Source organism: Streptomyces sp. NPDC088157 (genome assembly GCF_044741545.1).
Classification (GTDB): domain Bacteria; phylum Actinomycetota; class Actinomycetes; order Streptomycetales; family Streptomycetaceae; genus Streptomyces.
On record NZ_JBIUSU010000011.1, the window covers coordinates 1 to 227979 of the forward strand.

The 227979-nt window shown below is 72.7% G+C and carries 197 protein-coding genes and 4 pseudogenes; 96 read left to right on the forward strand and 105 right to left on the reverse strand.

What is annotated here, in order from left to right; translation table 11 throughout:
• Positions 1-298, reverse strand: a pseudogene (locus tag ACIPFH_RS35975) (esterase); the annotation flags it as partial.
• A gap of 39 nt (positions 299-337) precedes the next feature.
• Here ACIPFH_RS35975 and ACIPFH_RS35980 point away from each other — a divergent pair.
• A complete protein-coding gene (locus ACIPFH_RS35980; RefSeq protein ID WP_401833364.1) occupies positions 338-802 on the forward strand; it encodes a MarR family winged helix-turn-helix transcriptional regulator in 465 nt (154 codons plus the stop codon).
• 227 nt (positions 803-1029) lie between these two features.
• On the forward strand, positions 1030-2106 hold the full coding sequence (locus ACIPFH_RS35985) for a helix-turn-helix domain-containing protein (RefSeq protein ID WP_401833367.1): 1077 nt from the start codon (positions 1030-1032) through the stop codon (positions 2104-2106).
• Between the two features lie 68 nt (positions 2107-2174).
• Here the strand turns inward: ACIPFH_RS35985 and ACIPFH_RS35990 are convergent, their stop codons facing one another.
• Genes ACIPFH_RS35990 through ACIPFH_RS36005 form a run of 4 tightly spaced genes read right to left on the reverse strand, consistent with a single transcriptional unit; the run spans position 2175 to position 5179 of the window.
• On the reverse strand, positions 2175-2924 hold the full coding sequence (locus tag ACIPFH_RS35990) for a D-Ala-D-Ala carboxypeptidase family metallohydrolase (RefSeq protein ID WP_401833368.1): 750 nt from the start codon (positions 2922-2924) through the stop codon (positions 2175-2177).
• Positions 2925-2973: 49 nt separating this feature from the next.
• Positions 2974-3393 carry a hypothetical protein gene (locus ACIPFH_RS35995; protein WP_401833371.1) on the reverse strand — a complete coding sequence of 140 codons (420 nt, stop codon included), beginning with the start codon at positions 3391-3393 and terminating at the stop codon, positions 2974-2976.
• Between the two features lie 26 nt (positions 3394-3419).
• Positions 3420-3806, reverse strand: coding sequence for a hypothetical protein (locus tag ACIPFH_RS36000; protein WP_401833373.1), 387 nt, complete (start codon positions 3804-3806; stop codon positions 3420-3422).
• Positions 3807-3832: 26 nt separating this feature from the next.
• Positions 3833-5179, reverse strand: coding sequence for a GH25 family lysozyme (locus tag ACIPFH_RS36005; protein ID WP_401833376.1), 1347 nt, complete (start codon positions 5177-5179; stop codon positions 3833-3835).
• A gap of 517 nt (positions 5180-5696) precedes the next feature.
• Here ACIPFH_RS36005 and ACIPFH_RS36010 point away from each other — a divergent pair.
• Complete coding sequence (locus ACIPFH_RS36010; RefSeq protein ID WP_401833379.1) at positions 5697-7853, forward strand: SpoIIE family protein phosphatase; 2157 nt, start codon at positions 5697-5699, stop codon at positions 7851-7853.
• 336 nt (positions 7854-8189) lie between these two features.
• Here ACIPFH_RS36010 and ACIPFH_RS36015 read toward each other — a convergent pair whose 3' ends face one another.
• The 6 genes from ACIPFH_RS36015 to ACIPFH_RS36040 form a co-directional block, all read right to left on the reverse strand.
• On the reverse strand, positions 8190-9374 hold the full coding sequence (locus tag ACIPFH_RS36015; protein WP_401833380.1) for a type III polyketide synthase: 1185 nt from the start codon (positions 9372-9374) through the stop codon (positions 8190-8192).
• Between the two features lie 437 nt (positions 9375-9811).
• On the reverse strand, positions 9812-10786 hold the full coding sequence (locus ACIPFH_RS36020; protein WP_401833383.1) for an NAD(P)H-binding protein: 975 nt from the start codon (positions 10784-10786) through the stop codon (positions 9812-9814).
• 301 nt (positions 10787-11087) lie between these two features.
• The gene (locus ACIPFH_RS36025; protein WP_401833385.1) at positions 11088-11789 is read right to left on the reverse strand and encodes an SDR family oxidoreductase; all 702 of its coding nucleotides are present in this window, start codon (positions 11787-11789) and stop codon (positions 11088-11090) included.
• Positions 11790-11822: 33 nt separating this feature from the next.
• Positions 11823-12452, reverse strand: a complete 630-nt coding sequence (locus ACIPFH_RS36030) for a CocE/NonD family hydrolase (RefSeq protein ID WP_401833387.1) — start codon at positions 12450-12452, stop codon at positions 11823-11825.
• Between the two features lie 478 nt (positions 12453-12930).
• Positions 12931-13500: a TetR/AcrR family transcriptional regulator gene (locus tag ACIPFH_RS36035; RefSeq protein WP_401833390.1), complete on the reverse strand. Its 570-nt coding sequence runs from the start codon at positions 13498-13500 to the stop codon at positions 12931-12933.
• A gap of 153 nt (positions 13501-13653) precedes the next feature.
• Entirely contained in the window at positions 13654-14760 is a 1107-nt protein-coding gene (locus ACIPFH_RS36040; RefSeq protein WP_401833393.1) for a DUF3533 domain-containing protein, read from the reverse strand.
• Between the two features lie 568 nt (positions 14761-15328).
• Here ACIPFH_RS36040 and ACIPFH_RS36045 point away from each other — a divergent pair.
• Positions 15329-16162 carry a PIG-L family deacetylase gene (locus ACIPFH_RS36045; protein ID WP_401833395.1) on the forward strand — a complete coding sequence of 278 codons (834 nt, stop codon included), beginning with the start codon at positions 15329-15331 and terminating at the stop codon, positions 16160-16162.
• Between the two features lie 451 nt (positions 16163-16613).
• Here the strand turns inward: ACIPFH_RS36045 and ACIPFH_RS36050 are convergent.
• Together ACIPFH_RS36050 and ACIPFH_RS36055 are read right to left on the reverse strand one after the other, a co-directional pair.
• A pseudogene (locus ACIPFH_RS36050) lies at positions 16614-16796 on the reverse strand (short-chain dehydrogenase/reductase); the annotation flags it as partial.
• A gap of 405 nt (positions 16797-17201) precedes the next feature.
• Positions 17202-17918, reverse strand: coding sequence for a hypothetical protein (locus tag ACIPFH_RS36055; RefSeq protein WP_401833396.1), 717 nt, complete (start codon positions 17916-17918; stop codon positions 17202-17204).
• Between the two features lie 500 nt (positions 17919-18418).
• On the opposite strand from ACIPFH_RS36055, the gene ACIPFH_RS36060 reads away from it, so the two are divergent.
• The gene (locus ACIPFH_RS36060) at positions 18419-19819 is read left to right on the forward strand and encodes an MFS transporter (RefSeq protein ID WP_401833397.1); all 1401 of its coding nucleotides are present in this window, start codon (positions 18419-18421) and stop codon (positions 19817-19819) included.
• Positions 19820-20031: 212 nt separating this feature from the next.
• On the opposite strand, the gene ACIPFH_RS36065 is transcribed toward ACIPFH_RS36060, so the two are convergent.
• From ACIPFH_RS36065 to lnt, 4 genes are all read right to left on the reverse strand, one after another.
• Positions 20032-21960 (reverse strand): helix-turn-helix domain-containing protein, encoded by a 1929-nt coding sequence (locus ACIPFH_RS36065; protein WP_401833398.1) that lies wholly within the window; start codon positions 21958-21960, stop codon positions 20032-20034.
• A gap of 76 nt (positions 21961-22036) precedes the next feature.
• A complete protein-coding gene (locus ACIPFH_RS36070; RefSeq protein ID WP_401833401.1) occupies positions 22037-22840 on the reverse strand; it encodes a 3-hydroxybutyrate dehydrogenase in 804 nt (267 codons plus the stop codon).
• A gap of 54 nt (positions 22841-22894) precedes the next feature.
• Positions 22895-23374 carry an NUDIX hydrolase gene (locus ACIPFH_RS36075; RefSeq protein WP_401833404.1) on the reverse strand — a complete coding sequence of 160 codons (480 nt, stop codon included), beginning with the start codon at positions 23372-23374 and terminating at the stop codon, positions 22895-22897.
• A gap of 26 nt (positions 23375-23400) precedes the next feature.
• Positions 23401-25011 (reverse strand): apolipoprotein N-acyltransferase, encoded by a 1611-nt coding sequence (lnt, locus tag ACIPFH_RS36080; protein ID WP_401833406.1) that lies wholly within the window; start codon positions 25009-25011, stop codon positions 23401-23403.
• Positions 25012-25229: 218 nt separating this feature from the next.
• On the opposite strand from lnt, the gene ACIPFH_RS36085 reads away from it, so the two are divergent.
• The gene (locus ACIPFH_RS36085) at positions 25230-26306 is read left to right on the forward strand and encodes an O-antigen ligase family protein (RefSeq protein ID WP_401833409.1); all 1077 of its coding nucleotides are present in this window, start codon (positions 25230-25232) and stop codon (positions 26304-26306) included.
• A gap of 25 nt (positions 26307-26331) precedes the next feature.
• Here the strand turns inward: ACIPFH_RS36085 and ACIPFH_RS36090 are convergent, their stop codons facing one another.
• Both ACIPFH_RS36090 and ACIPFH_RS36095 read right to left on the reverse strand, forming a co-directional pair.
• Positions 26332-26907, reverse strand: coding sequence for a hypothetical protein (locus ACIPFH_RS36090; protein WP_401833411.1), 576 nt, complete (start codon positions 26905-26907; stop codon positions 26332-26334).
• Positions 26908-27014: 107 nt separating this feature from the next.
• A complete protein-coding gene (locus ACIPFH_RS36095) occupies positions 27015-27800 on the reverse strand; it encodes a glutamate racemase (RefSeq protein WP_401833413.1) in 786 nt (261 codons plus the stop codon).
• Positions 27801-27869: 69 nt separating this feature from the next.
• Between ACIPFH_RS36095 and ACIPFH_RS36100 the strand changes: the two genes are divergently transcribed.
• Entirely contained in the window at positions 27870-29033 is a 1164-nt protein-coding gene (locus ACIPFH_RS36100) for a glycosyltransferase (RefSeq protein ID WP_401833602.1), read from the forward strand.
• A gap of 49 nt (positions 29034-29082) precedes the next feature.
• Here ACIPFH_RS36100 and ACIPFH_RS36105 read toward each other — a convergent pair whose 3' ends face one another.
• On the reverse strand, positions 29083-30399 hold the full coding sequence (locus ACIPFH_RS36105; RefSeq protein ID WP_401833415.1) for a TerD family protein: 1317 nt from the start codon (positions 30397-30399) through the stop codon (positions 29083-29085).
• 280 nt (positions 30400-30679) lie between these two features.
• Between ACIPFH_RS36105 and ACIPFH_RS36110 the strand changes: the two genes are divergently transcribed.
• From ACIPFH_RS36110 to ACIPFH_RS36125, 4 genes are all read left to right on the forward strand, one after another.
• Positions 30680-31105, forward strand: a complete 426-nt coding sequence (locus tag ACIPFH_RS36110; RefSeq protein ID WP_401833417.1) for a DUF6643 family protein — start codon at positions 30680-30682, stop codon at positions 31103-31105.
• Between the two features lie 39 nt (positions 31106-31144).
• Positions 31145-31969: an MOSC domain-containing protein gene (locus ACIPFH_RS36115; protein WP_401833420.1), complete on the forward strand. Its 825-nt coding sequence runs from the start codon at positions 31145-31147 to the stop codon at positions 31967-31969.
• Between the two features lie 183 nt (positions 31970-32152).
• A complete protein-coding gene (locus tag ACIPFH_RS36120) occupies positions 32153-32758 on the forward strand; it encodes a hypothetical protein (protein ID WP_401833423.1) in 606 nt (201 codons plus the stop codon).
• Between the two features lie 106 nt (positions 32759-32864).
• Positions 32865-35306, forward strand: coding sequence for a right-handed parallel beta-helix repeat-containing protein (locus tag ACIPFH_RS36125; protein ID WP_401833425.1), 2442 nt, complete (start codon positions 32865-32867; stop codon positions 35304-35306).
• Between the two features lie 6 nt (positions 35307-35312).
• Here ACIPFH_RS36125 and ACIPFH_RS36130 read toward each other — a convergent pair whose 3' ends face one another.
• Positions 35313-37613: a hypothetical protein gene (locus ACIPFH_RS36130; protein WP_401833426.1), complete on the reverse strand. Its 2301-nt coding sequence runs from the start codon at positions 37611-37613 to the stop codon at positions 35313-35315.
• 310 nt (positions 37614-37923) lie between these two features.
• On the opposite strand from ACIPFH_RS36130, the gene ACIPFH_RS36135 reads away from it, so the two are divergent.
• Positions 37924-38754 (forward strand): DeoR/GlpR family DNA-binding transcription regulator, encoded by an 831-nt coding sequence (locus tag ACIPFH_RS36135; protein WP_401833427.1) that lies wholly within the window; start codon positions 37924-37926, stop codon positions 38752-38754.
• A 54-nt stretch (positions 38755-38808) separates the two neighbouring features.
• Entirely contained in the window at positions 38809-39279 is a 471-nt protein-coding gene (locus ACIPFH_RS36140) for an SRPBCC family protein (RefSeq protein WP_401833429.1), read from the forward strand.
• Between the two features lie 39 nt (positions 39280-39318).
• Here ACIPFH_RS36140 and ACIPFH_RS36145 read toward each other — a convergent pair whose 3' ends face one another.
• Positions 39319-40437, reverse strand: a complete 1119-nt coding sequence (locus ACIPFH_RS36145; protein ID WP_401833604.1) for a PLP-dependent cysteine synthase family protein — start codon at positions 40435-40437, stop codon at positions 39319-39321.
• Positions 40438-40839: 402 nt separating this feature from the next.
• Here ACIPFH_RS36145 and ACIPFH_RS36150 point away from each other — a divergent pair, with 402 nt between their 5' ends.
• Together ACIPFH_RS36150 and ACIPFH_RS36155 are read left to right on the forward strand one after the other, a co-directional pair.
• Entirely contained in the window at positions 40840-41163 is a 324-nt protein-coding gene (locus ACIPFH_RS36150; RefSeq protein ID WP_356258797.1) for a hypothetical protein, read from the forward strand.
• 217 nt (positions 41164-41380) lie between these two features.
• Entirely contained in the window at positions 41381-41917 is a 537-nt protein-coding gene (locus ACIPFH_RS36155) for an ATP-binding protein (RefSeq protein ID WP_401833431.1), read from the forward strand.
• A gap of 84 nt (positions 41918-42001) precedes the next feature.
• Here ACIPFH_RS36155 and ACIPFH_RS36160 read toward each other — a convergent pair whose 3' ends face one another.
• From ACIPFH_RS36160 to ACIPFH_RS36170, 3 genes are read right to left on the reverse strand one after another with little or no spacing between them, the layout of a single operon-like run.
• Positions 42002-44563: an ABC transporter permease gene (locus ACIPFH_RS36160; RefSeq protein WP_401833433.1), complete on the reverse strand. Its 2562-nt coding sequence runs from the start codon at positions 44561-44563 to the stop codon at positions 42002-42004.
• Entirely contained in the window at positions 44560-45318 is a 759-nt protein-coding gene (locus tag ACIPFH_RS36165; protein ID WP_401833435.1) for an ABC transporter ATP-binding protein, read from the reverse strand. Before ACIPFH_RS36165 ends, ACIPFH_RS36160 begins: the two co-directional genes overlap by 4 nt.
• The gene (locus tag ACIPFH_RS36170; protein ID WP_401833438.1) at positions 45315-45608 is read right to left on the reverse strand and encodes an SHOCT domain-containing protein; all 294 of its coding nucleotides are present in this window, start codon (positions 45606-45608) and stop codon (positions 45315-45317) included. Before ACIPFH_RS36170 ends, ACIPFH_RS36165 begins: the two co-directional genes overlap by 4 nt.
• A 174-nt stretch (positions 45609-45782) precedes the next feature.
• On the opposite strand from ACIPFH_RS36170, the gene ACIPFH_RS36175 reads away from it, so the two are divergent.
• The 3 genes from ACIPFH_RS36175 to ACIPFH_RS36185 are packed head-to-tail and all read left to right on the forward strand — an operon-like array spanning position 45783 to position 47847.
• Positions 45783-46349 (forward strand): TetR/AcrR family transcriptional regulator, encoded by a 567-nt coding sequence (locus tag ACIPFH_RS36175; RefSeq protein WP_401833440.1) that lies wholly within the window; start codon positions 45783-45785, stop codon positions 46347-46349.
• An 8-nt stretch (positions 46350-46357) separates the two neighbouring features.
• Positions 46358-46942, forward strand: a complete 585-nt coding sequence (locus ACIPFH_RS36180; RefSeq protein WP_401833442.1) for a DUF4865 family protein — start codon at positions 46358-46360, stop codon at positions 46940-46942.
• Positions 46939-47847 (forward strand): phosphotriesterase, encoded by a 909-nt coding sequence (locus ACIPFH_RS36185; RefSeq protein WP_401833443.1) that lies wholly within the window; start codon positions 46939-46941, stop codon positions 47845-47847. The genes ACIPFH_RS36180 and ACIPFH_RS36185 overlap by 4 nt, the downstream gene beginning before the upstream one ends.
• A gap of 92 nt (positions 47848-47939) precedes the next feature.
• On the opposite strand, the gene ACIPFH_RS36190 is transcribed toward ACIPFH_RS36185, so the two are convergent.
• The 3 genes from ACIPFH_RS36190 to ACIPFH_RS36200 are packed head-to-tail and all read right to left on the reverse strand — an operon-like array spanning position 47940 to position 49446.
• Positions 47940-48362 (reverse strand): PPOX class F420-dependent oxidoreductase, encoded by a 423-nt coding sequence (locus ACIPFH_RS36190; protein WP_401833445.1) that lies wholly within the window; start codon positions 48360-48362, stop codon positions 47940-47942.
• Between the two features lie 16 nt (positions 48363-48378).
• Entirely contained in the window at positions 48379-49263 is an 885-nt protein-coding gene (locus tag ACIPFH_RS36195; RefSeq protein ID WP_401833447.1) for an NAD(P)-dependent oxidoreductase, read from the reverse strand.
• A gap of 9 nt (positions 49264-49272) precedes the next feature.
• Positions 49273-49446 carry a hypothetical protein gene (locus ACIPFH_RS36200; RefSeq protein WP_401833448.1) on the reverse strand — a complete coding sequence of 58 codons (174 nt, stop codon included), beginning with the start codon at positions 49444-49446 and terminating at the stop codon, positions 49273-49275.
• 158 nt (positions 49447-49604) lie between these two features.
• Between ACIPFH_RS36200 and ACIPFH_RS36205 the strand changes: the two genes are divergently transcribed.
• From ACIPFH_RS36205 to ACIPFH_RS36215, 3 genes are all read left to right on the forward strand, one after another.
• On the forward strand, positions 49605-50117 hold the full coding sequence (locus tag ACIPFH_RS36205) for a hypothetical protein (protein WP_401833450.1): 513 nt from the start codon (positions 49605-49607) through the stop codon (positions 50115-50117).
• A gap of 55 nt (positions 50118-50172) precedes the next feature.
• On the forward strand, positions 50173-50757 hold the full coding sequence (locus tag ACIPFH_RS36210) for a TetR/AcrR family transcriptional regulator (RefSeq protein WP_401833451.1): 585 nt from the start codon (positions 50173-50175) through the stop codon (positions 50755-50757).
• Positions 50758-50838: 81 nt separating this feature from the next.
• A complete protein-coding gene (locus ACIPFH_RS36215) occupies positions 50839-51606 on the forward strand; it encodes an SDR family NAD(P)-dependent oxidoreductase (protein ID WP_401833453.1) in 768 nt (255 codons plus the stop codon).
• Positions 51607-52122: 516 nt separating this feature from the next.
• On the opposite strand, the gene ACIPFH_RS36220 is transcribed toward ACIPFH_RS36215, so the two are convergent.
• Positions 52123-53367 (reverse strand): ROK family protein, encoded by a 1245-nt coding sequence (locus ACIPFH_RS36220; protein ID WP_401833454.1) that lies wholly within the window; start codon positions 53365-53367, stop codon positions 52123-52125.
• Between the two features lie 28 nt (positions 53368-53395).
• On the reverse strand, positions 53396-54058 hold the full coding sequence (locus tag ACIPFH_RS36225; protein WP_401833457.1) for an alpha-ketoglutarate-dependent dioxygenase AlkB family protein: 663 nt from the start codon (positions 54056-54058) through the stop codon (positions 53396-53398).
• Positions 54059-54136: 78 nt separating this feature from the next.
• Here ACIPFH_RS36225 and ACIPFH_RS36230 point away from each other — a divergent pair, with 78 nt between their 5' ends.
• The gene (locus ACIPFH_RS36230) at positions 54137-55276 is read left to right on the forward strand and encodes a methyltransferase (protein WP_401833605.1); all 1140 of its coding nucleotides are present in this window, start codon (positions 54137-54139) and stop codon (positions 55274-55276) included.
• A gap of 381 nt (positions 55277-55657) precedes the next feature.
• Here the strand turns inward: ACIPFH_RS36230 and ACIPFH_RS36235 are convergent, their stop codons facing one another.
• The 4 genes from ACIPFH_RS36235 to ACIPFH_RS36250 all read right to left on the reverse strand — a co-directional run bounded on the left by ACIPFH_RS36235 (position 55658) and on the right by ACIPFH_RS36250 (position 62072).
• Positions 55658-58084 (reverse strand): MFS transporter, encoded by a 2427-nt coding sequence (locus tag ACIPFH_RS36235; protein ID WP_401833458.1) that lies wholly within the window; start codon positions 58082-58084, stop codon positions 55658-55660.
• 305 nt (positions 58085-58389) lie between these two features.
• Entirely contained in the window at positions 58390-60354 is a 1965-nt protein-coding gene (gene htpG / locus ACIPFH_RS36240; RefSeq protein WP_401833459.1) for a molecular chaperone HtpG, read from the reverse strand.
• Between the two features lie 139 nt (positions 60355-60493).
• Positions 60494-60910: a hypothetical protein gene (locus tag ACIPFH_RS36245; protein ID WP_401833461.1), complete on the reverse strand. Its 417-nt coding sequence runs from the start codon at positions 60908-60910 to the stop codon at positions 60494-60496.
• 385 nt (positions 60911-61295) lie between these two features.
• A complete protein-coding gene (locus tag ACIPFH_RS36250; protein ID WP_401833463.1) occupies positions 61296-62072 on the reverse strand; it encodes a class I SAM-dependent methyltransferase in 777 nt (258 codons plus the stop codon).
• A 261-nt stretch (positions 62073-62333) separates the two neighbouring features.
• On the opposite strand from ACIPFH_RS36250, the gene ACIPFH_RS36255 reads away from it, so the two are divergent.
• The 4 genes from ACIPFH_RS36255 to ACIPFH_RS36270 all read left to right on the forward strand — a co-directional run bounded on the left by ACIPFH_RS36255 (position 62334) and on the right by ACIPFH_RS36270 (position 66635).
• Positions 62334-63821 (forward strand): sensor histidine kinase, encoded by a 1488-nt coding sequence (locus ACIPFH_RS36255; protein ID WP_401833466.1) that lies wholly within the window; start codon positions 62334-62336, stop codon positions 63819-63821.
• Positions 63818-64465: a response regulator gene (locus tag ACIPFH_RS36260; RefSeq protein ID WP_401833468.1), complete on the forward strand. Its 648-nt coding sequence runs from the start codon at positions 63818-63820 to the stop codon at positions 64463-64465. Before ACIPFH_RS36255 ends, ACIPFH_RS36260 begins: the two co-directional genes overlap by 4 nt.
• Positions 64466-64611: 146 nt before the next feature.
• On the forward strand, positions 64612-65823 hold the full coding sequence (locus ACIPFH_RS36265; protein ID WP_401833608.1) for an MFS transporter: 1212 nt from the start codon (positions 64612-64614) through the stop codon (positions 65821-65823).
• A gap of 65 nt (positions 65824-65888) precedes the next feature.
• Entirely contained in the window at positions 65889-66635 is a 747-nt protein-coding gene (locus ACIPFH_RS36270) for a maleylpyruvate isomerase family mycothiol-dependent enzyme (protein WP_401833471.1), read from the forward strand.
• Between the two features lie 12 nt (positions 66636-66647).
• Here ACIPFH_RS36270 and ACIPFH_RS36275 read toward each other — a convergent pair whose 3' ends face one another.
• Positions 66648-67055, reverse strand: coding sequence for a MarR family winged helix-turn-helix transcriptional regulator (locus ACIPFH_RS36275; protein ID WP_401833473.1), 408 nt, complete (start codon positions 67053-67055; stop codon positions 66648-66650).
• An 86-nt stretch (positions 67056-67141) separates the two neighbouring features.
• Here ACIPFH_RS36275 and ACIPFH_RS36280 point away from each other — a divergent pair, with 86 nt between their 5' ends.
• Together ACIPFH_RS36280 and ACIPFH_RS36285 are read left to right on the forward strand one after the other, a co-directional pair.
• The gene (locus ACIPFH_RS36280; protein WP_401833475.1) at positions 67142-68632 is read left to right on the forward strand and encodes an MFS transporter; all 1491 of its coding nucleotides are present in this window, start codon (positions 67142-67144) and stop codon (positions 68630-68632) included.
• Positions 68633-68732: 100 nt separating this feature from the next.
• Complete coding sequence (locus tag ACIPFH_RS36285; protein WP_401833477.1) at positions 68733-69017, forward strand: DUF6332 family protein; 285 nt, start codon at positions 68733-68735, stop codon at positions 69015-69017.
• Here the strand turns inward: ACIPFH_RS36285 and ACIPFH_RS36290 are convergent.
• From ACIPFH_RS36290 to ACIPFH_RS36300, 3 genes are all read right to left on the reverse strand, one after another.
• Positions 68978-69643 carry a response regulator gene (locus tag ACIPFH_RS36290; RefSeq protein ID WP_401833611.1) on the reverse strand — a complete coding sequence of 222 codons (666 nt, stop codon included), beginning with the start codon at positions 69641-69643 and terminating at the stop codon, positions 68978-68980. The genes ACIPFH_RS36285 and ACIPFH_RS36290 overlap by 40 nt on opposite strands.
• A 50-nt stretch (positions 69644-69693) precedes the next feature.
• Positions 69694-70947: a histidine kinase gene (locus ACIPFH_RS36295; RefSeq protein ID WP_401833479.1), complete on the reverse strand. Its 1254-nt coding sequence runs from the start codon at positions 70945-70947 to the stop codon at positions 69694-69696.
• A gap of 317 nt (positions 70948-71264) precedes the next feature.
• Positions 71265-71957, reverse strand: a complete 693-nt coding sequence (locus ACIPFH_RS36300; RefSeq protein WP_401833482.1) for a TetR/AcrR family transcriptional regulator — start codon at positions 71955-71957, stop codon at positions 71265-71267.
• 153 nt (positions 71958-72110) lie between these two features.
• Between ACIPFH_RS36300 and ACIPFH_RS36305 the strand changes: the two genes are divergently transcribed.
• Positions 72111-72566 carry a nitroreductase family deazaflavin-dependent oxidoreductase gene (locus tag ACIPFH_RS36305; protein WP_401833485.1) on the forward strand — a complete coding sequence of 152 codons (456 nt, stop codon included), beginning with the start codon at positions 72111-72113 and terminating at the stop codon, positions 72564-72566.
• 15 nt (positions 72567-72581) lie between these two features.
• Here ACIPFH_RS36305 and ACIPFH_RS36310 read toward each other — a convergent pair whose 3' ends face one another.
• Positions 72582-73865, reverse strand: coding sequence for a geranylgeranyl reductase family protein (locus ACIPFH_RS36310; protein ID WP_401833486.1), 1284 nt, complete (start codon positions 73863-73865; stop codon positions 72582-72584).
• A 193-nt stretch (positions 73866-74058) separates the two neighbouring features.
• Between ACIPFH_RS36310 and ACIPFH_RS36315 the strand changes: the two genes are divergently transcribed.
• Positions 74059-75414, forward strand: a complete 1356-nt coding sequence (locus tag ACIPFH_RS36315; protein ID WP_401833489.1) for a dipeptidase — start codon at positions 74059-74061, stop codon at positions 75412-75414.
• Positions 75415-76010: 596 nt separating this feature from the next.
• Here ACIPFH_RS36315 and ACIPFH_RS36320 read toward each other — a convergent pair.
• Positions 76011-77054 (reverse strand): NUDIX domain-containing protein, encoded by a 1044-nt coding sequence (locus ACIPFH_RS36320; RefSeq protein WP_401833491.1) that lies wholly within the window; start codon positions 77052-77054, stop codon positions 76011-76013.
• 149 nt (positions 77055-77203) lie between these two features.
• Positions 77204-77398, reverse strand: a complete 195-nt coding sequence (locus tag ACIPFH_RS36325) for a hypothetical protein (protein WP_401833494.1) — start codon at positions 77396-77398, stop codon at positions 77204-77206.
• A gap of 118 nt (positions 77399-77516) precedes the next feature.
• Here ACIPFH_RS36325 and ACIPFH_RS36330 point away from each other — a divergent pair, with 118 nt between their 5' ends.
• Positions 77517-78452: an ADP-ribosylglycohydrolase family protein gene (locus ACIPFH_RS36330; RefSeq protein ID WP_401833496.1), complete on the forward strand. Its 936-nt coding sequence runs from the start codon at positions 77517-77519 to the stop codon at positions 78450-78452.
• A gap of 107 nt (positions 78453-78559) precedes the next feature.
• Here ACIPFH_RS36330 and ACIPFH_RS36335 read toward each other — a convergent pair whose 3' ends face one another.
• On the reverse strand, positions 78560-79519 hold the full coding sequence (locus ACIPFH_RS36335; protein WP_401833498.1) for an ROK family protein: 960 nt from the start codon (positions 79517-79519) through the stop codon (positions 78560-78562).
• Between the two features lie 233 nt (positions 79520-79752).
• On the opposite strand from ACIPFH_RS36335, the gene ACIPFH_RS36340 reads away from it, so the two are divergent.
• The 3 genes from ACIPFH_RS36340 (at position 79753) to ACIPFH_RS36350 (ending at position 82011) form a co-directional block, all read left to right on the forward strand.
• A complete protein-coding gene (locus tag ACIPFH_RS36340; protein WP_401833501.1) occupies positions 79753-80790 on the forward strand; it encodes a LacI family DNA-binding transcriptional regulator in 1038 nt (345 codons plus the stop codon).
• A gap of 7 nt (positions 80791-80797) precedes the next feature.
• Positions 80798-81535: a hypothetical protein gene (locus ACIPFH_RS36345; RefSeq protein WP_401833504.1), complete on the forward strand. Its 738-nt coding sequence runs from the start codon at positions 80798-80800 to the stop codon at positions 81533-81535.
• A gap of 86 nt (positions 81536-81621) precedes the next feature.
• A complete protein-coding gene (locus tag ACIPFH_RS36350; RefSeq protein ID WP_401833507.1) occupies positions 81622-82011 on the forward strand; it encodes a VOC family protein in 390 nt (129 codons plus the stop codon).
• 192 nt (positions 82012-82203) lie between these two features.
• Here ACIPFH_RS36350 and ACIPFH_RS36355 read toward each other — a convergent pair whose 3' ends face one another.
• Entirely contained in the window at positions 82204-83508 is a 1305-nt protein-coding gene (locus ACIPFH_RS36355; protein WP_401833509.1) for a DUF6986 family protein, read from the reverse strand.
• 183 nt (positions 83509-83691) lie between these two features.
• Here ACIPFH_RS36355 and ACIPFH_RS36360 point away from each other — a divergent pair, with 183 nt between their 5' ends.
• The gene (locus tag ACIPFH_RS36360; protein ID WP_401833511.1) at positions 83692-84615 is read left to right on the forward strand and encodes an endonuclease/exonuclease/phosphatase family protein; all 924 of its coding nucleotides are present in this window, start codon (positions 83692-83694) and stop codon (positions 84613-84615) included.
• A 63-nt stretch (positions 84616-84678) separates the two neighbouring features.
• Here the strand turns inward: ACIPFH_RS36360 and ACIPFH_RS36365 are convergent, their stop codons facing one another.
• The 4 genes from ACIPFH_RS36365 to ACIPFH_RS36380 form a co-directional block, all read right to left on the reverse strand.
• Positions 84679-85641, reverse strand: a complete 963-nt coding sequence (locus ACIPFH_RS36365; protein ID WP_401833514.1) for an electron transfer flavoprotein subunit alpha/FixB family protein — start codon at positions 85639-85641, stop codon at positions 84679-84681.
• 50 nt (positions 85642-85691) lie between these two features.
• On the reverse strand, positions 85692-86480 hold the full coding sequence (locus tag ACIPFH_RS36370) for an electron transfer flavoprotein subunit beta/FixA family protein (RefSeq protein WP_401833517.1): 789 nt from the start codon (positions 86478-86480) through the stop codon (positions 85692-85694).
• A gap of 218 nt (positions 86481-86698) precedes the next feature.
• Entirely contained in the window at positions 86699-87208 is a 510-nt protein-coding gene (locus ACIPFH_RS36375) for a flavin reductase family protein (protein ID WP_401833519.1), read from the reverse strand.
• A 208-nt stretch (positions 87209-87416) separates the two neighbouring features.
• Positions 87417-87830, reverse strand: coding sequence for a TlpA family protein disulfide reductase (locus tag ACIPFH_RS36380; RefSeq protein ID WP_401833521.1), 414 nt, complete (start codon positions 87828-87830; stop codon positions 87417-87419).
• Positions 87831-87905: 75 nt separating this feature from the next.
• On the opposite strand from ACIPFH_RS36380, the gene ACIPFH_RS36385 reads away from it, so the two are divergent.
• Positions 87906-88322, forward strand: coding sequence for a DUF4395 domain-containing protein (locus ACIPFH_RS36385; protein WP_401833523.1), 417 nt, complete (start codon positions 87906-87908; stop codon positions 88320-88322).
• A gap of 188 nt (positions 88323-88510) precedes the next feature.
• A complete protein-coding gene (locus tag ACIPFH_RS36390) occupies positions 88511-89239 on the forward strand; it encodes a lysophospholipid acyltransferase family protein (protein ID WP_356249477.1) in 729 nt (242 codons plus the stop codon).
• A gap of 103 nt (positions 89240-89342) precedes the next feature.
• Here the strand turns inward: ACIPFH_RS36390 and ACIPFH_RS36395 are convergent, their stop codons facing one another.
• The 4 genes from ACIPFH_RS36395 to ACIPFH_RS36410 form a co-directional block, all read right to left on the reverse strand.
• Positions 89343-89936: a transglutaminase domain-containing protein gene (locus ACIPFH_RS36395; protein WP_401833526.1), complete on the reverse strand. Its 594-nt coding sequence runs from the start codon at positions 89934-89936 to the stop codon at positions 89343-89345.
• A gap of 96 nt (positions 89937-90032) precedes the next feature.
• Entirely contained in the window at positions 90033-91112 is a 1080-nt protein-coding gene (locus tag ACIPFH_RS36400; RefSeq protein ID WP_359121209.1) for a low specificity L-threonine aldolase, read from the reverse strand.
• Positions 91109-91855 (reverse strand): SDR family NAD(P)-dependent oxidoreductase, encoded by a 747-nt coding sequence (locus tag ACIPFH_RS36405; protein WP_356249507.1) that lies wholly within the window; start codon positions 91853-91855, stop codon positions 91109-91111. Before ACIPFH_RS36405 ends, ACIPFH_RS36400 begins: the two co-directional genes overlap by 4 nt.
• Positions 91856-91890: 35 nt before the next feature.
• Positions 91891-93288 (reverse strand): DUF6421 family protein, encoded by a 1398-nt coding sequence (locus ACIPFH_RS36410; RefSeq protein WP_401833530.1) that lies wholly within the window; start codon positions 93286-93288, stop codon positions 91891-91893.
• Positions 93289-93608: 320 nt separating this feature from the next.
• Between ACIPFH_RS36410 and ACIPFH_RS36415 the strand changes: the two genes are divergently transcribed.
• Complete coding sequence (locus ACIPFH_RS36415; RefSeq protein ID WP_356249469.1) at positions 93609-94292, forward strand: glycerophosphodiester phosphodiesterase family protein; 684 nt, start codon at positions 93609-93611, stop codon at positions 94290-94292.
• 79 nt (positions 94293-94371) lie between these two features.
• Here ACIPFH_RS36415 and ACIPFH_RS36420 read toward each other — a convergent pair whose 3' ends face one another.
• Positions 94372-94911, reverse strand: coding sequence for a GNAT family N-acetyltransferase (locus ACIPFH_RS36420; protein WP_401833533.1), 540 nt, complete (start codon positions 94909-94911; stop codon positions 94372-94374).
• 73 nt (positions 94912-94984) lie between these two features.
• Here ACIPFH_RS36420 and ACIPFH_RS36425 point away from each other — a divergent pair, with 73 nt between their 5' ends.
• On the forward strand, positions 94985-95377 hold the full coding sequence (locus ACIPFH_RS36425) for a VOC family protein (protein ID WP_401833535.1): 393 nt from the start codon (positions 94985-94987) through the stop codon (positions 95375-95377).
• A 129-nt stretch (positions 95378-95506) separates the two neighbouring features.
• Positions 95507-96271, forward strand: coding sequence for a VOC family protein (locus ACIPFH_RS36430; RefSeq protein ID WP_356249462.1), 765 nt, complete (start codon positions 95507-95509; stop codon positions 96269-96271).
• A gap of 4 nt (positions 96272-96275) precedes the next feature.
• Here ACIPFH_RS36430 and ACIPFH_RS36435 read toward each other — a convergent pair whose 3' ends face one another.
• Both ACIPFH_RS36435 and ACIPFH_RS36440 read right to left on the reverse strand, forming a co-directional pair.
• Positions 96276-96800 carry a MarR family winged helix-turn-helix transcriptional regulator gene (locus ACIPFH_RS36435; RefSeq protein ID WP_401833536.1) on the reverse strand — a complete coding sequence of 175 codons (525 nt, stop codon included), beginning with the start codon at positions 96798-96800 and terminating at the stop codon, positions 96276-96278.
• Between the two features lie 581 nt (positions 96801-97381).
• A complete protein-coding gene (locus ACIPFH_RS36440; RefSeq protein WP_401833538.1) occupies positions 97382-98977 on the reverse strand; it encodes an FUSC family protein in 1596 nt (531 codons plus the stop codon).
• A 358-nt stretch (positions 98978-99335) separates the two neighbouring features.
• On the opposite strand from ACIPFH_RS36440, the gene ACIPFH_RS36445 reads away from it, so the two are divergent.
• The 5 genes from ACIPFH_RS36445 (at position 99336) to ACIPFH_RS36465 (ending at position 103227) form a co-directional block, all read left to right on the forward strand.
• Complete coding sequence (locus tag ACIPFH_RS36445) at positions 99336-99878, forward strand: DUF5134 domain-containing protein (protein WP_401833539.1); 543 nt, start codon at positions 99336-99338, stop codon at positions 99876-99878.
• An 81-nt stretch (positions 99879-99959) separates the two neighbouring features.
• Positions 99960-100895 carry a M56 family metallopeptidase gene (locus ACIPFH_RS36450; RefSeq protein ID WP_401833542.1) on the forward strand — a complete coding sequence of 312 codons (936 nt, stop codon included), beginning with the start codon at positions 99960-99962 and terminating at the stop codon, positions 100893-100895.
• Between the two features lie 146 nt (positions 100896-101041).
• A complete protein-coding gene (locus ACIPFH_RS36455; RefSeq protein ID WP_401833544.1) occupies positions 101042-101713 on the forward strand; it encodes a phosphatase PAP2 family protein in 672 nt (223 codons plus the stop codon).
• Positions 101701-102240 (forward strand): hypothetical protein, encoded by a 540-nt coding sequence (locus ACIPFH_RS36460; protein WP_401833546.1) that lies wholly within the window; start codon positions 101701-101703, stop codon positions 102238-102240. Before ACIPFH_RS36455 ends, ACIPFH_RS36460 begins: the two co-directional genes overlap by 13 nt.
• 207 nt (positions 102241-102447) lie before the next feature.
• A complete protein-coding gene (locus tag ACIPFH_RS36465) occupies positions 102448-103227 on the forward strand; it encodes a TetR/AcrR family transcriptional regulator (protein WP_401833548.1) in 780 nt (259 codons plus the stop codon).
• On the opposite strand, the gene ACIPFH_RS36470 is transcribed toward ACIPFH_RS36465, so the two are convergent.
• Entirely contained in the window at positions 103215-104717 is a 1503-nt protein-coding gene (locus ACIPFH_RS36470) for an LVIVD repeat-containing protein (protein ID WP_401833550.1), read from the reverse strand. The genes ACIPFH_RS36465 and ACIPFH_RS36470 overlap by 13 nt on opposite strands.
• Before the next feature lie 189 nt (positions 104718-104906).
• Between ACIPFH_RS36470 and ACIPFH_RS36475 the strand changes: the two genes are divergently transcribed.
• The gene (locus ACIPFH_RS36475; RefSeq protein ID WP_401833553.1) at positions 104907-105545 is read left to right on the forward strand and encodes a DUF305 domain-containing protein; all 639 of its coding nucleotides are present in this window, start codon (positions 104907-104909) and stop codon (positions 105543-105545) included.
• 199 nt (positions 105546-105744) lie between these two features.
• Here the strand turns inward: ACIPFH_RS36475 and ACIPFH_RS36480 are convergent, their stop codons facing one another.
• Positions 105745-106338, reverse strand: coding sequence for a DUF6214 family protein (locus tag ACIPFH_RS36480; protein WP_401833613.1), 594 nt, complete (start codon positions 106336-106338; stop codon positions 105745-105747).
• Between the two features lie 200 nt (positions 106339-106538).
• Here ACIPFH_RS36480 and ACIPFH_RS36485 point away from each other — a divergent pair, with 200 nt between their 5' ends.
• Both ACIPFH_RS36485 and ACIPFH_RS36490 read left to right on the forward strand, forming a co-directional pair.
• Positions 106539-107912 carry an FAD-dependent oxidoreductase gene (locus tag ACIPFH_RS36485; protein WP_401833555.1) on the forward strand — a complete coding sequence of 458 codons (1374 nt, stop codon included), beginning with the start codon at positions 106539-106541 and terminating at the stop codon, positions 107910-107912.
• Between the two features lie 124 nt (positions 107913-108036).
• Positions 108037-109446, forward strand: a complete 1410-nt coding sequence (locus ACIPFH_RS36490; RefSeq protein WP_401833558.1) for a nucleobase:cation symporter-2 family protein — start codon at positions 108037-108039, stop codon at positions 109444-109446.
• Between the two features lie 43 nt (positions 109447-109489).
• Here ACIPFH_RS36490 and ACIPFH_RS36495 read toward each other — a convergent pair whose 3' ends face one another.
• Entirely contained in the window at positions 109490-110791 is a 1302-nt protein-coding gene (locus ACIPFH_RS36495) for a PHB depolymerase family esterase (protein ID WP_401833561.1), read from the reverse strand.
• A 666-nt stretch (positions 110792-111457) separates the two neighbouring features.
• Here ACIPFH_RS36495 and ACIPFH_RS36500 point away from each other — a divergent pair.
• Positions 111458-112279 carry a pectate lyase gene (locus ACIPFH_RS36500; protein ID WP_401833563.1) on the forward strand — a complete coding sequence of 274 codons (822 nt, stop codon included), beginning with the start codon at positions 111458-111460 and terminating at the stop codon, positions 112277-112279.
• 79 nt (positions 112280-112358) lie between these two features.
• Here ACIPFH_RS36500 and ACIPFH_RS36505 read toward each other — a convergent pair whose 3' ends face one another.
• Complete coding sequence (locus ACIPFH_RS36505; RefSeq protein ID WP_401833565.1) at positions 112359-113111, reverse strand: PaaX family transcriptional regulator C-terminal domain-containing protein; 753 nt, start codon at positions 113109-113111, stop codon at positions 112359-112361.
• 64 nt (positions 113112-113175) lie between these two features.
• On the opposite strand from ACIPFH_RS36505, the gene ACIPFH_RS36510 reads away from it, so the two are divergent.
• A complete protein-coding gene (locus tag ACIPFH_RS36510) occupies positions 113176-114906 on the forward strand; it encodes an acyl-CoA dehydrogenase family protein (protein ID WP_401833567.1) in 1731 nt (576 codons plus the stop codon).
• A 155-nt stretch (positions 114907-115061) separates the two neighbouring features.
• On the opposite strand, the gene ACIPFH_RS36515 is transcribed toward ACIPFH_RS36510, so the two are convergent.
• A complete protein-coding gene (locus ACIPFH_RS36515; RefSeq protein ID WP_401833569.1) occupies positions 115062-115640 on the reverse strand; it encodes a hypothetical protein in 579 nt (192 codons plus the stop codon).
• A gap of 222 nt (positions 115641-115862) precedes the next feature.
• Here ACIPFH_RS36515 and ACIPFH_RS36520 point away from each other — a divergent pair, with 222 nt between their 5' ends.
• The 4 genes from ACIPFH_RS36520 (at position 115863) to ACIPFH_RS36535 (ending at position 119975) form a co-directional block, all read left to right on the forward strand.
• Entirely contained in the window at positions 115863-117014 is a 1152-nt protein-coding gene (locus tag ACIPFH_RS36520; RefSeq protein ID WP_356249428.1) for an exo-alpha-sialidase, read from the forward strand.
• Positions 117015-117095: 81 nt separating this feature from the next.
• Complete coding sequence (locus ACIPFH_RS36525) at positions 117096-117773, forward strand: uracil-DNA glycosylase (protein ID WP_356249426.1); 678 nt, start codon at positions 117096-117098, stop codon at positions 117771-117773.
• A gap of 91 nt (positions 117774-117864) precedes the next feature.
• Positions 117865-118863 (forward strand): N-acetylglucosamine kinase, encoded by a 999-nt coding sequence (locus tag ACIPFH_RS36530; RefSeq protein WP_401833572.1) that lies wholly within the window; start codon positions 117865-117867, stop codon positions 118861-118863.
• Positions 118864-119051: 188 nt separating this feature from the next.
• A complete protein-coding gene (locus ACIPFH_RS36535; protein ID WP_356249422.1) occupies positions 119052-119975 on the forward strand; it encodes a hypothetical protein in 924 nt (307 codons plus the stop codon).
• 442 nt (positions 119976-120417) lie between these two features.
• On the opposite strand, the gene ACIPFH_RS36540 is transcribed toward ACIPFH_RS36535, so the two are convergent.
• Positions 120418-121458, reverse strand: coding sequence for a lactonase family protein (locus ACIPFH_RS36540; RefSeq protein WP_401833574.1), 1041 nt, complete (start codon positions 121456-121458; stop codon positions 120418-120420).
• Between the two features lie 152 nt (positions 121459-121610).
• Positions 121611-123125 carry an FUSC family protein gene (locus ACIPFH_RS36545; RefSeq protein WP_401833576.1) on the reverse strand — a complete coding sequence of 505 codons (1515 nt, stop codon included), beginning with the start codon at positions 123123-123125 and terminating at the stop codon, positions 121611-121613.
• Positions 123126-123428: 303 nt separating this feature from the next.
• Here ACIPFH_RS36545 and ACIPFH_RS36550 point away from each other — a divergent pair, with 303 nt between their 5' ends.
• Together ACIPFH_RS36550 and ACIPFH_RS36555 are read left to right on the forward strand one after the other, a co-directional pair.
• Positions 123429-123905, forward strand: coding sequence for an Lrp/AsnC family transcriptional regulator (locus ACIPFH_RS36550; protein ID WP_356249416.1), 477 nt, complete (start codon positions 123429-123431; stop codon positions 123903-123905).
• A gap of 139 nt (positions 123906-124044) precedes the next feature.
• Positions 124045-126831 carry a beta-L-arabinofuranosidase domain-containing protein gene (locus ACIPFH_RS36555; protein ID WP_401833578.1) on the forward strand — a complete coding sequence of 929 codons (2787 nt, stop codon included), beginning with the start codon at positions 124045-124047 and terminating at the stop codon, positions 126829-126831.
• A 15-nt stretch (positions 126832-126846) separates the two neighbouring features.
• Here the strand turns inward: ACIPFH_RS36555 and ACIPFH_RS36560 are convergent, their stop codons facing one another.
• Positions 126847-127650 carry a LysR family substrate-binding domain-containing protein gene (locus ACIPFH_RS36560; protein ID WP_401833580.1) on the reverse strand — a complete coding sequence of 268 codons (804 nt, stop codon included), beginning with the start codon at positions 127648-127650 and terminating at the stop codon, positions 126847-126849.
• 58 nt (positions 127651-127708) lie between these two features.
• Here ACIPFH_RS36560 and ACIPFH_RS36565 point away from each other — a divergent pair, with 58 nt between their 5' ends.
• The 9 genes and pseudogenes from ACIPFH_RS36565 to ACIPFH_RS36605 all read left to right on the forward strand — a co-directional run bounded on the left by ACIPFH_RS36565 (position 127709) and on the right by ACIPFH_RS36605 (position 142768).
• Positions 127709-128095, forward strand: coding sequence for a DUF5997 family protein (locus ACIPFH_RS36565; protein ID WP_401833582.1), 387 nt, complete (start codon positions 127709-127711; stop codon positions 128093-128095).
• 31 nt (positions 128096-128126) lie between these two features.
• Positions 128127-128485, forward strand: a pseudogene (locus ACIPFH_RS36570) (LysR family transcriptional regulator); the annotation flags it as partial.
• Between the two features lie 78 nt (positions 128486-128563).
• The gene (locus ACIPFH_RS36575) at positions 128564-128953 is read left to right on the forward strand and encodes a cold shock domain-containing protein (RefSeq protein WP_328483468.1); all 390 of its coding nucleotides are present in this window, start codon (positions 128564-128566) and stop codon (positions 128951-128953) included.
• Between the two features lie 178 nt (positions 128954-129131).
• Positions 129132-129986 carry a DUF4132 domain-containing protein gene (locus ACIPFH_RS36580; RefSeq protein WP_401833585.1) on the forward strand — a complete coding sequence of 285 codons (855 nt, stop codon included), beginning with the start codon at positions 129132-129134 and terminating at the stop codon, positions 129984-129986.
• Positions 129983-134983 carry a hypothetical protein gene (locus tag ACIPFH_RS36585; protein WP_401833588.1) on the forward strand — a complete coding sequence of 1667 codons (5001 nt, stop codon included), beginning with the start codon at positions 129983-129985 and terminating at the stop codon, positions 134981-134983. Before ACIPFH_RS36580 ends, ACIPFH_RS36585 begins: the two co-directional genes overlap by 4 nt.
• A 35-nt stretch (positions 134984-135018) precedes the next feature.
• Positions 135019-136200 (forward strand): AAA family ATPase, encoded by a 1182-nt coding sequence (locus ACIPFH_RS36590; protein ID WP_401833590.1) that lies wholly within the window; start codon positions 135019-135021, stop codon positions 136198-136200.
• A gap of 5 nt (positions 136201-136205) precedes the next feature.
• A complete protein-coding gene (locus ACIPFH_RS36595; RefSeq protein ID WP_401833593.1) occupies positions 136206-140267 on the forward strand; it encodes a DUF5682 family protein in 4062 nt (1353 codons plus the stop codon).
• On the forward strand, positions 140264-142126 hold the full coding sequence (locus ACIPFH_RS36600) for a hypothetical protein (RefSeq protein WP_401833595.1): 1863 nt from the start codon (positions 140264-140266) through the stop codon (positions 142124-142126). The genes ACIPFH_RS36595 and ACIPFH_RS36600 overlap by 4 nt, the downstream gene beginning before the upstream one ends.
• An 87-nt stretch (positions 142127-142213) precedes the next feature.
• Positions 142214-142768, forward strand: coding sequence for a DinB family protein (locus tag ACIPFH_RS36605; protein WP_401833597.1), 555 nt, complete (start codon positions 142214-142216; stop codon positions 142766-142768).
• 716 nt (positions 142769-143484) lie between these two features.
• Here the strand turns inward: ACIPFH_RS36605 and ACIPFH_RS36610 are convergent.
• From ACIPFH_RS36610 to ACIPFH_RS36650, 9 genes and pseudogenes are all read right to left on the reverse strand, one after another.
• A complete protein-coding gene (locus ACIPFH_RS36610; protein ID WP_401833597.1) occupies positions 143485-144039 on the reverse strand; it encodes a DinB family protein in 555 nt (184 codons plus the stop codon).
• 87 nt (positions 144040-144126) lie between these two features.
• Complete coding sequence (locus ACIPFH_RS36615; RefSeq protein WP_401833595.1) at positions 144127-145989, reverse strand: hypothetical protein; 1863 nt, start codon at positions 145987-145989, stop codon at positions 144127-144129.
• Positions 145986-150047 carry a DUF5682 family protein gene (locus ACIPFH_RS36620; RefSeq protein WP_401833593.1) on the reverse strand — a complete coding sequence of 1354 codons (4062 nt, stop codon included), beginning with the start codon at positions 150045-150047 and terminating at the stop codon, positions 145986-145988. The genes ACIPFH_RS36615 and ACIPFH_RS36620 overlap by 4 nt, the downstream gene beginning before the upstream one ends.
• A gap of 5 nt (positions 150048-150052) precedes the next feature.
• Positions 150053-151234, reverse strand: a complete 1182-nt coding sequence (locus tag ACIPFH_RS36625; protein WP_401833590.1) for an AAA family ATPase — start codon at positions 151232-151234, stop codon at positions 150053-150055.
• A 35-nt stretch (positions 151235-151269) separates the two neighbouring features.
• On the reverse strand, positions 151270-156270 hold the full coding sequence (locus tag ACIPFH_RS36630) for a hypothetical protein (protein ID WP_401833588.1): 5001 nt from the start codon (positions 156268-156270) through the stop codon (positions 151270-151272).
• Positions 156267-157121, reverse strand: coding sequence for a DUF4132 domain-containing protein (locus tag ACIPFH_RS36635; RefSeq protein ID WP_401833585.1), 855 nt, complete (start codon positions 157119-157121; stop codon positions 156267-156269). Before ACIPFH_RS36635 ends, ACIPFH_RS36630 begins: the two co-directional genes overlap by 4 nt.
• A 178-nt stretch (positions 157122-157299) precedes the next feature.
• Positions 157300-157689, reverse strand: coding sequence for a cold shock domain-containing protein (locus ACIPFH_RS36640; RefSeq protein WP_328483468.1), 390 nt, complete (start codon positions 157687-157689; stop codon positions 157300-157302).
• Between the two features lie 78 nt (positions 157690-157767).
• Positions 157768-158126 (reverse strand): annotated as a pseudogene (locus ACIPFH_RS36645) (LysR family transcriptional regulator); the annotation flags it as partial.
• A gap of 31 nt (positions 158127-158157) precedes the next feature.
• Positions 158158-158544, reverse strand: a complete 387-nt coding sequence (locus ACIPFH_RS36650) for a DUF5997 family protein (RefSeq protein ID WP_401833582.1) — start codon at positions 158542-158544, stop codon at positions 158158-158160.
• Between the two features lie 58 nt (positions 158545-158602).
• Between ACIPFH_RS36650 and ACIPFH_RS36655 the strand changes: the two genes are divergently transcribed.
• Positions 158603-159406: a LysR family substrate-binding domain-containing protein gene (locus ACIPFH_RS36655; RefSeq protein WP_401833580.1), complete on the forward strand. Its 804-nt coding sequence runs from the start codon at positions 158603-158605 to the stop codon at positions 159404-159406.
• Positions 159407-159421: 15 nt separating this feature from the next.
• Here the strand turns inward: ACIPFH_RS36655 and ACIPFH_RS36660 are convergent, their stop codons facing one another.
• Entirely contained in the window at positions 159422-162208 is a 2787-nt protein-coding gene (locus ACIPFH_RS36660; RefSeq protein WP_401833578.1) for a beta-L-arabinofuranosidase domain-containing protein, read from the reverse strand.
• Positions 162209-162347: 139 nt separating this feature from the next.
• Positions 162348-162824, reverse strand: a complete 477-nt coding sequence (locus ACIPFH_RS36665; RefSeq protein ID WP_356249416.1) for an Lrp/AsnC family transcriptional regulator — start codon at positions 162822-162824, stop codon at positions 162348-162350.
• A 303-nt stretch (positions 162825-163127) separates the two neighbouring features.
• On the opposite strand from ACIPFH_RS36665, the gene ACIPFH_RS36670 reads away from it, so the two are divergent.
• A complete protein-coding gene (locus tag ACIPFH_RS36670) occupies positions 163128-164642 on the forward strand; it encodes an FUSC family protein (RefSeq protein ID WP_401833576.1) in 1515 nt (504 codons plus the stop codon).
• Between the two features lie 152 nt (positions 164643-164794).
• Complete coding sequence (locus ACIPFH_RS36675) at positions 164795-165835, forward strand: lactonase family protein (RefSeq protein WP_401833574.1); 1041 nt, start codon at positions 164795-164797, stop codon at positions 165833-165835.
• A gap of 442 nt (positions 165836-166277) precedes the next feature.
• On the opposite strand, the gene ACIPFH_RS36680 is transcribed toward ACIPFH_RS36675, so the two are convergent.
• From ACIPFH_RS36680 to ACIPFH_RS36695, 4 genes are all read right to left on the reverse strand, one after another.
• Positions 166278-167201, reverse strand: a complete 924-nt coding sequence (locus ACIPFH_RS36680; protein ID WP_356249422.1) for a hypothetical protein — start codon at positions 167199-167201, stop codon at positions 166278-166280.
• A gap of 188 nt (positions 167202-167389) precedes the next feature.
• Positions 167390-168388, reverse strand: coding sequence for an N-acetylglucosamine kinase (locus tag ACIPFH_RS36685; RefSeq protein ID WP_401833572.1), 999 nt, complete (start codon positions 168386-168388; stop codon positions 167390-167392).
• 91 nt (positions 168389-168479) lie between these two features.
• Entirely contained in the window at positions 168480-169157 is a 678-nt protein-coding gene (locus ACIPFH_RS36690; protein WP_356249426.1) for a uracil-DNA glycosylase, read from the reverse strand.
• A gap of 81 nt (positions 169158-169238) precedes the next feature.
• Positions 169239-170390: an exo-alpha-sialidase gene (locus tag ACIPFH_RS36695; RefSeq protein ID WP_356249428.1), complete on the reverse strand. Its 1152-nt coding sequence runs from the start codon at positions 170388-170390 to the stop codon at positions 169239-169241.
• 222 nt (positions 170391-170612) lie between these two features.
• On the opposite strand from ACIPFH_RS36695, the gene ACIPFH_RS36700 reads away from it, so the two are divergent.
• A complete protein-coding gene (locus ACIPFH_RS36700; protein ID WP_401833569.1) occupies positions 170613-171191 on the forward strand; it encodes a hypothetical protein in 579 nt (192 codons plus the stop codon).
• A gap of 155 nt (positions 171192-171346) precedes the next feature.
• Here the strand turns inward: ACIPFH_RS36700 and ACIPFH_RS36705 are convergent, their stop codons facing one another.
• Positions 171347-173077: an acyl-CoA dehydrogenase family protein gene (locus ACIPFH_RS36705; protein WP_401833567.1), complete on the reverse strand. Its 1731-nt coding sequence runs from the start codon at positions 173075-173077 to the stop codon at positions 171347-171349.
• A 64-nt stretch (positions 173078-173141) separates the two neighbouring features.
• Here ACIPFH_RS36705 and ACIPFH_RS36710 point away from each other — a divergent pair, with 64 nt between their 5' ends.
• Complete coding sequence (locus tag ACIPFH_RS36710; protein WP_401833565.1) at positions 173142-173894, forward strand: PaaX family transcriptional regulator C-terminal domain-containing protein; 753 nt, start codon at positions 173142-173144, stop codon at positions 173892-173894.
• Between the two features lie 79 nt (positions 173895-173973).
• On the opposite strand, the gene ACIPFH_RS36715 is transcribed toward ACIPFH_RS36710, so the two are convergent.
• A complete protein-coding gene (locus ACIPFH_RS36715) occupies positions 173974-174795 on the reverse strand; it encodes a pectate lyase (RefSeq protein ID WP_401833563.1) in 822 nt (273 codons plus the stop codon).
• A 666-nt stretch (positions 174796-175461) separates the two neighbouring features.
• On the opposite strand from ACIPFH_RS36715, the gene ACIPFH_RS36720 reads away from it, so the two are divergent.
• The gene (locus ACIPFH_RS36720; protein ID WP_401833561.1) at positions 175462-176763 is read left to right on the forward strand and encodes a PHB depolymerase family esterase; all 1302 of its coding nucleotides are present in this window, start codon (positions 175462-175464) and stop codon (positions 176761-176763) included.
• Between the two features lie 43 nt (positions 176764-176806).
• On the opposite strand, the gene ACIPFH_RS36725 is transcribed toward ACIPFH_RS36720, so the two are convergent.
• Entirely contained in the window at positions 176807-178216 is a 1410-nt protein-coding gene (locus ACIPFH_RS36725; protein WP_401833558.1) for a nucleobase:cation symporter-2 family protein, read from the reverse strand.
• 124 nt (positions 178217-178340) lie between these two features.
• On the reverse strand, positions 178341-179714 hold the full coding sequence (locus ACIPFH_RS36730; RefSeq protein WP_401833555.1) for an FAD-dependent oxidoreductase: 1374 nt from the start codon (positions 179712-179714) through the stop codon (positions 178341-178343).
• A 200-nt stretch (positions 179715-179914) separates the two neighbouring features.
• Between ACIPFH_RS36730 and ACIPFH_RS36735 the strand changes: the two genes are divergently transcribed.
• Complete coding sequence (locus tag ACIPFH_RS36735; RefSeq protein WP_401833613.1) at positions 179915-180508, forward strand: DUF6214 family protein; 594 nt, start codon at positions 179915-179917, stop codon at positions 180506-180508.
• A 199-nt stretch (positions 180509-180707) separates the two neighbouring features.
• Here ACIPFH_RS36735 and ACIPFH_RS36740 read toward each other — a convergent pair whose 3' ends face one another.
• The gene (locus tag ACIPFH_RS36740; RefSeq protein ID WP_401833553.1) at positions 180708-181346 is read right to left on the reverse strand and encodes a DUF305 domain-containing protein; all 639 of its coding nucleotides are present in this window, start codon (positions 181344-181346) and stop codon (positions 180708-180710) included.
• A gap of 189 nt (positions 181347-181535) precedes the next feature.
• Between ACIPFH_RS36740 and ACIPFH_RS36745 the strand changes: the two genes are divergently transcribed.
• Positions 181536-183038, forward strand: a complete 1503-nt coding sequence (locus ACIPFH_RS36745) for an LVIVD repeat-containing protein (protein ID WP_401833550.1) — start codon at positions 181536-181538, stop codon at positions 183036-183038.
• Here the strand turns inward: ACIPFH_RS36745 and ACIPFH_RS36750 are convergent.
• The 5 genes from ACIPFH_RS36750 to ACIPFH_RS36770 form a co-directional block, all read right to left on the reverse strand.
• Positions 183026-183805, reverse strand: a complete 780-nt coding sequence (locus tag ACIPFH_RS36750) for a TetR/AcrR family transcriptional regulator (RefSeq protein WP_401833548.1) — start codon at positions 183803-183805, stop codon at positions 183026-183028. The two genes, ACIPFH_RS36745 and ACIPFH_RS36750, sit on opposite strands and share 13 nt — an antisense overlap.
• Positions 183806-184012: 207 nt before the next feature.
• Positions 184013-184552 (reverse strand): hypothetical protein, encoded by a 540-nt coding sequence (locus ACIPFH_RS36755; protein WP_401833546.1) that lies wholly within the window; start codon positions 184550-184552, stop codon positions 184013-184015.
• A complete protein-coding gene (locus ACIPFH_RS36760; RefSeq protein WP_401833544.1) occupies positions 184540-185211 on the reverse strand; it encodes a phosphatase PAP2 family protein in 672 nt (223 codons plus the stop codon). Before ACIPFH_RS36760 ends, ACIPFH_RS36755 begins: the two co-directional genes overlap by 13 nt.
• A 146-nt stretch (positions 185212-185357) precedes the next feature.
• Positions 185358-186293, reverse strand: coding sequence for a M56 family metallopeptidase (locus ACIPFH_RS36765; protein ID WP_401833542.1), 936 nt, complete (start codon positions 186291-186293; stop codon positions 185358-185360).
• 81 nt (positions 186294-186374) lie between these two features.
• Entirely contained in the window at positions 186375-186917 is a 543-nt protein-coding gene (locus tag ACIPFH_RS36770; protein WP_401833539.1) for a DUF5134 domain-containing protein, read from the reverse strand.
• A 358-nt stretch (positions 186918-187275) separates the two neighbouring features.
• Between ACIPFH_RS36770 and ACIPFH_RS36775 the strand changes: the two genes are divergently transcribed.
• Together ACIPFH_RS36775 and ACIPFH_RS36780 are read left to right on the forward strand one after the other, a co-directional pair.
• The gene (locus tag ACIPFH_RS36775; RefSeq protein WP_401833538.1) at positions 187276-188871 is read left to right on the forward strand and encodes an FUSC family protein; all 1596 of its coding nucleotides are present in this window, start codon (positions 187276-187278) and stop codon (positions 188869-188871) included.
• A 581-nt stretch (positions 188872-189452) separates the two neighbouring features.
• Positions 189453-189977 carry a MarR family winged helix-turn-helix transcriptional regulator gene (locus tag ACIPFH_RS36780; RefSeq protein WP_401833536.1) on the forward strand — a complete coding sequence of 175 codons (525 nt, stop codon included), beginning with the start codon at positions 189453-189455 and terminating at the stop codon, positions 189975-189977.
• A 4-nt stretch (positions 189978-189981) separates the two neighbouring features.
• On the opposite strand, the gene ACIPFH_RS36785 is transcribed toward ACIPFH_RS36780, so the two are convergent.
• Both ACIPFH_RS36785 and ACIPFH_RS36790 read right to left on the reverse strand, forming a co-directional pair.
• On the reverse strand, positions 189982-190746 hold the full coding sequence (locus ACIPFH_RS36785) for a VOC family protein (RefSeq protein WP_356249462.1): 765 nt from the start codon (positions 190744-190746) through the stop codon (positions 189982-189984).
• Positions 190747-190875: 129 nt separating this feature from the next.
• Positions 190876-191268 (reverse strand): VOC family protein, encoded by a 393-nt coding sequence (locus ACIPFH_RS36790; protein ID WP_401833535.1) that lies wholly within the window; start codon positions 191266-191268, stop codon positions 190876-190878.
• 73 nt (positions 191269-191341) lie between these two features.
• Between ACIPFH_RS36790 and ACIPFH_RS36795 the strand changes: the two genes are divergently transcribed.
• A complete protein-coding gene (locus ACIPFH_RS36795) occupies positions 191342-191881 on the forward strand; it encodes a GNAT family N-acetyltransferase (protein ID WP_401833533.1) in 540 nt (179 codons plus the stop codon).
• A gap of 79 nt (positions 191882-191960) precedes the next feature.
• On the opposite strand, the gene ACIPFH_RS36800 is transcribed toward ACIPFH_RS36795, so the two are convergent.
• Complete coding sequence (locus ACIPFH_RS36800; RefSeq protein ID WP_356249469.1) at positions 191961-192644, reverse strand: glycerophosphodiester phosphodiesterase family protein; 684 nt, start codon at positions 192642-192644, stop codon at positions 191961-191963.
• A gap of 320 nt (positions 192645-192964) precedes the next feature.
• On the opposite strand from ACIPFH_RS36800, the gene ACIPFH_RS36805 reads away from it, so the two are divergent.
• The 4 genes from ACIPFH_RS36805 to ACIPFH_RS36820 all read left to right on the forward strand — a co-directional run bounded on the left by ACIPFH_RS36805 (position 192965) and on the right by ACIPFH_RS36820 (position 196910).
• Positions 192965-194362, forward strand: a complete 1398-nt coding sequence (locus ACIPFH_RS36805; protein WP_401833530.1) for a DUF6421 family protein — start codon at positions 192965-192967, stop codon at positions 194360-194362.
• 35 nt (positions 194363-194397) lie between these two features.
• Entirely contained in the window at positions 194398-195144 is a 747-nt protein-coding gene (locus tag ACIPFH_RS36810) for an SDR family NAD(P)-dependent oxidoreductase (protein ID WP_356249507.1), read from the forward strand.
• Positions 195141-196220: a low specificity L-threonine aldolase gene (locus ACIPFH_RS36815; RefSeq protein ID WP_359121209.1), complete on the forward strand. Its 1080-nt coding sequence runs from the start codon at positions 195141-195143 to the stop codon at positions 196218-196220. The genes ACIPFH_RS36810 and ACIPFH_RS36815 overlap by 4 nt, the downstream gene beginning before the upstream one ends.
• A 96-nt stretch (positions 196221-196316) precedes the next feature.
• Positions 196317-196910, forward strand: coding sequence for a transglutaminase domain-containing protein (locus tag ACIPFH_RS36820; RefSeq protein WP_401833526.1), 594 nt, complete (start codon positions 196317-196319; stop codon positions 196908-196910).
• Positions 196911-197013: 103 nt separating this feature from the next.
• On the opposite strand, the gene ACIPFH_RS36825 is transcribed toward ACIPFH_RS36820, so the two are convergent.
• Positions 197014-197742, reverse strand: coding sequence for a lysophospholipid acyltransferase family protein (locus tag ACIPFH_RS36825; RefSeq protein ID WP_356249477.1), 729 nt, complete (start codon positions 197740-197742; stop codon positions 197014-197016).
• 188 nt (positions 197743-197930) lie between these two features.
• Entirely contained in the window at positions 197931-198347 is a 417-nt protein-coding gene (locus ACIPFH_RS36830) for a DUF4395 domain-containing protein (RefSeq protein ID WP_401833523.1), read from the reverse strand.
• 75 nt (positions 198348-198422) lie between these two features.
• Here ACIPFH_RS36830 and ACIPFH_RS36835 point away from each other — a divergent pair, with 75 nt between their 5' ends.
• From ACIPFH_RS36835 to ACIPFH_RS36850, 4 genes are all read left to right on the forward strand, one after another.
• Positions 198423-198836: a TlpA family protein disulfide reductase gene (locus ACIPFH_RS36835; RefSeq protein ID WP_401833521.1), complete on the forward strand. Its 414-nt coding sequence runs from the start codon at positions 198423-198425 to the stop codon at positions 198834-198836.
• 208 nt (positions 198837-199044) lie between these two features.
• Positions 199045-199554, forward strand: a complete 510-nt coding sequence (locus tag ACIPFH_RS36840; protein ID WP_401833519.1) for a flavin reductase family protein — start codon at positions 199045-199047, stop codon at positions 199552-199554.
• A 218-nt stretch (positions 199555-199772) separates the two neighbouring features.
• Positions 199773-200561: an electron transfer flavoprotein subunit beta/FixA family protein gene (locus ACIPFH_RS36845; RefSeq protein ID WP_401833517.1), complete on the forward strand. Its 789-nt coding sequence runs from the start codon at positions 199773-199775 to the stop codon at positions 200559-200561.
• 50 nt (positions 200562-200611) lie between these two features.
• Positions 200612-201574, forward strand: a complete 963-nt coding sequence (locus ACIPFH_RS36850) for an electron transfer flavoprotein subunit alpha/FixB family protein (protein WP_401833514.1) — start codon at positions 200612-200614, stop codon at positions 201572-201574.
• Between the two features lie 63 nt (positions 201575-201637).
• Here ACIPFH_RS36850 and ACIPFH_RS36855 read toward each other — a convergent pair whose 3' ends face one another.
• The gene (locus ACIPFH_RS36855; RefSeq protein WP_401833511.1) at positions 201638-202561 is read right to left on the reverse strand and encodes an endonuclease/exonuclease/phosphatase family protein; all 924 of its coding nucleotides are present in this window, start codon (positions 202559-202561) and stop codon (positions 201638-201640) included.
• 183 nt (positions 202562-202744) lie between these two features.
• Between ACIPFH_RS36855 and ACIPFH_RS36860 the strand changes: the two genes are divergently transcribed.
• Positions 202745-204049: a DUF6986 family protein gene (locus ACIPFH_RS36860; RefSeq protein WP_401833509.1), complete on the forward strand. Its 1305-nt coding sequence runs from the start codon at positions 202745-202747 to the stop codon at positions 204047-204049.
• Positions 204050-204241: 192 nt separating this feature from the next.
• Here the strand turns inward: ACIPFH_RS36860 and ACIPFH_RS36865 are convergent, their stop codons facing one another.
• The 3 genes from ACIPFH_RS36865 to ACIPFH_RS36875 all read right to left on the reverse strand — a co-directional run bounded on the left by ACIPFH_RS36865 (position 204242) and on the right by ACIPFH_RS36875 (position 206500).
• Positions 204242-204631, reverse strand: coding sequence for a VOC family protein (locus ACIPFH_RS36865; protein ID WP_401833507.1), 390 nt, complete (start codon positions 204629-204631; stop codon positions 204242-204244).
• Positions 204632-204717: 86 nt separating this feature from the next.
• Complete coding sequence (locus ACIPFH_RS36870; RefSeq protein WP_401833504.1) at positions 204718-205455, reverse strand: hypothetical protein; 738 nt, start codon at positions 205453-205455, stop codon at positions 204718-204720.
• Positions 205456-205462: 7 nt separating this feature from the next.
• Positions 205463-206500 (reverse strand): LacI family DNA-binding transcriptional regulator, encoded by a 1038-nt coding sequence (locus ACIPFH_RS36875; RefSeq protein ID WP_401833501.1) that lies wholly within the window; start codon positions 206498-206500, stop codon positions 205463-205465.
• A gap of 233 nt (positions 206501-206733) precedes the next feature.
• On the opposite strand from ACIPFH_RS36875, the gene ACIPFH_RS36880 reads away from it, so the two are divergent.
• Positions 206734-207693, forward strand: coding sequence for an ROK family protein (locus ACIPFH_RS36880; protein ID WP_401833498.1), 960 nt, complete (start codon positions 206734-206736; stop codon positions 207691-207693).
• Between the two features lie 107 nt (positions 207694-207800).
• Here ACIPFH_RS36880 and ACIPFH_RS36885 read toward each other — a convergent pair whose 3' ends face one another.
• Positions 207801-208736, reverse strand: coding sequence for an ADP-ribosylglycohydrolase family protein (locus ACIPFH_RS36885; RefSeq protein WP_401833496.1), 936 nt, complete (start codon positions 208734-208736; stop codon positions 207801-207803).
• A gap of 118 nt (positions 208737-208854) precedes the next feature.
• Here ACIPFH_RS36885 and ACIPFH_RS36890 point away from each other — a divergent pair, with 118 nt between their 5' ends.
• Together ACIPFH_RS36890 and ACIPFH_RS36895 are read left to right on the forward strand one after the other, a co-directional pair.
• The gene (locus tag ACIPFH_RS36890; protein ID WP_401833494.1) at positions 208855-209049 is read left to right on the forward strand and encodes a hypothetical protein; all 195 of its coding nucleotides are present in this window, start codon (positions 208855-208857) and stop codon (positions 209047-209049) included.
• Between the two features lie 149 nt (positions 209050-209198).
• Positions 209199-210242, forward strand: a complete 1044-nt coding sequence (locus ACIPFH_RS36895) for an NUDIX domain-containing protein (RefSeq protein WP_401833491.1) — start codon at positions 209199-209201, stop codon at positions 210240-210242.
• Positions 210243-210838: 596 nt separating this feature from the next.
• Here ACIPFH_RS36895 and ACIPFH_RS36900 read toward each other — a convergent pair.
• Positions 210839-212194 (reverse strand): dipeptidase, encoded by a 1356-nt coding sequence (locus tag ACIPFH_RS36900; RefSeq protein ID WP_401833489.1) that lies wholly within the window; start codon positions 212192-212194, stop codon positions 210839-210841.
• 193 nt (positions 212195-212387) lie between these two features.
• On the opposite strand from ACIPFH_RS36900, the gene ACIPFH_RS36905 reads away from it, so the two are divergent.
• Entirely contained in the window at positions 212388-213671 is a 1284-nt protein-coding gene (locus ACIPFH_RS36905; RefSeq protein WP_401833486.1) for a geranylgeranyl reductase family protein, read from the forward strand.
• A 15-nt stretch (positions 213672-213686) separates the two neighbouring features.
• On the opposite strand, the gene ACIPFH_RS36910 is transcribed toward ACIPFH_RS36905, so the two are convergent.
• Positions 213687-214142, reverse strand: a complete 456-nt coding sequence (locus tag ACIPFH_RS36910; RefSeq protein WP_401833485.1) for a nitroreductase family deazaflavin-dependent oxidoreductase — start codon at positions 214140-214142, stop codon at positions 213687-213689.
• A gap of 153 nt (positions 214143-214295) precedes the next feature.
• On the opposite strand from ACIPFH_RS36910, the gene ACIPFH_RS36915 reads away from it, so the two are divergent.
• The 3 genes from ACIPFH_RS36915 (at position 214296) to ACIPFH_RS36925 (ending at position 217275) form a co-directional block, all read left to right on the forward strand.
• Positions 214296-214988, forward strand: a complete 693-nt coding sequence (locus ACIPFH_RS36915) for a TetR/AcrR family transcriptional regulator (RefSeq protein ID WP_401833482.1) — start codon at positions 214296-214298, stop codon at positions 214986-214988.
• Positions 214989-215305: 317 nt separating this feature from the next.
• The gene (locus ACIPFH_RS36920; RefSeq protein WP_401833479.1) at positions 215306-216559 is read left to right on the forward strand and encodes a histidine kinase; all 1254 of its coding nucleotides are present in this window, start codon (positions 215306-215308) and stop codon (positions 216557-216559) included.
• Positions 216560-216609: 50 nt separating this feature from the next.
• Positions 216610-217275: a response regulator gene (locus ACIPFH_RS36925; protein WP_401833611.1), complete on the forward strand. Its 666-nt coding sequence runs from the start codon at positions 216610-216612 to the stop codon at positions 217273-217275.
• On the opposite strand, the gene ACIPFH_RS36930 is transcribed toward ACIPFH_RS36925, so the two are convergent.
• Together ACIPFH_RS36930 and ACIPFH_RS36935 are read right to left on the reverse strand one after the other, a co-directional pair.
• Positions 217236-217520 (reverse strand): DUF6332 family protein, encoded by a 285-nt coding sequence (locus tag ACIPFH_RS36930; RefSeq protein ID WP_401833477.1) that lies wholly within the window; start codon positions 217518-217520, stop codon positions 217236-217238. The two genes, ACIPFH_RS36925 and ACIPFH_RS36930, sit on opposite strands and share 40 nt — an antisense overlap.
• A 100-nt stretch (positions 217521-217620) precedes the next feature.
• Positions 217621-219111 (reverse strand): MFS transporter, encoded by a 1491-nt coding sequence (locus ACIPFH_RS36935; RefSeq protein WP_401833475.1) that lies wholly within the window; start codon positions 219109-219111, stop codon positions 217621-217623.
• 86 nt (positions 219112-219197) lie between these two features.
• On the opposite strand from ACIPFH_RS36935, the gene ACIPFH_RS36940 reads away from it, so the two are divergent.
• On the forward strand, positions 219198-219605 hold the full coding sequence (locus ACIPFH_RS36940) for a MarR family winged helix-turn-helix transcriptional regulator (protein ID WP_401833473.1): 408 nt from the start codon (positions 219198-219200) through the stop codon (positions 219603-219605).
• A 12-nt stretch (positions 219606-219617) separates the two neighbouring features.
• Here the strand turns inward: ACIPFH_RS36940 and ACIPFH_RS36945 are convergent, their stop codons facing one another.
• From ACIPFH_RS36945 to ACIPFH_RS36960, 4 genes are all read right to left on the reverse strand, one after another.
• Positions 219618-220364: a maleylpyruvate isomerase family mycothiol-dependent enzyme gene (locus ACIPFH_RS36945; protein WP_401833471.1), complete on the reverse strand. Its 747-nt coding sequence runs from the start codon at positions 220362-220364 to the stop codon at positions 219618-219620.
• A 65-nt stretch (positions 220365-220429) separates the two neighbouring features.
• On the reverse strand, positions 220430-221641 hold the full coding sequence (locus ACIPFH_RS36950) for an MFS transporter (protein ID WP_401833608.1): 1212 nt from the start codon (positions 221639-221641) through the stop codon (positions 220430-220432).
• 146 nt (positions 221642-221787) lie between these two features.
• The gene (locus ACIPFH_RS36955) at positions 221788-222435 is read right to left on the reverse strand and encodes a response regulator (RefSeq protein ID WP_401833468.1); all 648 of its coding nucleotides are present in this window, start codon (positions 222433-222435) and stop codon (positions 221788-221790) included.
• Positions 222432-223919, reverse strand: a complete 1488-nt coding sequence (locus ACIPFH_RS36960) for a sensor histidine kinase (protein WP_401833466.1) — start codon at positions 223917-223919, stop codon at positions 222432-222434. Before ACIPFH_RS36960 ends, ACIPFH_RS36955 begins: the two co-directional genes overlap by 4 nt.
• A gap of 261 nt (positions 223920-224180) precedes the next feature.
• Here ACIPFH_RS36960 and ACIPFH_RS36965 point away from each other — a divergent pair, with 261 nt between their 5' ends.
• The 3 genes from ACIPFH_RS36965 (at position 224181) to htpG (ACIPFH_RS36975) (ending at position 227863) form a co-directional block, all read left to right on the forward strand.
• Complete coding sequence (locus ACIPFH_RS36965; RefSeq protein ID WP_401833463.1) at positions 224181-224957, forward strand: class I SAM-dependent methyltransferase; 777 nt, start codon at positions 224181-224183, stop codon at positions 224955-224957.
• Positions 224958-225342: 385 nt separating this feature from the next.
• Positions 225343-225759: a hypothetical protein gene (locus ACIPFH_RS36970; RefSeq protein WP_401833461.1), complete on the forward strand. Its 417-nt coding sequence runs from the start codon at positions 225343-225345 to the stop codon at positions 225757-225759.
• Between the two features lie 193 nt (positions 225760-225952).
• Complete coding sequence (htpG, locus tag ACIPFH_RS36975; RefSeq protein WP_401833615.1) at positions 225953-227863, forward strand: molecular chaperone HtpG; 1911 nt, start codon at positions 225953-225955, stop codon at positions 227861-227863.
• The last annotated feature ends 116 nt before the right edge of the window (positions 227864-227979 follow it).

A 227979-nucleotide genomic window follows, 5' to 3' on the forward strand; every position in this document is an offset into this window, starting at 1 on the left:
TCTCACCCGACTGCACCTCGTCGACCGCCTTACGCCCCTCCGCCGGCGCCAGATCGAAAAGGTACGGCGGGTTCGCGGTCGCCTCGGCGAACGCCTGAGCGGCAGGCTCGAGCACGGGACGGGCGCCGGTGGTGCTGGTGACGGCGTTCATGGCGATCTCCTCGGATCGGGTGCCACGGGCTGGCTCGGGCGGCGGTCTTCGCCGTGGAGCGGCGGCACCCGAGAAGAGTAGCGCGCGATTAAGTCGTGCACAACTAAATATCGCGCTATACAATCGAGGAGACCTCACCGATACGATGTGACCGTCATGCACAGCTCAGAAGCCAGGAGTCGCACCGTGGCCGCAGCCGGAGCCGAACCGACGCGCGACGACGGTTCGCTACTACTGGACGACCAGCTCTGCTTCGCCCTCTACGCCGCCTCGCGCGCCGTCACCGCGCGCTACCGGCCACTGCTGGACGAACTCGGACTGACCTATCCGCAATACCTGGTCATGCTCACGCTGTGGGAGCGGGACTCGATCTCCGTACGGGACCTGGGCGCCAGCCTCCAGCTCGAGTCGAGCACCCTCTCGCCGCTCCTCAAGCGCCTCGAAGCGGGTGGCCTGCTCCGCCGCGAACGGCGCGCGGAGGACGAGCGTTCCGTGGCGATCCGCCTCACCGACTCCGGCGCCGAACTCCGCGAACGGGCCTCCACAGTGCCGCTCGCGATCGGTGACGCCATGGGCCTGACCCCCGAGCAGGACGCCATGGCCAAGCAACTGCTCCGCCTGCTCACCGCCAACGTCAGCCCGGACGCCTGACGTCCGGCACCCGCCCGGCCCTCCGGGCCGCCCGCCGGTCCCGGGGGTGCGGGTTGACACTCTGTCAAATACCGTATTTCAAAAGGGCGTTGACGAATATGTTCTGACAGCGAAAGGCGCACTCACTCCATTTCGCGGTGTAGCTTCTACCCGTCAGTAGGGGCTTGAGCAAGGGTGGAAGTGTGGTTGCCTCTCCGCAAACCGATAGATTCGCCGCCCGTCTCAGGATGCTGAAGGACCGCAGCGGCCGGGGCTACGACCGCCTCGGCAAGGAAGCGGGCGTCAGCAGTTCGAGCCTGCATCGGTACTGCTCCGGCCTCAGCGTCCCGACGGACTACCGGGTGGTGCACGCCTTCGCCAAGGTGTGCGGCGCCAGCGCGGAGGAGCTCCGCGAACTCCACCGGCTGTGGGCGCTGGCGGACACCGACCGGGACGTACCGGCTGTGAGCGCCAAGGAGAACCCGACACCGGAACCGGACGGACCAGCCGTACCCGCGCAGCCCGGCCCCGGGCCGGAGGAGCCTGTCCCGTCGGCGCGGACGAGCCACGGACCGGCCGAAGCCGCCCCTGCGGAGATCACCCCCGACAGGACCGAGGAGCCGCGCCGGTCCCGGGTGCCCGAGAAGCTGACCTCCCGTTTCGCGATACTGGCCGCCGTGGTCGCGGTGGTACTGGTGGCCGGCTTCGTATGGCTGCCCGCCGGACGCCCCGCCAGTGCCTCACCGGCGGCCGGTGCCCCGTCCTCGGCCGGGGACGGGCTGCTGTACTCCCCCGCGTGCCGGTCGGTGAGCATGGGACAGCACGACGAGTGCGTGCGCGAGGTCCAGCGCCTGCTGGTGCGGGCGAAGGGCAGGCTCGCCGTCGACGGGGACTTCGGGCCGGAGACCCTGCGCAGACTGACCGCGTTCCAGGTGCTGACGGGTATGCCGGCCAACAACGTGGTCGACGAGGCCACCAAGAACGCGCTCTACGCGCAGAAGGTCAGCATGGCGACGTGGTCGCCGGCCCGGGTGGCGAAGCGGATCCGTGAGGTGTTCACCGAGGATCCCGGCACGGCCGTGGCCATCGCCCGCTGTGCGTCGTTCCTCGACCCGCTGTGGGTGCTGCCCAACACCAACGGCAGCCGCAACTGGGGCCTGTTCCAGATCTCCGACGCCCGTCTGCGGGAGCTCGACGGCACCCCGCTGCGGGCGTTCGACCCGGAGTGGAACATCAACGCCGCCCACCGTCTGTGGGCCGCTCAGCATGACTTCCACGACTGGCCCTCCTGCGAGGCGGCGCTGAAGGACACGCCGAAGAGCTGAAGCGCGGAGCCCCGGGGACCGCCGCCGCGGTACCCGGGGCCACCCACTCCGGATCACCCGGGGCGGCGTCAGACCGTGCCGCTCTCCCACCACCAGTCACGGCCGAGGTCAGCCCTGCTGTCGACGTGCTGGTGGTCGACGGTATACCGCTCCAGCCCGGAGAAGCCGCAGGTCTCCGCCTTCTGGTAGACGGTCTTGGTGGCCACGCCGGGGACGTCGAGGTCGGCCGCGGTGCCGTACAGGTGCATGCTGTCGCTGGCCCCGCCGATGTCGGCGTTGTGCTCGATGCTGCGGAAGCCGGAGTTGACCGTGATCGGCTTGTCGCCGAGCTTCTTGCGCAGGGCCTCCAGCTTGTACATACAGCGGCGGGCGTTCTCCTTCACCTGGGCCGCGCTCAGCTTGCCGCCGTTGAAGGTGCCGCTCGACTGGTCCACGAACTCGCTCCAGTTGAAGTGAACCGTGGAGCCGTCCGACTGCTCCAGCGCGTTGAGCTTCGCCTGGGTGTTGGGTCCGACGCTGGCGTCGGCGGTGAGACCGTACGCCGCCTGGAACCGCTTCACGGCCGCGGCCGTGCCGGGGCCGAAGTCCCCGTCGACGCCGACCCGGGTGTGACTGGCGCTGTCGGCCGCCCAGCCCGCGACCCGGATCTGCAGCTCGGTCACATCGGCGCCGGTGTCGCCCTGCTCCAGGGTGCGCGACCACGAGTAGGCCTGCGCGACACCCGGGAACAGCAGCTGGCCGAACGCTGCGCCGACACCGGCGGCCAGCGTGCCTCGCAGCATGGTGCGGCGGTCGATGGGACGGAAGGAAGAGGTCATCGTCGTCCTTTCGGGACGGTGGTGCGGGAAGAGGTGCTGCGGGAGGTGGTCAGTAGGCGATCTGGAACGTGACGTTCTGCGCGTCGGTGTCATAGGCGTGCACGCGCAGGACGAAGTGGGTGCCGTCCTTGACGTCGGTGGCGACGGTCGCCCACTCGGTGCCGTGGGTGGAGTACGTGTCGTCGTGGTTGCACTTGGTGGTGTGGTCGACGAACACCACACAGGCGTCCAGGAACGCCCCCTCCGGCGTGTTCGCGCTGAGTCGAATGTTGATGTCACCGCACCGCGAGGACGTGGTGTAGGTGCCGTACTCCTTGGGTGCTGTCTGGTAGTGGTACGTCAGGGTCTTGGCGCCGCCGTAGCAGCTGACCGCGGCGGTCGAGGGCTGTGCGGAGGCGGGCGCGACGCCCACTCCCAGCAACGCGGCCGCGGTGAACACAACCGAGACGAACGCCCTGCTTCCGATCATGGTGGTCTCCGTTCGGGTGAGGGGGGTCAGAAGGCGATCTGGATGGTGGCGGAACTGCCCTCGAGATCCACTCCGTTGGGCACCGTGAACCTGGTGCCGTCCAGGACGTCGGTGGCGATGGTCGTCCAGCTCCGGCGGACTTCGGTCCACCGGTTGCAGACGCCGGTCCTCTCGAACTTCACGCAGGCGACGACGTAGTCCGCGTCGCCGCCGGTGACGCGCATGTTGATGTCGGTACAGCGGCTCGTGGTCCGGTACGGGCCGAAGTCGCGCACGTCCCCGTAGTGCACCGTGACTGCCCCGCCGTAACAGCTCGTGGCGGTGGCGGCGGCGGCCGAGGCCGGCGCCGGAACGGCGAAGCCCAGGGCGACGAGCAGGGCGACGAGCAACGCGCGTGCGAACCGGTCGATCATGGGGGTCCTCCTCGATACGGCCGGGATCACCGGTTGGCCAGCCGGTCCAGATCGGCCTGGGTGCCGTTGAACACGTCCCCGGTCGCCGGCGCCTGGATGCCCGGGAAGAGCGCGGCGTCGGTGTACTGCCACATCGCCCAGGTCGTCGAGCCGCTGGGCACCGGCGGCTGGGTGATCGACTGGCGGTAGTCCGCGAGTTGCAGCGGATACCGGGCGAAGGCGGTGGTCGAACCCAGGCAGTCGTCCAGGAAGGACTTCTGGGTGTAGATGACCGGTGTACGGCCGAACGCCGCCTCCACCCTGTCGAGCCAGACCCTGGCGTCGCCCACCGTGCCGTAGGTGGGACAGCGTCCGCTGCCGTCGTCCATGCGTTCCAGGTCGAATATGGGCGGCAGGTCGCCCGCGCGCTGCCCGGTGTAGCCGGTCGCCCGAACCGCGGCGATGAACCGGTCGGCCTGCGCGCCACCCGTGTCGGGCGACGTGCCCGTGTAGAAGTGGTAGGGCGCGACGGCCAGCCCCGCCGCCCTGGCCGCCCCGAGATCGGTGGCGAGGTATTCGTCGGTGACGTTCAGACCCCGGGTGGCCTTGACCGTCGCGAACTCGACCCCCGAGGCCCGTACGGCCTTCCAGTCGATCGGCGCGCCGCCGGGGTGCTGGTACTTGGCCGTGTCCAGGCCGTCGATCGGGTAGCCGGCGGGACGCGGTGGCGCGCAGTACGTGTCACGGCTGGACCAGTCCGTCAGTTTCGCCCAGGTGTTCGGGCCCACGGTGCCGTCGGCACTGAGGTTGGCGCAGTGCTGGAGCTCGATGACGCGGGCCTCGGTCCCACCCCCGAAGTCTCCGTCGATCGTCAGCGGCGGATGGTGGAACGGCTCCATGGCCAGGTTCAGCCGGCACTGGACCTCCTCGACCTCGACGCCCTTCGCTCCCCGCTTCAGCGTCGGACGGGTGTCGGTGTGGCCGCACACGGTCGTCTGCGTCGTGCGCGACGCGCCCTGGTTCGCACAGCTGTGCGGTTGCGCGGCCCAGGTGTTCAGCGCCGCCCAGGTCTGCGGGCCGAGCACACCGTCCACGCCCAGCCCGGCGCACCGCTGGAACTCCTCGACCCGCGTCTCCGTCGCCGACCCGAACGAGCCGTCCGCCGCGATCGGTGTGTACCGGCTGGGCTTCGTCGCCAGGTTGAGCTCGCACTGCGCCTCGATCGCCGAGTCCCCCGTCGATCCCCGCTGCAGTGTGGGTTGTGCGCTCGTGTGCCCGCAGACCGCGACCGCGGTGGCAGCGGACTCCGCCGCCTGCACGGCGGTGGGCCCGTATCCGGCAAGGACCGCTGCCACGGCGAGGGTCAGACCCCGCAGAAGCGTCCTTCGTCCCATGTGATGTTCCCCCCTCGAGAGTGACCGGGAGCCCCCGGCTCAGGTCATGCTGGCAGCGGCCGTCCGTAAGCGGATCGACTCGCCCCGGATCGGGATGCCGGGACAGTCCCACGCCTGTGACCTGCGGAAACGGATCACCGCTGGGATGCGTGTGGGATACGGACGGCGCACGGGGCGCTGGAGGCCGATGCGCCGGCACCTGCCCTGCGGACGGGGCCCGCCGCTCACCCGCCCCCGCGCGCGCCCCCACGGCGGACTCGGACCGGCCATCACGGTCGGCGCGCGGTGGAACCGCGGTGGCCGTCGAATCCTGGCGGGCGGTGCCCCGGCCGGGTGAGCGTGGCCCCACCGACCGCGGTACTCCCGCACTGTCGGCGTTCACCGCGCGATCCGCTGGTGTGTGCGAAGCGACCCCCGGTGTTATTCAATGAGGTGTGCGGTCAGGGATCTCGGGGCCCCGTCGCACGGGTCCGAGTAACGACCCCGGCGCTGCGCCGGGGATTGCCGAGAGAGCCGCATGGACTCCACGCCCTCGCCCTCATCGCCGTTCGAGCTGGTCAGCAGCGCCCTGGGGCGCTACATCCCGCGCGGCGGATCGGCAGCGGCCACCGGTCCCGATGACGCGCAGGATGACCGCGCCGCCCGCCCACGCGCACCGGACAACCCGGCAGCCGACCGTCACGACCAGATCCTCGGCGTCGTCAACCTGGACGGGGATCTGAGAATCACCCGCTGCAATCTCGACGCCGCCGTGTTCGCGGGCCTGGACCCCGTGGCCGGGAGCGCTTTCGCCGATCTCCTGCCTCCCGGGGACATACCGACGGTCACCCGGCGGTTGCGGCAGGTCCTGGAGATCGGTGAGGCGCACGTCGCCCGGATCCAGCGCCTGCGACGCGGCGACGGGTCGGAGCTGGTGGTCTCGATGAGCATCCTGCCCGCCGCGGCGCCTCAGGAGGGCCTGACCGTCTCCTTGATCGCCATGGCCAGACGGCTGCACCTGTACGCCGCCGAGACCGCGATCGGCACCTCGCTGGACATCGGCGAGACCGCGCAGTCGCTGGCGGAGTCCCTGCTGGCCTGGGGAGACGTGGCCGCCGTCGACCTCGACTTCGCCGTGTGGACGGGCGAGGGAGTCACCGAACAGGCGCAGGGGCGAATCCGGCTACGGCGGGCAGCCCTGGTCCCGGACCGCGTGTGGCCCGAGGGTTACGTGACTCCGGGCGGTGATCTGCCGAGCGACGCGAGTCGCCTGCTGGCGCAGGCGGTACGCCGGGACGACGCCCCGCAGGCCATCGTCATACCGGACCGGGAGGCGGTGGAGCGGCTGCTCGGCAGTCCGCGAGTGATCCGTGCCCTGGTGCCCGGTGACCGGTCGGCGGGGGTGGCGTGCATACCGCTGGTCCTGGACGGCGCGCCGCCGGTCGTGCTGGGCGTGGCGGAGGTCTGGCGGCGGGCGGACTCCTCCTTCCGCGACAGCGAGTTGTTCGACCTGCAGGAACTGGTGGCCAGGACCGCCCATCACGTCGACCTGGCTCGTCAGCACCAGCGCGAGCACACGCAGGTGCTGGCGTTGCAGCGCCGGCTGCTGCCCCGGAGCGGCGGCGACACCCTTGAGATCGCCAGCGTCTATCAGCCCGCCACCCCCGACAGCGCCGGTGTCGGCGGCGACTGGGTGAACAGTTTTCCGCTGCCGGACGGCCGTACCGCGCTGGTGGTCGGCGACGTCGTCGGGCACGGCCTGGGAGCCGCGGCAGCCATGGGCCAGCTGAGCATGGAGGCGCGCGCACTGCTGTCCGCGGGGCTGGCACCCGACGAGGTGCTGGAGCATTTGGACGAGACCGTGACGCTGCTGGACGACGCGGAGTCCGGGCTGGCGGCCGGCTACAGCGCCCTCGGCTCCACCTGCTGCATCGCCCTCTACGACCCCGTCAGCCATCAGGTGACGCTCTCCAGCGCCGGTCACCTTCCCCCGGTCCTGGTGCTTCCGGACGGGCACGCGGGCCCGCTCGCTGTCCGCCCTCACCCCGGCCTGGGCGCCGAGTTCGCGTTGCGTGAGCCGTTCGAGGTGCACACGTTCGGCGCGCCTCCCGGCTCCCTGCTCGCCCTCTACACCGACGGCCTGGTGGAGGACCGGGCCCTGTCGATCGACGAGGGCATCGGCAGGCTGGCGGAGGCCGTGTCCACGGTGCATCCCTGGGACGCCCTGCAACAGGCCGCGCGGCACGTCGTCTCCACGCTGGCGCCCGTGCGTCAGCGCGACGACGTGACCCTGCTGCTCGCGCGCATGATCGGCTACCGAAAGGGGGACACCGCGACCTGGCGGCTGCCCGCCCGCGACGACGCGCCCGCCCGTGCCCGCGCCCACGTCTCCGCGCTGCTGCGGCGGTGGCACACCACGGGCCACACCCGGGACGACGTGCCGCTGCTGGTCAGCGAGCTGGTGACGAACGCGGTGCGCTTCGCCACCGGGCCCATCACGATCCGACTGATCAGGGCCCGTCACGGTCTGCTGTGCGAGGTGGGCGACACCGGCAACGGCAGGCCACGTCTGAGCCCTGGCGGCCTCCTCGACGACGGCGGGCGCGGCCTGCACATCGTGCACAGGCTCACCACCCGGTGGGGGGTGCGGTGGACGGACACCGGCAAAGTGGTCTGGGCGGAGGTCGCGAGGTGACGCGGCTGCCGGCGGGGCGCGGCCGGGGTACACGACCGCTGCGCGGGTAGGTGCGTCGTGCGCGTCAGCCGACGCCGCCGACAGTGCGGACGGCGCCCTCAGCGGTAGGGGTGGCGTGGCCGGTGACGCGAGCGGCGCCCTTCGCGGTAGAGGTGGAGTGGCAGGTGACGCGAGCGGCGCCCTTCGCGGTAGAGGTGGAGTGGCAGGTGACGCGAGCGGCGCCCTTCGCGGTAGAGGTGGAGTGGCAGGTGACGCGAACGGCGCGTCTGCCGGTTCGGGGGGAGTGGCCGGTGACGCGAGCGGCCCGCCTGCCGGTTCGGGTGGCGCGGGCTCGCATTACAGCCATTCCCCTTCCAGGGCGGTGGCGGTGAGGCCCGGTGCCGCCGCGTACAGGACGGCGCGATCGCCCGGCTTCTGCCCGGCGTCGTGCGCCCGCCTCACGATGTCGAACACGGCGGCGCCTCCGCGGTTGCCGCTGGTGTAGCTGTCCCGGCTGTACTCCAGCAGCCCCGCCGGCCATGCGTCGGGCATCGTCTGCTCCATGTACTCCAGCACCCGGGTCCCGCCGGGGTGCGCGAGCAGCACGTCGGGGTGCCAGGAGTCCGGGTCGTCCTGGTAACGGACGCGCAGCCACTCCCACATCGCGGTGACCGTCTCCTGTACGGCGCGCGGCCCGCGCCGGTCCATCACGAAGTGGGCGCCGTCCGCGCGTGTCTCCAGGCGGTGCAGGTCCTGGGTGCCGGGCAGGGTGTGGTGCCAGGCGGCGTCCAGCCGCAGCACCGACTCGCGCCTCGGGCGGCCCGTGACCACCGCGGCGACCGCGGTGTCCGCGAACAGCAAGCGGACGATCAGGGACTCGATGGTGTCGTCCGCGGGCTGGTAGGTGGTGCTCAGCGCCTCCGCGATCACGACCAGGACCACCCGTTCGGGGTCCGCGGCCACGAGATCCGCCGCCAGGGCCAGGGAGCGGGTTCCCGCGATGCAGGCCCACTGCGTGGCCGGCAGCAGCATCACGTCGTCGCGCAGCGAAAGCCTGTTGGCCAGGGAGACGTCCAGACCCGGCAGCGCCGGGGTGGTGGAGTGACTGGTGATCAGACAGTCGACGTCCGCGGCGTCCAGCCCGGCGATCTGCAGGGCCCCGCGCGCCGCGCGCTCCCCGTAGGACTGCACGGCCTCCCAGGCCGGGGCGGTGCGCTCCTGGACGGTCTGCGGCGTGGGTATCGCCTCGAGGGCGGCGATCACGCGGTCCACGTCCTGCTGGGTGAACCCGTCGCGTGCCAGCGCCTTTTGGGCGGGCTCGATGCCGACAGCCCGCAGGCCGCCGCCGTCGCCGGGCGCGACGGCGGTCTCCAACGGCAGCATCCACCCACGGGACTCGATGCCCGTACTTGCCGCGATGCCGTCGATCCGCGGTGCCCACGCCGCGTGCGGGTGCCGGTCGCGCACCTCCGCCACGATCTGGCTGGTCTCCACGGCGTGCTCACCGTGTATCACGGCAGGAGGACAGAGGTAAGCGGCCATGATGGGCACCTTTCCAGGGGAACGAGGAGGAACGTCACGAGGGCTGCGTCATGGGCCACTTCGGAACTGCGCGCCCATGCCGATGGGCTCCGCTTCGGGAGCCGCTCGCCTCGTCGAGCATGGACGCCAAAGGGACATTTCCGCTGTGACTCAGACAACTTGGGCGGCTCTCAGGGGGCGTGATACGGCACACACCACTGAAAACGGGGCCCTCGGACCGGTCCGGTGCCTTCAGCGCCGCGGTCGCCCCCACCTACCTGGCTCGGTACCCGGCGAGGTCGCCACAACAGCGCCACCGGGCACACCGTTCCGCGTCCGGCACCCCGCCGATTCCCTCATGCCTGGGCAGGTGCTCCCAGAAGGTGCGTTCGGCCACCCGCACGCGTCGAAGGGCGGGATCCGACGAGCTGGAGCGATGGCCCGGATCGCTGAGCGGTTCAGGCAGCCGCGAGCCTCCGGATGCGCGGATGGTTCTCCAACGCCCACCGCACGGTCTTCGGCGGGCGTCCGAGCAGGGTTTCGAGCTGGTCGGTGACGCCGCGGTATCCGCCGCCGCCCATCAGCCGGGTCAGGGTCTTCAGGTGCTCCGCGATGTGCGGGAACGCGGCCAGGGCGGTGTCCACATAGGTCTCGTTCCAGGTTTCGACGTCTTCGGGGACGTAAGCGACCTGGCGTCCCAGTGCGGCCGCGTAGTCCTGCGCGAACCCGTGCATGTCCTTCAGTTCCGGGCCGTTGAGGGCGTAGGACTTCGAGACGTGCGGCGCCGGCTCCGCGAGGATCCTCACGCACAGCTCCGCCACGTCGTAACCAGCGACGGGCGCGAGCCGGTGGTCACCGAAGGGCAGACGCAGTTCACCGTTGCCCAGCGGTTCCAGCGCCAGCCAGGTCATCAGGGGGTTCTCGACGAACATGGCCGCCCGGATGTTGACGGTCGGGAGGCCGGACCACTCCAGCACCTGCTCGGCGACCCAGTGGGCCCGTTGCTGCGGCGACCAGTTGGCGACGAGTCCGCCGAGCCACGCACGTCGTTCTTCCTCCGGCGCGGTCATCCTGTCGAACGTCATGAACGACTGCTCGTACTCGGAGATGTTGACGAAGACCTCGATGTCACCCCGCGCCCGCGCCGCCGCGGCCATCAGGCTGACGGCGTCGGTGTAGTACGGCGACAGGCTCATGCTGAAGTAGATGCGTCGGACGCCCTTCAACGCGGCGCTCACATCGGCAATGGTGAGCAGGTCGCCGACGAAGACCTCGGCACCCGCCTGGCGGAGCGAGTGCGCGCGCTCGTCGTCCTGGCGCACGAACGCCCGCACCGGGTGCCCCTGTTCGAGCAGCATGCCGACCATCGTTCGGCTCACACCACCGATCTCGCCGGAGGCACCGGTGATCAGGATGGGATTGCGCTCAGGCATCAATGTGTCCTCTGTCCGGTGGGGGGAGTCAGTTGTCGAGAAGCCACGAGGCGGATGCCGCGCGGCCTCATCGGGACGCGGGGCCGTCGACGCCGGCGAGCCGAGGAGTGCGGTGTCGACCGCGGCGGGACGCTCCTGCTGTGTCCAGTGGCCGCAACCCGGCAGCACCACCGGGCCGTGCAGAAGAGGCGCGACAGCGGTCAACGGGTGCTCCGGCCCGCCCTGGCCACGGAAGCTCTCGGTCGGCGAGCTGCCCCCGTCCGCGGTGCCTGATCTCCTTGCGGTGCGTGAGTGCGTGCCGCTACTTCGCCAACTGGGCGTACATGGCTTCCAGGTCGGCGGACAGCTGGGACTTGACCCAGCGGGTGGTGTCGTCGGCCAGCACCTCGTACGCCCCTGCCTCGATGCCGTCGAGTGCGGCCACGGCGATGTCGCGGGGGTCGGCCTTGGGTGCGTCGACGCCCGAGGTCATGTCGGTGTCCACGTAGGCCATGTGGAGCCCGGTCACCGCTATGCCGCGCGGCTGCAACTCCAGACGCAGCGAGTTGGTCTGCGACCACAGGGCGGCCTTGGAGGCGCCGTAGGGCGTGCCGTCGGCCAGCCAGGACAGAACGGAGTGGGCGTTGAGGATGTGACCCCCGCCGTTGCGCTCGATGACCGGCACGAAGGCCCGGGTGACCAGCAGCGGCCCGTAGAAGTTGGTATCCAGATCCCGGCGCACCTCCTCCATCGGGGAGTTGAGGTACGAAGCGCGGACGGAGGCCCCGGCGTTGTTGATCAGGATGGTGACGTCCTGGGCCTGCTCGGCGGCGGCTGCCACGGATGCCGGGTCGGTGGCCTCGAGCGCCAGCGCAACGGCATCGGGGTGGGTCACCGTGCGCGGGTCACGGGCCGTGGCGTAGACCTTGCCGGCGCCGCGCGCGTAGAGCTCCTCGACCAGCACCCTGCCGATGCCCCGGCTGCCTCCGGTGACGAGGACGTTGGCGCCCTTGATTGCTGTCATGACTACCTCCACCAAGATGAAAACCGATCGGTTTCACCACTGTAAACCGATCGGTTTCGTCATGCAAGTCGGTTGAGCGGCGGATGACCACGGCGTGCGGTGTCGCCGTGGAGCCGGGCGCCCGCCTCCGCCGCGTGGATCTCCGGCGCGTCCCATGGGACCGGAATTACCGGCAGGACGATGCGGGACGGCCGGGCGGGGTCGTGGAAGACCTGCTGGTGGGCCACCCGGGCCGTGGTCGCGGTCTCTTCGGGGTCGCCCGTGTTGAGGTTGCGGTCCCAGCACGGGAAGTTGCTGGAGGACCTGGACCCGTATCCGGTGGCCCGCCCTGAAGACGATGCTGGTCGACCACAGGTCCACGACGTGCTCGGCCGCCTCACCCGGTGCCGCCGCGCGCACCCTCACGATGCCGTCGGCCACGTTGAGCGAGACGCCGTTCTCGTCGACGTCGCAATGGCGGGCCACCCAGTCGGTCGAGGGCCCGTCCGTAGCCGCGAAGAGCACCGCACGGACGCGGCCGGTCACCTCCAGGTCCTCGGCGAGCGGTTCCGTGGTGAAGACCAGGACGTCCTCGCGCGCTTCTACGGCAGTCTGGTCGAGCGGCCCGGGACGGAACTCTTCGGTCATCAGGAGTGCGCCGCCGGTGGTCGGCGCCGGATCCATGGGGTCGTAGGTGAAACCTCGGGCTGCTCGGCGGTGGACGGCGGATCCTGCGTCAGGCGCCCGTCCGCGCGCAGGTGGAAGTCCGTGTCCACGGCCCGCGACAGGGGTCCGTGTCCACGGCCCGCGACAGGGGCCATTGCGTCTCCTCGTGCCACTGGTTGATCCCCATGACGCGGACGCAGGGACACCCCGTCGTCGCGGCCGCCGAGGCAGAGGACGATGCGAGACCGGCGAACTCGTCCGGGCCGGCTGGATGAGACTGTGGGAGACGGTGCGTCTGTCGCTGGGTGCCGATGTCCACGCGACCACAAGCTTCTACGCCTGTGGCATGGTCGGCGACACTCCTACGGCCATCGGGCTTTCCTCGGACGGCCGGAAAGCAGGGGCGTGAAGCCGTCGGCGCTGCTCGGGCCGCCGGAGACGGGCTTCGACCCGAAAGAGCGCTTCGGTCTCCGGGCCTGCTCGCACACGGGGTACGTCAGCGCATGCCTGCCGCATCGAGCAGGGTGTCCACCGTGGGTGCGATGAGCCCGGTCAGGTTGTCGGCCTGGATTCCCGCGCGGGCGCTGGCGCCGTCGAAGACCAGGATGAGCTGCCGGGCCAGCAGGTCGGGTTCGCTCGCGCCACCCCGTTCGGCCTCGCCACGGAAGAAGGCCGTCAGGTTCGCCTTGATCCGGTGGGCCACCCGGCTCGCGGGGTGGGTCTGATCCTTGAGCTCGATCTGCACAGCCAGGTACCGGCAGCCTCGGAAGTCGGGCCCACCCGCCTGCGACTCCACCCGCTCGAAGACGTACAGGATCCGCTCGCGGGGGGAACGGCCATCGTCCGCCGGGGGCAGGAGGGTCGCCACGAAGTCAGCGGCACGCTCCTTCAGGCTCGCCGCCAGCAGTTCGTCCTTGCTCTCGAACAGTTGGTACATGGAGCGCTTCGACACCCCCGCCGCCTTGCACAGCGCCTCGACGCCGATGCCGACGCCGTCGCGGTAGGTGAGCGTGGCCGCCGCCTCCAGCAGCCGCTCTCTGGGACTTGGCTTCACGTTGGTGGTCATATCGTGAGGTTAACTCGCATCGGACGAAATAGAAACCGATCGGTTTCAAGGCCCAGCCGCCGGGGCTCTGAGTGGCTTTCAGGCGTCCGCCCGGCGCCGGGCGCATCCCCGGCACTCCGCACAGTGGCCCCGTCCTGGGTGAGCCGCGTTCCGCTACGCCGGGGCAGCGGCCTGATCGGGCTCCGTCTCGGCGGGGATGCGGTGCAGCCCCTTGCGGTCGTACCAGCTGGTCATGCCGAAGCCGAAGAGGACGGCCGCCACGAGGCCGACGGCCATCATGACCCAGCCCCGGGTCGGACCGGCGTCGGCCTGGGCGTCGCAGTACAGGATCGAGCGGATGCCGCCGGTGATCTGCCGCAGCGGCTCGAACTCCGCCAGGAAGCGGTAGAAGCCGGGCAGCGCCTGAATCGGCGTGGTGGCGTTGGCCGTCGGCACCGCCATCCCGATGAAGACCAGCGTGACCACCAGCATGCCGGGCGTGCCGAACACGGCGAGGAGGGTGAGCGCGCCGGTCCCGGCGACGGCAATGGCGCACACCGAGTACAGCCACAGCAGCGGCAGGTGGGAGGCGTCCATGCCCATGAGGCCGACCGCGCCCGCCATGACCAGCGTGCCCATCAGCAGGGACAGCCCGGCCATGAGGGTGCCGCCGATGGCGAGGGTCTGCACCCGCGTCGCGCGGACCAGCGGGCGGTGCAGGCGCAGTGGGCCCATGTCGTTGTGGGTGTAGCCGAGGGCGTGGTCCACCTGGCCGCTGATGACGTTGGCGGAGAGCATGCCGCAGACCACCAGGACGAGCGCGTAGTAGAACGCCGTCAGACCCAGGCCACTGTGCGCGTCGAGCGGGTGGCCGTCCCTCACCGTGACGGCGGCCGGGTCGGCCAGCAGGACGCGTGCCGCGGCGGGCAACTGCGCCTGTCCGGCCCCACTCCGGGCCGTCAGCTCCCTGCCCACCTGGAGCGAGGCGCTCTCGGCCGCCTGCGTCGTCGCCGTCCTGGCCAGAGCGGAGCCCACGCTGCCGGCGGACTGGTTGGTCAGCACCGTCAGCGTCGGGCGGGCCGGGGCCCCGGTGGTCGCGGCGCCGGTGGTCGCGGCGCCGGTGAGTGCGGCGCCGGTGGTCGCGGCGCCGGTGAGTGCGGTGGTGGCGGAGGTGAAGTCGGCGGGGGCGACGAGCGCGCCGTACAGCTTGCCCTTGCCGAGTTCCTCCTTCATCTCCTTCTCGTCCATCACCTTCCAGTCGACTCCGGTCCTGGACAGCACACTCGTATCCGCAGCGGGCCGGACAGCTTCATTGCGGGCCGGCGACCCTCGGAACGTCCGCTCTCGGCCCACATGGCCGCCGACGGAACCGGAGGTGCGGACGCGGCACCCTGCCGGGACTCCGACTGGTGAAACCGGTCGGTTTCAGCTCCATGGTAAACCGACCGGTTTTCAATTTCCAAGCCGAGGCGCCGCCCCATGTCCCAGCAGCACAGGAGGCCGCCCGCCCACACCGTCCCTTTCGTCGGGTCGCCTCGAGCCGCGACTGGAGCGGCTCGCTTCAGGTCGCGCAAGCCCTCCGGGACCGTCGCGCCGAACACGGCCATCAGGGCCTCCCCGCCCAACCGAAGGCGGTCCGCCCGGGCTTGCCCTTCCAGAAGCGGTCTATCCGGCCGGGGCTCGTGCTGAAATGATCACTTCGGAAATGATCAGTTGAAGGTCAGCAGCGGGTGAACCCGGGCCGGTCGGATCCTGGGGACGCCGGACGGACTCGGCGGGCTGCGGGCGGTCACGTTCCGCTGTGCCGCAGACTGGCACCGACCGCTTGACCGAACAGGGGATGGATTTCATGGCTGACCGGCCTTTGACGCTGATGGCAGTGCACGCCCACCCGGACGACGAGGCCACGGGAACCGGGGGTGTCCTGGGGCGTTATGCGGCGGAGGGCATCCGCACGGTACTTGTCACATGCACCGACGGTGGCTGCGGTGACGGTCCGGGGGGCGCCAAGCCGGGCGACCCCGGGCATGATCCGGCCGCCGTTGCCGTGCTGCGTCGAAGCGAGCTCGAAGCGAGCTGCGACGTCCTGGGGGTCGGTCATCTTGAGCTGCTCGGGTACGCCGACTCCGGGATGATGGGCTGGCCGGCCAACACCGCGCCCGGATCGTTCTGGAGTACGCCCGTGGAGGAGGCAGCCGCTCGGCTGGCCGAACTGATGCTGCGCTACCAGCCGGATGTCGTCGTGACCTACGACGAGAACGGGTTCTACGGCCACCCCGATCACATCCAGGCGAACCGGATCACGATGGCAGCGCTGTCGCTGACCGGGATGGCGTCGAAGGTGTACTGGACGACGGCTCCGCGCTCGATGATGAAGGAGTTCGGGCAGATCATGCGCGAGTTCGGCGGGGACTGGGAGGAGCCGGATCCGTCCGAGGCCGAAGAGGGGCCCGAAATCGGCCTGCCCGACGAGGAGATCACCACGTGGGTGGACACCACCGACTTCGCCGGCCAGAAGTTCGACGCGCTGGCCGCGCATGCCAGCCAGGGTGAGAACATCTTCTTCCTGCGGATGGGCAAGGAGAGGTTCACGCAGCTCATGGGCGTGGAGACGTTCGTGCGGGTCCACGACACCACCGGTGCGCCCCTGCCCGAGAACGACCTCTTCGCCGGCCTGCGCTGAGCTCCGGCCGGCGGCCGTCCCGCGGACACACGGAGAACCGCGGGCAGCACACGCTGGGCCCCGAAGGAGCGTGATCTCCTTGATGTGTGACTCGTCGCCGGGCCGCAGCAGTTGCGCCTCCTCGAACGGCCGGTAGCCCACCCGCGCCGGGCAGAACAGCGTGTACGCGTCGCCCTCGCCGGTCCGAGTGTGGCGGCGGATGTCCTCGACCGCCGTGAACGCCGAGGTCAGGAAGGAGCGCAGCCGGTCAGGTCCCTCGAGCCGGAACCGCTCGGTGAGCGGCGAGCCGAGCACGACGTCGCGGCCCAGGCACGCGGCCGCGGCGTCGACGTCACCGCGATCCGCGGCGGACGCGGCGGCGCGCCGGCTCGCGACGGTGGCGGAGTGCGGGTCTCGGACATGGGCCTCTCCCGGTCCCGACGGCGTGATGGGGGTTCGCGGGTGGCGGGTGTCAGCCGGCCAGCTTGTTCGTCTTGCGGATGTGCCTGTCGAAGGCCCAGGCAGGAACAAAGGGGAGCAGGCGCGCTCGTCCGGCCATGGGGCCGGCGGTGTAGCGCAGTTTCGGCTTCGCGTCGGTCGCTGCCGTGACGATCGCCTTGGCGACAACGGCGGGGGCGTCGCCGTCCTGTGGTGCCGATGTCCACCCCCGCGACCGCTCCCCCACCCCCCGCCAGCCTCAAGCGCACCGTCGCCGCCAGCCTCATCGGCACCACCATCGAGTGGCACGACACTCATTCGATCGGGGCTAGGACCTGCAGAGTTGCCTTCTTGGCACCCTGCAACTCAGCACCGACCCAGCACCGGAACCCAACCGGGCCGGTCAAGGGCGGCAGACGAGAGTTCGGCCCGACAGCGGAGCTGCCCCAGAGGCCAGTAGGTCTGACAGATCGTAGTCAACTTCTCGCACCCCAGCGCCATCGCGCGTCGCTCCGTCATCGTCATCGCATGTGCGCCTTCGCCTCATCGACGGGCCGTTCATCACGGCTCTCACACATGCCGTCTTGCCGGCCCACGCGATAGCGCCGATACCTTTGCTGCGTCACGCGTGGTACAGCACCCGCACAACCATCGTGTCGGCAGGAAGACCGTCCAGGTAGCCGTTGAACATGCGCTCGTGATCGGGGCCGCCGCCCTCCACCCACCGCCCGTCGAGGGTGAGCAGGGCGGGGGTGGGCAACACGGCGGCCACGTGGCGGGAGACGTACGTCTCGAGATCCTCGTCGAAGTGGTAGGCGGGGTCGGAGCCGAACCGCTCCTCCAGGGCGGGGTCGGACTCGATAGCCCGGATGAGGGGCTGCTCCCGGAAGGCGGTCACGGCCTCCTCCCTGGCGTGTTCGGGGTCCAGGGTCCTGGCCCGCTCGGCGAAGTGGTGGAAGGGAAGCGCCGGCGGGTAGCGATCGGAGAAGGTCTGGTAGGCCGTCCAGGTGTCGCCGGCCCGGCGGGCCTCGGCGGCGCGGGGCGTGTCGAGGTCGAGGATGCTGCGCGGGCCGCCGTGGCAGCGGGAGGGCGGCAGGTCCTCCGGGGGTTCGGTCCAGTCGTCGTAGCGCACGAGCCGGGGGTCCTCCTCGTGGCCGGGCAACACGTCGAAGAGACAGCCCGCCCCCGAGACGAACCAGTAGCTCCACTCCCCCACCCAGTCCGGATGGGGACGGTCCTCACGGTCGTACCGGAAGGGGTCCATGGCCTGCCCGATCGCCTGCTTCAACCCTTCGGGGCCTACGGGCGGCAGACAGACGGTGATGCGCTGTTTGCCCATGGTGTTCGCTCCTGTGGTGCAGTCCGTGCTCGGTGCGGGTGGTGTGGTGCGCGGCCCACCTTGGCAGGCCGCGCCGGTCAGGCGGTGGGCGGAGGCCCGCAGGAGACGACGACGTCGTCGCAGCCGCGTCCCAAGGTCTTCCAGCCCTCCCGGATGAACGTCAGGTCGCCGAGAACGCCGGCGCCTGCTGGGTAGCCACGCCACTCGCTGTAGGTGCGCAGGGCGGACTTGCTGAACTCGTCGTCGCTCCTGCCCCAGGCGGCGCCCGAGTAGTCGTAGCGCGTCGACTTCCGGGCGGAGACGCCGGTCTACACATCCCGGACGGCACTCGTTTCGACGACCGTCGAGACCCCGAACCGCGTGTCCGTGAGCCGGCATGGTGGCCACACGCATAGCCGACCCTCGAACTGTGTTGCCCCACCACATGTGCCCCTGACCTGCGGATTCCTACGGTATGGCGACACGAACCCGTCCCCGCCAACCGCTTGGAAGTGGTGCCGATGTCCACCCCCGCGACCGCTCCCCCACCCCCCGCCAGCCTCAAGCGCATCGTCGCCGCCAGCCTCATCGGCACCACCATCGAGTGGTACGACTTCTTCCTCTACGGCTCCGCCGCCGCCCTCGTCTTCAACAAGCTGTTCTTTCCGGGCTCCGACCCGCTCGTCGGCACGCTCCTGTCGTTCCTGACCTACGCCGTCGGTTTCGCCGCGCGGCCGCTCGGCGCGCTGGTCTTCGGGCACTTCGGGGACCGGCTCGGGCGCAAGAAGCTGCTGGTGCTCAGTCTGCTGCTGATGGGCGGGGCGACCTTCGCGATCGGGCTGCTGCCGACGCACGCGACCGTCGGGAGCGCCGCGCCCGTGCTGCTGACCGTGCTGCGGCTGGTCCAGGGCTTCGCGCTCGGCGGTGAGTGGGGCGGAGCCGTTCTGCTGGTGTCCGAGCACGGGGACGCGCGGCGGCGCGGTTTCTGGGCCTCGTGGCCGCAGACGGGCGCGCCCGCAGGGCAGTTGCTCGCGACCGGCGTGCTGTCCCTGCTGACCGCCGTGCTCTCCGACGCCGCCTTCGCCTCCTGGGGCTGGCGGATCCCCTTCCTTCTCTCCGGCGTGCTGGTGGTCGTCGGTTTGTGGATTCGTCTGTCTGTCGATGAATCCCCTGTCTTCCGGCAGGCGTTGGAGAAGGCCGAGGCCCGCAAGGCGGTGCGTTCGGCGGAGGCGGAGCCACTGCCTCTGGTGTCGGTGCTGCGGCACCACTGGCGTGACGTACTGGTCGCGATGGGCGCGCGTATGGCGGAGAACATCTCCTACTACGTCATCACCGCGTTCATCCTCGTGTACGCGACCACCTCGGCAGGTGTCTCCAAACAGACGGCGCTCAACGCCGTACTCATCGCCTCCGCCGTGCACTTCGCGGTGATTCCCGCCTGGGGTGCGCTGTCCGACCGGATCGGGCGGCGCCCCGTGTATCTTCTGGGCGCCGTCGGGATCGGGCTCTGGATGTTCCCCTTCTTCTCACTGGTCGACACCGGCGCGTTCGGCAGCCTCGTCCTCGCCGTGACGGTGGGCCTGGTTCTGCACGGGGCGATGTACGCGCCCCAGGCCGCCTTCTTCTCCGAGATGTTCGCGACCCGTATGCGCTACTCCGGCGCTTCCATCGGCGCCCAGTTCGCCTCGGTGGCGGCAGGCGCGCCGGCGCCGCTGATCGCCACCGCACTGCTGGCCGACTACGACAGCTCCACGCCGATCGCCCTGTACGTGATCGCCGCGGCCCTGGTGACGGTCGTCGCCGTGGGAGTCGCCAAGGAGACCCGTCACCGCGACCTGGCCGACAGCGATCCGGCCGGCGGCGGGCCCGCCGCCGGCCCGGAACACACGCAGGCTCCCGCGACGGACGCGCGCGCCGTCTGAATCCCGGTCCCGTATCCCCGCCCACCCCCGCGCAGCCGCCTCCGTACGCCGCCCGCGCGTACGGAGGCCGACGCGTTCGGAGAGCCGTAGGTTCGGAGGTCCGTACGTCAGGGTGCGGTGCGGTGCGGGTCGACGGCGGTGCGGGTCGACGGCGGTGCGGGTCGACGGCGGTGCGGGGTCGAGGGTGGCGCAGGGATCAGCGCGGTCCAGGTTCAGTGTGGCGCAGACGTCGACAACCTGTGCAGTCGCAGGGCGAGTTGAATCTCCAGTACGCGGGCGGGGCTCTGCCAGTCGTCGCCGAGGAGACGGCCGACGCGTTCGAGCCGCTGGGCCACCGTGTTGACGTGAACGTGGAGTTCGTCCTTGGTTCGGGCCGGGCTCATGCCGGCGGCGAAGTACGCGTCGAGGGTGCGCAGCAGGTCGGTACCGCGCCGCTCGTCGTAGGCCACGACCGGGCCTATGGTGCGGTCCACGAAGCCCGCCACGTCCCGGTCGCCCGCGAGGAGCAGCCCCAGGAAGCCGAAGTCCTCGGCGGCCGCCCCGTCGCCGGAACGGCCCAGCAGCCGCAGTGCGTCGAGGCAGCGGCGGCCCTCCGCGTACGCGGCGACCACCGTGTCCGGGTCGGCGGCGAGGCCGCGCACCGGCGCGGACGCGCCGACGGTGACCGCTTCGTGGACGGCGGTGCCGAGGTGCAGCGCGGTACGGCGGGCAAGCTCCGTCGCGGTGTCGCCGTGTTCGAGGGGCAGCAGCAGGACGGTGCCGCCGTCGCGGGTGGCTGCCAGGCCGTGCCGGGTGGCGGCGAGGTGCGAGGCGGCGGACCACAGGCGTCGGCGTGCGGCCGCCTCCTGGTCCGCGTCGGGTGCGGCGGCGTCGAGGCGGGCCGCGAGCACGACGTGGGTCGCGTCGAGGTCGGCGTGCAGCCGGGCGGCGCGCTCGCGCAGCAGGCGCGGGTCACGGTCGCGGGCCTCGAGCAGGTCGTCGAGGAGCTCGCCGCGAACGCGTTGTTCGGCCTCGGCGGCGGAGCGTCTGGCCAGGAGCAGCAGGGAGGTGACCATCGCGGCCCGCTCCAGGGTGCGCTGGTCGACCGGGTCGAGGTCCCGGTGGCCGCGCAGCACCAGAGCGCCGAGCAGTTCTCCGCCCGCTGCCACCGCCGCGATCCAGTCGTCCTGATGGCGTACGGCGTGGCCTTCCGCGCGGGATGCCTCCAACGCGTCGGGCGGTGCGCTTTCCAGGAACTCCACGGTGCCGTCGAGTACTTGGGACACGGCGGCGGCCACGTCGTGGACCCCGCCACCGCGCAGGACCAGTTCGGCCAGCCGGTCGTGGACGTCGGAGGCGCGCTCGATGACCGCGCTGCGGTCCCGGATGATCTCGTTGGCGTGCTCCAGGCCGGCCAGGGCCGAGCGCGTCTCGGTGAGCAGGTTGGCCGTGTCGATGGCGGCCGCGGCGAGCGCGGCGAAGGACGCGAGCAGGGCGATCTGTTCCCGTTCGAAGACCCGGGCGCGCCGGTCGGCGGCGAACAACACCCCGATGACATGGGGCCCCAGTGTGAGTGGAACGCCGAGAATCGCCACCAGTCCCTCGTCACGTACGCCCGCGTCGATGGTCGTCGTGTGCCGGAAGCGGTCGTCGCGGAAGTAGTCGTCGGTGACGTAAGGGCGGGCCGTCTGGGCGACCAGGCCGCCGAGTCCCTCGCCCATGCCGAGGCGCAACTGCTGGAAGCGGGCGGCGACCGAGCCCTCGGTGACCCTCATGTACGTGTCGCCCCTGGCCGGGTCGTGCAGGCTGAGGTAGGCGATGTCGGTGCCGAGCAGCGAGCGGGCCCGTTGCACGATCGCCTGGAGAACGGCGTCCACGTCGCGTGGGCCCGCGAGGTCGTGGGCCGTCTCGAAGAGCGCCGACAGCTCGGCCTCCCGTCGGCGTCGGCCCTCGAGTTCCGAGCGCACCCGCAGTGCGAGCAGCTTGGCGTGTTCGAGTGCCGCGATCCGCTCGCCGTCCCCTCCCTCGGCGCGCGCGAGCAGCACGGGCCGGTCGTACGCCTCGGCGGCCGCACCCCGGGCGAGCAGCTCGAGGAACGGCGCGTCGGCGTCGTGGACGGGGCCGAGGGCTGCCGTGGCGCCCTTCACGTGATCGCGGGACATGCTCTCAGGATTCCTCATCGCCGGGCCGCCCCGTCAGCCCTGTGGACAACTCCGTCGGCGGGGGCCGACAGGGGGTTCAGTGTGCGGTCCAGCCGCCGTCGAGGACCAGCGAGGCGCCCGTCACGAAGGACGCCTGCGGGCCGCACAGGTACGCCACGGCCTCGGCGACCTCCTCCGGTTCGATGAGCCGTTTGACGGCGCTGTCCCGCAGGAGCACGTCGACCAGCACGCGTTCTTCGGGGACGCCGTGTGTCCGTGCCTGGTCGGCGAGCTGCCGCTGCACGAGCGGGGTGCGCACATAGGCGGGATTGACACAGTTGGAGGTCACCCCGTGGGGCGCGCCTTCGAGGGCGGCGGTCTTGGAGAGGCCCTCGAGACCGTGTTTGGCGGCGACGTACGCCGACTTGTAGGCGGAGGCGCGCAGTCCGTGCACGGAGGACACGTTGACGATGCGGCCCCAGCCCTGCCCGTACATGTGGGGCAGGGCGCCGCGGATGAGCCGGAAAGGCGCCTCCAGCATCACGGTGAGCACCGTGTGGAAGACGTCCGGCGGGAAGTCCTCCAGGGGCGACACCCGCTGCAGTCCCGCGTTGTTGACCAGGACGTCGGTCCCGGCGGCGGCGAGTTCGGCGGCGTCCAGGTCGGTGAGGTCCAGGGCGTACGGTTCGACCGCGCCGGGCAGGCCGGCCGCACTCGCGGCGAGCGTCTCCAGTCCTGCCGCGTCCCGGTCGACGGCGCGGACCGTGGCCCCGGCAGCCGCGAGCCGCAGCGCACAGGCACGTCCTATGCCGCCTGCCGCACCGGTGACGAGAGCGGTGCGACCGCCGAGGTCGAGGAGTGGGGCGGCGGGACCGGGGGCGGCGACCTGGGGCGAAGTCATGGGCCGACCCTAGGCAGAGTGAGCTCCTCGCCCTATGTGGTCACCGCCCATACTTCATTCGGAAGGCGTGGTCTCGAACCACGTGGGTTCGTCGGAGAGCGCCTGCTTGATGGGGAACAGCTGCGAGTCGCGCATCGGCGGCAGGGCGTCCAGCGCGAACCAGTCCACCTCGACCGACTCGTCGTCGTTGATCCGTGCCTCGCCGCCCACGGCCCGGCAGCGGAAGGTGATGTCCATGAACTGGCATCGGTCGCCGTTCGGGTACTCCACCTCCCGGCCGGCCCGGACCATGACGATGCGTTCGGGCACGCAGTGCACGCCTGTCTCCTCGTGCACCTCCCGGACCGCACAGTCCGCGGGCTGCTCGCCCGGGTCCGGGATGCCCGAGATCAGGCACCACTGATGATTGTCCGCACGCCGGCCGAGCAGCACCCGCTCCTCGTCGTCGAAGACGACAGCGCTGACGCCGGGCAGCCAGAGCAGTTGGTGGCCCGCGGAGGCCCGGATGTCGGTGATGAAGTCAGGAGTCGCCATGCGGCGACCCTATCCGGGCCGCCTGTTCAGCCGGTCGCGCCGCGTCGGGAGCGCAGCCCGGCGCCGATCGCCCATCCCAGGCCGCCCACGGCGACGAGCACCAGGGCGATCTCGGGCAGGATGCCCAGCTTCGTCGCAGGCGTCTCCGAGGAGCGCAGCGGCACCTTCTGCACCAGGGAGTCCGCCACGAACATGCCGGTCTTCTGGGTGATCCTGCCGTCCGGCATGATGATCGCGCTGACGCCGCTGGTCACGGGCACCGTGACGGTGCGGCTGTGCTCGACGGCGCGGACGCGCGACATGGCCAGCTGCTGGTAGGTCATCTCGCTGCGGTCGAAGGTGGCGTTGTTGCTGGGCACCGAGATCAGCTGGGCGCCGTGGGTGACGGTGTCGCGCACGGCCCAGTCGAAGGCGGCCTCGTAGCAGGTGGCGAGGCCGACCTCGGTGCCGTCCATGTCGAAGACGCCCGGCTTGGAACCCCGGCTGAAGTCCTGGCGGACCATGGAGGTCCAGTTCTCGTTGATGGCGCCGATGAGCGAGCGCAGCGGGAGGTACTCGCCGAACGGCTGGACCTGCCGCTTGTCGTACGTCTGGGTGGGTCCCTTGACCGGGTCCCAAAGGATCTGCTCGTTGTAGAGCTTGCCGTCCCGCTCGACGACTCCGCCGACCGAGATGGGCGCCTTGATCGCCTTGGCCGCGTTGTCGATGACGACGGCTGCGTCGGCGTAGGCGAAGGGGTCGATGTCGGAGGAGTTCTCGGGCCACAGCACGAAGTCGGGCTGGGGGACCTTGCCCGCCTTCACCTCGGCGGCCAGGCGCTCCGTCTCGCGCGCGTGGTAGTCGAGCACGGCGCGGCGCTGGGCGTTGAACTCCAGGCCCAGACGGGGGACGTTGCCCTGGATGACGGCTACCGTCGCGGTGCCGTCCTCCGCCTTGTCGCTGACCAGCGGACGGGCGGCGACGGCCGCGACGACCGGGACGGCCACGCCGAGCAGCGCAAGAGCGGCCGCCGACCGCCGCACCTCGCCCGTGCGCCGCCGCTCCAGGACGAGGCGCACGACCTCGTACAGGCCGAAACCGCACAGGACGACCGCGAAGCCGAGTACGGGGGTGCCGCCCACCGCGGCCAGGGGCAGGAAGACGCCGTCCGCCTGGCCGAAGGCGATCTTGCCCCAGGGGAAGCCGCGGAAGGGCACACGCGCGCGTGCCGCCTCGCCGGCGATCCAGAGCGCCCCCGCCCACAGCGGCCAGGCCGGCAGCTTCGACACGGTGGCGATGCCGACGCCGACCAGCGCGACGAAGACCGCCTCGATGGCCACCAGGGCGAGCCAGGGCCCGGGGCCGACCTCGACGCCGGTCCACACGAGGAGCGGCAGCAGGAAACCCAGCCCGAAGAGGTAGCCGAGGCCGAGGGCCGCCTTCCAGCTGCGCCCGCGCAGCACCCAGCCCAGGACGGCGAAGGCCGGCAGCGCCAGCCACGACAGGGTGCGCGGCGGGAAACTGACGTAGAGCAGCACTCCGGAGAGCGCCGCTGCGGCGGCCGGGACGAGGCGCAGGAGCCGGGCGCCGCGCGGAGCCCGCGCGGCCTGGGGCTCCAGCTGGTCCGGCTGGCCCACGGAAGTAGCGGTGACGGTCACTCCGGGAGTGTACGGCGAGTGACCTTTTGGCCGACAGCACAGTCCGCGGGGCGGCCCGCGATTGCCATACAAGCCGACGCAACTCATCCACAAACCGCACACCAGCCGTTACGGTGTGGCAGAGCTCCGGTCGCGCGGGTGACCGGGGTCCGTCACGGCTCAGGGCCGTCACGGTCGGGGGGCGACCGGTTCGGGGGGACGGGGTGGGTTCCACGGGGATGTCGTCCGCGGCCGACGCGGACGGAGAGAGAAGAAACGTTTCCGACGCGGCGGGCGTGGCCGTGCTCGGGGCCTGCGCGATCTGGTCCCTGGTCACCGCCGCCGTGCACGACGGACGGCCCGAGGGTGTGCTGCTCGCGGTGCTGGCGCTGGCCGCCGGCTACGCGGCGGGGCGGATCCTCGGCGTGTTGCTGCCGGTCGCCGCGCCCTGCGCCGGGGCGCTGGCCGGGCTCGCTCTGTCGGTGACCCGGCCCCGGCTCACCTCGGGCCCCGACGTCGTCGCGCCGCTGGGCCATGCCGGTGCCACCGCCGCGGTGCTGACCCTGTCGGCCGGTGCCGCGTGTTGCGCCGCATGGGCGACGCCGGTGCCCGCGCTGCGGTTCGGGCTGCGGCTGCTCGCCGGAGGCAGCGCGGTCACCGGGGCTGTGCTGGGCTCGACCACTGCTGTGGTGGCGTGCTGCGCGGTGCTGCTGTGCTCCCTGGCCGCGGGCGGGATGCGCCACCGGGGCCCGGGTCTCGCGGGCCTGGCGGTGGTTGCCGCCCTGGTGACCGGCCTGACCTGGGCGGTCGCTGCGGACGCGCTGTCCGGCGGCCTCGTCGGCCCGCTGACGGACCGGTTGACGCCGCACCGGGTCGACCTGTGGCGCGAGGCGCTGGGCATGGCCCACCGGGAGGCCGGTCTCGGCGTGGGCCCCGGGCGCTTCGGAGAGCTGAGCAGTACGGCGGCCCGGGCCACGCTGTCCGACGGCAAGCCGCACTCGGCGCCGCTGCAACTGGCGGCGGAGCAGGGTGTCGTCGGTGTGCTGTTGCTCGCCGCGGTCTTCTGCTGGGTGCTGTTCGCGCTGTGGCGTGCGCCGCGGCCCACTCCGGTCGTCCTCACCGCGGGTGCCGCGCTGACGGCTCTGGCCGCCGTGGCCGCGATCGGCAACGCGCTGAGCTTCACGACGGTGTCGGTCGGCGCCGGTCTGCTGGCCGGGCTGGCCACGGCCCGGCCCCTCGCCGAGGAACCGGCGGCGCCCGGAGTTCGGTCGGAACCCGACCGGGACCTGCAGCACGGCGACCGCCCGGCCGCCTGACCTCGGCGCGTACCCGGTGCGGGCGTCAGGGCCGGGTGTCCGGGGCGCCCGCCCGCAGCCGGTCCCTGATGACGCGGACCGCCGACTCGGCGTCGTCCACGGTGATCGTGAACGTGTGACCGTCCCAGAGCCGCAGCACCACGCCCTCCCCGCGGCGGACCACGACGGCCGTGCCCTTGTCGGGCCGCCAGCGATAGCCCCAGCCGCCCCAGTGGCGCGGAGTGACCAGCGGTTCGAAGTCCGCGCCCGCCACATGGGCCAGCGGGATGCGACGGCGTGGCAGCCCGATGTGGCCGCAGCGCACTTCGAGAGACTCCCGGTCGAGCTTCAGATCGACGTGCACGAAGGCGAGGGTGCCGAAGAGAACGAGCAACCCGGCGGCGATACAGCCGACGACGGACATGGCGAGCGGGGCGACTCCGGACGTCCACGCGGATTCGACGGCGAGCTCGATGCCGAGCGCCAGACAGGCGGCGCCCACGAGTGCCAGCAGCCACTGGAACCGGTTGGTGGCGCGCCCGGTCCAGACGTCGGGATGCGGAGCGTCGCGATGCGGGACGTCGGGAAGCGGGATGCTCTCGTCGTGGGGATGGTCCCTCATGTTCATGAGGTTACTCAGGTTTCGCTGGGCCGGTAGTCCGTTGCACAGGGTGACTGCTCCGCCCGGGCGGCGAGCGGCCCGGGGTGCGGCGGGGCGAGCCCGGCGCCTTACCGGGCGGGGCTGACGGCTTCGAGCAGCCGGCCTTCCGCGTAGGCCAGGGCGGGTGCCGGGAGACCGCCCGGACGGCCGCTGAGGAGAATCGTCACGGTGCCGAGGGTCGCCGCCTCGGGTGCGGGGCGCGCACCGATGCGGCGCAGGGCCTGCGCGGCCACGGCACCGGCCGAGCCGTGCAGGACGAGCGGCGGGCGGCCGGGGCGCTGCACGGCGGCCCGGATACGGTCGGCGACCAGTTCGTAATGGGTGCAGCCCAGGACGACGGTCGTCACTTCCTCGGGGGTGAGGGCGGCGGCGGCGGTGACCGCGGCGTCGATCGCCGCCTGGTCCGCGTGCTCCACGGCCTCCGCCAGTCCCCAGCAGGGCACCTCGGCGACCGTGACGTCGCCGGCGAAATCCTCGATGAGGTTGCGCTGGTAGGGGCTGCCGGTGGTGGCGGGCGTGGCCCAGATCGCGACGGGGCCGCCGCCGGCCGCGGCCGGCTTGATCGCCGGGACGGTGCCGATCACCGGGATGCCGGGTTCGAGGAGGGAGCGCAGCGCGGGCAGGGCGTGCACGGTCGCCGTGTTGCAGCCGACGATGAGGGCCTCGGGCCGGTGCGCGGCGGCGGCCGCGGCGACCGCGACTGCGCGCTCGGTGAGGTCCTGCGGGGTGCGCGGTCCCCAGGGCATGCCGTCGGGGTCGAGGGAGAGCACGAGATCGGCGTCGGGTCGCAGTCGCCGTACCGCGGCGGTGGCCGCCAGCAGGCCGATTCCGGAGTCCATGAGCGCGATCTTCACCCGGCCACCATAGACGATGTGCTCTTGCGGCCCGGCGGCGTGGGGCAGACTGCGCGCGTGAGCGCCATCGTGTGGATCGCCGCCGTGTCTCTGGCCGCCTGGCTGTGGTTGCTGCTCTGTCAGGGCTTCTTCTGGCGCACGGACGTCAGACTGCCGGCCCGGGAGGATCCGCGTGAGTGGCCGCCCGTCTGCGTCGTCGTCCCCGCGCGCGACGAGGCGGCGGTGCTGCCCGCGAGCCTGCCCTCCCTGCTCGCGCAGGACTACCCGGGGCGGGCGGAGATCTTCCTCGTCGACGACGGCAGCTCCGACGGCACGGGAGAGCTGGCGCGCGCGCTCGCCCGGCAGCACGGCGGGCTCCCGCTGACCGTGGACTCGCCGGGCGAACCTCCGGCGGGCTGGACGGGGAAGCTGTGGGCGGTGCGCCACGGCATCGGCCTGGCACGCGCGCGTGAGCCCGAGTACCTCCTCCTGACGGACGCCGACATCGCGCACGGTCCCGGAAGTCTGCGGGAGCTGGTGGCGGCGGCGCGCACCGGAGGGTTCGACGTCGTCTCCCAGATGGCGCGGCTGCGGGTGGAGAGCCCGTGGGAGCGGCTGGTGGTGCCCGCCTTCGTCTACTTCTTCGCGCAGCTCTATCCCTTCCGGCGGATCGGCCGACGCGGGGCGCGGACGGCTGCCGCGGCGGGCGGCTGCGTCCTGCTGCGCGCCGAAACGGCGGAGCGGGCGCGGATCCCGGACGCCATCCGGCACGCCGTCATCGACGACGTGGCACTCGCGCGGGCCGTGCAGGGCGCGGGCGGTCACATCTGGCTGGGGCTGGCCGACGGCGTGGACAGCGTGCGCCCGTACCCGAGGCTGCACGACCTGTGGCGGATGGTCTCGCGCAGCGCCTACGCGCAGCTGCGGCACAGTCCGCTCCTGCTGACGGGCACGGTGCTGGGCCTCGCCCTCGTGTACCTGGTGCCGCCGCTCGCGCTGTTCGGCGGGCTCGCCGTCGGCAGTAAGGCGACGGCGGCGTCCGGCGGTCTGGCGTGGCTCGTGATGGCGGGGACGTACGTCCCGATGCTGCGCTACTACCGTCAGCCGCTGTGGCCGGCTCCCCTGCTGCCGTTCACCGCGTTCCTCTACCTGCTGATGACGGTCGACTCCGCGGTCCAGCACTACAGGGGACGCGGTGCGGCCTGGAAGGGCCGCACCTACGCCCGTCCGGACGCCGTCGCCGACGAGGGCTGAGCCCCTGCACGGGGGCCTCCACCCAGGGAGGCCCCCGGCCGTGGGGTCGCTATTTGCGGCCCGGTGTCCAGTTCATGCCCCATCCGTAGGCGTAGTCGACGGTACGCTGCGGGCTCACCCCGCGCTCGGGCACCAGGTAGCGGGCCTCGCGCTGGACGACGAGGTCGCCCCCGTTGTTGGTGATCAGCGCGAGCGCCGCCACGGTCGAGGGGACCGTGCACTCGTCGAGGGAGAAGTCGATCGGCGCTCCGAACTGGGGTTGCAGCGTGACCGTGGCGTGCAGGTCGGCGAAGGAACGGGCGCCCTCGTAGATGGTCACGAAGACGAGGATGCGCCGGAAGTCGTTCTTGTGGTCGAGGTTGACGGTCAGGTTCTCCCCGCTCGTCGAGGCGCCGGTACGGTCGTCGCCGTCGAGATGGATGTACGGCGGTTGGTGCAGGGCGCCGAAGGCGTTGCCGAGGGCCTGGACCACGCCCTTGCGGCCGTCGGCGAGCTCGAACAGGGCGCACAGGTCGAGGTCGAGGTCGTTGTGCATGGCGACCGCCCGACCGCGCTTGCTGCCCCACCCGGAGAACTGCTTGCGCACCTCCCAGTTGAGGTTCACGCGCAGGGCGCCCGAGGTGCCGCCCTGCTTGCTCAGGGACACCGACGGAGCGGCCTTGGTGAGCGTCACCTTGGTCAGCCGGACCGGCGCGACGGGCGGTGCGGGCGGCGGAGGCGGCGGAGCCTGGTGGACGGGCGGGGGCACCGTGGCCGGAAAGGCGGGGACGGTCGGCGGCGGGGGCGGCGGAGCCTGCGGGGTCGACGGAGCCTGGGCGGCCGCTCGCTGCGGCTCGTCCACGGCGATGCCGAAGTCGGTGGCCAGCCCTTCGAGACCGCTGCCGTAGCCCTGGCCGACGGCCCGGAACTTCCAGGCGCCCTGGCGGCGGTAGAACTCCCCCAGCACGAAGGCCGTCTCCACCGTCGCGCCGGCACTGTCGAAGCGCGCCACGACGGTTCCCTGCGCCGCGTCCCGTACCTCGATGTACAGGCCCGGCACCTGGCCGAACGAACCACCGTCGGCCGAGGCCGCCACAACGATGGTCTCGATCGCGGGCTCCACGCGCGCGAGGTCGACGAGAAGGCTGTCGGTCACCCGGCCTCCCGCGTCGCGCTTGCCCTCGTGGCGGACGGCTCCGGAGGAGTGGGCCGGCTGGTTGTAGAAGACGAAGTCGGCGTCGGAACGGACCTTTCCGCCCACCAGCAGCAGTGCGGACGCGTCCGTGTCCGGAACACCCGGTCCCGAGCGCCAGCCCAGTTCGACCCGCAGTGCCGTGGTCGGCACCGGAGCATTGGACCCCTTCGACATTGACATGTACGCCCCCATCGCGTGTCAGTGCACCGGGCCGCACGCCTCGGCACCCTCGGCTTGTCTGTCCGGCCAACCTATTGCGCACGACGGTGAACGCCCATCGAGAGCGCAGGATCAGCCCTGCCCAACCCCCGGTAACCCGCTCGGAACTCGGCCTTTACACGATCTGACGGGCGCTCGCCGTCCCTTTTTCCCAAATTCGCTCGCATTAGGGGTCCGAAGCCACCGCCGACACGGAAATCAACCCTCTTATCGGTCTCCCCAACCAGCACATCGTGGGCTTAACTTATGTGCCATGACCTCCCCCCGCTCCACCTATGGCGGCGGCTACTACGCCTCCTTCCCGGACACTCCGATCTACGACTCGCTCGTGGCCGAGCGGGGCACCCCGCAGATCGCCCCGATCCGGGTCCCCGCCGCGTACGACATGGGCAACAGCAACCTGCCCGCGTTGCCGTCGGCGCTGCCCGCCCTCCCGGCGGGCCCCTCGCAGGGGTACTACGGCTACCCGCAGGCGCAGCAGCCCGCACCGCTGCAGCAGGCCCCGGCGGCGTACATCCCGCCGCAGCCCGCCGCGCCGCGCGGCTACCCCGGACCCCAGGCGCAGCAGCAGCGTCCGGCGGGTCCCGGCACGGGCTACGACGCGATGCGCCCGGCCGCTCCCCGGCCCGCCGCGCCGCAGTACCAGGACCCGTACAACCAGCAGTACCGCGGCTACTGACCCGACGGGGTCGTCGGTGCCACCTGGCAGGATGACCCCATGGGGCATGCGGAGCTGCTGTCGATTCACGTCCATCCGGTCAAGGCGTTCCGGGGCCAGACGCCCCGGGAGGCCGTCGTGGAGCCCTGGGGGCTGGCCGGTGACCGGCGCTGGGCGCTGATCGACGACGGGGGAAAGGTCGTCACCCAACGGCAGCGGCCGCGTCTCGCGCTGGCCGCCGCCGAGCTCCTGCCCGGCGGCGGCGTACGTCTGTCCGCGCCCGGTCTCGAGCCGCTGACCGTGCCGGTGCCCGAGCCGGAGGGCACGGTGTCGCTGGAGATCTTCCGCGACAAGGTGGAGGGGGTCCTCGCCGACGACACCGGGCATGCCTGGTGCACCGCCCACGTCGGCGCCGACGTGCGGCTGGTCCACATGGACGATCCCGCGACGCGTCGCCCCGTCGACCCCCGGTACGCGCGGCCCGGCGAGACCGTCGCCTTCGCCGACGGATATCCGCTGCTGGCGACCACGACGGCTTCGCTGCACGCCCTCAACTCGCTGATCGCCCAGGGCGAGCACGCCGGGGAGGGACCGCTGCCGATGAACCGTTTCCGGCCGAACCTGGTCCTGGCGGGCACCGACCCGTGGGCCGAGGACGGCTGGTCGCGCCTCGCCGTCGGCGAAATCGAGTTCCGGGTCGCCAAACCGTGCGGCCGGTGCGTCGTGACCACCACCGACCAGGGCACCGCGGCGCGTGGCAAGGAACCCCTGTACACCCTGGGCCGGCATCGGCGCCTCGGCGGCAAGCTCGTCTTCGGACAGAACCTGGTGCCTCTCGGTCGCGGCACGGTCAGAGTCGGCGATCCGGTGCGTGTGCTCGCATAGTTCCGGCCTCGGTCGGGGACCGGGCGATCCGCGGGAACCCCTGTGCGGCTCCTGATCGTTGGGCTTGCGTGAGAAGTTCATGAGAGGGCCCGGGCCCTGGTGATTTCGCTCTCTCTTTCCCCGGACCCGCGCGTGAACGACTCCGACGGGGGTTATCACGGAGCGGGGAAGGGGGTGCGGGCGGTGCGATCGATCGGCGGAATCTGGCGCTGGCGACACAACCCGCTGCGTCGTACGACGGATCTGGTCGAGGCATGGGTGGCCTTGTCGGCCCTGCTGCTGATCCTCTTCGTCGCGCCTGTGGTGGGCTCCGTCGTCGGCGCCGTCGCACAGGACGTCCTGCAGCAGTCGGTCCACGAGCAGCGGCAGTCCCGCCACGAGGTCACGGCCACCGTGGTGCGGAAGGTGGACGGCGCGCCACTGGAGGTGGACCCCGAGACGGCCGCCGGCCGGGAGGCCCGCACCCGGGTCCTCGCGGACTGGACGGCGCCGGACGGCACGGCACAGCACGGCACGGTCCTGGCGGGCCTCAAGGCCCCGCACAGCGGCGACCACTTCGGGATATGGACGGACGGGCACGGCCGCCTGGTGGCCCGGCCGCTCGACTCCGCCACGGCGACGACGCACGCCGTGCTCGCCGGCTTCGGCGCGGCCCTGCTCACCGCGGGCACGTTCGAGGGCGGCCGGCGGTTGATCGTCTGGCGCATGGTCCGGCGCCGGTACGCCCGTTGGGACCAGGCCTGGGACCGGGCGGGCCCGGACTGGGGGCGCACCGGTACCGGCAGCTGACGGCCCGCCGTTTCTGGTCAACCACCACCCGCGCGCACGCTACGGTGGACCGGCCGAAGCATTCGGCATCAACGCGCGTACCACGAGGTGGGGGCACATCAACGCCATGGCACAGGGCACGGTCCAGGTGACGCACACCGGCACATCGAGGTGGCGGCGCCGCACGGGTGAGTACGCGTCGCTCGCCGCCGCCCTCGAGGCCGCGGCCGAGGGTGACGTCCTCACCATCGCTCCCGGGACCTACCGGGAGAACCTGGTCGTCGAGCGGTCGGTGACGCTGCGCGGTCCCGAGGGTTCCCCGGGTTCCGTGCGCCTGGCGCCCCTGGACGGGGTGCCGTTGACCGTGCGCGCGTCGGCCGTGGTGCAGGACCTGCACGTCGAGGGCCAGGACGCGGCGGCGCCCGCGGTGCTCGTCGAGGAGGGCACGCCGGAGCTGCTGGACGTGCGGATCGTCACGCGGTCCGCGGCGGGCATCGAGGTGCGTGGCAGCGCCCGTCCGACGGTCCGGCGCTGCACCGTCGACAATCCGGCGGGCATCGGTATCGCCGTGGTCGACGGCGGCGGTGGCGTCTTCGAGGAGTGCGAAGTCGTCGCGGCAGGTCAGGCCGGCGTCTCGGTGCGCGGGGGTGGCCACCCCCGGCTGGAGCGCTGCCGGGTGCACCACACGTCGGGCGCGGGTCTGAGCGCGACCGGCGACGGCTCTTCCCTGGAAGCGGTGGGCTGCGAGGTCTACGAGATCAAGGGCGGCGGCGTCCAGATCACCGCCCGGGCCACCGCGCACCTCACCGACTGCGATGTGCACCGCACGACCGCCGACGGCGTCACCCTCGACACGGACGCCGTACTCACCCTGGCCGACTGCCGTATCCACGACATCCCGGAGAACGCGGTCGACCTGCGCTCCCGCTCGGTCCTGACGCTGACTCGCACGACGGTGCGTCAGTTCGGCCGCAACGGGCTGTCGGTGTGGGACCCGGGTACGCGCGTGGACGCCAACCAGTGCGAGATCTTCGACAGCACCGGCGACTACCCGGCCGTCTGGGTCAGCGACGGCGCGACCGCGGTCCTCGACTCGTGCCGGGTGCACGACGTGCCGGACGCCCTGTTCGTCCTCGACCGGGGCTCCCGCGCCGACGTCGTGGACAGCGACCTGTCCCAGGTGCGCAACACGGCCGTGTCGGTCAGCGACGGGGCGACCGCCCAGCTCGACGACTGCCGGATCCGGGACGCCGCGACCGGCGCGTGGTTCCGCGACCACGGCAGCGGCGGCACCCTCAACAACTGCACCGTGGACAGCACGCAGACCGGCGTGATCGTCACCAAGGGCGCCGACCCCACGATCGAGCGCTGCACCGTCGACTCCCCCGCCGAGGCCGGGTTCTATGTGTCGGCCGGCGGCCGCGGCAGTTTCCTGAACTGCCGGGTGACGAACAGCGGCGGCTACGGCTTCCACGTGATAGACGGCAGTCGTACGACGCTGCGGAAGTGCCGTACGGAGCGCTGCGCGCGCGGCGGTTACGAGTTCGCCGACGCCGGGGCGGACGCGGGTCCGGGATCCGCTCCCGTGGTCGAGGACTGCACCAGCGACGAGAGCGCGGGCGTGCGGACACCGGGGGCCGCGCCGGAGACGGCCGTTCAGGCGACCCTCCAGTCACCCGGTCGGCTGGGCCTGGTCCCCGAGCAGCGGGTCATCGCGCCGGAGCCGCAGCAGGCCGCCGGTGAGCCGGAGTCGTCGGTGCGGACGTCGAAGGACGTGCTCGGCGAGCTGGACACGCTGGTGGGTCTGGAGAGCGTCAAGCGCGAGGTGCGGGCCCTCATCGACATGATCGAGGTGGGTCGGCGCCGCCAGCAGGCGGGGCTCAAGGCGGCGTCGGTCAAGCGCCATCTGGTCTTCACGGGCTCCCCCGGCACCGGTAAGACGACGGTCGCCCGCCTCTACGGCGAGATCCTCGCCGCTCTGGACGTCCTGGAGAAGGGGCATCTCGTCGAGGTGTCCCGCGTCGACCTGGTCGGTGAGCACATCGGTTCGACGGCGATCCGCACCCAGGAGGCCTTCCAACGGGCTCACGGCGGGGTGCTGTTCATCGACGAGGCGTACGCGCTGTCGCCGGAGGACGCGGGCCGGGACTTCGGCAAGGAGGCCATCGACACTCTGGTGAAGCTCATGGAGGACCACCGGGACTCGGTGGTCGTGATCGTCGCGGGCTACACCGCGGAGATGGAGCGGTTCCTCTCGGTCAACCCCGGTGTGGCCTCCCGTTTCTCACGGACCATCACCTTCGGCGACTACGGCCCCGACGAACTGCTGCGGATCGTGGAGCAGCAGGCCGAGGAGCATGAGTACCGGCTCGGCCCGGGCACCGCGGAGGCCCTGCTGAAGTACTTCACGGAGCTCCCCAAGGGGCCCGCCTTCGGCAACGGGCGTACCGCGCGCCAGACGTTCGAGGCGATGGTGGAGCGGCACGCGAGCCGGGTCGCCCAGGTGGCGGAGCCGAGCACCGACGACCTGACGTTGGTGTACGCGGAGGACCTGCCCGAGCTGCCCTGATCGCGCTCAGGCGCGCTGCTGGGGCACCTCAGGTCGCAGACGCCCCAGCAGCTTCCCGCGTTCCTGCGCGAACGCCGGGTCGGCCTGGTAGTCGGAGTGGCCCAGGACGGGCGCGGGCAACGGGTGTTCCTCGTCGCGGCCGTACGCCAGCGGGTCCGCGAGAGGCTCACGGTCCACCTGCGGGCCGCAGTCGTCGCCGGACAGCCGGATCGGGCCGCCGATGGGGTCCGTGAGCCGGTACAGGTTCCGCCAGCAGGCGATGTCCTCGTGCAGGGCGGCGAGCGCGGCCGGGCCGAAGTGGGCCGGAAACCAGCGGCCGTAGAGGCGCTCGATCGGGGAGCCGTAGGTCAGCAGGGCGACCCGCCTGCGGTCGGAGGGTTTCAACTGCCAGGCCGCGGCGGCCGCGAGGACGCTGCCCTGGGAGTGGCCGGAGATCACCAGACGTCCGCCCGTGGCGCGCGTCCAGCCGGCGATGCGCCAGGTCAGATCGGGTACGGCGCGCTCCGCGTAGCAGGGCGGGGCGAAGGGGTGCGCGGCGCGCGGCCAGAAGGTGCCGACGTCCCAGAGGATGCCGATCGTGCGCCGCGCGGAGGGGTCCTTGTAGGCGCGTCGGCCCCAGGTGACGAAGAGGACGAAGCCGAGTCCGATGAGCCAGGAGCCCAGGGCCTGAGCGGTCTGGGCGGCGCCCTGCACGAACGGCTGGGCCCCGTCCCCGGCCCGGACCGGGGTCTTCCCGGTGCTGAACGCGCCGGCGAGCGCCCCCGCGCCCAGGATCAGGGTCGCGACCGAGGTGACGGCGACGAGCAGCGGGCCTCGGTCGGTGAGCGTGGCCATCGCGCGGGCGCGGGCGATGCGCCGGGTGCGGGCCGGGTCACCGTGCCCGACCCCGTAGTCCCGGACCACGGCGTCCTGCTCGGCGCGGGTCAGCAGCACGGTCCGCCGGGCGAGCAGTGCGCACAGCGCCAGCAGGACGACGATCAACACGGGAATCACGGACGCCTGCCAGGTCAACAGCACGGGCGGTCCGTCGAGGGAGGTCCCGGTGCCGTCCAGCCAGTCCGACACCCGCTGTGACACTCCGCCGGACATCACCCCGCCGAGAGCGCAGGCCAGCATCGCGACAGCGGGGCCCCCGAGCCCGTGCAGGGCGCACCGCTCCTGCTGGAAGTGCGGGACGGCGGCGCTGCCGTCCCCCCGCGCGGAGCGTTCCCGTGGGCAGTGGTGCAGGACTCGGGCGACGACGGCGAGGGCGATCACCAGGGCGCCCTGGGCGAGGGCGAGCGCGCCGAAGGTCGCGTCGCCGGGAAGTCTGCCCTCGGAGTGCCAGCCGGGGCGCTCCCAGCCGGCGTACACCAGGGTGAGGGCGAGCAGGACCAGGGCGGCCGACGGCAGACGGTGGACGAGGTGCGCGTCGAGGCGGCGGTCGAGGCGGTGCTCGCTGCGGCCCCGGCGGCACACCACCCACACCGTGGCCAGCGCGCCCGCCACCAGGGACGCCTCCAGCAGCCGGCCGAGCACGTCGAGGAGGGGCGGGCCGCCGGGGCGGCGGTCCTGGCGTACGGCCGCCGTACCGACCGCGGCGGCCACCGTCAGCAGTCCCGCCGCCGTGTGCGCCGCGCGCAGGCGGGCCACCAGACGGCGCCCGTACCAGAAGCCGGGCCGGCCGAGTGCGGTGTGACCTGCGCCGTTCTCGGGTTCACTCGTGAGGTCCAGGGGCTCCTGGGACTCGTAGGCCCGCCAGGTGCGGTGGGACAGGTACCAGAGGAGTCCGGTGAGGGCGGTCGGGACCAGGGCGGCGAGGGCGAGCCGGCGGCCGGGCAGGCTCCACCAGCCGCCGTCCGACACCGCGGGTGAGAGGAAGCCCAGCCAGGAGTGACGCCCGGCGCACGCGGTCGTGCCCGCGCACTGCCAGGCGGTGAGGTCGAGGGCGACCTCGCAGGCGGCGGCGACCAGCAACACCGTCAGGCTGAGCGCCGCGAGCCGCACCAGCAGCCCGTACAACCGCACGGCGCGGAGGCGTTCCCGTGCGGCGGGGCGCATCCAGTGGGCGAGGTTGACGACCATGAACGGGAGCAGCAGGAGCCACAGGGCGCGGGTGCCGTTGCCGGAGGTGAGGTTGGACCACACGTAGGCCTCGGGTACCGGGGCGTCGCGGCCGCGGTCGTCGGCGGGGCCGGTGTCCGCAGTGACGTCTTCGGCGCGCCGGAACACGGCCGCCGTGTCGTCGCCGGTGATCCGCACCGTGCGCGGGTCGTTCAGCATCTTCTCGGGCGTGGCGCCACCCACGCCGTGGACCAGGAGTTCCATGGCCGGTCTGTCCGCAGAGGCACGTTCCACTGTTCGCACTTCCCCCGTGACACGCCTTCGACATGTGTCCGTGCGGACATAAGGATCGCCACTCCCAGGGCTTGATACACCTCCTGTCACAGAACCTCCCCGGACCGTGCGGAAAAGCCGGTGCGCCGCCTGGGTGGCATGGACGCGTCGGGGTGGTGGACCAGCTGTGAGCGAGCCGTGCGAGGATGGGACGCCCCCGCACCGGCATCGGCGAGAATGTCCTCGTCGGAGCAGGTGAGCGGGCCTGTCGGACGGGTCGAGGGAAAGGACCGGAGCGTACGTGAGTGAGAATCAGAACCTCCTCGCGGAGCAGCGCCGCGCCCTCATCCTGGACGAGGTACGCCGTCGCGGCGGCGTCCGTGTCAACGAGCTGACCCGCAAGCTCGGCGTGTCGGACATGACGGTGCGCCGCGACCTCGACGCGCTGGCGCGCCAGGGTGTCCTGGAGAAGGTGCACGGCGGCGCGGTACCGGTGGTGGAGGCGAGCACCCACGAGCCCGGCTTCGAGGCGAAGTCGGGCCTGGAGCTGACCGCCAAGGAGGACATCGCGAAGGCGGCGGCGGAACTCGTGACCCCGGGCAGCGCGATCGCGCTGTCGGGCGGTACGACGACGTTCGCGCTGGCGCACCATCTGGTGGACGTGCCGGACCTGACGGTGGTGACCAACTCGGTGCGGGTGGCCGACGTCTTCCATATGGCGCAGCGCTCCTCGGGTCCCCGGCAGGGCGCGGCCACGGTCGTGCTGACCGGCGGGGTGCGTACACCGTCGGACTCGCTGGTGGGCCCGGTCGCCGACCAGGCCATCGCGGCACTCCACTTCGACATGCTGTTCCTCGGCGTGCACGGGATATCGGCCGAAGCGGGCCTGTCGACGCCGAACCTCGCGGAGGCCGAGACCAACCGGCGCCTGGTGCAGTCTGCGCGCCGGGTCGTGGTGGTCGCGGACCACACCAAGTGGGGCGTGGTGGGCCTCAGTTCGTTCGCGGCGCTGGAGCAGGTCGACACGCTGGTGACGGACGCGGGGCTGCCCGGGGCGGCGCGCGCGGAGATCTCCGAGCACCTGCGCCGGCTGGTGGTCGCGGGCGAGCCCGGTGAGGGTACAGACATCTGAGGGGGCTGCGGCTAGGGTGACGCACCCGTTCCTCGCCGTGAGGAGGTTGCGCGCATGGCTCACCGGTTGCGCCCCGAAGGGCTCGGCTTCGTCGGTACGGCTCCCGTACGGCTGGTTTTCGCCCGGGAGGTGTCCGCTTCACCCGAGCGTGTCTTCCACGCGCTCGCCGAGGACGTGTCCGGCTGGGCCGAGTGGTTCCCGGCCGTGACGTCCGTCCGGCCCCGGGACGGAGGTGCGGGGCGCGACGTACGGCTGAGGGGCGGCGGCCGTTTCCGGGAGACGGTGATCGCGGCGGACGGGCCACAGGTGTACGCCTACCGCGTGGACGTCACCAACGCGCCGGGCCTCCGGGCGCTGGTCGAGGAGTGGCGGCTGTCGCCGGCCGGGCCGCGGACGCGGGTGCAGTGGACGTTCGCCGCCGACGGGAACGGGGTGTTCCGGGCGGTCATGCGGCCGGCCCGAGCCGGTCTGGGGCGCTCGTTCCGGGACGCGATGACGCGGCTGGAGCGCCGGCTCACCCCTTGAGCGTCACGGCCCTCCGGCTCGGGGAGCGGGTCCGGGGGGTCAGGTCCGCCAGACGCCCGTGGCCAGCAGCGACTCGATGACGGCGGTGTACGGGGCGATGTCCAGGCCCTGGTCGGCGAGCCAGGTGTCCGAGTAGTACTTGTCGAGGTAGCGGTCGCCCGGGTCGCACAGCAGCGCGACCACACTGCCCTGTCGTCCGTCGGCCACCATCTCGGCCACGATCTTCAGCGCGCTCCACAGTCCGGTGCCCGTGGAGCCGCCCGCCTTGCGGCCGATGGCCCGTTCCAGCGCTCGTACGGCGGCGACGGCGGCCGCGTCCGGGACCTTCATCATGCGGTCGACGGCGCCGGGCACGAAGCTGGGCTCCATGCGCGGGCGGCCGATGCCCTCGATGCGTGAGCCGCAGTCGCAGGTGACGTCCGGATCGCCGGTGGTCCAGCCCTCGAAGAAACACGAGTTCTCCGGGTCGGCGACGCAGATGCGGGTGTTGCGCTGCGTGTAGTGGACGTACCGGGCGAGGGTCGCGGAGGTGCCGCCGGTGCCGGCCGTGGCCACGATCCAGGCGGGCTCCGGGAACCGCTCCAGTTCCAGTTGGCGGAAGATGGATTCGGCGATGTTGTTGTTGCCGCGCCAGTCCGTGGCCCGTTCCGCGTAGGTGAACTGGTCCATGTAGTGGCCGCCGCTGTCCACCGCGAGGCGGGCCGACTCCTCGTACATCGTGCGGGGGTCGCCGACGAAGTGGCACTGGCCGCCGTGGAACTCGATCAGGCGGATCTTCTCCGCGCTCGTGGTACGCGGCATGACCGCGATGAAGGGCACCCCGATCAGCTTGGCGAAGTACGCCTCGGAGACGGCCGTCGACCCACTGGACGCCTCGATCACCGGACGGCCCGGCCGGATCCAGCCGTTGCACAGCCCGTAGAGGAAGAGAGAGCGGGCGAGCCGGTGTTTGAGGCTGCCGGTGGGGTGGGTCGACTCGTCCTTGAGGTACAGGTCGATGCCCCATTTCTCTGGGAGGGGGAAGCGCAGCAGATGCGTGTCGGCCGAGCGGTTGGCGTCCGCCTGGACCTTGCGGACGGCTTCTTTGAGCCAGTCGCGGTAGGCGGTGTCGGTGCGGTCGACGTCGAGGGTGGCGCCGGTCCGGCTGGGCTGGGGCATGGTCACGGCGGGGACTCCTTCAGCTCTGCGCCGACGGTGGTCCGCGCGGCCGACACACCGATCATAGGCACCTTCAACACGCTTCTCACCTGCATAAACACACCTTTGGGAGCCTCAAAGGCGGCCCTGGGGGGCAGCTGCGGGCGCGTGGGGGCGCATTCCCGCGAATGCTCCGGACGGGTGTCGCCGAGGTGTCGTGCGCACTGGTGCTCGACGCCGGTCGCGGGCAGACTGCACCGGGTCGGGCGAAGGCCCGGGCTGGTGATGACGCCGGTCCGGACGCGGGTCCCGAACGGGGGCGCACACTGGATCGAGGACAGGTTCGATCACGACGCGGGCTGGATCACGACCCACGCGGGTGCACGGTTCGGCTCGCCCAGGCGTACAAGGGGGCGGGGAGGCATGGCGGAGCCGGAGTTCACGGCTACGGGCGTGCGCATCGGGAAGCGGCTGCGTTCACTCACCCGAGCCGGCCAGGTCCGGATCAATGAGGGCAGGCTGGAGCTGCTGACCAGCTACGGCAGCGAGATCGACAGTGCGCCCGTGCAGGCGGTCCGCGCCTCCAGGCCCTGGTTCGCACCGGAGGACCGGGCCTTGGCCGACCTCAACGGCAAGCGGTATCTGCTGACGCTCGGCGACCACGATCCGGCGCCCGGCGAACCCGGGCCGCCCGCGGCGCGCCGCTTCATCGAGGCCGTGCGCAGGGCGGCGGGGCGCGGCGGCTGAGCCGGCGCCGACGAAGACCCCGGCGGGCGGCCGGACCACCGCGAGTTGCGGCACCGCGGCCCCTGCGCCACTCTGGTCTCACGTCACTCTGGGTTTACCGGCGATAACGCTGCGAACCAGCCCCCGCCGGCCACGACAGCAGGCGGCCGCCTTGCGCAGTTGCCCTGCTCGATCCGAACTCCGTGTTCTTCCGGACCTAAGTCGGGGAGTCGCAGCCGTGATCACCAACCCAAGCAGGCACTGCACGGTCGAGCTTCAGGCCCTGCCGTCGCGGATCGGCCAGGTCCGCAGAATCGTATCGGCGCAGCTGCGCTACTGGCATATGGATCCGCTCATAGACCGGGCCGCGCTCGGTGTGACGGAGTTGTTGACCAACGTGCACCTGCACGCGCAGCCCGACAAGACGTGCGTCGTGGAGATGGAGCTGCTGCTCGACCGGCTCACCGTCTCCGTTCGCGACCACGACCCGCGCCTGCCGGTCGTGGGGGCCGTCGACGACGGGGCTCTCGCCACCTGTGGGCGCGGGCTGGCCATGGTCGCCGCGGTGAGCGAGAGCTGGGGCGCCCGGCCGGACGGCGAGTCGGGCAAGGTCGTGTGGTTCACGCTGCCTGCGCCCGTCGCCGCGCGCGAGCTGTCGGCGCGTCCGCCGCGTCGTACGCCCCGGGAGCAGGTCTCGCCCCGGTTCACGGAGGTCGTCTCCGTCGACGATCTGCGGCCCGCACATGCCCCCGCCCGGTCGGCCGTCGTCGGCTGACCGGGCGGTGACGTCACCCTGGGGGCGGACGTCCGCAGTGATCACGGTGACCAGTCCCCGAGGTGTACGCCGTTCGGGTGTACCTCACTCCGCCGCGATGGCGCGCAGCACGTCCAGCCGGGCCGCGCGCCGGGCCGGACGCAGGCCGGCGAGGGCTCCGGCCGCGACGCCCACGAGGGCCACCACCGCGAGTCGCGCGGGCGGCACCGCGAAGGCGAAGGCGCTGTCGCTCGCCCCGTCGGAGGCCCGGACCAGCACCCAGCCGAGGAAGCCGCCGAGGGCCAGGCCGCCCGCCGTGCCGAACGCGGCGACCAGGACCGACTCCCAGCGGACCATGGCCCGCAGCTGGGACCGGGTCTGGCCGACGGCCCTCAGCAGACCGAGTTCCCGGGTGCGTTCGTGGATCGCCAGGGTCAGCGTGTTGGCGATGCCCAGGAGTGCGATGAGCACCGCGAGGGCGAGCAGGGCGTAGACCAGTGTGAGCATCATGTCGATGCCGCCGGCCGAGGATCGCGCGTACTCGTCGCGGGTCTGCACCTCGGGGTTGCCGTACTGCGCCGCGACCTTTTCCACGGCAGCCTTGCCCGCGGCCGGGCTCACGCCGTCCCCGAAGGAGACGGCGACCAGGGTGTCGGCGTCCTGCGTACGGTGCGGCGCCCAGGCCGCGCGGGTGATGACGTAGTCGCCTGCGAGTTCGGAGCGGCCGTAGACGGCGCGCACGGTGAAGGTCTTCTCGTCGCCGTCGGTGAAGGCGAGCCGGGCGGTGTCACCGGTGGTCAGGTGGCGGCGGTCCGCCTCCTGCCGGGTGATTGCGATGCCGTCGGTCCCGAGGGCGCCCAGGTCACCCTGAACGGTGCCGAGGTCGAAGGCGCGGCGCAGTGCGACCGGGTCGGTGACGGTCAGCGCCCGTCCTCTCCCGTCGACTTCCGCGACTCCCCGGCCGAGCCCGACGGCCGTGTCCACCTCGGCCAGCTCGCCGATGGCCGGGGCCAGCTTCGGGCTGAGTCCGCTGCCGCCGGCGCCGAAGGAGGGAGCGCTGACGGCCACGTCGCCCGCGAAGGAGCGGGAGACGGTCTGGTCCATGGTGGCCTTGAGGGAGGCCCCGAACACGGTGAAGAGCGAGACCACGGCGACGCCGATCATCAGGGCGCCGGCGGTGGCCGCCGTCCGCCTGGGGCTGCGCAGGGCGTTGCGGCGGGCGAGCCCTCCGCTGACGCCCCGCAGCCGGTCCAGGGGACTGCCGAGGATCCGCACGGCCGTGCTGGAGGCCACCGGGCCGAGGACGACGAAGGCGATCAGGGCCAGGACGGCTCCGGCACCCGCCGACCACACGGACGGCGAGACGAGGACGCCGGTGAGGGTCAGCACGAGGGCGAGGACGATCAGGCCCGTGCCGGTGACGGCGCGCAGGCGGGAGGCGCCCGAGGAGTCCACGGCCGTCTCGCGCAGCGCGGCCAGCGGGGCGGTGCGGCCGGCCCGCACGGCGGGCAGCACCGCGGACCCCAGGCAGACCAGGACGCCGACCACGAGGGGGAGGGTCAGCGACAGGGCGCCGATCACCAGGTCGCCCTCGGGGAAGGGGAATCCGATGGCCGGGAACAGCGCCTGGAGCCCGGCGGCGATACCGATGCCGCCCGCGAGTCCGGCGGCCGAAGCGGTCACGGCGACGGCCACGGCCTCGACGAGGGTCGCCGCGGTCACCTGACGACGGGAGGCGCCGAGAGCGCGCAACAAAGCGTTCTCACGCGCGCGTTGAGCCACGACGATCGCGAACGTGTTGTGGATGGAGAAGGTCGCGACCAGCAGGGCCACTCCGGAGAACACCAGGAGGAACGTGGTGAAGACCGTCAGGAACCGGCTGGCGATCATGTCGGTGTTCTCCTGCGCCGCCTCCTGACCGGTGATGGCTTCGACTCCTGTGGGCAGTACGGGAGTCAGCCGGTCGACCAGCTCCGCCTGGCTCACTCCCGGGGCGGCGCGCACGACGATGTCCGCCGCCCGGCCGGGCCTGGCGGTGAGGTATTTCTCGGCGTCGGCGCGGGTCATGCCGGTGAAGGTCACCTGCGCCATGCCGTCCTCGCCGCCGAAGGTCGCGAGGCCCACGATCGTCACGCGCACGGGGTCGGGCGTACGCAGCGTGGTGGTGTCGCCGATCTCCAGGCCGCCCTTCTCGGCGGTGCCCCGGTTGACGACGACCTCGCCGGACCGGGCCGGGGCGCGGCCCTCGGCGAGCCGGTACGGGTTGAGCCGCGGGTCGGTGATCCAGTTGCCCGCGAGGGTGGGCGGGCCCTGGCCACCGATCGGCTTGCCGTCGGCGCCGACGACCTGCCCCGCGCCCTGGATGTCGGGCGCGGCGGCCGCGACGCCGGGCACGGCCTCGACCGTGCGCACCAGGCCGGTGCTGACGGGCTGCCGTACGCCCTGGCTCCCGCCGGGGGCAGTGATGGTGTCGGAGCCCCGCACCACGGCGTCGGTGCCCGCGGTCGCGTTGCCGAACATCGAGTCGAAGCTCGCGCGCAGGGTGTCCCCCATGACCAGCGTTCCGGCCAGGAAGGCCACGCCGAGGAAGACGGCCAGGAAGGTTCCGGCGAAGCGGCGCCGGTGGGCGCGCAGGGACGAGAGGCTCAGGCGGAGGGACGCGTTCATGACGGCACCTCGAATGCTTTCATGCGGTCCAGGACGCGGTCGGCGGTCGGGGACTCCATCCGGTCGACGAGCCGTCCGTCGGCGAGGAAGACGACCTCGTCGGCTTGGGCGGCGGCGACCGGATCGTGAGTGACCATGACGACCGTGCGGCCGGTGCGGCGCACGGTGCGGGCGAGCAGCCCGAGCACCTCTCCCCCGGTGCGGGAGTCGAGGTTGCCGGTGGGCTCGTCGGCGAAGACCACGTCCGGCCGGCCGGCGAACGCCCGTGCCACGGCGACGCGTTGCTGCTGACCGCCGGAGAGCTCGGAGGGCCGGTGACGGAGCCGGTCGCGCAGCCCGACGCCGTCCACGAGGGCGTCGATCCACTCCGACTCGCCCCGCTCGCCCGCCAGGTCCAGTGGCAGCCGGATGTTCTCCTCGACGGTCAGGGTGGGCACCAGGTTGAACGCCTGGAAGACGAAACCGACCCGGTCGCGGCGCAGGAGGGTGAGGCGACGGTCGTCGAGGGTGCGCAGTTCGGTGTCGCCGATGTACGCGGCGCCCGAGGTGAGGGTGTCCAGACCCGCGGCGCAGTGCATCAGGGTGGACTTGCCCGAGCCGGACGGGCCCATGATCGCGGTGAAGCGTCCGGCCGGGAAGGCGACGCTCACCCCGGCCAGGGCCCGTACGGCGGTGTCGCCGGCGCCGTAGACCTTCACGGCGTCGACGACCCGCGCGGCGTTGCGCGTGGCCGTGGTGGCGGTCGCGGTGCTCATGCCGCACCGCCCTTGGCCGCGCGGCCGAACTGCTCGTCCAGGACGGACAGCCGGCGCCAGTACTCGTCCTCGTCGATCTCGCCGGAGGCGAAACGACGGCCGAGGACGGCGAGGGGCGAGTCCCCGGTGGGGCGGGGGTCGCCGACCGGGCCCCAGGGGCCACGACGGCCTCGCCGACCGGTGCGGCGCAGGACCGTGACGACGCCGATCACCACGGCCGCCCAGATCAGCGGGAGGAACAGGATCCACGGGCCGGGTCCGCCACCGTCCCAGTTCGCCAGGGTGTTCATCTCGGGTCATCTCCTCAGGGGATCTGTGTGATGCCTCGAGCGTCTCGCCGGGCGGGGGTCCGGGTCGTCGTACGGGCAGCGGCAGTGCGCGTACGTCGCCGGGAGTACGCGCGCCCGTCCTGGCTGCTCCCTGAGGGCTGGACGTCTGTAACTACTAGTATGTACAGTCGGCTCATGAGCACTTCGGAGCGACTCATCGAGTCCACCCGTGAGCTGCTCTGGGAGCGCGGTTACGTGGGGACCAGCCCCAAGGCGATCCTGGAGCGCGCCGGCGCCGGGCAGGGCAGCATGTACCACCACTTCAAGGGCAAACCCGACCTCGCCCTGGCGGCGATCCGGCGGACGGCCGACGAGCTGCGGGCCACCGCCGAGGGGGTACTGGACGGGCCGGGCACACCGTACGAGCGCATCGAGGCGTATCTGACGCGCGAGCGGGACGTGTTGCGCGGCTGTCCCGTCGGGCGCCTGACGATGGATCCGGACGTGATCGCCAGTGACGAGCTGCGCGCACCCGTCGACGAGACGATCGACCTGATCCGTGAACGGATCGCGCATCTCGTGGAAGAGGGCAAGGAGCAGGGGCAGTTCGGGCCCGAGCTGGACGGCGAGGCGATCGCCGCCACCGTCCTCGCAACCGTCCAGGGCGGATACGTGCTGGCCCGCGCGTCCGGTTCGCCCGCCGCCTTCGACGCGGCAGTCCGCGGGCTGCTCTCGCTCCTCGCACCTCGTTCGGCCGACTAGGAGGCCCCGTGCACGCCATGCAGTACGAGCTCACGCTGCCCGCCGACTACGACATGGACGTCATCCACGCGCGCGCGTCCCGGGTCGGGCCGCTGCTCGACGACTGGGAGGGCCTCGGCCTCAAGGCGTACCTGATGCGCGAACGCGGGGTGCACGGTTCGCCCGTCAACCAGTACGCGCCGTTCTACCTCTGGAACACCGTGGAGGGCATGAACGCGTTTCTCTGGGGCGGCGGTTTCCAGGGGCTGAGCGACGACTTCGGCCGCCCGACGGTCCGTCAGTGGACGGGTTTGGCCTACGAGGAGGGCGTCGCCGTCGGCTCCCCCGCCCTGTTCGCCGTACGGCGGCGGCGACCGGTGCCGGACGGGGCGGTGCTCTCCGAGGCCGTGCGGGAGGCGGTGGACGAGGCCGGGCGGCTGGCCCGGGAGGACGGGGCGGTGCTCGCGGCGGCGGCGGTGGACACGAGCCGCTGGGAGAGCCTGCACTTCTCGCTCTGGGAGCACGACACGCCGAAGGCCGACGGCGACCTGTTCCGGGTGCTGCACCTGTCGGCGCCGGAGCGGACCGCCCTGACCGGGGGCAGGCAGTGGTGAGGGCGGTACGGACGGTACTCGGGGACGTCCCGGCCGAGCGGCTCGGTGTGTGCGACGCGCACGACCACCTGTTCTTCGGCAGTCCCCGACTGCCCGGTCAGGAGCTGAACAGCCGCTCGGCGGCGCGCGCCGAACTCGACGCGTTCCGCGCGCAGGGCGGTGACGCCGTCGTGCAGTGGACGCCGTACGGTCTCGGACGGCGCGCGGCGGATCTGCCCCCGCTGTCCCGGGAGACCGGGGTCCAGCTGGTGGCCGCGACGGGGCTGCACCAGGACGTGCACTACGACGAGGCGACGCTCGACGGTCTGCGACACCGGCTCGCCGAGGTGTTCGTGGCCGAACTGACCGAGGGCATCGGGACGTCGGAGGTCCGCGCCGGGCTCGTCAAGGTCGCGGGCGGGTTCCACGCCCTCGACGCGCACACCCGCTGGACCATGACCGCCGCGGCCGAGGCGCATCACGCGACGGACGCGCCCATCGCCGTCCATCTGGAGCTGGGCACCGGCGTGCTCGACGTACTCGATCTGCTGTGCGGGGAGTTGGGCGTGCCCCCGCACCGGGTGATCCTGGGGCACCTCAACCGCTCCCCCGACGCGGTGGTGCACCGCCTGGCCGCCGAGGCGGGCTGCTGGCTGGCCTTCGACGGCCCGTCACGCGCCAACCACGCCACCGACTGGCGGATGCCGGACGCCGTGCGGGCCCTCGCCGACGCCGGCTACGGCGACCGGCTCCTGCTGGGCGGTGACACCACGACGGCGGCGGCCCGTTCGGTCGACGGCGGCCCCGGAATGCCGTATCTGCTGCGCCGGGTCCGGCCGCGCCTGGTGCTCGCCGTGGGTGAGGAACTCGTGACGCGGATCCTCGCGGAGAACCCGGGGCGGGCCTTCGGCGTCGAGTGGCGTTGAAAACCGGCCCGGTGGCGCTGCCGGCCCGGTGGCGCTGCCGGCAGTGCCGCCGGCGGCGGCCGTGCCGGCGGGGCGCCGCGGTCTCGGGACGGTCAGGGGGACGCCTGGTCGCTGTCCTTGAGGGCGCCCCAGCCGTGCCAGCGGTCGACCTCGATCCAGGCGCTGACCCGGGAGCGGACCCGGTCGGGGTACGACTTGCCCGTGTAGTGGGTGGAGATACGGTCGATGTCGGTCAGGCCTTCGTCCTCGTGCAGCTCGACCACCCGTCCGATGAGGGTGACGTGCGTGTACCAGTTGTCGGCGGCCAGGACGGTGAGGGTCAGGCGCGGGTCGCGGCGCAGGTGCTGGAGCCGGACCCGGCCCTCGTCCAGGCTGATCAGGGCGCGTCCGTCCTCCCAGACGTACCAGGTGGGGGTGGAGACGGGGGTTCCGTCGGAGCGCAGGGTCGCCATCACACAGGGGTTGGGGCGGCTCAGCAGTTCGACGGCCTCGGGCGGAAGCGGGGGTTTGGACACGGGGTCTCCTCGCGGTTCAGGCTTTCTTGTCGAAGCTGGCGAAGTAGGCGGCGGCCATGTCCTCGTCACCGTGGCCCTGAGCGGCGGCCCGCTCCAGACGCTCGGCGCTCGCCGCCGCCACGTCGAGCCGGACGCCGCGCTCACGGCCGGCCTCGACGATCAGACGCGCGTCCTTCGCGGCCGTCGTCACCGCGAACTGCGGCGGCGAGAGCCGGTCGTCGAGGATCAGGCCGGTCTTCGCCTTCAGGTACCCCATGTCGAGCGGGCCACCCTCGATCAGCGCGAAGAACGCCTCCGGGTCGACCTCCAGGGACTGCGACAGGGCGAGGACCTCGCCGGCCGCGGCGGTGGCCGCGATGACCCAGCTGTTGGCCACCAGCTTCAGACGTGTCGCGCTGCCCTCGCCGCCGTCCTCACCCGTCCACACCGTGCGTGCGCCCACCGCGTCGAACACGGGCGCGACCGCGTCGCGGTGCTCGCTCGGGCCCGCCGCCAGCACGGTCAGCTGACCGGCCTCGGCGGGTTGCCGGGTGCCCAGCACGGGCGCGTCGAAGAAGACGAGGTCGTGCGCGCGGGCGAAGGCGGCCAGGTCGCCCATGGCCCCGATCCCGGCGGTCGTCGACTGCACCCAGGCCGTCCCGGGACGCAGGGCGGAAGCGGCCTCGCGCATGACCTCCAGGGCGGCGGGGCCGTCGTACAGCATGGTCAGGACGACGTCCGCTCCCTCGACCGCCTCGGCGGGGGTGTCGACGACCCGCACGCCTTCGGCGGTGAGCGGTTCGGCCTTGGCCCGGGTGCGGTTCCAGGCGCGCACGGTATGACCGGCCCGGGCGAGGTTGCGGGCCATCGCGGCGCCCATGATGCCGGTCCCCAGGACACTCACGGTCAGTTCGTCTGTCATGACGTCAACCTACTTCGACGCCGCGCCGACCGGACCGTCCAGCCACGCCCGGCGGCCGTCGAGCATCGGGTTCGGCCGCTCGTGGGCCAGGACGGCGGCGGGGCGGCCGATCCGGGTCTCCTGGGGCGGGATTTCGGACCCAGGAGACCCGGAGAGGTCCTCGACCAGCCGGGCGTGCAGCACGTCGAGCCGTTCCTCGGGTGCGTCGTCCGGCCGACCCCGGTGTGCCGCGGGTCCGCGACCGGCTGCGGTGTGCGGCGCGGGTCCGGTAACAACTGGCTTACGTGCCTTGTCCGTTGCCGCGGGGAGGACCACGATGTGAGTCTCCCAGGGGGGTGACCATGCGGATCCGGTACGCCGCCGCGGCCTGCGCCGGCGCCGCGGTGCTGGCCTCGTTGACCGGCTGCACGGTGCCGGTCGCGGGCGGCACGGGCATCACGGTGGACGAGGACGGACAGCCGGTCGGTGTGCTGATGGTCTGTCACCACCACATCGACGCGGCAATCCTGTACACCCAGGGCAGCGGTGACGAGTCCGAGGACGTGGGGAGTTGGCGCCGCACGGAGCCCGCCACGGGCTACGTCACCTGGCCGCTGCACACCGGCGGCGAGGGCTGGAGCGTCGACAGGGCGATGTCGACGGCGCTCGAACGGCAGCGCACCTACGTCCTGTACGGAGCGACCGAGGACAACTCGTGGTCCACGGCCGACGTGTCCTTCACGCTCGCGGACCTGGCCGCGCTCACACCGGGCGAGGTCCGCTACTTCGCCGGTGACGTGCGGGGCGCCGACGCCGACGGGTATGCGACCGCGTCGATCGAGGAGTTCCGCACCGACGCCTGCGAAGGCGACTGACCGACACCACGTCCCATACTTGACCACTCGTTCTCGATTGATCTAGCGTCACCTCATGGCGAGAACCAAGGAGTTCGATCCGGACGCGGCTCTCCAGTCGGCACTGGAGCTCTTCTGGCGGCGCGGCTACGAGGCGACTTCGATGGCGGACCTCGTCGAGCACCTGGGCATCGGACGCGCCAGCCTCTACGCGACCTTCGGCAACAAGCACGACCTGTATCTGAAGGCGCTTGACCGGTACGGGGAAACACACCAGCCGCTCCTACTGGACGAGTTGTCGCAGCCGGGGCCCGCACTCCCCGCGGTGCGCGCGGTGGTGCGGCGGTTCGCGGCGGAGGCCACGGACGAGGCGACCCGTACCTACGGGTGTTTCGCCACCAACACGGCGGCGGAGTTGGCCGCGCACGACTTCGCCGCGGCCCGCCGGGTCGAGCGGGGCTGGGAGCACCTGGAGACACTGCTGGAGTCGGCGCTGGTGCGCGCGCGGGCGCATGGCGAACTGCCGGCCGGGCGTGATCCGCGCGGACTGGCGCGCATGCTGCTGGTCCTGCTCCAGGGGTTGCGAGTGGTCGGCAAGGCCTCATCGGATCCCGCGCGGGTGCGGGACGCGGCGGAGCAGGCGCTCACCCTGCTGGACTGATCGACCGACCCGCCCTGGAGAAATGTCGGGGCCACTTTCACCTGCCCACATATTGGAATGATCGGTCTGGAAAGGACTGGCATGTCTCGGAATCGTTTCTCCGGCCGCACCGCACTCGTCACCGGCGGTGGCTCCGGCATCGGACGCACCCTCGCCCTCGCCTTCGCCGCCGAGGGGGCCGCGGTCGTCGTGGCCGGGCGCACGCGCGCCTCGCTCGACGAGACGGCCGGGCTCGTCGAGCGGGCCGGCGGGACCGCGATCGCCCGGGTCGCCGACGTCTCGCGCGCCGCCGACCTGGACGCGCTCGTCCGCGCGGTCGTCGACCGTTTCGGCTCACTCGACGTCGCCGTCAACAACGCGGGGGTCCTGCGGGCGGGGCGGCCGCTGGCCGACGTCGACGAGGAGGACTGGCGGTCCATGGTCGACACCAACCTGACCGGTGTCTTTCTCGCCCTGCGGGCCGAGGTACGGCAGATGCGGTCGCAGCCGGGTGGCGGCGCGATCGTCAACGTGTCGTCCAACATCGGCGTGCACCGCCAGATTCCGGGCCTGACCGCCTACGCCGCGAGCAAGGCGGCCGTGACCGCCCTGACCCGTGGCGCCGCGCTGGAGCACATACGCGACGGCGTCCGCATCAACGCCGTCAGCCCCGGCCCGTCCGAGACGGCCATGTCGCTGCGGCCCGGCGAGTCCGAGGCCGAGCGTGCCCTGCGGATGAAGGAGCAGTCACCGCTGGGCCGGGTGTCGTCGACGGAGGAGGTGGCCCAAGCCGTGCTGTACCTGGCCTCGGACGACGCGGCTTCCGTCGTCGGCACCGACGTGGTGATCGACGGCGGTGCCACGCGGTAGGCGCAGCAGCCCTGCGGGCGGGGCCGGACTCTCGGCGGGGCCGGACTGTCGTCGAAGCAGCGCTTCGGGCCGGGGCCGGACTGTGCGCGGTCCGCACTGTGAGCCGAGCTGGACTCCGAGCCCGGCCGGCCGGCGGGCGCGCCCACGGGCCCGGGCGCGCTGGGGGCCGGGGCGGACTGCGGCCCCGGTCGGGCTGCGGTGGGGCCGGACCGCGGGCCGGGGCCGGGCTGTTGGGCGGGTCGGGCGGTTGGCCGGGTCGGGCCGTTGGCCGGGTCGGGCCGTTGGCCGGGTCGGGCTGCGGACCCGGTCGGACTGCGGACCGGGCTTCCTGCGGGCAGCCCGCGCGGGGGCCGGCATCGGACTGCGGACCGGGCCAGCTGTGGGCCGGGACCGGACCGTGAGCCGGGAGCCGGGGAGCCGGACCGTGAGCTGGGGAGCCGGACTATCGGCCGGGGCCGGACCGTGAGCCGGGGGCCGGGCTGTGGGCCCTGCGCCCCCTGTGCGACGCGGCGCGGCTCACAGGGGGCGCAGCGCGCCCAGCGGGTCGTCCAGCACCGGTTGCCAGGCCAGCTCGGCCGCCCCGACCAGGCTGTTGTGGTCGAGGGAACACGCGAGGATGGGGACACCGCCGCTGCGGCCCCACAGGCTCCGGTCCGCGACGACCGCGCGCAGGCGGTCGGGGTCGGCGTCGAGGAGCGTGCGGTGCAGGCCGCCGAGGATGATGCGGTCGGGGTTGAGGATGTTGACCAGACCGGCCAACCCCAGGCCGAGCCGGTCGATCAGGGCCTCGGCCGCCATACGGACCACCGGGTCGCCGTACTCGTCCCGGATCAGTTCGTTGGCCTGCTGGAGCAGGGAGCCCTCGGGCCCGGGTTCGCGGCCCGCGGTGGTGAGGAGGGCGAGCGGGTCCGCCTCCACGTCGAGACAGCCGCGGCTGCCGCAGTAGCAGGGGCGGCCCTCGGGGTTGACGGTGAGATGGCCGACCTCCAGGGCGAGGCCCGAACTGCCCGTGTGCAGTCGGCCGTCGAGCACCAACGCGCCGCCGACACCCCGGTGCCCGGTGGCCACGCACAACAGGTCGCGGGCGCCGCGTCCGGCGCCGTGCCGGTGTTCCGCGAGGGCGGCGAGGTTGACGTCGTTGCCGACGAACGCGGGGCCGGTGAGCCCGGCTGCGCGGATCCGCTCGGCGAAGATCTCCCGCACGGGCGCGCCCACCGGCCACGCCAGGTGCAGGGGGTTCAGCGCAAGGCCCTCGGGTTCGGTGACCGCGGACGGTACGGCGAGGCCGGCGCCCACACAGGGCCGGCCCGTCTGCCGCAGCAGTTCGGCGCCGGCGTCGACGGCGGCGCCGAGCACCTTGGCGGGGTCCGCGTCGACGGTTTCACAGCTGGGCGTGGTGGCGACGATCCGCCCGCCGAGACCGACCAGCGCGGCCCGGAACCCGTCGGCGTGGACCTGCGCGGCGAGGGCGACCGGGCCTTCCTCGGCGACCTCGAGCCGGTGGGACGGACGGCCCTGCGAACCGGCGGCGGCGCCCGGCCGCGCGTCGACCCTGATCAGGCCCAGCGCCTCCAGCTCCGCCGCGACCGCGCCGGCCGTCGCACGGGTGACGCCGAGTTCGGCGGTGAGCACCGCGCGGGTGGGTGCCCGCCCGGTGTGCACGAGCTCCAGCGCGGGCCCGAGCGCGCCACGCCCCCGGTCCAACCGCGCCCTCGAGGTGGTCCCTTCCCCCGCCGGCCGGGGGTCCGCCTTGCCGCTCATGAGGGCGAGTCTCCCATGATCCGCTTCGTCAGGTGGCGTCCGGGAAGCCACTGACCCGCAGGGTGACGTTCAGCCGCCCGTCCAGCCCCAGCGCGGCCGGCGCCGTCCCCGGCAGGACGCGCGGCACGCCGTGGTACGCGAGCCGGGCCGGCCCCCCGAACACGAACAGGTCGCCGCTGCGCAGCTCTACGTCGGTGTAGGGACGGGCGCGGGTCTCGGTGTTGCCGAAGCGGAAGACGCAGGTGTCGCCGAGACTGAGGGACACCACGGGCGCGCCGGACCGCTCGTCGGCGTCACGATGCATGCCCATCCGGGCGTCGCCGTCGTAGAAGTTGATCAGTGCGATGTCGTACGGGGCCTCCCGGGCCTCGGCCGGCCCGAGGGTTTCGGCCACCGCACGCCGGCCCAGCTCACCCAGCCAGGCGGGGAAGGGCTTGACGGGCGCGCCGTCCCCGTCGCCGACCGTGCGGGCGTAGGCGTACGGGTACCAGTGCCAGCCCAGACAGACCTGGCGGGCGGTCATCGTGCCGCCGCCGGGTGTACGGACCGTGCGCAGGCCGGCCGGCGGACGGGCCCAGTCCCGGCAGGCGGTGAGCAGCTCACGCTGGTGCGCCGGGTCCAGCCAGTCGGGCACGTGCAGCGCGCCCGGCGCCACCTGCGCACGCTCCCGGGGAAACAGCTCGGAGTCCATGGGCCCATCCTCCGCCACGAGTCCGACACCGGGCCTGAGCTGCGGCTCGGTTAGCCTTGCAGCACGATGAACGACCGTATGACGACGCCGTGGGGCGAGGTCACGCTGGCCCGCCACCCCGAGGATCCGCGCGAGAGGCTGCGTGCCTGGGACGCGTCCGACGCGTACCTGCTCAGGCACCTCGCGGAGCAGGACGTTCCGCTGACCGGCACCGTGGTGGTGCTCGGCGACCGCTGGGGCGCGCTGGTGACGGCGCTCGCGGCGCACCGCCCGACGCAGATCACCGACTCCTGGCTGGGACAGGAGGCGACCCGGGCGAACCTCGCGCGGGCCGGCGTGGAGACCGGCGCCGTCCGGCTGCTCACCACCCAGGACCCGGTGCCGGAGCGGATCGACGTGCTCCTGGTCCGGGTGCCCAAGAGCCTGGCGCTGCTCGAGGACCAGTTGATGCGGCTGGCGCCCGCCGTGCACGCGGCCACGGTCGTCGTCGGCACCGGCATGGTGAAGGAGATCCACACCTCCACGCTGCGGCTGTTCGAGCGGATCCTCGGGCCGACCCGGACCTCCCTCGCCGAGCAGAAGGCCCGGCTGATCCTCTGCACCCCGGACCCGTCGCTGAAGCGCCCCGCCAGCCCGTGGCCGTACGCCTACGACCTTCCCGGCGACCTCGGCGGCGCCCTCGCCGGCCGTCCGGTCGTCAACCACGCGGGCGTGTTCTGCGCCGACCGGCTCGACATCGGCACCCGGTTCCTCCTCCAGCACCTGCCGAGGACCGGCGGCAACCTCCGGGTCGTCGACCTGGGCTGCGGCAACGGGATCGTCGGTACGGCGGTGGCGCTGGCCAACCCGGAGGCCGAGGTGCTGTTCACGGACGAGTCGTTCCAGGCGGTCGCGTCGGCGGAGGCCACGTACAAGGCGAACGGGGTGCCGGGGCACGCCGAGTTCCGGGTCGGGGACGGGATGGCGGGGGTGGCGGACGGCAGTGTGGACGTCGTGCTGAACAACCCGCCGTTCCACTCCCACCAGGCGACGACGGACGCCACGGCCTGGCGGATGTTCACGGGGGCCCGGCGCGCGCTGCGGCCGGACGGCGAGCTGTGGGTGGTGGGCAACCGGCACCTCGGCTATCACGTGAAGCTGAAGCGGCTGTTCGGCAACTGTGAACCGGTCGCCGGTGACCGGAAGTTCGTGGTGCTGAGGTCCGTCGGGCGGGGCTGAGCACCACGCCGGTGGGGCCCGGGGCGGACGCGGCGGCTTTGCGGGCGGCGGCCCGCCCCGCGATGGTCCGCTCGACGGTGCGCGCCATGGCCTCCCGTCCCGCGCTCAGGTAGGTGCGCGGGTCGACCGCGTCGGGATCCTTCGGCAACTCGCCCGCGTACCGCCGTACTTCCCGTGCGGCGCGGGTCCAGCACGCGGGGTGGTCGGTCGGTTCGTCCTCGACGTGGGTCATGCCCCACCGCTTCCCGCCGGTCGCGGTTCATGCAGCACAGAACCATCCTGCCCGTCGAGGCGGCCGGGCCGACCGGCAGCACGGCAGCCACGCGGGTGGCGGGCGCCGTGGCCCCGCACCGCGCGCTCCGTGTGGCGCCGGCCGGTGGACTAGTCCCCGATGTGGGCGAGTTCGATGTCGTGGTCGTCCACGTCACCGCCGCCGAGACGGACGCCGGTCGCGCGGGGCGGGTAGCCGGTCGCGATGACCGTGTACTGGCCGCCGTCCAGGTCGGAGAAGGCGTACGCCCCGTCGCTGCCGGTGGTGGTGGTCGCCACGACGTTCCCGGCGGCGTCCACCAGGGTCACCCGCGCATCGCCCAGCGGAGTGCCCGCGCCGCGTACTGTGCCCCGCACCAGCGCGCCGGGCCGCAACTCGACGTCGACCCGGGTGACACCGGTGGCGCCGATCTCCACGGGCAGTGCCAACGGCCGGTGCTTGGGCGAGCTCACCGCGAGGGTCACCGGACCCGGGACCAGTTCGGTGACGGAGAACCCGCCCGTGCCGTCGGTCCGTGTGGTGACCAGCACATCGCCGCGCACGTCCGTGAGGACGACCACCGCCCCGGCGACCGGTGCCCCGTCGTCCACGGAGCGCACGGTGCCGGCGAGGCCGCTGGTGCCGCTGAGCAGCACGTCGTAGCTCACCGGCGTCGCCCCGACCACGACGGTCGTCGCCTGCGGCTGGTGCCCGTCGGCGGCGGCGATGAGCACGTAGGTGCCCTCCCCCGGCGCCTCGACGGCGTAGCAGCCGTCCGCCCCGGCCACCGCCCGGCTCAACTGCCGCCCGCCCAGCGAGATCAGGGTGACCGCGGCGCCACCCACCGGCACGCTCTCCGCGCCGAGCACCCGCCCGCGTATCGGGTGCCCGACACCGGCCGGACCGCCGTCGGTCAGCCCGGGGACCGTCGCGACGAGTTCCGCGACCGCGCGGGCCAGCGGGACGGCGACCGCGGCGCCCACGGCCCGCTCGTCCCGTTCGGTGACGGCCGGCCCGGCGACGGCGGGTTCGGCAGCGGCGGGCCCGGCGGAAGCGGCCGGCGAGGAAACGGGCAGCGACTGGGTCGGCACCGACAGGTCGGGGTCGGCCGGGACGTGCTCGGCGTCCGGCGTGGCCGCCGTCCGCTGCCGCGGGATGAACGCGGCGACGACGAGGGCGAGGAGTGCCGCTCCGGCGCCGACGGCCATGACCACCTTGAAGCCGTTCTCCGAGGGCAGCGCGGCGCCGCCGAAGGTGGTGGTCATCCGGGCCAGGATCACCCCGGCGACGGCGCTGGCGGTGGAGGTGCCGATGGACCGCATCAAGGTGTTGAGGCTGTTCGCGGCGGCTGTCTCGGAGGGGTCCACCGCGCCCATGACGAGCGCGGGCATGGCCCCGTAGGCGAAGCCGATGCCGGCGCCGATGACGCAGGAGACCAGGACGAGTTCCCACACCGCGCCCATCAGCACGATGTTGAGGCCGTACCCGGCGGCGACGACGACGGCGCCGAGCATCAGGGTCACCTTGGGGCCCCGGGCCCTGGAGATCAGTGCGGAGATCGGCGCCGTGGCCATCATCACCAGACCCGTGGGGGCCATGACCAGCCCCGCGGCCAGCAGCGACCGGCCCAGGCCGTAGCCCGTCGCCTCGGGCAACTGGAGCAGCTGAGGCAGGACCAGGGACATCGCGAACATGGAGAAGCCGAAGGCCATCGAGGCGAGGTTCGTCACCAGCACCTGGCGGCGGGCGGTGGTCCGCAGGTCCACCAGGGGTTCCTCGACGCGCAGTTCGAACAGGCCCCACAGCAGCAGGACGACGACCGCGGCGACGAAGAGCCCCAGGGTGGTGCCGCTTCCCCAGCCCCAGTCGGCGCCCTTGGATATCGTGAGCAGCAGACACACCAGCCCGGCCGCCATGCCGAGGGCGCCGACCAGGTCGAAGCGCCCTCCGGAACGCACCTTCGACTCGGGCACGATCAGCGGGACGAGCACGGCGGCGACGACGCCGAGGACGGCCGACGTCCAGAACAGCATGTGCCAGTCGAAGTGGTCCGCGATGAGCGCGGCGGCGGGCAGCCCGAGGGCGCCGCCGACACCGAGGGAGGCGCTCATGAGGGCGGTGGCCGACCCGAGCCGCTCGGCGGGCAGTTCGTCGCGCATGATGCTGATGCCGAGCGGGACGACCCCGGAGGCGAGCCCCTGCAGGGCCCGGCCGACGATCATCGGGACGAGCCCGTCGCTGAGGGCGGCCGTGACCGATCCGGCGATCAGCGTCAGAAGGCTGACCAGCAGCATGCGGCGCTTGCCGTACATGTCGCCGAGCCGACCCATGACAGGGGTGGCGACGGCTGCCGCGAGGAGGGTGGCGGTGACCGCCCAGGCCGCGTCCGAAGCCGGGGCGTCCAGCAGCTTCGGCAGTTCCGGGACGATCGGGATCACCAGGGTCTGCATCAGCGAGACCACGATCCCGCCGAAGGCCAGCACCGCCACGACGAGACCGGCCCGCGGCGCGGCGGACCCCTCCCACGCCTCCGCGGATTCGGGTTGCGCATGGGACATGGCCGAGCCTCCGTGGGTGATGCGGTTCTGCACGACTGCGCAGCATCGTAAGCCCACTTGATTGACTCAAGCAACTAGCACTTTCGGTGTGCGCCGCGTGAAGAAACCGCGCAGAGGGCTTCCGGCTCGGGCGTCGAATTCGGGCCTCGACCCTGGCCTGGAACCTGGCCCTGGACTGGCACTTCTCCGTGGCCTTGGCCTTGGCCGGAGGCTGCTCCGGACGAAGGGCTTGGGCTCTTCCGGACGAAGGGCTCTTCCGGACGGAGGACCGGGCAGAAGGCTCTGCCCGGTCCGCGCGGCGCCGACTACAGCGCGCGCTCCAGGTGGTCCGCCACCAGTTTGACGAAGCGTCCGGGCTCCTTCGGGCGCCCGCCCTCCGCGAGCACCGCCAGACCGTGCAGCAGTTCGGCGGTCTCGGCGAGGCCCGCCCGGTCGGCCCGTTCGTTGTAGGCCTGGTTCAGCCCCTTCACCAGCTGGTGATCAGGGTTGAGTTCGAGGATCCGCAGGGCGCGCGGCACCTCCTGCCCCATCGCGCGGTACATGTTCTCCAGCGCCGGGGTGAGGTCGTTCGCGTCGGAGACGATGCAGGCCGGGGACACGGTGAGGCGGGACGACAGCCGCACTTCCTTGACCTCCTCGCCCAGTCGCTCCTTCATCCAGCCGAGCAGACCGGCGTACTCCTCGCTCTGCTTCTCCCGCTCGCCGTCGGCCTTCTCGTCGTCCTCCGCGCCGAGGTCGACCTCGCCCTTGGCGACGGACCGCAGCGGCTTGCCCTCGAACTCCCCCACCGCGTCGACCCACACCTCGTCGACCGGGTCGGTGAGGAGCAGGACCTCGATGCCCTTCGCCCGGAACGCCTCCATGTGCGGGGAGTTCTCGATGCTCTGCCGGGACTCGCCGGTCAGGTAGTAGACGGCGTCCTGCCCGTCCTTCATCCGCTCCAGATAGGCCTTCAGCGTGGTCGGCTCGTCCTCGCCGCGCGTGGTCGCGAACGACGAGACGGCGAGGAGGGTGTCACGGTTGTCGGAGTCGGTCACCAGCCCTTCCTTCAGGACGGCGCCGAACTCCCGCCAGAAGGTGGCGTAGCGGTCGGGAGCCGCGGTCATCATGTCCTTGACCGTCGACACGACCTTCTTGGTGAGCCGGCGCTGCATCATCCGGATGTGCCGGTCCTGCTGGAGGATCTCGCGGGAGACGTTCAGCGAGAGGTCCGCCGCGTCGACCACGCCCTTGACGAAGCGCAGATACGGCGGCAGGAGCGCCTCGCAGTCGTCCATGATGAAGACGCGCTTCACATACAGCTGCACACCGCGCTGGTAGTTCTGGTTGTACAGGTCGTGCGGGGCGTGCGAGGGGAGGAACAGCAGCGCCTGGTACTCGAAGGTGCCCTCCGCCTGGAGCCGGACGGTCTCCAGGGGTTCGCGCCAGTCGTGGCTGATGTGCTTGTACAGCTCGTGGTACTCGTCGTCGGACACCTCGTCGCGCGAGCGCGCCCACAGGGCCTTCATCGAGTTCAGCGTCTCGGGTTCGGGCGCCGCCTCGGCGCTCTCCGCGCTGTCGGAGGTGGCGTCGGATGTGTCGGAGGTGTCGGTGGTGTCGGTGGCGCCGCCGCGGGCAGCCTGCGGGACCAGCCTGATCGGCCAGGTGATGAAGTCCGAGTAGCGCTTGACGATCTGCTTGATCGTCCAGTCGGCGGTGTAGTCGTGCAGCTGATCGTCGGCGTCGGCCGGCTTCAGGTGCAGTGTGACGGACGTGCCCTGCGGCGCGTCGTCCACCCTCGCCAGCGTGTACGTACCCTCACCGCGCGACGACCAGCGGGTGCCCTGGCTCTCGCCGGCCCGCCGGGTCAGCAGCGTCATCTCGTCGGCAACCATGAAGCCGGAGTAGAAGCCGACGCCGAACTGCCCGATGAGTCCCTCGGCCCCTGCCTCCTCCTGGGCCTCGCGCAGTTCCTGCGCGAACTTGGCCGTGCCCGAGTTGGCGATCGTGCCGATGAGCCGGCCGACCTCGTCGTACGACATCCCGATGCCGTTGTCCCGGACCGTCAGGGTGCGGGACTCCGCGTCGATCTCGATCTCGATGTGCGGGTCGGAGACGTCGGCGTCGAGCGTGTCGTCCCGCAACGCGGCGAGACGCAGCTTGTCCAGCGCATCGGAGGCGTTGGACACGAGTTCGCGGAGAAAGACGTCCTTGTTCGAGTAGACCGAGTGGATCATCAGCTGCAACAGCTGACGGGCCTCTACCTGGAACTCAAACGTTTCGGTCGACATGATGAGCGTGTACCTCACAGGTTCCGGAGTCTCCTGGACTGGCGAGAGCCACTGTAAAACACCAAGTCAGCGTGTGCCGCTCGCTGTTCGTGATCGTCCCGTTCCGGTTCGTCGGCGCTCGTCGGAGGGGGCCCGGGAATCAGCGCGGGATCTCCTCCACCTGCGCGAATCCGTCCGTCCGGCTCCACCCCAGCCGGGTCAGCCACTCCGTGGAATCCCTGGTGAAGAGCAGGTTCCCCGAGTCGCCCACGGCGGTGACCTTCGTCCAGCCGTCGAAGCTCCAGGTGAGTTTCGTGTCCCAGCGGGCGAGGTCCGCCGTCGCGACCGCGGCGATCGACTCCATGGGCGGTTCGCCGTCGTAGCAGTAGGAGCCCCAGTCCGCGATGACCGCGACCGTCCCGTCGAACGCCTTGAGCGTGAGGCTCTGGCACCGGTCCGTCGCGGTCGCGTACACCACGCGCGGCGCGCTCCACCCGCCCGTGTGCGCGTCCCGGTGCCGTTCCACGAGTCCCCGCCCCTCCACGTACGCCATGCCCACCCGCCGGCCGTCGGGCAACCCGATCTCCTCGTCGAACCGAGGGGCCGGTGCGGTCGGCGACGCTCCGGTGCCAGTGCCAGTGCCAGTGCCAGTGCCAGTGGCAGTGGCAGTGGCACTGGCAGTACTGGTGCGTGTGGTGGGCCCGGTGCCGGTGGTGGTACCCCGATCCGTGGCAGGCGCGGTGGCCGTGGCGTTCGTCGACTCGCCCCCGTTCCGGTGTCCGCCGCAGGCCATCGCGACAGCCGCCACCAGCAGCACGCCCGCCGGGGCCCGCAGCCGGTATCCGTTCATCCGCATCTCCCCATGTTCCCCTCTCCCCCGGTCAGATCATGTCCCACCGCTCCGGTCATGCCCCAACGGTCCGGCCATGCCCTACCGGTCCGGCCATGTCCCACCGGTCCGGTCATGGCCCAAGGGTCACGCGGATCTTGGACTGGCCGTGCGGGAGTTCCTCCCAGTCGTCCATGAAGGCGGCCCGCAGACCGTGCTTCCCGGCGAGGGTGACGAGGGTGTCCGTGCGGTAGTAGAAGTCCTCGCGCAGCACGTGGTGTTCCTCGCCCTCGGTGCGGTCGAAGGTGAAGTCGAACCAGCCGCCGGGCGCGAGCACCCGCCCCACGTTGGCCAGACACTCCTCGATGACGGGGAGCGGTGAGTGCGAGAAGACGCTGTGCGCGTGCACCACGTCGAAGTGGGCCTCGGGCAGGAACCGCAGCGTCAGGTCGCGCACCGGCGTCAGGGTCGGCAGCCGCTTCTGGAGCCCCATCTCCACGATCGTGTCCTGCGCGGCCACGAGGATGTCGGGTGAGATGTCGATGCCGTGGTAGTGGCCGGGTTCCAGGTGCCGGATGAACCGCCAGCCGCCCCGCAGGTTGCCGCAGCCGATCTCCAGCATCCTGTGCTCCGGACGCAGACCGTGTCCGAGCAGGTAGTCGAACTGCATGGCGCCGAGGGCCAGCCACCGTTCACGGGTGCGACTGCCGACCGCCGCGTCCGGATCGGCCCGGGTGTCGGAACGCATCACCGCGCGGTAGTAGGAGACGTGATCCTGGTGACGGCGGCTGAGCCACAGGTCCCTGGCGGCGCGCGCGACATGGCGGGGCACCCGGTCGGGGTGGCGCAGGGCGTACCCGATGCGGTGGCCGAGGGCCGCACGGTTGCTGGTGAGTTTCTTGGCGGGCATGAGGTTCTCAGGCCTTTCCTGGCGATGTTCCGCGGCTTGCGAAGTCCCGGGGGATTCGACGCTCCCGAGGGTTTTCCGAGTACTCACGGTTCGAAGTTCCCGAACGGTGTGTCCCGCGCGGTGCGGGATCCGCTTCCAGCTTCGGGGCGCGCGCGGGTGACCGCCTCGTCCGACCGTCTCGGCCCGTACGCCGGTCCGGGTGATCCGGATGTCAACCGATCGGTTGATGCGGCCCGGCGTCCGCCGCGTTAGACACGGAGGATGCAACCCACCGATCCGGACGAACGCTGGCTGGGCACGGTCGTGCACCTCGCGTTCTTCCTGCTGCTCGGCTCCTCGTTCGTCCGCTTCCTGACCCGCGACGTGGGGGGAGTGCGCACCGGGTGGGTGGTGGCCCTGTACGCGGCCTTCTGTCTGCTCTACGTCCTCGGGTGCTTCCTGGCCCCGGCGCCCTGGCCCGGTTCTCCGCCCACGTCCCGCCATCTGGGGTGGCTGGGTTCCGTGTCGGCCGTCTGGGTGGTTCTCCTGGTGCTCGCGCCCAGTGCGACCTGGTGCGCCATGCCGCTGCTGTTCGCCGGACTGCACGCGCTGCCGCCACGGATCGCGGTGCCGCTCGCGGCCGTGCTCACCGCGCTGGTCGTGGTCTCGGAGGTCCGCGTGGCCGAGGGCTCACTCAATCCCAACATGGTCGTGGCCCCGCCGGCCGTCGCCGCGGTGGCCACCGCCGTGATGGTGCATCTGCGGCGCCAGGGGGCACGGCAGCGGGTACTGATCGCCGACCTGGTACGCACGCGCCGCGACCTCGCCGCCTCCGAGCGCCAGGCGGGTGTCCTCGCCGAGCGTCAGCGACTGGCCACGGAGATCCATGACACTCTCGCGCAGGGCCTGTCCAGCCAGCGGATGCTGCTCCAGGCCGCCGAGCGCGTCTGGACGTCGGATCCGGGCACGGCCCGGGAGCACCTGCGCGAGGCGGCCGAGATCTCCTCCCGGGGCCTCGCGGAGGCCCGCCGGTTCGTGCACGACCTGGCGCCGGCCGACCTCGCCGCACATTCCCTCCCCGACGCACTGGCCGTCCTCGCCGGACGGGAGAGCCGACCGGGCCTGGCCGTGGAGTACCGGCAGGACGGCGACCCGGGTCCCCTGCCCGAGCGGGTCGAGGCGGCGCTGCTCCGCATCGCCCAGGGGGCGCTGGCGAACGTACGCGAACACGCCGCGGCCACCCTCTGCGTCCTGACCCTGACGTGCCTGGACGACCTGGTCTCCCTGGACATCGCCGACAACGGACGGGGCTTCGGGGCGTGCGATCCGGGCGGTCCCGGTAATTCCGGTAGCTCCGGTAGTCCTGGTAGTCCTGGTAGTCCTGGTAGTTCCGGTAGGCCCGGTAGCTCCGGTGGTCCCGGTAGTTCCGGTAGTCCTGGTAGGCCCGGTAGCTCCGGTGGTCCCGGTGGTCCCGGTGGTCCGGACTCCCTGGGCGGTCCGGGCCGCCCCGGCGGTCCGGGTCGTCCAAGCGGGCCGGGCGCGGCGGGGGCCGGCCCGGGGCTTGCCTCCGGTTCGTCCGCCCCGGAGACCGCGGCTGCTCCGGGACGGGACCGCACCCGTGGGCACGGGCTGCCGGCCATGCGGATCCGGGCCCGGCAGGCGGGCGGCACGCTCAGTGTCGAGTCCGCGCCGGGCGAGGGCACCGTCGTCACCGTCGCCGTTCCCCTGGCCTCCTTCGTTCCCGACACTCTCAAGGAGCCCGTTCCGTGAGCGCATCCGTGCCCCCGCCGTCCGTCCGGCTGCTGCTGTGCGACGACCACGCCGTCGTCCGGGCCGGTCTGCGCGCCCTGCTGTCCAGCGCCGACGGAATCGACGTGGTCGGCGAGGCGGGCACCGGCGAGGAGGCACTCGCCCTGTCCGCCCGGCTGCGTCCCGACGTGGTGCTGATGGACCTTCAGCTCGACGGCGGCATGGACGGCGTGACGGCCACGCGGCGCCTGACCGGCGGCCAGGACCCGGGTCCCCGGATCCTGGTGCTCACCATGTTCGACACCGACGCGGACATCACCCGCGCCATCGAGGCGGGCGCCACCGGCTACCTGCTCAAGGCCGAGCGGCCGGACGAACTGTTCGCGGCGATCCGCGCCGCGGCGGCCGGCCGCTCCGCGCTGTCGGCCCCCGTCGCCGACCGCCTGCTGACCAGGCTGCGCAGTCCGCGCCCCGCTCTGTCCACCCGTGAGCACGAGATCCTCGCCCAGCTCGCTCGCGGCCTGGGCAACCGGGAGATCGCGCGGACGCTGTTCATCAGCGAGGCGACGGTCAAGACCCATCTCGGACGGATCTACGGCAAGTTGGGGGTGGAGACCCGGTCGGGCGCGGTGGCGGTCGCCAAGGAGAGACGGCTGCTGCCGTGACGGCGCGGCACGGCGACGCCACCTTTCCTCACCCGGCCCGCACCGCCGCCCTCGCCCCGTCGAACGGGGCGGCCTTGTCTCACCCCCGGACGACCCCCTAGCCTGATTTTGTGCCGCAAATAAACAAAGCGCGAACGCGCGACGCGGTGCCGGGCGAAGGCAAGGACCTCACCCGACTCCGTATCGCCCTGACCACGTTCTTCGCCCTCGACGGCTTCGTCTTCGCGGGCTGGGTCGTCCGGATCCCCGCCATCAAGGAACAGACCGGCGCCTCCGCGAGCACGCTCGGTCTCGCGCTCCTCGGCGTCTCCGCGGGCGCGGTGATCACGATGATGTTCACCGGACGCCTGTGCAGCCGCTACGGCAGTCACCCGGTTACCGTGGCCTGCGCGGTCCTGCTCTCCCTCAGTGTCACGCTTCCCCCGCTCACCCACTCCGCGGCCGCGCTCGGCGCCGTCCTACTGCTGTTCGGCGCGGCTTACGGCGGGATCAACGTCGCCTTCAACAGCGCCGCCGTCGATCTGGTCGCGGCGCTGCGCAGGCCCGTCATGCCGACCTTCCACGCGGCTTTCAGCCTGGGCGGCATGATCGGGGCCGGGCTCGGCGGGCTGGTCGCCGGCTCCGTGTCCCCCACACGCCATCTGCTGGGCCTCGGCATCATCGGTCTGCTCGTCACCGCGCTCACGGCACCCACACTGCTCCGGCAGGAGCCACCGCGACCGCCCGGGCACGCCGACGCCGGGCCGGAGGACTCCGACGCCCGGCCCGGGGACTCGCCACCCGGGAAATCGACCCCGCGCCGTCTGACGCCCCGCACCCGCCGGCTCGTCGTCGTCTTCGGTCTGATCGCTCTCTGCACCGCCTACGGCGAAGGGGCCCTCGCCGACTGGGGCGCCCTGCATCTGCGCCAGGACCTGGGCTCCTCCGCCGGGGTCGCCGCGGTCGGGTACTCGTGTTTCGCGCTCGCCATGACGGTGGGCCGGCTCACCGGCACCACCCTCCTCGAACGGCTCGGCCGCACCCGTACGGTGGTGACCGGCGGGGTCGTCGCGGCGGCCGGGATGGTACTCGGCTCCCTCGCCCCGGCCCTGTGGGCGGCGCTCCTCGGCTACGCGATCGCGGGACTCGGACTGGCCAACCTCTTCCCGGTGGCCGTCGAACGCGCGGGTGCCCTGGCCGGTCCGAGCGGCGTCGCCATCGCCTCGACGCTCGGTTACGGCGGCATGCTGCTGGGCCCGCCCGCCATCGGGTTCATGGCCGACTGGTTCTCCCTGCCCGCCGCCCTCACCAGCGTGGCCGTGCTCGCCGGGGTGGCCGCGGCGATCGGGTTCGCCACGCGCCGGGCGACGGCCGACTGAACACCGTCGGGCCGAACACCGTCACACCTCCCCTGGACCGCACTCCATCCGGCACACTCCCCCACATGGAGACTGCCGAGTTCATCCGTGTCCTGGACCAGGAGGGGCGGTCGCTGGCCGCCGCGGCGGCGGAGGCCGGCCCCGACGCGAAGGTGCCGACCTGCCCGGACTGGCAGGTCAGGGACCTGCTGCGGCACACGGGCTCGGTGCACCGCTGGGCGACCTCGTTCGTGGCCGAGGGCAACCCTTCGTTCCGCCCCCTCGACGAGCCGCCGGGTCTCGACGGCGACGCGCTGCTGGACTGGTTCCGCGAGGGGCACCTGCGGCTCGTCGGCACCCTGTCCGCCGCCTCGCCCGACGTACGGTGCTGGCACTTCCTGCCCGCGCCGTCACCGCTGGCGTTCTGGGCCAGGCGACAGGCGCACGAGACGGCCGTGCACCGCGTGGACGCGGAATCGGCCCTGGGCCGCACCCCTGAGGAGATCGCCCGGGACATCGCCGTCGGCTTCGCGGCGGACGGCGTCGACGAGTTGTTGCGCGGGTTCCACGCGCGCGACAAGAGCCGGGTGCGCACCAAGGAGCCCCGGGTTCTGCGGGTGCGGGCGACGGACACGGCCGACGCCGTGTGGACCGTACGGCTGTCGCCCGAGCCGCCCGCGACGGAGCGCGACGCCGAGGGCGACGCCGACTGCGAGGTGTCGGGTCCGGCGGCCCTGCTCTACCTGTCGTTGTGGAACCGGTCGCCGCTCCCCGCCGTGACCGGCGACGCCGCGCTGGCGACGCTGTGGCGGGAGAGGTCCGCCGTGGGCTGACGGACCGCCGGGTCAGTCGGCCAGCATCCGGCTCAACACCGCGCGCTGCACCGGGCGTACGTCGCCGTGCAGCGCGCGTCCCTTGCCCGTGAGCGCGACCCGAACGCCTCTGCGGTCCTCCGCGCACATGCCGCGCTCCACGAGGCCGTCCTTCTCCAGGCGGGCGACGAGCCGCGACAGCGCGCTCTGGCTGAGGTGGACCCGCTCGGCGATCTCCTGGACGCGGTAACTGCACGACCCGTCCGGCGCCGCGGACTCGGCGAGGACGTCGAGCACCTCGAAGTCGCTGCCGCACAACCCGTGTCGGTGCAGCGCCCGGTCGAGTTCGCACTGGGTCCGCGCGTGCAGCGCCAGCATGTCCCGCCACTGCTCCACGAGCGCCTGATCGGCCCCCGTCTCACCCTTCTTCACCGCCGCCATGGGGCGCACCGTAGCAGAGAACGCGTTTCATTGCATCGGAATTAAATGCGCTTGCATTCGATGCATGCGCATGTAGTCTCTCCGGCATGACCTCTCCGCTCCCCTCCCCCGCGTCCCCCCTCCCCGAGGGCCGCTGGACGTCCCGACTGTGGGGCACTCTGCTGGTCCTGTGCGCCGCGATGTTCCTGGACGCGCTGGACGTGTCGATGGTCGGCGTAGCCCTGCCGTCCATCGGCTCCGACCTCGGCCTCTCCACCTCGACCCTGCAATGGATCGTCAGCGGCTACATCCTGGGCTACGGCGGGCTGCTCCTCCTCGGCGGCCGCACGGCCGACCTGCTCGGCCGGCGCCAGGTCTTCCTGGTCGCCCTCGGTGTCTTCGCGCTGGCCTCGCTGCTCGGCGGGCTGGTCGACTCGGGTCCGCTGCTGATCGCGAGCCGGTTCATCAAGGGCTTGAGCGCGGCCTTCACGGCCCCGGCCGGCCTGTCCATCATCACCACGACGTTCCCGGAGGGCCCGCTGCGCAACCGCGCCCTCTCCATCTACACCACCTGCGCCGCCACCGGCTTCTCCATGGGCCTGGTCCTCTCCGGCCTGCTCACCGAGGCGAGTTGGCGCCTCACCATGCTGCTGCCCGCCCCGATCGCCCTGATCGCGCTGGCGGTCGGTCTCAAGCTGCTGCCGCGCAGCGAACGCGAGAAGGACCACAACGGATACGACGTGCCCGGCGCGATCCTCGGCACCGCGTCGATGCTGCTGCTGGTCTTCACCGTGGTCCAGGCGCCGGAGTCCGGCTGGACGTCCGCACGCACACTGCTGTCGTTCCTCGCCGTCGCCGTCCTGCTGACCGTCTTCGTCCTCGTCGAGCGCCGCTCGGCCGGCCCGCTGATCCGGCTCGGCGTCCTGCGCTCCGGCAGCCAGATCCGCGCCCAGCTCGGCGCGATGGCCTTCTTCGGCTCGTACGTCGGCTTCCAGTTCCTGGCCACCCTGTACATGCAGACGCTGCTCGGCTGGTCGGCGCTGCACACGGCGCTCGCCTTCCTGCCGGCCGGCGCGCTGGTGGCGGTGTCCTCGACCAAGGTCGGCTCGATCGTCGACCGCTTCGGCACTCCGCGGCTGATCGCGGCCGGCTTCGCCTTCATGGTCGCCGGGTACGCGCTGTTCCTGCGCGTCGACCTCGACCCGGGGTACGCGGCGGTGATCCTGCCGACGATGCTGCTGATCGGCGCGGCCTGCGCACTGGTCTTCCCCTCGCTCAACATCCAGGCCACCAACGGCGTGGCGGACCATGAGCAGGGCATGGTCTCGGGGCTGCTCAACACCTCGGTGCAGGTGGGTGGCGCGATCTTCCTGGCGGTGGTGACGGCGGTGGTGACGGCGGGTACCCCGGCCGACCCCACTCCGCAGGCCGTCCTCGACAGCTACCGGCCCGGGCTGGCGGTGGTGACCCTCATCGCCGCCGCGGGCCTGCTGATCACCCTCCCCGGGCTGCGCACCCGGCGCGCCCGGGGCTCGGTCGTCGTCGCCGGCTCCACCGTGCCGGAGACGGAGCCGGAGCCCGTGGGGATCCGTGACTAGGACCTGTCCGACAGACCGGTCCTGAGGGGGAAGCCGCCCACAGGTATGCGCCCGGCGGGGCCGATTGCCTCGCCGGGCGCATACCTGTGAGACTCGTCGTATGAGCGGGTACGGGGGGCGGCGCACACAGGCCGAGCGGGACGAGATCACCGTCGAGATCGGATACGCGCTGTTCAGTGCGGGGTTCGCGGCGGCGGTGCTCTTCGGGGCGGTCGCCGGGCCGGCGCTGCTGTTCGAATTGCCCGGGCCGGTGGAGAAGTTGCTCCTACGGGCGGGCCTGACGCTCGCTCCCGTGGTGTTCGCGGTCCGGGTGATCTCCGTGCTCGTCCGCCTCCGGAGAGGCGATCAGCCCAGCCACCCAGGGCGTACCAGCCCCGACTCGTAGGCCAGGACGACCAGTTGGGCCCGGTCGCGGGCGCCCAGCTTCACCATCGTGCGGCTCACATGGGTCTTCGCGGTGAGCGGGCTGACCACCAGTCTGCGGGCGATCTCCTCGTTGGACAGGCCGATCCCGACCAGTGCCATCACCTCCCGCTCCCGCTCGGTGAGCCGGGTCAGCGCGTCGGCCGTCGCGGGCTCCTTGGAGCGGGCCGCGAACTCGGCGATGAGGCGGCGAGTGACCCCGGGCGAGAGCAGCGCGTCGCCGGCCACCACCGCCCGTACGGCACGCAGGAGTTCCTCCGGTTCGGTGTCCTTGACCAGGAAGCCGGAGGCGCCCGAGCGGATCGCTTCGAAGACGTACTCGTCGAGTTCGAAGGTGGTGAGCATGATGACCTTGACCTGGGAGAGCGCCTCGTCGCCGGTGACCCGTCGGGTGGCGGCCAGGCCGTCGAGGACGGGCATCCGGATGTCCATCAGCACGACGTCGGGGCGCAGTTCACGCACCGCGCGCACCGCTTCCTCGCCGTCGGCGGCCTCGGCCGCGACCTCGATGTCCGGCTGAGCGTCCAGCAACGCCCGGAATCCCGCCCGCACCAACGACTGGTCGTCTGCGAGCAGCACGCGGATCACCGTCGCTGTCTCGTTCACCGATCCTCCCCCGCTCACCAGTCCTCCACCACTCACCGGCCCTCCCTCGCCCTGGCGGGCAGCACGGCGAGCACTTGGAAGCCGCCGTCGGGCCGCGGTCCCGCCTCGATCGTGCCACCCAGCGCCGCGGCCCGCTCCCGCATTCCGGCGAGACCGTTGCCGCTGCCGCCCGCGTCGGCGCCGGTCGCCGGCCCGTCGTCGTCGATGCGCAACCGCAGCGTGCCGCCGCGCTGATCGAGCCGCACGCTCGCGTGGCGCGAGCCCGAGTGGCGTACGACGTTGGTGAGGGCCTCCTGGACGATCCGGAAGGCGGCGAGGTCGGTGTGGGGCGGCAACCGGGGCGGCCGACCGGCCACATCGACCGTGAGACCGGCGCGCGCCGCCTGTTCCACCAGCTCCGGCAGCCGGTCCAGGCCGGGGGCGGGGGTGCGCGGCGCGTCCCCCGGCGTGCGGAGGCTGTCGAGCACCTGTCGCACCTCGCCCAGCGCCTCCTTGCTGGCGGACTTGATGGTGGTGAGCGCCGTGCGCGCCTGTTCCGGGTCGGAGTCGAGGAGCGCGAGGCCCACGCCCGACTGCACGTTGATCACCGAGAGGCTGTGCGCGAGGACGTCGTGCAGTTCACGGGCGATCCGCAGCCGTTCCTCGTCGGCACGACGGCGGGCGGCCTGCGCGCGCTCGGCCCGGTCACGAGCCCACTGCTCACGCCGGATCCGGGCCAGCTCCGCGATCGCCACGATCGCCACGACCCATCCCGCCAGGACGATCTCCTGCCCGTAGGGGGCGGGGTCGTCGCCGGCGGGCGGCAGCCACCGGTACAACCAGTACGCGACCAGCAGGTGGGCGGCCCACAACAGGCCAAGGGCCGTCCAGGCGGCCTGCCGATGCCCGGCGACGACAGCGGTGAAGCAGGCCACGGCCACGGCCAGGAAGACCGGCCCGTACGGGTAGCCGGCGCCCAGGTAGAGGGCGGCGGCGGACGCCGTGCCGAACACGACGGCCACCGGGTGCCGCTGCCGCCACAGCAGCAGCCCTGCCGCGACCACCAGCAACACGCGCGCGAAGAGGTCGAGCCGGGCCCGCTCGCCCTCCTGTACGTGCGCCGCGAAGGTCGAGCCGACGAGGACGAAGGCGGTGACCAGCACGGTGGACCGCCAGGGCCACCGCACGGCACGCGACTCCATGCCCTCGCCGCCCTCCCGGCCCTCCCAGCGGCGCAGCCAGGGCGGACTGCCGTGCCGCCACCACTGCCCCGGGCCTCCGCGCCCGCGCGTCCGCTCCACGTCCATGCCCGCCACGCTAGACGCCGAGGATCACGTCGGACGTCCACCGGGCGAGGTGATCGGCCCTACTCCCCCGGAAGTACGCGGCACCGCGAGAACCGCCGGTCGCCTCCGGCGGACCGTGGACGTCCCCTCCACGCCGCCCGGCAGGACGGCCGCCCCACGCGGCCGGATCCGGGGCGCCCCCTCGGGCTCCGCCCGGACGGTCACACCGCGAACCCGGCGCGGCGACCGGCGCGGGGCCTGCCGCGGGGCGACGGCGGGTGAGCGGCGCGCGGGGCGACGGCGGGTGAGCGGCGCGCGGCGCTTCTGCGGGACGCGCCCTAGCGCAGCCCCACCTGGTGGGCGAGGCGCGTGACCGCGTACCGGAAGAACAGTTCGCGTTCGTCCACGACGCCCCCGTTGAACTGCCCGAACAATTCGAACCCGACCAGTCCGTACAGCTGGGCCCAAGCGGCCACGAGGGACGCGACCGCGCCCGGCGGGAGGTCGGGGGCGACCTCCGCCGCCATCCGGACCGCCTCGGGGACCAGCTCGTCCGTCAGGAGCGGCACGTCCAGACGGTGTCCCTGGTGCGCGTCCCGCACGATGCCGATGAGGAGCAGGCCGACGCGAGCGGCGGCCGGGAGGGTCGTCGGGGGCGCGCTGTAGCCCGGCACCGGTGTGCCGTAGATCAGCGCGTACTCCTGCGGATGCGCCAGCGCCCAGCCGCGCACCGCCTCGCCCACCGCGACCCAGCGCTCGACGGGCGCGGCGTCGGCGACGGCCGCGTGTGCGCCCTCCGCGCACTCGCCGAGGGAGTCGTAGGCGTCGATGATGAGTGCGGTGAGCAGGTCGTCGCGGCTCGGGAAGTAGCGGTACAGCGCGGAGGAGACCATGCCGAGTTCACGGGCCACGGCTCGCAGCGAGAGCTTGGTGGGGCCCTCGGACGCGAGCTGTCTGCGGGCCTCTTCCTTGATGGCCGCGGTGACTTCGATCCTGGCGCGGGCTCGGGCCCCTCGAACGTTGCTGCTCATGCCCGCCAGTATCCCACCTAAGCAGAGCACTGCCCACAATGGAGAGCGGCGAACAAATTAGAGAGCAATGCTCTTGCGTTGCCACGGCAACCTCGGGCAGACTCGACTCGAGCGAGAGCAGTGCTCACACTTTCCGTTCAGGAGGCAGCAGCCATGTCCACCCACGTGCAGAAGCCCGGCTGGTTCACCGTCAACGTCCTCAACCGTGCCGTGGCCTGGCTGACCCGCCGGGGCCTGAGCGTGTGGGGATCCCGGGTCCTGGCGGTCCGCGGCCGCAAGAGCGGCGAGTGGCGGACCACCCCCGTGAACCTGCTGACCGTGGACGGGCAGCAGTACCTCATCGCGCCGCGCGGCCACGTCCAGTGGACGCACAACATGCGTGCGGCGGGCGGCGGTGAGCTGCGCCTCGGCAAGAACGTGGAGGAGTTCACGGCGACCGAGGTCGCCGACGACGACAAGACGCCGTTGCTGCGGGCCTACCTCAAGCGCTGGAAGGCCGAGGTCGGCGTCTTCTTCAACGGGGTGGGTCCCGACTCTCCCGACACCGAGATGCGCCGTATCGCCCCCGACCACCCGGTGTTCCGGATCACCGTCGTCAACCCACGGTGATCCGTCCCCTTCTGATCAGGAGCCGCTCTCCTCGGTCACCGGCGCGGACTCCCGCTCCGCCGCCTCCTCCTGCCGCCGGTCCAGCGCGGTCAGTGCCCGCTGGGCCATCGGATGCGAGCGGACGAGTTCGCCGAGGGTCGTCCGGCCGCGAGTGATGTCGGTGAACGCCCGCCAGACGGGACGCAGACCGGTGAGGCCGGCGTGGAAGAGTCCGGGACGGCGCTCGAACAGGGCGAGCAGCCGCTTGCCGACGCTCATCTCCACCCCGAGGCCGGCCTTGATCGCGAAGGCGTAGTTCAGGGCCTGGCGGCGGGCGTCCACCGCGTCGTGCGCCTCGCCGATACGGACCGCCCACTCGCCCGCGAGCCGGCCCGAGCGCAGGGCGAAGGAGATGCCCTCGCGGGTCCACGGCTCCAGCAGCCCCGCCGCGTCCCCGCACACGAGTACGCGCCCGCGCGACAGCGGGGAGTCCTCCGCCCGGCAGCGGGTCAGATGGCCGGAGGAGATGCTCGGCTCGAACCCGGCGAGGCCGAGCCGCCCGATGAAGTCCTCCAGGTAGCGCTTGGTGGCGGCGCCCTCGCCCCGGGCCGAGATCACGCCGACCGTCAGCGTGTCCCCCTTGGGGAACACCCAGCCGTAACTGCCGGGCATCGGGCCCCAGTCGATGAGGACACGGCCCTTCCAGTCCTCGGCGACCGTCTCCGGCACCGGGATCTCCGCCTCCAGACCGAGATCCACCTGGTCGAGCTTCACGCCGACATGGGCTCCTATGCGGCTCGCGCTGCCGTCGGCGCCGACCACGGCCCGCGCCAGCAGCGTCTCGCCGCCCTGGAGGACGACCGCGACCGTGCGCCGGTCGGGCACCGCCGAGCCGTGCTGCTCGACCCGCTGGACGGTGACGCCCGTGCGCAGCTCGGCACCAGCCTTCTGGGCGTGCTCGACGAGCTGCTGGTCGAACTCGGGCCGGTTGATCAGCCCGAACAGCATCTGCCGGGAACGACGGGTGCGGGTGAAGCGCCCGTTGTTCGAGAAGGTCACCGCGTGCACCCGGTCGCGGAAGGGCAGTTCGAAGCCGGGTGGCAGTGCGTCGCGGGAGGGGCCGATGATGCCGCCGCCGCACGTCTTGTAGCGCGGCAGCTCCGCCTTCTCGAGCAACAGCACACGCCGTCCCGTGACCGCCGCCGCGTAGGCGGCCGAAGCCCCTGCGGGGCCCGCGCCCACCACGACGACGTCCCATACCTGCCGCGCGTCGTCCGCCGAAGAGTTCTCGTCGTCCGCCGGAGAGTTCTCGCTGCTCACGATGGTCTACTGCTCCTGATCAAGCCGCTTGCCGCACCTGTCCCCCGCATCCTACGGCGGAGATCGCCACGGTCCGCCGTGGGAGGATCGGCGGCGTGGGCGCCCCACATCCCGGCAGGCGCGTACGCTCGCACGGTCACCCGTACGGACCAGTACACACCAGTACAACGTCGCACCCACAAGGAGCGTGCCCATGTCGTCGAATCCGGTCGCCGAGACCGTCGCCTCGCTGCTGCCCAGGGCACGGGCAGAACTCACCGAGCTGGTGGCCTTCAAGTCGGTGGCGGACTTCGACCAGTTCCCCAGGAGCGAGAGCGAGGCCGCCGCGAACTGGATCGCGGACGCGCTGCGCGCCGAGGGCTTCCAGGACGTGGCCCTGCTCGACACCCCGGACGGCACCCAGTCGGTGTACGGCTGCCTGCCCGGCCCCGTCGGTGCCAGGACGGTGCTGCTCTACGCCCACTACGACGTGCAGCCGCCGCTGGACGAGTCGGCCTGGACGACCCCGCCCTTCGAGCTGACCGAGCGCGACGGCCGCTGGTACGGGCGTGGCAGCGCCGACTGCAAGGGCGGCGTCATCATGCACCTGCTCGCGCTGCGCGCCCTTAAGGCGAACGGGGGTGTCCCGGTCGGCGTGAAGGTGATCGTGGAGGGCTCCGAGGAGCAGGGCACGGGTGGTCTGGAGCGGTATGCCGAGCAGCACCCCGGCCTGCTCGAGGCCGACACCATCGTCATCGGCGACGCGGGCAACTTCCGGGTGGGACTGCCGACCGTCACCTCCACCCTGCGCGGTATGACCCTGATGCGGGTGCGGATCGACACCCTCGAGGGCAATCTGCACTCCGGCCAGTTCGGCGGGGCCGCGCCCGACGCGCTGGGCGCTCTGATCCGCGTACTGGACTCGCTGCGCGCCGAGGACGGCTCCACGACCGTCGACGGCCTCACCGACGACACGCGCTGGGAAGGCCTCCAGTACGACGAGGCGCAGTTCCGCCAGGACGCCAAGGTCCTCGACGGCGTCGGCCTCATCGGCTCCGGCACGGTCGCCGACCGCATCTGGACCCGACCGGCCGTCACCGTGCTGGGCATCGACTGCCCGCCGGTCGTCGGCGCCACCCCGTCCGTGCAGGCGAGCGCCCGCGCGCTGATCAGCCTGCGATTTCCGCCGGGCGTGGACACGGCCGAGGCGACGAAGCTGCTCCGGGCCCATCTGGAGGCCCACACCCCGTGGGGCGCGCGGGTGAGCACCGAGCAGATCGGCCAGGGCCAGGCGTTCAGCGCCGACACGACCAGCCCGGCGTACGCGGCGATGGCCGAGGCGATGTCGATCGCCTACCCCGGTCAGAAGATGCAGTACGCGGGCCAGGGTGGTTCCATCCCCCTCTGCAACACCCTCGCCGCCCTCTACCCGCAGGCGGAGATCCTCCTCATCGGCCTGAGCGAGCCGGAGGCGCAGATCCACGCGGTCGACGAGAGCGTGTCTCCCGAGGAGCTGGAGCGGCTGTCGGTGGCGGAGGCCCTGTTCCTGCGCAACTACGCGGCCGGCTGAGCCGCACTGCCGTCGACAGAGGGCCTCGTCCACCGGGCGGGGCCCTCCGCCGACCCCTTCGGGGCCGCCGTCCTTCCCGCACTACGGCACCGGTGACGTCGGCAGACCCCGTTTCGGGGCGTGACAGGGCCGTCCGTGTCCACGGTGACCACGGAGCGGGTGCTGTACCGGGCCGGTATCCGGGCTTCCCGCCGGACGTACCCCTGGCGGGTTGCCCGACGGGCCCGCCCGCTCAACGCCGAACCGGCTGACGTGGACCGGGCGGTGGCCTACCGGGGCGGTGGCCCGGGCCCGCGTGAGCGTTACGGGTTCGCCGGTGCGGAACGCGCTGCCTTCGTGAGTGAGTGCGTAGGTGCGTGTGGGCGTGTACGTGCGTGTGCGCGTGTACGTGCGTGTGCGCGTGTACGTGTATGTGCGCGTGCGGCGAGGGGTTGCGGCCCGAGGAGATACCGGACGGAGCCGCCGCGCTCGTCAGCCGTCAAGCCCCGCGCACCGGGGTGGTGGCGGGTTTCGAGCGGCGGTTCCGGGAGGAGAGCCGGTCGGTTCCCCGCTTCCCCGCGAAGGCGCTACGGCGGGTCTCGTCCCCGCGGCGGCGCTCACTCGGTGGGCACGCCCGCCTCCAGATACAGCGCCGCCCCGCGTTCGCGGGCTCGCAACGCCCAGCGCAGTCGCTCGTAGCGGACCGGCGGCAGGAGACCGGCCGCCTCCTCCTCCGTGACGAATCGCCAGGCCCGCAGTTCGGGGCCGGGCAGCAGCAGCCCCGACACGGCCGCGGAGTCGAGCCGTCCGCCGTCGAAGAGGAGGCGCAGTCCGCCGTAGGCGGGAGGCGTCGGCCGTTCCCAGTCGACGACCAGCAGCCCGGGTAGCTCGTCCAGCCGGATCCCGGTCTCCTCCTCCACCTCGCGCACGCCCGCGCGCGCGGGCGCCTCACCCGGCTCCACCACCCCGCCGGGGAACTCCCAGCCGGGCTTGTACGTCGGGTCCACGAGCAGTACCCGGTCCAGCTCGTCGAAGAGGAGCACCCCGGCGGCCACCGTCTCGGCGGTGGGCTCGGGGGTCTGCACGATGTCGCAGGCGGTCACAGTGCCGCTGCCGACGGCCTCGGCGATCCGGGCGGCCGTCTGGTGCGGAGTGAGGACCCCGTTGTCGACGGGATGGGCGTCGGCGGTGAGCCAGGAGGCGAGGGCTGCCTGGTACGGCTCGATGTGGTCGTACGCCCACTGACGGATCCGCATCTCGCCGTCCGGGAGGTCCGGGGGGACCTCCCGGTCGGCTATTCGCTTGCGCAGGATCGTTTCCGCCGGAGCGAGGAGGACATGCCTGACGGGGATCCGGCGGGCGGCGAGGCCGCCGAAGATCTCGTCGCGGTACTCCTGGCGCAGCAGGGTCATGGGGACCACGAGGGTGCCGCCCAGCTCGGCGAGGAGCGCGGCCGCCGTGTCGATCACGAGCCGACGCCAGATCGGCAGGTCCTGGAAGTCGCCGACCTCGGCGAGACGCTTGGGCGGCAGCAGGCGCGGGAGCGCCGCGCCGATGATCTCGGGGTCGAAGAGCGTGCTGTTCGGGATCAGGTCGATCAATTCCCGTGCGGTGGTGGTCTTCCCCGCACCGAACGCGCCGTTGATCCAGACGACGGTCACGGTTCCCCCTCTTCTGTTGGCCCCCTGAGGCTTGCCCGCTCCACCCTGCCACGGAAACCAGTTCCCGTTGAGGGCGCACGAAGGCCGGGGCGCGGGCACCCTCGCGGTGGGTGCCGGCGCCCCGGCCTTCGCGGTCCGTGTCCGGTCCGTCAGTCGTTCTGCCCCAGGGCGTTGTCGTCGATGGCCAGGCTGTCGCTGGCGACGGTGTGGTCGAGCGTGCTGAGGGTGTCGCCCACGTTCAGTCCGTCCAGGTCGTCTCCGGCCAGGCCGTGCGAGGGAGAGATCGCCGCGACGACGAAGCCGGTGGCGAGGGAGGCGATGGCGAGCATGCTGCGCTTCTTCATGCGGGGATCAACGGCGTCGACGGGCAAGGGGTCACGCGTCACCCGGTAATCCACGCGCGCAGTCGGTCGGCCTGCGGCGAGAATGCCGTGGTCGACGACGGTTCGGAGGAGCTTCACCATGATCGGCCCGCAGTGTGCCCACGCCAGTCTGGACGGTCTCGTGACGGGCGACGCCTTCGGCGACAGCTGGTTCACCCGCTCCGACGAGCCCGCCGAGGAGCTGTGGGCGGCGCGGGAACCGCGTCCCGTGCCGTGGCCGTGGACGGACGACTCGGCGATGGCGTTCGTCCTGTTCGCCCACCTGACGGCGCACGGGGAGGTCCGTCCGGGCGATCTGGCGCGGGAGTTCGCCGCCGAGTACCGCCGCGACCCGGGCCGCAAGTACGGCCCGTCCATGCACCGTGTGCTGCGGCACATCGGCGAGGGCGAGGACTGGCGGGCGGTGACGGCGGGACAGTTCGGCGGACAGGGTTCGTACGGCAACGGCGCCGCGATGCGGGTCGCCCCGCTGGGGGCCTGGTTCCGGGACGACCTCGCGGCGGCCCGCGAGCAGGCCCGGCTGTCCGCGCTGGCCACCCACGCCCATCCCGAGGCGGTGGCGGGCGCGGTGGCCGTGGCGGTCGCCGCCGCGCTCGCCGCCGCCGGCGCGGGTCGGGGCGCCCCGGCGCGCGCCGCGTTCCTGCGGGAGGTCGCCGCGTCCCTGCCGGACAGCGACGTCCGCTCCGGGCTGCTGGTGGCCGCCAGCCTCCCCGAGCACACCTCGGTGCGCCACGCGGCCTCCGTGCTGGGTTCGGGGACGCTGATCTCGGCTCCGGACACGGTTCCGTTCGCGCTCTGGTCCGCCGCGGGACACCTGGACGACCTGCCCGAGGCGCTGTGGCAGACCGTCGGCGGGTGGGGCGACCGCGACACGACCTGCGCCGTCGTGGGAGGCGTCGTCGCGTCCCGGACGGGCACGGACGGTGTCCCCGCCCCGTGGCGGCAGGCACGCGAGGACATCCCGGCCTGGAGCGGCTGGGACGCCGGCCCGGAGGTCCGGCAGGTCACCGGGTGACCTGCCCTGTCCGCGCCCGGTGACCCACGCCCGCCCAGAAACGGTCAGGGGCGCGGGGGCGTACCGGTGCCTGCCGCCCGGTCCTTCAGGCGGGAGGCACGTCCGCGTCAGACCCCGGCGACCGTGGCCCCGGTCCTCGTGCTCGCCGAGAGCGCGGCCGCGGCCGCCCCCACCAGTCCCGCGTCCGTCCCCATCTGCGCGGGTGTCACGGTCAGGCGCTGGACGAAGGAGAGGGTCGCGTAGTCACGGAGTGCACGGCGCAGGGGCGCGAAGAGCACCTCGCCCGCCTTGCCCACGCCTCCGCCGATCACCGCGATGTCGATCTCGACGAGGGTCGCGGTGGCCGCGATACCGGCGGCCAGGGCCTGGGCGGCCCGTTCGAAGGAGGCCACGGCGACCGGGTCGCCCGCGCGGGCGGCGGCGGCCACCGCGGCCGCGGAGGTGTCACCGTCGGGGCCGGGCAGCCAGCCGTTCTCCAGGGCCCGACGGGCGATGTGGGGACCGCTGGCGATGCGTTCCACGCAGCCGCGCCCGCCGCACGGACACGGATCGCCGTCGAGTTCGACGCTGATGTGGCCGATGTGTCCGGCGTTGCCGGTGGGGCCGGGATGCAGCCGGCCGCCCAGGACCAGACCGCCGCCGACGCCGGTGGAGACCACCATGCACAGCGCGTTGTCGTGGCCGCGGGCGGCGCCCTGCCAGTGTTCGGCCGCGGTGATCGCCACACCGTCGCCGATGAGCTCGACCGGGAGGTCTCCGGTCACCGCCCGGACCCGGTCGACCAGCGGATAGTCGCGCCAGCCGGGCACGTTCACCGGGCTGACCGTGCCCGCCGAGGCGTCCACGGGGCCCGCGCTGCCGATACCGACCGCGTGGACGCGCCCCCACAGCGGTGACGCGGTGAGCTCCGCCAGTGCCTCCTCGACGGCCCGCATCACGGCGTCGCCGTGCTCCTGTGCGGGCGTGGGGCGCTGCGCGCGGGCCAGGATCGTGCCGTCGCCGTCCACCAGCGCTCCGGCGATCTTGGTACCGCCGATGTCGAGCGCGGCCACTAGGTCGGTGTGCATCAGTCTGGTTTCTCCCGGTCCACCATGGAAAAGGGCTGGCCGGTCCAGCGGTTGGGGGACGCGGGCCGGAGATTGCGGTGGACAGTGTCTCCCGCATCTGACAACGTTGTCCAGGCTCTATGCTCGACGCCACATCCTCATACAACCCATGGGGCCCACGCACCCCCCTGCGCAACTTCCGCGGACGAACTGCGTGGCCGACCTCCTTGGACGACAGGACAGGACACCGCATCGTGCCCGAGACGCAGCGCCGGCCCGAGAGCCGTTACGGCAATCGTCCCACCATGAAGGACGTCGCCGCTCGCGCCGGAGTCGGCCTCAAGACGGTCTCGCGGGTGGTGAACGGCGAGCCGGGGGTCACGCCCGAGACGGAACGCCGGGTCCAGGAGGCCATCGACGCGCTCGGCTTCCGACGCAACGACAGCGCCCGGGTGCTGCGCAAGGGCAGCACGGCCAGCATCGGCCTGGTCCTGGAGGACCTCGCCGACCCGTTCTACGGTCCGCTCAGCCGCGCGGTGGAGGAGGTCGCCCGGGCCCATGGCGCCCTGCTCATCAACGGCTCCAGCGCCGAGGACCCGGACCGGGAGCAGGAGCTGGCGCTGGCTCTGTGCGCGCGCCGGGTGGACGGCCTGGTGGTGATCCCCGCCGGTGACGACCACCGGTACCTGGAGCCCGAGATCAAGGCGGGCGTCGCCACGGTGTTCGTCGACCGGCCGGCCGGTCTGATCGACGCCGACTGCGTCCTGTCGGACAACTTCGGCGGCGCACGCGAAGGTGTGACCCATCTCGTGGCGCACGGGCACCGCCGGATCGGCTTCATCGGCGACATGCCCCGCATCCACACCGCCGCCGAACGGCTGCGCGGTTACCGCACGGCGATGGAGGACGCGGGCATACCGGTCGAGGACGCCTGGATGTCGCTGGGCGCCACCGATCCCCTGCGGGTGCGCGACGCGGCCGAGGAGATGCTGTCCGGGCCCGCGCCGGTCACGGCGATCTTCTCGGGCAACAACCGGGTGACGGTCACCGTGATCCGGGTCCTCGCCGAGCGGACCCGTCAGGTCGCCCTGGTGGCCTTCGACGACCTGGAGCTCGCCGACCTGCTTCAGCCGGGGGTGACCGTCATCGCCCAGGACGCGGCCACGCTCGGCCGTACCGCCGCCGAGCGCCTGTTCGGGCAGCTGGACGGCTCGTTGATCACACCCGAACGCATCGAACTGCCGACCCGGCTCGTCAAGCGCGGCTCGGGCGAGCTGCCGCCGGCCGACTGAGTCCCCCATGACCGCCCGTCGCGAGAACCGCACGCTCCAGGCGCTGGGTCTGGCCGACGCGCCGCGCGACCACCCGCTGACCTATCCCGGCGCCTGGCCGGCCGGGTCGGGGCTGCTCCACGGGGACGAGCTGCTGCCGCTGGACCGGCTGACGCATCCCGGTCGCACTCCGGTCGTGGCCGTCGGCTCCAACGCGAGCCCCGCCCAACTGCGGCACAAGATGGCCGAGTTCGGGATCGCCTCGCCCATCCCGATGGTGAAGGCCCGGGTGACGGGCATCGGAATCGGCGTCTCGGCACACATCAGCCGTGTCGGTTACGTGTCCGCGTCCCCCATCGATTCGCCCGCCGCCACACGGGAGTTGTTCGTCATCTGGCTGGACGCGGAACAACTCGCCCTGATCGACGCGACGGAACCGAACTACGACCGGGTCCTGCTGCCCGCACCGGGCTTCCGGGTCGAGCTGGAGAACGGCGAGGCCCTCTTCGATGCGTTCGCGTACGTGAATCATCATGGTGTGCTGCACAACGCGGACGGCCGCCCGCGCAGCCATCCCGGGCAGCGTGCCCTGATCACCGAACTCCTGGCGGCATCACCGGCGTTGCGGCAGCTGTTCGGGGACACCCCGGAGGAGTTCTGTGCCCGCGCCCGGGCCGACGCGCGACGGTGCGAGCAAGGTACCCGACTGTTCACGGAAGAGAAGTGGGTGACCGCGTCCGGCCTGGAACACCTGCGCGTCCGTTAGGGTGATCGAACGGCGTCGCGTGTCGGTCACCGACTGGGTGAGGCATGGAGGTGCCCGTGAGTTTGCCTTACGGAGGCATTCCACACATGTCAGTCGAGTTGAACCACACCATCATCCACTCCCGTGACAACCGGGAGTCCGCCGAGTTCCTCGCCCACATCCTGGGACTCGAAGTCGGGGCCGAGTGGGGCCCGTTCGTCCCGGTGGCCACCAGCAACGGCGTCACCCTGGACTTCGCCGCCATCCCGGCGGAGTCGATCGTCATGCAGCACTACGCGTTCCTCGTCTCGGACGAGGAGTTCGACGCCGCCTTCGCCCGGATCGAGCGGGCGGGGATCACGTACTTCGCCGATCCGCACGGCAGGATGCCGGGTGAGATCAACCACCACCACGGCGGCCGGGGCGTGTACTTCATGGATCCCGCCGGGCACGGCATGGAGATCATCACGCGCCCGTACGAGATCCCGCAGCTGTAGTCACCTCCGAGTGGAGGCCGGCGGGGCAGGGGTCGCGCGGCGGCGTCGAGCGGTGCCGGTCCTCGGCGAGGACGCTCCGCCCCTCCGGCCGGCGCCTCCTCGGAGGAGGAGGCGGGCGTCGGGCGCGGTGACGGGGAAGCCGGGGACCGGCCCGCCGAAGGAGAACCCCCGGCGACCGGACCGCACGGAGAGCTACCGCGCGGAGGACGTCAGATCGCCTCGGCGCGGTGCCGCGAAGCCCTCCAGGGACGCCCGGGTGAGCCCGGTCGCGTCGGTCACCTCGGCGAGGTCGAGAGCGCCGCAGTCCAGGCCGCGCAGCAGGTAGCCGCTGAGGGCCTTGGCGGTCGCGGGCTCGTCCATCACGTCGCCGCCCGCCCGGTTGGCGTACCGCGCGAGCCGCTCGGCGGCCTGGGCGAACCCCTCCCGGTAGAAGGCGAAGACGGCCGCGTAGCGGGTGGGGATGTGGCCGGGGTGCATGTCCCAGCCCTGGTAGTAGGCGCGGGACAGGGCGCGGCGGGTCAGGCCGTAGTGCAGGCGCCAGGCGTCATGGACCCGCTCGGTCGGACCGACCGGGAGGACGTTCGTGGAGCCGTCCGAGACCCGTACGCCGGTGCCTGCCGCGGCGACCTGCATGACCGCCTTGGCATGGTCGGCGGCGGGGTGGTCGGCGGCCTGGTAGGCGGCCGAGACGCCGAGGCAGGCGCTGTAGTCGAAGGTGCCGTAGTGGAGGCCGGTGGCCCGGCCCCGGGCCGCCTGGATCATGCGGGCGACCGTCGCGGTGCCGTCGGTCGCGAGGATGGACTGGCTGGTCTCGATCTGGATCTCGAAGCCGAGCCGCCCGGTGTCGAGCCCCCGCGCCTTCTCGAAGGCCTCCAGGAGCCGGACCATCGCGGTGACCTGCTCCGGATACGTCACCTTGGGGAGGGTCAGGAGCAGGCCTTCGGGGAGGCCCCCGCTCTCCATCAGGCCGGTGAGGAAGATGTCGAGCGTGCGGATGCCGCGGTCGCGTACCGCGGCCTCCATGCACTTCATGCGGATGCCCATGTACGGGGCCGCGGTGCCCTTCGTGCGGGCTTGCGCGATCAGCCGGGCCGCCCGGGCGGCCGCCTCGTCCTCCTCGGCGTCCGGGCGGGGCCCGTAGCCGTCCTCGAAGTCGACGCGCAGGTCCTCGATGGGCTCGCGCTCCAGTTTGGCCCGCACGCGCGCGTACACGGGCTCCGCGAGGTCGTCGGACAGGCCGAGGCAGGCGGCGAAGGACTCCGCGTCGGGGGCGTGCTCGTCGAGGGCGGCGAGTGCTCTGTCGCCCCAGGAGCGGATCGTGTCGGCGTCGAAGGCGTCGCCGGGGACGTAGACGGTGTGGACGGGCTGGCGGGTGCCGGGGTCGCCGGGGTAGCGGCGGTCGAGTTCGGCGTCGACCGGGGCGAGGGAGGCGCTGATCTCCTCGCTGACGGCGCCCGCGAGGCTCGTCGTGACCGTCTCCTGCTGGCCCTGACCCATTCCACATCCTCCAGGTTTCCGCTTTACGGAATCAATTATCCGTAGGGCGAAGTTATCCGTGCGGCTTCCCGCAGGTCAACACCCTGTCCACGGCGTGGTCCCTCCCGTTCACCGCCGCACCCGGGCCCTCTTCCGTACAGGGGTTCACACCTTCATCCTGGCTCACGAGACGAAGGGGAACACATGACGGGCAGCAGTGTGCCGACCCGGCGGGCGGGGCTGAGAACCGTGGTGGCCGCCGTGGCCGCCGTCCCCCTGCTCGGCACGGTGAGGGCCTCGGCCGCACGGCACGAGAGCCGAGCACACAGGACGCTTCAGCCGGCGCCCGAGCCCCCGCTCGAGGTGATGACGTTCAACCTCCGTTTCGCGTCCGCCAAGGAGCCCAACAGCTGGGCGGACCGCCGGCCGGTGATGCGCGCGCTGCTGCGCCGGGCGGCCCCGCACGTCATCGGCACCCAGGAGGGCCGGCCGCGGCAACTGCGGGACATCGAGGCCGATCTCGGGCCGCACTACGACTGGATCGGCACCAGCCGCAGCGTGGGCGACGACGAGGCGATGGCCGTCTTCTACGACACGCGCCGGCTCGTCCCGGCCGAGTACCAGCACTTCTGGCTCTCCGACACGCCGCACGTGCGCGGCTCCAACACCTGGGGAGGGGGCCATCCCCGCATGGTCACCTGGGTCCGCTTCCGTGATCTGCGGGCGGCGGGGCGGCAGTTCTGTGTCATCAACACCCATCTGGACAACGCGAGCCAGTACGCGCGGGTGCGCGCCGCCGCCCTGATCGCCGCGCGGATCGCCCGGTTCGACCCCTCGCTGCCGCTGCTGCTGACCGGCGACTTCAACGCCGTCGCTCACGACAGCCCGGTCTACGACACGCTGCTCGCCGCCGGCCTGGTGGACACCTGGGACACGGCACGCGCGCGTGGCGGGGCGTACGCCACGTTCCACGGGTACCGGCCGCTGGTCCCGGGCGGGGACCGTATCGACTGGATCCTGGCGACACCCGGCTTCACGGTCCACCGGGAGTGGACCGACCCGTTCACCGTCGGCGGCCAGTACCCGAGCGATCATCTGCCGGTGCGCGTGTCCTTGAGCCCGGAATGAGCCGAGGCCCCCGTGACCTGCGCGGTCACGGGGGCCTCGGACAGTCCTGCGACTGCTCGGCGATCAGCCCTTGCGGGTGTTGATCTCCTCGGTGAGCTGCGGGACGACGTCGAAGAGGTCGCCGACGACGCCGTAGTCGACGAGGTCGAAGATCGGGGCCTCGGCGTCCTTGTTGACGGCCACGATGGTCTTCGAGGTCTGCATGCCGGCGCGGTGCTGGATGGCGCCGGAGATGCCGTTGGCGATGTAGAGCTGCGGCGAGACGGACTTGCCGGTCTGGCCGACCTGGTTGGTGTGCGGGTACCAGCCGGCGTCGACGGCGGCGCGGGAGGCGCCGACGGCCGCGCCGAGGGAGTCGGCGAGGGACTCGATGATCGCGAAGTTCTCGGCGCCGTTGACGCCACGGCCGCCGGAGACCACGATCGCGGCCTCGGTCAGCTCGGGGCGGCCGGTCGACTCGCGCGGGGTGCGGCCGGTGACCTTGGTGCCGGTGGCCTGGGCGGAGAAGGTCACCGCGAGGGCCTCGACGGCGCCGGCGGCCGGGGCGGCCTCGACGGCGGCCGAGTTCGGCTTGACGGTGATGACCGGGGTGCCCTTGGAGACGCGGGACTTGGTGGTGAAGGACGCGGCGAACACCGACTGGGTGGCCACCGGGCCCTCGGCGCCGGCACCGAGGTCGGTGGCGTCGGTGATGATGCCGGAGCCGATGCGCAGCGCGAGGCGGGCGGCGATCTCCTTGCCCTCGGCGGAGGACGGCACCAGGACGGCGGCCGGGGAGACCGACTCGACGGCGGCCTGGAGCGCGTCGACCTTCGGTACGACGAGGTAGTCGGCGTACTCGGAGGCGTCGTGGGTCAGCACCTTCACGGCGCCGTGCTCGGCCAGCGCGGCGGCGGTGTTCTCGGCGCCCGCGCCGAGGGCGACGGCGACGGGCTCGCCGATGCGGCGGGCCAGCGTCAGCAGCTCAAGCGTGGGCTTGCGGACGGCACCGTCCACGTGGTCGACGAAGACGAGGACTTCAGCCATGGGATTGGTCTCCTGCGAAACGAAGTTGAGGGGCGGTCGGCGAAGGGCCTTTAGATGAACTTCTGGCCCGCGAGGAACTCGGCGAGCTGCTTGCCGCCCTCGCCCTCGTCCTTGACGATCGTGCCCGCGGTGCGGGCCGGACGCGCGGTGGCGCTGTCGACCGCGGTCCAGGCGCCCTCGAGACCGACCTCCTCGGCCTCCAGGTCCAGGTCCGACAGGTCCCAGGACTCGACCGGCTTCTTCTTGGCCGCCATGATGCCCTTGAACGACGGGTAACGCGCCTCGCCCGACTGGTCGGTGACCGACACGACGGCGGGCAGGGAGGCCTCGAGCTGCTCGGAGGCGGCGTCGCCGTCACGGCGGCCCTTGACGGTGCCGTCCTCGACGGAGACCTCGGAGAGCAGGGTGACCTGCGGGACGCCCAGGCGCTCGGCCAGCAGGGCCGGGACGACGCCCATGGTGCCGTCGGTGGAGGCCAGGCCGGAGACGACCAGGTCGTAGCCGGCCTTCTCGATCGCCTTGGCCAGCACGAGCGAGGTGCCGATGGCGTCGGTGCCGTGCAGGTCGTCGTCCTCGACGTGGATGGCCTTGTCGGCACCCATGGAGAGGGCCTTGCGGAGCGCGTCCTTGGCGTCCTCGGGGCCCACCGTCAGGACGGTGATCTCGACGTCGTCGTCGGAGTTCTCGGAGATCTGCAGCGCCTGCTCGACCGCGTACTCGTCGAGCTCGGAGAGCAGACCGTCCACGTCGTCCCGGTCGACGGTCAGGTCATCGGCGAAGTGCCGGTCGCCAGTGGCGTCGGGCACGTACTTCACAGTGACAACGATCCTCAAGCTCACGCCGGCTCTCCTACTGCATCGTCAGTTCTCGGCTGCCTTCTTCCAGGCAGCATAGGCGCCACAAGCGGCCGATCCCGGTCGGGGCGACCCGCGCTCCGACCGAAATATTACTCGTCAGTACACCCAGTTCGTTCCCGCTGAGCAAGCGCTTTGAACTGTGACCTTTGCAACGCAGCGTAATCGGAATTCGACGACTTCGCAGGAGAGCCGGGGGGTGATCAATCCCGCAGGGCGGTGAACCGCCCCTGGTGGTAGAGCAACGGACGGCCCGCACCCTCCGGGTCGCCCAGGACCACCTCGGCCAGCACGATCCGGTGGTCTCCCGCCGGCACCCGCGCGACGACACGGCACACCAGCCACGCGAGCACGTCGTCGAGGACGGGAACGCCGTGCGGACCCCCACGCCAGGCGGTCGGCGCGCCGAAGCGGTCGGCACCGCTCCTGGCGAAGGTGGCGGCCAGTGCCTGCTGGTGTTCGCCGAGTATGTGGACGCCCACGTGCGTGGCCCGGGACAGCGCCGGCCAGCTGGAGGCGCCGGTTCCGATGCCGAAGGAGAGCATCGGGGGTTCCGCCGAGACGGAGCTGAGCGAGGTCGCGGTGAAGCCGACCGGGCCGCTCTCGTCGGAGGCGGTGATCACGGCGACGCCGGCCGCATGCCGCCGGAAGACGGAGCGCAGGAGATCGGGAGAGGCCAGGTGCGGAGAGCCGAGGCCGGGCGTGGCCGTCATGGGGTGGTCCTTCTGCGAGAGGTGGCGAGCCGGTCCGTGGGTGCTCAACGGGCCGGACAGCGCGCGCTCGCGGTACGGACCAGGTCGACGTGCACCCGGCCGTGGAGAAGGAGTTCCTCAGGCATACGGTCAGACTGACGATAGGTGGCATGCGCAGTCAAGTACGTCCCGGCATCCGGGAGACTCCTCACCGCCTCCGGACGGCGGATCACACGGCCTCCCCCAGGGCGGCGATGACGTCCTCCTTGCGGGGCTGGCCGGTGGCACGTCGGACGATGCGGCCGTCGGCGTCGAGCACCAGGACGGTCGGGGTCTTGAGGATGTCGAGGTCGCGGACGAGGTCCAGGTGCGCCTCGGCGTCGATCTCGATGTGGGTCACTCCGGGAACCACGCCGGCCACCTCGCCGAGGACCCGGCGGGTCGCCCGGCAGGGCGCGCAGAAGGCGCTGGAGAACTGTACGAGTGTGGCCCGTTCACCGAGTTCGCCGCCGAGCCGGTCCGCCCCGAGCCGTTTGCCGTCGTCGCGCCCGCGCACCCGCACCCTCCCGCTCCGCCGCCGTTGCAGCACTCCGTAGGCGCTCGCCGCCACGAGCACCGCCACGCACACCACCAGTCCGGTCATCGCACGCTCCAGCGTTCACGAGACTGCAAAGATTCCCGCTCCCAGGAATCGTTTCCGTTGCGGAATGCTTGATTCATGGACATCGATGTGAGGGGCCCGCGTTTCGGGGCCGCCGTGACGACCGTGGTACTGGCGGTCGTACTGATCACCGGCAGCGCCTGGCTGCTGGCGTGGCAGACGCTGGCGTTCGCGCTCGGCGCGGCGGGCGGAGTGGGACGGTCGCCGTACGGCTGGGTGTTCCGCAGGGCCGTACGGCCGCGGATCGGGCCGCCCACCGCGTTCGAGGCGGCGGAACCGCCGCGGTTCGCTCAGGCGGTGGGCCTGCTGTTCGCGGGAGTCGGTCTCGTCGGCCTCGCCCTGGGCCTCGGCTGGCTGGGCCTGGCGGCGACCGGGGCGGCACTGGCGGCCGCGTTCCTCAATGCCGCTTTCGGGTACTGCCTCGGATGCGAGATGTACCTGCTCGTACGCCGCGTCGCGGTACGCACGGAGTAAAGGCGGCTTAAAAGCCCGAGGTGGATCAAGGGGGTTGAAGTGACGAGGATCTCGCCGTTCCCGGGCACCAGGGCTGGCTCCCCGGCCGTTCTTCGGGCACGATCTGCGAGATGCCGTAAACCTACGGCTGCGTAACTTTGCCGCCGGGAGGCATCCCCGGCAAAGAGAAGGAAGGGTTCGCCCCGCCCATGGCAGAGCTTGTCTACCGCCCCGTCGTCGGCCTCGCCCAGACCCTGTTCAAGGCCTGGGACCTCAAGATCGACTGCAAGGGGTCGGAGAACATCCCGCGCTCGGGCGGAGCCGTGCTGGTGAGCAATCACATCAGCTACCTCGACTTCATCTTCGACGGTCTGGCCGCACTCCCGCAGAAACGTCTCGTTCGTTTCATGGCGAAGGAGTCCGTCTTCCGCCACAGGATCTCCGGCCCGCTGATGCGCGGCATGAAGCACATCCCGGTGGACCGCAACCAGGGCGAGACGGCCTACGCGCACGCGCTCGAGTCGCTGCGCTCGGGCGAGATCGTCGGGGTCTTCCCCGAGGCCACCATCTCGCAGTCGTTCACGCTCAAGAGCTTCAAGTCGGGTGCGGCCCGGATGGCCCAGGAGGCGGGCGTCCCGCTGATCCCGGTGGCCCTGTGGGGTACGCAGCGCCTGTGGACCAAGGGCCACCCCCGCAACTTCAAGCGCAGCCACACCCCGATCACCATCCGCGTCGGCGAGGCCGTCGAGGCCTCCCGCGACAAGTACGCGGGCGCCATCACCCGGCAGCTGCGCGAGCGCGTCCAGGAGCTCCTGGAGGCAGCCCAGCGCGCCTATCCGGTCCGCCCCAAGGACGCGAACGACACCTGGTGGATGCCGGCCCACCTGGGCGGCACGGCCCCGACGCCGGAGCAGGTCCGCGAGGCCGAGGCGCGCTGACGCGGCTCCGCCCGCCGTCACCCCCTGACCGTCGTCCCCCCGGCCGGAGTTCGCCCGCCGGGGGCTCCCCCACGTGCTCCCGCGCCGCGCGCGAGCGGGGTGGTCACAGTGCGGCGGGGAGCGTCCTCCACAGATGCGCCCGGTCGGGGGCGGTGCGCAGGGCGCCGAGGACGGCCGGGTGCGGCACGGCGTAGAGGCCGGGGTAGTCCAGTTCGCCCGCCTCCGGCTCGGGCAGGAAGGCGAGCCGTTCGCCGTCCAGGGAGAACCGCGCGTCCACGCCCGGCTTGTTGCCGCGTGGATCCTGTCGGTGCCAGGCCCCGTTGAAGCGCACGGCGACGAGTCCGTGCACGACGTGTCCGCCGCCCTCGTCGTGGGCGAACCGCTGATAGCACAGCGCGGTCGGGATGTCCTCGGCCCGAAGCAGCGCGGCCAGCGCGTGCGCCTTGGCGTGACAGACGCCTGTCTCCTGTGCCAGCACGTCCGAGGCGCGCCAGGTCACGCGCGGGTCGCCGGCGTCCTGCGAGTGGGTGATGGCGTCCCGGACGAACTCGAAGGCGAGTCGTGCATAGGCATACGAGTCCTGCGCGTCCTTCGCGAGCCGGGCGGCCGTGTCCCGCACCAGCGGATGGTGATGGTCGATGACCTCGTCAGCAGCAAGGTAGGCGGAAAGGTCGGGGTTCTCCTGGATCAGCTCCATGACTGGAGAGCATAGGAAAGCGATCACCCGACAGTCAATGACTTTACAGGTGACCGCATACCTATGCACCGATGCCCGTGCGGTGGGGCGTGGCCGCTACCGCGCCATCTCCTCCTTGACCGCGCCGACGAACGTGTCCACGTCCTCCTCGGTCGTGTCGAACGCGCACATCCAGCGCACGACGCCCGCGGCCTCGTCCCAGAAGTAGAACCTGAACCTCTTCTGCAGGCGCTCGCTCACGTCGTGCGGAAGCCGTGCGAACACCCCGTTGGCCTGCACGGGGTGGAGGATCTCCACCCCGTCCACGGCCCGCACGCCCTCCGCGAGCCGCTGGGCCATCTCATTGGCGTGGCGGGCGTTGCGCAGCCACAGGTCCCTGGCGAGCAGGGCCTCCAACTGCACCGACACGAAGCGCATCTTGGAGGCGAGCTGCATGGACAGCTTGCGCAGGTGCTTCATGTGACGGACGGCGCCCCGGTCGATGACGACGACCGCCTCGCCGAACAGCGCGCCGTTCTTCGTCCCGCCCAGCGAGAGGATGTCGACGCCCACCGCGTTGGTGAACGTCCGCATCGGGACGTCCAGCGAGGCGGCCGCGTTGGCTATCCGGGAGCCGTCCAGGTGCACCTTCATGCCGTGCGCGTGGGCGTGATCGCAGATCGCGCGGATCTCGTCGGGCGTGTAGAGCGTGCCCAGCTCCGTGCTCTGGGTGATCGAGACGACCTGCGGCATGGCGCGGTGCTCGTCCTCCCAGCCCCACGCCTGTCTGTCGATCAGCTCGGGGGTGAGCTTGCCGTCGGGCGTCGGGACGGTGAGCAGCTTCAGGCCGCCCATGCGCTCGGGCGCGCCGCCCTCGTCGACGTTGATGTGGGCGCTCTCGGCGCAGATCACCGCGCCCCAGCGGTCGGTGACCGCCTGGAGGGCGACGACGTTGGCGCCGGTGCCGTTGAAGACCGGGAAAGCCTCCGCGGTGGAGCCGAAGTGGCTCCGGACGACGCTCTGGAGGTGCTCGGTGTAGTCGTCCTCGCCGTACGCCACCTGATGGCCGCCGTTGGCCAGGGCCAGGGCGGCCATCACCTCCGGGTGGGCCCCGGCGTAGTTGTCACTGGCGAAACCGCGGACCTGCGGGTCGTGATGGCGACGAGCCTGGGTGAAAGCGGCCTTCGAAGGGTTCACGGCTTCTCGGTGAGCCACAGACGCTGTCCGTTCACTTCGGGGGCGGGCTTGTCCCAGACTCCGGCGATGGCGTCGGCCAGATCCTTGACGTCCGTGAAGCCCGCGAACTTCGCGTTGGGGCGGTCGGCGCGCATCGCCTCGTGCACCAGCGCCTTCACCACCAGGATCGCAGCCGCGGAGGTCGGGCCCTCGGCGCCCCCCGCCTTGCGGAAGGCGTCGGCGAGCGCGAGGGTCCAGGCCTCGGCGGCGGCCTTGGCGGCGGCGTACGCGGCGTTGCCCGCCGTGGGGTTGGAGGCGCCGGAGGCGCTGATCAGCACATAGCGGCCGCGCTCGCTGCGCTGGAGGCCCTCGAAGAAGGCGAGCGAGGTGTGCTGAACGGTCTTGACCAGCAGCAGTTCCAGCAGGTCCCAGTCGTCCAGGCTGGTCTTGATGAACGTCTCACTGCCCCGCCAGCCGCCGACGAGGTGGACCACGCCGTCGACCCGGCCGAACTCCTTCTCGACGCGGTGCGCCCACTCCCGGGTCGAGTCCAGGTCGAGCAGGTCGACCGGCTCACCGGTGACGGTGGCGCCCCCGGCCCCGTAGCGGGCCGCGTCGACGGCCTCCGCCAGGCGCTCGGGGTCGTTGTCCGCGCCGGCGACGGTGGCGCCGGCCTCGGCGAGTCTGAGCAGTGCCGCCCGGCCGGCGGGTCCGCCCGCGCCGGCCACCGCGATCACCGCACCGTTGAGAGCCCCGTTCCCCATTTTTGCCTCCTGCTGAGCGGTGTTCGTACGGTCGCTCACGCGGCGACCCTCTCGGCGCTGTCCGCCGTGATGCCCTTGGTGGAGGCGATCACGTTCTTCAGCTTCTTGGACAGTGCCTCGTAGAACATGCTCAGCGGAAACTCGTCCGGAAGCACGTCGTCCACGAGTTTGCGGGGCGGCTGGGTCAGGTCCAGGGCGTCGGGGCCCTTGGCCCACTTGGAGCCCGGGTGCGGGGCGAGGTAGGTGGAGACCAGCTCGTAGCCGGCGAACCAGTGGACGAGCTTCGGGCGGTCGATGCCGTCCCGGTAGAGCCGCTCGATGTCGGCGCACAGCTCGTTGGTGACGTGCGGGGCGCGCTGCCAGTCGATGTGCAGCTGGTTGTCGGTCCAGCGGACGACATCGTGCTTGTGCAGGTAGGCGAAGAGCAGCTGGCCGCCGAGGCCGTCGTAGTTGCGCACCCGCTCGCCGGTGACCGGGAAGCGGAACATGCGGTCGAAGAGGACCGCGTACTGCACGTCACGGGCCTGCGGGACGCCGTCCGCCTCCAGCTTCACGGCCTCCTTGAAGGCGGTGAGGTCGCAGCGCAGCTCCTCCAGGCCGTACATCCAGAACGGCTGGCGCTGCTTGATCATGAAGGGGTCGAAGGGCAGGTCGCCGTGGCTGTGGGTGCGGTCGTGGACCATGTCCCACAGGACGAAGGCCTCCTCGCAGCGCTTCTGGTCGTGGACCATGGCGGCCATGTCCTCGGGCAGCCGCAGACCCAGGATGTCGACGGCGGCGTCGGTCACGCGGCGGAAGCGGGCGGCCTCCCGGTCACAGAAGATGCCACCCCAGGAGAAACGTTCCGGCGCTTCACGGACGGCGATGGTCTCCGGGAAGAGGACGGCGGAGTTGGTGTCGTAGCCGGCCGTGAAGTCCTCGAAGGTGATGCCGCAGAACAGCGGGTTGTCGTAGCGGGTGCGCTCCAGCTCGGCCAGCCACTCCGGCCAGACCATGCGCAGCACCACGGCTTCCAGGTTGCGGTCCGGATTGCCGTTCTGGGTGTACATCGGGAAGACGACCAGATGCGTCAGGCCGTCGCGACGGTTCGCGGCGGGCTGGAAGGCCAGCAGCGAGTCGAGGAAGTCCGGCACCTCGAAGCCGCCGTCGGCCCAGACCCGCAGGTCCTTGGCCAGCGCCCGGTGGTAGTCGGCGTCGTGCGGGAGCAGCGGGGACAGCTCCTCGACGGCCTCGATCACGCGCAGGACGGCCTGCTCGGCGTCCGTGCGACGAGGGGCGCCCTCGGCCGCGAAGTCGATCGACCCGTCGTTCGACTGCCAGGGCCGGATCCCCTCCACGGCATCCTTGAGCACGCGCCACGCCGGGTGCTCCACCACCCTGACCGCCGGAGGAACCTGCTCCCCCGTAGCTGCCTGCCCAAGAATTTCCGTCATGTCCCATCCTTCGCTGGAGAAACTCGCGTCAGGACACCGTATGCATATGAGGATTCCTCCAGCAAGTGGACCTTCGGGAAATTATCCTGCCCTCCCACATCTTCACCGCACTTTTTCCTGCCGGACACCGGAAGAGCGACGAGTTCCGCCAGAGCCGGTGCGACGGGTCGGATCGTCGGTCGGGGGGTAGAGAAACCCTCGGTGCACGCGCGCCGGGGCGGGTAGAGGAACCCTCGGTGCACGCGCATGTCCTGGTCGGCCCGGGGCCACTAGGCTGCGTGCTCCTCCAGCCCCAGCCGTCGACGGAAGCGAGTCGTGTCTTGAACTTCCTCACCATCGGTCACCGCGGAGTCATGGGTGTCGAGCCCGAGAACACCCTGCGTTCCTTCGTCGCCGCGGAGCACGCCGGCCTGGACGTCATCGAACTCGATCTGCACCTGAGCAAGGACGGTTCCCTGGTGGTCATGCACGACCCCGACGTGGACCGTACGACCGACGGGACCGGGCCCATCGCCGACCAGACGCTCGCGGAGCTGCGGACCCTCGACGCGGGCCGCGGGGAGCGCGTCCCGTTCTTCGAGGAGGTCCTGGACGCCGTGCGGCTCCCGCTCCAGGCCGAGATCAAGGACGTTCAGGCGGCACGGGCGCTGGCCGAGGTGATGCACGCGCGGGACCTGGTGGACCGCGTGGAGGTGTCCTCCTTCCACGACGAGGCCGTCGCGGAGATCGCCCGCCTGGTACCCGGGGTGCGCACCGCGCTCATCGGCAGCCGCTACGGTCTCGACATCGTGGACCGCGCCGTGGAGTCCGGTGCCGCTACGGTCTGTCTCAATCTGCGCCGGATCACCCTGGAGATCGTCGAGGAGGCGCGGAAACGGGACCTTCGGATCATCGGCTGGGTGGTCAACACACAGGACCAGCTGCGGCTCGTCCGCGCCCTGGAACTGGACGGCGCGACCACCGACTACCCGGAGATCAGGCGCACCGGCCGCTTCACGGCGTAGGACGTCACGGCGCGGGGACCTCCACGGCGCAGGAGCGGTCCTGGCGCAGGACGTCACGGCGCGGAAGCGGTCCTGGCGGTCAGACGAGCTCCTTCACCAGCAGCTCGAACTCAAGGTCGTCGCGCTGCGGAATGCCGAAGCGCTCGTCGCCGTAGGGGAAGGGGGTCATGCGTCCGGTACGGCGGTAGCCGCGCCGCTCGTACCAGGCGATGAGGTCCTCGCGTACGGAGATGACGGTCATGTGCATCTCGGTGACGCCCCAGGTCTCGCGGGCCTCTCGCTCGGCCTTCGCCATGACCACCCTGCCGAGGCCGGCCCCCTGGATCGTGGGGCTGACGGCGAACATGCCGAAGTAGGCGTGTCCGCCGCGGTGTTCGAGCTGGCAGCAGGCGACGATCCGGCCCTGCTGCTCGACGGTGAGCAGCCGGCTGTCCGGCGCCTTGATGACCGCGAGCACGCCGTCGGGGTCGGTCCGCTGCCCCTGGAGAATGTCCGCCTCCGTCGTCCACCCGGCCCGGCTGGAGTCGCCCCGGTAGGCCGACTCTATGAGGTCGACGAGCGCGTCCACGTCCGTGTCGACGGCGTCTCTGAAGGTGAATGCGGTGGCGGCGGTGTCCATGCGGGGTCTCCGGTCTCTGACGCGGGCTGGGGCACCGAGAAGCGTAGACCCTGCGCCGGTAGGCTCCGGATGCATGGTGCACGTACTCAGCAGCAGAACCCTGCTCCGCCCCACCGATCCCGAGCGCTCCCACACCTTCTACGGGGAGCGGCTGGGCCTGGCCGTCTACCGCGAGTTCGGAACGGGGCCGGAGCGCGGTGTCGTCTACTTCCTCGGCGGCGGTTTCCTGGAGGTCTCGGGCCGGTCGGAGACTCCGCCCGATCCCGCCGTACGACTGTGGCTCCAGGTGGCGGACGTGGCGGCGGCGCACGACGAACTGAGGACCAAGGGGGTGGAGATCGCCCGGCCGCCGGTGCGGGAGCCCTGGGGCCTGTTCGAGATGTGGATCGCGGATCCGGACGGCACGCCGATCGTCCTGGTCGAGGTACCGGCGGACCATCCGATCCGGTACCGGCCGGGAATCTGAGTCCGCCGACCCGTTTCGGGGGCATCGGGCCAGGCCGTGGCGGGTCCGCAGGGTCGTGGTGGCCACCGGATGCCATAGCCCGGGCCGAGGCATAGCGTGCTGGAAGGGGCCCCTTCGGAAGGAACAGCCATGAAGCTCGACGCGCCCGTGCCGGGCGGGCCCTGCTGGGCCGAGCTGGGGACCAGTGACCTGGAGGCGGCGAAGCGGTTCTACGCGGAGCTGTTCGGCTGGCGCGCGGAGACGGATCCGCGGCAGGAGGCGGGCGGCTACACGGTCGCCCACCTCGGCGACGCAGCCGTCGCCGCGCTCAGTCCCCTGTACCAGGAGGCACAGCCGTGTGCCTGGAACGTGTCGTTCGCGGTGACCGACGCCGATGTCAGCGCGCGGCTGCTCACCGAGGCCGGCGGCAAGGTGCTGGTCGCCCCCATGGACGTCTTCGACGTGGGCCGTTTCGTGGTCGCCCTCGATCCGGGCGGCGCCGCGTTCCAGTTGTGGCAGGCGCGGGCGTTCCCGGGCGCCGGACTGTTCAACGCGCCCGGCTCGCTCGGCTGGGTCGAGCTGATGACCCGCGACCCCGGCCAGGCCGAGACCTTCTACTCGACGGTGTTCGGCTGGACCGTCAGCTCTTCGGAGAACTACGTGCAATGGGGCGTCGGCGGCGCGGACTTCGGCGGCATGGTCGCGATGGACGAGAAGTTCCCGCCCGAGGTCCCTCCCCACTGGCTGCCGTACTTCGCGGTGGCGGACGTGGACGCGTCCACGCGGACGGCGGTCGAGGCGGGCGGCTCCGCGCTCATGGAGCCGACCTCGGTACCGGACGGCCCGCGGATCGCCGTACTGCGGGACCCGCAGGGCGCGGTGTTCGGCGTGTACCGGGCGGGAGACGAGAAGTGAACGCTCAGACCCGCAGCGCCCGCATGTGTCCTTCCAGTCGGCTCAGCAACTCGCCCAGCAGATCAGCGAGTTCGCCCTGCCGGCCGTCGTCGAGGGCGGACAGTACGGCGCTCTCGTAAGTGAGTTGCTCGGGCATGATCCCGTCGACGAGGTCCCGCCCGGCGTCCGTGAGGCGGAGGTGCGCGACGCGTCGGTCCCGGGTGTCGACGCGCCGCCCCACCAGGCCGCGTTCGGTGAGCTGCTTGAGACGCTTGGTGACGGCCGCCCCGGAGGAGAAGGTCTCGCGGGCCAGTTCGCCGGGTGTCAGCTCGTGACCGGTGCGGCGCAGCGCGCCGAGCAGGTCGAACTCGGCACGGCTCAGGCCGGCCCTGCGCAGCGGGGCGTCCTCCGCCTGCTGGAGGAGGGCGGCGCAGCGGTTGACGCGGCCGATGATCTCCATCGGCCCGGTGTCGAGGTCGGGCCGGACGGCCTGCCACTGCCGTACGACCGCGGCGACCGTGTCGTTCCGTGCGGCGTCCCCGACACCCACCCGCGCCGGGTCGCCGGTGCCCGCCCGCGCCGGGTCGCCAGTGCCCGCCCGGTCGGCACTCCCCGTCCCGGGACCGTTCCCAGCCCCCGCACCGCCGTCCGGCCCGACGCCCTTCCCCGACCCCGCAGCATCCCCAGCCCCCGCACCGCCGTCCGGCCCGGCAGCATCCCCCGGTGCCGCACCACTGTGTGGCGCCGCACCACTGTCCGGACCGACACCACTGTCCGGCCCCGCAGCACTGTCCCGACCGGCAGCATCCCCGGGGGCCGCACCGCCGTCCTGCCCCGCAGCACTGTCCGCACCGGCGGCGCCGTCCGGCCCCGCATGACTGTCCTGCCCGGAAGCGGTGTTCTGCCCGACGCCACTCGCCGGCCGCGCGCCGCTCCCCACCCTGTCGTCGCTCGTCGACCCGGCACGACTTTTCGCCCCGGCCGCTCCGCCCCCGTCGCCGCGTCTCGTGGGGTCACCGGTGGTTTCGGGGTCGTGGGCCGCGGGCCGTTCCCCCGGCGCGTCCCCGGTCGCCGAGCCTTCCCCCGCCCCGTTCGTCCCGTTCCCGGCCGCCGCCCGTCCCTGCGTCGCCGTCATCGCCGTACGTCCTCCGCTCCCGTGCTCGCGTCCCGGTCCAGGAGCAGCCCCTGGCGCCGTACCGTCGCCGCGAGCGTACGGTGTCCGGACTGTTCGGCCGCCACGACCCGCTCCTCGGGCAGCGCCCGCTGCCACCACTCGCCGGACGCCGCGTCGGCGGCGGCACGCAGGTCGACCAGGGCGGCGGCGAGGCCGCGGCGGACGGACTCCAGGGCGCCGGGGGCGGGGCACGGCTCCGCCAGGAGGCGGGCGGCCCGCTCGCGGTCCCGTTCGGCGGCCGTCAGGGCGTGTCCGAGGCGATCGCCGGCCCTCCGGTTGGTGACGGCGACCGCGGCGACGAAGCCGACCACGGCGCCGACGAGGGTGTCGGCGAGCCGCTCAGTGATCAGTCGACCGGAGTCCTGGACCTGCGCGAACTCGGTGATGAGCAGGGCCATCGGGGTCACGCAGACGCTGCCGAGCCAGTAGTTGCGGCTGATCAGCGCCTCGGCTCCGAAGTTCAGAGCGAGGCAGACCAGGACGAGGGCCGCCTGCGTCAGGTGCGCGAGCGGGACCAGCGCGGCGAAGGCGAGAACGCCGACCAGGTTGCCGACGACGCGCTGGACTCCGCGCCTCCAGGTGAGCGTGACGTTCGCCTGGTACAGGGACGCGGCGGTGACCAGGGCCCAGTAGGGGCGGCCGACACCGAGGGCGAGGGAGACATAGCCCGCGAAGGCGCAGCCGAGAGCGGTGCGGGCGGCGATCGGCGCGAGGGGGGCCAGGCGGAGCCACAGCGACGGCTGTCCGGTGGCGAGCTCGGCGTCGACACCGAGGAGTTCGTCGTCGTCCACGAGGTCACCCGGGTGCCGGACCGGGCCGGTGCAGCCGCGCAGCCGCGCCGGATCGGTGTCGGCGGGGGCGGCGAGGGCGATCTCGGCTCGGACGACGAGACGTTCCAGAGCCCGGCGGGTCTCCGTGGCGCGGGCCGACAGGAGGGTCTGCCAGGCGGCGTGCACGGCGGCGGCCGCGGCGGCGCGGGTCCGGGCGTGGCCGTCGGCGGTGCCGTCCGTGGCGGCGTAGGCGGCGGCCGCGTTCAGGGCTTGCGCGGTGGCGCGGCGCTCGGGGCCGTGCGGGCGCAGCAGCCCGGGCGCCATGCCGATCAGCCAGGCCCAGGCGCCGGCGGCGAGTGCCAGTCCCAGATGGCCGGGAACCTGCCCGAGGATCTGCGGGACGAACAGCGCGGCGGAGCTGACGAAGGTGAGGACGACATTGCCGGGCGGGCCGAGGCGGGTCGCGTCGCAGAGGACCTTCTGCGCGGCCGCGAGGAGGGCGCCGACGGTGACCAGGGCGACGGCGTCGCCGGTGAGCGAGGCCGCGAGCAGGGCGACGGCCAGACCGCCCGTCATGCCCAGTACCACCCAGGCCAGGACCCGGGCCCGGGCCGCGTAGGGGCGGTTGTGGGCGTACAGCGCGCACAGGGACCCCGCCATCGTGTACATCGCCAGGTCCAGCCGCCCCAGGGCCAGCAGGATCAGGTTCGGCGGGGCGACGGCGGCGATCACGCTCAGGGCGGGCTTGAACCAGATGTCGGAGGGCTTGGCGAGGCGCAGCACACCGGCGACCGGCAGGCGGAGTCCGGGACGGGCTCGGCGACCCGTCCGGCGACCCGTCCGACGGTCCCGGTCACGGACCGGATCACGGACCGGGTCATGCGGCTGCTCACGGACCGGCTCGCGGCGGGATCCCGGGCTGGATTCCAAACGGGATTGCAAACGGGATTCCGGGCTGGACTCGCGGTGGGGGCGTCGAGGGGTCGCACTGCTCATGCCTGGCAATTTAGCATGTGTTTTATCTGTGAACTATTTCCGTGCTCCGTCGACCGCTCCCCCTGTACACCCTTGCGCCCGCGTGCGCACGGTGCCCCGAGGGCATCGCAATCCTCGATTGCGGACGTCGAGCGGGGAGGCGCGCGTGCACGGACCGGCTTCGCCCGGCTGGCTGCTGGTGGCGCTGTGTGCGGCGACCGGCGCCTACTGTCTGCTGCGCATGCGCAGCGGGCTCGAGGAACAGCGCAGGGCCGCGGGCGGCGAGGCGCTGATGGGATTCGGGATGGCCGCGATGGCCGTGCCCCCGGCCGCGTTCACCCTGCCGGCGTGGGCCTGGCCGGTGTTCGCGGCGGTCTTCGCGGCGGCCGCGCTGCGGGCCCTGTGGGCGGCCCGCGCGAGCACCCACCACCTGCACCATCTGGTCGGGGCAGGAGCGATGGCCTACATGGCGGCCGCCATGGCCGTCGCGCCCGCGCACCCGCACGGGCACGGCGGGTCCGGCGTCCCGCTGCTGACAGGGGTGCTGTTGCTGTACTTCACCGGGTACGTCCTGCTCGCCGGGGTCCGGCTGTTGCCGGTGTCCGGGGCGGGGGGAGCCGCCGTCGCCTGGAGCGACCGGCCCGAAGTCGCGCGGGCGTGCCGACTGTCGATGGGGATCGGGATGCTCGCCATGCTGCTGACGATGTGAACCCGGCCGCGGCGTGGTCTGCGTCACTTCACCGGGACAAGCCGTACCCCTGAGCGGTACGCCGCTCATAGGCTGCTGCGCATGATGGTCCCCGTGGTACTGCTGCTGCTCGGTGCCCTGACCGCCGTGATCGCCCCCCGGCTGATCGCCCGGGCCGACTGGCCGGACCGCGAACCGGTGGTCGCCCTGTGGGCGTGGCAGTGCGTGGTGGCCGCGGTCCTGCTGTGCTGCGTGTTCTCGATGACGCTCAGCGCCGCGGCGGCCTGGCAGGCGGTGCGCGGTCATGTCTTCGCGCCGGCCCCGCACTCGGTGGTTGAGGCGTACGCGCTGGGCGCTGCGGGGCCCTGGGCGGCGGCGACCGCGGTGGCACTCGCGTGCGGCGGACTGTGGACCGGGGCGATGCTCGTACGGGAGGTCCTGCGGAGCCGGACCGGCCGCCGGAGCCGCCACGCCGAACTCCGCCTGCGAGCACCGTTGTTGCCGGGAGAGGAGCCCACGTCCGGGCGACTGCTGGTACTGGAGGCCGAGCGGACCGACGCCTGGTGGCTGCCCGGTGCGGCGCCTCAACTGGTGGTCACCACAGCCGCGTTGCGGCGCCTGAAGGGGCGTCAGCTCGATGCCGTGCTCGCGCACGAGCAGGGGCACGTCCAGGCGCGTCACGACTGGTTGCTGCACTGCTCGGCGGCGCTGGCCACCGGGTTCCCGCAGGTGCCGGTGTTCGCCGCGTTCCGCGACGAGATGCACCGGCTGGTCGAACTGTCGGCCGACGACATGGCCTCCCGCCGCTTCGGCCGGCTGACCACCGCCCTTGCGCTGGTCGAACTCAACGAGGACCGGGGCGTGTTCGGCCCCTCCCCCGCCCCGCAGGCCCAACTCCCACAGCGCGTGCACCGGTTGCTCACACCGGCCGACCGGCTCACCGCGGCCCGCAGACTGCGGCTGACGGCGGCGGCCTCACTCGTGCCGGTGATCCCGGTTCTGGTGACCCTGGTCCCCGCACTGCGCGCGCTTGGCTGAGCCGGAGCGGCCACCGCGCCGAGCGCCCCGTCCGTGGGCCGGCCCGTCGCGACAGGGGTGGGGCCAGGAATGCGGACGACCACCGCCGGCCGGACCGTGCCACCCCGGGTTCGCCTCCGTCCCCACCGTTCGGCGAGGATTTCCCCATGCACACCCCGCCCGTCGACTCCCCGCCCCGCCTCTCGGCCCTGCGCACGGCCCTCCGGACCGCTCTGGCCCTGGGACTGTGTTCCGCCCTGCTCCTCGTCCTGGTCACGGCCGAGTGGCACCCCCTGATCTCCGTCGACGGCGACATCTCCCGCACCACCCACCGCTGGGCCGTCGCCGACCCCGACGTCACCCAGATCTGTCGCATCCTCACGGACTGGGTCTGGGACCCCTTGACCCTGCGCCTGCTGGGGGCGGTGGTCGCCGTGTGGCTGGTGTGGCGGTACGCGGACTGGTGGACGGCCGGGTGGCTGGTCGCCACGTCCGCGGTGGGCACGCTGATCCAGCAAGGACTCAAGGCGGGCGCGGACCGCGCCCGACCGGTCTGGCCCGATCCGGTCGACTCCGCCCACTACGCGGCGTACCCCTCCGGGCACGCGCTGACCGCCACGGTCGTGTTCGGTCTCCTGTTGTGGGTGCTGCATCGGCACGGCGTCGCCCCCGTCCTGTGGCGTACGGCGCTGGCGGTGGCGGTGGTCTCCGTGGTGGGCGTGGGCCTGACCCGGATCTGGCTGGGCGTGCACTGGCCCTCGGACGTCCTGGGCGGCTGGCTGCTGGGCGCCATGCTGGTCGCCCTGGCGATCGCGGCCCAGGTGCGGTGGCGTCCGTGACCCTGCCGGAGCGGCGATACGGTTACGTGGGACCGGAGGACGTGCGGCAGGCGGTCGTGCCGGGGGCCGGCGGCCGGGTGATCCACCGCGCCGCGGACCTGGACACGTACGCGACGCCGGAGGACGCGGAACCGTTCACTTACGTCGTCGGGCTCGACGGCCTCCTGCGGCTCGCGCCCCGGTGCAGCGAGCACGTGGCCTGCGCGGGCGGCGGAGACGTACTCGGAGCGGGCGAGATCTCGTTCCGCCGCACCCCGTACGGGCCGCACGTCCTCGAGGTCAGCAATCAGTCCACCGGCTACTGCCCGGACCCCGATTCCTGGCCGGCCGTGGCCGCCGCGCTGGACCGGGCCGGTATCGGCCGCCCCGACGGCTTCACCCACGCCCTGGTGTTCCGGCGCTGCGAACGGTGTGAAGAGAACAACGTCGTACGTGAGGGGGCCTTCGTCTGCGTGTTCTGCGACGCCGATCTCCCGCTCGCGTGGAACGTGACCCCGCTGGACCGGCCAGGTGGGCAGGAAGCGTGAGCTCCGAGAGGTCCACACGGTTCATGGACTGGGCCCACCCGCTGCCGACGGTCGCCTCAGGCCACTATTACGGGAGAAGCACGCCCACTCTGGACGATCCCCCGCGTCGCCCAGAGCAGGCGGCAACCCGGCGTGCTCCGTACCGGAACCCGACCGGGATGCCCTGAGTATAGTTGGCTGCCAGCCAGTCAACGCAGGAGTTACAGAATGTCCCCGCGCAGCGCCTCGGTCAATGAAGAACTGCGGCGGCGTTCCCGGGAGCGGCTCCTTCAGGCCGCGGTCGAGCTGGTGAGCGAGCGCGGGTACGAGGCGACGACGCTCGGTGACATCGCGGACCGGGCCGGCTCGGCGCGCGGGCTGGTCTCCTACTACTTTCCGGGCAAGCGGCAGCTGGTCCAGTCGGCGGTGCACCGGCTGATGCACCGCACGCTGGAGGAGGCGCTGGAGCGGGAGCCGCGCACCGAGGACGGCCGGGAGCGGATGGCACGGGCCATCGACGGCATCCTGGGACTGGCCCGGGACCGTACGGTGCTGATGCGCCAGCACATGGCGGGGCTGTTGCAGGCCGAGGGCTTCGTGCAGTGCCCTGAGCAGCAGCGGCTGGCCGAACTGCTGCGGGAGACCGCGGTCCGGCACGGGTCGCAGGACGTCGACCACGACTACCCGATGCTGCGTTCCCAGCTGATGGGAGCCGTCTACGCGATGGTGCTGCCGAACGTGCCTCTGCCGCTCACGACAGTGCGCGCCGAACTGTTCGCACGCTACCGGCTCGACCGGGAGCAGGGGGTCCCGCCGGACGCCGAGGCGCCCGGCGGGAGCTGTGACACCGATCTGTCGCGCTTCTTCGCCACGGAAGCGCTTGCCGAAATCCGGCCGACCTATCGTCAGCCGAACGGAAACCGGTCGACGGACGACCGGCCGACCGACGACCGGCCGACCGGGGTCCGGTCGACCTCGGATCGGTCGACCTCGGATCAGTCGAAGTAGTCAGGCTGCGTCTGGACGTTGAGCTCGGGCAGATGGATCCGCTTCGCCGGGTCCGTGCGCCGGTCGTTCAGCTTCAGCACGTCGAAGCCCTTGGCGATGTCGTTCGAGTAGATGTAACCGTTGTAGTAGTACGCCGACCAGGAGCCGCCGCCCCTCAGCACCTGGGTGTCGAGCGGACCGCGCTCGAAGTAGGCGATCTCCTTCGGCTTCGACGAGTCGGTGAAGTCCCAGACCGAGACGCCGCCCTGGTACCAGGCCTGCACCATGATGTCCTTGCCCTTGACCGGGATCAGCGAGCCGTTGTGGGCCACGCAGTTCTCGGTGTCCGCCTGGTGGCGGGGGATCTTGTAGTAGCCGCGGAAGACCAGCTTGCGCTTGTCGCCCTTGCCGACGATGTCGTAGATGCCGTCGGCGCCCTTGTCCGGGCCGGTCGCCGCGTTGCAGGTGGCGGCGCCGCCGCCCCCCAGCTCGTCGGTGAACACGACCTTGTTCGCCTTCTGGTTGAAGGTCGCCGAGTGCCAGAACGCGAAGTTCACGTTGTCCTGGACCTGGTCGATGACCTTCGGGTGCTCCGGGTCCTTGATGGAGAACAGGATGCCGTCACCCATGCAGGCGCCCGCCGCCAGGTCCTTCGAGGGCAGGACCGTGATGTCGTGGCAGCCGGTCGTCTTGGACACGCCGGGGTTGGTGGGCGAGCCCGGGTTGCCTCCGCCGTCCGGGCCCTCCCCCGGGAACAGCACGGGGAAGCTCACGATCGCTGCCTTCTCCGGCGTCTTGCGCGGCACCTTGATGACCGAGATGCCGTCGTGCGGGGGCTGGCAGTCCGGGTAGGCGGCGTTCGGCGAGTACGAGGAGACGTACACGTAGACGTTCTTGCGCTCGGGCACCAGGGTGTGGGTGTGCGAGCCGCAGGCGGTCTCGACGGCGGCGACGTACTTCGGGTTCGCCTTGTCGCTGATGTCGAAGACCTTCATGCCCTCCCAGGAGGACTTCTCGGTCACCGGCTGCGTGGTGCTGTTGCAACTGCTGTCGCTGCGTGAGGAGTCGGTCGACAGGAAGAGCAGGTCGCCCGAGACGGAGATGTCGTTCTGCGAGCCGGGGCAGAGCACCTGGGCGACGGTTTTCGGGGACTTCGGCTTGCTGATGTCGAAGATGCGGAAGCCGTCGTAGTTTCCGGAGAAGGCGTACTTGCCCTGGAAGGCGAGGTCCGAGTTGGTGCCGGGCAGGGCCTCCTTGGGGATGTTCACCAGGTGCTCGATGTTGTCCGAATGGACGATCTCGTCCTGCCCCGGTATCTCGCCCTCGGCGATCGCCGCCGCCGCCTCGGCCCGGGCGCCCTGGGACACCCGCTGCTCGACGGCGGGGCCGTCCCCCGGGTCGGGGGTCGCGGCCGCCGGGACGGTCGTCAGAAGCGCGGCCAGGAGCCCAGTACACGCGGCGGCCACTCCCAGCCGTCTGCGGCGCGTTCGAAGGTCGTTCAACAGGGTCACTGCGTCCTCCCTTGTTGCCGTTCACACGGAACGGCTCGCGGTGCTCCGAAGTATCGTCTTCATCATGCACATATCAAGGCTCGGCAACGCACTCGTAATGAATCTTTCCGTTCAGTAGCCCGATCCATGGTGCAAAGATCCGGACGAGGGCGGTCCTCGTCCTCAACTCACGTCCTTCAGGAGGTCGTTGTGCTCGTCCGCCGAGTGCCGCTCGTCTCAGCGTCGCTGTTGCTCGCACTCGCCCTCGCGGGGTGCGACTCCGGGCCGGACACCAAGTCGGGCGCGGCCGACGGCCCTTCGGTGATCGCGCCGGGAAAGCCCGGTGAGTCGAACCAGACCCTTTCCGCCCAGGACGCGGCCGATCAGCGCGCCGACGACGACACGCCCAACTCCGCCGACGTCGCGTACGCGCGGATGATGATCCAGCATCATGCCCAGGCCCTGAAGATGACCGAACTCGCTCCGAAACAAGCCGAGTCGAAGGCGGTCAAGGGTCTCGCGGCGCGGATCGGCGCCGCGCAGGGGCCGGAGATCAAGGCCATGGAGGGCTGGCTCGAGACCTACGGCGAGGTCGGGGCGAGCGGCGAGCACGAGCACACGGCGATGCCCGGGATGGCCACCGAGGCGCAGCTGACCGAACTGCGCGCGGCGCACGGCAAGGCGTTCGACGCGCTCTTCCTCACCCTGATGATCACCCATCACGGGGGCGCCCTCAGCATGGCAGCGGACGTCAAGGCACACGGCAACAACGTGCGGATCGAGGAGATGGCGGACGACGTGATCGCGCAGCAGACGAGCGAGATCACACGGATGCGCGGGATGCAGTAGCGGCTCCGGTCGACGCCCCTGCCCGCGGGACCTGTTGACGACCCCCGTCCAAGGTCCCGCCCGCGGATCCGCCGCCTGCCTCGCCACGGGTCCCGCCACCTGCATCGCCCGCACGGGTTCCGCTACCTGCCCCGCCCAGGGGTCCGGCCCACCTGCCTGGCGCACGGACCTCGTCGGCGGGGTTCGGTTACGGCCATCGTCAGCGTCGTGCGTGACGCGGCGTCAGGTAGCCCACGTCGCGTGCCTGTGCGATCAGCCTCAGCGATTTGCGCCGACTGTGTCCCGTCGCGCACATGACCGCGAGGACGGGGTCCGCCCCCTCCTCCTGGGCCGCGCGGTACTCCTGCGCCACCAGCCACCGCCCCTCGAGTCCCCGTGGCCAGGCCGGGCGGGCCCGCCGGGGAGCGGGCGACTCGCCCGGGTAACCGGTGGCGGCCACTGCGCGTACGTCGTCCGCGCCGTCCGGAACACCCACGTCCTCCGCGCGTTGTGCGTCCTCCACCCCGCGCGTGTCCACCACGCCGTGCGCGTCCTCGGCGCCCTCCACGTCCTGCGCGCCGAGGCCGACTCCGGCACAGCGCTCGAACAGGGGCCCCTTGATCCAGTCCGCGAGGACCGTCAGGTCCACGAGCGACAGCGGCGGCTGGGCGCGGACGTCCTCGACGGAGACGCCTTCCTCGCAGACGACGGCCAGCGACTCGACGCGCGCGCCGTCGGTGAACTCCAGCCGGACATGGAACCAGGTGGTGACGCCCCCAGCCTCCTGGACCTGCCACGCGGGCCACACGGAGATCGCGCCGTCCTCGGCGGAACGATCAGAAAGATTAAGAAACGATGCGTCTAGCACACACGCAACGTAACCGCATGATCACTTTCCATACGAACGGACACGCGCGCACCGAGCCCGTACGGCACCCTGTCAGCGGAGCCGACCTGATGCGATGCTGGAGGGACCAGCGATCTCCTCCGTCCCCCTGGGTAAGGAGTTCCGCCGTGCTGCGTGTCGCCGTCGTCGGCTCAGGGCCGAGTGGGGTCTACACCGCCCAGAGTCTGATCCAACAGGACCCCGACGTGCTCGTCGACGTCCTGGACCGGCTGCCGTGCCCCTACGGGCTCGTGCGGTACGGCGTCGCTCCGGACCACGAGAAGATCAAGTCGCTCCAGAACAGTCTGCGCGCGGTGCTCGAGCACGAGCGGGTGCGCTTCCTGGGCGGGATCAGGGTCGGGCCGGACGGGGTACCGCCCGCCCGGCTGCGCGAGCTGTACCACGCGGTCGTGTACTGCGTGGGCGCGGCGACCGACCGGCATCTGGGCGTCCCCGGCGAGGAACTGCCGGGCAGCTGGTCGGCGACGGAGTTCGTGTCCTGGTACAGCGCGCATCCGGACGCCGCTGCCGAGGGGTTCCTGCGGGGCGCCCGCTCGGCCGTGGTGGTGGGTCTGGGGAACGTGGCGGTGGACGTCACCCGGATCCTGGCCCGGCAGGCGGCCGAGCTGAGTCCGACCGACATGCCCCAGGCGGCGCTGACCGCACTGGCCGCGAGCGAGGTCACCGAGATCCACATGGTGGGGCGGCGCGGCCCGTCCCAGGCCCGCTTCACCACCAAGGAACTGCGCGAGCTGGGCGCTCTGCCGGACACCGAGGTGGTCGTGGACGAGGCGGAGCTGGCACTCGATCCGGCGTACGGCGACCCCACCGGACTGCCGTCGGCGCAGCGGCGGAACGTGGAGGTGCTGCGCGGCTGGGCGGCCACACCCGCCCGAGGCGCCCGGCGGCGGATCCGGCTGCGGTTCTTCCTGCGCCCCGTCGAACTCCGCGCCGACGGCGGCCGGGTGGGCGCGGTCCGTTTCGAGCGGACCGCGCCGGACGCGCGCGGCGGGGTGTCGGGCACCGGCCGGCACGAGGACATCGGGGCGCAGCTGGTACTGCGGTCGGTGGGCTATCGCGGGGTACCGCTCGAGGGTCTGCCGTTCGACCCCGAGCGGGGCACGGTGCCGCATCTGGCCGGCCGGGTCCTGCGCGACGGCGCTGTCGCGGCGGGCGAGTACGTGGCGGGCTGGATCAAGCGGGGCCCCACCGGGGTCATCGGCACCAACCGTCCGTGCGCGAAGGAAACCGCCACGTCCCTGCTGGCGGACGGCCCCGTCCTCGCACGGCGGGAGCTGCCCGGCGATCCGCTGGTGCTGCTGCGGGCCGCCGGGGCGGAACCCGTCGAGTGGGCGGGGTGGCTGGCGATCGAACGGGCCGAGGCGGAGCTGGGGGCCTCGCTGGGGCGGGGTGTGGTGAAGCTGCCGGACTGGGCGGCGCTGTGGACCGCGGCCGGTCCGGCCAGGATCGGTGTACGGGACACGCGGCAGCAACATCGGTGAAATCAACAAACTGTTCAAGTCTCGTACGGTCTCGTGCTGTCCGGATGTCGCCACCCCCGCCCGGCCCGCTGTGTCGCGGCCCCCGTTTCCTCCGTCCCCCTCCCCGCCCCGCTCTGGAGTGTCCATGACCACGACCGCGCCCGTTCATCCCGTCGACGAGGTGCCTCCCGCAGGGCAGTTGGCCGCTTTCGGTCTCCAGCATGTACTCGCGATGTACGCGGGCGCGGTGGCCGTGCCCCTGATCGTGGGCGGTGCGATGAAACTGTCGCCCGCCGACCTCGCGTATCTGATCACCGCCGACCTGCTGGTCTGCGGCATCGCCACGCTGATCCAGTGCGTGGGCTTCTGGCGCTTCGGCGTGCGGCTGCCGATCATGCAGGGTTGTACGTTCGCGGCGGTGTCGCCGATGGTGCTGATCGGGACGACGGGCGGCGGACTGCCCGCGATCTACGGGTCGGTGATCGTGGCGGGGCTGGCGATCGTGCTGCTGGCGCCTGTGTTCGGCAGGCTGCTGCGCTTCTTCCCGCCGCTGGTCACCGGCGCCGTCATCCTGATCATCGGTCTCTCGCTGCTGCCGGTCGCGGGCAACTGGGCGGCGGGCGGAGCCGGTTCGGCGGACTTCGGAGAGCCCAGGAACATCGGACTCGCCGGGTTCGTCCTCATGGTGGTCCTCGGCGTGCAGCGCTTCGCACCGGCGTTCCTCAGCCGGATCGCTGTGCTGATCGGCATCGTGGCGGGGCTCGCGGTCGCGGTGCCGTTCGGGTTCACGGACTTCGACGGGGTCGGGGACGCCGACTGGGTCGGCATCAGCACGCCGTTCCACTTCGGCGCGCCCGCCTTCGAGGCGTCGGCGATCATCTCCATGCTGATCGTGGCGCTGGTCACGATGACCGAGACGACCGGTGACCTCATCGCGGTCGGCGAGATGACCGGCCGCAGGGTCGAGCCGCGCAGCCTCTCGGACGGGCTGCGCGCCGACGGGCTGTCGACCGTCCTGGGCGGTGTCTTCAACACCTTCCCGTACACGGCGTACGCGCAGAACGTCGGACTGGTGGGCATGACCCGGGTGCGCAGCCGCTGGGTCGTCGCCACCGCGGGCGGGATCCTCGTACTGCTGGGTCTGCTGCCCAAGCTGGGCGCGGTGGTGGCCGCCGTTCCGGCGCCGGTGCTCGGCGGGGCGGGCCTGGTGATGTTCGGGACGGTCGCCGCGAGCGGTCTGCGGACGCTGGCGGAGGTCGACTTCAAGGGGAACCACAACCTGACGGTGGTGGCCGTGTCGGTCGCGATGGGCATGCTCCCTGTCGGCGTGCCGACGATCTACGCGAAGTTCCCCGACTGGTTCCAGACGGTGATGAACAGCGGTATCAGCGCGGGCTGCCTGACGGCGATCGTCTTGAACCTGCTCTTCAACCACCTGCCCTCGAAGGCCGCTCCGGCACCGGAGACGGTCGCCCTGCCGGCCGGCGGTGGCGAGAAGCCCGCCGGGGACGCCGTGGAGAGGTCCAGGGAAGAGGAAGAGGAAGAGGTCGTCTAGCCGACTGCCGGGGCGGCCTGGCACACCGGCCGCCCCGGAGCCCTCAACTCGCGCCGCACGCAGCTCCGTTGAGCGTGAAGCCGCCCGGCGCCGCACTGTTGCCCGTGTGGTTCGCCTGGTAGCCGATGGTGACGCTCGCGTTGGGGGCGAGTCTGCCGTTGTACGACGCGTTGGTCGCCGTCACCGCTCCGGAGGCCGGCGCGTAGGTGGCGCCCCAGCCGTTGGTGATGGTCTGGCCGGAGGGCAGGGTGAAGCCGAGCTGCCAGCCGTCGACCGTGGTGGTGCCGGTGTTGGTGAGGGTCACGGAGGCGGTCAGACCGGTGTTCCAGGCGTTCGTCGTCGCGGTCACCCGGCAACTGCCGGGCTGGGGTTGCGGGGTGGGGCCGGAGGCGTCCAGGCCGAAGAAGGTGATCACACGCGCGGCCATGCCCCAGGCATACAGGTTGTGGCCCACGCCCTGGAGACTGACGGCCTCCACGGGAGCCTGGTCACCCGTGCCGCCGTACCGGGTGCGGGTCCAGCCCGAGACGGGCGAGTCGGTGACCGCGGGCGTCTGACTCACTCCCCGCACATCGGTCCACTGCTTGATCTCCTCGCCGAAGTTGGGGTAGCGCAGCACGTCGTCCTCGGTGCCGTGCCACACCTGCATGCGCGGCCGGGCTCCGGTGTAGCCGGGGTAGGCCCCGCGGACGAGGTCGCCCCACTCCCGTGCGGTGTGGATCACGGTGCCGCCGGAACAGGCGCTGTTCCACTCGGAGCCGTCGGTGGTGGCGAAGCAGCCGAAGGGGACCCCGGAGAAGGCGGATCCGGCGGCGAACACGTCGGGGTAGTCGCCGAGCAGGACGTTGGTCATCATCGCCCCGGAGGAGATACCGGTGGCGAAGACGCGACCGGTGTCGGCCGCGTAGGCGGCGGTCACCCAGTCGATCATCGACTTGACGCCGACCGGGTCGCTGCCGCCGCCCCGCCTGAGCGCCTGGGACGAGGAGACGTCGAAGCACTTGCTGCTCCGGGTGACGGACGGGTAGACCACCACGAAGCCGTACCGGTCGGCGAGTTGCGCGTACTCGGTGCCGGAGTACATCGCGGGCCCGGAGCCCCCGCACCAGTGCACGGCGACGAGCACCGGCGGGTGGGCCGTGACGGTGGCCGGCGCGTACACGTACATCTGGAGGTCGCTGGGGTTGGCGCCGAAGCCGGTGACCTCGGTGAGGGTGGCCGCGGGGACCGGCGCGGCGGCACGCGTGCGCGCGGAGGCGGCGGGGGCGGTGAGGAGAGCGGCGGTGAGCAGGAGCAGCAATGCACCCAACAGCGAACGCAGGGCTCTCCCAGGCGAGTTCGACACGTGCTTGTCCCTTTCTGGTAGCGGCTCGGGGGACGTCGTACGTGAGGTGCGCGAGCGAAAACGGCGGCTCGGCAGGTGGCGTCGGTGCGTCGGCCCGCCCCTCTTCGGCAGTGGCGAAGGGAAGCGTCCGCCTCGCATGGTGGCATGCGCATGCCCGCCATGGAAGCGCTCCCACGCCAACTCCCCGCAAGCCCTTACCCGTTGACCGGGACCAGGCCGGCTGGCCGAATGTGTTCTGCGCAAAGCGTTGACTAGAAAGCGCTTGCCCCCTACGTTCCGTTCAGCAGTGTGACCGAGCCGCTCACGCCACCCCCATAAAGGGCCGCACCGTCCGCACGCGTCGTCCAACATGGCGCTTGACATTCACATACTTGATCCTCTCCTTTCCCTCGAAGGGATGCCCCCGCATGCGTGTCGGACCCCCACGTACACAAGTGCAAAGACCCTCCCTCGTCGCGGCGGCCGCCTCTCCGGCGACGGCGGCGGTCCTCGCCCTCCCTCGGCGGACCGGCCCCGCGGACACCCATCCGGTCGGGATCGGCGCCGGAAGGCCCTGAACGGCCCGACCGCCCTGACCATCCCGACCCACTCCGACCACTCACCTGGAACGCTCCGGGCCGTCCGGAGCGCTCTCCCCATCCCCCACCTGGAAGAAGGCATCGGGACATGGCTTCACCAGCAAGTTCTGCGACACCTCGGCGCACCCACGGGCGCGCGCTCACCGGCGGGCTGGCCGCCATCGGGCTCACGGTTGGCATGATCATGACCAGTGGAGCCCTCACCCCCGCGAGCGCCGCGACCTGGCCCGGCGCCAACGGCAGCCAGGCGGTCACCGCCACCATCTCGGTCTCCGGCACCAAGGACTACGGGATGAAGCGCCTCTATGGCGACGGTGACCTCGGCACCGGCGGCCAGAACGAGGACCAGGACCCGATCCTCGAGCTCGCGCCCGGCGCGGTCGTGAAGAACGTCATCATCGGGTCGCCGGCCGCCGACGGCATCCACTGCCTGGGCAGTTGCACGCTGCAGAACGTCTGGTGGGAGGACGTCGGCGAGGACGCGGCGACCTTCCTGGGCTCCTCGTCGTCCAACGTCTACACCGTCTCCGGCGGTGGGGCGAAGGAGGCCAGCGACAAGGTGTTCCAGTTCAACGGCGCCGGGACACTGAACGTCTCGAACTTCGCCGTACAGAACTTCGGCACCTTCGTGCGCAGTTGCGGCAACTGCAAGAGCGGTCAGTACAAGCGCACGATCAACCTCAACACCATCGAGGCGACGTACAAGGGCAGTCGGCTCGTCGGCATCAACACCAACTACGGCGACAGCGCGACCCTGAAGAAGATCACCATCGTCGGGGACAGCAGCAAGAAGATCATTCCGTGCCAGAAGTACATCGGCAACAACACGGGCAAGGAGCCGACCACCAACGGCACCGGCGCGGACGGAACCTACTGCAAGTACGCGTCGTCCGACATCACCTACAAGTAGTCCCGCCTCCGGTCCCCCCACGGTAGGAAGGCGGCCGTACGAAGCGTCCCCCGCACGGCGCTTCGCACGGCCGCCGTACCTATGCGTCCGCCACCGACACCGTCGCGGTCAGCCGCTGCCGATGGTGCAGGTAGGCGGTGCGCAGGGCCGGTCCCGGCCAGTCGGCGGGGAGGAGTTCGGCCGGCAGCACCGGGTCGGCGAGCAGATGCCGTACGACCGCCGCGAGCGCAGTGAAGCGGTCGGCGGGCCGGTGGCTCCGTTCGACGTGGGCCAGCAGGACCCGGGCCGTCCGCGCCCAGGCGTCGAGCGGCCACAGCCCGGCGGCCAGGTCACGCGCGGGCGCGTCGGGGCGGGCGGTGAAGTGCTGGAGGACGTTCCCGAGATCCGCGGGCCAGGGCCGGCCGAGGTCGGCGGGCCGCAGCCAGACGCCCTCGCGGAGCTCGGCCAGTCTGAGGGCGGTCAACCGGCCGCGCAGTTCGGCGCGTTCGGCGGGGCCCCGACCGGTGGCGGTGATCACGGCCATCTCCCAGTCACCGTTCCACGCGCGCGTGTCCGGACGCACGGCGTCGTCCTGGCGGCGCTGGCGCTCCAGCAACCGGTCGCTGAGCCGGTACACGCCGTCCGTCCGCCGCAGATCGCCCGCTGTCACCATCCGGCTGAGCGCGGCCCTGACCGTCGATCCGCCGACGCCGAACGGCTCCACTCCGCGCACCAGGTCCTTCGCCGCCAGCTCGGGCGGGTGCGTGCCCAGCAGCAGGCTCAGGACCACCGACCGCGCGGACAGCGGGGGCAGCTCGACCTCGCCGGGCCGCGCCGGCACGTTCATCCGCATGGGGTCGTACTCTACGTGCGCCCACCGTATTGCACTATTGCTACAGCCGTAGAGAAAGTGCAACATGGTCGGCATGGTCCAGATACTCAGCCAGTCGCAGTCCCCGGCGCAGCCGCAGGCCGATCCCCAGGCGCAGCCCCCTGCGTCCGTCCCGGCGGCCGTCACGCACGACGTCGTCAATCAGCCGCCTCCCCTGGCCCCGTACGACGCCTCCGACGACGCGGCCCTGCTCGAAGGGCTGCGGCGGGAGGGCGCCGGGTGGGCGGAGCCGGACGTCCGCCGGATCGGTCTGCTGGCGGGCGGCGTCGAGGCGCAGGAGTGGGGCGAGCTGGCCAACCGGCACGAGCCGACGCTGCGCACCCACGACCGGTACGGCCACCGCGTCGACGAGGTCGACTTCCACCCCAGCTGGCACGAGCTGATGCGGGTCGCGGTCGCGGAGGGGCTGGCCGGCGCGCCCTGGGCGGACGACCGGCCGGGCGCCCACGTGGCGCGCACGGCGGGCGGTCTCGCCTGGGGGCACACGGAGGCCGGGCACGGCTGTCCCACGTCGATGACCTACGCGGCCGTCCCCGCCCTGCGCCGTCAGCCGGAGCTCGCCGCCGTCTACGAGCCGCTGCTGACCGGCCGCGAGTACGACCCGGGGCTGCGGGTGCCGACGCAGAAGCGCGGACTGCTCGCGGGCATGGGGATGACCGAGAAGCAGGGCGGCTCCGACGTCCGGACGAACACGACGGCGGCCCTGCCCACGGCGGAGCCCGGGGTGTACACCCTGCGCGGGCACAAGTGGTTCACGTCGGCGCCGATGTGCGATGTCTTCCTGGTCCTGGCACAGGCGCCCGGCGGGCTGTCCTGCTTCCTCGTGCCGCGTGTGCTGCCCGACGGCACCCGCAACACGTTCCGCGTCCAGCGGCTCAAGGACAAGCTCGGCAACCGCTCCAACGCGTCCTCCGAGCCCGAGTTCGACGGAACCGTGGCCTGGCTGGTCGGACCCGAGGGGCAGGGCGTGAAGACCATCATCGAGATGGTCAACTGCACGCGGCTGGACTGCGTGATGATGTCGGCCACGCTGATGCGCAAGACGCTCGTCGAGGCGGGGCACCATGTGCGACACCGTGCCGCGTTCGGGGCGCGGCTGCTGGACCAGCCGCTGATGCGCAACGTGCTGGCGGACCTGGCGCTGGAGTCGGAGGCCGCCACGACGCTCACGCTGCGGCTGGCCGGGGCGGCCGACCGGGCGGTGCGTGGAGGCGACGACCAGGGGCCCGAGCAGGCCTTCCGCCGGATCGCCACCGCCATCGGCAAGTACTGGGTGACCAAACGCGGTCCGGCCTTCACGGCGGAGGCCCTGGAGTGCCTGGGCGGCAACGGCTACGTGGAGGACTCCGGAATGCCCCGGCACTACCGCGAAGCGCCCCTGCTGTCCATCTGGGAGGGCTCGGGCAACGTCAACGCCCTCGACGTGCTGCGGGCGTTGACCCGCGAGCCGACGACGGCGGACGCCCTGTTCCGCGAACTCGCCCTGGCGCAGGGGGCGGACGCCCGCCTCGACGCCGCCGTCTCACGGCTGCGCACCCGGCTGGGCGGGGCGACACCGTCCGGCGCCCGCCGTCTGGTGGAGCAGATGGCCCTCACCCTCCAGGCCTCGCTCCTGGTGCGGCACGCCCCGCCCGCCGTCGCCGACGCCTTCTGCGCGACCCGGTTGGGCGGCGACTGGGGGTACGCCTTCGGCACCCTCCCGGACGGCGCCGATATCGACGGGATCCTGGACCGGAGCCTGCCCCTCACGAACTGAGCTCGCACGTCCGCGGGCCCGTCGCCGGATTCCGTCGCGTCGTCGGTGGCGTCGTGCCGACCCCCTGGAACACGCCGTCGGCGTGGAGGTCGGCGGTCGACGCCGTGCCCCGTTCGCCGGGCTTCCGCGCCGTCCGGGCGGGGGCGCCGTTCGGATCAGCCCGTCGGGCGGCCCCACAGGGCGTCGAAGCGGGCCCAGTCGGTGTCCCACTGTTCCACGCGGCGGCGTTCCAGGCGGCCGCGCAGGAAGCGGCCGCCCGCGAGAGGCAGGGCGGCCGCGCCGACTCCTGCCAGGCCGCCGACGAGGGAGGCGCGCAGCCTGGCCTGGGCGGCGGTGGCGGGCTTCGTCACCAGCCGGCCCTGCCGGTCCGTCCACACCGTGACCGGGGTTCCCGCGGCGCTGCCGGGTCCGACCCGGACCTGGCCGTTGTGCGCGGACCCGTCCGGCCCGGTCCAGCCGACCTTCGCCCACACCTGGTCGGCGCTGGAGGAACCGCTGACGGCCTTGCCCGGGGCCCGCTCGGTCAGCCGCCCCATGAGGGGCCGCCACTCGACGCGTTCCCGCGCCAGACCGTATTCGACGGATCCGGCGGTCGCCCACCCCGCCAGCACCCCGGCGAGGACGGTCAGCGCCCACACGCCGAGCACGACCCAGGCCTCCACCGCGTCGGCGCGACGCTTGAGCGGGTTGCGCCGCCAGCGCCACAGCCACACCTTCGGACCACGGAACGCCATCGAAGGCTTCCTCCTCATGAGCACATGAACACCACGCCGCCCTCCCATACGGTGCGGGCGGGCCCGATGCTCATGCCGAATCCGTCGCCGTCCCTCGTCCCGACGGTCCCACGGGCCCGGCGCCCGCGCAGGCGTCCCGCCGAAAGTGGCCGACGTCATGCGCTCCCACCCCGCCGTCGCCGCTGTGACCTGCGGCGACGGCGTTTCCAGAGGTGACTGTCAGTGGTGGGGTGCAAACTGGCCGGTGTCTGGGACAAGGACGTCAAAGACACAGCGGAGGTGATCGGCATGACCGAGGTACTGCTCGCCGTGGGCACGCGCAAAGGCCTGTTCATCGGGCGTCGGCGCGGTGGAACATGGGAGTTCGACGAATCCCCCTACTTCAACGCACAGGCGATCTACTCGGTCGCCATCGACACCCGCGGTGACCGTCCGCGGCTACTGGCCGGCGGCGACAGCGCGCACTGGGGCCCCTCGGTGTTCCACTCCGACGACCTCGGCCGAACGTGGACCGAACCGGCCGCACCGGCCGTCAAGTTCCCGCAGGACACGGAGGCCTCGCTGGAGCGGGTCTGGCAGCTGCACCCGGCGGCCGCCGAGCCGGACGTGGTGTACGCGGGCACGGAACCGGCCGCGCTGTACCGGTCGGAGGACCGCGGCGAGAGCTTCGAGCTGGTCCGCCCTCTGTGGGAGCACCCCACCCGCTCGAAGTGGGTGCCGGGCGGCGGCGGGGAGGGCCTGCACACCGTCCTCACCGACACGCGCGACCCGCGGTCGGTGACCGTGGCCGTGTCCACCGCCGGGGTGTTCCGGACGACCGACGGCGGCGCGAGCTGGGCGCCCGCCAACTCCGGTGTCTCCGCGGTGTTCCTGCCCGACCCGAATCCGGAGTTCGGCCAGTGCGTGCACAAGGTCGCGAGGGACGCGGCGAACCCGGACCGCCTCTACCTCCAGAACCACTGGGGGGTCTACCGCAGCGACGACAGAGGCGGGCGGTGGACGGACATCGGCGCGGGCCTGCCCTCCACCTTCGGCTTCGCCGTCGCCGCGCACCCGACCCGCGGGGACACGGCGTACGTGTTCCCGATCAACGCCGACGCGGACCGGGTGCCCGCCGACCACCGCTGCCGGGTCTTCCGTACCTCGGACGCGGGCGAGAGCTGGGAGCCGCTCACGTCCGGCCTGCCGCAGGAGGACCACTACGGCACCGTGCTGCGGGACGCGCTGTGCACGGACGACGGGGACCCGGCGGGCGTGTACTTCGGCAACCGCAACGGCGAGGTGTTCGCCTCGGCCGACGACGGCGACAGCTGGCGGCAGTTGGCCTCGCACCTGCCGGACGTCCTGTGCGTACGGGCCGCGGTGGTGGGATGAGCCGAGCTGGACGCGAGGGGCGGCCGCCCGGCCTTGGCCATCGGTTGATCACCGCCGTGTGTACGGCAGTAGGGTGACGCCGTGGCACCACGACCCTTGCATGAAATCGTCGAACCGGGCTGGGCGAAGGCCCTCGAACCTGTCGCCGGGAGGATCGCCGAGATGGGCGACTTCCTGCGCGCGGAGATCGCCGCGGGACGTACCTACCTACCTGCCGGACAGAACGTCCTGCGTGCCTTCCAACAACCCTTCGACGACGTACGCGTCCTGATCGTCGGACAGGATCCGTATCCGACGCCCGGGCACGCGGTGGGCCTGTCGTTCTCGGTCGCCGCGGAGGTCCGGCCGCTGCCCGGCAGCCTGATCAACATATACCGGGAGTTGACCACCGACCTGGGCCTGCCCCAGCCGTCCGACGGTGACCTGACGCCGTGGACGCGACAGGGGGTGCTGCTGCTCAACAGGGCGCTCACCACCGCCCCGCGCAAGCCGGCCGCGCACCGCGGCAAGGGGTGGGAGGAGGTCACCGAGCAGGCGATACGGGCGCTGGCGGCGCGCGGCAAGCCCCTGGTCTCCATCCTGTGGGGCCGCGACGCCCGCAACCTGCGTCCGCTGCTGGGGGACCTGCCCTCGGTGGAGTCCGCGCACCCCTCGCCCATGTCGGCGGACCGCGGCTTCTTCGGCTCGCGACCGTTCAGCAGGGCGAACGACCTGCTGGTGCGGCAGGGAGGGCAGCCGGTGGACTGGCGCCTGCCGTGACCGCCGGCGCCAGTCCGGGCGACGGCCGCGGGGCTGGGGCTCCGGCGCGGGGGCCGGGGTCGGGACCGGCACTGCGATCGGCTCCGGCACCGTGACCGGCTCCGGCGACAGCGGCCGCCACAACCACGGCGACGCCGTCCTCGCCGTGGATTCGGGCGGTTCCGGTCTGCGGGTCGCCTTGGGGACCGCCGAGCTGGGTGCCCTGGCCCGGCGCTCTTCGCCGGTGCCCGTGCGCATCGGCGCGCGGGGCATCGACCCGGACCACCTGATGGAACAACTGGTCCCCTTGGTAAGGACGTTGTCGGCCGAGACCGGTATCTCCCGGCCGGCCACGGCGGTCGTCGGCGCGGCCGGCCTCAGCACCTTGGGCGACGCGCTGCGCGCCGAGCTGCCGGGCGCTCTGACGCGGGAGTTCGGCGTCCGTACGACCGCGCTCGCCGCCGACGCCGTCACCGCCTATGTCGGCGCGCTCGGACCGCGGCCGGGGGTCGTGGTGGCGGCGGGCACGGGCCTGATCGCCATCGGCACGGACCTGACGGCATGGCAGCGGGCGGACGGCTGGGGCCATCTGCTGGGCGACTGCGGAAGCGGCGCCTGGATCGGACGGGCCGGTCTGGAGGCGGCCCTGCGCGCGTACGACGGGCGTCCCGGCGGGTCCGCCGCGCTGCTGGTCCGGGCCGAGGAGCGGTTCGGCCCGATGCCAGAGCTGCCCGGCCGGCTCTACCCACGCTCGGATCGCCCGGCCGTGCTCGCCTCCTTCGCGCCGCAGGTGGCCGACTGCGGCCCGGACGACGTGGTCGCCGCCGGCATCCTGCGTACGGCGGCCCGGCACATGGCCGAGTCGGCCGCGGCCGTCTGCCCGGCCGACGGAGAACCCCGGCTCGCCCTCACCGGGGGTCTGTTCGGGATGGGCGACCCCCTCCTCGTTCCGCTGGCAGAGGAACTGACCGGACTGCTGCCGCATGCCCTGCGGGTGCCCGCCGAGGGTGATCCGCTGGACGGCGCCCTGCGCATCGCCACCGAACTGGCGACGGGCACGCTCACACTGCCGAGCGAGGAGAGACTGCTGTCGGTGAAGGGCCCCGCCTGATGCGTCGTGCGCAGGGAACGTACGTCATACCCCAAAAGGGGGATTCCACCCTCCGGGGGCAAGTCGCCCGGAAAACACGCTGATCACTTCTGATCCGTACGTAACTCATCAGACAAAACCGGACGGATACCGCTCACGTGCACCCTCCCCGAACAGGGGAGCCCAGGAAGCCAGTAACATGCGTCGCCATGAGCTCCCCCACTGGGCCCGCGTCCGGCCTGCCAGTACGAATGCCGCGACCTCGCCAGCCCGGGCGGCACCGCCGACCCGAGCCGCTGGCGGCTCCCGAGGGCGCGCCCGCGCTCGTCCTCGCGGTGCCGGGCCCGCCGAGCGCCGCGACCCGCGGTCTCGCCGAGGAGATCGTGAGCATCGCCCGTTCCGAGCTGCCGGGTCTCGACGCCCGCATCGGTTACCTCGACGGGGACGACACCGGTTTCCCGACCGTGCAGTCCATCCTCGTGCACGCCGCCGACGAGCGCACCGCCCGCTTCGAGCAGGCCCGTGCGGCCGGTCTGGACGTCAAGGAGCCCGACGGTCCGGTCGCCGTCGTCGTGCCCCTGCTGGCCGGGCCCGACAGCGCGCTGCTGCGCCAGGTCCGCCAGGCCGTCATGGAGAGCCGGATCGCGGCCGAGCTGACCGACGTGCTCGGCCCGCACCCCCTGCTCGCCGAGGCCCTGCACGTGCGGCTGTCCGAGGCCGGTCTGGCCCGCGCCGACCGCGCCCGGCTGTTCACCGTGGCGACGGCCGCGGACGGCATCATCCTCGCCTCCGTGGGCGGCGAGGAGGCCGTGCAGGCCGCCGGGATCACCGGCATGCTGCTCGCCGCGCGCCTCGCCGTGCCGGTGATGGCCGCGGCTCTCGACCAGGAGGGTTCCATCGCCTCCGTCGCCGAGCAGCTGCGCTCCTCCGGCTCCCAGCAGCTGGCGCTGGCGCCGTACCTGATCGGCCCGGAGATCGACGCCACGCTGATCGAGGAGGCGGCCAGGGAAGCCGGTTGCGCCGCCGCAGAGGCGCTCGGCCCGTACCCGGCCATCGGCAAGCTCGCGCTGGCCAAGTACACGACCGCCCTCGGCATCGCCCCGCCGCAGCCGCAGGGCGCGCCGGTCCGCTAGCCGACTGTCCGGACGCAGCACGAACGAAGGGCCCGCTCCGAGTCGGAGCGGGCCCTTCGCGTCGGCCCGGGACCGGGGCACCCGCCCGCGCCCGGGCAGGGTGGGACCAGCACGGAGCCGACACAGACGCCGGGCCGACGCGGCGCGGCACCGACACGGATACGCTCCACGCCCGGCGCGCCACAGGACCGGGCAAGGACCGGCACGGAGCCGGCAGAGACGCCGGGCCGGCGCGGCACCGACGCAGATACGGCCACGACGGCCACCCGGGGCGCCACACGCCCGACCAGGGTGGGCGAAGGGCGGAGCCGGTACAGGTACGGGAGCGGCGCGAGCCCGGAACGGGAGCGGCGCGAGCCCGGAACGGGAGCGGCGCGAGCCCGGAACGGGAGCGGCGCGAGCCCGGAACGGGAGCGGCGGAGGATGCGGATGCTGGGAGGGGTCAGCCGAGGATCACGCAGGAGGCGGCGGGGACCGGGATCGAGCCGGCTCGTCGGGGCAGGCCGGTCTTCGGGTCGAGGGCGAACCAGGTGACGTCGCCGGAGCGTTCGTTGGCGACGTACAGGAAGCCCCCGGACTCGGCGACGGCCCGCGGCCAGTGTCCGGCGCAGGGCACGGTCCCGACCAGCCTCAGTGCCTCACCCGCGCCCTCCACCGCGAACACGGAGAGCACGTCCTCGCCGCGGGTGGCCGTCCAGACGAACCGGCCGTCGGGCGAGACGGCGACGCCCGAGGGGTAGGCGTCCCCGGCCGGGGCGCCGGGCAGCACGGCGGCCTCGGCCAGCGGCTTCAGCGAGCCGTCCGACGCGTCCCAGCGGCAGACGGTGAGGGTCGGCGTGAGTTCGTTCACCACGTAGGCGTACCGGCCGTCCGGGTGGAACGCCAGGTGGCGCGGCCCGGAGCCGGGGCGCAGCGCGTGCTCGCGGTGCAGGACGGGGCTGCCGTCGCGCAGGGCGCACACGCGTACGGAATCCGTACCGAGGTCCACGCTGACCGCCCAGCGTCCGCTCGGGTCGGGCTGTACCTGGTGGGCGTGCGGGCCCTGCTGACGCCGCGTGTGCGGGCCCGAGCCGGTGTGCCGGAGGATGCCGGAGGCGACGCGGGCGAGGGTGCCGTCCGGGCGGACCGGGACGGCGGTGACGCTGCCGGAGCCGTAGTTGGCGGTGAGGACGTGTCCGTCGAACACGCTGAGGTGCGTGGGGCCGCTGCCGCCGACGGGCACGGGCTGCCCGATCTGTTCCGGCGCGTCGCCCGTCACCCGGTAGGCGGCCACCGCGCCGTCCGCCGTCTCACTGACCGCGTACAAAGTGTCCCCGGTGGCCGAAAGGGCCAGGTAGGAGGGGTCAGGGACGCCGTTCACGCTGTTCAGGGCGGTGAGCGCGCCACTGGCCGGATCCACGGCGGCGGCCACGATCCCGGGCCCTCCAGCCGCCGTGAACGAGCCGATGAACGCCCGCCGTCGCCTTACGCCGAGGTCTGCCACCGCTGTCCCCTCCCGGGTCGCCGCTGCCGCTGCTGACGCTGCTGCTCGGGGTGACGGTAGCAGTCGATCACCAGCGGTCTAGACCAGGCACGCTCGCTCGTCCGGGCGGAGGACGCCCGGAGAGCGGACCGTCGCGTCGGACCCCGGCCCGCTCAGGCGCCGATCGGGACGCGGCCGGAGCCGCGCAGGGGCACGGCCAGTTCGAGAAGGGCCCGCTCCAGGGCGTGCAGATGGGCCAGCACCGGCTCGGTGGCCGCGCCGAGGGGCCCTGCGACGGTTTCCGGCGGGTGACGCCGGCCGGAAACCGTCGCAGGGGTGGTGAGCGCCTCGACGGCGGCCTCCACCCGCCGGCAGGCGGCGACGAGCCGGGCGTCGTGCGAGGCCTCGGGGTCGGCGGCGACCGAGGCCAGCCCGCGCGCCTCACGGGCGCAGTCGTCGAGCAGCGCCAGCACGTGCCGGGCGCGGCCCCTGCGCGCCCGCAGGGGGCTGAGCGGATGCACCAGCGGCGCCAGGGACAGCCGCACCCGGGCGAGGATCTGCTCCAGTTCGACCACCCGCCGGGCCGGGTCCGCCGTCGCGGAACCCGCGAGCCGGGCGGCCGCCTCGGCGGTGCACAGGTGCACGCAGCGCAGCGCCCGCTCCACCCAGGCGTCGGTCACGGAGTGCGTGGTCACCGGGAGCACCAGCAGGACCGCCAGCGCAGCCCCCAGCGCCCCCACGGCCGTCTCGGTCACCCGCAGGGCGAGCAGCGCCGGATCGAGCAGCCCGAGCAGCCCGTACAGCGCGCTCGCCATGACGGTGACGGCGAGCATCATCCAGGTGTACGACACGGCGGCCGAGTAGAAGATCCCGAAGACGGCCGCCGCGACGACCAGGGCGGTCGCCACCGGCTCCCCGTGCAGGGGCACGGCCACGACCAGGCCCAGCACGATCCCGAGGACGGTCCCGAGGAACCGCCGGAACCCCCGCACGAGGGTCTCGCCCCGCGAGGTGGTGTTCACGAACACCCACCAGGTGGCGCCCACGGCCCAGTACCACCGCTGGTCCGACAGCGCCTGTCCGGCGACGAGGGCGATCCCGGCGCCCACGGTCGCCTGCGTCGCCTGCCGCGTCGTGATCCGCGCCAGCCCGGTCCCGCCGGCCGGCGGGGCGACGGCAGCCGGCGTCGGCAGCCGTCGTTCGTAGGGCCACACCCCGAACCGCACCGCGGACGACGCGGCGATCGACAGCAGGACGGCCGCCCCCAGCTCGGGCAGCTGGCCGGGAACGGTGTGCAGGAACTGGGCGGCGAAGAAGGTCATGAACGCGAAGACCCCGAGCGAGTGCCCGCGCGGCCCCCAGCGCCGTGCGTACACCCCCGCGCCCACGACGGCGAGGAAGGCCGCGTCACGGACGACCGGAACGTCGTGCAGAACGGCCGCGAGGGAGAGCACCGGCAGCCCGACGACCGGGAGCAGAGCGGTCGTCACGGCCTGTCCGCGCACCGTGGCGTCGGTGACCGTGAACAGCGCGAGCAGCGCGGCCAGGCCACCGGTGATCGCGGCCACCAGCGAGTGCCCGGCCAGGCCGCACAGCGTGACGGCGAGTCCGATGCCGAGCACGGCCCGGGAGGCGAACCGCAGTCGCACCCGGCCGGGATCCGGTGCCACGAACGCCCTCTTCAGCAAGTCGCCCCGCCCTTTCCCCACCCTGACGCCCCACCCTCGCGGGTGAGCGCATGAAAAAGGCGCCGCGGAGGTCCGCAGCGCCATCGACTCCGTCATTTGAGCATCTGGAGGGCTTCTGGTTCAACAGGACTCGGATTCACTGGGCCAATGGATCAACAAGAGGGGGCGCCGTCACGCCATCAGCCTGCCAACGGCACACCCGTGTCGGTGACGCCCTCGGCACCTGTGGCCCGGGCCCCGTCCGTCAGGCTGGGCCATTGGTACAGTCGGCGCCGATCACGAACGCGCGAGGAGGACCGCCGGATGGCCGTGGACGAGCTGGACACCCGCATCCTGCGCCTGCTGCTCGAGCAGCCGCGGACGAGCGTGCGGGAGTACGCCCGGCTCCTCGGCGTCGCGCGGGGCACCCTTCAGGCCCGTCTCGACCGGCTGGAGCGGGACGGCGTGATCACCGGCACGGCACCGTCGCTCTCGCCCGCCGCGCTGGGTCACCCGGTGCTCGCGTTCGTGCACATCGAGGTCACCCAGGGCCACCTCGACGACGTGGGCGACGCGCTGGCCGCCGTACCGGAGATCGTGGAGGCGTTCTCCATCACCGGCGGCGGCGACCTCGTCACCCGGGTCGTGGCGCGCGACAACGCGCACCTGGAGGACGTGATCCAGAAGCTGATCAGCCTCCCGGGCGTGGTCCGCACGCGCACCGAGGTCGCGCTGCGCGAGCGCGTGCCGCACCGGCTGCTGCCGCTGGTGGAGTCGATCGGGCGGGCCGTCGGCACGTAGCGCGGTCTCCGCAACTTTCCGTCCCGTCAGGACCGTTGACGCTCCCTCATCACCCCAATAACGTCTGGTCGACCATCCGCACACCGTTCGTGATATCGAACGGCGGTGTGATCATCTGTGGACCCGAGGAGCAGCACCCATGGCACCGCCCCTCAGCCGACGGACCCTTTTCCAGAGCGCGATACTCGCGGCAGCCGTTCCCGCCGTCGCCGCCACGGCCGTCGGCAAGGCCTCGGCCGCCGCGCTCCCGCCCTCGGCCGCCTGGTCCCTCCGGCCCTTCGGCCTCGAGGACGTCACGCTCGGCGCCGGTGTCTTCGCCGCCAAGCGGCAGCTGATGCTCGACCACGCCCGCGGCTACGACGTGAACCGGCTGCTCCAGGTCTTCCGCGCCAACGCGGGCCTCTCCACACTCGGCGCGGTCGCCCCCGGCGGCTGGGAGGGCCTGGACGGGGAGGCCAACGGCAACCTGCGCGGCCATTACACCGGCCACTTCCTGACCATGCTCTCCCAGGCGTACGCGAGCACCGGCGAGCAGGTGTTCGCCGACCGGATCCGCACGGCGATCGGCGCGCTGACGGAAGCGCGTGAGGCCCTGCGGCGGCACCCCGTCGTCCTGAGCACCGACGGGAGGTTCGGTACGGCCGTGGAGAACGTCCGCGGCTCCTACCGGTACGTCGACCTGCCCTCCGGCGTCCTCGGCGGCGCCACGCAGGTCACCCTGGCCGCCTGGGTGAAACCCACCCACGACGCCGGCTGGACCCGGATTTTCGACTTCGGCGACGACACGACCCGTTATCTCTACCTGGCCGCCCGCAACGCGGGCGGGGTGCCCCGGTTCGCCATCACCACCGGCGGGGCGGGCGGCGAACAGGGACTCGACGGCACGGCCGCGCTGCCCCTGAACCAGTGGAGCCACCTCGCGGTGACGCTCACCGGCGGCACCGGGACCCTGTACGTCAACGGCACGGCCGTGGCCCGCAACACCGCCATGCCGCTCACCCCGGCCGCCCTCGGCACCCTCACCGGGCACTGGCTCGGCCGGTCCCACTACGCGTCCGACCCCGTCTTCGCGGGCGCCTTCGGCGGCTTCGACGTCTGGTCGCGTGCGCTGACCGCCGACGAGGTCGCCGGGCTGCAGAGCGGGCGGGCGACCGGCGACCTCGCCTCGTACGCCTTCGACGAGACCTCGGGAGGCACGTTCGCGGACGCCTCCGGGCGCGGCCTGACCGCGACCCTGCGCCGCACCTGGGGCGGGCCCAGCCATCCCGGGTTCCTCGCGGCCTACCCGGAGACCCAGTTCATCCTGCTGGAGTCGATGACCGGCAGCGACTACACGAAGGTGTGGGCGCCCTACTACACCGCCCACAAGATCCTCAGGGGTCTGCTGGACGCGTACCTCGCCACCGACGACGACCGCGCCCTCGACCTGGCGTCCGGGATGTGCGACTGGATGTACTCCCGGCTGTCGAAGCTGCCCGCGGCGACGCTCCAACGCATGTGGGGCATCTTCTCCAGCGGGGAGTTCGGCGGCATCGTCGAGGCGATCTGCGATCTGCACGCGCTGTCCGGCAAGGCCGAACACCTCGCGCTGGCCCGGCTGTTCGACCTCGACAAGCTGATCGACGCCTGCGCGGCCGACACCGACACGCTCGACGGACTGCACGCGAACCAGCACATCCCGATCTTCACCGGGCTGGTGCGGCTGTACGACGCCACCGGGGAGACGCGCTACCTCACGGCCGCGAAAAACTTCTGGCGCATGGTCGTACCGCACCGCATGTACGGCATCGGCGGCACCAGCACGGCCGAGTTCTGGAAGGCGCGGGACGTCATCGCGGGGACGATCGGCGCGACCACCGCCGAGACGTGCTGCGCGTACAACATGCTGAAGCTGAGCCGGACGCTCTTCTTCCACGAGCAGGACCCCGCGTACATGGACTACTACGAGCGGGCCCTGTACAACCAGGTCCTCGGCTCCAGGCAGGACACCCCGGACGCGGAGAAGCCCCTGGTCACGTACTTCATCGGGCTCAGCCCGGGCCATGTCCGCGACTACACCCCGAAGCAGGGCACGACGTGCTGCGAGGGCACCGGCATGGAGAGCGCCACCAAGTACCAGGATTCGGTGTACTTCCGCGCCGCCGACGGGGGCGCGCTGTACGTCAACCTCTACAGCCCGTCCACGCTCACCTGGGCCGAGAAGGGAGTCACCGTCACGCAGAGCACCGACTTCCCGCGTGAGCAGGGCAGCACGCTCACCGTCCGGGGGCCCAGGACGGCCTTCGCTCTGCGGCTTCGCGTGCCCTCCTGGGCGACGGCGGGTTTCCGGGTGACGGTCAACGGGCGCAGGGCCGACGGGACGCCGACGCCCGGCAGTTACTTCACGCTGTCGCGGACCTGGCGCGACGGGGACGTCGTCCGGGTGGCGATGCCGTTCCGGCTGCGGGTGGAGAAGGCGCCGGACGACCCTGCCCTGCAGACCCTGTTCCACGGCCCGGTCAACCTCGTCGCCCGCAACTCCGCGACCACGTACCTGGAGTTCGGCCTCTACCGCGACGCGGCCCTCTCCGGCGACCTCTCGCCCACCCTCGTGCCGGTGAGCGGGAAACCGCTGCACTTCACGCTCGACGGCACCGAGTTCGCCCCCTTCTTCGAGGGCACGGAGGATCCGACGCACGCCTATGTACGGCGGGCCGAGCCCCGGATCGTCTTCGGCAACACCGACTCGGGCGTGGCCAACCCGGCGAAGACGGACGGCACCACCCTGCTCGACGAGGTGTGGGCGGGCGCCCCGTTCAGCGGGAAGCCCGCGCTGGTGGCGCGGGTGCGCACGGTGGTGGACGCGTGGGTGGCCGCCGGGCTGCTCGGCGCGGCCGACGGAGCGAAGGCGGTGAGCACCGCGAGCGCGGCGACGTACAAGCCCTGACGGTGCAAAAGCGCGCTACGACCGGCGGCGGGGCTTGCCGCCGCCGGTACCGCGCCGCCCGCCGCCGCCCTTCGCGGCGCCGCCCTTCGCGCCCCCGCTGCGGCCGCGGGCACCGGAGCCCCCGGCCGCGCTCTTGCGCGGGGCGCCTCCCGACTGCGGCTTGCGCCGCTCGCGCTCGCCCTTGCGCTCCTCCGCCGGAGCCTGCTGGGCGCGGCCCCGCGTGCTGTTGACCGTGCGGCCCCGGACGATGCCGATGAAGTCCTCGACCAGCTCGGTGGTCGCCTCCTCGGGCCAGGAGAGGGCGACGTCCGATCGGGGGGCGTCGACGACCGTGCGGTAGGTGAGGTCCTTGCGGTGGTGGAGACGGGCCAGGGACTGCGGCACCACCAGGACGCCGATGTTCGCCGCGACCAGCTCGATCGCGTCCTCGGTGGTGGCCGGCCGCTCGAATGCGGGCTCGCCGGGCGGCTGCTCCCAGCCGAGGACGTCGTCGAGGGGGTGCAGGACCACCTCGTCCGCGAGGTCCTCCAGGGTGACCTCGTCGGCCGCCGTGAGCACGTGGTCCCTGGGCACCACGACGACGGTCGTCTCCGTGTAGAGGGGGATCGCGCTGAACACCGTCCGGTCCACCGGGAGGCGCACGAAGGCCGCGTCGGCGGCACCCTCGCGCAAGGCCTCGGACGCTCCCGCGAGGGTCACCTGGAGGAGGGTGAGCGACGTGTGGGGCAGGCGCTCGTGCCAGATCCGCACCCACTTGGCGGGCGTCACTCCGGGGACGTACGCGAGCCGGAACGAGGGGGAGTCCGCCGAGTCGGTCATCCCGCCAGGTTACCGGCTGTGGTCGGAGGTCTTCGCCGCGGCCGATACCCTGGACCGTATGAAGTCGCAGCAGAACACCCAGACGATGAAGCCCGCCACCGCGGCGAAGAAGCTGGGTGTGCACCTCCCCGCCACGCCCGCCGAGTTCCAGGAGGGCGTCGTCTCGCGCGGCGAGCTGACCGAACTCCAGGCGAACCCGCCCGAGTGGCTGCTCGAGCTGCGCGAGAACGGCCCGCATCCCCGACCGGTGGTCGCGGCCAAGCTGGGCGTCTCCATCGCGGGCCTGGCCCGCGGCGGGGTGACCGAGGCGCTCACCACCGAGCAGATCGAGGCCCTCAAGGCCGCCGGGCCCGAGTGGCTGGAGAAGGAGCGCGCCACCCAGGCCGAGGTCCGCAAGGAGACCGTCCGCATCAAGAAGCGCAACGCGGAGCGAGCCGAGTCCTGACCCAGGTCATCCGCGCGGTCATCGGCGCGGCAACCCCCTGGCCCGTCGCCGCTCGGTGCGGCCGGCCGACGGCGGGCGGACCCTGCTGATCGACCGCCGAGCCGGCCCCACCACCCCGAGCTGTGGCCGCCCGACGCGCGCCCCGCCACGGAGGAGACCCACGACGTCGACGACTGGCTGACGGTCATCGCCACCGGCCGCGCGGATCCGGGATGACCGCCGAGTCGACCGCCGCCCAGTACCCGCCCCGGTGTCGCCCACCGGCCGGTGCGCGCGACGCCGAGCCCGTCGCCGTCCGTCCGGCGTGGTGGCGCGACGACCCGCCCCCCCGCGACGCGGGCCGTGATCGAGCTGCTCAGCACGCCGTACCGCGCTCTGTGCATCCCCTGAGTCGCCCGGAACCCGTCGGTTTGACTACGATCTGGGCAGGTTCACCGACGTGGTGTTTCGAGGTTGCTGGGGGTTGGGATGGTCGCTGGTCGCGTGGTGCGCTTCGACAGTCAGCGTGGTTACGGTTTCATCGCGCCCGACGACGGCGGGGAGGACGTCTTCCTGCACGTCAACGACATGTTGATGCCCGAGTCGCAGGTGCGCCGGGGCATCGTGGTGGAGTTCGAGATCGAGGACGGCGAGCGCGGTCCGAAGGCGTCCGGCGTACGGCTCGCGCGGGGTGCGGACGGCAAGCCCCTGGCCGCCGACGACGACGTGCTGTGCGATGTGCTCAGCACGGAGGAGTTCACCCGGGACGTCACCGAGGCGCTGCTGACGGCGGCGCCCTCCCTCACCGGTGAACAGATCGTCCAGGTGCGGGCCGGGCTGGCTCAGTTCGCGAAGAACCACGGCTGGGTCGAGGGCTGACCCGACCGGCCGGCCGAGGGTGCGTGATGCCCTCGGCGAGCCCGGCACAGGGCCATGACCTGGGCTCTCGTCCTGTCGGCCCCCGGGGCGCCGTCACCCCGCCGTCTTCCGGATCCCGTTGTCAGTGGCCTGATCTACAGTTCCCGTCACTTGATCACTGCGGGTGCGGGAGGCACACATGGGGTGGGTGTCGGCCGGCGACTACGAAGTCGCCCTCGATGACGGCAAGGTGGTGTGCCGCAACGCGGCCGGGCGGCGGCTGAAGTCCGTGCCGCCCAAGATCGCGGACGAGCCGGCCGTGGTGGGCCTGCGTCAGCTCACGGAATGGCTGGAACGGCACGAACGCCAGTGTCTGGCCGACGTGGAGCGGTGGATGGTGCGCTCGCTGCCGGTGCCGTTCACGGTCGTCGCGCAGGTGTGGCCCGACCCCGCCTGGCAGGCCGCCCTGCGCGACCTGGTCGTCACCGGAGCCGACGGCGAGGTGGCCGGGTTCCTGCGGGACGCCGACCCCGGGCGCGGCCTCGGCCTGGTCGACCTCGACGGCGACACGGTCCGCATCACACCCGACCTCGTCCGCCTTCCGCACCCCGTGCTCCTCGACGACCTGGAGGAGCTGCGGGAGTTCGCCGTCGAACTCGGCGTCGAGCAGCGCGCCCAGCAGCTCTTCCGCGAGGTGTGGCGGCGTCCCGCGACGCTCGACGCGGAGGGCGCCTCGGTCGAGGAGTACGCGGGCGGCGCGTTCAAGGAACAGCGGTTCCTGCACGGCCGGGTCACCCAGCTCGGCTACCGCGTGCGCGGCGGCCACGCCGTCGTTTCCGTTCTCGAGGACAACCGCACCGTCGAGGCCCGGGTGTGGGTCGGCGACTACGAGGGCTACCAGGAGGCGGAGACCGGCCCCCTGGTGTTCACCGACTCCGCCGGCCGGGTGCTGAAACTCGGCCGGATCGGGCCGGTGGCCTGGTCCGAGGGCATGCGGATGGCGGCGGCGCTCTACGCCGGGCGCGACATCGAGGACGAGGAGCGGGCGGCATGACGACCTACGACGAGACCACCGCCGCCGCGCTGCTCGACGCGGGCGCGGTCCTGCCCCCGGGCAGCACGAGCCGCGAGGACGCCGACACCCTCACCGTGCGCGGGTACTCCCACCCCGCGCTGGACGACCGGCGGATCGTGCGGCTGGTTCCGGGCACCCTGGGCGAGGCCGAGGACCTGGCACTGGACTTCCTCGGCCTGACCCGGGACCCGGAGACCCCGGTAGTCGGTCAGGTGCGCCGGGAGACGCTCGGCTTCCCCGCCTGGGCGCTGGTCAACGACCCGGCCAACGGCCACCACGCGCTGGCCCTGGTCAAGGACGTCGAGCGGCTCGCCCGGCAGGCGAAGTCCCGCCCCGGCACCGCCAAGGACGGCTTCGAGGAGCTCGGCACCCGGCTCGGCCTGGCCGTGCCGCACTTCCTGCCCACCTTCTACGAGCAGGCCGCCCGCGTCTTTCTCCAGCACGAGAACACGACGTACGCCTCCGCCTTCTTCGGCAAGGCCCGCGAGGCCGAGCGGGTGCACGCGCTGAAGGTGGACGAGGAGCGGCAGCGGGCGGTGTTCCTGGAGTTCGCCTTCGCCGGGGCGCTCACGGTCAAGGCGCTCAAGGAGCACGTCAAGGCCCTCGCGGCGCGGCTCGACGCGGCCGAGGCCTGGGCCCAGTTCCGGCAGTTGACGGTGGAGCGCTGCGCCGCCGGGATGCCGCCGTACGCATCCCTGCCGCAGGATGCCCGCGGGCTGATCAGGGCCGCCGGCCTCGACCGGCTCACCGAGGAGTGCGGCCTCGTCGCCGACCTGCTCTCCTCGCCCGCCGCGGTCCGGGCCCCCGCGTCGTTCTGGAACGCCTACCGGACGACGCTCGCGGTCCTCGCCGAGCGGCAACCGCAGGTGCGGGAGCGGCTGTTGGAGATCATGCCGGCCGGCCTGGGCGGGTCCGTCGAGGACGACGAGTTCTGGCTGGCGCTGCTCGTGGAGTGCGGGGCGGATCTGCTCCTCACCGGTGAGACCGCGACCGACGCGGACCCGGCGGACTGGCTCGGGCGGTGGGCCCTGCACCGCAAGCACGGCGGCAATGTCAGCGGTCGTTCCCCGGCCACGCTCTCTCTCGTGGAGCGGATGGCGCCCCGGCTGCGTGACCGGGGCCGCCCCGTCGACCTGTGCTCGGGCCGCTGGCACGCCGGCGCCGACCTCGACCTGCTGGACCTGTGCGCGGCGCTGGGCGTGCCGCTGACGCTGCCCGGCCCGGACCAGGTCGTGTATCTCTCCCTGGACCGCTGGCTGCGCGAGCCCCTTCCCGGCCGACGCGACCTGACCGCGACCGCGGCCGACCCACGGCTGCGACGGCTGCTGTACGCCGACATCGGCACGGTCAGCGGCTACCGCCCCGCGCCCGAGGTGCTGGAGGGCCTGGCCGCCCACCCCGTACTCAGGGACGTGCTGCGCGAGTGGCTGGACGACGCGGCCGGGGAACTGGCCTCGGCGGTCGGCCTGCCCGCCGCGCGGGCGGCGCTGGAACGGATGCGCCCCTTCCGCACGGTGGCCGCGCGGGTGAGCCCGGCGGCCGTCGCCCAGGTCGCCGCGCACCCGGTCGCGCCGCTGCTCGGGCACACGCTGCGCGCGGGCGTCCTGGACGAGCTGGGCTGGCCCGCGCTGGACGAGGCGCTGCGCCGCCTCGACGCCGAGACCAGGCGCGACCGCGACGACACGCTGAGCGTCAGCGAGGCCTGGCCCGCTCTGATCCTGGCCCGCGCGCACAAGGTGCTGGTCGTCGGCCCCGAGGACATCCTGCTGGAGCACGACCTGCGGCTCCCCGTCGAACTGGACCGCTGGCAGCGCCCGCGCTACCGCTACACGGACGGCGAACTCCTCGTCATGTGGCGGCAGAACGGCAAGCAGTTCGGCTACTGGTCGGCCCGTCCGGCCGATGTGCTGCCCCTCGGCGGCGAGCAGATCCCGCAGTGGTACGGCGGCAACGACGCGGGTGAGCCCTCGATCCCGCTGCCCGCGGGCGGTCGCGCCACCGGTGGACGCACGCTGCACGCCGGTGACGCCGTCGTGCCGCCGAGCCGCCGCATCCTCGGCGACGGCACCTCGTACTGGCGCCAGGGCAGGCAGGGCCGACAGCAGGTCTGGCTGGAGTACGACCCGGCCACCGGCACCCACGGGCGGGCCTCCCTGCCCGCGTTCCTGGCGTCCGGCATCCGCGAGGACGCCACCCTGCTGCCCCGGCACTGCGAGGTACTTCCCCTCCAACCCGGTCTGGAACACAGCCCGTTCGGCACTGACGGCACCGTCCTGGGCCGCTGGGTGCGCACCGAGGGCGAGGGCGCCGAGGCTCGTACGGTCGCCGGTACCCCGGACGGCCGGACCGTCACCCTGCCGTGGGCCGACGGACGGGCGCCCGGCGTCCTGCTCGGCGCGCTGCGGCTGCCGGGCGGCGCCGAGCCCGTCGCCGTCGGTCTCCACCGGCAGATCGCCCTGTACGCGGGCGACGACACGTCCGCCGCCGGGGAGCTGGGCCGGGTGACGCCGATGGAGCGCGGCGGCGAGTTCGCCGCCGGCACCCGGTTCGTCCCGCCGGTCGACTTCTGGCACGCCCTTCGCCCCCGCGACGAGCGCGCGTCCGCGCAGCTGCGCGCGCTGACCGACGAGCAGGCGGCCGAGGTGCTGCGGACCGCGGCCGAGGCGCTGGCCCGACGGCAGGCGAAGCTGGCGGCCGCCACCGTGGTCGACGGCACCTCGGAGAGCTCTGCCGTCGTGCCGCCCGCCGACGAGGTCGTCCGGGAGATCGTGTCCCGCGCCCTGCCCGCGCTCGGCGACGGAAACCTCGTCGCGGGTGTCGCCGCGCTGGTCCGCGCGGTACTGCGGCTCGGCGAGTCGACCGCCGCGTTCGTGGCGCCTCCGGTCGAGCGGCCGAAGGCGGAGCGGCGGCGCGTCGACGGCATGTTCGCCGACCTCAAGCCCGAGTACGGCGACGACGCGACGCTGCGCGAGGCCACCACCGGCCTCACCGAGGTGCACGGGTGGTGGGGCAGCGAGGTCAGCTGGAGCACGCTGCGGCAGATCCGCGCCGTGAACCACGTGCTGTCCGGGAAGCCGGCCGACGGCAAGTCGCTGGCCGAGGGCGCCCGCTCCACCGGGGCCCGCGACCGATGGAGGAGCGACGAGTTCACCTTGCCGGGCATCGGCCTGGTGTGGACGCCCATGCTGGACGTGCTGCGTCCGCTCGCGTACCGCGCCGCCTCCGCCACGGTGACCGAGGCGCACCGCGAGGCGCTGCTGCTGCTGTTCGAGGCGATCACGGACGGGCCGCTGGCCACGACCGGGGGCGCCCTGCGCGAGGTGGTGCTGAGCGAGCCGCACGAGAAGCAGGAACGCGTCGGTCAGGTGCTGCGCCGGGACGGCCGTGTCGTCGTCGTCCTCGGCTGCCAGAACGTGGACCGGCAGGCGGGGCGGGTGCACTGGCTCGCCCTGGACCACGATCCGGCCGGCGTCTTCGGCGCGATCGCCCACTTCACCCTGGAGCGGGAGACCGCGCACCCGGCGCTGTTCCCCGCCGACGCGCTGAGCGCCGTCACCGGGCTCGTCCGGGACAAGGGCCCGGCGCCCTGGCAGCCGGAGGCGACCGCCGCTCTCGCCGCCGCGACCCACGGCGGGCTGGGCCCGGTGCAGGCGGCTCTGCTGCTCGCCGGAAAGCCGAAGCAGCTCACCGACGAAGTGATCGCCGCGACCGGCCTGAAGCCGCGGCAGAAGGAACTGGGCGACGCCCTGCTGTCCTCGGTCGGGGGCGGCGACCGGGCGGCCCTCGTCGGCGCGCTGCTGCCCGGGAACCCCGGCGACCTGTGGACGGCCGGGCCGGACACGGAGGCCGCGGGCCGGCTGTGGGGCAAGCGGCTCGGCGAGGTCGTCCGGCTGCCCGAGGATCTCGCCGGGGAACTCTCCCTGGGCGGCCTGCCCACCGGCTCCGCCGAGCAGGTCCTCAACCCGGGACTGACCCCCTGGATCAGCCGCACCACGGTCCAGCGGCCGGACAAGGACGGCAACCTGGTCGCGGAGGACCCGTCGGCGCTGCCCGGCCGCCACCACCTGACGGGTGCCGTGGCCGCCCTGGCCGGGCTCGCCTACGCCCTGCCGTACGGACACCCGCTGCGGTCCCTCCTGCCGGAGAGCCTCGCCGCGCTGCGCCGCCGCCTCGTCGATCCCGGCCTGTTGCTGGATCTGGACGTCGCCTGGACCGAGAAGGGGTCCGCGACCGCCGTCGAACTGCGCAAGGCGTACGGGCTGCCCGCCACCGGGGGCGCCGACGCCCACGGTCTGACGCGCGTGGGCGAGGCACTGGTGCTGCGCCCGTGGTACGGCGACCAGGAGACCGTCCTGGTGCGGCCGGGAGCGCTCGGTTCGCCCGACGACCCGGTGTTCGGGCTGGTCGAGGGGCTGGTCGGGCTGGGCCGGAGCGAGGGCATGTGGGCCCTGCGGACCGTACTCGGCGACGAACTGGCCCGCGCGCTCGCGGCCGGGGGCGACCCCGGGGAGCCCGCCGGACACGCCCAGGACCCGACCTTCAGCGTGCCCGACCTGGTCGCCGAGGTCGCCGAACGGCACGGCCTGGGCGAGGACGCGGCGGCGCTCTATCTCCAGTTGCTGGCCCTGCCGGACCCCACGGACCGCAACTGCGCCCGCTGGACCGGCTGGAAGCCCGCCAGGACGAAGAAGGCACGCGCCGAACTCGCGGCGAGCGACCTGGTCGTCGAGGCCAGGCGTCCGCGCGCCGGCCGCACCCTCTTCCTGCCGTGCGGCTGGCTGGACCTGAGGTCCCCCGCCCTGCCGGTGGAGATCTGGAAGGAGGGCCTCTACCCGGTCCGCGCCTACTCGCGCGTGGTACCGCTGGTGCCGGTACCCGAACTGTTCACGCGCGCGTGGGACCGCGTCCGCTCCGGCGACGCCCCGGCCTACGAGCAGCTCACCACCCGCGCCACCCGCAAGGGCCGTCGCCGATGACCACCGTCCCGCCCCGCCTGGGAGAACGCGCGCCGATGACCACCACCGCCCTGTCCCCCGACTCCGCCGACCTCGTTCGCCAGATCGTCCCGCCCGAGGACCGGTACGCCGGTGAGCTGGCCTTCCTCGCCGCGTACGACGACGGGCCGCGCCCGCCCGCCTGGCGGCTCACCCCGCGTGCCGTCGTCACGTTCGTCATGGGCAGCGACGGCCGCGCCCTGAAGCTGCCCGACGGCGCCGAGGCGCCGGACGGTGTGCCGCGCCGACTGGTGGTGGAGGGCAAGTTCGTCGGTGACAGGGCGCTGGTGGAGCGGTGTGTGGTCACGCTCGCCGGTGAGCGCGGCCTGCTGCTCGTCGGCGAGCCCGGTACCGCCAAGTCGATGCTGTCCGAGCTGCTGTCCACCGCCGTGTGCGGCACCAGCGGGCTGGTCGTGCAGGGCACCGCGGGGACGACGGAGGACCAGCTCAAGTACGGCTGGAACTACGCCCTGTTGCTGGCGCAGGGGCCCAGTCGGCAGGCGCTGGTGCCCTCGCCGGTGCTGACCGCCATGTCACGGGGCGCCATCGCCCGGGTCGAGGAGGTCACGCGCTGTCTGCCCGAGGTGCAGGACGCGCTGGTGTCGCTGCTGTCGGAGCGGCGCATCGCGGTACCCGAACTGGCGGGCACGGACGACGCGTTGGCGCACGCCGCGCCCGGCTTCAACCTCATCGCCACGGCCAACCTGCGGGACAAGGGCGTCTCGGAGATGTCCGCGGCCCTCAAACGCCGTTTCAACTTCGAGACGGTCGGGCCCATTCCGGACCTCGACGCGGAGACCGCGCTGGTGCGCAGCCAGGCACGGGCCTCGGTGGAGCGGGTCGGCGCGGCCTTCCAGGTCGACGACGCCGTGCTGGAGGCCCTGGTCACCGCCTTCCGTGATCTGCGGGAGGGACGGTCGGCGGAGGGCTGGGAGGTGGAGCGGCCGTCCACGGTGATGAGCACCGCGGAGGCCGTGTCGGTCGCGGGTGCGCTGGCGCTCGCGGCGGCCTACTTCCCGGGCGACCGGGATGTGCTGGGGCTGCTGCCGGGTCACCTGCTGGGTGTGGTCCGCAAGGACGACCCCGCCGACGCGGCCCGGCTGCGCGGCTACTGGGACGGGCCCGTCCGGCGCCGCGCCGAGCAGGGTTCCGCCACCTGGCGCACCCTGTGGGACCTGCGCACGGTCCTGGAGGGCTGACGGCCGTGTCCTCCTCCCACCCCACCGCACCGGACTCCCCTGACGTCCCGGGCTCCCCGGACCTCCCGGACTCCCCGGGCTCCCCGGGCGAGGCTCTCGCGGCCCTCACCGACCCTGCCGCGCCCTATCTCATCGGCGTACGGCACCACGCGCCCTCGCTGGCCGCGGCCGTGCCCGCACTGCTCGACGAGGCGAAGCCCGACGTGGTGCTCGTCGAGCTGCCCGCCGAGATGCAGGAATGGCTGCCCTGGCTCGGGCACGAGGAGACCCGGGCTCCGGTCGCGCTCGCCGCGGCGCCCGGTGACGGCGGGGGCGGCGGGGGTCCGGCGTTCTATCCGTTCGCCGACTTCTCCCCCGAGCTGGCCGCCGTGCGCTGGGGCGCCCGGCACGGCGTCCCGGTGCTCGCCTGCGACCTGCCGCTCGCGGACCGGGCGTGGGGCGAGGGGCGCGGCGGCACCGCGCAGGAGGAGTCTCCCGGGCTCGCCGACGCGTTGCGGGCCCGGCTCACGGGCCGTCCCGGGGACGACCTGTGGGACCGGCTCGTCGAGGCCACCGCCCCGGGCTCCCCGCCCGAGGCCGTGCGCCGGGCGGCCCTGCTCACGGGGTGGGCGCTGCGTGAGGACGCGGCCGCGTCCGGCGGGGTGCCCGAGCTGGACCTGCGGCGTGAGCGGTGGATGCGGTCCCGGATCGCCGAGGCCACCGCCCGGGGCGAGCGGGCCGCCGTGATCGTCGGCGCCTTCCACGCACCGGCGCTGACCGGCCCGTCCGCCGCGGCGCACGACGCCGCCGCAGATCTCGGGGAACACCCCGGAGCCACCGAACCGGATGACGGCGGGGGGACGGGAGTCGCCGGTGACGGGCGGCGCGGCGGCGGGCCGGCCGCCGAGGAGCGGACCGGAGCCACCGATCCCACCGTCGGCGAGCCGTGCGGCCTCCCCTCCCCGGCCGCCGAGGAACGAACCGGAGGCGTCGACCGTGCCGGTGGCGGGCCGGCCGAAGCCGCCGGATCCACCGTTGGCGAGCGGGACGATGTCGCCGCCCCAGCCGCCGAAGAACCAACCGGAGGCACCGACCACACCGTCGGCGGACGGGCCGAACCCGCCGGGCCCACCATCGGCGAGCGGGACGATGTCGCCGCCCCAGCCGCCGAAGAGGGGACCGGAGGCGTCGACCGTGCCGGTGGCGGGCGAGCCGGAGACGGTGGTTCGGCCGCGGGTGGGCGGAGCGGAAGCGGCGTCCGGGGTCCGGTGGCGTGGACGACCTCGTTGATCCCGTACGCCTACGCCCTCCTGGACGAGCGTTCCGGCTACCCGGCCGGCATCCGGGATCCGGAGTGGCAGGACATGGTGCTGCGGGCGGCGGGCGATCCGGCGGCGTTGGAGGAGGCGCTGACGCGGGCGGCCGTGCGGGTGTGCGCGGCGTTGCGGGACCTCGGGCATCCGTCCGGGCCGGCCGACGCGCGCGAGATCACCCGGCTGGCCTCGGATCTGGCCCGGCTGCGGGGGCTGCCCGCGGCGGGCCGGGGCGAGCTGGTCGAGGCGGTGCAGACGGTCCTCGCGCAGGGTGAGCCGTACGGGCGGGGGCGGGCCGTGGCGCGGGCGATGGAGCGGGTGCTGGTCGGCACGCGCACCGGCCGGCCGGCGCCGGACGCGCCGCGCAGTGGTCTCGTCCCCGCGGTCGAGGCGGAGGTGGCGGGGCTGGGCCTGCCCGGGCCGGAGAACGCCTCGGGCCCGGCGCGGGATCTACGGCTCGACCCGCTGCGGTCGGACCTGGACCGGCGTCGTGAGCTGCTGCTGCGTCGGCTGACGGTGTGCGGGGTGCCCTACGGCGAGGCGCGGGAGGTCGTCGGCGCGGGCGGCGCCGAGGCTCTCACGTCACGCTGGGAGGTGCGGTGGACGCCGGCGACGGCGGCCATGCTGACCGCGGCCGGCGTGCGCGGGGTCACCGCGGCGCAGGCCGCCGAGGGTGTGCTGCGGGAGCGTCGGCGCGCGGAGCGGGACGCGGGCGGGTCGACGGCCGCGCAGGTGCTTCAGGGGCTCGCACAGGCCGCGGAGTGCGGCCTGTCGGCCCTGGCGGACGAGCGGCTCGACGACGTCGCCGAGGTGCTGCCCCTGGCCGGTACGCTGCCCGAACTCCTCGCCGGGCTGGCCCTGTCGGACCGGCTGCGGGCCGGTCATGTGCCGGGGCTCGGCGCCGACGGGGACCCTACGGCGCGGGCGGCCGCCGTGGCCGAGCTGCTCACCGCGGCGGCGGTGCGGCAGGTGGACGGCCTGACCGGGTCCGAGGATCCGGCCGACGCCCATGCCCTGCTCGAACTCGCCCACCGGGCCGATCTGTTGGGCGGTATCCGGCTCACGGCCGCCCTCGCCCGGCTGGCCGCGGACGGCTCCCCGTTGATGCGCGGCGCCGCCGGGGCCGTCCGGGTGCTGCTCGGGCAGGAGGGCGCCCGGGCCTTCGGCGACCGGGTCGCTTCCTGGGTGGACGGAGCGGTCGACGCCGACTCGCGGTCGGCCCTCACGGCCCGGCTGAACGGGCTGCTGGCCGCCGCGGGCCCGCTGTTGGAAGCGGCGGCGCCCGCCCTGGAGCCCCTGCTGGGCCGTGTCTCGGAGCTGCCCGACCGGGAGTTCCTCGATCGGCTTCCCGCACTGCGCGGCGGCTTCGAGACCCTGAGTCCCGCGGCCCGCGGCCGCCTTCTCGCGGCCGTCGAGGAGCGCCTCGGCACCGAACGGGTCGCCGACACCGGTGGGCTCGACCCGGCCGCCCTCGCCGCCTGGGCGGGGGCGGATCTCGCCGCCCGCGCCACTCTGCGGTCGCTGGGGCTGCTGCCAACGCCGGGCGCGGGCGAACAGGCGCCCACCGAACGGTCCCGCACCGGCGAGGCGGGCACAGCCGAGACCGTGACCGACGGGGCAGGACCCTCCGGGGCAGGACCCTCCGGGGCGAGCCACGGGGAGGACCGTCTTCTCGCCCCCGCCGACCGCTGGCGGCTTCTCCTCGGCCGCCGCAGCGAACAACTCCCCGCTTCGGCCCGTGCGCTGGCGACGGCTCTGGACGAGCTGTACGGCAGCGGGCGCGGCGAGGGCAGCCGTGGGGACCTGACGGGCCCGGGGGCCGGCGGCGGCCGCGAGGTGTCGTATCCGGGGGTGCGGGAGTGGTCGCAGGAGTTGGCCGCGCTGTTCGGGCCGGGCATCCGGGAGGAGGTGCTGGCGGCGGCCGCCGCATCCGGCCGCAAGGACGTGCTCACCGAGCTGGACGCGGACAGCGTGCGCCCCTCGGTCGATCTGCTGCGCACCGTGCTGCGGCACGCGGGCGGGCTGCCCGAGGCCCGGCTGGCGGTACTGCGTCCGCTGGTGCGGCGGCTTGTCGAGGCGCTGACCCGGGAGCTGGCCACCCGGCTGCGCCCCGCCCTGCACGGCACGGCCCTGCCGCGTCCGAGCCGCCGTCCGGGCGGTGGCCTCGATCTCCCGCGCACACTGCGCGCCAACCTGGCGACCGCGCGGCGCGGCCCGGACGGCACGGTGCAGGTGATTCCGGAGCGTCCGGTGTTCCGTACCCGGGCGCGGCGGGCCGCCGACTGGCGGCTGGTCCTGGTCACGGACGTATCGGGGTCCATGGAGGCGTCCACGGTGTGGGCCGCGCTGACGGCCTCGGTGCTGGCCGGGGTGCCGACGCTGTCCACGCACTTCCTGGCGTTCTCCACGGAGGTCATCGACCTCACCGGTCATGTCGAGGATCCGTTGTCGCTGCTGCTGGAGGTCAGCGTGGGCGGCGGCACGCACATCGCGGCGGGACTGCGGCACGCCCGCGAGCTGGTCACCGTGCCGTCGCGGACGCTGGTCGTGGTCGTCAGCGACTTCGAGGAGGGCTATCCGCTCGGCGGGCTGCTCGCCGAGGTGCGTGCGCTGGTCGGCGCGGGCTGCCACGTCCTGGGCTGCGCGAGCCTCGACGACACGGGCCGGCCGCGCTACTCCACCGGCGTCGCGGGGCAGCTCGTCGCCGCGGGCATGCCCGTCGCCGCTCTCAGTCCGCTCGAACTCGCCCGCTGGGTAGGGGAGAAGATCGCATGAGCCCGGACCTGTTGCCTCCGGTCGCCCCGTACGTCACCGCCGAACTCGTCGAGGCGCTCTCTCCCCGGCTGCGCAAGCGGCTGGACGCGGGCATCGCCAAACTGGCGGTCCGTCCGGTGGTGCGCGAGGGCGACACCGTAAGGATCGCCGTCGACGACGACACCGATCTCGAACTGGACGCGCCCGGGGGCTCGGTGACCAGCGCGGACGCGATCCGTTGCGGTTGCCTGCTCGCCCCCGACTGTCTGCACCGCGCGGCGGCGGCCTCGGCCGCGCCGGTCGCCGAGGGAACTTCCGACAGCACACCCGCGCAGCCGAGAGACGAAGGTGCATCGCCGCCGCCGGACGCCGAAACCGCCGCCCCGGCCCAACTCGCCGCCGCCCGGACCGTGTACGACGCGGCGGCCGCCGTGCTCGAAGCCGGTGCGGACGGATCCGGCGCCGTGCTCCAGGCGGCGCTTCTGCGCGCCGCGCACACCGCACGGCTCGCGGGCCTGCCCCGGATCGCCGCATCCGCGGTCTCCGTGGTCAACGGGATACGCGCGGCCCGCTCCGCCGACCCCGCCCACCGGCTGCCCGATCTCGCCGACGCCCTGCGCACCGTCCTCGGTATGGCACACCGCCTGCCGCTCGCGACCGGCCCCGATCTGGCGGAACTGCGGGGCACCGTACGTCAGCCGTACACCCCGGACGGCTCGCTGCGGCTGTACGGGCTCTTCTCCGAACCCGTCCTGACGACCACCGGGTACGCGGGCGCCGTCACCTGGACCGCCGACGCCGAAGGCCGCCTCTACACGGTCTCCGACGTGGCCCCCGGCGGCCCCGGCCGGGCGACCGGCGCCGCCGACCGGGCCGTACGGATCGGCGACACCGCCCTGACCCACCGTGAGCTGTCGCGCGCGGGCCTCGCGGTCTCCGGTGCGACCGTGTCCCCGACCGGCCGGCTCGGCGCGGGCGCGGGTGTGCGGGCGGTCCGCGCGCCGGGTGCCGACTGGAGCGCCGAGCCGCTCGACCGGCTGTGGGCGGTGCCGGTCGCCGAGCAGGTCGCGCGGGCCCTGAACGGCGGCCATGACCTGCTCTTCCTCGACGTCACCCTCGCGGGCACGGTCCGCGAGGCGACGGGTGACCGTCTGCCGGCCGACTGCGGCGGCCTGGCGGTCCGGCTCGATATGGCCCACGACGACCCCGCGCTCCCCTACCGTGACAACCTCCGCCTCCTGGCCGCCGCCCCTGGCAGTCGGCTGCGCGTCGTCGCGCGTCTCGCGCCGGGGCCGCTCCCGCGGGCCCTGCTGCTCGCCGCCGAACACCCGACCCGGCCGGGCGACCGGCTGGACCTGGGGCTGGACCGGCTCCAGCACGCGGACCTGCCCACGGCGACGGCCGCGTCCGCCGTTGCTCCCCCGGTGGACGAGGCCCCGTTGCACCTGCTGAGCCGCCGCGTGCACCAGGCCGTGTCCGGGGGCCGCCGGGTGCTGGGCTTCCCGGACAGCGGCACGGGTGACGGCGGACGGCTGCGGCGCGTCGGTCTCGCCACCGCGGGCGACCTGCTCGACGAGGTCCGGTCCGCCGCGGCGGACCGCTCACGCGACGCCTTCGGCCGGCTGCTCCCCGCCGATCCGGGCCGCTTCGCGCGCGCCTGGCTGGCCGCCGCCGTCTACACCGGCGAGGTCGAGCGAGCGCTGTGCGCGGCGGCCTGGGGGGCGAGCGCGCAGGCTGCCGGGCCGGCGGAAGTGGCTGGCCGCCGGGAGGGGGCCGGGGACGGGCAGGCGGCCGGGCACGCGAAGGAGGCGAGGCCGGGGGAGGAGGCGAGACCGGGGGACGAGGCGAAACAGGCGGAGATGGTGCCGGCATTGCCATGAACCCGGCGCCTTTAGGACAGGATCTGACCTCTATCGCTCCTAACGTGGTGCTCGACCGCGGAACAGCACTCACGGAAGCAGGCGATCATGAGCAAGCCCACCACCCTCGACGAGACCGCGGCAGCACCCGCCGTCGGCGGCGAGCGCGCCGATCTGCTGGAGTCACTCGCCAAGCAGCGGCACTTCCTCCGCTTCACCACCCGGGACCTCAGCGACGAGCAGGCCGGTCTGCGGACCACCGCGAGCGAACTCTGTCTCGGCGGCCTGATCAAGCACGTCACCTCGGTGGAGCGGAACTGGGCGGCCTTCATCGTGGACGGCCCGTCGGCGATGGGCGACTTCGACAACATGACGGAGGAGGACTGGGCCCGGCGGGCCGACGAGTTCCGGATGCTGCCCGGTGAGACGTTGGCGGGGGTGCTGAAGGAGTACGACGAGGTGGCGAGCCGTACCGACGAACTGGTCGTGTCCCTGCCCGATCTGGACGCGGGGCACCCGCTGCCCTCGGCACCGTGGTTCGAGCAGAACGCACGCTGGTCGGCCCGCCGGGTCCTGCTGCACATCGCCGCCGAGACCGCCCAGCACGCCGGTCACGCCGACATCATCCGCGAGTCCATGGACGGCGCGAAGAGCATGGGCTGACGCTCCCACGCCAAGGGCCGTCGCCTGACCGGAGCTCGAAGACCTGCGCCTGCCAGGCCTCCGGGACCACGCACAGAGCGGGGTCGAGCCTTCGGGCAGACCGCGCCCGCCGCGGCTCCAGACCGGGGTCGAGCCCCCGGCCAGACCAGGGTCGGACCTTCGGCCGACCGTGCCCGCCGCGGCTGCGCGAGCGCTTCGCGCAGCCGTCCGGACTCGCACCGCCGCACGGAGAACGTCTTGCCGCGCGCGGCGGAGGGCCGGGGGGGCCGACCCGGGCGCCCCCGTCGGGCATCCTCGTCGAGCCGTCCTCGTACGGTCCCGGCGGCGTCGGCGCGATCGTCGGTGCCCAGCGCGACGGCCGTCGCGCTGGGCACCGACGATCGCGCCGACGCCGCCGGGACCGTACGAGGACGGCTCGACGAGGATGCCCGACGGGGGCGCCCGGGTCGGCCCCCCCGGCCCTCCGCCGCGCGCGGCAAGACGTTCTCCGTGCGGCGGTGCGAGTCCGGACGGCTGCGCGAAGCGCTCGCGCAGCCGCGGCGGGCACGGTCGGCCGAAGGTCCGACCCTGGTCTGGCCGGGGGCTCGACCCCGGTCTGGAGCCGCGGCGGGCGCGGTCTGCCCGAAGGCTCGACCCCGCTCTGTGCGTGGTCCCGGAGGCCTGGCAGGCGCAGGTCTTCGAGCTCCGGTCAGGCGACGGCCCTTGGCGTGGGAGCGTCAGCCCATGCTCTTCGCGCCGTCCATGGACTCGCGGATGATGTCGGCGTGACCGGCGTGCTGGGCGGTCTCGGCGGCGATGTGCAGCAGGACCCGGCGGGCCGACCAGCGTGCGTTCTGCTCGAACCACGGTGCCGAGGGCAGCGGGTGCCCCGCGTCCAGATCGGGCAGGGACACGACCAGTTCGTCGGTACGGCTCGCCACCTCGTCGTACTCCTTCAGCACCCCCGCCAACGTCTCACCGGGCAGCATCCGGAACTCGTCGGCCCGCCGGGCCCAGTCCTCCTCCGTCATGTTGTCGAAGTCGCCCATCGCCGACGGGCCGTCCACGATGAAGGCCGCCCAGTTCCGCTCCACCGAGGTGACGTGCTTGATCAGGCCGCCGAGACAGAGTTCGCTCGCGGTGGTCCGCAGACCGGCCTGCTCGTCGCTGAGGTCCCGGGTGGTGAAGCGGAGGAAGTGCCGCTGCTTGGCGAGTGACTCCAGCAGATCGGCGCGCTCGCCGCCGACGGCGGGTGCTGCCGCGGTCTCGTCGAGGGTGGTGGGCTTGCTCATGATCGCCTGCTTCCGTGAGTGCTGTTCCGCGGTCGAGCACCACGTTAGGAGCGATAGAGGTCAGATCCTGTCCTAAAGGCGCCGGGTTCATGGCAATGCCGGCACCATCTCCGCCTGTTTCGCCTCGTCCCCCGGTCTCGCCTCCTCCCCCGGCCTCGCCTCCTTCGCGTGCCCGGCCGCCTGCCCGTCCCCGGCCCCCTCCCGGCGGCCAGCCACTTCCGCCGGCCCGGCAGCCTGCGCGCTCGCCCCCCAGGCCGCCGCGCACAGCGCTCGCTCGACCTCGCCGGTGTAGACGGCGGCGGCCAGCCAGGCGCGCGCGAAGCGGCCCGGATCGGCGGGGAGCAGCCGGCCGAAGGCGTCGCGTGAGCGGTCCGCCGCGGCGGACCGGACCTCGTCGAGCAGGTCGCCCGCGGTGGCGAGACCGACGCGCCGCAGCCGTCCGCCGTCACCCGTGCCGCTGTCCGGGAAGCCCAGCACCCGGCGGCCCCCGGACACGGCCTGGTGCACGCGGCGGCTCAGCAGGTGCAACGGGGCCTCGTCCACCGGGGGAGCAACGGCGGACGCGGCCGTCGCCGTGGGCAGGTCCGCGTGCTGGAGCCGGTCCAGCCCCAGGTCCAGCCGGTCGCCCGGCCGGGTCGGGTGTTCGGCGGCGAGCAGCAGGGCCCGCGGGAGCGGCCCCGGCGCGAGACGCGCGACGACGCGCAGCCGACTGCCAGGGGCGGCGGCCAGGAGGCGGAGGTTGTCACGGTAGGGGAGCGCGGGGTCGTCGTGGGCCATATCGAGCCGGACCGCCAGGCCGCCGCAGTCGGCCGGCAGACGGTCACCCGTCGCCTCGCGGACCGTGCCCGCGAGGGTGACGTCGAGGAAGAGCAGGTCATGGCCGCCGTTCAGGGCCCGCGCGACCTGCTCGGCGACCGGCACCGCCCACAGCCGGTCGAGCGGCTCGGCGCTCCAGTCGGCACCCGGCGCGCGGACCGCCCGCACACCCGCGCCCGCGCCGAGCCGGCCGGTCGGGGACACGGTCGCACCGGAGACCGCGAGGCCCGCGCGCGACAGCTCACGGTGGGTCAGGGCGGTGTCGCCGATCCGTACGGCCCGGTCGGCGGCGCCGGTCGCCCGGCCGGGGCCGCCGGGGGCCACGTCGGAGACCGTGTAGAGGCGGCCTTCGGCGTCGGCGGTCCAGGTGACGGCGCCCGCGTACCCGGTGGTCGTCAGGACGGGTTCGGAGAAGAGCCCGTACAGCCGCAGCGAGCCGTCCGGGGTGTACGGCTGACGTACGGTGCCCCGCAGTTCCGCCAGATCGGGGCCGGTCGCGAGCGGCAGGCGGTGTGCCATACCGAGGACGGTGCGCAGGGCGTCGGCGAGATCGGGCAGCCGGTGGGCGGGGTCGGCGGAGCGGGCCGCGCGTATCCCGTTGACCACGGAGACCGCGGATGCGGCGATCCGGGGCAGGCCCGCGAGCCGTGCGGTGTGCGCGGCGCGCAGAAGCGCCGCCTGGAGCACGGCGCCGGATCCGTCCGCACCGGCTTCGAGCACGGCGGCCGCCGCGTCGTACACGGTCCGGGCGGCGGCGAGTTGGGCCGGGGCGGCGGTTTCGGCGTCCGGCGGCGGCGATGCACCTTCGTCTCTCGGCTGCGCGGGTGTGCTGTCGGAAGTTCCCTCGGCGACCGGCGCGGCCGAGGCCGCCGCCGCGCGGTGCAGACAGTCGGGGGCGAGCAGGCAACCGCAACGGATCGCGTCCGCGCTGGTCACCGAGCCCCCGGGCGCGTCCAGTTCGAGATCGGTGTCGTCGTCGACGGCGATCCTTACGGTGTCGCCCTCGCGCACCACCGGACGGACCGCCAGTTTGGCGATGCCCGCGTCCAGCCGCTTGCGCAGCCGGGGAGAGAGCGCCTCGACGAGTTCGGCGGTGACGTACGGGGCGACCGGAGGCAACAGGTCCGGGCTCATGCGATCTTCTCCCCTACCCAGCGGGCGAGTTCGAGCGGACTGAGAGCGGCGACGGGCATGCCCGCGGCGACGAGCTGCCCCGCGACGCCGGTGGAGTAGCGCGGCCGGCCCGTGTCGTCGAGGCTCGCGCAGCCCAGGACGTGGCAGCCCGCGCCGACCAGCGCACGCACCTCGGCGAGCAGCCCGCCGAGCGGATAGCCCTCCTCGAAGTCGCTGACGACCACGACCAGCGTCCGCGACGGCACGGTGACCAGCTCGCGGGCGTGCCGCAGTCCCGCCGCGATGTGCGTGCCGCCGCCCACGCTGACCTCCAGCAGCAGCGACAACGGATCCTCGACATGACCGGTGAGGTCGATGACCTCCGTGGAGAACGCCAGGAAGTGCGTGGACAGCGTCGGCACCCCGGCCAGCACCGAGGCCGTCAGCGCGGCCCACACCGTGGACGCCTCCATGGACCCCGATACGTCCGTGACCAGGACCAGCCGCCAGTCGGCGGCCCGCCGCGCCCGGGTACGGAACACCGGACGCTCCGGAATCACCTGCACCGTGCCGTCCGGGCCGCGCCGCGCGGTCGCCAGGTTGGCGCGCAGTGTGCGCGGGAGATCGAGGCCACCGCCCGGACGGCGGCTCGGACGCGGCAGGGCCGTGCCGTGCAGGGCGGGGCGCAGCCGGGTGGCCAGCTCCCGGGTCAGCGCCTCGACAAGCCGCCGCACCAGCGGACGCAGTACCGCCAGCCGGGCCTCGGGCAGCCCGCCCGCGTGCCGCAGCACGGTGCGCAGCAGATCGACCGAGGGGCGCACGCTGTCCGCGTCCAGCTCGGTGAGCACGTCCTTGCGGCCGGATGCGGCGGCCGCCGCCAGCACCTCCTCCCGGATGCCCGGCCCGAACAGCGCGGCCAACTCCTGCGACCACTCCCGCACCCCCGGATACGACACCTCGCGGCCGCCGCCGGCCCCCGGGCCCGTCAGGTCCCCACGGCTGCCCTCGCCGCGCCCGCTGCCGTACAGCTCGTCCAGAGCCGTCGCCAGCGCACGGGCCGAAGCGGGGAGTTGTTCGCTGCGGCGGCCGAGGAGAAGCCGCCAGCGGTCGGCGGGGGCGAGAAGACGGTCCTCCCCGTGGCTCGCCCCGGAGGGTCCTGCCCCGGAGGGTCCTGCCCCGTCGGTCACGGTCTCGGCTGTGCCCGCCTCGCCGGTGCGGGACCGTTCGGTGGGCGCCTGTTCGCCCGCGCCCGGCGTTGGCAGCAGCCCCAGCGACCGCAGAGTGGCGCGGGCGGCGAGATCCGCCCCCGCCCAGGCGGCGAGGGCGGCCGGGTCGAGCCCACCGGTGTCGGCGACCCGTTCGGTGCCGAGGCGCTCCTCGACGGCCGCGAGAAGGCGGCCGCGGGCCGCGGGACTCAGGGTCTCGAAGCCGCCGCGCAGTGCGGGAAGCCGATCGAGGAACTCCCGGTCGGGCAGCTCCGAGACACGGCCCAGCAGGGGCTCCAGGGCGGGCGCCGCCGCTTCCAACAGCGGGCCCGCGGCGGCCAGCAGCCCGTTCAGCCGGGCCGTGAGGGCCGACCGCGAGTCGGCGTCGACCGCTCCGTCCACCCAGGAAGCGACCCGGTCGCCGAAGGCCCGGGCGCCCTCCTGCCCGAGCAGCACCCGGACGGCCCCGGCGGCGCCGCGCATCAACGGGGAGCCGTCCGCGGCCAGCCGGGCGAGGGCGGCCGTGAGCCGGATACCGCCCAACAGATCGGCCCGGTGGGCGAGTTCGAGCAGGGCATGGGCGTCGGCCGGATCCTCGGACCCGGTCAGGCCGTCCACCTGCCGCACCGCCGCCGCGGTGAGCAGCTCGGCCACGGCGGCCGCCCGCGCCGTAGGGTCCCCGTCGGCGCCGAGCCCCGGCACATGACCGGCCCGCAGCCGGTCCGACAGGGCCAGCCCGGCGAGGAGTTCGGGCAGCGTACCGGCCAGGGGCAGCACCTCGGCGACGTCGTCGAGCCGCTCGTCCGCCAGGGCCGACAGGCCGCACTCCGCGGCCTGTGCGAGCCCCTGAAGCACCTGCGCGGCCGTCGACCCGCCCGCGTCCCGCTCCGCGCGCCGACGCTCCCGCAGCACACCCTCGGCGGCCTGCGCCGCGGTGACCCCGCGCACGCCGGCCGCGGTCAGCATGGCCGCCGTCGCCGGCGTCCACCGCACCTCCCAGCGTGACGTGAGAGCCTCGGCGCCGCCCGCGCCGACGACCTCCCGCGCCTCGCCGTAGGGCACCCCGCACACCGTCAGCCGACGCAGCAGCAGCTCACGACGCCGGTCCAGGTCCGACCGCAGCGGGTCGAGCCGTAGATCCCGCGCCGGGCCCGAGGCGTTCTCCGGCCCGGGCAGGCCCAGCCCCGCCACCTCCGCCTCGACCGCGGGGACGAGACCACTGCGCGGCGCGTCCGGCGCCGGCCGGCCGGTGCGCGTGCCGACCAGCACCCGCTCCATCGCCCGCGCCACGGCCCGCCCCCGCCCGTACGGCTCACCCTGCGCGAGGACCGTCTGCACCGCCTCGACCAGCTCGCCCCGGCCCGCCGCGGGCAGCCCCCGCAGCCGGGCCAGATCCGAGGCCAGCCGGGTGATCTCGCGCGCGTCGGCCGGCCCGGACGGATGCCCGAGGTCCCGCAACGCCGCGCACACCCGCACGGCCGCCCGCGTCAGCGCCTCCTCCAACGCCGCCGGATCGCCCGCCGCCCGCAGCACCATGTCCTGCCACTCCGGATCCCGGATGCCGGCCGGGTAGCCGGAACGCTCGTCCAGGAGGGCGTAGGCGTACGGGATCAACGAGGTCGTCCACGCCACCGGACCCCGGACGCCGCTTCCGCTCCGCCCACCCGCGGCCGAACCACCGTCTCCGGCTCGCCCGCCACCGGCACGGTCGACGCCTCCGGTCCCCTCTTCGGCGGCTGGGGCGGCGACATCGTCCCGCTCGCCGATGGTGGGCCCGGCGGGTTCGGCCCGTCCGCCGACGGTGTGGTCGGTGCCTCCGGTTGGTTCTTCGGCGGCTGGGGCGGCGACATCGTCCCGCTCGCCAACGGTGGATCCGGCGGCTTCGGCCGGCCCGCCACCGGCACGGTCGACGCCTCCGGTTCGTTCCTCGGCGGCCGGGGAGGGGAGGCCGCACGGCTCGCCGACGGTGGGATCGGTGGCTCCGGTCCGCTCCTCGGCGGCCGGCCCGCCGCCGCGCCGCCCGTCACCGGCGACTCCCGTCCCCCCGCCGTCATCCGGTTCGGTGGCTCCGGGGTGTTCCCCGAGATCTGCGGCGGCGTCGTGCGCCGCGGCGGACGGGCCGGTCAGCGCCGGTGCGTGGAAGGCGCCGACGATCACGGCGGCCCGCTCGCCCCGGGCGGTGGCCTCGGCGATCCGGGACCGCATCCACCGCTCACGCCGCAGGTCCAGCTCGGGCACCCCGCCGGACGCGGCCGCGTCCTCACGCAGCGCCCACCCCGTGAGCAGGGCCGCCCGGCGCACGGCCTCGGGCGGGGAGCCCGGGGCGGTGGCCTCGACGAGCCGGTCCCACAGGTCGTCCCCGGGACGGCCCGTGAGCCGGGCCCGCAACGCGTCGGCGAGCCCGGGAGACTCCTCCTGCGCGGTGCCGCCGCGCCCCTCGCCCCACGCCCGGTCCGCGAGCGGCAGGTCGCAGGCGAGCACCGGGACGCCGTGCCGGGCGCCCCAGCGCACGGCGGCCAGCTCGGGGGAGAAGTCGGCGAACGGATAGAACGCCGGACCCCCGCCGCCCCCGCCGTCACCGGGCGCCGCGGCGAGCGCGACCGGAGCCCGGGTCTCCTCGTGCCCGAGCCAGGGCAGCCATTCCTGCATCTCGGCGGGCAGCTCGACGAGCACCACGTCGGGCTTCGCCTCGTCGAGCAGTGCGGGCACGGCCGCGGCCAGCGAGGGCGCGTGGTGCCGTACGCCGATGAGATAGGGCGCGGCAGGGTCGGTGAGGGCCGCGAGAGCCTCGCCCGGGGAGCCCGGGGAGTCCGGGAGGTCCGGGGAGCCCGGGACGTCAGGGGAGTCCGGTGCGGTGGGGTGGGAGGAGGACACGGCCGTCAGCCCTCCAGGACCGTGCGCAGGTCCCACAGGGTGCGCCAGGTGGCGGAACCCTGCTCGGCGCGGCGCCGGACGGGCCCGTCCCAGTAGCCGCGCAGCCGGGCCGCGTCGGCGGGGTCGTCCTTGCGGACCACACCCAGCAGGTGACCCGGCAGCAGCCCCAGCACATCCCGGTCGCCCGGGAAGTAGGCCGCCGCGAGCGCCAGCGCACCCGCGACCGACACGGCCTCCGCGGTGCTCATCACCGTGGACGGCCGCTCCACCTCCCAGCCCTCCGCCGACCGTCCCTCCCGCAGATCACGGAAGGCGGTGACCAGGGCCTCCAGCACGGCGTCGTCGACCTGGAAGGCCGCGCCGACCCGCTCCACCGAGGCCCGTGCCTGGCTGCGCACCAGCGCGGTCTCCGCGTCGAGGTCCGGAATGGGCCCGACCGTCTCGAAGTTGAAACGGCGTTTGAGGGCCGCGGACATCTCCGAGACGCCCTTGTCCCGCAGGTTGGCCGTGGCGATGAGGTTGAAGCCGGGCGCGGCGTGCGCCAACGCGTCGTCCGTGCCCGCCAGTTCGGGTACCGCGATGCGCCGCTCCGACAGCAGCGACACCAGCGCGTCCTGCACCTCGGGCAGACAGCGCGTGACCTCCTCGACCCGGGCGATGGCGCCCCGTGACATGGCGGTCAGCACCGGCGAGGGCACCAGCGCCTGCCGACTGGGCCCCTGCGCCAGCAACAGGGCGTAGTTCCAGCCGTACTTGAGCTGGTCCTCCGTCGTCCCCGCGGTGCCCTGCACGACCAGCCCGCTGGTGCCGCACACGGCGGTGGACAGCAGCTCGGACAGCATCGACTTGGCGGTACCGGGCTCGCCGACGAGCAGCAGGCCGCGCTCACCGGCGAGCGTGACCACACACCGCTCCACCAGCGCCCTGTCACCGACGAACTTGCCCTCCACCACCAGTCGGCGCGGCACACCGTCCGGCGCCTCGGCGCCGTCGGGCAGCTTCAGGGCGCGGCCGTCGCTGCCCATGACGAACGTGACGACGGCACGCGGGGTGAGCCGCCAGGCGGGCGGGCGCGGCCCGTCGTCGTACGCGGCGAGGAAGGCCAGCTCACCGGCGTACCGGTCCTCGGGCGGGACGATCTGGCGAACGAGGTCGGCGGAGTCGGGGGACAGGGCGGTGGTGGTCATCGGCGCGCGTTCTCCCAGGCGGGGCGGGACGGTGGTCATCGGCGACGGCCCTTGCGGGTGGCGCGGGTGGTGAGCTGCTCGTAGGCCGGGGCGTCGCCGGAGCGGACGCGGTCCCACGCGCGCGTGAACAGTTCGGGTACCGGCACCAGCGGTACCACGCGCGAGTAGGCGCGGACCGGGTAGAGGCCCTCCTTCCAGATCTCCACCGGCAGGGCGGGGGACCTCAGGTCCAGCCAGCCGCACGGCAGGAAGAGGGTGCGGCCGGCGCGCGGACGCCTGGCCTCGACGACCAGGTCGCTCGCCGCGAGTTCGGCGCGTGCCTTCTTCGTCCTGGCGGGCTTCCAGCCGGTCCAGCGGGCGCAGTTGCGGTCCGTGGGGTCCGGCAGGGCCAGCAACTGGAGATAGAGCGCCGCCGCGTCCTCGCCCAGGCCGTGCCGTTCGGCGACCTCGGCGACCAGGTCGGGCACGCTGAAGGTCGGGTCCTGGGCGTGTCCGGCGGGCTCCCCGGGGTCGCCCCCGGCCGCGAGCGCGCGGGCCAGTTCGTCGCCGAGTACGGTCCGCAGGGCCCACATGCCCTCGCTCCGGCCCAGCCCGACCAGCCCCTCGACCAGCCCGAACACCGGGTCGTCGGGCGAACCGAGCGCTCCCGGCCGCACCAGGACGGTCTCCTGGTCGCCGTACCACGGGCGCAGCACCAGTGCCTCGCCCACGCGCGTCAGACCGTGGGCGTCGGCGCCCCCGGTGGCGGGCAGCCCGTACGCCTTGCGCAGTTCGACGGCGGTCGCGGACCCCTTCTCGGTCCAGGCGACGTCCAGATCCAGCAACAGGCCGGGATCGACGAGGCGGCGGCGCAGCGCGGCGAGGCTCTCCGGCAGGAGGGACCGCAGCGGGTGTCCGTACGGCAGGGCGTAGGCGAGCCCGGCCAGGGCGGCCACGGCACCCGTCAGGTGGTGGCGGCCGGGCAGCGCCGACGGGTCCTCCGCGACCAGGTTGCCGTCCTTGTCCGGCCGCTGGACCGTGGTGCGGCTGATCCAGGGGGTCAGTCCCGGGTTGAGGACCTGCTCGGCGGAGCCGGTGGGCAGGCCGCCCAGGGAGAGTTCCCCGGCGAGATCCTCGGGCAGCCGGACGACCTCGCCGAGCCGCTTGCCCCACAGCCGGCCCGCGGCCTCCGTGTCCGGCCCGGCCGTCCACAGGTCGCCGGGGTTCCCGGGCAGCAGCGCGCCGACGAGGGCCGCCCGGTCGCCGCCCCCGACCGAGGACAGCAGGGCGTCGCCCAGTTCCTTCTGCCGCGGCTTCAGGCCGGTCGCGGCGATCACTTCGTCGGTGAGCTGCTTCGGCTTTCCGGCGAGCAGCAGAGCCGCCTGCACCGGGCCCAGCCCGCCGTGGGTCGCGGCGGCGAGAGCGGCGGTCGCCTCCGGCTGCCAGGGCGCCGGGCCCTTGTCCCGGACGAGCCCGGTGACGGCGCTCAGCGCGTCGGCGGGGAACAGCGCCGGGTGCGCGGTCTCCCGCTCCAGGGTGAAGTGGGCGATCGCGCCGAAGACGCCGGCCGGATCGTGGTCCAGGGCGAGCCAGTGCACCCGCCCCGCCTGCCGGTCCACGTTCTGGCAGCCGAGGACGACGACGACACGGCCGTCCCGGCGCAGCACCTGACCGACGCGTTCCTGCTTCTCGTGCGGCTCGCTCAGCACCACCTCGCGCAGGGCGCCCCCGGTCGTGGCCAGCGGCCCGTCCGTGATCGCCTCGAACAGCAGCAGCAGCGCCTCGCGGTGCGCCTCGGTCACCGTGGCGGAGGCGGCGCGGTACGCGAGCGGACGCAGCACGTCCAGCATGGGCGTCCACACCAGGCCGATGCCCGGCAAGGTGAACTCGTCGCTCCTCCATCGGTCGCGGGCCCCGGTGGAGCGGGCGCCCTCGGCCAGCGACTTGCCGTCGGCCGGCTTCCCGGACAGCACGTGGTTCACGGCGCGGATCTGCCGCAGCGTGCTCCAGCTGACCTCGCTGCCCCACCACCCGTGCACCTCGGTGAGGCCGGTGGTGGCCTCGCGCAGCGTCGCGTCGTCGCCGTACTCGGGCTTGAGGTCGGCGAACATGCCGTCGACGCGCCGCCGCTCCGCCTTCGGCCGCTCGACCGGAGGCGCCACGAACGCGGCGGTCGACTCGCCGAGCCGCAGTACCGCGCGGACCAGCGCGGCGACACCCGCGACGAGGTTTCCGTCGCCGAGCGCGGGCAGGGCGCGGGACACGATCTCCCGGACGACCTCGTCGGCGGGCGGCACGACGGCAGAGCTCTCCGAGGTGCCGTCGACCACGGTGGCGGCCGCCAGCTTCGCCTGCCGTCGGGCCAGCGCCTCGGCCGCGGTCCGCAGCACCTCGGCCGCCTGCTCGTCGGTCAGCGCGCGCAGCTGCGCGGACGCGCGCTCGTCGCGGGGGCGAAGGGCGTGCCAGAAGTCGACCGGCGGGACGAACCGGGTGCCGGCGGCGAACTCGCCGCCGCGCTCCATCGGCGTCACCCGGCCCAGCTCCCCGGCGGCGGACGTGTCGTCGCCCGCGTACAGGGCGATCTGCCGGTGGAGACCGACGGCGACGGGCTCGGCGCCGCCCGGCAGCCGCAGCGCGCCGAGCAGGACGCCGGGCGCCCGTCCGTCGGCCCACGGCAGGGTGACGGTCCGGCCGTCCGGGGTACCGGCGACCGTACGAGCCTCGGCGCCCTCGCCCTCGGTGCGCACCCAGCGGCCCAGGACGGTGCCGTCAGTGCCGAACGGGCTGTGTTCCAGACCGGGTTGGAGGGGAAGTACCTCGCAGTGCCGGGGCAGCAGGGTGGCGTCCTCGCGGATGCCGGACGCCAGGAACGCGGGCAGGGAGGCCCGCCCGTGGGTGCCGGTGGCCGGGTCGTACTCCAGCCAGACCTGCTGTCGGCCCTGCCTGCCCTGGCGCCAGTACGAGGTGCCGTCGCCGAGGATGCGGCGGCTCGGCGGCACGACGGCGTCACCGGCGTGCAGCGTGCGTCCACCGGTGGCGCGACCGCCCGCGGGCAGCGGGATCGAGGGCTCACCCGCGTCGTTGCCGCCGTACCACTGCGGGATCTGCTCGCCGCCGAGGGGCAGCACATCGGCCGGACGGGCCGACCAGTAGCCGAACTGCTTGCCGTTCTGCCGCCACATGACGAGGAGTTCGCCGTCCGTGTAGCGGTAGCGCGGGCGCTGCCAGCGGTCCAGTTCGACGGGGAGCCGCAGGTCGTGCTCCAGCAGGATGTCCTCGGGGCCGACGACCAGCACCTTGTGCGCGCGGGCCAGGATCAGAGCGGGCCAGGCCTCGCTGACGCTCAGCGTGTCGTCGCGGTCGCGCCTGGTCTCGGCGTCGAGGCGGCGCAGCGCCTCGTCCAGCGCGGGCCAGCCCAGCTCGTCCAGGACGCCCGCGCGCAGCGTGTGCCCGAGCAGCGGCGCGACCGGGTGCGCGGCGACCTGGGCGACGGCCGCCGGGCTCACCCGCGCGGCCACCGTGCGGAAGGGGCGCATCCGTTCCAGCGCCGCCCGCGCGGCGGGCAGGCCGACCGCCGAGGCCAGTTCCCCGGCCGCGTCGTCCAGCCACTCGCGCAGCACGTCCCTGAGTACGGGGTGGGCGGCCAGGCCCTCCAGCACCTCGGGCGCGGGGCGGTAGCCGCTGACCGTGCCGATGTCGGCGTACAGCAGCCGTCGCAGCCGTGGGTCGGCCGCGGTCGCGGTCAGGTCGCGTCGGCCGGGAAGGGGCTCGCGCAGCCAGCGGTCCAGGGAGAGATACACGACCTGGTCCGGGCCGGGCAGCGTCAGCGGCACGCCCAGCGCCGCGCACAGGTCCAGCAGGTCGAGGTCGGCGCCGGCGTGCCAGCGGCCCGAGCACAGGTCGACGGGGCGGCCCCGGTCACGCAGCCGGGGCGCCATCCGCTCCACGAGAGAGAGCGTGGCCGGGGAACGACCGCTGACATTGCCGCCGTGCTTGCGGTGCAGGGCCCACCGCCCGAGCCAGTCCGCCGGGTCCGCGTCGGTCGCGGTCTCACCGGTGAGGAGCAGATCCGCCCCGCACTCCACGAGCAGCGCCAGCCAGAACTCGTCGTCCTCGACGGACCCGCCCAGGCCGGCCGGCATGATCTCCAACAGCCGCTCCCGCACCTGCGGTTGCCGCTCGGCGAGGACCGCGAGCGTCGTCCGGTAGGCGTTCCAGAACGACGCGGGGGCCCGGACCGCGGCGGGCGAGGAGAGCAGGTCGGCGACGAGGCCGCACTCCTCGGTGAGCCGGTCGAGGCCGGCGGCCCTGATCAGCCCGCGGGCATCCTGCGGCAGGGATGCGTACGGCGGCATCCCGGCGGCGCAGCGCTCCACCGTCAACTGCCGGAACTGGGCCCAGGCCTCGGCCGCGTCGAGCCGCGCCGCGAGGGCCTTGACGTGCTCCTTGAGCGCCTTGACCGTGAGCGCCCCGGCGAAGGCGAACTCCAGGAACACCGCCCGCTGCCGCTCCTCGTCCACCTTCAGCGCGTGCACCCGCTCGGCCTCGCGGGCCTTGCCGAAGAAGGCGGAGGCGTACGTCGTGTTCTCGTGCTGGAGAAAGACGCGGGCGGCCTGCTCGTAGAAGGTGGGCAGGAAGTGCGGCACGGCCAGGCCGAGCCGGGTGCCGAGCTCCTCGAAGCCGTCCTTGGCGGTGCCGGGGCGGGACTTCGCCTGCCGGGCGAGCCGCTCGACGTCCTTGACCAGGGCCAGCGCGTGGTGGCCGTTGGCCGGGTCGTTGACCAGCGCCCAGGCGGGGAAGCCGAGCGTCTCCCGGCGCACCTGACCGACTACCGGGGTCTCCGGGTCCCGGGTCAGGCCGAGGAAGTCCAGTGCCAGGTCCTCGGCCTCGCCCAGGGTGCCCGGAACCAGCCGCACGATCCGCCGGTCGTCCAGCGCGGGGTGGGAGTACCCGCGCACGGTGAGGGTGTCGGCGTCCTCGCGGCTCGTGCTGCCCGGGGGCAGGACCGCGCCCGCGTCGAGCAGCGCGGCGGCGGTGGTCTCGTCGTAGGTCGTCATGCCGCCCGCTCCTCGTCCTCGATGTCGCGCCCGGCGTAGAGCGCCGCCGCCATCCGCATGCCCTCGGACCAGGCCACCGGCCCGATCCGGCCGAGTTTCAGCACCCGGCCGGCGGAGTCGGTGAACACCAGGGGGCCGGTCTCCGCCTCCTGGTAGCCCTCGTAGTCGCCGACCCACACCCGGGCCTCGACGGTGCGGTTGTCCTCGAGAACGGAAACGACGGCGTGGCCGCCGCGCACGCGGTAGCCGAGCTGGGTGACCCGGCCGTGCAGGAACCGCTGTTCCTTGAACGCGCCGCCCGCGTACTCCTCGACCGAGGCGCCCTCCGCGTCGAGCGTCGCGGGACGCCGCCACACCTCGCGGAAGAGCTGCTGGGCGCGCTGCTCGACGCCGAGTTCGACGGCGAACTCCCGCAGCTCCTCCAGGTCGTCGAGGAGCACGGGGTGCGGAAGGCGGACGAGGTCGGGTGTGATGCGGACCGTGTCGCCGTCGAGGTCGACCAGGCCGAGGCCGCGCCCGGGGTCGGCGTCCCGCAGGAACCCGGCCACCTCGCCGTCGGCTCCGGTGACGACCAGGTCGCGCAGGGCGGCCTGCCAGGCGGGGTCGGGCCACACCTGCGCGACGACCGTGAACGGCACCGGCAGCGAGCGCACCATCCACCGCTCCACGTCGGCCAGACACTGGCGTTCGTGCCGTTCCAGCCATTCCGTGAGCTGACGCAGGCCCACCACGGCCGGCTCGTCCGCGATCTTGGGCGGCACGGACTTCAGCCGCCGCCCGGCCGCGTTGCGGCACACCACCTTGCCGTCATCGAGGGCGACTTCGTAGTCGCCGGCCGACACCCACCCCATGTGTGCCTCCCGCACCCGCAGTGATCAAGTGACGGGAACTGTAGATCAGGCCACTGACAACGGGATCCGGAAGACGGCGGGGTGACGGCGCCCCGGGGGCCGACAGGACGAGAGCCCAGGTCATGGCCCTGTGCCGGGCTCGCCGAGGGCATCACGCACCCTCGGCCGGCCGGTCGGGTCAGCCCTCGACCCAGCCGTGGTTCTTCGCGAACTGAGCCAGCCCGGCCCGCACCTGGACGATCTGTTCACCGGTGAGGGAGGGCGCCGCCGTCAGCAGCGCCTCGGTGACGTCCCGGGTGAACTCCTCCGTGCTGAGCACATCGCACAGCACGTCGTCGTCGGCGGCCAGGGGCTTGCCGTCCGCACCCCGCGCGAGCCGTACGCCGGACGCCTTCGGACCGCGCTCGCCGTCCTCGATCTCGAACTCCACCACGATGCCCCGGCGCACCTGCGACTCGGGCATCAACATGTCGTTGACGTGCAGGAAGACGTCCTCCCCGCCGTCGTCGGGCGCGATGAAACCGTAACCACGCTGACTGTCGAAGCGCACCACGCGACCAGCGACCATCCCAACCCCCAGCAACCTCGAAACACCACGTCGGTGAACCTGCCCAGATCGTAGTCAAACCGACGGGTTCCGGGCGACTCAGGGGATGCACAGAGCGCGGTACGGCGTGCTGAGCAGCTCGATCACGGCCCGCGTCGCGGGGGGGCGGGTCGTCGCGCCACCACGCCGGACGGACGGCGACGGGCTCGGCGTCGCGCGCACCGGCCGGTGGGCGACACCGGGGCGGGTACTGGGCGGCGGTCGACTCGGCGGTCATCCCGGATCCGCGCGGCCGGTGGCGATGACCGTCAGCCAGTCGTCGACGTCGTGGGTCTCCTCCGTGGCGGGGCGCGCGTCGGGCGGCCACAGCTCGGGGTGGTGGGGCCGGCTCGGCGGTCGATCAGCAGGGTCCGCCCGCCGTCGGCCGGCCGCACCGAGCGGCGACGGGCCAGGGGGTTGCCGCGCCGATGACCGCGCGGATGACCTGGGTCAGGACTCGGCTCGCTCCGCGTTGCGCTTCTTGATGCGGACGGTCTCCTTGCGGACCTCGGCCTGGGTGGCGCGCTCCTTCTCCAGCCACTCGGGCCCGGCGGCCTTGAGGGCCTCGATCTGCTCGGTGGTGAGCGCCTCGGTCACCCCGCCGCGGGCCAGGCCCGCGATGGAGACGCCCAGCTTGGCCGCGACCACCGGTCGGGGATGCGGGCCGTTCTCGCGCAGCTCGAGCAGCCACTCGGGCGGGTTCGCCTGGAGTTCGGTCAGCTCGCCGCGCGAGACGACGCCCTCCTGGAACTCGGCGGGCGTGGCGGGGAGGTGCACACCCAGCTTCTTCGCCGCGGTGGCGGGCTTCATCGTCTGGGTGTTCTGCTGCGACTTCATACGGTCCAGGGTATCGGCCGCGGCGAAGACCTCCGACCACAGCCGGTAACCTGGCGGGATGACCGACTCGGCGGACTCCCCCTCGTTCCGGCTCGCGTACGTCCCCGGAGTGACGCCCGCCAAGTGGGTGCGGATCTGGCACGAGCGCCTGCCCCACACGTCGCTCACCCTCCTCCAGGTGACCCTCGCGGGAGCGTCCGAGGCCTTGCGCGAGGGTGCCGCCGACGCGGCCTTCGTGCGCCTCCCGGTGGACCGGACGGTGTTCAGCGCGATCCCCCTCTACACGGAGACGACCGTCGTCGTGGTGCCCAGGGACCACGTGCTCACGGCGGCCGACGAGGTCACCCTGGAGGACCTCGCGGACGAGGTGGTCCTGCACCCCCTCGACGACGTCCTCGGCTGGGAGCAGCCGCCCGGCGAGCCCGCATTCGAGCGGCCGGCCACCACCGAGGACGCGATCGAGCTGGTCGCGGCGAACATCGGCGTCCTGGTGGTGCCGCAGTCCCTGGCCCGTCTCCACCACCGCAAGGACCTCACCTACCGCACGGTCGTCGACGCCCCCCGATCGGACGTCGCCCTCTCCTGGCCCGAGGAGGCGACCACCGAGCTGGTCGAGGACTTCATCGGCATCGTCCGGGGCCGCACGGTCAACAGCACGCGGGGCCGCGCCCAGCAGGCTCCGGCGGAGGAGCGCAAGGGCGAGCGCGAGCGGCGCAAGCCGCAGTCGGGAGGCGCCCCGCGCAAGAGCGCGGCCGGGGGCTCCGGTGCCCGCGGCCGCAGCGGGGGCGCGAAGGGCGGCGCCGCGAAGGGCGGCGGCGGGCGGCGCGGTACCGGCGGCGGCAAGCCCCGCCGCCGGTCGTAGCGCGCTTTTGCACCGTCAGGGCTTGTACGTCGCCGCGCTCGCGGTGCTCACCGCCTTCGCTCCGTCGGCCGCGCCGAGCAGCCCGGCGGCCACCCACGCGTCCACCACCGTGCGCACCCGCGCCACCAGCGCGGGCTTCCCGCTGAACGGGGCGCCCGCCCACACCTCGTCGAGCAGGGTGGTGCCGTCCGTCTTCGCCGGGTTGGCCACGCCCGAGTCGGTGTTGCCGAAGACGATCCGGGGCTCGGCCCGCCGTACATAGGCGTGCGTCGGATCCTCCGTGCCCTCGAAGAAGGGGGCGAACTCGGTGCCGTCGAGCGTGAAGTGCAGCGGTTTCCCGCTCACCGGCACGAGGGTGGGCGAGAGGTCGCCGGAGAGGGCCGCGTCGCGGTAGAGGCCGAACTCCAGGTACGTGGTCGCGGAGTTGCGGGCGACGAGGTTGACCGGGCCGTGGAACAGGGTCTGCAGGGCAGGGTCGTCCGGCGCCTTCTCCACCCGCAGCCGGAACGGCATCGCCACCCGGACGACGTCCCCGTCGCGCCAGGTCCGCGACAGCGTGAAGTAACTGCCGGGCGTCGGCGTCCCGTCGGCCCTGCGCCCGTTGACCGTCACCCGGAAACCCGCCGTCGCCCAGGAGGGCACGCGAAGCCGCAGAGCGAAGGCCGTCCTGGGCCCCCGGACGGTGAGCGTGCTGCCCTGCTCACGCGGGAAGTCGGTGCTCTGCGTGACGGTGACTCCCTTCTCGGCCCAGGTGAGCGTGGACGGGCTGTAGAGGTTGACGTACAGCGCGCCCCCGTCGGCGGCGCGGAAGTACACCGAATCCTGGTACTTGGTGGCGCTCTCCATGCCGGTGCCCTCGCAGCACGTCGTGCCCTGCTTCGGGGTGTAGTCGCGGACATGGCCCGGGCTGAGCCCGATGAAGTACGTGACCAGGGGCTTCTCCGCGTCCGGGGTGTCCTGCCTGGAGCCGAGGACCTGGTTGTACAGGGCCCGCTCGTAGTAGTCCATGTACGCGGGGTCCTGCTCGTGGAAGAAGAGCGTCCGGCTCAGCTTCAGCATGTTGTACGCGCAGCACGTCTCGGCGGTGGTCGCGCCGATCGTCCCCGCGATGACGTCCCGCGCCTTCCAGAACTCGGCCGTGCTGGTGCCGCCGATGCCGTACATGCGGTGCGGTACGACCATGCGCCAGAAGTTTTTCGCGGCCGTGAGGTAGCGCGTCTCCCCGGTGGCGTCGTACAGCCGCACCAGCCCGGTGAAGATCGGGATGTGCTGGTTCGCGTGCAGTCCGTCGAGCGTGTCGGTGTCGGCCGCGCAGGCGTCGATCAGCTTGTCGAGGTCGAACAGCCGGGCCAGCGCGAGGTGTTCGGCCTTGCCGGACAGCGCGTGCAGATCGCAGATCGCCTCGACGATGCCGCCGAACTCCCCGCTGGAGAAGATGCCCCACATGCGTTGGAGCGTCGCCGCGGGCAGCTTCGACAGCCGGGAGTACATCCAGTCGCACATCCCGGACGCCAGGTCGAGGGCGCGGTCGTCGTCGGTGGCGAGGTACGCGTCCAGCAGACCCCTGAGGATCTTGTGGGCGGTGTAGTAGGGCGCCCACACCTTCGTGTAGTCGCTGCCGGTCATCGACTCCAGCAGGATGAACTGGGTCTCCGGGTAGGCCGCGAGGAACCCGGGATGGCTGGGCCCGCCCCAGGTGCGGCGCAGGGTCGCGGTCAGGCCGCGCCCGGAGGCGTCCGCGAACGTGCCTCCCGAGGTCTCGTCGAAGGCGTACGAGGCGAGGTCGCCGGTCGCCCGCCCGCTCTGCAGCCCGGCGACCTCGTCGGCGGTCAGCGCACGCGACCAGACGTCGAAGCCGCCGAAGGCGCCCGCGAAGACGGGGTCGGACGCGTAGTGGGACCGGCCGAGCCAGTGCCCGGTGAGGGTGCCGAGGGCGGCCGGGGTGAGCGGCATGGCGGTGTTGCGGGCCACGGCCGTGCCGTTGACGTACAGGGTCCCGGTGCCGCCGGTGAGCGTCACCGCGAGGTGGCTCCACTGGTTCAGGGGCAGCGCGGCCGTGCCGTCGAGTCCCTGTTCGCCGCCCGCCCCGCCGGTGGTGATGGCGAACCGGGGCACCCCGCCCGCGTTGCGGGCGGCCAGGTAGAGATAACGGGTCGTGTCGTCGCCGAAGTCGAAAATCCGGGTCCAGCCGGCGTCGTGGGTGGGTTTCACCCAGGCGGCCAGGGTGACCTGCGTGGCGCCGCCGAGGACGCCGGAGGGCAGGTCGACGTACCGGTAGGAGCCGCGGACGTTCTCCACGGCCGTACCGAACCTCCCGTCGGTGCTCAGGACGACGGGGTGCCGCCGCAGGGCCTCACGCGCTTCCGTCAGCGCGCCGATCGCCGTGCGGATCCGGTCGGCGAACACCTGCTCGCCGGTGCTCGCGTACGCCTGGGAGAGCATGGTCAGGAAGTGGCCGGTGTAATGGCCGCGCAGGTTGCCGTTGGCCTCCCCGTCCAGGCCCTCCCAGCCGCCGGGGGCGACCGCGCCGAGTGTGGAGAGGCCCGCGTTGGCGCGGAAGACCTGGAGCAGCCGGTTCACGTCGTAGCCGCGGGCGTGGTCGAGCATCAGCTGCCGCTTGGCGGCGAAGACACCGGCGCCGAGCGTGACGTCCTCGAGGCCGAAGGGCCGGAGGGACCAGGCGGCCGAGGGCGGGAGCGCGGCGGCCGAGGCCTTGCCGACGGCCGTGGCGGCGACGGCGGGAACGGCTGCCGCGAGTATCGCGCTCTGGAAAAGGGTCCGTCGGCTGAGGGGCGGTGCCATGGGTGCTGCTCCTCGGGTCCACAGATGATCACACCGCCGTTCGATATCACGAACGGTGTGCGGATGGTCGACCAGACGTTATTGGGGTGATGAGGGAGCGTCAACGGTCCTGACGGGACGGAAAGTTGCGGAGACCGCGCTACGTGCCGACGGCCCGCCCGATCGACTCCACCAGCGGCAGCAGCCGGTGCGGCACGCGCTCGCGCAGCGCGACCTCGGTGCGCGTGCGGACCACGCCCGGGAGGCTGATCAGCTTCTGGATCACGTCCTCCAGGTGCGCGTTGTCGCGCGCCACGACCCGGGTGACGAGGTCGCCGCCGCCGGTGATGGAGAACGCCTCCACGATCTCCGGTACGGCGGCCAGCGCGTCGCCCACGTCGTCGAGGTGGCCCTGGGTGACCTCGATGTGCACGAACGCGAGCACCGGGTGACCCAGCGCGGCGGGCGAGAGCGACGGTGCCGTGCCGGTGATCACGCCGTCCCGCTCCAGCCGGTCGAGACGGGCCTGAAGGGTGCCCCGCGCGACGCCGAGGAGCCGGGCGTACTCCCGCACGCTCGTCCGCGGCTGCTCGAGCAGCAGGCGCAGGATGCGGGTGTCCAGCTCGTCCACGGCCATCCGGCGGTCCTCCTCGCGCGTTCGTGATCGGCGCCGACTGTACCAATGGCCCAGCCTGACGGACGGGGCCCGGGCCACAGGTGCCGAGGGCGTCACCGACACGGGTGTGCCGTTGGCAGGCTGATGGCGTGACGGCGCCCCCTCTTGTTGATCCATTGGCCCAGTGAATCCGAGTCCTGTTGAACCAGAAGCCCTCCAGATGCTCAAATGACGGAGTCGATGGCGCTGCGGACCTCCGCGGCGCCTTTTTCATGCGCTCACCCGCGAGGGTGGGGCGTCAGGGTGGGGAAAGGGCGGGGCGACTTGCTGAAGAGGGCGTTCGTGGCACCGGATCCCGGCCGGGTGCGACTGCGGTTCGCCTCCCGGGCCGTGCTCGGCATCGGACTCGCCGTCACGCTGTGCGGCCTGGCCGGGCACTCGCTGGTGGCCGCGATCACCGGTGGCCTGGCCGCGCTGCTCGCGCTGTTCACGGTCACCGACGCCACGGTGCGCGGACAGGCCGTGACGACCGCTCTGCTCCCGGTCGTCGGGCTGCCGGTGCTCTCCCTCGCGGCCGTTCTGCACGACGTTCCGGTCGTCCGTGACGCGGCCTTCCTCGCCGTCGTGGGCGCGGGGGTGTACGCACGGCGCTGGGGGCCGCGCGGGCACTCGCTCGGGGTCTTCGCGTTCATGACCTTCTTCGCCGCCCAGTTCCTGCACACCGTTCCCGGCCAGCTGCCCGAGCTGGGGGCGGCCGTCCTGCTGTCGATCGCCGCGTCGTCCGCGGTGCGGTTCGGGGTGTGGCCCTACGAACGACGGCTGCCGACGCCGGCTGCCGTCGCCCCGCCGGCCGGCGGGACCGGGCTGGCGCGGATCACGACGCGGCAGGCGACGCAGGCGACCGTGGGCGCCGGGATCGCCCTCGTCGCCGGACAGGCGCTGTCGGACCAGCGGTGGTACTGGGCCGTGGGCGCCACCTGGTGGGTGTTCGTGAACACCACCTCGCGGGGCGAGACCCTCGTGCGGGGGTTCCGGCGGTTCCTCGGGACCGTCCTCGGGATCGTGCTGGGCCTGGTCGTGGCCGTGCCCCTGCACGGGGAGCCGGTGGCGACCGCCCTGGTCGTCGCGGCGGCCGTCTTCGGGATCTTCTACTCGGCCGCCGTGTCGTACACCTGGATGATGCTCGCCGTCACCGTCATGGCGAGCGCGCTGTACGGGCTGCTCGGGCTGCTCGATCCGGCGCTGCTCGCCCTGCGGGTGACCGAGACGGCCGTGGGGGCGCTGGGGGCTGCGCTGGCGGTCCTGCTGGTGCTCCCGGTGACCACGCACTCCGTGACCGACGCCTGGGTGGAGCGGGCGCTGCGCTGCGTGCACCTGTGCACCGCCGAGGCGGCCGCCCGGCTCGCGGGTTCCGCGACGGCGGACCCGGCCCGGCGGGTGGTCGAACTGGAGCAGATCCTCGCCCGGGTGCGGCTGTCCCTGGCGCCGCTGGTGCATCCGCTCAGCCCCCTGCGGGCGCGCAGGGGCCGCGCCCGGCACGTGCTGGCGCTGCTCGACGACTGCGCCCGTGAGGCGCGCGGGCTGGCCTCGGTCGCCGCCGACCCCGAGGCCTCGCACGACGCCCGGCTCGTCGCCGCCTGCCGGCGGGTGGAGGCCGCCGTCGAGGCGCTCACCACCCCTGCGACGGTTTCCGGCCGGCGTCACCCGCCGGAAACCGTCGCAGGGCCCCTCGGCGCGGCCACCGAGCCGGTGCTGGCCCATCTGCACGCCCTGGAGCGGGCCCTTCTCGAACTGGCCGTGCCCCTGCGCGGCTCCGGCCGCGTCCCGATCGGCGCCTGAGCGGGCCGGGGTCCGACGCGACGGTCCGCTCTCCGGGCGTCCTCCGCCCGGACGAGCGAGCGTGCCTGGTCTAGACCGCTGGTGATCGACTGCTACCGTCACCCCGAGCAGCAGCGTCAGCAGCGGCAGCGGCGACCCGGGAGGGGACAGCGGTGGCAGACCTCGGCGTAAGGCGACGGCGGGCGTTCATCGGCTCGTTCACGGCGGCTGGAGGGCCCGGGATCGTGGCCGCCGCCGTGGATCCGGCCAGTGGCGCGCTCACCGCCCTGAACAGCGTGAACGGCGTCCCTGACCCCTCCTACCTGGCCCTTTCGGCCACCGGGGACACTTTGTACGCGGTCAGTGAGACGGCGGACGGCGCGGTGGCCGCCTACCGGGTGACGGGCGACGCGCCGGAACAGATCGGGCAGCCCGTGCCCGTCGGCGGCAGCGGCCCCACGCACCTCAGCGTGTTCGACGGACACGTCCTCACCGCCAACTACGGCTCCGGCAGCGTCACCGCCGTCCCGGTCCGCCCGGACGGCACCCTCGCCCGCGTCGCCTCCGGCATCCTCCGGCACACCGGCTCGGGCCCGCACACGCGGCGTCAGCAGGGCCCGCACGCCCACCAGGTACAGCCCGACCCGAGCGGACGCTGGGCGGTCAGCGTGGACCTCGGTACGGATTCCGTACGCGTGTGCGCCCTGCGCGACGGCAGCCCCGTCCTGCACCGCGAGCACGCGCTGCGCCCCGGCTCCGGGCCGCGCCACCTGGCGTTCCACCCGGACGGCCGGTACGCCTACGTGGTGAACGAACTCACGCCGACCCTCACCGTCTGCCGCTGGGACGCGTCGGACGGCTCGCTGAAGCCGCTGGCCGAGGCCGCCGTGCTGCCCGGCGCCCCGGCCGGGGACGCCTACCCCTCGGGCGTCGCCGTCTCGCCCGACGGCCGGTTCGTCTGGACGGCCACCCGCGGCGAGGACGTGCTCTCCGTGTTCGCGGTGGAGGGCGCGGGTGAGGCACTGAGGCTGGTCGGGACCGTGCCCTGCGCCGGACACTGGCCGCGGGCCGTCGCCGAGTCCGGGGGCTTCCTGTACGTCGCCAACGAACGCTCCGGCGACGTCACCTGGTTCGCCCTCGACCCGAAGACCGGCCTGCCCCGACGAGCCGGCTCGATCCCGGTCCCCGCCGCCTCCTGCGTGATCCTCGGCTGACCCCTCCCAGCATCCGCATCCTCCGCCGCTCCCGTTCCGGGCTCGCGCCGCTCCCGTTCCGGGCTCGCGCCGCTCCCGTTCCGGGCTCGCGCCGCTCCCGTTCCGGGCTCGCGCCGCTCCCGTACCTGTACCGGCTCCGCCCTTCGCCCACCCTGGTCGGGCGTGTGGCGCCCCGGGTGGCCGTCGTGGCCGTATCTGCGTCGGTGCCGCGCCGGCCCGGCGTCTCTGCCGGCTCCGTGCCGGTCCTTGCCCGGTCCTGTGGCGCGCCGGGCGTGGAGCGTATCCGTGTCGGTGCCGCGCCGCGTCGGCCCGGCGTCTGTGTCGGCTCCGTGCTGGTCCCACCCTGCCCGGGCGCGGGCGGGTGCCCCGGTCCCGGGCCGACGCGAAGGGCCCGCTCCGACTCGGAGCGGGCCCTTCGTTCGTGCTGCGTCCGGACAGTCGGCTAGCGGACCGGCGCGCCCTGCGGCTGCGGCGGGGCGATGCCGAGGGCGGTCGTGTACTTGGCCAGCGCGAGCTTGCCGATGGCCGGGTACGGGCCGAGCGCCTCTGCGGCGGCGCAACCGGCTTCCCTGGCCGCCTCCTCGATCAGCGTGGCGTCGATCTCCGGGCCGATCAGGTACGGCGCCAGCGCCAGCTGCTGGGAGCCGGAGGAGCGCAGCTGCTCGGCGACGGAGGCGATGGAACCCTCCTGGTCGAGAGCCGCGGCCATCACCGGCACGGCGAGGCGCGCGGCGAGCAGCATGCCGGTGATCCCGGCGGCCTGCACGGCCTCCTCGCCGCCCACGGAGGCGAGGATGATGCCGTCCGCGGCCGTCGCCACGGTGAACAGCCGGGCGCGGTCGGCGCGGGCCAGACCGGCCTCGGACAGCCGCACGTGCAGGGCCTCGGCGAGCAGGGGGTGCGGGCCGAGCACGTCGGTCAGCTCGGCCGCGATCCGGCTCTCCATGACGGCCTGGCGGACCTGGCGCAGCAGCGCGCTGTCGGGCCCGGCCAGCAGGGGCACGACGACGGCGACCGGACCGTCGGGCTCCTTGACGTCCAGACCGGCCGCACGGGCCTGCTCGAAGCGGGCGGTGCGCTCGTCGGCGGCGTGCACGAGGATGGACTGCACGGTCGGGAAACCGGTGTCGTCCCCGTCGAGGTAACCGATGCGGGCGTCGAGACCCGGCAGCTCGGAACGGGCGATGCTCACGATCTCCTCGGCGAGACCGCGGGTCGCGGCGCTCGGCGGGCCCGGCACCGCGAGGACGAGCGCGGGCGCGCCCTCGGGAGCCGCCAGCGGCTCGGGTCGGCGGTGCCGCCCGGGCTGGCGAGGTCGCGGCATTCGTACTGGCAGGCCGGACGCGGGCCCAGTGGGGGAGCTCATGGCGACGCATGTTACTGGCTTCCTGGGCTCCCCTGTTCGGGGAGGGTGCACGTGAGCGGTATCCGTCCGGTTTTGTCTGATGAGTTACGTACGGATCAGAAGTGATCAGCGTGTTTTCCGGGCGACTTGCCCCCGGAGGGTGGAATCCCCCTTTTGGGGTATGACGTACGTTCCCTGCGCACGACGCATCAGGCGGGGCCCTTCACCGACAGCAGTCTCTCCTCGCTCGGCAGTGTGAGCGTGCCCGTCGCCAGTTCGGTGGCGATGCGCAGGGCGCCGTCCAGCGGATCACCCTCGGCGGGCACCCGCAGGGCATGCGGCAGCAGTCCGGTCAGTTCCTCTGCCAGCGGAACGAGGAGGGGGTCGCCCATCCCGAACAGACCCCCGGTGAGGGCGAGCCGGGGTTCTCCGTCGGCCGGGCAGACGGCCGCGGCCGACTCGGCCATGTGCCGGGCCGCCGTACGCAGGATGCCGGCGGCGACCACGTCGTCCGGGCCGCAGTCGGCCACCTGCGGCGCGAAGGAGGCGAGCACGGCCGGGCGATCCGAGCGTGGGTAGAGCCGGCCGGGCAGCTCTGGCATCGGGCCGAACCGCTCCTCGGCCCGGACCAGCAGCGCGGCGGACCCGCCGGGACGCCCGTCGTACGCGCGCAGGGCCGCCTCCAGACCGGCCCGTCCGATCCAGGCGCCGCTTCCGCAGTCGCCCAGCAGATGGCCCCAGCCGTCCGCCCGCTGCCATGCCGTCAGGTCCGTGCCGATGGCGATCAGGCCCGTGCCCGCCGCCACCACGACCCCCGGCCGCGGTCCGAGCGCGCCGACATAGGCGGTGACGGCGTCGGCGGCGAGCGCGGTCGTACGGACGCCGAACTCCCGCGTCAGAGCGCCCGGCAGCTCGGCGCGCAGCGCGTCGCCCAAGGTGCTGAGGCCGGCCGCGCCGACGACCGCCGTGGCCGGCCGGGAGATACCGGTCTCGGCCGACAACGTCCTTACCAAGGGGACCAGTTGTTCCATCAGGTGGTCCGGGTCGATGCCCCGCGCGCCGATGCGCACGGGCACCGGCGAAGAGCGCCGGGCCAGGGCACCCAGCTCGGCGGTCCCCAAGGCGACCCGCAGACCGGAACCGCCCGAATCCACGGCGAGGACGGCGTCGCCGTGGTTGTGGCGGCCGCTGTCGCCGGAGCCGGTCACGGTGCCGGAGCCGATCGCAGTGCCGGTCCCGACCCCGGCCCCCGCGCCGGAGCCCCAGCCCCGCGGCCGTCGCCCGGACTGGCGCCGGCGGTCACGGCAGGCGCCAGTCCACCGGCTGCCCTCCCTGCCGCACCAGCAGGTCGTTCGCCCTGCTGAACGGTCGCGAGCCGAAGAAGCCGCGGTCCGCCGACATGGGCGAGGGGTGCGCGGACTCCACCGAGGGCAGGTCCCCCAGCAGCGGACGCAGGTTGCGGGCGTCGCGGCCCCACAGGATGGAGACCAGGGGCTTGCCGCGCGCCGCCAGCGCCCGTATCGCCTGCTCGGTGACCTCCTCCCACCCCTTGCCGCGGTGCGCGGCCGGCTTGCGCGGGGCGGTGGTGAGCGCCCTGTTGAGCAGCAGCACCCCCTGTCGCGTCCACGGCGTCAGGTCACCGTCGGACGGCTGGGGCAGGCCCAGGTCGGTGGTCAACTCCCGGTATATGTTGATCAGGCTGCCGGGCAGCGGCCGGACCTCCGCGGCGACCGAGAACGACAGGCCCACCGCGTGCCCGGGCGTCGGATACGGATCCTGTCCGACGATCAGGACGCGTACGTCGTCGAAGGGTTGTTGGAAGGCACGCAGGACGTTCTGTCCGGCAGGTAGGTAGGTACGTCCCGCGGCGATCTCCGCGCGCAGGAAGTCGCCCATCTCGGCGATCCTCCCGGCGACAGGTTCGAGGGCCTTCGCCCAGCCCGGTTCGACGATTTCATGCAAGGGTCGTGGTGCCACGGCGTCACCCTACTGCCGTACACACGGCGGTGATCAACCGATGGCCAAGGCCGGGCGGCCGCCCCTCGCGTCCAGCTCGGCTCATCCCACCACCGCGGCCCGTACGCACAGGACGTCCGGCAGGTGCGAGGCCAACTGCCGCCAGCTGTCGCCGTCGTCGGCCGAGGCGAACACCTCGCCGTTGCGGTTGCCGAAGTACACGCCCGCCGGGTCCCCGTCGTCCGTGCACAGCGCGTCCCGCAGCACGGTGCCGTAGTGGTCCTCCTGCGGCAGGCCGGACGTGAGCGGCTCCCAGCTCTCGCCCGCGTCCGAGGTACGGAAGACCCGGCAGCGGTGGTCGGCGGGCACCCGGTCCGCGTCGGCGTTGATCGGGAACACGTACGCCGTGTCCCCGCGGGTCGGGTGCGCGGCGACGGCGAAGCCGAAGGTGGAGGGCAGGCCCGCGCCGATGTCCGTCCACCGCCCGCCTCTGTCGTCGCTGCGGTAGACCCCCCAGTGGTTCTGGAGGTAGAGGCGGTCCGGGTTCGCCGCGTCCCTCGCGACCTTGTGCACGCACTGGCCGAACTCCGGATTCGGGTCGGGCAGGAACACCGCGGAGACACCGGAGTTGGCGGGCGCCCAGCTCGCGCCGCCGTCGGTCGTCCGGAACACCCCGGCGGTGGACACGGCCACGGTCACCGACCGCGGGTCGCGCGTGTCGGTGAGGACGGTGTGCAGGCCCTCCCCGCCGCCGCCCGGCACCCACTTCGAGCGGGTGGGGTGCTCCCACAGAGGGCGGACCAGCTCGAAGCTCTCGCCGCGGTCCTCCGACCGGTACAGCGCGGCCGGTTCCGTGCCCGCGTACACCACGTCCGGCTCGGCGGCCGCCGGGTGCAGCTGCCAGACCCGCTCCAGCGAGGCCTCCGTGTCCTGCGGGAACTTGACGGCCGGTGCGGCCGGTTCGGTCCACGTTCGGCCGAGGTCGTCGGAGTGGAACACCGAGGGGCCCCAGTGCGCGCTGTCGCCGCCGGCCAGTAGCCGCGGACGGTCACCGCGGGTGTCGATGGCGACCGAGTAGATCGCCTGTGCGTTGAAGTAGGGGGATTCGTCGAACTCCCATGTTCCACCGCGCCGACGCCCGATGAACAGGCCTTTGCGCGTGCCCACGGCGAGCAGTACCTCGGTCATGCCGATCACCTCCGCTGTGTCTTTGACGTCCTTGTCCCAGACACCGGCCAGTTTGCACCCCACCACTGACAGTCACCTCTGGAAACGCCGTCGCCGCAGGTCACAGCGGCGACGGCGGGGTGGGAGCGCATGACGTCGGCCACTTTCGGCGGGACGCCTGCGCGGGCGCCGGGCCCGTGGGACCGTCGGGACGAGGGACGGCGACGGATTCGGCATGAGCATCGGGCCCGCCCGCACCGTATGGGAGGGCGGCGTGGTGTTCATGTGCTCATGAGGAGGAAGCCTTCGATGGCGTTCCGTGGTCCGAAGGTGTGGCTGTGGCGCTGGCGGCGCAACCCGCTCAAGCGTCGCGCCGACGCGGTGGAGGCCTGGGTCGTGCTCGGCGTGTGGGCGCTGACCGTCCTCGCCGGGGTGCTGGCGGGGTGGGCGACCGCCGGATCCGTCGAATACGGTCTGGCGCGGGAACGCGTCGAGTGGCGGCCCCTCATGGGGCGGCTGACCGAGCGGGCCCCGGGCAAGGCCGTCAGCGGTTCCTCCAGCGCCGACCAGGTGTGGGCGAAGGTCGGCTGGACCGGGCCGGACGGGTCCGCGCACAACGGCCAGGTCCGGGTCGGACCCGGCAGCGCCGCGGGAACCCCGGTCACGGTGTGGACGGACCGGCAGGGCCGGCTGGTGACGAAGCCCGCCACCGCCGCCCAGGCCAGGCTGCGCGCCTCCCTCGTCGGCGGCCTGGCAGGAGTCGGCGCGGCCGCCCTGCCTCTCGCGGGCGGCCGCTTCCTGCGCGGCCGCCTGGAACGCCGCCGCGTGGAACAGTGGGACACCGACTGGGCCCGCTTCGACGCCCTGTGGGGCCGCCCGACGGGCTGATCCGAACGGCGCCCCCGCCCGGACGGCGCGGAAGCCCGGCGAACGGGGCACGGCGTCGACCGCCGACCTCCACGCCGACGGCGTGTTCCAGGGGGTCGGCACGACGCCACCGACGACGCGACGGAATCCGGCGACGGGCCCGCGGACGTGCGAGCTCAGTTCGTGAGGGGCAGGCTCCGGTCCAGGATCCCGTCGATATCGGCGCCGTCCGGGAGGGTGCCGAAGGCGTACCCCCAGTCGCCGCCCAACCGGGTCGCGCAGAAGGCGTCGGCGACGGCGGGCGGGGCGTGCCGCACCAGGAGCGAGGCCTGGAGGGTGAGGGCCATCTGCTCCACCAGACGGCGGGCGCCGGACGGTGTCGCCCCGCCCAGCCGGGTGCGCAGCCGTGAGACGGCGGCGTCGAGGCGGGCGTCCGCCCCCTGCGCCAGGGCGAGTTCGCGGAACAGGGCGTCCGCCGTCGTCGGCTCGCGGGTCAACGCCCGCAGCACGTCGAGGGCGTTGACGTTGCCCGAGCCCTCCCAGATGGACAGCAGGGGCGCTTCGCGGTAGTGCCGGGGCATTCCGGAGTCCTCCACGTAGCCGTTGCCGCCCAGGCACTCCAGGGCCTCCGCCGTGAAGGCCGGACCGCGTTTGGTCACCCAGTACTTGCCGATGGCGGTGGCGATCCGGCGGAAGGCCTGCTCGGGCCCCTGGTCGTCGCCTCCACGCACCGCCCGGTCGGCCGCCCCGGCCAGCCGCAGCGTGAGCGTCGTGGCGGCCTCCGACTCCAGCGCCAGGTCCGCCAGCACGTTGCGCATCAGCGGCTGGTCCAGCAGCCGCGCCCCGAACGCGGCACGGTGTCGCACATGGTGCCCCGCCTCGACGAGCGTCTTGCGCATCAGCGTGGCCGACATCATCACGCAGTCCAGCCGCGTGCAGTTGACCATCTCGATGATGGTCTTCACGCCCTGCCCCTCGGGTCCGACCAGCCAGGCCACGGTTCCGTCGAACTCGGGCTCGGAGGACGCGTTGGAGCGGTTGCCGAGCTTGTCCTTGAGCCGCTGGACGCGGAACGTGTTGCGGGTGCCGTCGGGCAGCACACGCGGCACGAGGAAGCAGGACAGCCCGCCGGGCGCCTGTGCCAGGACCAGGAAGACATCGCACATCGGCGCCGACGTGAACCACTTGTGCCCGCGCAGGGTGTACACCCCGGGCTCCGCCGTGGGCAGGGCCGCCGTCGTGTTCGTCCGGACGTCGGAGCCGCCCTGCTTCTCGGTCATCCCCATGCCCGCGAGCAGTCCGCGCTTCTGCGTCGGCACCCGCAGCCCCGGGTCGTACTCGCGGCCGGTCAGCAGCGGCTCGTAGACGGCGGCGAGCTCCGGCTGACGGCGCAGGGCGGGGACGGCCGCGTAGGTCATCGACGTGGGACAGCCGTGCCCGGCCTCCGTGTGCCCCCAGGCGAGACCGCCCGCCGTGCGCGCCACGTGGGCGCCCGGCCGGTCGTCCGCCCAGGGCGCGCCGGCCAGCCCCTCCGCGACCGCGACCCGCATCAGCTCGTGCCAGCTGGGGTGGAAGTCGACCTCGTCGACGCGGTGGCCGTACCGGTCGTGGGTGCGCAGCGTCGGCTCGTGCCGGTTGGCCAGCTCGCCCCACTCCTGCGCCTCGACGCCGCCCGCCAGCAGACCGATCCGGCGGACGTCCGGCTCCGCCCACCCGGCGCCCTCCCGCCGCAGCCCTTCGAGCAGGGCCGCGTCGTCGGAGGCGTCGTACGGGGCCAGGGGAGGCGGCTGATTGACGACGTCGTGCGTGACGGCCGCCGGGACGGACGCAGGGGGCTGCGCCTGGGGATCGGCCTGCGGCTGCGCCGGGGACTGCGACTGGCTGAGTATCTGGACCATGCCGACCATGTTGCACTTTCTCTACGGCTGTAGCAATAGTGCAATACGGTGGGCGCACGTAGAGTACGACCCCATGCGGATGAACGTGCCGGCGCGGCCCGGCGAGGTCGAGCTGCCCCCGCTGTCCGCGCGGTCGGTGGTCCTGAGCCTGCTGCTGGGCACGCACCCGCCCGAGCTGGCGGCGAAGGACCTGGTGCGCGGAGTGGAGCCGTTCGGCGTCGGCGGATCGACGGTCAGGGCCGCGCTCAGCCGGATGGTGACAGCGGGCGATCTGCGGCGGACGGACGGCGTGTACCGGCTCAGCGACCGGTTGCTGGAGCGCCAGCGCCGCCAGGACGACGCCGTGCGTCCGGACACGCGCGCGTGGAACGGTGACTGGGAGATGGCCGTGATCACCGCCACCGGTCGGGGCCCCGCCGAACGCGCCGAACTGCGCGGCCGGTTGACCGCCCTCAGACTGGCCGAGCTCCGCGAGGGCGTCTGGCTGCGGCCCGCCGACCTCGGCCGGCCCTGGCCCGCGGATCTCGGGAACGTCCTCCAGCACTTCACCGCCCGCCCCGACGCGCCCGCGCGTGACCTGGCCGCCGGGCTGTGGCCGCTCGACGCCTGGGCGCGGACGGCCCGGGTCCTGCTGGCCCACGTCGAACGGAGCCACCGGCCCGCCGACCGCTTCACTGCGCTCGCGGCGGTCGTACGGCATCTGCTCGCCGACCCGGTGCTGCCGGCCGAACTCCTCCCCGCCGACTGGCCGGGACCGGCCCTGCGCACCGCCTACCTGCACCATCGGCAGCGGCTGACCGCGACGGTGTCGGTGGCGGACGCATAGGTACGGCGGCCGTGCGAAGCGCCGTGCGGGGGACGCTTCGTACGGCCGCCTTCCTACCGTGGGGGGACCGGAGGCGGGACTACTTGTAGGTGATGTCGGACGACGCGTACTTGCAGTAGGTTCCGTCCGCGCCGGTGCCGTTGGTGGTCGGCTCCTTGCCCGTGTTGTTGCCGATGTACTTCTGGCACGGAATGATCTTCTTGCTGCTGTCCCCGACGATGGTGATCTTCTTCAGGGTCGCGCTGTCGCCGTAGTTGGTGTTGATGCCGACGAGCCGACTGCCCTTGTACGTCGCCTCGATGGTGTTGAGGTTGATCGTGCGCTTGTACTGACCGCTCTTGCAGTTGCCGCAACTGCGCACGAAGGTGCCGAAGTTCTGTACGGCGAAGTTCGAGACGTTCAGTGTCCCGGCGCCGTTGAACTGGAACACCTTGTCGCTGGCCTCCTTCGCCCCACCGCCGGAGACGGTGTAGACGTTGGACGACGAGGAGCCCAGGAAGGTCGCCGCGTCCTCGCCGACGTCCTCCCACCAGACGTTCTGCAGCGTGCAACTGCCCAGGCAGTGGATGCCGTCGGCGGCCGGCGACCCGATGATGACGTTCTTCACGACCGCGCCGGGCGCGAGCTCGAGGATCGGGTCCTGGTCCTCGTTCTGGCCGCCGGTGCCGAGGTCACCGTCGCCATAGAGGCGCTTCATCCCGTAGTCCTTGGTGCCGGAGACCGAGATGGTGGCGGTGACCGCCTGGCTGCCGTTGGCGCCGGGCCAGGTCGCGGCGCTCGCGGGGGTGAGGGCTCCACTGGTCATGATCATGCCAACCGTGAGCCCGATGGCGGCCAGCCCGCCGGTGAGCGCGCGCCCGTGGGTGCGCCGAGGTGTCGCAGAACTTGCTGGTGAAGCCATGTCCCGATGCCTTCTTCCAGGTGGGGGATGGGGAGAGCGCTCCGGACGGCCCGGAGCGTTCCAGGTGAGTGGTCGGAGTGGGTCGGGATGGTCAGGGCGGTCGGGCCGTTCAGGGCCTTCCGGCGCCGATCCCGACCGGATGGGTGTCCGCGGGGCCGGTCCGCCGAGGGAGGGCGAGGACCGCCGCCGTCGCCGGAGAGGCGGCCGCCGCGACGAGGGAGGGTCTTTGCACTTGTGTACGTGGGGGTCCGACACGCATGCGGGGGCATCCCTTCGAGGGAAAGGAGAGGATCAAGTATGTGAATGTCAAGCGCCATGTTGGACGACGCGTGCGGACGGTGCGGCCCTTTATGGGGGTGGCGTGAGCGGCTCGGTCACACTGCTGAACGGAACGTAGGGGGCAAGCGCTTTCTAGTCAACGCTTTGCGCAGAACACATTCGGCCAGCCGGCCTGGTCCCGGTCAACGGGTAAGGGCTTGCGGGGAGTTGGCGTGGGAGCGCTTCCATGGCGGGCATGCGCATGCCACCATGCGAGGCGGACGCTTCCCTTCGCCACTGCCGAAGAGGGGCGGGCCGACGCACCGACGCCACCTGCCGAGCCGCCGTTTTCGCTCGCGCACCTCACGTACGACGTCCCCCGAGCCGCTACCAGAAAGGGACAAGCACGTGTCGAACTCGCCTGGGAGAGCCCTGCGTTCGCTGTTGGGTGCATTGCTGCTCCTGCTCACCGCCGCTCTCCTCACCGCCCCCGCCGCCTCCGCGCGCACGCGTGCCGCCGCGCCGGTCCCCGCGGCCACCCTCACCGAGGTCACCGGCTTCGGCGCCAACCCCAGCGACCTCCAGATGTACGTGTACGCGCCGGCCACCGTCACGGCCCACCCGCCGGTGCTCGTCGCCGTGCACTGGTGCGGGGGCTCCGGGCCCGCGATGTACTCCGGCACCGAGTACGCGCAACTCGCCGACCGGTACGGCTTCGTGGTGGTCTACCCGTCCGTCACCCGGAGCAGCAAGTGCTTCGACGTCTCCTCGTCCCAGGCGCTCAGGCGGGGCGGCGGCAGCGACCCGGTCGGCGTCAAGTCGATGATCGACTGGGTGACCGCCGCCTACGCGGCCGACACCGGTCGCGTCTTCGCCACCGGTATCTCCTCCGGGGCGATGATGACCAACGTCCTGCTCGGCGACTACCCCGACGTGTTCGCCGCCGGATCCGCCTTCTCCGGGGTCCCCTTCGGCTGCTTCGCCACCACCGACGGCTCCGAGTGGAACAGCGCCTGTTCCGGCGGCACCGTGATCCACACCGCACGGGAGTGGGGCGACCTCGTCCGCGGGGCCTACCCCGGCTACACCGGAGCCCGGCCGCGCATGCAGGTGTGGCACGGCACCGAGGACGACGTGCTGCGCTACCCCAACTTCGGCGAGGAGATCAAGCAGTGGACCGATGTGCGGGGAGTGAGTCAGACGCCCGCGGTCACCGACTCGCCCGTCTCGGGCTGGACCCGCACCCGGTACGGCGGCACGGGTGACCAGGCTCCCGTGGAGGCCGTCAGTCTCCAGGGCGTGGGCCACAACCTGTATGCCTGGGGCATGGCCGCGCGTGTGATCACCTTCTTCGGCCTGGACGCCTCCGGCCCCACCCCGCAACCCCAGCCCGGCAGTTGCCGGGTGACCGCGACGACGAACGCCTGGAACACCGGTCTGACCGCCTCCGTGACCCTCACCAACACCGGCACCACCACGGTCGACGGCTGGCAGCTCGGCTTCACCCTGCCCTCCGGCCAGACCATCACCAACGGCTGGGGCGCCACCTACGCGCCGGCCTCCGGAGCGGTGACGGCGACCAACGCGTCGTACAACGGCAGACTCGCCCCCAACGCGAGCGTCACCATCGGCTACCAGGCGAACCACACGGGCAACAGTGCGGCGCCGGGCGGCTTCACGCTCAACGGAGCTGCGTGCGGCGCGAGTTGAGGGCTCCGGGGCGGCCGGTGTGCCAGGCCGCCCCGGCAGTCGGCTAGACGACCTCTTCCTCTTCCTCTTCCCTGGACCTCTCCACGGCGTCCCCGGCGGGCTTCTCGCCACCGCCGGCCGGCAGGGCGACCGTCTCCGGTGCCGGAGCGGCCTTCGAGGGCAGGTGGTTGAAGAGCAGGTTCAAGACGATCGCCGTCAGGCAGCCCGCGCTGATACCGCTGTTCATCACCGTCTGGAACCAGTCGGGGAACTTCGCGTAGATCGTCGGCACGCCGACAGGGAGCATGCCCATCGCGACCGACACGGCCACCACCGTCAGGTTGTGGTTCCCCTTGAAGTCGACCTCCGCCAGCGTCCGCAGACCGCTCGCGGCGACCGTCCCGAACATCACCAGGCCCGCCCCGCCGAGCACCGGCGCCGGAACGGCGGCCACCACCGCGCCCAGCTTGGGCAGCAGACCCAGCAGTACGAGGATCCCGCCCGCGGTGGCGACGACCCAGCGGCTGCGCACCCGGGTCATGCCCACCAGTCCGACGTTCTGCGCGTACGCCGTGTACGGGAAGGTGTTGAAGACACCGCCCAGGACGGTCGACAGCCCGTCGGCGCGCAGCCCGTCCGAGAGGCTGCGCGGCTCGACCCTGCGGCCGGTCATCTCGCCGACCGCGATGAGGTCACCGGTCGTCTCGGTCATCGTGACCAGCGCCACGATCAGCATGGAGATGATCGCCGACGCCTCGAAGGCGGGCGCGCCGAAGTGGAACGGCGTGCTGATGCCGACCCAGTCGGCGTCCCCGACCCCGTCGAAGTCCGTGAACCCGAACGGCACCGCGACCGCGAGCCCCGCCACGATGCCGATCAGCACAGCGATCCGGCTGAGGAACGCCGGTGCGAAGCGCTGCACGCCGAGGACCACCATGAGGACGAACCCGGCGAGTCCGATGTTCCTGGGCTCTCCGAAGTCCGCCGAACCGGCTCCGCCCGCCGCCCAGTTGCCCGCGACCGGCAGCAGCGAGAGACCGATGATCAGGATGACGGCGCCGGTGACCAGCGGCGGGAAGAAGCGCAGCAGCCTGCCGAACACAGGCGCCAGCAGCACGATCGCCAGCCCCGCCACGATCACCGACCCGTAGATCGCGGGCAGTCCGCCGCCCGTCGTCCCGATCAGCACCATCGGCGACACCGCCGCGAACGTACAACCCTGCATGATCGGCAGCCGCACGCCGAAGCGCCAGAAGCCCACGCACTGGATCAGCGTGGCGATGCCGCAGACCAGCAGGTCGGCGGTGATCAGATACGCGAGGTCGGCGGGCGACAGTTTCATCGCACCGCCCACGATCAGGGGCACGGCCACCGCGCCCGCGTACATCGCGAGTACATGCTGGAGACCGAAAGCGGCCAACTGCCCTGCGGGAGGCACCTCGTCGACGGGATGAACGGGCGCGGTCGTGGTCATGGACACTCCAGAGCGGGGCGGGGAGGGGGACGGAGGAAACGGGGGCCGCGACACAGCGGGCCGGGCGGGGGTGGCGACATCCGGACAGCACGAGACCGTACGAGACTTGAACAGTTTGTTGATTTCACCGATGTTGCTGCCGCGTGTCCCGTACACCGATCCTGGCCGGACCGGCCGCGGTCCACAGCGCCGCCCAGTCCGGCAGCTTCACCACACCCCGCCCCAGCGAGGCCCCCAGCTCCGCCTCGGCCCGTTCGATCGCCAGCCACCCCGCCCACTCGACGGGTTCCGCCCCGGCGGCCCGCAGCAGCACCAGCGGATCGCCGGGCAGCTCCCGCCGTGCGAGGACGGGGCCGTCCGCCAGCAGGGACGTGGCGGTTTCCTTCGCGCACGGACGGTTGGTGCCGATGACCCCGGTGGGGCCCCGCTTGATCCAGCCCGCCACGTACTCGCCCGCCGCGACAGCGCCGTCGCGCAGGACCCGGCCGGCCAGATGCGGCACCGTGCCCCGCTCGGGGTCGAACGGCAGACCCTCGAGCGGTACCCCGCGATAGCCCACCGACCGCAGTACCAGCTGCGCCCCGATGTCCTCGTGCCGGCCGGTGCCCGACACCCCGCCGCGCGCGTCCGGCGCGGTCCGCTCGAAACGGACCGCGCCCACCCGGCCGCCGTCGGCGCGGAGTTCGACGGGGCGCAGGAAGAACCGCAGCCGGATCCGCCGCCGGGCGCCTCGGGCGGGTGTGGCCGCCCAGCCGCGCAGCACCTCCACGTTCCGCCGCTGCGCCGACGGCAGTCCGGTGGGGTCGCCGTACGCCGGATCGAGTGCCAGCTCCGCCTCGTCCACGACCACCTCGGTGTCCGGCAGAGCGCCCAGCTCGCGCAGTTCCTTGGTGGTGAAGCGGGCCTGGGACGGGCCGCGCCGCCCCACCATGTGGATCTCGGTGACCTCGCTCGCGGCCAGTGCGGTCAGCGCCGCCTGGGGCATGTCGGTCGGACTCAGCTCGGCCGCCTGCCGGGCCAGGATCCGGGTGACGTCCACCGCCACGTTCCCCAGACCCACCACCACGGCCGAGCGGGCGCCCCGCAGGAACCCCTCGGCAGCGGCGTCCGGATGCGCGCTGTACCAGGACACGAACTCCGTCGCCGACCAGCTGCCCGGCAGTTCCTCGCCGGGGACGCCCAGATGCCGGTCGGTCGCCGCGCCCACGCAGTACACGACCGCGTGGTACAGCTCGCGCAGCCGGGCGGGCGGTACCCCGTCCGGCCCGACCCTGATCCCGCCCAGGAAGCGCACCCGCTCGTGCTCGAGCACCGCGCGCAGACTGTTCTGGAGCGACTTGATCTTCTCGTGGTCCGGAGCGACGCCGTACCGCACGAGCCCGTAGGGGCACGGCAGCCGGTCCAGGACGTCGACGAGCACGTCGGGGTCCTGTTGGATCAGACTCTGGGCGGTGTAGACCCCACTCGGCCCTGAGCCGACGACGGCGACACGCAGCACGGCGGAACTCCTTACCCAGGGGGACGGAGGAGATCGCTGGTCCCTCCAGCATCGCATCAGGTCGGCTCCGCTGACAGGGTGCCGTACGGGCTCGGTGCGCGCGTGTCCGTTCGTATGGAAAGTGATCATGCGGTTACGTTGCGTGTGTGCTAGACGCATCGTTTCTTAATCTTTCTGATCGTTCCGCCGAGGACGGCGCGATCTCCGTGTGGCCCGCGTGGCAGGTCCAGGAGGCTGGGGGCGTCACCACCTGGTTCCATGTCCGGCTGGAGTTCACCGACGGCGCGCGCGTCGAGTCGCTGGCCGTCGTCTGCGAGGAAGGCGTCTCCGTCGAGGACGTCCGCGCCCAGCCGCCGCTGTCGCTCGTGGACCTGACGGTCCTCGCGGACTGGATCAAGGGGCCCCTGTTCGAGCGCTGTGCCGGAGTCGGCCTCGGCGCGCAGGACGTGGAGGGCGCCGAGGACGCGCACGGCGTGGTGGACACGCGCGGGGTGGAGGACGCACAACGCGCGGAGGACGTGGGTGTTCCGGACGGCGCGGACGACGTACGCGCAGTGGCCGCCACCGGTTACCCGGGCGAGTCGCCCGCTCCCCGGCGGGCCCGCCCGGCCTGGCCACGGGGACTCGAGGGGCGGTGGCTGGTGGCGCAGGAGTACCGCGCGGCCCAGGAGGAGGGGGCGGACCCCGTCCTCGCGGTCATGTGCGCGACGGGACACAGTCGGCGCAAATCGCTGAGGCTGATCGCACAGGCACGCGACGTGGGCTACCTGACGCCGCGTCACGCACGACGCTGACGATGGCCGTAACCGAACCCCGCCGACGAGGTCCGTGCGCCAGGCAGGTGGGCCGGACCCCTGGGCGGGGCAGGTAGCGGAACCCGTGCGGGCGATGCAGGTGGCGGGACCCGTGGCGAGGCAGGCGGCGGATCCGCGGGCGGGACCTTGGACGGGGGTCGTCAACAGGTCCCGCGGGCAGGGGCGTCGACCGGAGCCGCTACTGCATCCCGCGCATCCGTGTGATCTCGCTCGTCTGCTGCGCGATCACGTCGTCCGCCATCTCCTCGATCCGCACGTTGTTGCCGTGTGCCTTGACGTCCGCTGCCATGCTGAGGGCGCCCCCGTGATGGGTGATCATCAGGGTGAGGAAGAGCGCGTCGAACGCCTTGCCGTGCGCCGCGCGCAGTTCGGTCAGCTGCGCCTCGGTGGCCATCCCGGGCATCGCCGTGTGCTCGTGCTCGCCGCTCGCCCCGACCTCGCCGTAGGTCTCGAGCCAGCCCTCCATGGCCTTGATCTCCGGCCCCTGCGCGGCGCCGATCCGCGCCGCGAGACCCTTGACCGCCTTCGACTCGGCTTGTTTCGGAGCGAGTTCGGTCATCTTCAGGGCCTGGGCATGATGCTGGATCATCATCCGCGCGTACGCGACGTCGGCGGAGTTGGGCGTGTCGTCGTCGGCGCGCTGATCGGCCGCGTCCTGGGCGGAAAGGGTCTGGTTCGACTCACCGGGCTTTCCCGGCGCGATCACCGAAGGGCCGTCGGCCGCGCCCGACTTGGTGTCCGGCCCGGAGTCGCACCCCGCGAGGGCGAGTGCGAGCAACAGCGACGCTGAGACGAGCGGCACTCGGCGGACGAGCACAACGACCTCCTGAAGGACGTGAGTTGAGGACGAGGACCGCCCTCGTCCGGATCTTTGCACCATGGATCGGGCTACTGAACGGAAAGATTCATTACGAGTGCGTTGCCGAGCCTTGATATGTGCATGATGAAGACGATACTTCGGAGCACCGCGAGCCGTTCCGTGTGAACGGCAACAAGGGAGGACGCAGTGACCCTGTTGAACGACCTTCGAACGCGCCGCAGACGGCTGGGAGTGGCCGCCGCGTGTACTGGGCTCCTGGCCGCGCTTCTGACGACCGTCCCGGCGGCCGCGACCCCCGACCCGGGGGACGGCCCCGCCGTCGAGCAGCGGGTGTCCCAGGGCGCCCGGGCCGAGGCGGCGGCGGCGATCGCCGAGGGCGAGATACCGGGGCAGGACGAGATCGTCCATTCGGACAACATCGAGCACCTGGTGAACATCCCCAAGGAGGCCCTGCCCGGCACCAACTCGGACCTCGCCTTCCAGGGCAAGTACGCCTTCTCCGGAAACTACGACGGCTTCCGCATCTTCGACATCAGCAAGCCGAAGTCCCCGAAAACCGTCGCCCAGGTGCTCTGCCCCGGCTCGCAGAACGACATCTCCGTCTCGGGCGACCTGCTCTTCCTGTCGACCGACTCCTCACGCAGCGACAGCAGTTGCAACAGCACCACGCAGCCGGTGACCGAGAAGTCCTCCTGGGAGGGCATGAAGGTCTTCGACATCAGCGACAAGGCGAACCCGAAGTACGTCGCCGCCGTCGAGACCGCCTGCGGCTCGCACACCCACACCCTGGTGCCCGAGCGCAAGAACGTCTACGTGTACGTCTCCTCGTACTCGCCGAACGCCGCCTACCCGGACTGCCAGCCCCCGCACGACGGCATCTCGGTCATCAAGGTGCCGCGCAAGACGCCGGAGAAGGCAGCGATCGTGAGCTTCCCCGTGCTGTTCCCGGGGGAGGGCCCGGACGGCGGAGGCAACCCGGGCTCGCCCACCAACCCCGGCGTGTCCAAGACGACCGGCTGCCACGACATCACGGTCCTGCCCTCGAAGGACCTGGCGGCGGGCGCCTGCATGGGTGACGGCATCCTGTTCTCCATCAAGGACCCGGAGCACCCGAAGGTCATCGACCAGGTCCAGGACAACGTGAACTTCGCGTTCTGGCACTCGGCGACCTTCAACCAGAAGGCGAACAAGGTCGTGTTCACCGACGAGCTGGGGGGCGGCGGCGCCGCCACCTGCAACGCGGCGACCGGCCCGGACAAGGGCGCCGACGGCATCTACGACATCGTCGGCAAGGGCGACAAGCGCAAGCTGGTCTTCCGCGGCTACTACAAGATCCCCCGCCACCAGGCGGACACCGAGAACTGCGTGGCCCACAACGGCTCGCTGATCCCGGTCAAGGGCAAGGACATCATGGTGCAGGCCTGGTACCAGGGCGGCGTCTCGGTCTGGGACTTCACCGACTCGTCGAAGCCGAAGGAGATCGCCTACTTCGAGCGCGGTCCGCTCGACACCCAGGTGCTGAGGGGCGGCGGCTCCTGGTCGGCGTACTACTACAACGGTTACATCTACTCGAACGACATCGCCAAGGGCTTCGACGTGCTGAAGCTGAACGACCGGCGCACGGACCCGGCGAAGCGGATCCATCTGCCCGAGCTCAACGTCCAGACGCAGCCTGACTACTTCGACTGATCCGAGGTCGACCGATCCGAGGTCGACCGGACCCCGGTCGGCCGGTCGTCGGTCGGCCGGTCGTCCGTCGACCGGTTTCCGTTCGGCTGACGATAGGTCGGCCGGATTTCGGCAAGCGCTTCCGTGGCGAAGAAGCGCGACAGATCGGTGTCACAGCTCCCGCCGGGCGCCTCGGCGTCCGGCGGGACCCCCTGCTCCCGGTCGAGCCGGTAGCGTGCGAACAGTTCGGCGCGCACTGTCGTGAGCGGCAGAGGCACGTTCGGCAGCACCATCGCGTAGACGGCTCCCATCAGCTGGGAACGCAGCATCGGGTAGTCGTGGTCGACGTCCTGCGACCCGTGCCGGACCGCGGTCTCCCGCAGCAGTTCGGCCAGCCGCTGCTGCTCAGGGCACTGCACGAAGCCCTCGGCCTGCAACAGCCCCGCCATGTGCTGGCGCATCAGCACCGTACGGTCCCGGGCCAGTCCCAGGATGCCGTCGATGGCCCGTGCCATCCGCTCCCGGCCGTCCTCGGTGCGCGGCTCCCGCTCCAGCGCCTCCTCCAGCGTGCGGTGCATCAGCCGGTGCACCGCCGACTGGACCAGCTGCCGCTTGCCCGGAAAGTAGTAGGAGACCAGCCCGCGCGCCGAGCCGGCCCGGTCCGCGATGTCACCGAGCGTCGTCGCCTCGTACCCGCGCTCGCTCACCAGCTCGACCGCGGCCTGAAGGAGCCGCTCCCGGGAACGCCGCCGCAGTTCTTCATTGACCGAGGCGCTGCGCGGGGACATTCTGTAACTCCTGCGTTGACTGGCTGGCAGCCAACTATACTCAGGGCATCCCGGTCGGGTTCCGGTACGGAGCACGCCGGGTTGCCGCCTGCTCTGGGCGACGCGGGGGATCGTCCAGAGTGGGCGTGCTTCTCCCGTAATAGTGGCCTGAGGCGACCGTCGGCAGCGGGTGGGCCCAGTCCATGAACCGTGTGGACCTCTCGGAGCTCACGCTTCCTGCCCACCTGGCCGGTCCAGCGGGGTCACGTTCCACGCGAGCGGGAGATCGGCGTCGCAGAACACGCAGACGAAGGCCCCCTCACGTACGACGTTGTTCTCTTCACACCGTTCGCAGCGCCGGAACACCAGGGCGTGGGTGAAGCCGTCGGGGCGGCCGATACCGGCCCGGTCCAGCGCGGCGGCCACGGCCGGCCAGGAATCGGGGTCCGGGCAGTAGCCGGTGGACTGATTGCTGACCTCGAGGACGTGCGGCCCGTACGGGGTGCGGCGGAACGAGATCTCGCCCGCTCCGAGTACGTCTCCGCCGCCCGCGCAGGCCACGTGCTCGCTGCACCGGGGCGCGAGCCGCAGGAGGCCGTCGAGCCCGACGACGTAAGTGAACGGTTCCGCGTCCTCCGGCGTCGCGTACGTGTCCAGGTCCGCGGCGCGGTGGATCACCCGGCCGCCGGCCCCCGGCACGACCGCCTGCCGCACGTCCTCCGGTCCCACGTAACCGTATCGCCGCTCCGGCAGGGTCACGGACGCCACCGCACCTGGGCCGCGATCGCCAGGGCGACCAGCATGGCGCCCAGCAGCCAGCCGCCCAGGACGTCCGAGGGCCAGTGCACGCCCAGCCAGATCCGGGTCAGGCCCACGCCCACCACGGAGACCACCGCCACCGCCAGCGCCGTACGCCACAGGACGGGGGCGACGCCGTGCCGATGCAGCACCCACAACAGGAGACCGAACACGACCGTGGCGGTCAGCGCGTGCCCGGAGGGGTACGCCGCGTAGTGGGCGGAGTCGACCGGATCGGGCCAGACCGGTCGGGCGCGGTCCGCGCCCGCCTTGAGTCCTTGCTGGATCAGCGTGCCCACCGCGGACGTGGCGACCAGCCACCCGGCCGTCCACCAGTCCGCGTACCGCCACACCAGCCACACGGCGACCACCGCCCCCAGCAGGCGCAGGGTCAAGGGGTCCCAGACCCAGTCCGTGAGGATGCGACAGATCTGGGTGACGTCGGGGTCGGCGACGGCCCAGCGGTGGGTGGTGCGGGAGATGTCGCCGTCGACGGAGATCAGGGGGTGCCACTCGGCCGTGACCAGGACGAGGAGCAGGGCGGAACACAGTCCCAGGGCCAGAGCGGTCCGGAGGGCCGTGCGCAGGGCCGAGAGGCGGGGCGGGGAGTCGACGGGCGGGGTGTGCATGGGGAAATCCTCGCCGAACGGTGGGGACGGAGGCGAACCCGGGGTGGCACGGTCCGGCCGGCGGTGGTCGTCCGCATTCCTGGCCCCACCCCTGTCGCGACGGGCCGGCCCACGGACGGGGCGCTCGGCGCGGTGGCCGCTCCGGCTCAGCCAAGCGCGCGCAGTGCGGGGACCAGGGTCACCAGAACCGGGATCACCGGCACGAGTGAGGCCGCCGCCGTCAGCCGCAGTCTGCGGGCCGCGGTGAGCCGGTCGGCCGGTGTGAGCAACCGGTGCACGCGCTGTGGGAGTTGGGCCTGCGGGGCGGGGGAGGGGCCGAACACGCCCCGGTCCTCGTTGAGTTCGACCAGCGCAAGGGCGGTGGTCAGCCGGCCGAAGCGGCGGGAGGCCATGTCGTCGGCCGACAGTTCGACCAGCCGGTGCATCTCGTCGCGGAACGCGGCGAACACCGGCACCTGCGGGAACCCGGTGGCCAGCGCCGCCGAGCAGTGCAGCAACCAGTCGTGACGCGCCTGGACGTGCCCCTGCTCGTGCGCGAGCACGGCATCGAGCTGACGCCCCTTCAGGCGCCGCAACGCGGCTGTGGTGACCACCAGTTGAGGCGCCGCACCGGGCAGCCACCAGGCGTCGGTCCGCTCGGCCTCCAGTACCAGCAGTCGCCCGGACGTGGGCTCCTCTCCCGGCAACAACGGTGCTCGCAGGCGGAGTTCGGCGTGGCGGCTCCGGCGGCCGGTCCGGCTCCGCAGGACCTCCCGTACGAGCATCGCCCCGGTCCACAGTCCGCCGCACGCGAGTGCCACCGCGGTCGCCGCCGCCCAGGGCCCCGCAGCGCCCAGCGCGTACGCCTCAACCACCGAGTGCGGGGCCGGCGCGAAGACATGACCGCGCACCGCCTGCCAGGCCGCCGCGGCGCTGAGCGTCATCGAGAACACGCAGCACAGCAGGACCGCGGCCACCACGCACTGCCACGCCCACAGGGCGACCACCGGTTCGCGGTCCGGCCAGTCGGCCCGGGCGATCAGCCGGGGGGCGATCACGGCGGTCAGGGCACCGAGCAGCAGCAGTACCACGGGGACCATCATGCGCAGCAGCCTATGAGCGGCGTACCGCTCAGGGGTACGGCTTGTCCCGGTGAAGTGACGCAGACCACGCCGCGGCCGGGTTCACATCGTCAGCAGCATGGCGAGCATCCCGATCCCCATCGACAGTCGGCACGCCCGCGCGACTTCGGGCCGGTCGCTCCAGGCGACGGCGGCTCCCCCCGCCCCGGACACCGGCAACAGCCGGACCCCGGCGAGCAGGACGTACCCGGTGAAGTACAGCAACAGCACCCCTGTCAGCAGCGGGACGCCGGACCCGCCGTGCCCGTGCGGGTGCGCGGGCGCGACGGCCATGGCGGCCGCCATGTAGGCCATCGCTCCTGCCCCGACCAGATGGTGCAGGTGGTGGGTGCTCGCGCGGGCCGCCCACAGGGCCCGCAGCGCGGCCGCCGCGAAGACCGCCGCGAACACCGGCCAGGCCCACGCCGGCAGGGTGAACGCGGCCGGGGGCACGGCCATCGCGGCCATCCCGAATCCCATCAGCGCCTCGCCGCCCGCGGCCCTGCGCTGTTCCTCGAGCCCGCTGCGCATGCGCAGCAGACAGTAGGCGCCGGTCGCCGCACACAGCGCCACCAGCAGCCAGCCGGGCGAAGCCGGTCCGTGCACGCGCGCCTCCCCGCTCGACGTCCGCAATCGAGGATTGCGATGCCCTCGGGGCACCGTGCGCACGCGGGCGCAAGGGTGTACAGGGGGAGCGGTCGACGGAGCACGGAAATAGTTCACAGATAAAACACATGCTAAATTGCCAGGCATGAGCAGTGCGACCCCTCGACGCCCCCACCGCGAGTCCAGCCCGGAATCCCGTTTGCAATCCCGTTTGGAATCCAGCCCGGGATCCCGCCGCGAGCCGGTCCGTGAGCAGCCGCATGACCCGGTCCGTGATCCGGTCCGTGACCGGGACCGTCGGACGGGTCGCCGGACGGGTCGCCGAGCCCGTCCCGGACTCCGCCTGCCGGTCGCCGGTGTGCTGCGCCTCGCCAAGCCCTCCGACATCTGGTTCAAGCCCGCCCTGAGCGTGATCGCCGCCGTCGCCCCGCCGAACCTGATCCTGCTGGCCCTGGGGCGGCTGGACCTGGCGATGTACACGATGGCGGGGTCCCTGTGCGCGCTGTACGCCCACAACCGCCCCTACGCGGCCCGGGCCCGGGTCCTGGCCTGGGTGGTACTGGGCATGACGGGCGGTCTGGCCGTCGCCCTGCTCGCGGCCTCGCTCACCGGCGACGCCGTCGCCCTGGTCACCGTCGGCGCCCTCCTCGCGGCCGCGCAGAAGGTCCTCTGCGACGCGACCCGCCTCGGCCCGCCCGGCAATGTCGTCCTCACCTTCGTCAGCTCCGCCGCGCTGTTCGTCCCGCAGATCCTCGGGCAGGTTCCCGGCCATCTGGGACTGGCACTCGCCGCCGGCGCCTGGGCCTGGCTGATCGGCATGGCGCCCGGGCTGCTGCGCCCGCACGGCCCCGAGCGCCGCGCCACCGCGCAAGCCCTGAACGCGGCCGCCGCCTACGCCGCCACGGACGGCACCGCCGACGGCCACGCCCGGACCCGCGCCGCCGCGGCCGCCGCCGTGCACGCCGCCTGGCAGACCCTCCTGTCGGCCCGCGCCACGGAGACCCGCCGGGCTCTGGAACGTCTCGTCGTCCGAGCCGAGATCGCCCTCGCCGCCCCCGCCGACACCGATCCGGCGCGGCTGCGCGGCTGCACCGGCCCGGTCCGGCACCCGGGTGACCTCGTGGACGACGACGAACTCCTCGGTGTCGACGCCGAGCTCGCCACCGGACAGCCGTCGCTGTGGCTCCGCCTGGCCCCCCTCGCGCCGATCGCCGCCCGCACCGCTCTCGGCTGCGCCTTCGCGGGCTATGTCTCCCTCGCCCTCGGTGTCGGCCGCCCCTACTGGGCCCTGGTCACCGCCGCGTCCCTGTACCAGGCGAACGTCACGCTCACCTGGAGGCGCGGAGTCCAGCGCGTCGTCGGCAACCTGGTCGGCGTTCTCGCCTTCGCCGCGCTGGTCCCGCTCGCGCACCTGACGCAGGCGGCCCTCGTCCTGGTCTGCCTCGCTCTGAACTTCGGAGCCGAGGCGCTGATCAGCCGCAACTACTGGCTCGGCAGCGTCTGCGTGACCCCGATGGCCCTGCTCATCACCGAGTTCGCGCAGGTCCAGGACTCCGGTCGACTGATCACTGAGCGGCTCGCCGACACCCTCGTCGGCGCCGTGGTCGGCTTCGTCGCCGCGGTCGCCGTCACCAACCGGAGGGCCGGCGATCGCCTCGGACACGCCCTGACGGCCGCCGAACGGGACCGCGAGCGGGCCGCCCGCCTCCTGGCGGAGCCGTGCCCCGCCCCCGGCGCCCTGGAGTCCGTCCGCCGCGGCCTCGCCGCCGCCCTGGTCGACCTGCGTGCCGCCGCCGACGCGGCGTCCGGCGAGTGGTGGCAGCGGGCGCTGCCCGAGGAGCGGGTCGTGGCGGCCGAACAGTCCGGACACCGTACGCTCGCGGCGACGGTACGGCGCCAGGGGCTGCTCCTGGACCGGGACGCGAGCACGGGAGCGGAGGACGTACGGCGATGACGGCGACGCAGGGACGGGCGGCGGCCGGGAACGGGACGAACGGGGCGGGGGAAGGCTCGGCGACCGGGGACGCGCCGGGGGAACGGCCCGCGGCCCACGACCCCGAAACCACCGGTGACCCCACGAGACGCGGCGACGGGGGCGGAGCGGCCGGGGCGAAAAGTCGTGCCGGGTCGACGAGCGACGACAGGGTGGGGAGCGGCGCGCGGCCGGCGAGTGGCGTCGGGCAGAACACCGCTTCCGGGCAGGACAGTCATGCGGGGCCGGACGGCGCCGCCGGTGCGGACAGTGCTGCGGGGCAGGACGGCGGTGCGGCCCCCGGGGATGCTGCCGGTCGGGACAGTGCTGCGGGGCCGGACAGTGGTGTCGGTCCGGACAGTGGTGCGGCGCCACACAGTGGTGCGGCACCGGGGGATGCTGCCGGGCCGGACGGCGGTGCGGGGGCTGGGGATGCTGCGGGGTCGGGGAAGGGCGTCGGGCCGGACGGCGGTGCGGGGGCTGGGAACGGTCCCGGGACGGGGAGTGCCGACCGGGCGGGCACTGGCGACCCGGCGCGGGCGGGCACCGGCGACCCGGCGCGGGTGGGTGTCGGGGACGCCGCACGGAACGACACGGTCGCCGCGGTCGTACGGCAGTGGCAGGCCGTCCGGCCCGACCTCGACACCGGGCCGATGGAGATCATCGGCCGCGTCAACCGCTGCGCCGCCCTCCTCCAGCAGGCGGAGGACGCCCCGCTGCGCAGGGCCGGCCTGAGCCGTGCCGAGTTCGACCTGCTCGGCGCGCTGCGCCGCACCGGTCACGAGCTGACACCCGGCGAACTGGCCCGCGAGACCTTCTCCTCCGGGGCGGCCGTCACCAAGCGTCTCAAGCAGCTCACCGAACGCGGCCTGGTGGGGCGGCGCGTCGACACCCGGGACCGACGCGTCGCGCACCTCCGCCTCACGGACGCCGGGCGGGACCTCGTCGACGGGATCATGCCCGAGCAACTCACTTACGAGAGCGCCGTACTGTCCGCCCTCGACGACGGCCGGCAGGGCGAACTCGCTGATCTGCTGGGCGAGTTGCTGAGCCGACTGGAAGGACACATGCGGGCGCTGCGGGTCTGAGCGTTCACTTCTCGTCTCCCGCCCGGTACACGCCGAACACCGCGCCCTGCGGGTCCCGCAGTACGGCGATCCGCGGGCCGTCCGGTACCGAGGTCGGCTCCATGAGCGCGGAGCCGCCCGCCTCGACCGCCGTCCGCGTGGACGCGTCCACGTCCGCCACCGCGAAGTACGGCAGCCAGTGGGGAGGGACCTCGGGCGGGAACTTCTCGTCCATCGCGACCATGCCGCCGAAGTCCGCGCCGCCGACGCCCCATTGCACGTAGTTCTCCGAAGAGCTGACGGTCCAGCCGAACACCGTCGAGTAGAAGGTCTCGGCCTGGCCGGGGTCGCGGGTCATCAGCTCGACCCAGCCGAGCGAGCCGGGCGCGTTGAACAGTCCGGCGCCCGGGAACGCCCGCGCCTGCCACAACTGGAACGCGGCGCCGCCCGGATCGAGGGCGACCACGAAACGGCCCACGTCGAAGACGTCCATGGGGGCGACCAGCACCTTGCCGCCGGCCTCGGTGAGCAGCCGCGCGCTGACATCGGCGTCGGTCACCGCGAACGACACGTTCCAGGCACACGGCTGTGCCTCCTGGTACAGGGGACTGAGCGCGGCGACGGCTGCGTCGCCGAGGTGGGCGACCGTGTAGCCGCCCGCCTCCTGCCGCGGATCCGTCTCCGCGCGCCAGCCGAACAGCTCCGCGTAGAACCGCTTCGCCGCCTCCAGGTCACTGGTCCCCAGCTCGGCCCAGCAGGGCCCGCCCGGCACGGGCGCGTCGAGCTTCATGGCTGTTCCTTCCGAAGGGGCCCCTTCCAGCACGCTATGCCTCGGCCCGGGCTATGGCATCCGGTGGCCACCACGACCCTGCGGACCCGCCACGGCCTGGCCCGATGCCCCCGAAACGGGTCGGCGGACTCAGATTCCCGGCCGGTACCGGATCGGATGGTCCGCCGGTACCTCGACCAGGACGATCGGCGTGCCGTCCGGATCCGCGATCCACATCTCGAACAGGCCCCAGGGCTCCCGCACCGGCGGCCGGGCGATCTCCACCCCCTTGGTCCTCAGTTCGTCGTGCGCCGCCGCCACGTCCGCCACCTGGAGCCACAGTCGTACGGCGGGATCGGGCGGAGTCTCCGACCGGCCCGAGACCTCCAGGAAACCGCCGCCGAGGAAGTAGACGACACCGCGCTCCGGCCCCGTTCCGAACTCGCGGTAGACGGCCAGGCCCAGCCGCTCCCCGTAGAAGGTGTGGGAGCGCTCGGGATCGGTGGGGCGGAGCAGGGTTCTGCTGCTGAGTACGTGCACCATGCATCCGGAGCCTACCGGCGCAGGGTCTACGCTTCTCGGTGCCCCAGCCCGCGTCAGAGACCGGAGACCCCGCATGGACACCGCCGCCACCGCATTCACCTTCAGAGACGCCGTCGACACGGACGTGGACGCGCTCGTCGACCTCATAGAGTCGGCCTACCGGGGCGACTCCAGCCGGGCCGGGTGGACGACGGAGGCGGACATTCTCCAGGGGCAGCGGACCGACCCCGACGGCGTGCTCGCGGTCATCAAGGCGCCGGACAGCCGGCTGCTCACCGTCGAGCAGCAGGGCCGGATCGTCGCCTGCTGCCAGCTCGAACACCGCGGCGGACACGCCTACTTCGGCATGTTCGCCGTCAGCCCCACGATCCAGGGGGCCGGCCTCGGCAGGGTGGTCATGGCGAAGGCCGAGCGAGAGGCCCGCGAGACCTGGGGCGTCACCGAGATGCACATGACCGTCATCTCCGTACGCGAGGACCTCATCGCCTGGTACGAGCGGCGCGGCTACCGCCGTACCGGACGCATGACCCCCTTCCCCTACGGCGACGAGCGCTTCGGCATTCCGCAGCGCGACGACCTTGAGTTCGAGCTGCTGGTGAAGGAGCTCGTCTGACCGCCAGGACCGCTTCCGCGCCGTGACGTCCTGCGCCAGGACCGCTCCTGCGCCGTGGAGGTCCCCGCGCCGTGACGTCCTACGCCGTGAAGCGGCCGGTGCGCCTGATCTCCGGGTAGTCGGTGGTCGCGCCGTCCAGTTCCAGGGCGCGGACGAGCCGCAGCTGGTCCTGTGTGTTGACCACCCAGCCGATGATCCGAAGGTCCCGTTTCCGCGCCTCCTCGACGATCTCCAGGGTGATCCGGCGCAGATTGAGACAGACCGTAGCGGCACCGGACTCCACGGCGCGGTCCACGATGTCGAGACCGTAGCGGCTGCCGATGAGCGCGGTGCGCACCCCGGGTACCAGGCGGGCGATCTCCGCGACGGCCTCGTCGTGGAAGGAGGACACCTCCACGCGGTCCACCAGGTCCCGCGCGTGCATCACCTCGGCCAGCGCCCGTGCCGCCTGAACGTCCTTGATCTCGGCCTGGAGCGGGAGCCGCACGGCGTCCAGGACCTCCTCGAAGAACGGGACGCGCTCCCCGCGGCCCGCGTCGAGGGTCCGCAGCTCCGCGAGCGTCTGGTCGGCGATGGGCCCGGTCCCGTCGGTCGTACGGTCCACGTCGGGGTCGTGCATGACCACCAGGGAACCGTCCTTGCTCAGGTGCAGATCGAGTTCGATGACGTCCAGGCCGGCGTGCTCCGCGGCGACGAAGGAACGCAGGGTGTTCTCGGGCTCGACACCCATGACTCCGCGGTGACCGATGGTGAGGAAGTTCAAGACACGACTCGCTTCCGTCGACGGCTGGGGCTGGAGGAGCACGCAGCCTAGTGGCCCCGGGCCGACCAGGACATGCGCGTGCACCGAGGGTTCCTCTACCCGCCCCGGCGCGCGTGCACCGAGGGTTTCTCTACCCCCCGACCGACGATCCGACCCGTCGCACCGGCTCTGGCGGAACTCGTCGCTCTTCCGGTGTCCGGCAGGAAAAAGTGCGGTGAAGATGTGGGAGGGCAGGATAATTTCCCGAAGGTCCACTTGCTGGAGGAATCCTCATATGCATACGGTGTCCTGACGCGAGTTTCTCCAGCGAAGGATGGGACATGACGGAAATTCTTGGGCAGGCAGCTACGGGGGAGCAGGTTCCTCCGGCGGTCAGGGTGGTGGAGCACCCGGCGTGGCGCGTGCTCAAGGATGCCGTGGAGGGGATCCGGCCCTGGCAGTCGAACGACGGGTCGATCGACTTCGCGGCCGAGGGCGCCCCTCGTCGCACGGACGCCGAGCAGGCCGTCCTGCGCGTGATCGAGGCCGTCGAGGAGCTGTCCCCGCTGCTCCCGCACGACGCCGACTACCACCGGGCGCTGGCCAAGGACCTGCGGGTCTGGGCCGACGGCGGCTTCGAGGTGCCGGACTTCCTCGACTCGCTGCTGGCCTTCCAGCCCGCCGCGAACCGTCGCGACGGCCTGACGCATCTGGTCGTCTTCCCGATGTACACCCAGAACGGCAATCCGGACCGCAACCTGGAAGCCGTGGTGCTGCGCATGGTCTGGCCGGAGTGGCTGGCCGAGCTGGAGCGCACCCGCTACGACAACCCGCTGTTCTGCGGCATCACCTTCGAGGACTTCACGGCCGGCTACGACACCAACTCCGCCGTCCTCTTCCCGGAGACCATCGCCGTCCGTGAAGCGCCGGAACGTTTCTCCTGGGGTGGCATCTTCTGTGACCGGGAGGCCGCCCGCTTCCGCCGCGTGACCGACGCCGCCGTCGACATCCTGGGTCTGCGGCTGCCCGAGGACATGGCCGCCATGGTCCACGACCAGAAGCGCTGCGAGGAGGCCTTCGTCCTGTGGGACATGGTCCACGACCGCACCCACAGCCACGGCGACCTGCCCTTCGACCCCTTCATGATCAAGCAGCGCCAGCCGTTCTGGATGTACGGCCTGGAGGAGCTGCGCTGCGACCTCACCGCCTTCAAGGAGGCCGTGAAGCTGGAGGCGGACGGCGTCCCGCAGGCCCGTGACGTGCAGTACGCGGTCCTCTTCGACCGCATGTTCCGCTTCCCGGTCACCGGCGAGCGGGTGCGCAACTACGACGGCCTCGGCGGCCAGCTGCTCTTCGCCTACCTGCACAAGCACGATGTCGTCCGCTGGACCGACAACCAGCTGCACATCGACTGGCAGCGCGCCCCGCACGTCACCAACGAGCTGTGCGCCGACATCGAGCGGCTCTACCGGGACGGCATCGACCGCCCGAAGCTCGTCCACTGGTTCGCCGGCTACGAGCTGGTCTCCACCTACCTCGCCCCGCACCCGGGCTCCAAGTGGGCCAAGGGCCCCGACGCCCTGGACCTGACCCAGCCGCCCCGCAAACTCGTGGACGACGTGCTTCCGGACGAGTTTCCGCTGAGCATGTTCTACGAGGCACTGTCCAAGAAGCTGAAGAACGTGATCGCCTCCACCAAGGGCATCACGGCGGACAGCGCCGAGAGGGTCGCCGCGTGAGCGACCGTACGAACACCGCTCAGCAGGAGGCAAAAATGGGGAACGGGGCTCTCAACGGTGCGGTGATCGCGGTGGCCGGCGCGGGCGGACCCGCCGGCCGGGCGGCACTGCTCAGACTCGCCGAGGCCGGCGCCACCGTCGCCGGCGCGGACAACGACCCCGAGCGCCTGGCGGAGGCCGTCGACGCGGCCCGCTACGGGGCCGGGGGCGCCACCGTCACCGGTGAGCCGGTCGACCTGCTCGACCTGGACTCGACCCGGGAGTGGGCGCACCGCGTCGAGAAGGAGTTCGGCCGGGTCGACGGCGTGGTCCACCTCGTCGGCGGCTGGCGGGGCAGTGAGACGTTCATCAAGACCAGCCTGGACGACTGGGACCTGCTGGAACTGCTGCTGGTCAAGACCGTTCAGCACACCTCGCTCGCCTTCTTCGAGGGCCTCCAGCGCAGCGAGCGCGGCCGCTATGTGCTGATCAGCGCCTCCGGCGCCTCCAACCCCACGGCGGGCAACGCCGCGTACGCCGCCGCCAAGGCCGCCGCCGAGGCCTGGACCCTCGCGCTCGCCGACGCCTTCCGCAAGGCGGGGGGCGCCGAGGGCCCGACCTCCGCGGCTGCGATCCTGGTGGTGAAGGCGCTGGTGCACGAGGCGATGCGCGCCGACCGCCCCAACGCGAAGTTCGCGGGCTTCACGGACGTCAAGGATCTGGCCGACGCCATCGCCGGAGTCTGGGACAAGCCCGCCCCCGAAGTGAACGGACAGCGTCTGTGGCTCACCGAGAAGCCGTGAACCCTTCGAAGGCCGCTTTCACCCAGGCTCGTCGCCATCACGACCCGCAGGTCCGCGGTTTCGCCAGTGACAACTACGCCGGGGCCCACCCGGAGGTGATGGCCGCCCTGGCCCTGGCCAACGGCGGCCATCAGGTGGCGTACGGCGAGGACGACTACACCGAGCACCTCCAGAGCGTCGTCCGGAGCCACTTCGGCTCCACCGCGGAGGCTTTCCCGGTCTTCAACGGCACCGGCGCCAACGTCGTCGCCCTCCAGGCGGTCACCGACCGCTGGGGCGCGGTGATCTGCGCCGAGAGCGCCCACATCAACGTCGACGAGGGCGGCGCGCCCGAGCGCATGGGCGGCCTGAAGCTGCTCACCGTCCCGACGCCCGACGGCAAGCTCACCCCCGAGCTGATCGACAGACAGGCGTGGGGCTGGGAGGACGAGCACCGCGCCATGCCGCAGGTCGTCTCGATCACCCAGAGCACGGAGCTGGGCACGCTCTACACGCCCGACGAGATCCGCGCGATCTGCGATCACGCCCACGCGCACGGCATGAAGGTGCACCTGGACGGCTCCCGGATAGCCAACGCGGCCGCCTCGCTGGACGTCCCGATGCGGACGTTCACCAACGCGGTGGGCGTCGACATCCTCTCGCTGGGCGGGACGAAGAACGGCGCGCTGTTCGGCGAGGCGGTCGTCGTCATCGACCGGGGCGCCGTCCGTCACATGAAGCACCTGCGCAAGCTGTCCATGCAGCTCGCCTCCAAGATGCGCTTCGTGTCGGTGCAGTTGGAGGCCCTGCTCGCCAGGGACCTGTGGCTGCGCAACGCCCGCCACGCCAATGAGATGGCCCAGCGGCTCGCGGAGGGCGTGCGGGCCGTGGACGGGGTGGAGATCCTCCACCCCGTGCAGGCCAACGGGGTGTTCGCACGGCTTCCGCACGACGTGAGCGAGCGCCTGCAGAAGAGGTTCAGGTTCTACTTCTGGGACGAGGCCGCGGGCGTCGTGCGCTGGATGTGCGCGTTCGACACGACCGAGGAGGACGTGGACACGTTCGTCGGCGCGGTCAAGGAGGAGATGGCGCGGTAGCGGCCACGCCCCACCGCACGGGCATCGGTGCATAGGTATGCGGTCACCTGTAAAGTCATTGACTGTCGGGTGATCGCTTTCCTATGCTCTCCAGTCATGGAGCTGATCCAGGAGAACCCCGACCTTTCCGCCTACCTTGCTGCTGACGAGGTCATCGACCATCACCATCCGCTGGTGCGGGACACGGCCGCCCGGCTCGCGAAGGACGCGCAGGACTCGTATGCCTATGCACGACTCGCCTTCGAGTTCGTCCGGGACGCCATCACCCACTCGCAGGACGCCGGCGACCCGCGCGTGACCTGGCGCGCCTCGGACGTGCTGGCACAGGAGACAGGCGTCTGTCACGCCAAGGCGCACGCGCTGGCCGCGCTGCTTCGGGCCGAGGACATCCCGACCGCGCTGTGCTATCAGCGGTTCGCCCACGACGAGGGCGGCGGACACGTCGTGCACGGACTCGTCGCCGTGCGCTTCAACGGGGCCTGGCACCGACAGGATCCACGCGGCAACAAGCCGGGCGTGGACGCGCGGTTCTCCCTGGACGGCGAACGGCTCGCCTTCCTGCCCGAGCCGGAGGCGGGCGAACTGGACTACCCCGGCCTCTACGCCGTGCCGCACCCGGCCGTCCTCGGCGCCCTGCGCACCGCCCCCGACCGGGCGCATCTGTGGAGGACGCTCCCCGCCGCACTGTGACCACCCCGCTCGCGCGCGGCGCGGGAGCACGTGGGGGAGCCCCCGGCGGGCGAACTCCGGCCGGGGGGACGACGGTCAGGGGGTGACGGCGGGCGGAGCCGCGTCAGCGCGCCTCGGCCTCGCGGACCTGCTCCGGCGTCGGGGCCGTGCCGCCCAGGTGGGCCGGCATCCACCAGGTGTCGTTCGCGTCCTTGGGGCGGACCGGATAGGCGCGCTGGGCTGCCTCCAGGAGCTCCTGGACGCGCTCGCGCAGCTGCCGGGTGATGGCGCCCGCGTACTTGTCGCGGGAGGCCTCGACGGCCTCGCCGACGCGGATGGTGATCGGGGTGTGGCTGCGCTTGAAGTTGCGGGGGTGGCCCTTGGTCCACAGGCGCTGCGTACCCCACAGGGCCACCGGGATCAGCGGGACGCCCGCCTCCTGGGCCATCCGGGCCGCACCCGACTTGAAGCTCTTGAGCGTGAACGACTGCGAGATGGTGGCCTCGGGGAAGACCCCGACGATCTCGCCCGAGCGCAGCGACTCGAGCGCGTGCGCGTAGGCCGTCTCGCCCTGGTTGCGGTCCACCGGGATGTGCTTCATGCCGCGCATCAGCGGGCCGGAGATCCTGTGGCGGAAGACGGACTCCTTCGCCATGAAACGAACGAGACGTTTCTGCGGGAGTGCGGCCAGACCGTCGAAGATGAAGTCGAGGTAGCTGATGTGATTGCTCACCAGCACGGCTCCGCCCGAGCGCGGGATGTTCTCCGACCCCTTGCAGTCGATCTTGAGGTCCCAGGCCTTGAACAGGGTCTGGGCGAGGCCGACGACGGGGCGGTAGACAAGCTCTGCCATGGGCGGGGCGAACCCTTCCTTCTCTTTGCCGGGGATGCCTCCCGGCGGCAAAGTTACGCAGCCGTAGGTTTACGGCATCTCGCAGATCGTGCCCGAAGAACGGCCGGGGAGCCAGCCCTGGTGCCCGGGAACGGCGAGATCCTCGTCACTTCAACCCCCTTGATCCACCTCGGGCTTTTAAGCCGCCTTTACTCCGTGCGTACCGCGACGCGGCGTACGAGCAGGTACATCTCGCATCCGAGGCAGTACCCGAAAGCGGCATTGAGGAACGCGGCCGCCAGTGCCGCCCCGGTCGCCGCCAGGCCCAGCCAGCCGAGGCCCAGGGCGAGGCCGACGAGACCGACTCCCGCGAACAGCAGGCCCACCGCCTGAGCGAACCGCGGCGGTTCCGCCGCCTCGAACGCGGTGGGCGGCCCGATCCGCGGCCGTACGGCCCTGCGGAACACCCAGCCGTACGGCGACCGTCCCACTCCGCCCGCCGCGCCGAGCGCGAACGCCAGCGTCTGCCACGCCAGCAGCCAGGCGCTGCCGGTGATCAGTACGACCGCCAGTACCACGGTCGTCACGGCGGCCCCGAAACGCGGGCCCCTCACATCGATGTCCATGAATCAAGCATTCCGCAACGGAAACGATTCCTGGGAGCGGGAATCTTTGCAGTCTCGTGAACGCTGGAGCGTGCGATGACCGGACTGGTGGTGTGCGTGGCGGTGCTCGTGGCGGCGAGCGCCTACGGAGTGCTGCAACGGCGGCGGAGCGGGAGGGTGCGGGTGCGCGGGCGCGACGACGGCAAACGGCTCGGGGCGGACCGGCTCGGCGGCGAACTCGGTGAACGGGCCACACTCGTACAGTTCTCCAGCGCCTTCTGCGCGCCCTGCCGGGCGACCCGCCGGGTCCTCGGCGAGGTGGCCGGCGTGGTTCCCGGAGTGACCCACATCGAGATCGACGCCGAGGCGCACCTGGACCTCGTCCGCGACCTCGACATCCTCAAGACCCCGACCGTCCTGGTGCTCGACGCCGACGGCCGCATCGTCCGACGTGCCACCGGCCAGCCCCGCAAGGAGGACGTCATCGCCGCCCTGGGGGAGGCCGTGTGATCCGCCGTCCGGAGGCGGTGAGGAGTCTCCCGGATGCCGGGACGTACTTGACTGCGCATGCCACCTATCGTCAGTCTGACCGTATGCCTGAGGAACTCCTTCTCCACGGCCGGGTGCACGTCGACCTGGTCCGTACCGCGAGCGCGCGCTGTCCGGCCCGTTGAGCACCCACGGACCGGCTCGCCACCTCTCGCAGAAGGACCACCCCATGACGGCCACGCCCGGCCTCGGCTCTCCGCACCTGGCCTCTCCCGATCTCCTGCGCTCCGTCTTCCGGCGGCATGCGGCCGGCGTCGCCGTGATCACCGCCTCCGACGAGAGCGGCCCGGTCGGCTTCACCGCGACCTCGCTCAGCTCCGTCTCGGCGGAACCCCCGATGCTCTCCTTCGGCATCGGAACCGGCGCCTCCAGCTGGCCGGCGCTGTCCCGGGCCACGCACGTGGGCGTCCACATACTCGGCGAACACCAGCAGGCACTGGCCGCCACCTTCGCCAGGAGCGGTGCCGACCGCTTCGGCGCGCCGACCGCCTGGCGTGGGGGTCCGCACGGCGTTCCCGTCCTCGACGACGTGCTCGCGTGGCTGGTGTGCCGTGTCGTCGCGCGGGTGCCGGCGGGAGACCACCGGATCGTGCTGGCCGAGGTGGTCCTGGGCGACCCGGAGGGTGCGGGCCGTCCGTTGCTCTACCACCAGGGGCGGTTCACCGCCCTGCGGGATTGATCACCCCCCGGCTCTCCTGCGAAGTCGTCGAATTCCGATTACGCTGCGTTGCAAAGGTCACAGTTCAAAGCGCTTGCTCAGCGGGAACGAACTGGGTGTACTGACGAGTAATATTTCGGTCGGAGCGCGGGTCGCCCCGACCGGGATCGGCCGCTTGTGGCGCCTATGCTGCCTGGAAGAAGGCAGCCGAGAACTGACGATGCAGTAGGAGAGCCGGCGTGAGCTTGAGGATCGTTGTCACTGTGAAGTACGTGCCCGACGCCACTGGCGACCGGCACTTCGCCGATGACCTGACCGTCGACCGGGACGACGTGGACGGTCTGCTCTCCGAGCTCGACGAGTACGCGGTCGAGCAGGCGCTGCAGATCTCCGAGAACTCCGACGACGACGTCGAGATCACCGTCCTGACGGTGGGCCCCGAGGACGCCAAGGACGCGCTCCGCAAGGCCCTCTCCATGGGTGCCGACAAGGCCATCCACGTCGAGGACGACGACCTGCACGGCACCGACGCCATCGGCACCTCGCTCGTGCTGGCCAAGGCGATCGAGAAGGCCGGCTACGACCTGGTCGTCTCCGGCCTGGCCTCCACCGACGGCACCATGGGCGTCGTCCCGGCCCTGCTGGCCGAGCGCCTGGGCGTCCCGCAGGTCACCCTGCTCTCCGAGGTCTCCGTCGAGGACGGCACCGTCAAGGGCCGCCGTGACGGCGACGCCGCCTCCGAGCAGCTCGAGGCCTCCCTGCCCGCCGTCGTGTCGGTCACCGACCAGTCGGGCGAGGCGCGTTACCCGTCGTTCAAGGGCATCATGGCGGCCAAGAAGAAGCCGGTCGAGTCCTGGGACCTGTCGGACCTGGACCTGGAGGCCGAGGAGGTCGGTCTCGAGGGCGCCTGGACCGCGGTCGACAGCGCCACCGCGCGTCCGGCCCGCACCGCGGGCACGATCGTCAAGGACGAGGGCGAGGGCGGCAAGCAGCTCGCCGAGTTCCTCGCGGGCCAGAAGTTCATCTAAAGGCCCTTCGCCGACCGCCCCTCAACTTCGTTTCGCAGGAGACCAATCCCATGGCTGAAGTCCTCGTCTTCGTCGACCACGTGGACGGTGCCGTCCGCAAGCCCACGCTTGAGCTGCTGACGCTGGCCCGCCGCATCGGCGAGCCCGTCGCCGTCGCCCTCGGCGCGGGCGCCGAGAACACCGCCGCCGCGCTGGCCGAGCACGGCGCCGTGAAGGTGCTGACCCACGACGCCTCCGAGTACGCCGACTACCTCGTCGTACCGAAGGTCGACGCGCTCCAGGCCGCCGTCGAGTCGGTCTCCCCGGCCGCCGTCCTGGTGCCGTCCTCCGCCGAGGGCAAGGAGATCGCCGCCCGCCTCGCGCTGCGCATCGGCTCCGGCATCATCACCGACGCCACCGACCTCGGTGCCGGCGCCGAGGGCCCGGTGGCCACCCAGTCGGTGTTCGCCGCGTCCTTCACCACCAAGTCCCGCGTCTCCAAGGGCACCCCGGTCATCACCGTCAAGCCGAACTCGGCCGCCGTCGAGGCCGCCCCGGCCGCCGGCGCCGTCGAGGCCCTCGCGGTGACCTTCTCCGCCCAGGCCACCGGCACCAAGGTCACCGGCCGCACCCCGCGCGAGTCGACCGGCCGCCCCGAGCTGACCGAGGCCGCGATCGTGGTCTCCGGCGGCCGTGGCGTCAACGGCGCCGAGAACTTCGCGATCATCGAGTCCCTCGCCGACTCCCTCGGCGCGGCCGTCGGCGCCTCCCGCGCCGCCGTCGACGCCGGCTGGTACCCGCACACCAACCAGGTCGGCCAGACCGGCAAGTCCGTCTCGCCGCAGCTCTACATCGCCAACGGCATCTCCGGCGCCATCCAGCACCGCGCCGGCATGCAGACCTCGAAGACCATCGTGGCCGTCAACAAGGACGCCGAGGCCCCGATCTTCGACCTCGTCGACTACGGCGTCGTCGGCGACCTCTTCGACGTCGTCCCGCAGCTCACCGAGGAGATCAACACCCGCAAGGGCTGATCGCCGAGCAGTCGCAGGACTGTCCGAGGCCCCCGTGACCGCGCAGGTCACGGGGGCCTCGGCTCATTCCGGGCTCAAGGACACGCGCACCGGCAGATGATCGCTCGGGTACTGGCCGCCGACGGTGAACGGGTCGGTCCACTCCCGGTGGACCGTGAAGCCGGGTGTCGCCAGGATCCAGTCGATACGGTCCCCGCCCGGGACCAGCGGCCGGTACCCGTGGAACGTGGCGTACGCCCCGCCACGCGCGCGTGCCGTGTCCCAGGTGTCCACCAGGCCGGCGGCGAGCAGCGTGTCGTAGACCGGGCTGTCGTGAGCGACGGCGTTGAAGTCGCCGGTCAGCAGCAGCGGCAGCGAGGGGTCGAACCGGGCGATCCGCGCGGCGATCAGGGCGGCGGCGCGCACCCGCGCGTACTGGCTCGCGTTGTCCAGATGGGTGTTGATGACACAGAACTGCCGCCCCGCCGCCCGCAGATCACGGAAGCGGACCCAGGTGACCATGCGGGGATGGCCCCCTCCCCAGGTGTTGGAGCCGCGCACGTGCGGCGTGTCGGAGAGCCAGAAGTGCTGGTACTCGGCCGGGACGAGCCGGCGCGTGTCGTAGAAGACGGCCATCGCCTCGTCGTCGCCCACGCTGCGGCTGGTGCCGATCCAGTCGTAGTGCGGCCCGAGATCGGCCTCGATGTCCCGCAGTTGCCGCGGCCGGCCCTCCTGGGTGCCGATGACGTGCGGGGCCGCCCGGCGCAGCAGCGCGCGCATCACCGGCCGGCGGTCCGCCCAGCTGTTGGGCTCCTTGGCGGACGCGAAACGGAGGTTGAACGTCATCACCTCGAGCGGGGGCTCGGGCGCCGGCTGAAGCGTCCTGTGTGCTCGGCTCTCGTGCCGTGCGGCCGAGGCCCTCACCGTGCCGAGCAGGGGGACGGCGGCCACGGCGGCCACCACGGTTCTCAGCCCCGCCCGCCGGGTCGGCACACTGCTGCCCGTCATGTGTTCCCCTTCGTCTCGTGAGCCAGGATGAAGGTGTGAACCCCTGTACGGAAGAGGGCCCGGGTGCGGCGGTGAACGGGAGGGACCACGCCGTGGACAGGGTGTTGACCTGCGGGAAGCCGCACGGATAACTTCGCCCTACGGATAATTGATTCCGTAAAGCGGAAACCTGGAGGATGTGGAATGGGTCAGGGCCAGCAGGAGACGGTCACGACGAGCCTCGCGGGCGCCGTCAGCGAGGAGATCAGCGCCTCCCTCGCCCCGGTCGACGCCGAACTCGACCGCCGCTACCCCGGCGACCCCGGCACCCGCCAGCCCGTCCACACCGTCTACGTCCCCGGCGACGCCTTCGACGCCGACACGATCCGCTCCTGGGGCGACAGAGCACTCGCCGCCCTCGACGAGCACGCCCCCGACGCGGAGTCCTTCGCCGCCTGCCTCGGCCTGTCCGACGACCTCGCGGAGCCCGTGTACGCGCGCGTGCGGGCCAAACTGGAGCGCGAGCCCATCGAGGACCTGCGCGTCGACTTCGAGGACGGCTACGGGCCCCGCCCGGACGCCGAGGAGGACGAGGCGGCCGCCCGGGCGGCCCGGCTGATCGCGCAAGCCCGCACGAAGGGCACCGCGGCCCCGTACATGGGCATCCGCATGAAGTGCATGGAGGCCGCGGTACGCGACCGCGGCATCCGCACGCTCGACATCTTCCTCACCGGCCTGATGGAGAGCGGGGGCCTCCCCGAAGGCCTGCTCCTGACCCTCCCCAAGGTGACGTATCCGGAGCAGGTCACCGCGATGGTCCGGCTCCTGGAGGCCTTCGAGAAGGCGCGGGGGCTCGACACCGGGCGGCTCGGCTTCGAGATCCAGATCGAGACCAGCCAGTCCATCCTCGCGACCGACGGCACCGCGACGGTCGCCCGCATGATCCAGGCGGCCCGGGGCCGGGCCACCGGCCTCCACTACGGCACCTTCGACTACAGCGCCTGCCTCGGCGTCTCGGCCGCCTACCAGGCCGCCGACCACCCCGCCGCCGACCATGCCAAGGCGGTCATGCAGGTCGCCGCGGCAGGCACCGGCGTACGGGTCTCGGACGGCTCCACGAACGTCCTCCCGGTCGGTCCGACCGAGCGGGTCCATGACGCCTGGCGCCTGCACTACGGCCTGACCCGCCGCGCCCTGTCCCGCGCCTACTACCAGGGCTGGGACATGCACCCCGGCCACATCCCCACCCGCTACGCGGCCGTCTTCGCCTTCTACCGGGAGGGGTTCGCCCAGGCCGCCGAGCGGCTCGCGCGGTACGCCAACCGGGCGGGCGGCGACGTGATGGACGAGCCCGCGACCGCCAAGGCCCTCAGCGGCTACCTGCTGCGCGGCCTGGACTGCGGCGCTCTCGACCTCGCCGAGGTGACCGACGCGACCGGGCTCACCCGGGCGTCCCTGGAGGGCTTCGCGGCACCGCGCCGAGGCGATCTGACGTCCTCCGCGCGGTAGCTCTCCGTGCGGTCCGGTCGCCGGGGGTTCTCCTTCGGCGGGCCGGTCCCCGGCTTCCCCGTCACCGCGCCCGACGCCCGCCTCCTCCTCCGAGGAGGCGCCGGCCGGAGGGGCGGAGCGTCCTCGCCGAGGACCGGCACCGCTCGACGCCGCCGCGCGACCCCTGCCCCGCCGGCCTCCACTCGGAGGTGACTACAGCTGCGGGATCTCGTACGGGCGCGTGATGATCTCCATGCCGTGCCCGGCGGGATCCATGAAGTACACGCCCCGGCCGCCGTGGTGGTGGTTGATCTCACCCGGCATCCTGCCGTGCGGATCGGCGAAGTACGTGATCCCCGCCCGCTCGATCCGGGCGAAGGCGGCGTCGAACTCCTCGTCCGAGACGAGGAACGCGTAGTGCTGCATGACGATCGACTCCGCCGGGATGGCGGCGAAGTCCAGGGTGACGCCGTTGCTGGTGGCCACCGGGACGAACGGGCCCCACTCGGCCCCGACTTCGAGTCCCAGGATGTGGGCGAGGAACTCGGCGGACTCCCGGTTGTCACGGGAGTGGATGATGGTGTGGTTCAACTCGACTGACATGTGTGGAATGCCTCCGTAAGGCAAACTCACGGGCACCTCCATGCCTCACCCAGTCGGTGACCGACACGCGACGCCGTTCGATCACCCTAACGGACGCGCAGGTGTTCCAGGCCGGACGCGGTCACCCACTTCTCTTCCGTGAACAGTCGGGTACCTTGCTCGCACCGTCGCGCGTCGGCCCGGGCGCGGGCACAGAACTCCTCCGGGGTGTCCCCGAACAGCTGCCGCAACGCCGGTGATGCCGCCAGGAGTTCGGTGATCAGGGCACGCTGCCCGGGATGGCTGCGCGGGCGGCCGTCCGCGTTGTGCAGCACACCATGATGATTCACGTACGCGAACGCATCGAAGAGGGCCTCGCCGTTCTCCAGCTCGACCCGGAAGCCCGGTGCGGGCAGCAGGACCCGGTCGTAGTTCGGTTCCGTCGCGTCGATCAGGGCGAGTTGTTCCGCGTCCAGCCAGATGACGAACAACTCCCGTGTGGCGGCGGGCGAATCGATGGGGGACGCGGACACGTAACCGACACGGCTGATGTGTGCCGAGACGCCGATTCCGATGCCCGTCACCCGGGCCTTCACCATCGGGATGGGCGAGGCGATCCCGAACTCGGCCATCTTGTGCCGCAGTTGGGCGGGGCTCGCGTTGGAGCCGACGGCCACGACCGGAGTGCGACCGGGATGCGTCAGCCGGTCCAGCGGCAGCAGCTCGTCCCCGTGGAGCAGCCCCGACCCGGCCGGCCAGGCGCCGGGATAGGTCAGCGGGTGGTCGCGCGGCGCGTCGGCCAGACCCAGCGCCTGGAGCGTGCGGTTCTCGCGACGGGCGGTCATGGGGGACTCAGTCGGCCGGCGGCAGCTCGCCCGAGCCGCGCTTGACGAGCCGGGTCGGCAGTTCGATGCGTTCGGGTGTGATCAACGAGCCGTCCAGCTGCCCGAACAGGCGCTCGGCGGCGGTACGGCCGAGCGTGGCCGCGTCCTGGGCGATGACGGTCACCCCCGGCTGAAGCAGGTCGGCGAGCTCCAGGTCGTCGAAGGCCACCAGGGCGACCTGACGGGTCCGCTCGGCGAGGACCCGGATCACGGTGACCGTCACCCGGTTGTTGCCCGAGAAGATCGCCGTGACCGGCGCGGGCCCGGACAGCATCTCCTCGGCCGCGTCGCGCACCCGCAGGGGATCGGTGGCGCCCAGCGACATCCAGGCGTCCTCGACCGGTATGCCCGCGTCCTCCATCGCCGTGCGGTAACCGCGCAGCCGTTCGGCGGCGGTGTGGATGCGGGGCATGTCGCCGATGAAGCCGATCCGGCGGTGCCCGTGCGCCACGAGATGGGTCACACCTTCGCGTGCGCCGCCGAAGTTGTCCGACAGGACGCAGTCGGCGTCGATCAGACCGGCCGGCCGGTCGACGAACACCGTGGCGACGCCCGCCTTGATCTCGGGCTCCAGGTACCGGTGGTCGTCACCGGCGGGGATCACCACCAGGCCGTCCACCCGGCGCGCGCACAGAGCCAGCGCCAGCTCCTGCTCCCGGTCCGGGTCCTCGGCGCTGGAGCCGTTGATGAGCAGGGCGCCATGGGCCCGGGCGACCTCCTCCACCGCGCGGCTGAGCGGACCGTAGAACGGGTCGGCGAGGTCCTCCAGGACCAGGCCGATGCTGGCCGTGCTGCCCTTGCGCAGCACCCGGGCGCTGTCGTTGCGTCGGAAGCCGAGCGCGTCGATGGCCTCCTGGACCCGGCGTTCCGTCTCGGGCGTGACCCCCGGCTCGCCGTTCACCACCCGCGAGACCGTCTTGAGGCCGACTCCGGCGCGAGCGGCGACGTCCTTCATGGTGGGACGATTGCCGTAACGGCTCTCGGGCCGGCGCTGCGTCTCGGGCACGATGCGGTGTCCTGTCCTGTCGTCCAAGGAGGTCGGCCACGCAGTTCGTCCGCGGAAGTTGCGCAGGGGGGTGCGTGGGCCCCATGGGTTGTATGAGGATGTGGCGTCGAGCATAGAGCCTGGACAACGTTGTCAGATGCGGGAGACACTGTCCACCGCAATCTCCGGCCCGCGTCCCCCAACCGCTGGACCGGCCAGCCCTTTTCCATGGTGGACCGGGAGAAACCAGACTGATGCACACCGACCTAGTGGCCGCGCTCGACATCGGCGGTACCAAGATCGCCGGAGCGCTGGTGGACGGCGACGGCACGATCCTGGCCCGCGCGCAGCGCCCCACGCCCGCACAGGAGCACGGCGACGCCGTGATGCGGGCCGTCGAGGAGGCACTGGCGGAGCTCACCGCGTCACCGCTGTGGGGGCGCGTCCACGCGGTCGGTATCGGCAGCGCGGGCCCCGTGGACGCCTCGGCGGGCACGGTCAGCCCGGTGAACGTGCCCGGCTGGCGCGACTATCCGCTGGTCGACCGGGTCCGGGCGGTGACCGGAGACCTCCCGGTCGAGCTCATCGGCGACGGTGTGGCGATCACCGCGGCCGAACACTGGCAGGGCGCCGCCCGCGGCCACGACAACGCGCTGTGCATGGTGGTCTCCACCGGCGTCGGCGGCGGTCTGGTCCTGGGCGGCCGGCTGCATCCCGGCCCCACCGGCAACGCCGGACACATCGGCCACATCAGCGTCGAACTCGACGGCGATCCGTGTCCGTGCGGCGGGCGCGGCTGCGTGGAACGCATCGCCAGCGGTCCCCACATCGCCCGTCGGGCCCTGGAGAACGGCTGGCTGCCCGGCCCCGACGGTGACACCTCCGCGGCCGCGGTGGCCGCCGCCGCCCGCGCGGGCGACCCGGTCGCCGTGGCCTCCTTCGAACGGGCCGCCCAGGCCCTGGCCGCCGGTATCGCGGCCACCGCGACCCTCGTCGAGATCGACATCGCGGTGATCGGCGGAGGCGTGGGCAAGGCGGGCGAGGTGCTCTTCGCGCCCCTGCGCCGTGCACTCCGTGACTACGCGACCCTCTCCTTCGTCCAGCGCCTGACCGTGACACCCGCGCAGATGGGGACGGACGCGGGACTGGTGGGGGCGGCCGCGGCCGCGCTCTCGGCGAGCACGAGGACCGGGGCCACGGTCGCCGGGGTCTGACGCGGACGTGCCTCCCGCCTGAAGGACCGGGCGGCAGGCACCGGTACGCCCCCGCGCCCCTGACCGTTTCTGGGCGGGCGTGGGTCACCGGGCGCGGACAGGGCAGGTCACCCGGTGACCTGCCGGACCTCCGGGCCGGCGTCCCAGCCGCTCCAGGCCGGGATGTCCTCGCGTGCCTGCCGCCACGGGGCGGGGACACCGTCCGTGCCCGTCCGGGACGCGACGACGCCTCCCACGACGGCGCAGGTCGTGTCGCGGTCGCCCCACCCGCCGACGGTCTGCCACAGCGCCTCGGGCAGGTCGTCCAGGTGTCCCGCGGCGGACCAGAGCGCGAACGGAACCGTGTCCGGAGCCGAGATCAGCGTCCCCGAACCCAGCACGGAGGCCGCGTGGCGCACCGAGGTGTGCTCGGGGAGGCTGGCGGCCACCAGCAGCCCGGAGCGGACGTCGCTGTCCGGCAGGGACGCGGCGACCTCCCGCAGGAACGCGGCGCGCGCCGGGGCGCCCCGACCCGCGCCGGCGGCGGCGAGCGCGGCGGCGACCGCCACGGCCACCGCGCCCGCCACCGCCTCGGGATGGGCGTGGGTGGCCAGCGCGGACAGCCGGGCCTGCTCGCGGGCCGCCGCGAGGTCGTCCCGGAACCAGGCCCCCAGCGGGGCGACCCGCATCGCGGCGCCGTTGCCGTACGAACCCTGTCCGCCGAACTGTCCCGCCGTCACCGCCCGCCAGTCCTCGCCCTCGCCGATGTGCCGCAGCACACGGTGCATGGACGGGCCGTACTTGCGGCCCGGGTCGCGGCGGTACTCGGCGGCGAACTCCCGCGCCAGATCGCCCGGACGGACCTCCCCGTGCGCCGTCAGGTGGGCGAACAGGACGAACGCCATCGCCGAGTCGTCCGTCCACGGCCACGGCACGGGACGCGGTTCCCGCGCCGCCCACAGCTCCTCGGCGGGCTCGTCGGAGCGGGTGAACCAGCTGTCGCCGAAGGCGTCGCCCGTCACGAGACCGTCCAGACTGGCGTGGGCACACTGCGGGCCGATCATGGTGAAGCTCCTCCGAACCGTCGTCGACCACGGCATTCTCGCCGCAGGCCGACCGACTGCGCGCGTGGATTACCGGGTGACGCGTGACCCCTTGCCCGTCGACGCCGTTGATCCCCGCATGAAGAAGCGCAGCATGCTCGCCATCGCCTCCCTCGCCACCGGCTTCGTCGTCGCGGCGATCTCTCCCTCGCACGGCCTGGCCGGAGACGACCTGGACGGACTGAACGTGGGCGACACCCTCAGCACGCTCGACCACACCGTCGCCAGCGACAGCCTGGCCATCGACGACAACGCCCTGGGGCAGAACGACTGACGGACCGGACACGGACCGCGAAGGCCGGGGCGCCGGCACCCACCGCGAGGGTGCCCGCGCCCCGGCCTTCGTGCGCCCTCAACGGGAACTGGTTTCCGTGGCAGGGTGGAGCGGGCAAGCCTCAGGGGGCCAACAGAAGAGGGGGAACCGTGACCGTCGTCTGGATCAACGGCGCGTTCGGTGCGGGGAAGACCACCACCGCACGGGAATTGATCGACCTGATCCCGAACAGCACGCTCTTCGACCCCGAGATCATCGGCGCGGCGCTCCCGCGCCTGCTGCCGCCCAAGCGTCTCGCCGAGGTCGGCGACTTCCAGGACCTGCCGATCTGGCGTCGGCTCGTGATCGACACGGCGGCCGCGCTCCTCGCCGAGCTGGGCGGCACCCTCGTGGTCCCCATGACCCTGCTGCGCCAGGAGTACCGCGACGAGATCTTCGGCGGCCTCGCCGCCCGCCGGATCCCCGTCAGGCATGTCCTCCTCGCTCCGGCGGAAACGATCCTGCGCAAGCGAATAGCCGACCGGGAGGTCCCCCCGGACCTCCCGGACGGCGAGATGCGGATCCGTCAGTGGGCGTACGACCACATCGAGCCGTACCAGGCAGCCCTCGCCTCCTGGCTCACCGCCGACGCCCATCCCGTCGACAACGGGGTCCTCACTCCGCACCAGACGGCCGCCCGGATCGCCGAGGCCGTCGGCAGCGGCACTGTGACCGCCTGCGACATCGTGCAGACCCCCGAGCCCACCGCCGAGACGGTGGCCGCCGGGGTGCTCCTCTTCGACGAGCTGGACCGGGTACTGCTCGTGGACCCGACGTACAAGCCCGGCTGGGAGTTCCCCGGCGGGGTGGTGGAGCCGGGTGAGGCGCCCGCGCGCGCGGGCGTGCGCGAGGTGGAGGAGGAGACCGGGATCCGGCTGGACGAGCTACCCGGGCTGCTGGTCGTCGACTGGGAACGGCCGACGCCTCCCGCCTACGGCGGACTGCGCCTCCTCTTCGACGGCGGACGGCTCGACTCCGCGGCCGTGTCGGGGCTGCTGCTGCCCGGCCCCGAACTGCGGGCCTGGCGATTCGTCACGGAGGAGGAGGCGGCCGGTCTCCTGCCGCCGGTCCGCTACGAGCGACTGCGCTGGGCGTTGCGAGCCCGCGAACGCGGGGCGGCGCTGTATCTGGAGGCGGGCGTGCCCACCGAGTGAGCGCCGCCGCGGGGACGAGACCCGCCGTAGCGCCTTCGCGGGGAAGCGGGGAACCGACCGGCTCTCCTCCCGGAACCGCCGCTCGAAACCCGCCACCACCCCGGTGCGCGGGGCTTGACGGCTGACGAGCGCGGCGGCTCCGTCCGGTATCTCCTCGGGCCGCAACCCCTCGCCGCACGCGCACATACACGTACACGCGCACACGCACGTACACGCGCACACGCACGTACACGCCCACACGCACCTACGCACTCACTCACGAAGGCAGCGCGTTCCGCACCGGCGAACCCGTAACGCTCACGCGGGCCCGGGCCACCGCCCCGGTAGGCCACCGCCCGGTCCACGTCAGCCGGTTCGGCGTTGAGCGGGCGGGCCCGTCGGGCAACCCGCCAGGGGTACGTCCGGCGGGAAGCCCGGATACCGGCCCGGTACAGCACCCGCTCCGTGGTCACCGTGGACACGGACGGCCCTGTCACGCCCCGAAACGGGGTCTGCCGACGTCACCGGTGCCGTAGTGCGGGAAGGACGGCGGCCCCGAAGGGGTCGGCGGAGGGCCCCGCCCGGTGGACGAGGCCCTCTGTCGACGGCAGTGCGGCTCAGCCGGCCGCGTAGTTGCGCAGGAACAGGGCCTCCGCCACCGACAGCCGCTCCAGCTCCTCGGGAGACACGCTCTCGTCGACCGCGTGGATCTGCGCCTCCGGCTCGCTCAGGCCGATGAGGAGGATCTCCGCCTGCGGGTAGAGGGCGGCGAGGGTGTTGCAGAGGGGGATGGAACCACCCTGGCCCGCGTACTGCATCTTCTGACCGGGGTAGGCGATCGACATCGCCTCGGCCATCGCCGCGTACGCCGGGCTGGTCGTGTCGGCGCTGAACGCCTGGCCCTGGCCGATCTGCTCGGTGCTCACCCGCGCGCCCCACGGGGTGTGGGCCTCCAGATGGGCCCGGAGCAGCTTCGTCGCCTCGGCCGTGTCCACGCCCGGCGGAAATCGCAGGCTGATCAGCGCGCGGGCGCTCGCCTGCACGGACGGGGTGGCGCCGACGACCGGCGGGCAGTCGATGCCCAGCACGGTGACGGCCGGTCGGGTCCAGATGCGGTCGGCGACCGTGCCGGAGCCGATGAGGCCGACGCCGTCGAGGACCTTGGCGTCCTGGCGGAACTGCGCCTCGTCGTACTGGAGGCCTTCCCAGCGCGTGTCGTCGGTGAGGCCGTCGACGGTCGTGGAGCCGTCCTCGGCGCGCAGCGAGTCCAGTACGCGGATCAGAGCGCCCAGCGCGTCGGGCGCGGCCCCGCCGAACTGGCCGGAGTGCAGATTGCCCTCGAGGGTGTCGATCCGCACCCGCATCAGGGTCATACCGCGCAGGGTGGAGGTGACGGTCGGCAGTCCCACCCGGAAGTTGCCCGCGTCGCCGATGACGATGGTGTCGGCCTCGAGCAGGCCGGGGTGCTGCTCGGCATACCGCTCCAGACCACCCGTGCCCTGCTCCTCGGAGCCCTCCACGATCACCTTCACGCCGACCGGGACACCCCCGTTCGCCTTAAGGGCGCGCAGCGCGAGCAGGTGCATGATGACGCCGCCCTTGCAGTCGGCGCTGCCACGCCCGTACCAGCGGCCGTCGCGCTCGGTCAGCTCGAAGGGCGGGGTCGTCCAGGCCGACTCGTCCAGCGGCGGCTGCACGTCGTAGTGGGCGTAGAGCAGCACCGTCCTGGCACCGACGGGGCCGGGCAGGCAGCCGTACACCGACTGGGTGCCGTCCGGGGTGTCGAGCAGGGCCACGTCCTGGAAGCCCTCGGCGCGCAGCGCGTCCGCGATCCAGTTCGCGGCGGCCTCGCTCTCGCTCCTGGGGAACTGGTCGAAGTCCGCCACCGACTTGAAGGCCACCAGCTCGGTGAGTTCTGCCCGTGCCCTGGGCAGCAGCGAGGCGACGGTCTCGGCGACCGGATTCGACGACATGGGCACGCTCCTTGTGGGTGCGACGTTGTACTGGTGTGTACTGGTCCGTACGGGTGACCGTGCGAGCGTACGCGCCTGCCGGGATGTGGGGCGCCCACGCCGCCGATCCTCCCACGGCGGACCGTGGCGATCTCCGCCGTAGGATGCGGGGGACAGGTGCGGCAAGCGGCTTGATCAGGAGCAGTAGACCATCGTGAGCAGCGAGAACTCTCCGGCGGACGACGAGAACTCTTCGGCGGACGACGCGCGGCAGGTATGGGACGTCGTCGTGGTGGGCGCGGGCCCCGCAGGGGCTTCGGCCGCCTACGCGGCGGCGGTCACGGGACGGCGTGTGCTGTTGCTCGAGAAGGCGGAGCTGCCGCGCTACAAGACGTGCGGCGGCGGCATCATCGGCCCCTCCCGCGACGCACTGCCACCCGGCTTCGAACTGCCCTTCCGCGACCGGGTGCACGCGGTGACCTTCTCGAACAACGGGCGCTTCACCCGCACCCGTCGTTCCCGGCAGATGCTGTTCGGGCTGATCAACCGGCCCGAGTTCGACCAGCAGCTCGTCGAGCACGCCCAGAAGGCTGGTGCCGAGCTGCGCACGGGCGTCACCGTCCAGCGGGTCGAGCAGCACGGCTCGGCGGTGCCCGACCGGCGCACGGTCGCGGTCGTCCTCCAGGGCGGCGAGACGCTGCTGGCGCGGGCCGTGGTCGGCGCCGACGGCAGCGCGAGCCGCATAGGAGCCCATGTCGGCGTGAAGCTCGACCAGGTGGATCTCGGTCTGGAGGCGGAGATCCCGGTGCCGGAGACGGTCGCCGAGGACTGGAAGGGCCGTGTCCTCATCGACTGGGGCCCGATGCCCGGCAGTTACGGCTGGGTGTTCCCCAAGGGGGACACGCTGACGGTCGGCGTGATCTCGGCCCGGGGCGAGGGCGCCGCCACCAAGCGCTACCTGGAGGACTTCATCGGGCGGCTCGGCCTCGCCGGGTTCGAGCCGAGCATCTCCTCCGGCCATCTGACCCGCTGCCGGGCGGAGGACTCCCCGCTGTCGCGCGGGCGCGTACTCGTGTGCGGGGACGCGGCGGGGCTGCTGGAGCCGTGGACCCGCGAGGGCATCTCCTTCGCCCTGCGCTCGGGCCGGCTCGCGGGCGAGTGGGCGGTCCGTATCGGCGAGGCGCACGACGCGGTGGACGCCCGCCGCCAGGCCCTGAACTACGCCTTCGCGATCAAGGCCGGCCTCGGGGTGGAGATGAGCGTCGGCAAGCGGCTGCTCGCCCTGTTCGAGCGCCGTCCCGGACTCTTCCACGCCGGCCTCACCGGTCTGCGTCCCGTCTGGCGGGCGTTCACCGACATCACTCGCGGCCGGACGACCCTCGGCGAACTCGTCCGCTCGCATCCGATGGCCCAGCGGGCACTGACCGCGCTGGACCGGCGGCAGGAGGAGGCGGCGGAGCGGGAGTCCGCGCCGGTGACCGAGGAGAGCGGCTCCTGATCAGAAGGGGACGGATCACCGTGGGTTGACGACGGTGATCCGGAACACCGGGTGGTCGGGGGCGATACGGCGCATCTCGGTGTCGGGAGAGTCGGGACCCACCCCGTTGAAGAAGACGCCGACCTCGGCCTTCCAGCGCTTGAGGTAGGCCCGCAGCAACGGCGTCTTGTCGTCGTCGGCGACCTCGGTCGCCGTGAACTCCTCCACGTTCTTGCCGAGGCGCAGCTCACCGCCGCCCGCCGCACGCATGTTGTGCGTCCACTGGACGTGGCCGCGCGGCGCGATGAGGTACTGCTGCCCGTCCACGGTCAGCAGGTTCACGGGGGTGGTCCGCCACTCGCCGCTCTTGCGGCCGCGGACCGCCAGGACCCGGGATCCCCACACGCTCAGGCCCCGGCGGGTCAGCCAGGCCACGGCACGGTTGAGGACGTTGACGGTGAACCAGCCGGGCTTCTGCACGTGGGTGGACATGGCTGCTGCCTCCTGAACGGAAAGTGTGAGCACTGCTCTCGCTCGAGTCGAGTCTGCCCGAGGTTGCCGTGGCAACGCAAGAGCATTGCTCTCTAATTTGTTCGCCGCTCTCCATTGTGGGCAGTGCTCTGCTTAGGTGGGATACTGGCGGGCATGAGCAGCAACGTTCGAGGGGCCCGAGCCCGCGCCAGGATCGAAGTCACCGCGGCCATCAAGGAAGAGGCCCGCAGACAGCTCGCGTCCGAGGGCCCCACCAAGCTCTCGCTGCGAGCCGTGGCCCGTGAACTCGGCATGGTCTCCTCCGCGCTGTACCGCTACTTCCCGAGCCGCGACGACCTGCTCACCGCACTCATCATCGACGCCTACGACTCCCTCGGCGAGTGCGCGGAGGGCGCACACGCGGCCGTCGCCGACGCCGCGCCCGTCGAGCGCTGGGTCGCGGTGGGCGAGGCGGTGCGCGGCTGGGCGCTGGCGCATCCGCAGGAGTACGCGCTGATCTACGGCACACCGGTGCCGGGCTACAGCGCGCCCCCGACGACCCTCCCGGCCGCCGCTCGCGTCGGCCTGCTCCTCATCGGCATCGTGCGGGACGCGCACCAGGGACACCGTCTGGACGTGCCGCTCCTGACGGACGAGCTGGTCCCCGAGGCGGTCCGGATGGCGGCGGAGGTCGCCCCCGACCTCCCGCCGGGCGCGGTCGCGTCCCTCGTGGCCGCTTGGGCCCAGCTGTACGGACTGGTCGGGTTCGAATTGTTCGGGCAGTTCAACGGGGGCGTCGTGGACGAACGCGAACTGTTCTTCCGGTACGCGGTCACGCGCCTCGCCCACCAGGTGGGGCTGCGCTAGGGCGCGTCCCGCAGAAGCGCCGCGCGCCGCTCACCCGCCGTCGCCCCGCGCGCCGCTCACCCGCCGTCGCCCCGCGGCAGGCCCCGCGCCGGTCGCCGCGCCGGGTTCGCGGTGTGACCGTCCGGGCGGAGCCCGAGGGGGCGCCCCGGATCCGGCCGCGTGGGGCGGCCGTCCTGCCGGGCGGCGTGGAGGGGACGTCCACGGTCCGCCGGAGGCGACCGGCGGTTCTCGCGGTGCCGCGTACTTCCGGGGGAGTAGGGCCGATCACCTCGCCCGGTGGACGTCCGACGTGATCCTCGGCGTCTAGCGTGGCGGGCATGGACGTGGAGCGGACGCGCGGGCGCGGAGGCCCGGGGCAGTGGTGGCGGCACGGCAGTCCGCCCTGGCTGCGCCGCTGGGAGGGCCGGGAGGGCGGCGAGGGCATGGAGTCGCGTGCCGTGCGGTGGCCCTGGCGGTCCACCGTGCTGGTCACCGCCTTCGTCCTCGTCGGCTCGACCTTCGCGGCGCACGTACAGGAGGGCGAGCGGGCCCGGCTCGACCTCTTCGCGCGCGTGTTGCTGGTGGTCGCGGCAGGGCTGCTGCTGTGGCGGCAGCGGCACCCGGTGGCCGTCGTGTTCGGCACGGCGTCCGCCGCCGCCCTCTACCTGGGCGCCGGCTACCCGTACGGGCCGGTCTTCCTGGCCGTGGCCGTGGCCTGCTTCACCGCTGTCGTCGCCGGGCATCGGCAGGCCGCCTGGACGGCCCTTGGCCTGTTGTGGGCCGCCCACCTGCTGGTCGCGTACTGGTTGTACCGGTGGCTGCCGCCCGCCGGCGACGACCCCGCCCCCTACGGGCAGGAGATCGTCCTGGCGGGATGGGTCGTGGCGATCGTGGCGATCGCGGAGCTGGCCCGGATCCGGCGTGAGCAGTGGGCTCGTGACCGGGCCGAGCGCGCGCAGGCCGCCCGCCGTCGTGCCGACGAGGAACGGCTGCGGATCGCCCGTGAACTGCACGACGTCCTCGCGCACAGCCTCTCGGTGATCAACGTGCAGTCGGGCGTGGGCCTCGCGCTCCTCGACTCCGACCCGGAACAGGCGCGCACGGCGCTCACCACCATCAAGTCCGCCAGCAAGGAGGCGCTGGGCGAGGTGCGACAGGTGCTCGACAGCCTCCGCACGCCGGGGGACGCGCCGCGCACCCCCGCCCCCGGCCTGGACCGGCTGCCGGAGCTGGTGGAACAGGCGGCGCGCGCCGGTCTCACGGTCGATGTGGCCGGTCGGCCGCCCCGGTTGCCGCCCCACACCGACCTCGCCGCCTTCCGGATCGTCCAGGAGGCCCTCACCAACGTCGTACGCCACTCGGGCTCGCGCCACGCGAGCGTGCGGCTCGATCAGCGCGGCGGCACGCTGCGGTTGCGCATCGACGACGACGGGCCGGCGACCGGCGCCGACGCGGGCGGCAGCGGCAACGGTCTCGCCGGAATGCGGGAGCGGGCCGCGGCGCTGGGTGGCACGATCGAGGCGGGACCGCGGCCCGACGGCGGCTTCCAAGTGCTCGCCGTGCTGCCCGCCAGGGCGAGGGAGGGCCGGTGAGTGGTGGAGGACTGGTGAGCGGGGGAGGATCGGTGAACGAGACAGCGACGGTGATCCGCGTGCTGCTCGCAGACGACCAGTCGTTGGTGCGGGCGGGATTCCGGGCGTTGCTGGACGCTCAGCCGGACATCGAGGTCGCGGCCGAGGCCGCCGACGGCGAGGAAGCGGTGCGCGCGGTGCGTGAACTGCGCCCCGACGTCGTGCTGATGGACATCCGGATGCCCGTCCTCGACGGCCTGGCCGCCACCCGACGGGTCACCGGCGACGAGGCGCTCTCCCAGGTCAAGGTCATCATGCTCACCACCTTCGAACTCGACGAGTACGTCTTCGAAGCGATCCGCTCGGGCGCCTCCGGCTTCCTGGTCAAGGACACCGAACCGGAGGAACTCCTGCGTGCCGTACGGGCGGTGGTGGCCGGCGACGCGCTGCTCTCGCCCGGGGTCACTCGCCGCCTCATCGCCGAGTTCGCGGCCCGCTCCAAGGAGCCCGCGACGGCCGACGCGCTGACCCGGCTCACCGAGCGGGAGCGGGAGGTGATGGCACTGGTCGGGATCGGCCTGTCCAACGAGGAGATCGCCCGCAGACTGGTGGTCAGCCCGCTCACCGCGAAGACCCATGTGAGCCGCACGATGGTGAAGCTGGGCGCCCGCGACCGGGCCCAACTGGTCGTCCTGGCCTACGAGTCGGGGCTGGTACGCCCTGGGTGGCTGGGCTGATCGCCTCTCCGGAGGCGGACGAGCACGGAGATCACCCGGACCGCGAACACCACGGGAGCGAGCGTCAGGCCCGCCCGTAGGAGCAACTTCTCCACCGGCCCGGGCAATTCGAACAGCAGCGCCGGCCCGGCGACCGCCCCGAAGAGCACCGCCGCCGCGAACCCCGCACTGAACAGCGCGTATCCGATCTCGACGGTGATCTCGTCCCGCTCGGCCTGTGTGCGCCGCCCCCCGTACCCGCTCATACGACGAGTCTCACAGGTATGCGCCCGGCGAGGCAATCGGCCCCGCCGGGCGCATACCTGTGGGCGGCTTCCCCCTCAGGACCGGTCTGTCGGACAGGTCCTAGTCACGGATCCCCACGGGCTCCGGCTCCGTCTCCGGCACGGTGGAGCCGGCGACGACGACCGAGCCCCGGGCGCGCCGGGTGCGCAGCCCGGGGAGGGTGATCAGCAGGCCCGCGGCGGCGATGAGGGTCACCACCGCCAGCCCGGGCCGGTAGCTGTCGAGGACGGCCTGCGGAGTGGGGTCGGCCGGGGTACCCGCCGTCACCACCGCCGTCACCACCGCCAGGAAGATCGCGCCACCCACCTGCACCGAGGTGTTGAGCAGCCCCGAGACCATGCCCTGCTCATGGTCCGCCACGCCGTTGGTGGCCTGGATGTTGAGCGAGGGGAAGACCAGTGCGCAGGCCGCGCCGATCAGCAGCATCGTCGGCAGGATCACCGCCGCGTACCCCGGGTCGAGGTCGACGCGCAGGAACAGCGCGTACCCGGCGACCATGAAGGCGAAGCCGGCCGCGATCAGCCGCGGAGTGCCGAAGCGGTCGACGATCGAGCCGACCTTGGTCGAGGACACCGCCACCAGCGCGCCGGCCGGCAGGAAGGCGAGCGCCGTGTGCAGCGCCGACCAGCCGAGCAGCGTCTGCATGTACAGGGTGGCCAGGAACTGGAAGCCGACGTACGAGCCGAAGAAGGCCATCGCGCCGAGCTGGGCGCGGATCTGGCTGCCGGAGCGCAGGACGCCGAGCCGGATCAGCGGGCCGGCCGAGCGGCGCTCGACGAGGACGAAGACGGTCAGCAGGACGGCGACGGCGAGGAACGACAGCAGTGTGCGTGCGGACGTCCAGCCGGACTCCGGCGCCTGGACCACGGTGAAGACCAGCAGCAGCATCGACGCGGTGCCGAGGATCGCGCCGGGCACGTCGTATCCGTTGTGGTCCTTCTCGCGTTCGCTGCGCGGCAGCAGCTTGAGACCGACCGCCAGCGCGATCAGGGCGATCGGGGCGGGCAGCAGCATGGTGAGGCGCCAACTCGCCTCGGTGAGCAGGCCGGAGAGGACCAGGCCCATGGAGAAGCCGGTGGCGGCGCAGGTGGTGTAGATGGAGAGGGCGCGGTTGCGCAGCGGGCCCTCCGGGAACGTCGTGGTGATGATGGACAGGCCGGCCGGGGCCGTGAAGGCCGCGCTCAAGCCCTTGATGAACCGGCTCGCGATCAGCAGCGGACCCGAGTCGACCAGCCCGCCGAGCAGCGAGGCCAGCGCGAAGACACCGAGGGCGACCAGGAAGACCTGGCGCCGGCCGAGCAGGTCGGCCGTGCGGCCGCCGAGGAGGAGCAGCCCGCCGTAGCCCAGGATGTAGCCGCTGACGATCCATTGCAGGGTCGAGGTGGAGAGGCCGAGGTCGGAGCCGATGGACGGCAGGGCTACGCCGACCATCGACACGTCCAGCGCGTCCAGGAACATCGCGGCGCACAGGACCAGCAGAGTGCCCCACAGTCGGGACGTCCAGCGGCCCTCGGGGAGGGGGGACGCGGGGGAGGGGAGCGGAGAGGTCATGCCGGAGAGACTACATGCGCATGCATCGAATGCAAGCGCATTTAATTCCGATGCAATGAAACGCGTTCTCTGCTACGGTGCGCCCCATGGCGGCGGTGAAGAAGGGTGAGACGGGGGCCGATCAGGCGCTCGTGGAGCAGTGGCGGGACATGCTGGCGCTGCACGCGCGGACCCAGTGCGAACTCGACCGGGCGCTGCACCGACACGGGTTGTGCGGCAGCGACTTCGAGGTGCTCGACGTCCTCGCCGAGTCCGCGGCGCCGGACGGGTCGTGCAGTTACCGCGTCCAGGAGATCGCCGAGCGGGTCCACCTCAGCCAGAGCGCGCTGTCGCGGCTCGTCGCCCGCCTGGAGAAGGACGGCCTCGTGGAGCGCGGCATGTGCGCGGAGGACCGCAGAGGCGTTCGGGTCGCGCTCACGGGCAAGGGACGCGCGCTGCACGGCGACGTACGCCCGGTGCAGCGCGCGGTGTTGAGCCGGATGCTGGCCGACTGACCCGGCGGTCCGTCAGCCCACGGCGGACCTCTCCCGCCACAGCGTCGCCAGCGCGGCGTCGCCGGTCACGGCGGGGAGCGGCGACCGGTTCCACAACGACAGGTAGAGCAGGGCCGCCGGACCCGACACCTCGCAGTCGGCGTCGCCCTCGGCGTCGCGCTCCGTCGCGGGCGGCTCGGGCGACAGCCGTACGGTCCACACGGCGTCGGCCGTGTCCGTCGCCCGCACCCGCAGAACCCGGGGCTCCTTGGTGCGCACCCGGCTCTTGTCGCGCGCGTGGAACCCGCGCAACAACTCGTCGACGCCGTCCGCCGCGAAGCCGACGGCGATGTCCCGGGCGATCTCCTCAGGGGTGCGGCCCAGGGCCGATTCCGCGTCCACGCGGTGCACGGCCGTCTCGTGCGCCTGTCGCCTGGCCCAGAACGCCAGCGGTGACGGCGCGGGCAGGAAGTGCCAGCACCGTACGTCGGGCGAGGCGGCGGACAGGGTGCCGACGAGCCGCAGGTGCCCCTCGCGGAACCAGTCCAGCAGCGCGTCGCCGTCGAGACCCGGCGGCTCGTCGAGGGGGCGGAACGAAGGGTTGCCCTCGGCCACGAACGAGGTCGCCCAGCGGTGCACCGAGCCCGTGTGCCGCAGCAGGTCCCTGACCTGCCAGTCCGGGCAGGTCGGCACCTTCGCGTCGGGGCCGGCCTCCGCCGCCGCGGCGGCCAGCGACCGCCCCTCCTGGTCCAGGACACGGATGAACTCGGCAGTCTCCATGTGGGGGAGTGTGCCGGATGGAGTGCGGTCCAGGGGAGGTGTGACGGTGTTCGGCCCGACGGTGTTCAGTCGGCCGTCGCCCGGCGCGTGGCGAACCCGATCGCCGCGGCCACCCCGGCGAGCACGGCCACGCTGGTGAGGGCGGCGGGCAGGGAGAACCAGTCGGCCATGAACCCGATGGCGGGCGGGCCCAGCAGCATGCCGCCGTAACCGAGCGTCGAGGCGATGGCGACGCCGCTCGGACCGGCCAGGGCACCCGCGCGTTCGACGGCCACCGGGAAGAGGTTGGCCAGTCCGAGTCCCGCGATCGCGTAGCCGAGGAGCGCCGCCCACAGGGCCGGGGCGAGGGAGCCGAGTACCATCCCGGCCGCCGCGACGACCCCGCCGGTCACCACCGTACGGGTGCGGCCGAGCCGTTCGAGGAGGGTGGTGCCGGTGAGCCGGCCCACCGTCATGGCGAGCGCGAAACACGAGTACCCGACCGCGGCGACCCCGGCGGAGGAGCCCAGGTCCTGGCGCAGATGCAGGGCGCCCCAGTCGGCGAGGGCCCCTTCGCCGTAGGCGGTGCAGAGAGCGATCAGACCGAAGACGACGACGAGCCGGCGGGTGCGGGGCGTCAGACGGCGCGGGGTCGATTTCCCGGGTGGCGAGTCCCCGGGCCGGGCGTCGGAGTCCTCCGGCCCGGCGTCGGCGTGCCCGGGCGGTCGCGGTGGCTCCTGCCGGAGCAGTGTGGGTGCCGTGAGCGCGGTGACGAGCAGACCGATGATGCCGAGGCCCAGCAGATGGCGTGTGGGGGACACGGAGCCGGCGACCAGCCCGCCGAGCCCGGCCCCGATCATGCCGCCCAGGCTGAAAGCCGCGTGGAAGGTCGGCATGACGGGCCTGCGCAGCGCCGCGACCAGATCGACGGCGGCGCTGTTGAAGGCGACGTTGATCCCGCCGTAAGCCGCGCCGAACAGCAGTAGGACGGCGCCGAGCGCGGCCGCGGAGTGGGTGAGCGGGGGAAGCGTGACACTGAGGGAGAGCAGGACCGCGCAGGCCACGGTAACCGGGTGACTGCCGTAGCGGCTGCACAGGCGTCCGGTGAACATCATCGTGATCACCGCGCCCGCGGAGACGCCGAGGAGCGCGAGACCGAGCGTGCTCGCGGAGGCGCCGGTCTGTTCCTTGATGGCGGGGATCCGGACGACCCAGCCCGCGAAGACGAAGCCGTCGAGGGCGAAGAACGTGGTCAGGGCGATACGGAGTCGGGTGAGGTCCTTGCCTTCGCCCGGCACCGCGTCGCGCGTTCGCGCTTTGTTTATTTGCGGCACAAAATCAGGCTAGGGGGTCGTCCGGGGGTGAGACAAGGCCGCCCCGTTCGACGGGGCGAGGGCGGCGGTGCGGGCCGGGTGAGGAAAGGTGGCGTCGCCGTGCCGCGCCGTCACGGCAGCAGCCGTCTCTCCTTGGCGACCGCCACCGCGCCCGACCGGGTCTCCACCCCCAACTTGCCGTAGATCCGTCCGAGATGGGTCTTGACCGTCGCCTCGCTGATGAACAGCGTCCGCGCGATCTCCCGGTTGCCCAGGCCGCGAGCGAGCTGGGCGAGGATCTCGTGCTCACGGGTGGACAGAGCGGGGCGCGGACTGCGCAGCCTGGTCAGCAGGCGGTCGGCGACGGGGGCCGACAGCGCGGAGCGGCCGGCCGCCGCGGCGCGGATCGCCGCGAACAGTTCGTCCGGCCGCTCGGCCTTGAGCAGGTAGCCGGTGGCGCCCGCCTCGATGGCGCGGGTGATGTCCGCGTCGGTGTCGAACATGGTGAGCACCAGGATCCGGGGACCCGGGTCCTGGCCGCCGGTCAGGCGCCGCGTGGCCGTCACGCCGTCCATGCCGCCGTCGAGCTGAAGGTCCATCAGCACCACGTCGGGACGCAGCCGGGCGGACAGGGCGAGTGCCTCCTCGCCGGTGCCCGCCTCGCCGACCACGTCGATTCCGTCGGCGCTGGACAGCAGGGCGCGCAGACCGGCCCGGACGACGGCGTGGTCGTCGCACAGCAGCAGCCGGACGGACGGCGGGGGCACGGATGCGCTCACGGAACGGGCTCCTTGAGAGTGTCGGGAACGAAGGAGGCCAGGGGAACGGCGACGGTGACGACGGTGCCCTCGCCCGGCGCGGACTCGACACTGAGCGTGCCGCCCGCCTGCCGGGCCCGGATCCGCATGGCCGGCAGCCCGTGCCCACGGGTGCGGTCCCGTCCCGGAGCAGCCGCGGTCTCCGGGGCGGACGAACCGGAGGCAAGCCCCGGGCCGGCCCCCGCCGCGCCCGGCCCGCTTGGACGACCCGGACCGCCGGGGCGGCCCGGACCGCCCAGGGAGTCCGGACCACCGGGACCACCGGGACCACCGGAGCTACCGGGCCTACCAGGACTACCGGAACTACCGGGACCACCGGAGCTACCGGGCCTACCGGAACTACCAGGACTACCAGGACTACCAGGACTACCGGAGCTACCGGAATTACCGGGACCGCCCGGATCGCACGCCCCGAAGCCCCGTCCGTTGTCGGCGATGTCCAGGGAGACCAGGTCGTCCAGGCACGTCAGGGTCAGGACGCAGAGGGTGGCCGCGGCGTGTTCGCGTACGTTCGCCAGCGCCCCCTGGGCGATGCGGAGCAGCGCCGCCTCGACCCGCTCGGGCAGGGGACCCGGGTCGCCGTCCTGCCGGTACTCCACGGCCAGGCCCGGTCGGCTCTCCCGTCCGGCGAGGACGGCCAGTGCGTCGGGGAGGGAATGTGCGGCGAGGTCGGCCGGCGCCAGGTCGTGCACGAACCGGCGGGCCTCCGCGAGGCCCCGGGAGGAGATCTCGGCCGCCTCGCGCAGGTGCTCCCGGGCCGTGCCCGGATCCGACGTCCAGACGCGCTCGGCGGCCTGGAGCAGCATCCGCTGGCTGGACAGGCCCTGCGCGAGAGTGTCATGGATCTCCGTGGCCAGTCGCTGACGCTCGGCGAGGACACCCGCCTGGCGCTCGGAGGCGGCGAGGTCGCGGCGCGTGCGTACCAGGTCGGCGATCAGTACCCGCTGCCGTGCCCCCTGGCGCCGCAGATGCACCATCACGGCGGTGGCCACCGCGGCGACGGCCGGCGGGGCCACGACCATGTTGGGATTGAGTGAGCCCTCGGCCACGCGGACCTCCGAGACCACGACCAGCGCGGTGAGCACGGCCGCGAGCGGCACCGCGATCCGTGGCGGCAGCGCGTGCAGTCCGGCGAACAGCAGCGGCATGGCGCACCAGGTCGCACTGGGCGCGAGCACCAGGAGAACCACCCAGACGGCCGACACGGAACCCAGCCACCCCAGATGGCGGGACGTGGGCGGAGAACCGGGCCAGGGCGCCGGGGCCAGGAAGCACCCGAGGACGTAGAGCAGACAGAAGGCCGCGTACAGGGCCACCACCCACCCGGTGCGCACTCCCCCCACGTCGCGGGTCAGGAAGCGGACGAACGAGGAGCCGAGCAGCAGGAAGAACGCGAGGTGCACGACCGTGCCCAGCCAGCGTTCGTCCGGATCGGTGGGTTGCATCCTCCGTGTCTAACGCGGCGGACGCCGGGCCGCATCAACCGATCGGTTGACATCCGGATCACCCGGACCGGCGTACGGGCCGAGACGGTCGGACGAGGCGGTCACCCGCGCGCGCCCCGAAGCTGGAAGCGGATCCCGCACCGCGCGGGACACACCGTTCGGGAACTTCGAACCGTGAGTACTCGGAAAACCCTCGGGAGCGTCGAATCCCCCGGGACTTCGCAAGCCGCGGAACATCGCCAGGAAAGGCCTGAGAACCTCATGCCCGCCAAGAAACTCACCAGCAACCGTGCGGCCCTCGGCCACCGCATCGGGTACGCCCTGCGCCACCCCGACCGGGTGCCCCGCCATGTCGCGCGCGCCGCCAGGGACCTGTGGCTCAGCCGCCGTCACCAGGATCACGTCTCCTACTACCGCGCGGTGATGCGTTCCGACACCCGGGCCGATCCGGACGCGGCGGTCGGCAGTCGCACCCGTGAACGGTGGCTGGCCCTCGGCGCCATGCAGTTCGACTACCTGCTCGGACACGGTCTGCGTCCGGAGCACAGGATGCTGGAGATCGGCTGCGGCAACCTGCGGGGCGGCTGGCGGTTCATCCGGCACCTGGAACCCGGCCACTACCACGGCATCGACATCTCACCCGACATCCTCGTGGCCGCGCAGGACACGATCGTGGAGATGGGGCTCCAGAAGCGGCTGCCGACCCTGACGCCGGTGCGCGACCTGACGCTGCGGTTCCTGCCCGAGGCCCACTTCGACGTGGTGCACGCGCACAGCGTCTTCTCGCACTCACCGCTCCCCGTCATCGAGGAGTGTCTGGCCAACGTGGGGCGGGTGCTCGCGCCCGGCGGCTGGTTCGACTTCACCTTCGACCGCACCGAGGGCGAGGAACACCACGTGCTGCGCGAGGACTTCTACTACCGCACGGACACCCTCGTCACCCTCGCCGGGAAGCACGGTCTGCGGGCCGCCTTCATGGACGACTGGGAGGAACTCCCGCACGGCCAGTCCAAGATCCGCGTGACCCTTGGGCCATGACCGGACCGGTGGGACATGGCCGGACCGGTAGGGCATGGCCGGACCGTTGGGGCATGACCGGAGCGGTGGGACATGATCTGACCGGGGGAGAGGGGAACATGGGGAGATGCGGATGAACGGATACCGGCTGCGGGCCCCGGCGGGCGTGCTGCTGGTGGCGGCTGTCGCGATGGCCTGCGGCGGACACCGGAACGGGGGCGAGTCGACGAACGCCACGGCCACCGCGCCTGCCACGGATCGGGGTACCACCACCGGCACCGGGCCCACCACACGCACCAGTACTGCCAGTGCCACTGCCACTGCCACTGGCACTGGCACTGGCACTGGCACTGGCACCGGAGCGTCGCCGACCGCACCGGCCCCTCGGTTCGACGAGGAGATCGGGTTGCCCGACGGCCGGCGGGTGGGCATGGCGTACGTGGAGGGGCGGGGACTCGTGGAACGGCACCGGGACGCGCACACGGGCGGGTGGAGCGCGCCGCGCGTGGTGTACGCGACCGCGACGGACCGGTGCCAGAGCCTCACGCTCAAGGCGTTCGACGGGACGGTCGCGGTCATCGCGGACTGGGGCTCCTACTGCTACGACGGCGAACCGCCCATGGAGTCGATCGCCGCGGTCGCGACGGCGGACCTCGCCCGCTGGGACACGAAACTCACCTGGAGCTTCGACGGCTGGACGAAGGTCACCGCCGTGGGCGACTCGGGGAACCTGCTCTTCACCAGGGATTCCACGGAGTGGCTGACCCGGCTGGGGTGGAGCCGGACGGACGGATTCGCGCAGGTGGAGGAGATCCCGCGCTGATTCCCGGGCCCCCTCCGACGAGCGCCGACGAACCGGAACGGGACGATCACGAACAGCGAGCGGCACACGCTGACTTGGTGTTTTACAGTGGCTCTCGCCAGTCCAGGAGACTCCGGAACCTGTGAGGTACACGCTCATCATGTCGACCGAAACGTTTGAGTTCCAGGTAGAGGCCCGTCAGCTGTTGCAGCTGATGATCCACTCGGTCTACTCGAACAAGGACGTCTTTCTCCGCGAACTCGTGTCCAACGCCTCCGATGCGCTGGACAAGCTGCGTCTCGCCGCGTTGCGGGACGACACGCTCGACGCCGACGTCTCCGACCCGCACATCGAGATCGAGATCGACGCGGAGTCCCGCACCCTGACGGTCCGGGACAACGGCATCGGGATGTCGTACGACGAGGTCGGCCGGCTCATCGGCACGATCGCCAACTCGGGCACGGCCAAGTTCGCGCAGGAACTGCGCGAGGCCCAGGAGGAGGCAGGGGCCGAGGGACTCATCGGGCAGTTCGGCGTCGGCTTCTACTCCGGCTTCATGGTTGCCGACGAGATGACGCTGCTGACCCGGCGGGCCGGCGAGAGCCAGGGCACCCGCTGGTCGTCGCGCGGTGAGGGTACGTACACGCTGGCGAGGGTGGACGACGCGCCGCAGGGCACGTCCGTCACACTGCACCTGAAGCCGGCCGACGCCGACGATCAGCTGCACGACTACACCGCCGACTGGACGATCAAGCAGATCGTCAAGCGCTACTCGGACTTCATCACCTGGCCGATCAGGCTGGTCCCGCAGGCTGCCCGCGGCGGCGCCACCGACACCACCGACACCTCCGACACATCCGACGCCACCTCCGACAGCGCGGAGAGCGCCGAGGCGGCGCCCGAACCCGAGACGCTGAACTCGATGAAGGCCCTGTGGGCGCGCTCGCGCGACGAGGTGTCCGACGACGAGTACCACGAGCTGTACAAGCACATCAGCCACGACTGGCGCGAACCCCTGGAGACCGTCCGGCTCCAGGCGGAGGGCACCTTCGAGTACCAGGCGCTGCTGTTCCTCCCCTCGCACGCCCCGCACGACCTGTACAACCAGAACTACCAGCGCGGTGTGCAGCTGTATGTGAAGCGCGTCTTCATCATGGACGACTGCGAGGCGCTCCTGCCGCCGTATCTGCGCTTCGTCAAGGGCGTGGTCGACGCGGCGGACCTCTCGCTGAACGTCTCCCGCGAGATCCTCCAGCAGGACCGGCACATCCGGATGATGCAGCGCCGGCTCACCAAGAAGGTCGTGTCGACGGTCAAGGACATGATGACCGCGGCTCCCGACCGCTACGCCACCTTCTGGCGGGAGTTCGGCGCCGTCCTGAAGGAAGGGCTGGTGACCGACTCCGACAACCGTGACACCCTCCTCGCCGTCTCGTCGTTCGCGACCACGCGCGGCGAGGACGAGCCGACCACGCTGAAGGCCTATCTGGAGCGGATGAAGGACGGGCAGGACGCCGTCTACTACCTGACCGGCGAGTCCCGGCAGAGCATCGAGAACTCCCCGCACATGGAGGCGTTCCGGGCGAAGGGCATCGAGGTCCTGCTCCTCACCGACCCGGTCGACGAGGTGTGGGTCGACGCGGTGGGGGAGTTCGAGGGCAAGCCGCTGCGGTCCGTCGCCAAGGGCGAGGTCGACCTCGGCGCGGAGGACGACGAGAAGGCCGACGGCGAGCGGGAGAAGCAGAGCGAGGAGTACGCCGGTCTGCTCGGCTGGATGAAGGAGCGACTGGGCGAGGAGGTCAAGGAAGTGCGGCTGTCGTCCCGCCTCACCGTGTCCCCGGCCTGCATCGTCTCCGACGCGAACGACCTCACCCCGGCGCTGGAGAACATGTACCGCGCGATGGGGCAGGAGGTGCCGCGCGCCCTGCGGATCCTCGAACTCAACCCTGATCACCAGCTGGTGAAGGGGCTGAACCAGGCCTACAACGAACGGGCCGACCGGGCGGGCCTCGCCGAGACCGCCGAACTGCTGCACGGTCTGGCGGTGCTCGCGGAGGGCGGGCGCCCGAAGGAGCCCGGACGCTTCGTCAAACTGGTGGCGGACCACCTGGAGCGCGCGCTGTAGTCGGCGCCGCGCGGACCGGGCAGAGCCTTCTGCCCGGTCCTCCGTCCGGAAGAGCCCTTCGTCCGGAAGAGCCCAAGCCCTTCGTCCGGAGCAGCCTCCGGCCAAGGCCAAGGCCA

Bases quoted from the DNA above. Each gene is read 5' to 3' on its own strand.
- ACIPFH_RS35985 (WP_401833367.1), top strand. From the start codon at position 1,030: ATGCTGAAGGACCGCAGCGGCCGGGGCTACGACCGCCTCGGCAAGGAA.
- ACIPFH_RS35990 (WP_401833368.1), bottom strand. From the start codon at position 2,924: ATGACCTCTTCCTTCCGTCCCATCGACCGCCGCACCATGCTGCGAGGC.
- ACIPFH_RS35995 (WP_401833371.1), bottom strand. From the start codon at position 3,393: ATGATCGGAAGCAGGGCGTTCGTCTCGGTTGTGTTCACCGCGGCCGCG.
- ACIPFH_RS36000 (WP_401833373.1), bottom strand. From the start codon at position 3,806: ATGATCGACCGGTTCGCACGCGCGTTGCTCGTCGCCCTGCTCGTCGCC.
- ACIPFH_RS36005 (WP_401833376.1), bottom strand. From the start codon at position 5,179: ATGGGACGAAGGACGCTTCTGCGGGGTCTGACCCTCGCCGTGGCAGCG.
- ACIPFH_RS36010 (WP_401833379.1), top strand. From the start codon at position 5,697: ATGGACTCCACGCCCTCGCCCTCATCGCCGTTCGAGCTGGTCAGCAGC.
- ACIPFH_RS36015 (WP_401833380.1), bottom strand. From the start codon at position 9,374: ATGGCCGCTTACCTCTGTCCTCCTGCCGTGATACACGGTGAGCACGCC.
- ACIPFH_RS36020 (WP_401833383.1), bottom strand. From the start codon at position 10,786: ATGCCTGAGCGCAATCCCATCCTGATCACCGGTGCCTCCGGCGAGATC.
- ACIPFH_RS36025 (WP_401833385.1), bottom strand. From the start codon at position 11,789: ATGACAGCAATCAAGGGCGCCAACGTCCTCGTCACCGGAGGCAGCCGG.
- ACIPFH_RS36030 (WP_401833387.1), bottom strand. From the start codon at position 12,452: ATGGATCCGGCGCCGACCACCGGCGGCGCACTCCTGATGACCGAAGAG.
- ACIPFH_RS36035 (WP_401833390.1), bottom strand. From the start codon at position 13,500: ATGACCACCAACGTGAAGCCAAGTCCCAGAGAGCGGCTGCTGGAGGCG.
- ACIPFH_RS36045 (WP_401833395.1), top strand. From the start codon at position 15,329: ATGGCTGACCGGCCTTTGACGCTGATGGCAGTGCACGCCCACCCGGAC.
- ACIPFH_RS36055 (WP_401833396.1), bottom strand. From the start codon at position 17,918: ATGGGCAAACAGCGCATCACCGTCTGTCTGCCGCCCGTAGGCCCCGAA.
- ACIPFH_RS36060 (WP_401833397.1), top strand. From the start codon at position 18,419: ATGTCCACCCCCGCGACCGCTCCCCCACCCCCCGCCAGCCTCAAGCGC.
- ACIPFH_RS36065 (WP_401833398.1), bottom strand. From the start codon at position 21,960: ATGTCCCGCGATCACGTGAAGGGCGCCACGGCAGCCCTCGGCCCCGTC.
- ACIPFH_RS36070 (WP_401833401.1), bottom strand. From the start codon at position 22,840: ATGACTTCGCCCCAGGTCGCCGCCCCCGGTCCCGCCGCCCCACTCCTC.
- ACIPFH_RS36075 (WP_401833404.1), bottom strand. From the start codon at position 23,374: ATGGCGACTCCTGACTTCATCACCGACATCCGGGCCTCCGCGGGCCAC.
- ACIPFH_RS36085 (WP_401833409.1), top strand. From the start codon at position 25,230: ATGTCGTCCGCGGCCGACGCGGACGGAGAGAGAAGAAACGTTTCCGAC.
- ACIPFH_RS36090 (WP_401833411.1), bottom strand. From the start codon at position 26,907: ATGAGGGACCATCCCCACGACGAGAGCATCCCGCTTCCCGACGTCCCG.
- ACIPFH_RS36105 (WP_401833415.1), bottom strand. From the start codon at position 30,399: ATGGGGGCGTACATGTCAATGTCGAAGGGGTCCAATGCTCCGGTGCCG.
- ACIPFH_RS36110 (WP_401833417.1), top strand. From the start codon at position 30,680: ATGACCTCCCCCCGCTCCACCTATGGCGGCGGCTACTACGCCTCCTTC.
- ACIPFH_RS36115 (WP_401833420.1), top strand. From the start codon at position 31,145: ATGGGGCATGCGGAGCTGCTGTCGATTCACGTCCATCCGGTCAAGGCG.
- ACIPFH_RS36125 (WP_401833425.1), top strand. From the start codon at position 32,865: ATGGCACAGGGCACGGTCCAGGTGACGCACACCGGCACATCGAGGTGG.
- ACIPFH_RS36130 (WP_401833426.1), bottom strand. From the start codon at position 37,613: ATGGAACTCCTGGTCCACGGCGTGGGTGGCGCCACGCCCGAGAAGATG.
- ACIPFH_RS36140 (WP_401833429.1), top strand. From the start codon at position 38,809: ATGGCTCACCGGTTGCGCCCCGAAGGGCTCGGCTTCGTCGGTACGGCT.
- ACIPFH_RS36145 (WP_401833604.1), bottom strand. From the start codon at position 40,437: ATGCCCCAGCCCAGCCGGACCGGCGCCACCCTCGACGTCGACCGCACC.
- ACIPFH_RS36150 (WP_356258797.1), top strand. From the start codon at position 40,840: ATGGCGGAGCCGGAGTTCACGGCTACGGGCGTGCGCATCGGGAAGCGG.
- ACIPFH_RS36160 (WP_401833433.1), bottom strand. From the start codon at position 44,563: ATGAACGCGTCCCTCCGCCTGAGCCTCTCGTCCCTGCGCGCCCACCGG.
- ACIPFH_RS36165 (WP_401833435.1), bottom strand. From the start codon at position 45,318: ATGAGCACCGCGACCGCCACCACGGCCACGCGCAACGCCGCGCGGGTC.
- ACIPFH_RS36170 (WP_401833438.1), bottom strand. From the start codon at position 45,608: ATGAACACCCTGGCGAACTGGGACGGTGGCGGACCCGGCCCGTGGATC.
- ACIPFH_RS36175 (WP_401833440.1), top strand. From the start codon at position 45,783: ATGAGCACTTCGGAGCGACTCATCGAGTCCACCCGTGAGCTGCTCTGG.
- ACIPFH_RS36195 (WP_401833447.1), bottom strand. From the start codon at position 49,263: ATGACAGACGAACTGACCGTGAGTGTCCTGGGGACCGGCATCATGGGC.
- ACIPFH_RS36205 (WP_401833450.1), top strand. From the start codon at position 49,605: ATGCGGATCCGGTACGCCGCCGCGGCCTGCGCCGGCGCCGCGGTGCTG.
- ACIPFH_RS36210 (WP_401833451.1), top strand. From the start codon at position 50,173: ATGGCGAGAACCAAGGAGTTCGATCCGGACGCGGCTCTCCAGTCGGCA.
- ACIPFH_RS36215 (WP_401833453.1), top strand. From the start codon at position 50,839: ATGTCTCGGAATCGTTTCTCCGGCCGCACCGCACTCGTCACCGGCGGT.
- ACIPFH_RS36220 (WP_401833454.1), bottom strand. From the start codon at position 53,367: ATGAGCGGCAAGGCGGACCCCCGGCCGGCGGGGGAAGGGACCACCTCG.
- ACIPFH_RS36225 (WP_401833457.1), bottom strand. From the start codon at position 54,058: ATGGACTCCGAGCTGTTTCCCCGGGAGCGTGCGCAGGTGGCGCCGGGC.
- ACIPFH_RS36230 (WP_401833605.1), top strand. From the start codon at position 54,137: ATGACGACGCCGTGGGGCGAGGTCACGCTGGCCCGCCACCCCGAGGAT.
- ACIPFH_RS36235 (WP_401833458.1), bottom strand. From the start codon at position 58,084: ATGTCCCATGCGCAACCCGAATCCGCGGAGGCGTGGGAGGGGTCCGCC.
- htpG (WP_401833459.1), bottom strand. From the start codon at position 60,354: ATGTCGACCGAAACGTTTGAGTTCCAGGTAGAGGCCCGTCAGCTGTTG.
- ACIPFH_RS36250 (WP_401833463.1), bottom strand. From the start codon at position 62,072: ATGCCCGCCAAGAAACTCACCAGCAACCGTGCGGCCCTCGGCCACCGC.
- ACIPFH_RS36255 (WP_401833466.1), top strand. From the start codon at position 62,334: ATGCAACCCACCGATCCGGACGAACGCTGGCTGGGCACGGTCGTGCAC.
- ACIPFH_RS36270 (WP_401833471.1), top strand. From the start codon at position 65,889: ATGGAGACTGCCGAGTTCATCCGTGTCCTGGACCAGGAGGGGCGGTCG.
- ACIPFH_RS36275 (WP_401833473.1), bottom strand. From the start codon at position 67,055: ATGGCGGCGGTGAAGAAGGGTGAGACGGGGGCCGATCAGGCGCTCGTG.
- ACIPFH_RS36280 (WP_401833475.1), top strand. From the start codon at position 67,142: ATGACCTCTCCGCTCCCCTCCCCCGCGTCCCCCCTCCCCGAGGGCCGC.
- ACIPFH_RS36285 (WP_401833477.1), top strand. From the start codon at position 68,733: ATGAGCGGGTACGGGGGGCGGCGCACACAGGCCGAGCGGGACGAGATC.
- ACIPFH_RS36295 (WP_401833479.1), bottom strand. From the start codon at position 70,947: ATGGACGTGGAGCGGACGCGCGGGCGCGGAGGCCCGGGGCAGTGGTGG.
- ACIPFH_RS36300 (WP_401833482.1), bottom strand. From the start codon at position 71,957: ATGAGCAGCAACGTTCGAGGGGCCCGAGCCCGCGCCAGGATCGAAGTC.
- ACIPFH_RS36305 (WP_401833485.1), top strand. From the start codon at position 72,111: ATGTCCACCCACGTGCAGAAGCCCGGCTGGTTCACCGTCAACGTCCTC.
- ACIPFH_RS36315 (WP_401833489.1), top strand. From the start codon at position 74,059: ATGTCGTCGAATCCGGTCGCCGAGACCGTCGCCTCGCTGCTGCCCAGG.
- ACIPFH_RS36325 (WP_401833494.1), bottom strand. From the start codon at position 77,398: ATGAAGAAGCGCAGCATGCTCGCCATCGCCTCCCTCGCCACCGGCTTC.
- ACIPFH_RS36330 (WP_401833496.1), top strand. From the start codon at position 77,517: ATGATCGGCCCGCAGTGTGCCCACGCCAGTCTGGACGGTCTCGTGACG.
- ACIPFH_RS36335 (WP_401833498.1), bottom strand. From the start codon at position 79,519: ATGCACACCGACCTAGTGGCCGCGCTCGACATCGGCGGTACCAAGATC.
- ACIPFH_RS36345 (WP_401833504.1), top strand. From the start codon at position 80,798: ATGACCGCCCGTCGCGAGAACCGCACGCTCCAGGCGCTGGGTCTGGCC.
- ACIPFH_RS36350 (WP_401833507.1), top strand. From the start codon at position 81,622: ATGTCAGTCGAGTTGAACCACACCATCATCCACTCCCGTGACAACCGG.
- ACIPFH_RS36355 (WP_401833509.1), bottom strand. From the start codon at position 83,508: ATGGGTCAGGGCCAGCAGGAGACGGTCACGACGAGCCTCGCGGGCGCC.
- ACIPFH_RS36360 (WP_401833511.1), top strand. From the start codon at position 83,692: ATGACGGGCAGCAGTGTGCCGACCCGGCGGGCGGGGCTGAGAACCGTG.
- ACIPFH_RS36365 (WP_401833514.1), bottom strand. From the start codon at position 85,641: ATGGCTGAAGTCCTCGTCTTCGTCGACCACGTGGACGGTGCCGTCCGC.
- ACIPFH_RS36375 (WP_401833519.1), bottom strand. From the start codon at position 87,208: ATGACGGCCACGCCCGGCCTCGGCTCTCCGCACCTGGCCTCTCCCGAT.
- ACIPFH_RS36380 (WP_401833521.1), bottom strand. From the start codon at position 87,830: ATGACCGGACTGGTGGTGTGCGTGGCGGTGCTCGTGGCGGCGAGCGCC.
- ACIPFH_RS36385 (WP_401833523.1), top strand. From the start codon at position 87,906: ATGGACATCGATGTGAGGGGCCCGCGTTTCGGGGCCGCCGTGACGACC.
- ACIPFH_RS36390 (WP_356249477.1), top strand. From the start codon at position 88,511: ATGGCAGAGCTTGTCTACCGCCCCGTCGTCGGCCTCGCCCAGACCCTG.
- ACIPFH_RS36395 (WP_401833526.1), bottom strand. From the start codon at position 89,936: ATGGAGCTGATCCAGGAGAACCCCGACCTTTCCGCCTACCTTGCTGCT.
- ACIPFH_RS36405 (WP_356249507.1), bottom strand. From the start codon at position 91,855: ATGGGGAACGGGGCTCTCAACGGTGCGGTGATCGCGGTGGCCGGCGCG.
- ACIPFH_RS36410 (WP_401833530.1), bottom strand. From the start codon at position 93,288: ATGACGGAAATTCTTGGGCAGGCAGCTACGGGGGAGCAGGTTCCTCCG.
- ACIPFH_RS36420 (WP_401833533.1), bottom strand. From the start codon at position 94,911: ATGGACACCGCCGCCACCGCATTCACCTTCAGAGACGCCGTCGACACG.
- ACIPFH_RS36425 (WP_401833535.1), top strand. From the start codon at position 94,985: ATGGTGCACGTACTCAGCAGCAGAACCCTGCTCCGCCCCACCGATCCC.
- ACIPFH_RS36430 (WP_356249462.1), top strand. From the start codon at position 95,507: ATGAAGCTCGACGCGCCCGTGCCGGGCGGGCCCTGCTGGGCCGAGCTG.
- ACIPFH_RS36450 (WP_401833542.1), top strand. From the start codon at position 99,960: ATGATGGTCCCCGTGGTACTGCTGCTGCTCGGTGCCCTGACCGCCGTG.
- ACIPFH_RS36455 (WP_401833544.1), top strand. From the start codon at position 101,042: ATGCACACCCCGCCCGTCGACTCCCCGCCCCGCCTCTCGGCCCTGCGC.
- ACIPFH_RS36465 (WP_401833548.1), top strand. From the start codon at position 102,448: ATGTCCCCGCGCAGCGCCTCGGTCAATGAAGAACTGCGGCGGCGTTCC.
- ACIPFH_RS36490 (WP_401833558.1), top strand. From the start codon at position 108,037: ATGACCACGACCGCGCCCGTTCATCCCGTCGACGAGGTGCCTCCCGCA.
- ACIPFH_RS36500 (WP_401833563.1), top strand. From the start codon at position 111,458: ATGGCTTCACCAGCAAGTTCTGCGACACCTCGGCGCACCCACGGGCGC.
- ACIPFH_RS36505 (WP_401833565.1), bottom strand. From the start codon at position 113,111: ATGCGGATGAACGTGCCGGCGCGGCCCGGCGAGGTCGAGCTGCCCCCG.
- ACIPFH_RS36510 (WP_401833567.1), top strand. From the start codon at position 113,176: ATGGTCGGCATGGTCCAGATACTCAGCCAGTCGCAGTCCCCGGCGCAG.
- ACIPFH_RS36515 (WP_401833569.1), bottom strand. From the start codon at position 115,640: ATGGCGTTCCGTGGTCCGAAGGTGTGGCTGTGGCGCTGGCGGCGCAAC.
- ACIPFH_RS36535 (WP_356249422.1), top strand. From the start codon at position 119,052: ATGAGCTCCCCCACTGGGCCCGCGTCCGGCCTGCCAGTACGAATGCCG.
- ACIPFH_RS36550 (WP_356249416.1), top strand. From the start codon at position 123,429: ATGGCCGTGGACGAGCTGGACACCCGCATCCTGCGCCTGCTGCTCGAG.
- ACIPFH_RS36555 (WP_401833578.1), top strand. From the start codon at position 124,045: ATGGCACCGCCCCTCAGCCGACGGACCCTTTTCCAGAGCGCGATACTC.
- ACIPFH_RS36560 (WP_401833580.1), bottom strand. From the start codon at position 127,650: ATGACCGACTCGGCGGACTCCCCCTCGTTCCGGCTCGCGTACGTCCCC.
- ACIPFH_RS36565 (WP_401833582.1), top strand. From the start codon at position 127,709: ATGAAGTCGCAGCAGAACACCCAGACGATGAAGCCCGCCACCGCGGCG.
- ACIPFH_RS36575 (WP_328483468.1), top strand. From the start codon at position 128,564: ATGGTCGCTGGTCGCGTGGTGCGCTTCGACAGTCAGCGTGGTTACGGT.
- ACIPFH_RS36580 (WP_401833585.1), top strand. From the start codon at position 129,132: ATGGGGTGGGTGTCGGCCGGCGACTACGAAGTCGCCCTCGATGACGGC.
- ACIPFH_RS36585 (WP_401833588.1), top strand. From the start codon at position 129,983: ATGACGACCTACGACGAGACCACCGCCGCCGCGCTGCTCGACGCGGGC.
- ACIPFH_RS36590 (WP_401833590.1), top strand. From the start codon at position 135,019: ATGACCACCACCGCCCTGTCCCCCGACTCCGCCGACCTCGTTCGCCAG.
- ACIPFH_RS36600 (WP_401833595.1), top strand. From the start codon at position 140,264: ATGAGCCCGGACCTGTTGCCTCCGGTCGCCCCGTACGTCACCGCCGAA.
- ACIPFH_RS36605 (WP_401833597.1), top strand. From the start codon at position 142,214: ATGAGCAAGCCCACCACCCTCGACGAGACCGCGGCAGCACCCGCCGTC.
- ACIPFH_RS36610 (WP_401833597.1), bottom strand. From the start codon at position 144,039: ATGAGCAAGCCCACCACCCTCGACGAGACCGCGGCAGCACCCGCCGTC.
- ACIPFH_RS36615 (WP_401833595.1), bottom strand. From the start codon at position 145,989: ATGAGCCCGGACCTGTTGCCTCCGGTCGCCCCGTACGTCACCGCCGAA.
- ACIPFH_RS36625 (WP_401833590.1), bottom strand. From the start codon at position 151,234: ATGACCACCACCGCCCTGTCCCCCGACTCCGCCGACCTCGTTCGCCAG.
- ACIPFH_RS36630 (WP_401833588.1), bottom strand. From the start codon at position 156,270: ATGACGACCTACGACGAGACCACCGCCGCCGCGCTGCTCGACGCGGGC.
- ACIPFH_RS36635 (WP_401833585.1), bottom strand. From the start codon at position 157,121: ATGGGGTGGGTGTCGGCCGGCGACTACGAAGTCGCCCTCGATGACGGC.
- ACIPFH_RS36640 (WP_328483468.1), bottom strand. From the start codon at position 157,689: ATGGTCGCTGGTCGCGTGGTGCGCTTCGACAGTCAGCGTGGTTACGGT.
- ACIPFH_RS36650 (WP_401833582.1), bottom strand. From the start codon at position 158,544: ATGAAGTCGCAGCAGAACACCCAGACGATGAAGCCCGCCACCGCGGCG.
- ACIPFH_RS36655 (WP_401833580.1), top strand. From the start codon at position 158,603: ATGACCGACTCGGCGGACTCCCCCTCGTTCCGGCTCGCGTACGTCCCC.
- ACIPFH_RS36660 (WP_401833578.1), bottom strand. From the start codon at position 162,208: ATGGCACCGCCCCTCAGCCGACGGACCCTTTTCCAGAGCGCGATACTC.
- ACIPFH_RS36665 (WP_356249416.1), bottom strand. From the start codon at position 162,824: ATGGCCGTGGACGAGCTGGACACCCGCATCCTGCGCCTGCTGCTCGAG.
- ACIPFH_RS36680 (WP_356249422.1), bottom strand. From the start codon at position 167,201: ATGAGCTCCCCCACTGGGCCCGCGTCCGGCCTGCCAGTACGAATGCCG.
- ACIPFH_RS36700 (WP_401833569.1), top strand. From the start codon at position 170,613: ATGGCGTTCCGTGGTCCGAAGGTGTGGCTGTGGCGCTGGCGGCGCAAC.
- ACIPFH_RS36705 (WP_401833567.1), bottom strand. From the start codon at position 173,077: ATGGTCGGCATGGTCCAGATACTCAGCCAGTCGCAGTCCCCGGCGCAG.
- ACIPFH_RS36710 (WP_401833565.1), top strand. From the start codon at position 173,142: ATGCGGATGAACGTGCCGGCGCGGCCCGGCGAGGTCGAGCTGCCCCCG.
- ACIPFH_RS36715 (WP_401833563.1), bottom strand. From the start codon at position 174,795: ATGGCTTCACCAGCAAGTTCTGCGACACCTCGGCGCACCCACGGGCGC.
- ACIPFH_RS36725 (WP_401833558.1), bottom strand. From the start codon at position 178,216: ATGACCACGACCGCGCCCGTTCATCCCGTCGACGAGGTGCCTCCCGCA.
- ACIPFH_RS36750 (WP_401833548.1), bottom strand. From the start codon at position 183,805: ATGTCCCCGCGCAGCGCCTCGGTCAATGAAGAACTGCGGCGGCGTTCC.
- ACIPFH_RS36760 (WP_401833544.1), bottom strand. From the start codon at position 185,211: ATGCACACCCCGCCCGTCGACTCCCCGCCCCGCCTCTCGGCCCTGCGC.
- ACIPFH_RS36765 (WP_401833542.1), bottom strand. From the start codon at position 186,293: ATGATGGTCCCCGTGGTACTGCTGCTGCTCGGTGCCCTGACCGCCGTG.
- ACIPFH_RS36785 (WP_356249462.1), bottom strand. From the start codon at position 190,746: ATGAAGCTCGACGCGCCCGTGCCGGGCGGGCCCTGCTGGGCCGAGCTG.
- ACIPFH_RS36790 (WP_401833535.1), bottom strand. From the start codon at position 191,268: ATGGTGCACGTACTCAGCAGCAGAACCCTGCTCCGCCCCACCGATCCC.
- ACIPFH_RS36795 (WP_401833533.1), top strand. From the start codon at position 191,342: ATGGACACCGCCGCCACCGCATTCACCTTCAGAGACGCCGTCGACACG.
- ACIPFH_RS36805 (WP_401833530.1), top strand. From the start codon at position 192,965: ATGACGGAAATTCTTGGGCAGGCAGCTACGGGGGAGCAGGTTCCTCCG.
- ACIPFH_RS36810 (WP_356249507.1), top strand. From the start codon at position 194,398: ATGGGGAACGGGGCTCTCAACGGTGCGGTGATCGCGGTGGCCGGCGCG.
- ACIPFH_RS36820 (WP_401833526.1), top strand. From the start codon at position 196,317: ATGGAGCTGATCCAGGAGAACCCCGACCTTTCCGCCTACCTTGCTGCT.
- ACIPFH_RS36825 (WP_356249477.1), bottom strand. From the start codon at position 197,742: ATGGCAGAGCTTGTCTACCGCCCCGTCGTCGGCCTCGCCCAGACCCTG.
- ACIPFH_RS36830 (WP_401833523.1), bottom strand. From the start codon at position 198,347: ATGGACATCGATGTGAGGGGCCCGCGTTTCGGGGCCGCCGTGACGACC.
- ACIPFH_RS36835 (WP_401833521.1), top strand. From the start codon at position 198,423: ATGACCGGACTGGTGGTGTGCGTGGCGGTGCTCGTGGCGGCGAGCGCC.
- ACIPFH_RS36840 (WP_401833519.1), top strand. From the start codon at position 199,045: ATGACGGCCACGCCCGGCCTCGGCTCTCCGCACCTGGCCTCTCCCGAT.
- ACIPFH_RS36850 (WP_401833514.1), top strand. From the start codon at position 200,612: ATGGCTGAAGTCCTCGTCTTCGTCGACCACGTGGACGGTGCCGTCCGC.
- ACIPFH_RS36855 (WP_401833511.1), bottom strand. From the start codon at position 202,561: ATGACGGGCAGCAGTGTGCCGACCCGGCGGGCGGGGCTGAGAACCGTG.
- ACIPFH_RS36860 (WP_401833509.1), top strand. From the start codon at position 202,745: ATGGGTCAGGGCCAGCAGGAGACGGTCACGACGAGCCTCGCGGGCGCC.
- ACIPFH_RS36865 (WP_401833507.1), bottom strand. From the start codon at position 204,631: ATGTCAGTCGAGTTGAACCACACCATCATCCACTCCCGTGACAACCGG.
- ACIPFH_RS36870 (WP_401833504.1), bottom strand. From the start codon at position 205,455: ATGACCGCCCGTCGCGAGAACCGCACGCTCCAGGCGCTGGGTCTGGCC.
- ACIPFH_RS36880 (WP_401833498.1), top strand. From the start codon at position 206,734: ATGCACACCGACCTAGTGGCCGCGCTCGACATCGGCGGTACCAAGATC.
- ACIPFH_RS36885 (WP_401833496.1), bottom strand. From the start codon at position 208,736: ATGATCGGCCCGCAGTGTGCCCACGCCAGTCTGGACGGTCTCGTGACG.
- ACIPFH_RS36890 (WP_401833494.1), top strand. From the start codon at position 208,855: ATGAAGAAGCGCAGCATGCTCGCCATCGCCTCCCTCGCCACCGGCTTC.
- ACIPFH_RS36900 (WP_401833489.1), bottom strand. From the start codon at position 212,194: ATGTCGTCGAATCCGGTCGCCGAGACCGTCGCCTCGCTGCTGCCCAGG.
- ACIPFH_RS36910 (WP_401833485.1), bottom strand. From the start codon at position 214,142: ATGTCCACCCACGTGCAGAAGCCCGGCTGGTTCACCGTCAACGTCCTC.
- ACIPFH_RS36915 (WP_401833482.1), top strand. From the start codon at position 214,296: ATGAGCAGCAACGTTCGAGGGGCCCGAGCCCGCGCCAGGATCGAAGTC.
- ACIPFH_RS36920 (WP_401833479.1), top strand. From the start codon at position 215,306: ATGGACGTGGAGCGGACGCGCGGGCGCGGAGGCCCGGGGCAGTGGTGG.
- ACIPFH_RS36930 (WP_401833477.1), bottom strand. From the start codon at position 217,520: ATGAGCGGGTACGGGGGGCGGCGCACACAGGCCGAGCGGGACGAGATC.
- ACIPFH_RS36935 (WP_401833475.1), bottom strand. From the start codon at position 219,111: ATGACCTCTCCGCTCCCCTCCCCCGCGTCCCCCCTCCCCGAGGGCCGC.
- ACIPFH_RS36940 (WP_401833473.1), top strand. From the start codon at position 219,198: ATGGCGGCGGTGAAGAAGGGTGAGACGGGGGCCGATCAGGCGCTCGTG.
- ACIPFH_RS36945 (WP_401833471.1), bottom strand. From the start codon at position 220,364: ATGGAGACTGCCGAGTTCATCCGTGTCCTGGACCAGGAGGGGCGGTCG.
- ACIPFH_RS36960 (WP_401833466.1), bottom strand. From the start codon at position 223,919: ATGCAACCCACCGATCCGGACGAACGCTGGCTGGGCACGGTCGTGCAC.
- ACIPFH_RS36965 (WP_401833463.1), top strand. From the start codon at position 224,181: ATGCCCGCCAAGAAACTCACCAGCAACCGTGCGGCCCTCGGCCACCGC.
- htpG (WP_401833615.1), top strand. From the start codon at position 225,953: ATGATCCACTCGGTCTACTCGAACAAGGACGTCTTTCTCCGCGAACTC.